General features: G+C 71.7%; 209 protein-coding genes and 2 pseudogenes (1 of these 211 only partly in view). 147 read left to right on the top strand and 64 right to left on the bottom strand.

Annotated features, from left to right (window positions below):
• The 7 genes from HJC40_RS15525 to mutM form a co-directional block, all read left to right on the top strand.
• Positions 1-282: the 3' portion of a hypothetical protein gene (locus tag HJC40_RS15525; protein WP_250001789.1), read on the top strand. Its footprint begins 216 nt before the window's first position; 282 of the gene's 498 nt are visible here — the last part of the coding sequence; the start codon falls outside the window, past its left edge; its stop codon occupies positions 280-282.
• 107 nt (positions 283-389) lie between these two features.
• The gene (locus HJC40_RS15520) at positions 390-986 is read left to right on the top strand and encodes a DUF177 domain-containing protein (RefSeq protein WP_250001788.1); all 597 of its coding nucleotides are present in this window, start codon (positions 390-392) and stop codon (positions 984-986) included.
• A gap of 5 nt (positions 987-991) precedes the next feature.
• On the top strand, positions 992-1,165 hold the full coding sequence (gene rpmF, locus HJC40_RS15515; protein WP_097318372.1) for a 50S ribosomal protein L32: 174 nt from the start codon (positions 992-994) through the stop codon (positions 1,163-1,165).
• An 81-nt stretch (positions 1,166-1,246) separates the two neighbouring features.
• Positions 1,247-2,185 carry a phosphate acyltransferase PlsX gene (locus tag HJC40_RS15510; RefSeq protein ID WP_250001787.1) on the top strand — a complete coding sequence of 313 codons (939 nt, stop codon included), beginning with the start codon at positions 1,247-1,249 and terminating at the stop codon, positions 2,183-2,185.
• On the top strand, positions 2,178-2,972 hold the full coding sequence (rnc, locus tag HJC40_RS15505) for a ribonuclease III (protein ID WP_250001786.1): 795 nt from the start codon (positions 2,178-2,180) through the stop codon (positions 2,970-2,972). Before HJC40_RS15510 ends, rnc begins: the two co-directional genes overlap by 8 nt.
• Before the next feature lie 8 nt (positions 2,973-2,980).
• Positions 2,981-4,144: a hypothetical protein gene (locus tag HJC40_RS15500; protein ID WP_250001785.1), complete on the top strand. Its 1,164-nt coding sequence runs from the start codon at positions 2,981-2,983 to the stop codon at positions 4,142-4,144.
• 16 nt (positions 4,145-4,160) lie between these two features.
• Positions 4,161-5,015 (top strand): bifunctional DNA-formamidopyrimidine glycosylase/DNA-(apurinic or apyrimidinic site) lyase, encoded by an 855-nt coding sequence (gene mutM / locus HJC40_RS15495; protein WP_250001784.1) that lies wholly within the window; start codon positions 4,161-4,163, stop codon positions 5,013-5,015.
• Here the strand turns inward: mutM and HJC40_RS15490 are convergent.
• From HJC40_RS15490 to HJC40_RS15480, 3 genes are read right to left on the bottom strand one after another with little or no spacing between them, the layout of a single operon-like run.
• Positions 4,969-5,538, bottom strand: coding sequence for a spherulation-specific family 4 protein (locus HJC40_RS15490; RefSeq protein WP_250001783.1), 570 nt, complete (start codon positions 5,536-5,538; stop codon positions 4,969-4,971). The two genes, mutM and HJC40_RS15490, sit on opposite strands and share 47 nt — an antisense overlap.
• Positions 5,535-6,881 (bottom strand): hypothetical protein, encoded by a 1,347-nt coding sequence (locus tag HJC40_RS15485; protein WP_250001782.1) that lies wholly within the window; start codon positions 6,879-6,881, stop codon positions 5,535-5,537. The genes HJC40_RS15490 and HJC40_RS15485 overlap by 4 nt, the downstream gene beginning before the upstream one ends.
• Positions 6,878-8,422 carry a DUF3492 domain-containing protein gene (locus HJC40_RS15480; RefSeq protein ID WP_250001781.1) on the bottom strand — a complete coding sequence of 515 codons (1,545 nt, stop codon included), beginning with the start codon at positions 8,420-8,422 and terminating at the stop codon, positions 6,878-6,880. The genes HJC40_RS15485 and HJC40_RS15480 overlap by 4 nt, the downstream gene beginning before the upstream one ends.
• Before the next feature lie 624 nt (positions 8,423-9,046).
• Between HJC40_RS15480 and HJC40_RS15475 the strand changes: the two genes are divergently transcribed.
• From HJC40_RS15475 to HJC40_RS15455, 5 genes are all read left to right on the top strand, one after another.
• A complete protein-coding gene (locus HJC40_RS15475; protein ID WP_127497323.1) occupies positions 9,047-9,241 on the top strand; it encodes a hypothetical protein in 195 nt (64 codons plus the stop codon).
• A 262-nt stretch (positions 9,242-9,503) separates the two neighbouring features.
• Entirely contained in the window at positions 9,504-13,085 is a 3,582-nt protein-coding gene (smc, locus tag HJC40_RS15470; protein WP_250001780.1) for a chromosome segregation protein SMC, read from the top strand.
• A 5-nt stretch (positions 13,086-13,090) separates the two neighbouring features.
• Complete coding sequence (locus HJC40_RS15465) at positions 13,091-13,708, top strand: HAD family hydrolase (RefSeq protein WP_250001779.1); 618 nt, start codon at positions 13,091-13,093, stop codon at positions 13,706-13,708.
• A gap of 55 nt (positions 13,709-13,763) precedes the next feature.
• Positions 13,764-14,258, top strand: coding sequence for an RNA polymerase sigma factor (locus tag HJC40_RS15460; protein ID WP_250001778.1), 495 nt, complete (start codon positions 13,764-13,766; stop codon positions 14,256-14,258).
• Positions 14,251-14,976 carry a hypothetical protein gene (locus HJC40_RS15455; protein WP_250001777.1) on the top strand — a complete coding sequence of 242 codons (726 nt, stop codon included), beginning with the start codon at positions 14,251-14,253 and terminating at the stop codon, positions 14,974-14,976. The genes HJC40_RS15460 and HJC40_RS15455 overlap by 8 nt, the downstream gene beginning before the upstream one ends.
• Before the next feature lie 7 nt (positions 14,977-14,983).
• Here HJC40_RS15455 and HJC40_RS15450 read toward each other — a convergent pair whose 3' ends face one another.
• Positions 14,984-16,654 (bottom strand): alkaline phosphatase D family protein, encoded by a 1,671-nt coding sequence (locus tag HJC40_RS15450; protein WP_250001776.1) that lies wholly within the window; start codon positions 16,652-16,654, stop codon positions 14,984-14,986.
• A 143-nt stretch (positions 16,655-16,797) separates the two neighbouring features.
• Here HJC40_RS15450 and ftsY point away from each other — a divergent pair, with 143 nt between their 5' ends.
• The 7 genes from ftsY to HJC40_RS15415 all read left to right on the top strand — a co-directional run bounded on the left by ftsY (position 16,798) and on the right by HJC40_RS15415 (position 26,632).
• Positions 16,798-17,985 (top strand): signal recognition particle-docking protein FtsY, encoded by a 1,188-nt coding sequence (gene ftsY / locus HJC40_RS15445; protein WP_250001775.1) that lies wholly within the window; start codon positions 16,798-16,800, stop codon positions 17,983-17,985.
• A gap of 39 nt (positions 17,986-18,024) precedes the next feature.
• Positions 18,025-18,816 carry an aminoglycoside phosphotransferase family protein gene (locus HJC40_RS15440; RefSeq protein WP_374271863.1) on the top strand — a complete coding sequence of 264 codons (792 nt, stop codon included), beginning with the start codon at positions 18,025-18,027 and terminating at the stop codon, positions 18,814-18,816.
• 248 nt (positions 18,817-19,064) lie between these two features.
• Entirely contained in the window at positions 19,065-20,450 is a 1,386-nt protein-coding gene (locus HJC40_RS15435; protein ID WP_308200903.1) for an ammonium transporter, read from the top strand.
• A gap of 35 nt (positions 20,451-20,485) precedes the next feature.
• Entirely contained in the window at positions 20,486-20,824 is a 339-nt protein-coding gene (locus HJC40_RS15430) for a P-II family nitrogen regulator (protein WP_221376040.1), read from the top strand.
• Positions 20,825-20,840: 16 nt separating this feature from the next.
• Positions 20,841-23,108 (top strand): [protein-PII] uridylyltransferase, encoded by a 2,268-nt coding sequence (locus HJC40_RS15425; protein WP_250001773.1) that lies wholly within the window; start codon positions 20,841-20,843, stop codon positions 23,106-23,108.
• A 43-nt stretch (positions 23,109-23,151) separates the two neighbouring features.
• Positions 23,152-25,581 carry a glycosyltransferase gene (locus tag HJC40_RS15420; RefSeq protein WP_250001772.1) on the top strand — a complete coding sequence of 810 codons (2,430 nt, stop codon included), beginning with the start codon at positions 23,152-23,154 and terminating at the stop codon, positions 25,579-25,581.
• Positions 25,582-25,618: 37 nt separating this feature from the next.
• Positions 25,619-26,632 (top strand): class I SAM-dependent methyltransferase, encoded by a 1,014-nt coding sequence (locus HJC40_RS15415; RefSeq protein ID WP_250001771.1) that lies wholly within the window; start codon positions 25,619-25,621, stop codon positions 26,630-26,632.
• A 544-nt stretch (positions 26,633-27,176) separates the two neighbouring features.
• Here HJC40_RS15415 and HJC40_RS15410 read toward each other — a convergent pair.
• A complete protein-coding gene (locus HJC40_RS15410) occupies positions 27,177-28,286 on the bottom strand; it encodes a hypothetical protein (RefSeq protein ID WP_250001770.1) in 1,110 nt (369 codons plus the stop codon).
• Positions 28,287-28,377: 91 nt separating this feature from the next.
• Here HJC40_RS15410 and HJC40_RS15405 point away from each other — a divergent pair, with 91 nt between their 5' ends.
• Positions 28,378-29,490 carry a sensor histidine kinase gene (locus HJC40_RS15405; protein ID WP_250002065.1) on the top strand — a complete coding sequence of 371 codons (1,113 nt, stop codon included), beginning with the start codon at positions 28,378-28,380 and terminating at the stop codon, positions 29,488-29,490.
• Between the two features lie 14 nt (positions 29,491-29,504).
• Positions 29,505-30,146 (top strand): response regulator transcription factor, encoded by a 642-nt coding sequence (locus HJC40_RS15400; protein WP_308200910.1) that lies wholly within the window; start codon positions 29,505-29,507, stop codon positions 30,144-30,146.
• Positions 30,147-30,322: 176 nt separating this feature from the next.
• On the opposite strand, the gene HJC40_RS15395 is transcribed toward HJC40_RS15400, so the two are convergent.
• A complete protein-coding gene (locus HJC40_RS15395) occupies positions 30,323-30,889 on the bottom strand; it encodes a TetR/AcrR family transcriptional regulator (RefSeq protein ID WP_250001769.1) in 567 nt (188 codons plus the stop codon).
• A gap of 59 nt (positions 30,890-30,948) precedes the next feature.
• Between HJC40_RS15395 and HJC40_RS15390 the strand changes: the two genes are divergently transcribed.
• Positions 30,949-31,356: a nuclear transport factor 2 family protein gene (locus tag HJC40_RS15390; protein WP_250001768.1), complete on the top strand. Its 408-nt coding sequence runs from the start codon at positions 30,949-30,951 to the stop codon at positions 31,354-31,356.
• Positions 31,357-31,787: 431 nt separating this feature from the next.
• Here HJC40_RS15390 and HJC40_RS15385 read toward each other — a convergent pair whose 3' ends face one another.
• Positions 31,788-33,986, bottom strand: coding sequence for a glycosyltransferase (locus HJC40_RS15385; RefSeq protein ID WP_250001767.1), 2,199 nt, complete (start codon positions 33,984-33,986; stop codon positions 31,788-31,790).
• 88 nt (positions 33,987-34,074) lie between these two features.
• On the opposite strand from HJC40_RS15385, the gene HJC40_RS15380 reads away from it, so the two are divergent.
• The 4 genes from HJC40_RS15380 to HJC40_RS15365 are packed head-to-tail and all read left to right on the top strand — an operon-like array spanning position 34,075 to position 39,151.
• Entirely contained in the window at positions 34,075-36,003 is a 1,929-nt protein-coding gene (locus HJC40_RS15380; protein WP_250001766.1) for a glycosyl transferase, read from the top strand.
• Positions 35,993-36,646, top strand: a complete 654-nt coding sequence (locus HJC40_RS15375; protein WP_250001765.1) for a hypothetical protein — start codon at positions 35,993-35,995, stop codon at positions 36,644-36,646. Before HJC40_RS15380 ends, HJC40_RS15375 begins: the two co-directional genes overlap by 11 nt.
• Positions 36,643-38,235 (top strand): hypothetical protein, encoded by a 1,593-nt coding sequence (locus HJC40_RS15370; protein WP_250001764.1) that lies wholly within the window; start codon positions 36,643-36,645, stop codon positions 38,233-38,235. The genes HJC40_RS15375 and HJC40_RS15370 overlap by 4 nt, the downstream gene beginning before the upstream one ends.
• Before the next feature lie 37 nt (positions 38,236-38,272).
• A complete protein-coding gene (locus HJC40_RS15365; RefSeq protein WP_250001763.1) occupies positions 38,273-39,151 on the top strand; it encodes a class I SAM-dependent methyltransferase in 879 nt (292 codons plus the stop codon).
• Here the strand turns inward: HJC40_RS15365 and HJC40_RS15360 are convergent.
• The gene (locus HJC40_RS15360; RefSeq protein WP_250001762.1) at positions 39,129-39,614 is read right to left on the bottom strand and encodes a CAP domain-containing protein; all 486 of its coding nucleotides are present in this window, start codon (positions 39,612-39,614) and stop codon (positions 39,129-39,131) included. The genes HJC40_RS15365 and HJC40_RS15360 overlap by 23 nt on opposite strands.
• Before the next feature lie 216 nt (positions 39,615-39,830).
• Between HJC40_RS15360 and HJC40_RS15355 the strand changes: the two genes are divergently transcribed.
• The 12 genes from HJC40_RS15355 to HJC40_RS15300 all read left to right on the top strand — a co-directional run bounded on the left by HJC40_RS15355 (position 39,831) and on the right by HJC40_RS15300 (position 51,710).
• On the top strand, positions 39,831-40,661 hold the full coding sequence (locus HJC40_RS15355; protein WP_250001761.1) for a hypothetical protein: 831 nt from the start codon (positions 39,831-39,833) through the stop codon (positions 40,659-40,661).
• A 1-nt stretch (position 40,662) separates the two neighbouring features.
• Positions 40,663-41,232: a hypothetical protein gene (locus tag HJC40_RS15350; RefSeq protein ID WP_250001760.1), complete on the top strand. Its 570-nt coding sequence runs from the start codon at positions 40,663-40,665 to the stop codon at positions 41,230-41,232.
• A 68-nt stretch (positions 41,233-41,300) separates the two neighbouring features.
• Positions 41,301-42,263: a glycosyltransferase family 2 protein gene (locus tag HJC40_RS15345; RefSeq protein ID WP_250001759.1), complete on the top strand. Its 963-nt coding sequence runs from the start codon at positions 41,301-41,303 to the stop codon at positions 42,261-42,263.
• On the top strand, positions 42,250-42,636 hold the full coding sequence (locus HJC40_RS15340; RefSeq protein ID WP_250001758.1) for a GtrA family protein: 387 nt from the start codon (positions 42,250-42,252) through the stop codon (positions 42,634-42,636). The genes HJC40_RS15345 and HJC40_RS15340 overlap by 14 nt, the downstream gene beginning before the upstream one ends.
• A 31-nt stretch (positions 42,637-42,667) precedes the next feature.
• Positions 42,668-43,546: an AraC family transcriptional regulator gene (locus HJC40_RS46135; RefSeq protein ID WP_250001757.1), complete on the top strand. Its 879-nt coding sequence runs from the start codon at positions 42,668-42,670 to the stop codon at positions 43,544-43,546.
• 57 nt (positions 43,547-43,603) lie between these two features.
• On the top strand, positions 43,604-45,451 hold the full coding sequence (locus HJC40_RS15330; RefSeq protein ID WP_250001756.1) for a maleylacetate reductase and hydroxyquinol 1,2-dioxygenase domain-containing protein: 1,848 nt from the start codon (positions 43,604-43,606) through the stop codon (positions 45,449-45,451).
• Positions 45,444-47,177: an FAD-dependent monooxygenase gene (locus tag HJC40_RS15325; RefSeq protein ID WP_250001755.1), complete on the top strand. Its 1,734-nt coding sequence runs from the start codon at positions 45,444-45,446 to the stop codon at positions 47,175-47,177. Before HJC40_RS15330 ends, HJC40_RS15325 begins: the two co-directional genes overlap by 8 nt.
• Positions 47,174-48,448: an ABC transporter substrate-binding protein gene (locus tag HJC40_RS15320; RefSeq protein WP_250001754.1), complete on the top strand. Its 1,275-nt coding sequence runs from the start codon at positions 47,174-47,176 to the stop codon at positions 48,446-48,448. The genes HJC40_RS15325 and HJC40_RS15320 overlap by 4 nt, the downstream gene beginning before the upstream one ends.
• The gene (locus HJC40_RS15315; protein WP_250001753.1) at positions 48,445-49,173 is read left to right on the top strand and encodes an ABC transporter ATP-binding protein; all 729 of its coding nucleotides are present in this window, start codon (positions 48,445-48,447) and stop codon (positions 49,171-49,173) included. The genes HJC40_RS15320 and HJC40_RS15315 overlap by 4 nt, the downstream gene beginning before the upstream one ends.
• Positions 49,170-49,862, top strand: a complete 693-nt coding sequence (locus HJC40_RS15310; protein WP_250001752.1) for an ABC transporter ATP-binding protein — start codon at positions 49,170-49,172, stop codon at positions 49,860-49,862. The genes HJC40_RS15315 and HJC40_RS15310 overlap by 4 nt, the downstream gene beginning before the upstream one ends.
• 4 nt (positions 49,863-49,866) lie before the next feature.
• On the top strand, positions 49,867-50,739 hold the full coding sequence (locus HJC40_RS15305) for a branched-chain amino acid ABC transporter permease (protein ID WP_250001751.1): 873 nt from the start codon (positions 49,867-49,869) through the stop codon (positions 50,737-50,739).
• Complete coding sequence (locus tag HJC40_RS15300; RefSeq protein ID WP_250001750.1) at positions 50,736-51,710, top strand: branched-chain amino acid ABC transporter permease; 975 nt, start codon at positions 50,736-50,738, stop codon at positions 51,708-51,710. The genes HJC40_RS15305 and HJC40_RS15300 overlap by 4 nt, the downstream gene beginning before the upstream one ends.
• 106 nt (positions 51,711-51,816) lie before the next feature.
• On the opposite strand, the gene HJC40_RS15295 is transcribed toward HJC40_RS15300, so the two are convergent.
• A complete protein-coding gene (locus HJC40_RS15295) occupies positions 51,817-53,511 on the bottom strand; it encodes a stealth family protein (RefSeq protein WP_250001749.1) in 1,695 nt (564 codons plus the stop codon).
• 206 nt (positions 53,512-53,717) lie between these two features.
• Between HJC40_RS15295 and HJC40_RS15290 the strand changes: the two genes are divergently transcribed.
• The 5 genes from HJC40_RS15290 (at position 53,718) to HJC40_RS15270 (ending at position 58,051) form a co-directional block, all read left to right on the top strand.
• A complete protein-coding gene (locus HJC40_RS15290; protein WP_250001748.1) occupies positions 53,718-53,948 on the top strand; it encodes a hypothetical protein in 231 nt (76 codons plus the stop codon).
• Positions 53,949-54,046: 98 nt separating this feature from the next.
• Positions 54,047-55,618: a signal recognition particle protein gene (ffh, locus tag HJC40_RS15285; RefSeq protein WP_250001747.1), complete on the top strand. Its 1,572-nt coding sequence runs from the start codon at positions 54,047-54,049 to the stop codon at positions 55,616-55,618.
• A 58-nt stretch (positions 55,619-55,676) separates the two neighbouring features.
• A complete protein-coding gene (locus tag HJC40_RS15280) occupies positions 55,677-56,243 on the top strand; it encodes a Uma2 family endonuclease (RefSeq protein WP_250001746.1) in 567 nt (188 codons plus the stop codon).
• A gap of 70 nt (positions 56,244-56,313) precedes the next feature.
• Positions 56,314-56,946, top strand: a complete 633-nt coding sequence (locus HJC40_RS15275) for a Uma2 family endonuclease (protein WP_250001745.1) — start codon at positions 56,314-56,316, stop codon at positions 56,944-56,946.
• Between the two features lie 25 nt (positions 56,947-56,971).
• Positions 56,972-58,051, top strand: coding sequence for an amidohydrolase family protein (locus HJC40_RS15270; protein WP_250001744.1), 1,080 nt, complete (start codon positions 56,972-56,974; stop codon positions 58,049-58,051).
• Between the two features lie 86 nt (positions 58,052-58,137).
• On the opposite strand, the gene HJC40_RS15265 is transcribed toward HJC40_RS15270, so the two are convergent.
• A complete protein-coding gene (locus HJC40_RS15265; protein ID WP_250001743.1) occupies positions 58,138-59,538 on the bottom strand; it encodes a PQQ-binding-like beta-propeller repeat protein in 1,401 nt (466 codons plus the stop codon).
• Positions 59,528-60,043: a SigE family RNA polymerase sigma factor gene (locus HJC40_RS15260; RefSeq protein WP_250001742.1), complete on the bottom strand. Its 516-nt coding sequence runs from the start codon at positions 60,041-60,043 to the stop codon at positions 59,528-59,530. Before HJC40_RS15260 ends, HJC40_RS15265 begins: the two co-directional genes overlap by 11 nt.
• A 78-nt stretch (positions 60,044-60,121) precedes the next feature.
• On the opposite strand from HJC40_RS15260, the gene proS reads away from it, so the two are divergent.
• The 13 genes from proS to HJC40_RS15195 all read left to right on the top strand — a co-directional run bounded on the left by proS (position 60,122) and on the right by HJC40_RS15195 (position 69,042).
• A complete protein-coding gene (gene proS, locus HJC40_RS15255; RefSeq protein WP_250001741.1) occupies positions 60,122-61,528 on the top strand; it encodes a proline--tRNA ligase in 1,407 nt (468 codons plus the stop codon).
• A complete protein-coding gene (locus HJC40_RS15250; RefSeq protein WP_250001740.1) occupies positions 61,528-62,214 on the top strand; it encodes a DUF402 domain-containing protein in 687 nt (228 codons plus the stop codon). The genes proS and HJC40_RS15250 overlap by 1 nt, the downstream gene beginning before the upstream one ends.
• A gap of 339 nt (positions 62,215-62,553) precedes the next feature.
• The gene (gene rpsP / locus HJC40_RS15245) at positions 62,554-63,069 is read left to right on the top strand and encodes a 30S ribosomal protein S16 (RefSeq protein WP_250001739.1); all 516 of its coding nucleotides are present in this window, start codon (positions 62,554-62,556) and stop codon (positions 63,067-63,069) included.
• Positions 63,047-63,304 (top strand): RNA-binding protein, encoded by a 258-nt coding sequence (locus HJC40_RS15240; protein WP_111651360.1) that lies wholly within the window; start codon positions 63,047-63,049, stop codon positions 63,302-63,304. Before rpsP ends, HJC40_RS15240 begins: the two co-directional genes overlap by 23 nt.
• 68 nt (positions 63,305-63,372) lie before the next feature.
• Entirely contained in the window at positions 63,373-63,936 is a 564-nt protein-coding gene (rimM, locus tag HJC40_RS15235) for a ribosome maturation factor RimM (RefSeq protein ID WP_250001738.1), read from the top strand.
• Positions 63,937-64,695 carry a tRNA (guanosine(37)-N1)-methyltransferase TrmD gene (gene trmD, locus HJC40_RS15230; RefSeq protein ID WP_250001737.1) on the top strand — a complete coding sequence of 253 codons (759 nt, stop codon included), beginning with the start codon at positions 63,937-63,939 and terminating at the stop codon, positions 64,693-64,695. It begins immediately after the preceding gene.
• A gap of 123 nt (positions 64,696-64,818) precedes the next feature.
• Positions 64,819-65,175: a 50S ribosomal protein L19 gene (gene rplS / locus HJC40_RS15225; protein WP_250001736.1), complete on the top strand. Its 357-nt coding sequence runs from the start codon at positions 64,819-64,821 to the stop codon at positions 65,173-65,175.
• Positions 65,176-65,331: 156 nt separating this feature from the next.
• A complete protein-coding gene (lepB, locus tag HJC40_RS15220) occupies positions 65,332-66,225 on the top strand; it encodes a signal peptidase I (protein ID WP_374271849.1) in 894 nt (297 codons plus the stop codon).
• On the top strand, positions 66,222-66,863 hold the full coding sequence (gene lepB / locus HJC40_RS15215) for a signal peptidase I (protein ID WP_250001735.1): 642 nt from the start codon (positions 66,222-66,224) through the stop codon (positions 66,861-66,863). The genes lepB (HJC40_RS15220) and lepB (HJC40_RS15215) overlap by 4 nt, the downstream gene beginning before the upstream one ends.
• Before the next feature lie 43 nt (positions 66,864-66,906).
• A complete protein-coding gene (locus HJC40_RS15210) occupies positions 66,907-67,353 on the top strand; it encodes an NUDIX hydrolase (protein WP_250001734.1) in 447 nt (148 codons plus the stop codon).
• Positions 67,353-68,204, top strand: coding sequence for a ribonuclease HII (locus tag HJC40_RS15205; protein WP_250001733.1), 852 nt, complete (start codon positions 67,353-67,355; stop codon positions 68,202-68,204). The genes HJC40_RS15210 and HJC40_RS15205 overlap by 1 nt, the downstream gene beginning before the upstream one ends.
• The gene (locus HJC40_RS15200) at positions 68,201-68,524 is read left to right on the top strand and encodes a DUF2469 domain-containing protein (protein WP_067505225.1); all 324 of its coding nucleotides are present in this window, start codon (positions 68,201-68,203) and stop codon (positions 68,522-68,524) included. Before HJC40_RS15205 ends, HJC40_RS15200 begins: the two co-directional genes overlap by 4 nt.
• Positions 68,525-68,595: 71 nt before the next feature.
• A complete protein-coding gene (locus HJC40_RS15195; protein WP_374271845.1) occupies positions 68,596-69,042 on the top strand; it encodes a murein hydrolase activator EnvC in 447 nt (148 codons plus the stop codon).
• Here the strand turns inward: HJC40_RS15195 and HJC40_RS15190 are convergent.
• Positions 69,030-70,217, bottom strand: a complete 1,188-nt coding sequence (locus HJC40_RS15190; RefSeq protein ID WP_250001732.1) for an aminotransferase class V-fold PLP-dependent enzyme — start codon at positions 70,215-70,217, stop codon at positions 69,030-69,032. The genes HJC40_RS15195 and HJC40_RS15190 overlap by 13 nt on opposite strands.
• 17 nt (positions 70,218-70,234) lie before the next feature.
• The gene (locus tag HJC40_RS15185) at positions 70,235-71,167 is read right to left on the bottom strand and encodes a tyrosine recombinase XerC (RefSeq protein WP_250001731.1); all 933 of its coding nucleotides are present in this window, start codon (positions 71,165-71,167) and stop codon (positions 70,235-70,237) included.
• Between the two features lie 83 nt (positions 71,168-71,250).
• On the opposite strand from HJC40_RS15185, the gene HJC40_RS15180 reads away from it, so the two are divergent.
• Together HJC40_RS15180 and HJC40_RS15175 are read left to right on the top strand one after the other, a co-directional pair.
• Positions 71,251-71,751, top strand: a complete 501-nt coding sequence (locus tag HJC40_RS15180) for a DUF6636 domain-containing protein (protein ID WP_250001730.1) — start codon at positions 71,251-71,253, stop codon at positions 71,749-71,751.
• A gap of 40 nt (positions 71,752-71,791) precedes the next feature.
• Positions 71,792-72,256 (top strand): pyridoxamine 5'-phosphate oxidase family protein, encoded by a 465-nt coding sequence (locus tag HJC40_RS15175; RefSeq protein WP_250001729.1) that lies wholly within the window; start codon positions 71,792-71,794, stop codon positions 72,254-72,256.
• Between the two features lie 660 nt (positions 72,257-72,916).
• On the opposite strand, the gene HJC40_RS15170 is transcribed toward HJC40_RS15175, so the two are convergent.
• From HJC40_RS15170 to HJC40_RS15160, 3 genes are all read right to left on the bottom strand, one after another.
• Complete coding sequence (locus tag HJC40_RS15170) at positions 72,917-73,321, bottom strand: winged helix-turn-helix domain-containing protein (protein WP_097318771.1); 405 nt, start codon at positions 73,319-73,321, stop codon at positions 72,917-72,919.
• A 242-nt stretch (positions 73,322-73,563) separates the two neighbouring features.
• The gene (locus HJC40_RS15165) at positions 73,564-74,154 is read right to left on the bottom strand and encodes a hypothetical protein (protein ID WP_250001728.1); all 591 of its coding nucleotides are present in this window, start codon (positions 74,152-74,154) and stop codon (positions 73,564-73,566) included.
• A gap of 1,041 nt (positions 74,155-75,195) precedes the next feature.
• A complete protein-coding gene (locus HJC40_RS15160; RefSeq protein ID WP_250001727.1) occupies positions 75,196-75,402 on the bottom strand; it encodes a hypothetical protein in 207 nt (68 codons plus the stop codon).
• 1,242 nt (positions 75,403-76,644) lie between these two features.
• Between HJC40_RS15160 and HJC40_RS15155 the strand changes: the two genes are divergently transcribed.
• Positions 76,645-76,830 carry a DNA-binding protein gene (locus tag HJC40_RS15155; protein WP_215784742.1) on the top strand — a complete coding sequence of 62 codons (186 nt, stop codon included), beginning with the start codon at positions 76,645-76,647 and terminating at the stop codon, positions 76,828-76,830.
• 73 nt (positions 76,831-76,903) lie between these two features.
• On the opposite strand, the gene HJC40_RS15150 is transcribed toward HJC40_RS15155, so the two are convergent.
• The 3 genes from HJC40_RS15150 to HJC40_RS15140 are packed head-to-tail and all read right to left on the bottom strand — an operon-like array spanning position 76,904 to position 79,969.
• The gene (locus HJC40_RS15150) at positions 76,904-78,082 is read right to left on the bottom strand and encodes a DNA-processing protein DprA (protein ID WP_250001726.1); all 1,179 of its coding nucleotides are present in this window, start codon (positions 78,080-78,082) and stop codon (positions 76,904-76,906) included.
• Positions 78,072-79,598 (bottom strand): YifB family Mg chelatase-like AAA ATPase, encoded by a 1,527-nt coding sequence (locus tag HJC40_RS15145; RefSeq protein WP_250001725.1) that lies wholly within the window; start codon positions 79,596-79,598, stop codon positions 78,072-78,074. The genes HJC40_RS15150 and HJC40_RS15145 overlap by 11 nt, the downstream gene beginning before the upstream one ends.
• Before the next feature lie 11 nt (positions 79,599-79,609).
• On the bottom strand, positions 79,610-79,969 hold the full coding sequence (locus HJC40_RS15140; protein WP_250001724.1) for a YraN family protein: 360 nt from the start codon (positions 79,967-79,969) through the stop codon (positions 79,610-79,612).
• A 73-nt stretch (positions 79,970-80,042) separates the two neighbouring features.
• Here HJC40_RS15140 and HJC40_RS15135 point away from each other — a divergent pair, with 73 nt between their 5' ends.
• From HJC40_RS15135 to HJC40_RS15100, 8 genes are all read left to right on the top strand, one after another.
• On the top strand, positions 80,043-80,765 hold the full coding sequence (locus HJC40_RS15135) for a hypothetical protein (RefSeq protein WP_250001723.1): 723 nt from the start codon (positions 80,043-80,045) through the stop codon (positions 80,763-80,765).
• Between the two features lie 211 nt (positions 80,766-80,976).
• On the top strand, positions 80,977-81,951 hold the full coding sequence (gene rpsB, locus HJC40_RS15130; RefSeq protein WP_250001722.1) for a 30S ribosomal protein S2: 975 nt from the start codon (positions 80,977-80,979) through the stop codon (positions 81,949-81,951).
• Between the two features lie 35 nt (positions 81,952-81,986).
• Positions 81,987-82,814, top strand: a complete 828-nt coding sequence (gene tsf, locus HJC40_RS15125; protein ID WP_250001721.1) for a translation elongation factor Ts — start codon at positions 81,987-81,989, stop codon at positions 82,812-82,814.
• A 102-nt stretch (positions 82,815-82,916) separates the two neighbouring features.
• Positions 82,917-83,678, top strand: coding sequence for a UMP kinase (gene pyrH, locus HJC40_RS15120; protein ID WP_250001720.1), 762 nt, complete (start codon positions 82,917-82,919; stop codon positions 83,676-83,678).
• A 49-nt stretch (positions 83,679-83,727) separates the two neighbouring features.
• Positions 83,728-84,285: a ribosome recycling factor gene (gene frr, locus HJC40_RS15115; RefSeq protein ID WP_250001719.1), complete on the top strand. Its 558-nt coding sequence runs from the start codon at positions 83,728-83,730 to the stop codon at positions 84,283-84,285.
• Positions 84,285-85,397 carry a phosphatidate cytidylyltransferase gene (locus HJC40_RS15110; RefSeq protein ID WP_250001718.1) on the top strand — a complete coding sequence of 371 codons (1,113 nt, stop codon included), beginning with the start codon at positions 84,285-84,287 and terminating at the stop codon, positions 85,395-85,397. The genes frr and HJC40_RS15110 overlap by 1 nt, the downstream gene beginning before the upstream one ends.
• 40 nt (positions 85,398-85,437) lie before the next feature.
• Positions 85,438-86,616 carry a 23S rRNA (adenine(2503)-C(2))-methyltransferase RlmN gene (gene rlmN, locus HJC40_RS15105; protein ID WP_250001717.1) on the top strand — a complete coding sequence of 393 codons (1,179 nt, stop codon included), beginning with the start codon at positions 85,438-85,440 and terminating at the stop codon, positions 86,614-86,616.
• 37 nt (positions 86,617-86,653) lie between these two features.
• The gene (locus HJC40_RS15100) at positions 86,654-87,868 is read left to right on the top strand and encodes a DivIVA domain-containing protein (RefSeq protein ID WP_250001716.1); all 1,215 of its coding nucleotides are present in this window, start codon (positions 86,654-86,656) and stop codon (positions 87,866-87,868) included.
• A gap of 62 nt (positions 87,869-87,930) precedes the next feature.
• On the opposite strand, the gene HJC40_RS15095 is transcribed toward HJC40_RS15100, so the two are convergent.
• The gene (locus HJC40_RS15095) at positions 87,931-88,164 is read right to left on the bottom strand and encodes a DUF2631 domain-containing protein (protein WP_250001715.1); all 234 of its coding nucleotides are present in this window, start codon (positions 88,162-88,164) and stop codon (positions 87,931-87,933) included.
• Between the two features lie 127 nt (positions 88,165-88,291).
• Between HJC40_RS15095 and HJC40_RS15090 the strand changes: the two genes are divergently transcribed.
• Positions 88,292-89,848: a Rieske 2Fe-2S domain-containing protein gene (locus HJC40_RS15090; protein ID WP_250001714.1), complete on the top strand. Its 1,557-nt coding sequence runs from the start codon at positions 88,292-88,294 to the stop codon at positions 89,846-89,848.
• A gap of 410 nt (positions 89,849-90,258) precedes the next feature.
• Here the strand turns inward: HJC40_RS15090 and HJC40_RS15085 are convergent, their stop codons facing one another.
• Positions 90,259-91,854, bottom strand: a complete 1,596-nt coding sequence (locus HJC40_RS15085) for an NAD(P)/FAD-dependent oxidoreductase (protein WP_250001713.1) — start codon at positions 91,852-91,854, stop codon at positions 90,259-90,261.
• A 65-nt stretch (positions 91,855-91,919) separates the two neighbouring features.
• Complete coding sequence (locus tag HJC40_RS15080; protein ID WP_250001712.1) at positions 91,920-92,747, bottom strand: YhjD/YihY/BrkB family envelope integrity protein; 828 nt, start codon at positions 92,745-92,747, stop codon at positions 91,920-91,922.
• Between the two features lie 136 nt (positions 92,748-92,883).
• On the opposite strand from HJC40_RS15080, the gene dxr reads away from it, so the two are divergent.
• From dxr to ispG, 3 genes are read left to right on the top strand one after another with little or no spacing between them, the layout of a single operon-like run.
• Positions 92,884-94,092: a 1-deoxy-D-xylulose-5-phosphate reductoisomerase gene (gene dxr, locus HJC40_RS15075; protein WP_250001711.1), complete on the top strand. Its 1,209-nt coding sequence runs from the start codon at positions 92,884-92,886 to the stop codon at positions 94,090-94,092.
• Positions 94,092-95,357 (top strand): RIP metalloprotease, encoded by a 1,266-nt coding sequence (locus HJC40_RS15070; protein ID WP_250001710.1) that lies wholly within the window; start codon positions 94,092-94,094, stop codon positions 95,355-95,357. The genes dxr and HJC40_RS15070 overlap by 1 nt, the downstream gene beginning before the upstream one ends.
• A gap of 7 nt (positions 95,358-95,364) precedes the next feature.
• The gene (gene ispG / locus HJC40_RS15065; protein ID WP_250001709.1) at positions 95,365-96,537 is read left to right on the top strand and encodes a flavodoxin-dependent (E)-4-hydroxy-3-methylbut-2-enyl-diphosphate synthase; all 1,173 of its coding nucleotides are present in this window, start codon (positions 95,365-95,367) and stop codon (positions 96,535-96,537) included.
• 165 nt (positions 96,538-96,702) lie between these two features.
• On the opposite strand, the gene HJC40_RS15060 is transcribed toward ispG, so the two are convergent.
• A complete protein-coding gene (locus tag HJC40_RS15060; RefSeq protein ID WP_250001708.1) occupies positions 96,703-97,542 on the bottom strand; it encodes a GNAT family N-acetyltransferase in 840 nt (279 codons plus the stop codon).
• 124 nt (positions 97,543-97,666) lie between these two features.
• Between HJC40_RS15060 and HJC40_RS15055 the strand changes: the two genes are divergently transcribed.
• A complete protein-coding gene (locus HJC40_RS15055) occupies positions 97,667-98,269 on the top strand; it encodes a PadR family transcriptional regulator (protein WP_250001707.1) in 603 nt (200 codons plus the stop codon).
• An 82-nt stretch (positions 98,270-98,351) separates the two neighbouring features.
• On the opposite strand, the gene HJC40_RS15050 is transcribed toward HJC40_RS15055, so the two are convergent.
• The 7 genes from HJC40_RS15050 to HJC40_RS15020 all read right to left on the bottom strand — a co-directional run bounded on the left by HJC40_RS15050 (position 98,352) and on the right by HJC40_RS15020 (position 104,575).
• Entirely contained in the window at positions 98,352-98,990 is a 639-nt protein-coding gene (locus HJC40_RS15050) for a hypothetical protein (RefSeq protein ID WP_250001706.1), read from the bottom strand.
• A 126-nt stretch (positions 98,991-99,116) separates the two neighbouring features.
• Complete coding sequence (locus HJC40_RS15045) at positions 99,117-100,079, bottom strand: LLM class F420-dependent oxidoreductase (RefSeq protein WP_250002062.1); 963 nt, start codon at positions 100,077-100,079, stop codon at positions 99,117-99,119.
• Positions 100,080-100,212: 133 nt separating this feature from the next.
• Positions 100,213-101,277: an ABC transporter permease gene (locus HJC40_RS15040; protein WP_250001705.1), complete on the bottom strand. Its 1,065-nt coding sequence runs from the start codon at positions 101,275-101,277 to the stop codon at positions 100,213-100,215.
• Positions 101,274-102,158 carry an ABC transporter ATP-binding protein gene (locus tag HJC40_RS15035; protein WP_250001704.1) on the bottom strand — a complete coding sequence of 295 codons (885 nt, stop codon included), beginning with the start codon at positions 102,156-102,158 and terminating at the stop codon, positions 101,274-101,276. Before HJC40_RS15035 ends, HJC40_RS15040 begins: the two co-directional genes overlap by 4 nt.
• 87 nt (positions 102,159-102,245) lie before the next feature.
• Complete coding sequence (locus HJC40_RS15030) at positions 102,246-102,905, bottom strand: response regulator transcription factor (RefSeq protein WP_250002061.1); 660 nt, start codon at positions 102,903-102,905, stop codon at positions 102,246-102,248.
• The gene (locus tag HJC40_RS15025; protein WP_250001703.1) at positions 102,899-104,170 is read right to left on the bottom strand and encodes a sensor histidine kinase; all 1,272 of its coding nucleotides are present in this window, start codon (positions 104,168-104,170) and stop codon (positions 102,899-102,901) included. The genes HJC40_RS15030 and HJC40_RS15025 overlap by 7 nt, the downstream gene beginning before the upstream one ends.
• A 33-nt stretch (positions 104,171-104,203) precedes the next feature.
• Positions 104,204-104,575, bottom strand: a complete 372-nt coding sequence (locus HJC40_RS15020; protein ID WP_250001702.1) for a MerR family transcriptional regulator — start codon at positions 104,573-104,575, stop codon at positions 104,204-104,206.
• A 755-nt stretch (positions 104,576-105,330) separates the two neighbouring features.
• Here HJC40_RS15020 and HJC40_RS15015 point away from each other — a divergent pair.
• The 7 genes from HJC40_RS15015 (at position 105,331) to HJC40_RS14985 (ending at position 115,999) form a co-directional block, all read left to right on the top strand.
• On the top strand, positions 105,331-106,854 hold the full coding sequence (locus HJC40_RS15015) for an amino acid permease (RefSeq protein ID WP_250001701.1): 1,524 nt from the start codon (positions 105,331-105,333) through the stop codon (positions 106,852-106,854).
• A 49-nt stretch (positions 106,855-106,903) separates the two neighbouring features.
• Positions 106,904-108,250 carry a glutamine synthetase family protein gene (locus HJC40_RS15010; protein ID WP_250001700.1) on the top strand — a complete coding sequence of 449 codons (1,347 nt, stop codon included), beginning with the start codon at positions 106,904-106,906 and terminating at the stop codon, positions 108,248-108,250.
• A 205-nt stretch (positions 108,251-108,455) separates the two neighbouring features.
• Entirely contained in the window at positions 108,456-109,817 is a 1,362-nt protein-coding gene (locus HJC40_RS15005; protein ID WP_250001699.1) for an aldehyde dehydrogenase family protein, read from the top strand.
• Complete coding sequence (locus HJC40_RS15000; protein WP_250001698.1) at positions 109,818-110,582, top strand: 3-oxoacyl-ACP reductase; 765 nt, start codon at positions 109,818-109,820, stop codon at positions 110,580-110,582.
• A gap of 259 nt (positions 110,583-110,841) precedes the next feature.
• Positions 110,842-111,543, top strand: a complete 702-nt coding sequence (locus HJC40_RS14995; protein WP_250001697.1) for a gamma-glutamyl-gamma-aminobutyrate hydrolase family protein — start codon at positions 110,842-110,844, stop codon at positions 111,541-111,543.
• Positions 111,544-111,565: 22 nt separating this feature from the next.
• Positions 111,566-112,315 (top strand): gamma-glutamyl-gamma-aminobutyrate hydrolase family protein, encoded by a 750-nt coding sequence (locus tag HJC40_RS14990; protein WP_250001696.1) that lies wholly within the window; start codon positions 111,566-111,568, stop codon positions 112,313-112,315.
• A 90-nt stretch (positions 112,316-112,405) separates the two neighbouring features.
• Positions 112,406-115,999, top strand: coding sequence for a SpoIIE family protein phosphatase (locus tag HJC40_RS14985; RefSeq protein ID WP_250001695.1), 3,594 nt, complete (start codon positions 112,406-112,408; stop codon positions 115,997-115,999).
• Here HJC40_RS14985 and HJC40_RS14980 read toward each other — a convergent pair.
• Positions 115,989-116,300 carry an STAS domain-containing protein gene (locus HJC40_RS14980; protein ID WP_250001694.1) on the bottom strand — a complete coding sequence of 104 codons (312 nt, stop codon included), beginning with the start codon at positions 116,298-116,300 and terminating at the stop codon, positions 115,989-115,991. The two genes, HJC40_RS14985 and HJC40_RS14980, sit on opposite strands and share 11 nt — an antisense overlap.
• Positions 116,301-116,533: 233 nt before the next feature.
• On the opposite strand from HJC40_RS14980, the gene map reads away from it, so the two are divergent.
• Positions 116,534-117,391, top strand: a complete 858-nt coding sequence (map, locus tag HJC40_RS14975; protein WP_250001693.1) for a type I methionyl aminopeptidase — start codon at positions 116,534-116,536, stop codon at positions 117,389-117,391.
• On the top strand, positions 117,388-118,098 hold the full coding sequence (locus tag HJC40_RS14970; protein ID WP_250001692.1) for a VIT1/CCC1 transporter family protein: 711 nt from the start codon (positions 117,388-117,390) through the stop codon (positions 118,096-118,098). The genes map and HJC40_RS14970 overlap by 4 nt, the downstream gene beginning before the upstream one ends.
• Before the next feature lie 59 nt (positions 118,099-118,157).
• Here HJC40_RS14970 and HJC40_RS14965 read toward each other — a convergent pair whose 3' ends face one another.
• Genes HJC40_RS14965 through HJC40_RS14955 form a run of 3 tightly spaced genes read right to left on the bottom strand, consistent with a single transcriptional unit; the run spans position 118,158 to position 119,831 of the window.
• A complete protein-coding gene (locus HJC40_RS14965) occupies positions 118,158-118,883 on the bottom strand; it encodes a nucleotidyltransferase domain-containing protein (RefSeq protein ID WP_250001691.1) in 726 nt (241 codons plus the stop codon).
• A 46-nt stretch (positions 118,884-118,929) separates the two neighbouring features.
• Positions 118,930-119,361, bottom strand: a complete 432-nt coding sequence (locus HJC40_RS14960; protein ID WP_250001690.1) for a ferritin-like domain-containing protein — start codon at positions 119,359-119,361, stop codon at positions 118,930-118,932.
• Positions 119,358-119,831 carry a hypothetical protein gene (locus HJC40_RS14955; RefSeq protein WP_250001689.1) on the bottom strand — a complete coding sequence of 158 codons (474 nt, stop codon included), beginning with the start codon at positions 119,829-119,831 and terminating at the stop codon, positions 119,358-119,360. The genes HJC40_RS14960 and HJC40_RS14955 overlap by 4 nt, the downstream gene beginning before the upstream one ends.
• Positions 119,832-120,031: 200 nt before the next feature.
• Here HJC40_RS14955 and rimP point away from each other — a divergent pair, with 200 nt between their 5' ends.
• The 19 genes from rimP to HJC40_RS14860 all read left to right on the top strand — a co-directional run bounded on the left by rimP (position 120,032) and on the right by HJC40_RS14860 (position 140,587).
• Positions 120,032-120,649: a ribosome maturation factor RimP gene (gene rimP / locus HJC40_RS14950; protein ID WP_250001688.1), complete on the top strand. Its 618-nt coding sequence runs from the start codon at positions 120,032-120,034 to the stop codon at positions 120,647-120,649.
• Positions 120,646-121,674: a transcription termination factor NusA gene (gene nusA / locus HJC40_RS14945; RefSeq protein ID WP_250001687.1), complete on the top strand. Its 1,029-nt coding sequence runs from the start codon at positions 120,646-120,648 to the stop codon at positions 121,672-121,674. Before rimP ends, nusA begins: the two co-directional genes overlap by 4 nt.
• A 67-nt stretch (positions 121,675-121,741) precedes the next feature.
• On the top strand, positions 121,742-122,065 hold the full coding sequence (locus HJC40_RS14940) for a YlxR family protein (protein WP_250002060.1): 324 nt from the start codon (positions 121,742-121,744) through the stop codon (positions 122,063-122,065).
• A gap of 92 nt (positions 122,066-122,157) precedes the next feature.
• Positions 122,158-125,220 carry a translation initiation factor IF-2 gene (gene infB / locus HJC40_RS14935; RefSeq protein ID WP_250001686.1) on the top strand — a complete coding sequence of 1,021 codons (3,063 nt, stop codon included), beginning with the start codon at positions 122,158-122,160 and terminating at the stop codon, positions 125,218-125,220.
• A gap of 65 nt (positions 125,221-125,285) precedes the next feature.
• A complete protein-coding gene (locus HJC40_RS14930) occupies positions 125,286-126,308 on the top strand; it encodes a TRM11 family methyltransferase (RefSeq protein ID WP_250001685.1) in 1,023 nt (340 codons plus the stop codon).
• A 53-nt stretch (positions 126,309-126,361) separates the two neighbouring features.
• Positions 126,362-126,655, top strand: coding sequence for a DUF503 domain-containing protein (locus HJC40_RS14925; protein WP_250001684.1), 294 nt, complete (start codon positions 126,362-126,364; stop codon positions 126,653-126,655).
• Positions 126,656-126,748: 93 nt separating this feature from the next.
• A complete protein-coding gene (rbfA, locus tag HJC40_RS14920) occupies positions 126,749-127,225 on the top strand; it encodes a 30S ribosome-binding factor RbfA (RefSeq protein ID WP_250001683.1) in 477 nt (158 codons plus the stop codon).
• Between the two features lie 143 nt (positions 127,226-127,368).
• Positions 127,369-128,328 carry a bifunctional oligoribonuclease/PAP phosphatase NrnA gene (locus HJC40_RS14915; protein WP_250002059.1) on the top strand — a complete coding sequence of 320 codons (960 nt, stop codon included), beginning with the start codon at positions 127,369-127,371 and terminating at the stop codon, positions 128,326-128,328.
• Positions 128,329-129,569: 1,241 nt separating this feature from the next.
• Complete coding sequence (locus HJC40_RS14910) at positions 129,570-130,835, top strand: MATE family efflux transporter (protein WP_250002058.1); 1,266 nt, start codon at positions 129,570-129,572, stop codon at positions 130,833-130,835.
• 65 nt (positions 130,836-130,900) lie between these two features.
• Positions 130,901-131,782: a tRNA pseudouridine(55) synthase TruB gene (truB, locus tag HJC40_RS14905; RefSeq protein WP_308200902.1), complete on the top strand. Its 882-nt coding sequence runs from the start codon at positions 130,901-130,903 to the stop codon at positions 131,780-131,782.
• Positions 131,783-131,895: 113 nt separating this feature from the next.
• Positions 131,896-132,828 (top strand): bifunctional riboflavin kinase/FAD synthetase, encoded by a 933-nt coding sequence (locus tag HJC40_RS14900; protein ID WP_250001682.1) that lies wholly within the window; start codon positions 131,896-131,898, stop codon positions 132,826-132,828.
• 116 nt (positions 132,829-132,944) lie between these two features.
• A complete protein-coding gene (gene rpsO / locus HJC40_RS14895; protein ID WP_250001681.1) occupies positions 132,945-133,214 on the top strand; it encodes a 30S ribosomal protein S15 in 270 nt (89 codons plus the stop codon).
• Positions 133,215-133,405: 191 nt separating this feature from the next.
• Positions 133,406-135,745 (top strand): polyribonucleotide nucleotidyltransferase, encoded by a 2,340-nt coding sequence (locus HJC40_RS14890; protein ID WP_250001680.1) that lies wholly within the window; start codon positions 133,406-133,408, stop codon positions 135,743-135,745.
• 18 nt (positions 135,746-135,763) lie between these two features.
• Positions 135,764-137,098: a pitrilysin family protein gene (locus HJC40_RS14885; protein WP_250001679.1), complete on the top strand. Its 1,335-nt coding sequence runs from the start codon at positions 135,764-135,766 to the stop codon at positions 137,096-137,098.
• Between the two features lie 86 nt (positions 137,099-137,184).
• Positions 137,185-138,072 carry a phosphatase PAP2 family protein gene (locus HJC40_RS14880; RefSeq protein ID WP_250002056.1) on the top strand — a complete coding sequence of 296 codons (888 nt, stop codon included), beginning with the start codon at positions 137,185-137,187 and terminating at the stop codon, positions 138,070-138,072.
• Positions 138,069-138,827: a 4-hydroxy-tetrahydrodipicolinate reductase gene (dapB, locus tag HJC40_RS14875; RefSeq protein ID WP_308200901.1), complete on the top strand. Its 759-nt coding sequence runs from the start codon at positions 138,069-138,071 to the stop codon at positions 138,825-138,827. Before HJC40_RS14880 ends, dapB begins: the two co-directional genes overlap by 4 nt.
• Before the next feature lie 58 nt (positions 138,828-138,885).
• On the top strand, positions 138,886-139,290 hold the full coding sequence (locus HJC40_RS14870; protein WP_250001678.1) for a hypothetical protein: 405 nt from the start codon (positions 138,886-138,888) through the stop codon (positions 139,288-139,290).
• A gap of 11 nt (positions 139,291-139,301) precedes the next feature.
• Complete coding sequence (locus HJC40_RS14865; RefSeq protein ID WP_250001677.1) at positions 139,302-139,739, top strand: hypothetical protein; 438 nt, start codon at positions 139,302-139,304, stop codon at positions 139,737-139,739.
• Positions 139,724-140,587: an MFS transporter permease gene (locus HJC40_RS14860; protein ID WP_250001676.1), complete on the top strand. Its 864-nt coding sequence runs from the start codon at positions 139,724-139,726 to the stop codon at positions 140,585-140,587. Before HJC40_RS14865 ends, HJC40_RS14860 begins: the two co-directional genes overlap by 16 nt.
• Positions 140,588-140,602: 15 nt before the next feature.
• Here HJC40_RS14860 and HJC40_RS14855 read toward each other — a convergent pair whose 3' ends face one another.
• The 4 genes from HJC40_RS14855 to HJC40_RS14840 are packed head-to-tail and all read right to left on the bottom strand — an operon-like array spanning position 140,603 to position 144,205.
• A complete protein-coding gene (locus tag HJC40_RS14855) occupies positions 140,603-142,672 on the bottom strand; it encodes a hypothetical protein (protein ID WP_250001675.1) in 2,070 nt (689 codons plus the stop codon).
• 37 nt (positions 142,673-142,709) lie between these two features.
• A complete protein-coding gene (locus HJC40_RS14850; protein WP_250001674.1) occupies positions 142,710-143,111 on the bottom strand; it encodes a DCC1-like thiol-disulfide oxidoreductase family protein in 402 nt (133 codons plus the stop codon).
• Positions 143,112-143,115: 4 nt separating this feature from the next.
• Positions 143,116-143,679: a GNAT family N-acetyltransferase gene (locus HJC40_RS14845; RefSeq protein WP_250001673.1), complete on the bottom strand. Its 564-nt coding sequence runs from the start codon at positions 143,677-143,679 to the stop codon at positions 143,116-143,118.
• Positions 143,680-143,689: 10 nt separating this feature from the next.
• Positions 143,690-144,205, bottom strand: a complete 516-nt coding sequence (locus HJC40_RS14840; RefSeq protein ID WP_250001672.1) for a GNAT family N-acetyltransferase — start codon at positions 144,203-144,205, stop codon at positions 143,690-143,692.
• Between the two features lie 40 nt (positions 144,206-144,245).
• On the opposite strand from HJC40_RS14840, the gene HJC40_RS14835 reads away from it, so the two are divergent.
• The 5 genes from HJC40_RS14835 to HJC40_RS14815 all read left to right on the top strand — a co-directional run bounded on the left by HJC40_RS14835 (position 144,246) and on the right by HJC40_RS14815 (position 150,344).
• Positions 144,246-145,496, top strand: a complete 1,251-nt coding sequence (locus HJC40_RS14835) for a winged helix-turn-helix domain-containing protein (protein ID WP_250001671.1) — start codon at positions 144,246-144,248, stop codon at positions 145,494-145,496.
• Positions 145,497-145,526: 30 nt separating this feature from the next.
• Positions 145,527-146,093 (top strand): DUF2752 domain-containing protein, encoded by a 567-nt coding sequence (locus tag HJC40_RS14830; protein WP_250001670.1) that lies wholly within the window; start codon positions 145,527-145,529, stop codon positions 146,091-146,093.
• A gap of 26 nt (positions 146,094-146,119) precedes the next feature.
• The gene (gene dapA / locus HJC40_RS14825; protein WP_250001669.1) at positions 146,120-147,013 is read left to right on the top strand and encodes a 4-hydroxy-tetrahydrodipicolinate synthase; all 894 of its coding nucleotides are present in this window, start codon (positions 146,120-146,122) and stop codon (positions 147,011-147,013) included.
• Between the two features lie 22 nt (positions 147,014-147,035).
• Entirely contained in the window at positions 147,036-148,724 is a 1,689-nt protein-coding gene (locus HJC40_RS14820) for a ribonuclease J (protein WP_250001668.1), read from the top strand.
• A gap of 87 nt (positions 148,725-148,811) precedes the next feature.
• Positions 148,812-150,344, top strand: coding sequence for a S1 family peptidase (locus HJC40_RS14815; protein WP_250001667.1), 1,533 nt, complete (start codon positions 148,812-148,814; stop codon positions 150,342-150,344).
• Positions 150,345-150,430: 86 nt separating this feature from the next.
• Here HJC40_RS14815 and HJC40_RS14810 read toward each other — a convergent pair whose 3' ends face one another.
• Positions 150,431-150,844 (bottom strand): YbjN domain-containing protein, encoded by a 414-nt coding sequence (locus HJC40_RS14810; RefSeq protein ID WP_308200900.1) that lies wholly within the window; start codon positions 150,842-150,844, stop codon positions 150,431-150,433.
• Positions 150,845-151,071: 227 nt separating this feature from the next.
• Between HJC40_RS14810 and HJC40_RS14805 the strand changes: the two genes are divergently transcribed.
• Positions 151,072-153,624: a DNA translocase FtsK gene (locus HJC40_RS14805; RefSeq protein WP_250001666.1), complete on the top strand. Its 2,553-nt coding sequence runs from the start codon at positions 151,072-151,074 to the stop codon at positions 153,622-153,624.
• Here the strand turns inward: HJC40_RS14805 and HJC40_RS14800 are convergent.
• Entirely contained in the window at positions 153,575-154,888 is a 1,314-nt protein-coding gene (locus tag HJC40_RS14800) for a glycosyltransferase 87 family protein (RefSeq protein WP_250001665.1), read from the bottom strand. The two genes, HJC40_RS14805 and HJC40_RS14800, sit on opposite strands and share 50 nt — an antisense overlap.
• Positions 154,889-154,969: 81 nt before the next feature.
• Here HJC40_RS14800 and rimO point away from each other — a divergent pair, with 81 nt between their 5' ends.
• From rimO to HJC40_RS14770, 6 genes are all read left to right on the top strand, one after another.
• Positions 154,970-156,430, top strand: a complete 1,461-nt coding sequence (gene rimO / locus HJC40_RS14795) for a 30S ribosomal protein S12 methylthiotransferase RimO (RefSeq protein ID WP_250001664.1) — start codon at positions 154,970-154,972, stop codon at positions 156,428-156,430.
• A 50-nt stretch (positions 156,431-156,480) separates the two neighbouring features.
• The gene (gene pgsA, locus HJC40_RS14790) at positions 156,481-157,035 is read left to right on the top strand and encodes a CDP-diacylglycerol--glycerol-3-phosphate 3-phosphatidyltransferase (RefSeq protein WP_250002053.1); all 555 of its coding nucleotides are present in this window, start codon (positions 156,481-156,483) and stop codon (positions 157,033-157,035) included.
• 10 nt (positions 157,036-157,045) lie between these two features.
• Positions 157,046-157,540: a CinA family protein gene (locus tag HJC40_RS14785; protein WP_250001663.1), complete on the top strand. Its 495-nt coding sequence runs from the start codon at positions 157,046-157,048 to the stop codon at positions 157,538-157,540.
• 158 nt (positions 157,541-157,698) lie between these two features.
• Positions 157,699-158,112, top strand: a complete 414-nt coding sequence (locus HJC40_RS14780) for a helix-turn-helix domain-containing protein (protein ID WP_250001662.1) — start codon at positions 157,699-157,701, stop codon at positions 158,110-158,112.
• Between the two features lie 340 nt (positions 158,113-158,452).
• Complete coding sequence (locus HJC40_RS14775) at positions 158,453-159,310, top strand: PspA/IM30 family protein (protein WP_250001661.1); 858 nt, start codon at positions 158,453-158,455, stop codon at positions 159,308-159,310.
• Between the two features lie 49 nt (positions 159,311-159,359).
• Positions 159,360-160,124, top strand: a complete 765-nt coding sequence (locus HJC40_RS14770) for a hypothetical protein (RefSeq protein WP_250001660.1) — start codon at positions 159,360-159,362, stop codon at positions 160,122-160,124.
• Between the two features lie 7 nt (positions 160,125-160,131).
• Here the strand turns inward: HJC40_RS14770 and HJC40_RS14765 are convergent, their stop codons facing one another.
• Together HJC40_RS14765 and HJC40_RS14760 are read right to left on the bottom strand one after the other, a co-directional pair.
• Positions 160,132-160,983, bottom strand: a complete 852-nt coding sequence (locus HJC40_RS14765; protein ID WP_250001659.1) for a DNA-formamidopyrimidine glycosylase family protein — start codon at positions 160,981-160,983, stop codon at positions 160,132-160,134.
• A 4-nt stretch (positions 160,984-160,987) separates the two neighbouring features.
• Positions 160,988-163,684: a BTAD domain-containing putative transcriptional regulator gene (locus HJC40_RS14760; RefSeq protein ID WP_250001658.1), complete on the bottom strand. Its 2,697-nt coding sequence runs from the start codon at positions 163,682-163,684 to the stop codon at positions 160,988-160,990.
• Between the two features lie 68 nt (positions 163,685-163,752).
• On the opposite strand from HJC40_RS14760, the gene HJC40_RS14755 reads away from it, so the two are divergent.
• On the top strand, positions 163,753-164,463 hold the full coding sequence (locus HJC40_RS14755; RefSeq protein ID WP_250001657.1) for a hemerythrin domain-containing protein: 711 nt from the start codon (positions 163,753-163,755) through the stop codon (positions 164,461-164,463).
• Here the strand turns inward: HJC40_RS14755 and HJC40_RS14750 are convergent.
• Positions 164,453-165,244: an S-adenosyl-l-methionine hydroxide adenosyltransferase family protein gene (locus HJC40_RS14750; RefSeq protein ID WP_250001656.1), complete on the bottom strand. Its 792-nt coding sequence runs from the start codon at positions 165,242-165,244 to the stop codon at positions 164,453-164,455. The genes HJC40_RS14755 and HJC40_RS14750 overlap by 11 nt on opposite strands.
• Positions 165,245-165,328: 84 nt before the next feature.
• Here HJC40_RS14750 and HJC40_RS14745 point away from each other — a divergent pair, with 84 nt between their 5' ends.
• Positions 165,329-166,255 carry an LLM class F420-dependent oxidoreductase gene (locus tag HJC40_RS14745; RefSeq protein ID WP_250001655.1) on the top strand — a complete coding sequence of 309 codons (927 nt, stop codon included), beginning with the start codon at positions 165,329-165,331 and terminating at the stop codon, positions 166,253-166,255.
• A 150-nt stretch (positions 166,256-166,405) separates the two neighbouring features.
• Here the strand turns inward: HJC40_RS14745 and HJC40_RS14740 are convergent, their stop codons facing one another.
• Both HJC40_RS14740 and HJC40_RS46605 read right to left on the bottom strand, forming a co-directional pair.
• Entirely contained in the window at positions 166,406-166,693 is a 288-nt protein-coding gene (locus HJC40_RS14740) for a hypothetical protein (RefSeq protein WP_250001654.1), read from the bottom strand.
• 70 nt (positions 166,694-166,763) lie between these two features.
• Positions 166,764-167,198 (bottom strand): annotated as a pseudogene (locus HJC40_RS46605) (hypothetical protein); the annotation flags it as partial.
• A gap of 273 nt (positions 167,199-167,471) precedes the next feature.
• On the opposite strand from HJC40_RS46605, the gene HJC40_RS14735 reads away from it, so the two are divergent.
• Complete coding sequence (locus tag HJC40_RS14735; RefSeq protein ID WP_250001653.1) at positions 167,472-168,347, top strand: hypothetical protein; 876 nt, start codon at positions 167,472-167,474, stop codon at positions 168,345-168,347.
• A gap of 224 nt (positions 168,348-168,571) precedes the next feature.
• On the opposite strand, the gene HJC40_RS14730 is transcribed toward HJC40_RS14735, so the two are convergent.
• Positions 168,572-173,113 carry an ATP-dependent helicase gene (locus HJC40_RS14730; RefSeq protein ID WP_250001652.1) on the bottom strand — a complete coding sequence of 1,514 codons (4,542 nt, stop codon included), beginning with the start codon at positions 173,111-173,113 and terminating at the stop codon, positions 168,572-168,574.
• Positions 173,114-173,298: 185 nt separating this feature from the next.
• On the opposite strand from HJC40_RS14730, the gene HJC40_RS14725 reads away from it, so the two are divergent.
• The 6 genes from HJC40_RS14725 (at position 173,299) to HJC40_RS14700 (ending at position 180,601) form a co-directional block, all read left to right on the top strand.
• Positions 173,299-174,147, top strand: a complete 849-nt coding sequence (locus HJC40_RS14725; RefSeq protein ID WP_250001651.1) for a DUF4397 domain-containing protein — start codon at positions 173,299-173,301, stop codon at positions 174,145-174,147.
• Between the two features lie 9 nt (positions 174,148-174,156).
• Positions 174,157-175,350, top strand: a complete 1,194-nt coding sequence (locus tag HJC40_RS46130) for a class F sortase (RefSeq protein ID WP_250001650.1) — start codon at positions 174,157-174,159, stop codon at positions 175,348-175,350.
• 63 nt (positions 175,351-175,413) lie between these two features.
• Positions 175,414-177,084 carry a serine/threonine-protein kinase gene (locus HJC40_RS14715; RefSeq protein WP_250001649.1) on the top strand — a complete coding sequence of 557 codons (1,671 nt, stop codon included), beginning with the start codon at positions 175,414-175,416 and terminating at the stop codon, positions 177,082-177,084.
• Between the two features lie 98 nt (positions 177,085-177,182).
• Positions 177,183-178,475 (top strand): hemolysin family protein, encoded by a 1,293-nt coding sequence (locus HJC40_RS14710; RefSeq protein ID WP_250001648.1) that lies wholly within the window; start codon positions 177,183-177,185, stop codon positions 178,473-178,475.
• Positions 178,472-179,524 (top strand): hemolysin family protein, encoded by a 1,053-nt coding sequence (locus HJC40_RS14705; RefSeq protein ID WP_250001647.1) that lies wholly within the window; start codon positions 178,472-178,474, stop codon positions 179,522-179,524. The genes HJC40_RS14710 and HJC40_RS14705 overlap by 4 nt, the downstream gene beginning before the upstream one ends.
• 105 nt (positions 179,525-179,629) lie before the next feature.
• The gene (locus tag HJC40_RS14700) at positions 179,630-180,601 is read left to right on the top strand and encodes a sporulation protein (RefSeq protein WP_250001646.1); all 972 of its coding nucleotides are present in this window, start codon (positions 179,630-179,632) and stop codon (positions 180,599-180,601) included.
• 55 nt (positions 180,602-180,656) lie between these two features.
• Here HJC40_RS14700 and HJC40_RS14695 read toward each other — a convergent pair whose 3' ends face one another.
• Positions 180,657-181,862: a bifunctional pyridoxamine 5'-phosphate oxidase family protein/GNAT family N-acetyltransferase gene (locus tag HJC40_RS14695; protein WP_250001645.1), complete on the bottom strand. Its 1,206-nt coding sequence runs from the start codon at positions 181,860-181,862 to the stop codon at positions 180,657-180,659.
• Between the two features lie 263 nt (positions 181,863-182,125).
• Between HJC40_RS14695 and HJC40_RS14690 the strand changes: the two genes are divergently transcribed.
• Positions 182,126-182,788 (top strand): UdgX family uracil-DNA binding protein, encoded by a 663-nt coding sequence (locus tag HJC40_RS14690; protein ID WP_250001644.1) that lies wholly within the window; start codon positions 182,126-182,128, stop codon positions 182,786-182,788.
• Between the two features lie 5 nt (positions 182,789-182,793).
• On the opposite strand, the gene HJC40_RS14685 is transcribed toward HJC40_RS14690, so the two are convergent.
• Positions 182,794-183,558, bottom strand: coding sequence for a TetR/AcrR family transcriptional regulator (locus HJC40_RS14685; protein ID WP_250001643.1), 765 nt, complete (start codon positions 183,556-183,558; stop codon positions 182,794-182,796).
• 76 nt (positions 183,559-183,634) lie between these two features.
• On the opposite strand from HJC40_RS14685, the gene HJC40_RS14680 reads away from it, so the two are divergent.
• The 7 genes and pseudogenes from HJC40_RS14680 to rny form a co-directional block, all read left to right on the top strand.
• Positions 183,635-184,576 carry an ATP-binding cassette domain-containing protein gene (locus HJC40_RS14680; RefSeq protein WP_250001642.1) on the top strand — a complete coding sequence of 314 codons (942 nt, stop codon included), beginning with the start codon at positions 183,635-183,637 and terminating at the stop codon, positions 184,574-184,576.
• Complete coding sequence (locus tag HJC40_RS14675) at positions 184,573-185,355, top strand: ABC transporter permease (protein ID WP_250001641.1); 783 nt, start codon at positions 184,573-184,575, stop codon at positions 185,353-185,355. The genes HJC40_RS14680 and HJC40_RS14675 overlap by 4 nt, the downstream gene beginning before the upstream one ends.
• Before the next feature lie 9 nt (positions 185,356-185,364).
• Positions 185,365-185,565 (top strand): DUF3046 domain-containing protein, encoded by a 201-nt coding sequence (locus HJC40_RS14670; RefSeq protein WP_250001640.1) that lies wholly within the window; start codon positions 185,365-185,367, stop codon positions 185,563-185,565.
• 200 nt (positions 185,566-185,765) lie between these two features.
• On the top strand, positions 185,766-186,812 hold the full coding sequence (gene recA, locus HJC40_RS14665; RefSeq protein ID WP_250002052.1) for a recombinase RecA: 1,047 nt from the start codon (positions 185,766-185,768) through the stop codon (positions 186,810-186,812).
• 14 nt (positions 186,813-186,826) lie between these two features.
• A complete protein-coding gene (locus HJC40_RS46125) occupies positions 186,827-187,642 on the top strand; it encodes a regulatory protein RecX (RefSeq protein ID WP_308200899.1) in 816 nt (271 codons plus the stop codon).
• Between the two features lie 132 nt (positions 187,643-187,774).
• Positions 187,775-188,704, top strand: a complete 930-nt coding sequence (locus HJC40_RS14655; RefSeq protein WP_250001638.1) for a hypothetical protein — start codon at positions 187,775-187,777, stop codon at positions 188,702-188,704.
• Between the two features lie 618 nt (positions 188,705-189,322).
• Positions 189,323-190,864 (top strand): annotated as a pseudogene (rny, locus tag HJC40_RS14650) (ribonuclease Y); the annotation flags it as partial.
• Here the strand turns inward: rny and HJC40_RS14645 are convergent.
• From HJC40_RS14645 to HJC40_RS14625, 5 genes are all read right to left on the bottom strand, one after another.
• Entirely contained in the window at positions 190,838-191,338 is a 501-nt protein-coding gene (locus tag HJC40_RS14645) for a DinB family protein (RefSeq protein ID WP_250001636.1), read from the bottom strand. The pseudogene rny and the gene HJC40_RS14645 overlap by 27 nt on opposite strands.
• A gap of 53 nt (positions 191,339-191,391) precedes the next feature.
• The gene (locus HJC40_RS14640) at positions 191,392-192,285 is read right to left on the bottom strand and encodes an ABC transporter permease subunit (RefSeq protein ID WP_250001635.1); all 894 of its coding nucleotides are present in this window, start codon (positions 192,283-192,285) and stop codon (positions 191,392-191,394) included.
• On the bottom strand, positions 192,282-192,956 hold the full coding sequence (locus HJC40_RS14635) for an amino acid ABC transporter permease (RefSeq protein WP_250001634.1): 675 nt from the start codon (positions 192,954-192,956) through the stop codon (positions 192,282-192,284). Before HJC40_RS14635 ends, HJC40_RS14640 begins: the two co-directional genes overlap by 4 nt.
• 70 nt (positions 192,957-193,026) lie before the next feature.
• Positions 193,027-193,890: a glutamate ABC transporter substrate-binding protein gene (locus tag HJC40_RS14630; RefSeq protein ID WP_250001633.1), complete on the bottom strand. Its 864-nt coding sequence runs from the start codon at positions 193,888-193,890 to the stop codon at positions 193,027-193,029.
• A 39-nt stretch (positions 193,891-193,929) separates the two neighbouring features.
• Complete coding sequence (locus tag HJC40_RS14625) at positions 193,930-194,673, bottom strand: amino acid ABC transporter ATP-binding protein (protein ID WP_250001632.1); 744 nt, start codon at positions 194,671-194,673, stop codon at positions 193,930-193,932.
• Positions 194,674-194,814: 141 nt separating this feature from the next.
• On the opposite strand from HJC40_RS14625, the gene HJC40_RS14620 reads away from it, so the two are divergent.
• Positions 194,815-195,240 carry a hypothetical protein gene (locus tag HJC40_RS14620; protein ID WP_250001631.1) on the top strand — a complete coding sequence of 142 codons (426 nt, stop codon included), beginning with the start codon at positions 194,815-194,817 and terminating at the stop codon, positions 195,238-195,240.
• A 39-nt stretch (positions 195,241-195,279) separates the two neighbouring features.
• The gene (gene miaB / locus HJC40_RS14615; RefSeq protein ID WP_250001630.1) at positions 195,280-196,764 is read left to right on the top strand and encodes a tRNA (N6-isopentenyl adenosine(37)-C2)-methylthiotransferase MiaB; all 1,485 of its coding nucleotides are present in this window, start codon (positions 195,280-195,282) and stop codon (positions 196,762-196,764) included.
• On the opposite strand, the gene HJC40_RS14610 is transcribed toward miaB, so the two are convergent.
• Positions 196,688-197,611, bottom strand: a complete 924-nt coding sequence (locus HJC40_RS14610; protein ID WP_250001629.1) for a LysR family transcriptional regulator — start codon at positions 197,609-197,611, stop codon at positions 196,688-196,690. The two genes, miaB and HJC40_RS14610, sit on opposite strands and share 77 nt — an antisense overlap.
• 21 nt (positions 197,612-197,632) lie before the next feature.
• Here HJC40_RS14610 and HJC40_RS14605 point away from each other — a divergent pair, with 21 nt between their 5' ends.
• Positions 197,633-198,622, top strand: coding sequence for a threonine/serine dehydratase (locus HJC40_RS14605; protein WP_250001628.1), 990 nt, complete (start codon positions 197,633-197,635; stop codon positions 198,620-198,622).
• On the opposite strand, the gene HJC40_RS14600 is transcribed toward HJC40_RS14605, so the two are convergent.
• The gene (locus HJC40_RS14600; protein ID WP_250001627.1) at positions 198,619-199,827 is read right to left on the bottom strand and encodes a DUF349 domain-containing protein; all 1,209 of its coding nucleotides are present in this window, start codon (positions 199,825-199,827) and stop codon (positions 198,619-198,621) included. The genes HJC40_RS14605 and HJC40_RS14600 overlap by 4 nt on opposite strands.
• A 159-nt stretch (positions 199,828-199,986) precedes the next feature.
• Between HJC40_RS14600 and miaA the strand changes: the two genes are divergently transcribed.
• From miaA to HJC40_RS14585, 3 genes are read left to right on the top strand one after another with little or no spacing between them, the layout of a single operon-like run.
• Complete coding sequence (miaA, locus tag HJC40_RS14595) at positions 199,987-200,916, top strand: tRNA (adenosine(37)-N6)-dimethylallyltransferase MiaA (RefSeq protein WP_284043194.1); 930 nt, start codon at positions 199,987-199,989, stop codon at positions 200,914-200,916.
• Positions 200,917-200,924: 8 nt separating this feature from the next.
• Positions 200,925-201,755, top strand: a complete 831-nt coding sequence (gene dapF, locus HJC40_RS14590) for a diaminopimelate epimerase (RefSeq protein ID WP_250001625.1) — start codon at positions 200,925-200,927, stop codon at positions 201,753-201,755.
• Positions 201,755-202,477: a glycerophosphodiester phosphodiesterase family protein gene (locus HJC40_RS14585; protein WP_250001624.1), complete on the top strand. Its 723-nt coding sequence runs from the start codon at positions 201,755-201,757 to the stop codon at positions 202,475-202,477. The genes dapF and HJC40_RS14585 overlap by 1 nt, the downstream gene beginning before the upstream one ends.
• A 112-nt stretch (positions 202,478-202,589) precedes the next feature.
• Here HJC40_RS14585 and HJC40_RS14580 read toward each other — a convergent pair whose 3' ends face one another.
• Positions 202,590-204,053 (bottom strand): NAD-dependent malic enzyme, encoded by a 1,464-nt coding sequence (locus tag HJC40_RS14580; protein WP_250001623.1) that lies wholly within the window; start codon positions 204,051-204,053, stop codon positions 202,590-202,592.
• A 194-nt stretch (positions 204,054-204,247) separates the two neighbouring features.
• Between HJC40_RS14580 and hflX the strand changes: the two genes are divergently transcribed.
• Together hflX and HJC40_RS14570 are read left to right on the top strand one after the other, a co-directional pair.
• The gene (gene hflX / locus HJC40_RS14575; protein ID WP_374271806.1) at positions 204,248-205,639 is read left to right on the top strand and encodes a GTPase HflX; all 1,392 of its coding nucleotides are present in this window, start codon (positions 204,248-204,250) and stop codon (positions 205,637-205,639) included.
• Between the two features lie 214 nt (positions 205,640-205,853).
• On the top strand, positions 205,854-207,890 hold the full coding sequence (locus HJC40_RS14570) for a hypothetical protein (RefSeq protein ID WP_250001621.1): 2,037 nt from the start codon (positions 205,854-205,856) through the stop codon (positions 207,888-207,890).
• Between the two features lie 220 nt (positions 207,891-208,110).
• On the opposite strand, the gene lexA is transcribed toward HJC40_RS14570, so the two are convergent.
• Complete coding sequence (lexA, locus tag HJC40_RS14565) at positions 208,111-208,896, bottom strand: transcriptional repressor LexA (protein ID WP_374271804.1); 786 nt, start codon at positions 208,894-208,896, stop codon at positions 208,111-208,113.
• A gap of 268 nt (positions 208,897-209,164) precedes the next feature.
• On the opposite strand from lexA, the gene HJC40_RS14560 reads away from it, so the two are divergent.
• From HJC40_RS14560 to HJC40_RS14550, 3 genes are all read left to right on the top strand, one after another.
• Complete coding sequence (locus HJC40_RS14560) at positions 209,165-209,503, top strand: LysM peptidoglycan-binding domain-containing protein (protein ID WP_250001620.1); 339 nt, start codon at positions 209,165-209,167, stop codon at positions 209,501-209,503.
• Positions 209,504-209,774: 271 nt separating this feature from the next.
• Positions 209,775-210,290 carry a transcriptional regulator NrdR gene (nrdR, locus tag HJC40_RS14555; RefSeq protein ID WP_250002050.1) on the top strand — a complete coding sequence of 172 codons (516 nt, stop codon included), beginning with the start codon at positions 209,775-209,777 and terminating at the stop codon, positions 210,288-210,290.
• 167 nt (positions 210,291-210,457) lie between these two features.
• Positions 210,458-213,361 carry a vitamin B12-dependent ribonucleotide reductase gene (locus tag HJC40_RS14550; RefSeq protein WP_250001619.1) on the top strand — a complete coding sequence of 968 codons (2,904 nt, stop codon included), beginning with the start codon at positions 210,458-210,460 and terminating at the stop codon, positions 213,359-213,361.
• Positions 213,362-213,519: 158 nt separating this feature from the next.
• Here HJC40_RS14550 and HJC40_RS14545 read toward each other — a convergent pair whose 3' ends face one another.
• Complete coding sequence (locus HJC40_RS14545) at positions 213,520-214,392, bottom strand: trypsin-like serine protease (protein ID WP_250001618.1); 873 nt, start codon at positions 214,390-214,392, stop codon at positions 213,520-213,522.
• 323 nt (positions 214,393-214,715) lie between these two features.
• On the opposite strand from HJC40_RS14545, the gene HJC40_RS14540 reads away from it, so the two are divergent.
• Positions 214,716-215,141 carry an AAA family ATPase gene (locus HJC40_RS14540; RefSeq protein ID WP_250001617.1) on the top strand — a complete coding sequence of 142 codons (426 nt, stop codon included), beginning with the start codon at positions 214,716-214,718 and terminating at the stop codon, positions 215,139-215,141.
• A 135-nt stretch (positions 215,142-215,276) separates the two neighbouring features.
• Here HJC40_RS14540 and HJC40_RS14535 read toward each other — a convergent pair whose 3' ends face one another.
• A complete protein-coding gene (locus HJC40_RS14535) occupies positions 215,277-216,233 on the bottom strand; it encodes a carboxypeptidase-like regulatory domain-containing protein (RefSeq protein ID WP_250001616.1) in 957 nt (318 codons plus the stop codon).
• Positions 216,234-216,396: 163 nt separating this feature from the next.
• On the opposite strand from HJC40_RS14535, the gene HJC40_RS14530 reads away from it, so the two are divergent.
• Both HJC40_RS14530 and HJC40_RS14525 read left to right on the top strand, forming a co-directional pair.
• The gene (locus tag HJC40_RS14530) at positions 216,397-217,584 is read left to right on the top strand and encodes an MFS transporter (RefSeq protein ID WP_250001615.1); all 1,188 of its coding nucleotides are present in this window, start codon (positions 216,397-216,399) and stop codon (positions 217,582-217,584) included.
• A 46-nt stretch (positions 217,585-217,630) separates the two neighbouring features.
• Positions 217,631-218,038: an SRPBCC family protein gene (locus tag HJC40_RS14525; RefSeq protein WP_250001614.1), complete on the top strand. Its 408-nt coding sequence runs from the start codon at positions 217,631-217,633 to the stop codon at positions 218,036-218,038.
• Positions 218,039-218,045: 7 nt separating this feature from the next.
• On the opposite strand, the gene HJC40_RS14520 is transcribed toward HJC40_RS14525, so the two are convergent.
• Positions 218,046-218,945 carry an alpha/beta fold hydrolase gene (locus tag HJC40_RS14520; RefSeq protein ID WP_250001613.1) on the bottom strand — a complete coding sequence of 300 codons (900 nt, stop codon included), beginning with the start codon at positions 218,943-218,945 and terminating at the stop codon, positions 218,046-218,048.
• Entirely contained in the window at positions 218,935-219,426 is a 492-nt protein-coding gene (locus tag HJC40_RS14515; RefSeq protein ID WP_250001612.1) for a hypothetical protein, read from the bottom strand. The genes HJC40_RS14520 and HJC40_RS14515 overlap by 11 nt, the downstream gene beginning before the upstream one ends.
• 150 nt (positions 219,427-219,576) lie before the next feature.
• Here HJC40_RS14515 and HJC40_RS14510 point away from each other — a divergent pair, with 150 nt between their 5' ends.
• Positions 219,577-220,131, top strand: a complete 555-nt coding sequence (locus HJC40_RS14510) for a hypothetical protein (RefSeq protein ID WP_250001611.1) — start codon at positions 219,577-219,579, stop codon at positions 220,129-220,131.
• A gap of 31 nt (positions 220,132-220,162) precedes the next feature.
• Here the strand turns inward: HJC40_RS14510 and HJC40_RS14505 are convergent, their stop codons facing one another.
• Positions 220,163-220,879: a metal-dependent transcriptional regulator gene (locus tag HJC40_RS14505; protein WP_250001610.1), complete on the bottom strand. Its 717-nt coding sequence runs from the start codon at positions 220,877-220,879 to the stop codon at positions 220,163-220,165.
• A 222-nt stretch (positions 220,880-221,101) separates the two neighbouring features.
• Here HJC40_RS14505 and HJC40_RS14500 point away from each other — a divergent pair, with 222 nt between their 5' ends.
• Complete coding sequence (locus tag HJC40_RS14500) at positions 221,102-222,286, top strand: acetoin utilization protein AcuC (RefSeq protein WP_250001609.1); 1,185 nt, start codon at positions 221,102-221,104, stop codon at positions 222,284-222,286.
• Positions 222,287-222,360: 74 nt separating this feature from the next.
• Positions 222,361-224,907, top strand: a complete 2,547-nt coding sequence (locus HJC40_RS14495; RefSeq protein WP_250001608.1) for a bifunctional GNAT family N-acetyltransferase/acetate--CoA ligase family protein — start codon at positions 222,361-222,363, stop codon at positions 224,905-224,907.
• 118 nt (positions 224,908-225,025) lie between these two features.
• Here HJC40_RS14495 and sigB read toward each other — a convergent pair whose 3' ends face one another.
• Positions 225,026-225,979: an RNA polymerase sigma factor SigB gene (sigB, locus tag HJC40_RS14490; protein WP_250002049.1), complete on the bottom strand. Its 954-nt coding sequence runs from the start codon at positions 225,977-225,979 to the stop codon at positions 225,026-225,028.
• Between the two features lie 292 nt (positions 225,980-226,271).
• Here sigB and HJC40_RS14485 point away from each other — a divergent pair, with 292 nt between their 5' ends.
• On the top strand, positions 226,272-227,060 hold the full coding sequence (locus HJC40_RS14485; protein WP_250001607.1) for a sporulation protein: 789 nt from the start codon (positions 226,272-226,274) through the stop codon (positions 227,058-227,060).
• Between the two features lie 147 nt (positions 227,061-227,207).
• Here HJC40_RS14485 and dtd read toward each other — a convergent pair whose 3' ends face one another.
• Positions 227,208-227,630 carry a D-aminoacyl-tRNA deacylase gene (gene dtd, locus HJC40_RS14480; RefSeq protein WP_250001606.1) on the bottom strand — a complete coding sequence of 141 codons (423 nt, stop codon included), beginning with the start codon at positions 227,628-227,630 and terminating at the stop codon, positions 227,208-227,210.
• Positions 227,631-228,123 lie beyond the last annotated feature (493 nt).

The raw sequence follows: 228,123 nt of genomic DNA, 5'->3' as shown, positions 1-228,123 counted from the left end.
ATCATCAGCGAGGGTGAGACCGAACACTCCCGGCTGGTCTCGGTCAACGAGATCACCGTGTCGGCCGAGCACGAGGGCGCCCGTATCGTGGCCGAGGCCCGCACCGAAGCCCAGCGCCTGCGGGAGGAGGTCGACGACTACGTCGACACCGCCCTGGCCAACTTCGAGCAGTTCCTGACCCGGGCGCTGGCGTCGATAGAGCGTGGCCGGGACAAGATGCACGCGCTCCGCGAGATCGGAACCTTCCAGGGGGAAGACAGCGAGCGTCCTCTGCCGTTCTAACTAAGCCCGGCTCGTGACGAGTCCGGGCGCACACGACCCGGATTCGACGGTACGGCGGCAGCTCAGGTAACCTTTTCTGTCGGCCTACCCATGGCTGAGGAAGAACGATGCCCAAGTCACCACAGTCACACCTGGACCCCAGGCAGCCACTCGTCGTCGACACGACGAAACTCCCACGGCAGCCTGGTGCGACGCGTGCCCTGAAAAGGGTGATCCCGGCACCGGAGGACCTCGGCCTGGAGCTGGTCTCGGTCCCCGTGGGGTCGGACGTCGAGCTCGACATGACGCTCACGTCGGTCTCCGAAGGGGTCTATGTCAGCGGCAACGCCCGCGGCTCGCTCACCGGCGAGTGCGGTCGCTGCCTCAACGAGATCAACGAGTCCTTCGACGTCAAGATCGCGGAGTTGTTCGCGTACGCGGACAGCACCACCGAGGAGACGACGGACGAGGACGAGGTGGGCCGGATGCAGGGCGACCTGTTCGACCTGGAGCCGGCGTTGCGGGACGCGGTAGTGCTGACGCTGCCGACCAACCCGCTGTGCCGGCCGGATTGTCCCGGCCTGTGCCCCGAGTGCGGGGTGCACTTCGACGACCTTCCGGCGGATCACAGCCACGAGGTCGTCGACGCCCGCTGGGCCGCTTTGCGCACCATTTCGACTGAGCCGTCCAAGACGGCTTCGCCGCAGCAAGATTCTGAGGAGTAGGTACCGTGGCCGTCCCCAAGCGCAAGATGTCGCGCAGTAACACCCGGTCCCGCCGGGCGAACTGGAAGGCGACCGCGGTCCAGACCGTGGCTTGCCCCCAGTGCAAGTCGCCGCACCTGCCGCACACTGCGTGCGGGGTCTGCGGCACCTACAACGGCCGTCAGGTCCTCGAGGTCTGAGCCGCGCTCACTGTGACTCGCCCTGTCGGGCGGGTCGCGCCTGAGCACCCGCGACCGAGCGGTGCCCGGGCTCCCGGACAGGTGACTGTCGGGGACCCGGGCATCGCGCGGATCGCCGTCGACCTCCTCGGCGGGGACCACGCTCCCGCCGTCGTGGTTGACGGCGCTCTGCTCGCCTGTCAGGCCGACCCGGCCCTCCATCTGTTGCTCGTCGGCCCGCTCGAAGCTGCCGACGAGCTTCGTGCTGCCCTCCCCTTGGCCGATCGGGGCAGGATCAGCACGCTGGCGATCGCTCCCGGCGATCGCGTGGAGAGCTGGGTCGAGTCCGGGGTGCGCTCCGCCGTGCTGGCGGTCGCGCAGGGCGACGCGGACGCCGTTCTCTCCGCCGGCAACACCGGCGCCACCGTGACCTCGGCCGCGCTCGGGCTGGGCCGTCGTCCCGGCGTACGCCGTCCACCGCTCGCGGCCGTGCTGCCCACGACGGCCGGCCGGCTGGTGCTGCTCGACGTGGGCTCCTCGGTCGACCCCGACGAGGACACCGTCGCCATGCACGCCCGGCTGGGCTCCGCGTACGCCTCGGTGGTCCACGGGATCGCCGAGCCGCGCGTCGGGTTGCTGACCATCGGCACCGAGCGCGGCAAGGGCGACCGTCTCCGCCGCGCCCTTCCACCCCTGCTCGCCGACCTCGACCTGCCCGGCGGGGGGCGTTACATCGGCCTGGTCGAGGGCAACGACGTGGTCACCGGCGCGGTCGCCGATGTGGTCGTGACCGACGGTTTCACCGGGAACGTGCTGCTCAAGGGGCTCGAGACGGCGTACGCCGAACTCGGCCCGCCGCAGGGCTCCCTGCCCCGCGCCGCCGTGCTGCTCGGTGTCGAGGGCCTCGTGGTGGTCTGCCACGGCGCCGCCTCGGCCGCGGAGCTCGCCGCCGGCATCGCCTTCGCCGCCCAGCTTCATCGCCAAGCCGCGGTCGCGGCGATGGCCGAGATCCACACACAACGAGGTGTCCCCCATGAATGACAAGCGCCGCCGGCCGCCGACCCTGCCGCTGGAGGAGGCCTTCGGCGTTCCGCTCGAGCCCGAGCTGCTCGAGCGGGCCCTCACCCACCGCTCGTACGCGTACGAGAACGGTGGCCTGCCGACCAACGAGCGCCTCGAGTTCCTGGGCGACTCGGTGCTCGGCGTCGTGATCACCTCGGCGCTCTTCCACAACCACCCGGACCTGCCCGAGGGTCAGCTGGCCAAGCTGCGGGCCAGCGTGGTCAACATGCACGCGCTGGCCGACGTGGCCCGCGACCTCGGCGAGTACGGGTTGGGCCGGCACCTGCTGCTCGGCAAGGGCGAGGAGACGACCGGCGGGCGCGACAAGGCGAGCATCCTGGCCGACACGCTCGAGGCGCTGCTCGGCGCGATCTATCTCGAGCACGGCCTGGACGTGGCCGCCGACGTGATCCACCGGCTGTTCGACCCGCTGATGGCCGAATCGGCCGGGCGCGGCGCCGCGCTCGACTGGAAGACCAGCCTCCAGGAGCTGACCGCGGCGCTCGGCCTCGGCGTGCCCGACTACGTGATCGAGGACTCCGGTCCCGACCACGCCAAGACGTTCACCGCCTGGGTGGTCGTGGCCGGCGAGCGCTACGGCGGCTCCGAGGGACGCAGCAAGAAGCAGGCCGAGCAGCGGGCCGCCGCGGCCGCGTGGCGCATCCTCACCGAGCGCACCAGCGAACCCGACGGCAGCCTGCTCGACAAGAGCCGGGCCCCCGAGGCCGAGCCCGAGACCGGCGAGCGGGCCAAGGGCGACGAGTGAGCCGGTCGGTGACCGACGACCGGGCCGAGGAGGCGGAACGGCCCCGGCTCTGGGACCTGGCCGGCGCCTGGCGGGGCATCGGGATCGCGGTGGGCATCTTCGCGCTCACCCGCGTCGGCCAGCTGATCATGCTGGCCTGGCTGGACGCCGCCTCCGACAGCCCGACCGGTATTCGCCAACGACTGCTGATCTGGGACGCCGGGTGGTTCCTGCGGGTCGCCGTCGACGGCTATCCGCACGGCTACACGTACGAGGGCGGCCAGCTCCAGGGCAACGAGCTGGCCTTCTTCCCGGTCTATCCGATGCTGATCCGGCTCGTGGCGGCGCTCGGCATCGCCGCGCCGACGGCCGCGCTCGTGGTCGCCTGGCTGGCCTCGGTCGGCGCCGCGGTGGCGCTGCACCTGCTCGGCACGTCGCTCTACGGCAAGCGGACCGGGTGGGCGCTGGTCGCGATCTGCTGCAGCGCCCCGGTCGCCGTGGTGTTCTCCATGGCGTACTCGGAGGGGATCTTCCTGGCCCTGGTGGCCGGGATGCTGGTCGCTGCCCATCGCCGCGTGTGGTGGGCGGCCGGGCTGCTCGGGCTGCTGACCGCGCTGACCCGCCCGACCGGCGCCGCCGCGGCCGTGGCTCTGGCCGTGGCCGCGCTGCTGGCCGTCCGGGAGTCCCGCGCGAAGGCCTGGCAGCCGATCGGGGCCGCGGCCGTGGCGCTCGCCGGGGTCCCGCTGTTCCTGACCTGGGTGGGCTGGCGGGTCGGCGACCCCGCGGCGTGGTTCCGTATCCAGGCCGCCGGCTGGGGCACCGCCTTCGACTTCGGGTCCAGCACGGTGTCGTTCGTGACGTCGACGCTGAGCACCGGCGACGGCTGGGTGCCGGTCAGCGTGGCCCTGATCCTGCTCGCCGCCCTGGCCGCCGCCGGTGTCGCGCTGGCCCAGCGACCCTGGCCGCCGCTGGCCGTCTACGGGGTCATCGCCATGGTGCTCGTCTACGGCCAGGCCGGTTTCTACCACTCGAAGCCCCGGCTGCTGGTCCCCGTACTGTTGACCCTGCTGCCCGCCGCGGTGGCCGCCGCCCGGGCCCGGCCGCGGGTCGCCGTGGTATCGATCGTGGCCTGGGCATTGTTCGGCCTGTGGTACGGCGCCTATCTTGTCGCCGTCTGGCCCTACACCCTGTGAGTCCTGAGGAGAAGCAGTGCCTGAGCTGCCCGAGGTCGAGACCGTGCGGCAAGGGCTGGCCAAGTGGGTGGCCGGCCGGACGATCAGGACCGTCGAGGTGCACCACCCCCGGGCCATCCGCCGGCACCTGACCGGTGACGCCCACTTCATCGCCCTGCTGACCGGGCGCACCATCGCCGACGTGTCCCGCCGCGGCAAGTACCTCTGGTTCCCGCTCGACTCGGGCGACGCGATCATCGGGCACCTGGGCATGAGCGGCCAGTTGCTGATGCAGCCGGCCGAGGCCGAGGACGAGAAACACCTCCGCATCCGGTTCACGTTCACCGACGGCGGCCCCGAGCTGCGCTTCGTCGACCAGCGCACGTTCGGCGGACTGTCCGTTTCGGAGGGCGGCGCCGAGCTGCCCGACGAGATCGCGCACATCGCCCGGGACCCGATGGACCCGCTCTTCGACGACGAGGCGTTCGTCGCCAGGCTGCGCGGCAAGCACACCGAGGTCAAGCGGGCCCTGCTCGACCAGACGCTGATTTCGGGCGTGGGCAACATCTACGCCGACGAGGCGCTGTGGCGGGCCCAGCTCCACGGCGCCCGGCCGACAGATCAATTGACCCGGCCGGCCGTACGCCGTCTGCTCGCCCACGTCCGCGACGTGCTCGGCGAGGCGATCGTCGCCGGCGGGACGAGCTTCGACGAGCTGTATGTCAACGTGAACGGGGAGAGCGGCTACTTCGACCGCTCGCTCAACGCGTACGGCCGGGAAGGTCAGCCGTGCCACCGTTGCGGCACACCGATGCGCCGGGAGCAGTTCATGAACCGCTCCTCGTTCAGCTGTCCGCGTTGCCAGCCCCGCCCGCGAGCGATTCTGCGCTGACGTTCGGGCCGGCGTCGGTGGCCAGCCCGAACCCCGCCCCGCGCCGGCCCATCAGGCGGCGGGCGGCGGTGAGCAGGGCGGTCGGCACGCCGTGCACGAGGTGGCCGTCCCCGGGACGCGAGCCGTCGCCGTCCCAGTTCTGATAGGCCGACCACGGACCCTCGAACGTGCAGATCCGCACGCCCAGGTCGCGGTAGAGCGGATGGGTCGGCACGCCCGGGTTGAGCACGATGCGGTGCAGCCCGCGGCGGGCGGCCAGGCGCACGGTCAGCGCGACCGGCCCGACCCCGCCCGAGCCGGCCGGCGCCCGGTCGAGGAACAGCCCCTCGGCGCCGTCGGCCCGCCAGGCGTCCACGTCGGCCAGCACGTCGGCCAGCGAGCGGCTGCCCCAGTCCAGGTCGATGCGCCCCAGCGACTGGTGCAGGGAGCGTCGTTCGCCGGGCACGTCGCGGACGATCCAGGTGTCGGCGTCCAGCGGCAGTCCGGGCGACGGGTGGGCGTACGGGGGGAACAGGGTCTTCACAGTGTTCTCCGGGGGTCGTCGGCGGTCGGTGCGGGCTGGGCGGTCAGGGCGACGAGGAGCAGGCCGGCCAGGTGGGTGGCGGCGAGCACGGCGACAGCGTCCGGCAGAGGACCGGACGAGGGCAGGGGCAGGAACGGCAGAGCCACGGTGACCAGCGGGGGAGCGGCGGCCAGGGTCGCGGCGACGCCGATCCGGGAGCGCGCCGCCAGCAGGTAGGTGATGGCGAAGACCCCACCCAGCAGCGTGCCGCCGGCCAGCCCGAGCACCGCGGCCGCGGTCCGGGCCCCCGGCAGCTGGTAGGCCGCCAGCGTCAGCGCGACGCCCGCGGCGAACGGGGGCAGCAGGCCGGCCAGCGTGATCAGCGTGACGCTGCGGACGTGCTTGCGGTAGTCGGCGCCGTTCTCGGCCGTGTCCAGCCCGGCCTCGACCTGGCCGGTGTGCCAGCCGATCAGCGCCTCCAGAATGGGCACGGCGAGCAGCAGCGGCAGCCAGAACGGCGCGGTCGAGCCGGACGGGCCGGCCTGCCAGACCAGCGCCACGCAGACCGCCTGGGACGCTCCGATCACCAGATAGCCGCCGGCCCGGCGCAGCTCCGCGGCCGTGAGCCGGGGCCGGCGTCCGCGCGGAAGGACGACCGGCTGGAACGCCCGGACGAGGGCCACCACGATGGCCGCCGGCAGCAGCGTGCCGACCTGCGCCGTCCGGCCGATCAGCGGCTCGGCCAGCGCCGACGCGGCCAGCAGCCAGCACGGCAGGCTCCACACCGCGACGGCCGCCTCGGCCCGCGTCACCAGGGCGGCGGTGACCGTGGCGAGCGTGCCGAGCCCACCCAGGCCGATGATCAGCGCCAGCCCGCGGTCCGGCCCGACCACGGTGGGCGGGGCGATCCACACCAGCGCGCACCACAGGGCGGCCGCGCCCGCGAAGCCGGCGCCGACCCGGCGCGCGGCGGTGGCCGGCCCGGCCCGCCGGGCCGCCGAGACGCCGGTGCTCGTCAACGCCTGGGCCGCCGACCAGCCGAGCAGCAGGGTGACCATCGGGACGGGCCAGGCGACCTGGGAGAGGGGGTCGGCCGCGGCCACGGCGACGCTGAGCGGACCCAGGTACAGGGCGCAGCGCAGCAGGGCGGCCCGCAGGTAGGAGCGCCGGGCCGGCGCCCGGTGCGACCGCACCTCCTCCGGAGCGGGCTCGACCACGGCGACGGGCGGCTCTTCGACCCGTACCGGAGCGGGCCGGACCAGCGCCGGTCGCCCCGCGGCGGATGGCGGGCTGTGCCTCGGAACGGTGGAGACGCGACGACGCGTACGCCGGGCCGTGCGCGTCCGTCCGGGCGTGATCGTCATCCGTCCTGCCTTTCCCTGACCAGCCAGCGCAGCGTGACCGGCGGTTCGCACCGGGGAGCCGGCACGGCCAGCGCCAGCTCGAACGACGACGGTGGGGGCGGCGCCGTGAGATCGGTGTAGAGCCCGCCGTAGACGCGGACCACCCGGTCGTTGGTGTAGTGCGTGAGCGCGCGCCGGCGGGCGGCCTCGCCCAGGGCCCGGCGGCGGTTCGGCGCTCGCAGCAGCCCGACCACGGCGATCGCGAGCTCGGCCGGGTCGCCCGGCTGCACCAGGACCCCGGCGTCCCCGAGCGTCTCGGCGGCCGGGCCCACGTCCACCCCGACCACCGCGCGGCCCGACATCATGGCCTCGACCAGCCGGTACGGGGGATCGGCGGGCCCCGGCACATGCGCCACCACGTGGCCCGACGTGTACCGGTCGCGCGGATCGGCGGGCAGCGGGTGCAGGCGTACGGTCCGACCCAGCCCGGTGCGTTCGATCAGCTCGGCGCAGTAGTCCTCGTGCGCCGCCGTCACCCCGACCAGGTGCAGCACCGTGCCCGGCACAGCCGCCACGACCTGCTCGAACGCGGCCAGCAGAGGGGCCAGGCCGCTGTCCGGACCGCCGCTGCCGGCCCAGACCACCGCCGGGTCCGACTCGCTCTCGGGGGCGCCCGGATACTCCGACGGGTCGACGCCGGCCGGCACCTGGACGAGCTTGGCCGCCTGCGCGCCGTGCCGCAGCGCCCAGCTGTGGTGATAGGCGCTGAGCGGCGCGATCAGCCCGGCCTCGGCGTAACCGGCGCGGGCGACCGAGCCGCGGAACCGGCGCAGCACCGTGCGTACGGCCGGCGACAGCCGTTCCTCGTGCGGTTTGTGCCGGGCCACGGGCGCGCGGGCCTCGGTCAGCAGCAGCGGCACGCCGTGGCGCCAGCGCCCGGCCAGCGCGGTGAGCAGCGGCGTGGTGCCGCCGACGCAGTGCACGAGGTCCGACTCGGGGACGTCGACCGTGAGCGCACCGAGCGCGTGCCGCAGCAGGGTGGCCGCGGTGCGGGCGTCGCGCATGCTCAGCCGGGGCAGCGGCAGATCGCCCTCGCGGACCTGACCCGTACGCCAGGCCTCGACGAGCGCGTCGGCCAGCGGAAGCGCGGGCAGGGCAGTGGGGTGCTCGGCGACCCGCCGGAGCCCCTGCGCGAAGGTCCGCTCGTCCTCGGGCTCGCCGACCAGCCCACGGCAGAGCAGCGCGGCGACGGCCTGGCCGAGCTCGGTCTCGCTGCGGCGGCGCTCGTTGCGCTCCCGGCGGTTCTCGGAGCGGCTCTCGGACCGCTCGGTCTTGATCGCCGCTCGGCCCACGGCGACGGCCCGGGCCGAGCCGACGTTCAGCGGCAGCGGGTAGGCCGGGGCGGTCGGCGGTTCCCGGTCGGTCACGGTCAGCAACTCGAAGCGGAACCGGCGCAGTCCTTCGACGAGGGTGCGGCACCATCCGCTCAGGGCGTCCCGACGGTACGGGTACCCGCCACCGGTCAGCATGCAGATGCGCTCGCGCGGCGGGGTCGGATTCACGATGGGGGCAACGAAACAGGGTGCCGAAGGCGAGGGAGCCTGTCGGGTAGGCGACACAATTACGCAACATTTACCCGATTTGCCGCCCTGTTTGTCCGTTATGCGGTTTTCTGAGCGCGGTGGTTGGTCGGCTCTGGTGGGCGTACCTGTGGACAAGTCGGTGTGGATCTTGTGGGGGCGATAGCGTTCGCCACCACCTCCCCCTCCCCAGGGGGTGGGCGGCCGCGGCGCGGCGACGGGCTCGCGGACATGCCAACTTCAGTGCCGCATTCTGATCCTCATCGCCGCCCGGTGGCCGGCGGGGCCCGGTGTCAAGAGGGTGTTCGGCCTGCTGGCGGCATTCCGGGTGGCATGATTCACTGCTTCGCCACGACGGGACGCCTCCGCAGCGCTTGACGGAAACTGGGTATCGGCGGACTATGGAGGAGTCGCCAGTCGCGCCCACTCGTGCCCGGTTCCAGTCGGGTTCGAGGGATCTGCACCTTAAGAATGCTTCCGAGGGTGCATGATTCTGTGCTCAAGCGTGCCCTTGAGTGCAGTCTGCGGTGCATGCTGAGCGCGCGTTGATCGGCCTCTCCGACAACGCTATCCACAAGAAGAAGCAGTGCTTCTCAAGGAGTCACCATGGCGAAGGCCCTCTTCGGCCACGTAGGTGCAGCGCCCGATCGGCGTCTGCTCGACGAGGTCACCCGTCTGCGTTCCAGGGTGCAGGCCCTGGAGTTCGAGGTCACCCGCCTCCGGGCGGAAAACGATCGTCTTGCGGCGGCTGCTGCCGAGGCAGACGATTTCGCGCGGCTGACCGAGCCCGCACTGACCTGAGCTCCACCGGCCGCCGCGGCTGCGTCACCCACGCTGTTCCGCTGACGGGCAGGGCGGCCATCGCAATCCCCCTCGCACCAAAGACGCACCCCGAAATCGCGCGCCTCCACTTCGTGGCGGCGCGCATCTTTTTGCCGCCGGATCTCGGCGCCAAAGATCTTTTTGTCCGGTTTCTGCGGGACGCGGAGCGGCGGTTACCGCTGGTGACGCATGCCGGGGGTAGTCTGCGCCGAAGCAGAAGACGACCGACATTCGGAGATCCGTGCACCTCAAGAGCCTGACGGTCAAGGGCTTCAAGTCCTTCGCCTCCGCTACGACGCTGCGGCTGGAGCCGGGCATCACCTGCGTGGTGGGCCCAAACGGCTCCGGCAAGTCGAACGTCGTCGACGCCATCGCCTGGGTTCTCGGCGAGCAGGGCGCCAAGGCCCTGCGCGGCGGCAAGATGGAGGACGTCATCTTCGCCGGCACGTCCGGCCGCGCGCCGCTGGGCCGGGCCGAGGTGACGCTCACGATCGACAACAACGACGGCGCCCTGCCGATCGAGTACACCGAGGTGTCGATCACCCGCCGCATGTTCCGCGACGGCGCCAGCGAGTACGAGATCAACGGGAACGCCTGCCGGCTGCTCGACATCCAGGAGCTGCTGAGCGACTCCGGCATCGGCCGGGAGATGCACATCATCGTCGGGCAGGGCCGGCTCGACGCGATGCTGCACGCCAAGCCCGAGGACCGCCGCGCCTTCATCGAGGAGGCCGCCGGCGTCCTCAAGCACCGCAAGCGGAAAGAGAAGGCGATCCGCAAGCTGGACGCCATGCAGGTGAACCTCAACCGGCTCACCGACCTCACCGCCGAGCTGCGACGCCAGCTCAAGCCGCTGGGCAAGCAGGCCGAGGTGGCCCGTCGGGCGGCCGGCATCCAGGCCGACCTGCGCGACGCCCGGCTGCGGCTGCTTGCCGACGACCTGCACACGCTGCGCACCACGCTGGACAAGGAGATCGCCGACGAGTCGGCGATGCGGGACCGCCGGGGCCAGGTCGAGGACGAGAACCGTGAGGTGCAGCGGCACCTGGCCGACCTCGAGCTCGCGCACGCCGAGGATGCGCCGCTGCTGCAGGCCGCCCAGGACACCTGGTACAAGCTGTCCGCTCTGCAGGAGCGTTTCCGCTCGACCGAGCAGCTCGCCTCCGAGCGGCTGCGGCACCTGGCCGCCACCCCGGACGAGGAGCGGCCCGGCCGCGACCCCGACCAGCTGGTGGCCGAGGCCGAGCGGGTGCGCGAGCAGGAGGAGGAGCTGCGCGAGGCGCTCACCGACGACCAGATGCGCCTGGCCGAGGCGATCGAGCACCGGCAGGAGCTGGAGCGCGAGCTGGCCGCGGCCGAGGGCGCCCTGCGGACGGCGGCCAAGGCGATCGCCGACCGGCGCGAGGGTCTGGCCAAGCTCACCGGCAACGTGAACGCGGCCCGCGCCCGCACCGAGGGCGCGACCGACGAGATCGAACGCCTGGCCGCCGCGCACACCGACGCGATGATGCGCGCCGAGGCCGCGCAGGCCGAGGTCGACGCCGTCGCGGCCGAGTCGTCCGAGGCCGACCGCGACAACGTCGAGCTCGACGAGCGGCACGCCGAGGCGGTCGCCGAGCACGACCGGGCCGCCGCGGTCGTCAAGGACCTGTCGGACGCCGAACGGACGGCGGAGAAGGACGCGGCCAGCTGGAAGGCCCGCGAGGAAGCGCTCGCGCTGGGCCTCAAGCGCAAGGACGGGGCCGGGGCGCTGCTGGCCAAGGCGGGCGAGGTGCCCGGCCTGCTGGGCAGCCTGGCCTCCATCCTCACCGTCCAGCCGGGACACGAGTCGGCGCTCGCCGCGGCGCTGGGCTCGCTGGCCGACGCGGTCGCGCTGTCCGGCGTGGACGAGGCCGTCGAGGCCATGCGGACGCTGAAGATCGCCGACGCCGGGCGGGCCGCGCTGGTCGTCGCGTCACCGGCCGCCCCCGGCATGCAGGGGTCGCTCGACGCGTTGCGCCCCGCTCTGCCCGAGGGGGCGGTGTGGGCGCCCGACGTGATCGGCTGTCCCGACACTCTTCGCCCGGCGCTCAACCGGGCGCTGCGCGATGTCGCCCTCGTGCCCGATCACGCGGCCGCCGTGGCGCTGGTCGGCTCGAACGCGGAGCTGCGGGCCGTCACCCCCGACGGGGACGTGCTCGGGGCGTACGCCGCCGCCGGTGGCTCGGGCAAGGCCACGAGCTATCTCGAGGTGCAGGCCGCGGTCGACGAGGCCAAGGCCCGCCGGACAGCTTCCGAGACGTCGATCGGCGAGCTCAAGGAGCAGCTGGCCGCGGCCCGCGCCGAAGTGGCCCGGCACAAGGAGGCCGTGAACGTCGCGGCCGCCGCCAAGCGGGCCGCCGAGGGTGAGCGCAACGCGGCCGCCCGCCGGCTCGCCGAGCTGGGCGCGGCCGCCCGGTCGGCCAAGGCCGAGACCGAGCGGCTGGGCGCCGCGCGGCAGAAGGCCGAGTCGGCCCGGGAGGCCGACCTGATGCGCGTGGCCGAGCTCGAGGAGCGGCTGCGCCTGGCCGAGGCCACCCCGATCGACGAGGAACCCTCCACCGAGGAGCGGGACCGGCTCGCCGCACTCGTGCCCCAGGCCCGGCAGAACGAGATGGAGGTCCGGCTGGCGGTGCGCACCGCCGAGGAGCGGGTCGCCTCGATCGCCGGCCGGGCCGATTCGCTGCTGCGCCAGGCCAACGCCGAGCGCCAGGCCCGCGAGCGGGCCGCCGCCCGTCGTGCCGCGCGGGCCCGGGGCGCCGAGATCGCCCGCGCGGTCGCGCTGGGCGCGGCCTCCGCGCTGGCCCGCGTCCGGGTGTCGCTGGCCGGGGCCGTGGAGGTCCGCGACGAGCTGGCCCAGGCCCGGACGCTGCGCGAGGCCGAGCTGCAGGAGGTGCGGGCCGGCGCCAAGCGCCTGGTCGCCGAGCTCGAACGGCTCACCAGCGAGGTGCACCGGGACGAGGTGGCCCGGGCCGAGCAGCGGATGCGCATCGAGCAACTCGAGGCCAAGGCAGCCGAGGACTTCTCGCTCGACGTCGACACGCTGATCGTCGAGTACGGTCCCGAGCAGCCCGTGCCGCCGACCCAGGCCGAGGTGGCCCTGGCCGAGAAGGACGGCAAGCCGGTTCCCGAGCCGGTGGCGTTCCACCGCCCGACCCAGGAGAAGCGGGCCAACAAGGCCGAGCGCGACCTGGCCCTGCTGGGCAAGGTCAACCCGCTCGCCCTGGAGGAGTTCGCCGCGCTGGAGGAGCGTTTCAAGTTCCTCTCCGACCAGCTCGAGGACCTCAAGGCCACGCGCAAGGACCTGCTGACCGTGGTCCGGGACGTGGACGACCGGATCCTGGAGGTCTTCGCGTCCGCGTTCGAGGACACGGCGCGCGAGTTCGAGACTGTGTTCCAGGTGCTCTTCCCGGGTGGCGAGGGCCGGCTGGTGCTCACCGACCCGGAGGACATGCTGGCCACCGGCGTCGAGGTCGAGGCCCGCCCGCCGGGCAAGAAGATCAAGCGGCTGTCGCTGCTCTCCGGTGGCGAGCGGTCGCTGACCGCGGTGGCGATGCTCTGCGCCATCTTCCGCGCCCGGCCCTCGCCCTTCTACATCATGGACGAGGTCGAGGCCGCCCTCGACGACGTCAACCTCGGGCGGTTGATTACGCTGTTCGAACAGTTGCGCGAAAAGAGCCAGCTGTTGATCATCACGCACCAGAAGCGCACGATGGAGGTCGCCGACGCCCTGTACGGCGTCACGATGCGCGCCGGTGTGACCCAGGTGATCAGCCAGCGTTTGAAGCACGAATCGGAGGACTGACCGGCATGCCGCGCGAGCGCCCCCAGGCCCTGCTCATCGACCTGGACGGCGTGCTGCGCCGCTGGGACCCGGCCCCCATGATCGCCGTCGAGGTGGCCAACGGGCTGAAGCCGGCCGCCCTGCTGGAGACGGCGATGTCGTGGGACATCTACCGCCCGGCGATGGCCGGCGAGATCACCGACGCCGAGTGGATGGAGCTGGTCGCGTCGCGGCTCCCGCTCGAGATCGACGCGGCGCGGGCCGCCGTCGCCGAGTGGCAGAGCTACCGCGGCGAGCCCGACCCCGAGGTTCTGGCGTTCGTCCGCGAGGTGCGCGCCGCCGGCCGCAAGGTCGGCCTGGCCACCAACGCCACCGACCGCCTGCGCGGCGACCTGGAGTCCCTGGGCCTGGCCGGCGAGGTCGACGTGGTGATCAGCTCGTGGGAGATCAAGGCCCACAAGCCGGCCGCCGAGTTCTTCGAGAAGGCCTGCGAGCTCATCGGCCTCGCGCCGAAGTACGTGCTCTTCGTCGACGACGACGACCGGGCCGTACGCGGGGCGCGCGCGGCCGGCCTCTCGGCCTACCGCTGGTCGGGCCCGCAGCACCTCGACTATCTGCGCAAGGCCCTCGACATCTCGCAGTGATCCTGCAACCGCCGGCCCGGCCCAGGCGTCATCCCCTCGACGAAGGGGGCCACCGATGCGGGACGTCGAAGAATTCGACGCCTTCTATGCGGCGTCGTCCAGACGCGTGCTCGGCCATGTCTATGCGATGACCGGCAACCGGTCCGAGGCCGAGGACGCCGTCTCCGAGGCGTACCTGAAGGCCTGGGACCGCTGGTCGTCGGTGCGCGTCTGCGACAGCCCCGAGGCCTGGGTGCGCCGGGTCGCGTCGCGGCACGCGGTGAGCAGCTGGCGCAAGGCGGTGAACCGGCTGCGCGCCCACCACCGCGACGCCCCCGACACCGAGGTCGACGGCCTCAGCCCCGACCACGTGGCGCTCGTGCACGCGCTGCGCCAGATCCCGGCCGACCACCGGCGAGCCATCGTCCTGCACCACCTGGTCGGCCTGACCGTCGACGAGATCGCCGCCGAGGTCGGCGCGCCGTCCGGAACGGTGAAGGCCTGGCTCGCCCGGGGCCGTCGCGCCCTGGCCGGCCATCTCTGCGACACGCTGGAGGTGCGCGATGCCTGACGTCGACGAGGGTCTCGCCGCCCTGGCCCGGCACGCGGCCCGCACGGGCCGGCTCGAGCCGGCGGCCGGTGTCCGCCGGCGCGCCGACCGCCGCCGGCGCCGCCGCCACGCGGGCGCTCTGGCCGCGGTGGTGCTCGCGGTCGTCGCGCTCGGCGCCGGTATCGCGGTCGCCCAGCCCGATCGCGCCGGGCCGGCGCCGCTTCCCCCGGTGAACTCGCCTTACCCGGCGCCGCCCGCGCCGCCGCCGTCGTTCGGGGCGCTCGGCCTGATCAAGAACATGGTCGGCGTGGACTCCGAGCGCGCCTACGCGCTGGCGCCGTTGACCGCCACGCCGGATCAGCCCGGGATTCTGCTCGGCACGGACGGCCGGTTCACCGTGCCGGCATCCGGCCGCGGCACCAAGGTGACGGTCTCGGACGTGGGCCCCGACCTCCGCGGCTCGGAGCAGTGGATCATCCGGCTGGACGAGAAGGGCGGCTCCCGGTGCCTGGCCGCCGAGGCCGACGGCGCCGTCGGCCTCGCCCGGTGCGGCCCGGCCGACGCCGGCCAGCGCTTCGAGCTCCGTCAGGGCCCCGACGACTCCTACGGCATCGTCAGCGTGGCGTCCGGACGCTGGCTGACCTGGGACCTGCGCCCCGGCAGCGCCCCGGTGCTGACCGGCGAGCCGGCCACGGGCTGGAACTTCATCGACGTGGGCCCGTCCACCCTGGCCGACTGACCTCGTGTCAGTCGGGGTAGGTCACCTCGGCCACGGCGAAGAGGTTGCCGTCCTTGTCGGTGCCGTCGACGCGGACGGTGGCCTTCGGGCCGTCGAGGCGCAAGGTGCTGATGGCGTTGCCGAAGTACGGGCCGGCCAGGCGCTTCCACGTCCAGGCGGGGCGCCGGACGCCGGCCGTGCGGGCCAGACCCCGTACGCCGTGGGCCGCGGCCCGGGACCAGCTGAAGCGCATCAGCGGCCGCATGAAGGCGGGCACCTGGTTGTGGACCGGGGAGCAGGTCAGCTGCATCACCGGGGTGGCCATCCGGGTGCCGAACAGGGCCTGGGCCACGTACGAGTGGTGGACGTCGCCGGAGAGGACGCTGATCGAGGCGGGAGCCGCGTACGCCCCGCCGGCGCCCACCCGGTGACCGGGAGCGCCGGTGGTGCCCTCGCCCAGGCGCCGGAACAGCTCACCGAGCGCGGTGAACGAGCGACCGAAGGCGGCCCAATGTTCCAGGTCGACCGCGCGCCGCAGCTTCTCGGCCGCGTTGGCCACCCACGGGCGGCGGGACGCGGCCGTTCTCTCGTTCCAGGCCTCGAGGTAGTGGATGGCCGGCGGCATCAGCCACGGCAGGGACGAGCCGACGACCAGGTGGTCGTACTCGCCGTGAGCCTGGTCGACGAACCAGCCCCACTCGGCCGGCGGCAGCATCTGGCGGTTGTCGGGGGTGAGCACCCGGCTGCACCGGTTGTCGAGCATGACCAGGCGGGTGCGGCCGATGTCCAGGGAGTAGCTCCACTGGTAGAGCTGCTCGGCCCGGTCGACGGTGCGGCCGAACTCGTGCAGCAGATCGGTGGCGTCGCCGACCGTGACGACCTTCTGGAACAGCGGGTCGGCGGCCAGCTCGTCCGGGCCCATGTTGCCCAGGTGCTGATAGACCCAGTACGAGGCCAGGCCGCCGGTGATCCGCTCCTCCCACCAGCTCTGCTCGGCCATCTCGGCCCGCCACGACGCGGACGTGTTCCAGTCGTCGATCAGCTCGTGGTCGTCGAAGATCATGACGGTCGGCACGGTGGCGAACAGCCAGCGCACCTCGGGGTCGCGCCACGATTCCAGGTAGAGCTTGGTGTACTCGTCGAACGTCACCACCTGGTCGGCCGGGCCGTCGTGGCCCGCGGCGCGGCGGCGGCGCAGGAAGCGGCGCACCTTGGCCGACGTCTTGTCGGCGTAGACCTGGTCACCCAGCAGCACGATCAGGTCGGGCCGCAGCTCCGGGTTCTGCGGGTCGGCCATCAGGCGCCGGGCGTACGCGTCGAGGGCGTCCGGCGGCAGCTTGCGCGCGGTGGCGCTGGGCGTGGCCTCGCGGCACGATCCGAAGATCATGCGCACCGGGGTGTCGCCGTCGTCGGCCGGGCGGGTGTGGATGGCCGGCGGCGGGTAGGGCGACTCGGTGCTCGGCCAGACCTGCCGGTCGTCGAGCAGCACCTGGTAGGTGCTCGAGGCGCCCAGCCGCAGCCCGTCGACCACGACGAGGGCGTAGTGGTGCCCGTACGCCGTGAAGGTGGGCGCCGAGCCCGCGCCACCGCCCTCGGCCTCGACGTGGACCCGGGCCGGCTCGGACACCTCGACCCAGATCGTGGCGCGATCGCCGTCCACCCGTCGCAGGAGCGGGCCGACGAGCAGCTGAGCGGTCACCGGGGGTACGCCGGGGTGTGGCGCATGGGAGAGCCTCCACGCTTGGGTTTCTCGGGGGTGCCCATCCTCCGTCAGATGTGCCGTGGGTCGCCACTCCACGGCCGACGCCACGGACGGGCAGGCCATCTGTCAGGATTTCGGCTATGGAATACGTGGTCGCCGCAGTCATCCTGCTCGTCGTCCTGCTGGCCGGCGCCGTCGGCCTGGTGGTGCCGCGCATGCGCCGCCGTGACCTGCCGCCGTCGTCGACCGGCGGCGACACGACGACCCTGGAGCGGCCGTCCGCGGCCGAGCCGGGGGTCGAGACGCCACCCCTGGTCGTGCCGGCCGAGGCCGACGAGGGGCTGCCGCCGCTCATCCTCGACGAGCCGCCCACACCCACGCCGACGCTCGATCGGCCCGAGCCCACGGCCGGGCGGATGGTGCGCCTGCGCGCCCGCCTGTCGCGCTCGCAGAGTGTGTTCGGCAAGGGCCTGCTCAGCGTGCTCTCCCGCGATCACCTCGACGAGGACGCCTGGGAGGAGATCGAGGACAGCCTGATCGGCGCCGACGTCGGCGTCGAGGCCACCCAGGTGATCGTCGAGCGGCTGCGCGAGCGGGTCCGTGTGCTCGGCTCGCGCACCGTCACCGAGGTGCGCGAGCAGCTCACCGAGGAGCTCGTCGGGGCACTCGAGCCCGGCATGGACCGCACCCTGAAGACCACGCCGCACGACGGCCGGCCCGCGGTGATGCTGGTCGTCGGCGTGAACGGCGCCGGCAAGACCACCACCTGCGGAAAGATCGGCCGGGTGCTGATCGCGGACGGGCGCTCGGTGCTGTTCGGCGCGGCCGACACGTTCCGCGCGGCCGCGGCCGACCAGATCGCCACCTGGGGGGAGCGGGTCGGCGCCGAGACCGTCCGCGGCCCGGAGGGCGGCGACCCGGCCAGCGTCGCGTTCGACGCGGTCAAGCGGGGCATCGACACCGGCGTGGACACCGTGATCATCGACACGGCGGGCCGCCTGCAGAACAAGGTCGGCCTGATGGACGAGCTGGGCAAGGTCAAGCGGGTGGTCGAGAAGCACGGGCCGGTCGACGAGACGCTGCTCATCCTCGACGCGACCACCGGGCAGAACGGTCTCGAGCAGGCCCGCGTGTTCACCGAGGTGGTGGACGTGACCGGCGTGGTGCTCACCAAGCTGGACGGCACCGCCAAAGGGGGAATCGTCATCGCCGTGCAGCGCAAGCTCGGTATTCCCGTCAAGCTGGTGGGGCTGGGCGAGGGCCCGGACGACCTGGCGCCGTTCGAGCCGGCCGCGTTCGTCGAGGCGTTGCTTGGCAGCGCCGCGTAGTCTCGGTCGCACGGACGCTTCGAGCGGGGGAGGGTGCTGGTGACGCAGGAGCGGGAAATCCCGCTGCACGGCGGCAACGTCAGCACCGTCTCGAAGGTCGGCGACACCGTGCGGCGCAACTCCGGCCCGTGGACGCCGGCCGTGCACAGCCTCCTCAACCATCTCGAGCGGGTGGGTTTCACCGGTTCCCCGCGCGCGCTGGGCATGGACGACAAGGGCCGCGAGGTGCTGTCCTACCTCGACGGCGAGTGCGGCGAGTACCCCCTGGCCCCGCACTGGGTGACCGAGGAGGCGCTGGTCACCGTGGCCACGATGCTGCGGATGTTCCACGACGCGCAGTACGGGTTCGTGCCGCCGCCCGGCGCGGTGTGGCGCTCGTTCGGCCCGCCGCCGCCCGACACCGAGGTGATCTGCCACCACGACGCCGCGCCGCACAACGTGGTCTGGCGGCCCGACGGCACGCTGTCGCTGATCGACTTCGACCTGGCCTCGCCCGGCGCCCGCATCTACGACGTGGCCTACGCGGCCTGGACGTGGGTCCCCCTGTTCAGCGACCGCGACTCGTACACGCTGGGGTGGAAACGGCCGAACCGCCCGCGCCGCCTGCGGTTGTTCGCCGACGCCTACGGCCTGATCCCGCGCGACCGGCATCGCCTCGTGCGCACCATCCGCAAGCGGATCGTCGACCACGTCGAGGGCATCCGGCGGATGGCGGCGGCCGGCGACCCGGCCTTCGTCCGCATCGTGCACAAGGGCCACCTGCGCCGTCCGATGCGTGATCTGCGACTGCTCGATTACGAGCGCCACACCCTCGAATACGCCCTTCGGTGATCGGGCGTTGACATTCCGGCTGCGCCGGGCTGACTCGATTTCTGCGGTGATTGCCCTGGTTCGCGCCCATTCGGCGTACGGGCTGTGAGAGTTTCTTCACACGTAGGAAACAGTCCGTCACCCGCCGGAAATCGAGCGTAGACCGTGCGTGAAACCTCGGACCGGAAGTCTCTCGTCACGAAACCGGCCGACTGGCAACGCTGCTGTGGGTCGGGTTGGAGGACACCTTCATTCCGAGAGGAGGCAGCGTGGAGATCGATACCGGCAATACCGCCTGGTTGCTCCTGTCGTCTGCGCTCGTTTTGCTCATGACCCCGGGTCTGGCGCTGTTCTACGGTGGCCTCAACCGGTCCAAGGGCGTTCTGAACATGATGATGATGAGCTTCTCGTGCATCGGTCTCATCAGTGTTCTGTGGATCATCTACGGTTTCACCCTGGCGTTCGGGGTGAACGGGAGCTCCGGCCTCAACAACGTCATCGGTAACTTCACGTACTTCGGCACCGGCACCGACAAGATCACCGAAGAGTGGCTCTTCTTCGGCGCCAACACCGGCATCCCGACGTACGCCTTCATGGCCTTCCAGATGATGTTCGCGATCATCACGGTGGCCCTGATCAGCGGCGCCGTCTCCGACCGCATGAAGTTCGGCGGCTGGGTCCTGTTCGCGATCGGCTGGTTCACCATCGTCTACATCCCGGTGGCTCACTGGGTGTGGGGCGGCGGCTTCATCGGTTCCAAGATCCGTGCGCTGGACTTCGCCGGTGGTACGGCGGTGCACATCAACGCCGGTGCGGCGGCCCTGGCCCTCGCTCTGGTGCTCGGCAAGCGGATCGGCTGGCCGCGCGAGAACATGCGCCCGCACAACGTGCCCTTCGTCGCCCTCGGCGCCGGCCTGCTCTGGTTCGGCTGGTTCGGCTTCAACGCCGGCTCCGAGCTGACCGTCGACGGCACCACGGTCTTCGCCTTCATCAACACGCAGGTCGCCACGGCCGCCGCACTGCTCGGCTGGATCGTCGTGGAGTGGCTCCGGGACGGCAAGCCGACCCTGGTCGGCGCCTCGTCCGGCGCCGTCGCGGGCCTGGTCGCCATCACGCCGGCCTGTGGCTTCGTCGCGCCCTTCGCCGCCATCATCATCGGCCTCATCGCCGGTGCGGTCTGCGCTCTGGCGGTCGGCCTGAAGTACCGGTTCGGCTACGACGACTCGCTCGACGTCGTCGGCGTCCACTTCGTCGGCGGCTGGATCGGCTCGCTGTCGATCGGCTTCTTCGCCACCGCCCAGGTCAACGCCGGCATCACCGACAGCGCGATCCTCAACGCCAGCGAGGGCCTCTTCTACGGTGGCGGCGCCACCCAGCTGGGCCGTCAGTTCCTCGGCAGCCTCGTGGTGACGCTCTACTCGTTCGTCATCGCGGCGGCCCTGGCCCTGATCCTCAAGGCCGTCAAGCTGGCCCGGGTCAGCGAGGACGCCGAGGTCGGCGGCATCGACATCGCGGACCACGGTGAGACCGGTTACGACCTCACCCCGTCGGGCGGCTCCGGCTCCGGCGGCGGCGCGTTCGCCATGGCCGGCCTCAAGCCCGGCGGCGTCGACGCCGACGGCAAGGCCGATGTCAGCCAGAAGGTCCCCGGTTAAATACCCCTATGACTGCCCCGATGGAAGGACTGAGCATGAAGCTGGTGACCGCGGTCATCAAGCCGTACCAGCTCGACGCGGTGAAGGAGGCTCTGCACGCGCTCGGCGTGAGCGGGCTGACCGTGAGCGAGGTACAGGGCTACGGGCGGCAGAAGGGCCACACCGAGGTGTACCGGGGAGCCGAGTACACGGTGGAGTTCCTGCCCAAGATCAAGGTTGAGGTAGTCACCGACGAGATCGACGTCGACAAGATTGTCGACGCCGTCGTCACGGCCGCCAAGACGGGCAAGATCGGTGACGGCAAGGTCTGGGTCACGTCGGTCGACGACGTCATCCGGGTCCGTACCGGCGAGCGCGGACTCGACGCGCTCTGAGTTTGACGCCGATCACATGACACGCCTGCCCAGCGAACCGCCGGCCCCGCCCCAGGTGCCGGTCGGCGGTTCGCTGGACAAGCTCCGCGAACACATCGGCGCCGCCGCCCGGGAAGAACGGGCCGCGGCCCTCGACGTCTGGCTGCGCGAGATGTTCCCCGGCCACGTGCCCGGGGTCAGCCTGGTGGCCGTGGGTGGCCTGGGCCGGCGCGAGTGCGCGCCGTACAGCGACCTCGACCTCGTGCTCCTGCACAACGGCGCGGCCGGCATCGACCGGATAGCCGCCTCGCTCTGGTATCCGATCTGGGACGCCCGGCTCGGCCTCGACCACTCCGTGCGGACGTTGCCGGAGGCGCTGTCGGTCGCGCACGACGACGTCAAGGTCTCCCTGGGTCTGCTCGACGCCCGCCACGTGGCCGGTGACGCGACCCTGACCGGCGACTTGGTCGCCGCGGCCGGTGACCAATGGCGGCGCACCGCCGTGCGGCTGCTGCCCCAGCTTCGCGAGGTGACCTCGGCCCGCTGGGCGAGCAACGGCGAACTCGCGTTCCTGCTCGAGGGCGATCTCAAGGAGGCGGCCGGCGGGCTGCGCGACGTGACGCTGCTGCGGGCGATCGGCCGCGCCGGGGTCGCCGACACGATGCGCCCGGCGGTGCGGGCGGCCAACCTGCGGCTGCTCGACACCCGCGACGCCCTGCACCTGGCCGTCGGCCGCCGGATCGACCGGCTCGTGGCCCAGGAGCGGGCCGCGGTGGCCGAACTGCTCGACCTCGACGACGGCGATGTGCTCCTGCGCCGGGTCGCGGGCGATGCCCGTACGGTGGCGCACGCTCTCGACGACGCCTGGCGGGCCACCGACCGGCTGCGCAGCGGCCGCCGCCGGGGCGGGCCCAGCGGCGCGCCGGTCCGCCGGCCGGTCGCCCGCGACGTGGTCGAGCAGGACGGCGAACTCGTCCTGGCCCGCACCGCGATCGGCCCGGTGCCCGACCCCAGCCTGTCGTTGCGGGTCGCCGCCGCGGCCGCCATCGTGCAGCTGCCGATCGCCCGGGCCACCAGCGAATGGCTGGCCTCGTTCAGCCCGCCGCTGCCCACCCCGTGGCCGCCTTCGGCCCGCGCCGCGCTCGTCTCGCTGCTCGGCTCCGGGCCCGGGCTGCTGCCGGCCTGGGAGACCTGCGACCGGTACGGGCTGATCGACGCCTGGCTGCCCGAGTGGGCGCGGATGCGCAGCCTGCCCCAGCACCACCCGATCCACCGGTTCACCCTCGACCGCCACCTGGTCCAGGCCGCGTACGAGGCCACCGCCTACACCCGCGAGGTCGAGCGGCCCGACCTGCTCCTGATCGGAGCCTTCCTGCACGACGTCGGCAAGGGCCTGCCCGGCGACCACAGCGTCGTCGGGGCCCCGATCGCGGCCGACATCGCCACCCGCATCGGGCTGCCGCCGGCCGACGTGGCCACCGTCGAGAAGATGGTGCGCCTGCATCTGCTGCTGCCCGACGTGGCCACCCGCCGCGACCTCAGCGACCCGATGACCATCTCGCACGTGGCCGAGGCGGTCGGCGACAGCACCACCCTCGACCTGCTGCACGCGCTGGCCCGCGCCGACTCGCTGGCCACCGGCCCGGCCGCCTGGTCGGACTGGAAGAGCCGGCTCATGCGCGAGCTGGTCAGCCGGGTGCACACCGCGCTGGACACCGGCGAGCTGCCCGAGCCGCCGGCCCCCGACCCCGAACTGCTCGAGGGCGACCTGCCGGCCGTCCACCTGGACGGGGACCGGGTTGCCGTGGCCGCGGCCGACCGCCGGGGGCTGCTCGGCGCGGTCGCCGCCTGTCTGGCCATGCACCGTCTCGACGTGATCGGGGCGAACGCGAGCACGGTCGACGGGCGGGGGATCGTGGAGTTCTTCACCCAGCCCCGCTACGGCACCCCGTACGACCCGGTGGCGCTGGCCGCCGACCTGCGCCGGGTGGCCGCCGGCGACGTCTCGGTCACCCAGCGGGTGCGGGCCCGGGCGATGAGCGCCCGTGGCGGCACCGCCTCCCCCCGCGTCGTCTGGCAACGCGACGTGGCGACCGACGCGGCCGTCCTCGAACTGCGCGCGGCCGACTCGCCGGGCCTGCTCTATCGGGTGGCGACCGCGCTCGACGAGGCCGGCGCCGAGGTGCGCGCGGCCCGCATCTCGACCCTCGGTGGCGATGTGGTCGACGCGTTCTACCTGGTCGGGTCGTGGGCCGACGCGGCCGAGCGCGATCGGGTGACCGCCGCCGTGCTCGCGGTGGTCTGAGAAACGTCGTCACCGCCCGGCCCGCGGCGGCGTTTGACGGGACATGTCGTCCCCGATATCCGGTCTCCTCGATGATCATGTCGCGGCGGCCGGCCCGCGGCTCCGTCTCGCGCTCACCGCCACCGCCGGTCGCCACCGCTCGCTCGACGCCCGTACGCTGCTGGCCCGCGCGGCTCTCGGCGAGCACGGCACCCTCGGCCAGCTGCTCGAGGCCGCCCGCGCGGGAGACCGGCGTTGGCTGCGCCGCCGGCGCCGCCGGATCGACCCCGGCCTGGTCGCCGCCCTCGCGCACAGCCTCGGGCTGCAGGAGCTGCTGCCGACCGACCGGGACGACGCGCTCGCCCTGTTCGAGCTCACCCGCCGGGCCTGCGGCGCGCGGGCGCTGTCGCCGGCCAACCAGGCGCTGCACGCGCAGCTGGCGCTGACCGCCGAGAGCCCGGCCCGGGTGCGCAAGCTGCTGCGCCGCTACCTGAAGATCGCCGAGCCGACCCGGGCCGGGTTGCGGGCCGACCTGCTCAACCCGTTCGTGGCCGACCGGCCCGTGGCGCCCTGGCTGGCCGCGTTCCACCAGCTGATGCCCGGGCCCGGGATCGCGCCGGGGGACGGCCCGCCCTTCGACCGGCTGACCGCCGCGGCCGAGCGCGTCGACGGCCCGCACCGCGTCTCGGTGATCGTGACCGCGTACCGTCCCGGCCGCGGGCTGATCACCGCGGTGTGCTCGATCCTCGCCCAGAGCTGGGCCAACATCGAAGTGATCATCGTGGACGACGCCTCGCCGCCGGAGTTCGAGCCGGTGCTGCACGAGGCGGCCGGGCTGGGCGACCGGATCAAGCTGGTCCGGATGCCGGTCAACTCGGGCACGTACGCGGCCCGCAACGCCGGCCTGGACGCGGCGGGCGGCGAGTTCGCGACGTTCCAGGACTCCGACGACTGGTCCCACCCGCGCCGCGTCGAGCTGCAGGTGCGGCCGCTGCTGGACGATCGGCGGCTGGTCGCCACGACGTCGGACGGGCTGGCCGTGACCGACGAGCTGCTCTGCACCCGGCCGGGGATGCGCAACGGCCGGTTCAACCCGTCGTCGCTGCTGCTGCGGCGGAGCACGGTGCTGCGCACGGTCGGCTACTTCGACCGGCTGCGCAAGGCCGCCGACTCCGAGTACATCGGACGGATCCAGGCCGCGTTCGGGGCCGGCCGGGTGCGGCACCTCGACGCCCCGCCGCTCGCGCTGATCCGGCTCTCCGCCGGGTCACTGTCGCGGACCGAGATCCGGGCGAACTGGATGCACCCGGCCCGCACCGCGTACATGTCGGCCTATCAGCGGCACCACCAGCTGATCGCCGCCCGGCAGGCCGGCGCGTACCGGCCCGCCGACGGCGCCGACCGGCCCTTTCCGGCGCCGGGTCACCTGCTCGGCACGGCGGCGGACCCGGCGTACGACGTGGTGATGGTGGCCGACTGGCGTTTCCTCGAAAGCACCCAGCGAACGGCGCTCGACGAGCTGCGGGCGCTGAGCGCGGCCGGGCTGCGGGTGGCCGTGCTGCAGCTCGACTCGTACCGGGCCCTGGAGATGCGGCGGATGCCGTTCGCCGCGCCCGTGCAGGACCTGGTCAACGCGGGCACGGTCGACCGGGTGGAGCTGGACGACCCGGTCGAGGCGGCCCTGTTGATCGTCCGGCAGGTGGCGGTGCTGCAGTTCACCGGTGGTCTGACCGGCGCCGTACGGCCGGCCCGGGCTCTGCTGGTGGCCGACCGTGCGCCCGTGCGGGCCGACGGGAGCGACCACCGCTACGAGCCGGCGACGTGTGCGGCGGCGGCGCGGCGGCTCTTCGGCGTCGACCCGTCGTGGGTGCCCGGCGATGCCGGGGTGCGGGCTTCCCTCCGTACGGTGGCCGATGTGGAACCGGAGGACCTGCCGGTCGCCCTCGCGACCGGGGGCTGGGTCGCCGAGCGCACAGTGGGCTCGGCCGTCGTCGGCACCGACCTGTGCGACGCCGCCAACTGGCCGCCGGACGCCGCCGACAGCCTCGCCGTGTGCCGGCTGCTGCCCGAGGCCGACGTCCGCGTCCGTCTGCCCGACCGGCCGGCCGGCGCCGGGGCCGTCGGGATCGGGGCCACCTGGCTGGCCTATCAGGCCGGCGATCTCGGATCCCGGTCGTTCCTGCATCAGCTCGATTTCTATCTGCACTTCCCGCCCCGGGAGGCGGCCGAGTGGTATTCGCGGCCGGCGCTGGAGGCCGCGGCGATGGGTTGTGTGGTGGTGATGCCACCGCGGTACCGGCCCTTCTACGGCGATGCCGCCGTCTACTGCACGCGCAGCGAGGCGGCCGCGCTGATCGCGCGCTACCGGGCCGACCCGGCGCTCTTCGCCGAGCAGAGCCGCCGGGCCCGGCTGACGGTCGCCGCCGCCCACGATCCGGCCCAATACGTCGAGCGGATCCTGGCGTTGCGGCCGGAGTTGCTGACGATCCCGTAACGTCCCGGATCGCCGGCGCGTTGGTCCCGATGTGCGCATGACTCGGCTGCTCAGGCTGGCCCACGCCGTCGTCCGGCGGGTAGGTGAGGTGTCCCGCCGGCAGCTCGCCGGCCTCGTCATCGGCCTGCTCGTGGCCACCGGCGTCGCGATCGCGTCGGCGGCGGGCCAGGCGGCGGTGGCCACCTGTCTGCTCGCGCTGATGCTGGCGGCCGTGCTGGCCGGGGTGGTCCACCTGTCCCGCCGGCTCGCCCGGGTGAACCGCTCGAACCAGGAGACCGTGCGCGAGCTGCGCGGCGCGATCGACCAGTTGCAGCGCCGGGTGATCGCCGCGGTCGAGAAGGAACGGCTGGCCGCCGGTGACCGGCACCAGGAACTCACCGAGGTGATGGCCCGGGCCGAGCGCCTCACCGGCCGGGGCGCCGAACTGCTGCTGCGCGAGCAGAGCCGCGAGATCGAGGCGATGTTCCAGCTCTTCCGCGCGGTCTCCCCGCGGGCGCCGATGCCCGCCGGCGGCGGCCTGCACCCGAGGGATCTGCTGGGCCTGGTGCACATCGCCCGCGAGCGCCGGCCGGATCTGACGGTGGCTCTGGGCTGCGGCGCCTCGACGGTCTGGCTGGGCTACGCGCTGGCCGTCTGCGGCGGCCGGCTGGTCGCCGTCGACCACGACGAGGACCGGGTCGTGCGGGTGCGGGCGCGGCTGGCCGAGCACGGGCTGACGACCGTAGAGGTCCGGCATGTGCCGCTGGCCGAGCTCGTGGTCGACGGCCGGACGGTCGACTGGTACGACGTGGACGCGCTGGACGGGCTGGCCGACATCGACCTGCTGCTGGTCGACGGCACGCTGACCCCGGCCGCGGCCGACCCGCTGGCGCCGGCCCTGCACGTGCTGGGCCGCCGGCTGACGCCGGCCGCGGTCGTGGTGGTCGACGACGAGCCGGCCCGGGTGGCGCCCCGCCAGGGTGGCGGTTTCGGCCTGACCACCCGCCGGCGGCTGGCCGGGCGGTGGACCGCGCTGACTCATCCCCGGCCGGCGGCCTCGACGATCGGCTGAGCTTGCCGTTCAACAAGTTCGGCGGGGCTTGGTGTCCTTCTGGTGATGGCTCGGTGGTTGATGTGCCTGGCCGGTGACCAGGATGAGTCCCCCATCGTGGCGGACAGCGGCCTGGCGGTTGCGGGAGCTTGGCGGATGTCCGGGGCTGGGGTGGCTGGATTTCGGTGCACGCGCTGGTGAAGGACTCGTCGCGCAGAAGGTTCCGGAACACCCGCCGTACCCGGGCGAGGGTGAGCCGTTCCGGGGTCGGCGGGGCGCGACCGGCCCGTCGGTGCACAGCAGCGCCTCGGTCAGCTCGAACAGGGCATCCGTCCGCCGGGTCATGCACTGGGAGAACTGCTCACGAAACTCCGCCAGCACATCGATCGTTCCTGCGCGGTCCGCCATGACCGCCACAGCGATTATCGAGAGCATGGACACGATTCCGCGCGCCGCGGCATGCCGAAACGTCACCTACGCCAGGCGCCAGATAACGATCAATCACAACAGAGCGGATCGAAGGCGGACCCTCCGAGCACGGATCTGCCGAGAAGCGGATACCCGATTAAGGGCGGCGTCGCGTGGCGAGGGCCTTCACGGTCCAGCGACTCGGGTGGCCGATCGGGGAAGATGGAGGGACCCCGTCCGGGGTGGCATTGCTCCGGCGGCGTAGCCAATAGCCGAATGTTGCGGCCGCCAGGAGCGGTCCCCACAGCGGGAAGGGCATCAGCAGCACGAATAGGTAGTCGCCGGTGGTTGCGGCCTGCTGCAGAAGCGAGTGCCCGGCGATGGTGAGCATCGCTGCGACCAGCAGTCCAGGGACTACTGCGGCGAGTACGGGGACGGGGCGGCCGCCGACGATGGGTACCCAGGTGGGGAAAGTCTCGCCGCGCGGGCGGATCAGGCCGAGGGTTAGCCAGGTCCCGCCTTCGCCAGCAAGCGCCAATGCGAGGCCGAAGATGCGCAGGCCCGGATGAGCCGCCAGCGTCTCCGCGGTCTCGCCGATCGGCCACGGAGTGAGCCAGGTCAACCGGGTCAGGGCGTACGGTAGCGGGCACAGCGCCGCCGCCCATGTCAGCGTCCTGCCCCATCGGGCGGCGGCCGCCGGCTCGGTCCAGGCGGGGCGGTTGCGGTCGGCCGGGTGCAGCAAGCGGATCAGGACGGCGGCCCACGAAGCACCCGCAGCAAGCGAGCCGAACACGAACAGCGGACGCGTACCGATCGGATCGGCGTCGCGGGCGATGTACGACAGCCATCCCAGAAGCGCCGCGAACGCGGCGAGGAAGACCGCGATTGCGGGCAGCCGTGGTAGCAGCCGGTTCGCTGAGACCGCAACTAGCGCGGACGGCACCGCCAACGTCATCGCGTAGGCGGTGATGATCAGCACTTGGATGTCCGGTACCAGCAGGCCCAGGACAGTGGCGGCGACGGATGCGAAAGCGATCGTCACGGGCCCGCGGCGGCGGCCAGCCGCCAGCACGATTCCGGCGACACCCAGAAGTAGGGCGAATGCGATGGCCGTGCCGCGCGGCACATACGTCATCAGGGCCATATCTGCGAAGCGGTCTTCGGGGCCGAAGGGGTAACTGCCCGGGATCAGCCACCACAGCACCCCGGCGGCTGTCACCAGTAGCGATCCGGCCAGCGCGGCCCGGTAGGTCAGTCGGTCGATCATGGATCTAGCGTTGTCGGTGCGACGGCCGCACCGGTATCTCCCATCCGGTAGATACCACCAGCGTGCCTGTACTGACTACGTTATTGCCGTGATGATCGAGGTGCTGTGCGCTGGGCCTGCGGTTGCGGCGTTGGCCGGGCAGATCGTTGCGCGGGCGCGGCCGTTCGTCGCGGCCGGTGCGTGTGCGGCGGGGTCGAGCACCTTACTGGCGGTGTGGCTGTGGTACCTCCACCACTCGCCGGCGGTGGTGGGCTTCTGGCCACTGGTGGGCACCGCCGCCCTGGCCGCAAATGCCGTACTGGTGTGCCGGTGGGCGCCACCGCGGGCTGCCACCGCCGCGGCGTCGGTGACAGTCCTCGCCGAGAGCCTGTTGGCTCTACCGCTTACCGGCCCAGCGGTGGCGAACTGGCGGGACGCGATCGCCGTGTGCCTTTTTTGGTCGCTCGCCGGGATCGCCGGTGCCTGTTTCGGTCTCTACCTGCGGCAGCTCGACACGGCGCGAGTGCGGGCCGTGCGGCAGGCCCGGCGGGCACAGCGGGTACAACTGGCGACCGATCTGCACGACTTTGTCGCCCATGACGTGAGCGCGATGGTGGTCCAGGTTCAGGCTGCTCGTGTCCTTCTGCCCGGCGGCCCCGACGAGGTGGCCGGGATACTAGAGCGCGTCGAGGCCGACGGTGTACGGGCTCTATCCGCGATGGACCGGACGATGCAGCTGCTCCGGGAGTTGGAGATCCGTCAGCCCGAGGATCTGGACCGCGACTCCGACATCGACGGCCCGGGTGCCACCGAACTTCCGGAGCTGGTGCGCCGATTTGCGCTGGCATGGGACGGGCCGGTAAGCCTGAACTCTGATCCCGATATTGCGTCGAAGTTGCCCGCGCCGATCGGCGCCGCCGCCTACCGAGTGGTCCTCGAAGCGCTCACCAACGTACGACGACATGCCCGGCCCGGCGCGGTCGTCGAAGTGCACCTACAACCCCATCACGGCAGTGTGAAGTTGAGCGTGAGCAACGAAGAGGGCACTGATTTACCGGTCCCGTCCCGGCCGTCGCCGCAGTGCCGCAGCGGTGGTACCGGCCTGACCGAGCTCGCCAACCGTGTCGAACGGCTCGGCGGCATGCTCGATTTCGGACCGACCAGCACCATGGGCTGGCGCGTGCGCGCCGAGCTGCCCACGACAGCACCGGCCGGGCCCAGGTGAGCACCGATACGCGGATCCGGGTGCTCATCGCCGATGATCAAGCGTCGATCCGGTTGGCCTACAGCACGATCATGCAGGCCGCCCCCGACATCGACGTCGTCGGTGAGGCCGCGGACGGTGTCGAGGCGCTGCAATTGACCGACCGGCTGCAACCGGACGTCGTGGTGACCGACATCCGGATGCCCCGCATGGACGGCCTTGAGCTGACTCAACGGATATGCGCCCCGGACGCACCCGGCACCACACGAGTCGTGGTGGTCACCACCTACGACCTCGACGCGTACGTCCACACAGCCTTACGCCATGGAGCAAGCGGCTTTCTACTCAAGCACTCCGGCCCGACCCTGCTAACCGAGGCCGTCCGGGCCGCAATGGCCGGTGACGCCCTGATCAGCCCGACGGTCACCGTCCGTCTCCTACGCGAACTGTCCGTCAGCCGGCCAGGGGCACCGCCCGCCGATCCCCCGCTGAGCCACCGAGAACTCGACATCGTTGCCTTGGTCGCCGACGGCTTGACCAACCCAGAGATCGGCGCCCGCCTCTACATCACCCCCGGCACCGTCAAAACCCATCTGACCAACATCCAGCGCAAACTCCAGGTCCGAAACCGAGTCGGCATCGCCGCCTGGTCATGGCAGTCCCGCCTCGGCCGCTGACGCAAGTCGCACCGAATCCTCTACCGCATGATGGGTGGAACCGACATCCGGATCTGCCGCCGAGCGTGCGTGGCGGCTGACGGAGCGCTGTCGTGTGCCTGTGACGTCCACCAGCCGTCCGCCCTGCGCACGCTCGTGTCGATGAGCGCGCGGCCGGACTGGTGTCAGAGGAAGCCTCAGTCGGTGCTGGTTGAAGCTGCAATGCCACTACGCAGTAGTGCGACCAGCCGGCGGGCCCGAGCGGCGTCGGCGCTCAAGGCCGCTCCGCTGGCCAAGGTCAGCACGTCGGTTGCGGTGAGGTCGGAACGGAGTGTCGGCTGCGCGCGTCGGACGAGGCGATCGGCGATCGAGGTGATCGACGCATGCCAATCCCGGAACAGCATGGTGTGGCGTTCGCCGGTGTCTTCTGTCGCGGCCAGGGCAAGGGCACGCTTAGTGGCCACGTGCACCACGAATTCATCGAGCCACGCGAACAGCGCGCTCGTCGGCTCCGCGGACTCCAGCAACTGCTCGCCGTGTCGGCACAGTGCGGCGACTTCGTCGGCGTAGACGGCGACGAGCAGATCGGCGCGTGTCGGGAAGTGGCGATACAGGGTGGCGTTGCCGACCCCGGCGCGTTGGGCGATCACGTCGAATGCGACGTCGTTGCCCGCCTCGGCCAGCGCTTCACGGGCTGCGGCTACGAGCCGTGCGCGGTTACGGGACGCGTCGGAGCGCGGGCGACGCTTGCTATCTGGGGACATCCCCGCATACGGTACCGGCAGCTAAACGGGGAGTTCCCCATTTAGGGTGCGGAGGGATCATGATGCCCATCTCCATGGATGACCGGATCACCATCACAGATCTGATCAACTCGCATGGCCACCTGACAGATTGCGGTGACTTCAACGGCCTGGCGACCCTGTTCACCGAGGACGTCGTCTACGACGTGTCGGCTCTTGGCGGCGGCGAATTGGTCGGCATCGCGGCAGTCCGCGAAGCCGGGCCGGCACTGGGCGACGCCAACCCGGTAGCCCACCACGTGACCAATATTGTGCTGCGCGAAACGACGGGCGGCGCTGTCGAGGCCTTGTCCAAGGGATTCGGAGTCATGGCTGATGGATCGACCGGCAGTGTTACGTACGAGGACACTGTCGAACTGACAGCTGCCGGTTGGCGAATCACGCACCGAATCGTGCGCGCCCGACGCACGCCCCTGCGTCAGAACTGACATCACAAGAACGAGCGAAGATCGTCGACGAGGACGATCGTCGGCTTACGGTCAGGCATCGCACGATAATGCCCGGTCCTCCCCAGTGCCTCGATCGAATAACCGGATCTGCCGCGGACAACGCACGGTCGCGGTTCGTCGCCATCCACACCGGCTCGATCGCCGATGCTCACCGTAGTGGCCCGTTGGCGACGTAGTGAGCTGGTCCGTAGCGAAGCCTGGGCCGCGGCGGAGGTTGAACGGCAACCCGAGGTCATGGGGAAATACCGCTACCCCGTCGCGGGGGACGACGGGGTAGCGGTACGCGGGTCGGGGGAGTGCTGCTGCCCGCGGCCGGAGCGGCGGGGGCCGCTCCGAGTTTCTGTGCTGCTTGTGCCCTTAGGAATCGGTCGCGGGCGGGCCGGGTTGACGGTTCGGCGGGTGCCAAGTGGTCACCCTTGCGTTGCCGGGGTGGGCAGGGCCAGATGGGCCACCCGTTCGGCGAACAGGTCGTGAGTGTGGTGGCGCCGGACGAAGGCGGCGCCGCGGGCGGACTGCTCGCGCAGGGCCCGGTGGTCGGCGTGCAACCGGCGTACGGTGTCGGCCAGCTCGCCGGCCGAGCAGTAGACCGCGGCCTCGCCGAAGGCGGCGGCGTAGCGGTGGGGCAGCACCGCCACGCAACCGGCGGCCAGCGCGGTGAGCACGTCGGGCGCCGGGTCGGCCGGTTCGTCGTCGGGCGGCAGGTGCAGGTAGAAGTCGATCTGACCGAGGAACGAGCGCAGGCTGACGTCGCCGGGGCGGTAGACCAGCCAGCTGCGCGGCGGTCCGGAACGGCCGAACGAGTGGTCCGCGCGGCCGGCCGCGTCGAGGAGGCGGACGTCCAGGCGCGCGGTCTCGGGCAGCTCGGCGCGGAGCCGGTGCCACTCGGCCCGGCCACCGCGGCAGTGCCGGCCCACCACCGGCCGGTCGGCCCGCGGCCCGCGCCGGTCGAGCCGCCACCGCGCCACGTCGAGCGTGCTGGGCAGGTCGAGCTGGGCCGGCGCGGCCTGCCCGGCCCCGGTGAGCAGGCGCCGCCCGTCCGGCCCGGCCGGGGCCCAGATCGGCCGCTGGCCGAAGAGCCGCTTGGCCGCGGCCGCCGCCGACGGGTCGGCCACGGCGTCCTCGATCACCACCCGCTGGGCCCGGACACCGCTGGGCCCGTCGGGGGCGTACCGCAGCACCTGGACCGAGCGGGCCACCACCAGCCGGGCGCGGACGTCGTCGGTCAGCTCGACCTGGACGAGCTCGCCGCTGTTGATCAGATCCTGGACCGCCGGGTCGAGGTCGCGGGCGCCCTCGCGCAGGTTGGCCAGCACGTCCAGGTGCAGCAGGGCCGCGCGTTGCCGGCGCGCGGCGAGAGCCCGCAACTGCCCGATCCCGGCGGTCGCGGCCCCGCCCGCGGTGGTCCAGTCGCCCGCCAGCACCACGTCGTAGGCCCGGGCGCCGGTGTCGCCGCGCAGCCGGCGGGGCACCACGAACGCCCGGGCCCGCGTGGCCGGCTCGCGACCCTCGCGGACGTGCGTGTGCCACCTTCGGAAGGCCGAAAGATAAGACCGGGTCGCCGGGTCGGGCTCGTCCCGGACCAGGATCAGCGGCAGGCCGCCGACGTGCCGGACGGCCGCGTCGCCGAGCACCGCGCGGGCGCGCTCGGCGTACTCCAGATCGGCGCCCTCCCGGACCGGGTCGAAGTGACCGACCCGGCTCAGCGCCACCGCCCGCCGGACCATCGACGAGGCGAGGTCGGGCGGGCCCAGCTCGGACCGGCCCGGCCGGGTGACCTCCAGAGCGGGCGTGACCCGCAGGCCGGCAACCGTGGCCGAGAAGGCCGCCTGGTCGGCCAGCAGCGGTGCGACCTGGCGTTCCAGGCGGAGCGGGTGGGACCAGCCGCCGGCGTCCTGAAAGGTCACGAAGTCACCCGTCGCCGCGTCCAGACCGGCGTTGCGCGCGACGTAGGGGCCGCCCGGGGTGACCATGCGGATCACCCGCACTCGCGGGTCGAGGGCGGCCGCCGCCCGCAGCACCGGCTCGAACTCGCCGGACGAGCCGTCGTCGACGACCAGGATCTCGTGGTTGGTCCACGTCTGCCGGGTCAGCGACCGCACCGCGGTGAGCAGGGCCGGTCCGGGCTGCCGGCAGGTGACGATCGTGGTGATCCGGCCGGCGTGCCCCCGGCGCTGCACCGGGCCGGTGGTGATCCGGTCGAGCGGCGCGCCGGGCCCGTCGGCCACCCGCACCGCCGGGGCCGGCAGCAACGCGGCGAAACAAGCCGGCCCGCCCAGGTCGGCGGTCAGCGCGGCCCGCACCGGCCCGGGCACCTCGCCGTAGCCGGCCAGCAGCGCCGCGGCCGACGCGTGATCGCCCGAGGCGTACGCGAGCTGGCAGTGCAGTCCCTGGTGGACTCCCGCGATCCGGCCGCGCTCGCGCAGGCCGTCCAGGATGGCCAGCGCGTCGGCCTGGTCGTCCGCCCGCAGGTCCTGCAGGGCGATGACGCGGGCCAGCTCACCCGCGATCCACGGGTCGTCGGCGGCCGCCCGGGCCAGCGGTTCGCGGGCCGCGATCGACCGGGCCTGCAGAGCCGCGACGGCGAGCGGATGAGGTCCGGTGTCGCGCATGGTCCCCCTTGTTCTCGGCGTTTCCCGGTGATCAACGACTCGGGTGAATTGTCCGTATCGCCCGGTTGGCAGTCTCGTTGACCATGCCGTGTACGACGTCGCGATCCTGTCCGACCTGCGGTATCCGGGCGGCGGCGCGGCGAGCCTGGCCGCCGAGGTCCAGGCCCAGGCCGCGGCCGGGCTGACCACCGTCCTGATCCACGTGCCGTCCCCGCCGCCGCGGCCCACCCGGCCCTTCCGCAGCCGGATCGTGGCCTGCCTGCGCGACGGGCTGGCCGACCTGGCCGACGACGACGCCGAGATCACCGCGAAGGTCCTGCTGATCCGCCGGCCGCAGGTCTTCACCGAGGAGCCGGTGGTGATGCCGCGGGTGCGGGCCGCGCACACCATCGTGGTGCTCGACCGGCCGCCGGGCGACCTCGCCGGGGCCCGCGAGCGCATCGAGCGCTGCTTCGGGCCGGGCGTGGTCTGGGCGCCGGTGAACGGCCAGGTGCGCGACGAGGTCGCCGGCTGGGTGCTGCCCGAGACCGACTGGCACGAGATCATCGACGTCGCGAGCTGGCCGGTCGATTCCCGTCCGTGGGCGGCGGTCCCGGTGGTCGGGCGGCACGGTCGTCCGGACCTGGCTCGGCTCGTGGCGGCGTACCCGGACTCTCCCGACGTCAAGGTGCGCCTCCTGGGCGCCGTCGGACGGGACGACGCCCGGCCGCCGGCCTCGTGGGAGCTCGTCGAGGACGGCGCCGAGTCGCCCCGCGAATTCCTCGGCCGGCTCGACTTCTTCGCCTACTTCGACGAGGCGTTCGACCGCACGATCCTCGAGGCGATGGCGAGCGGTGTGCCGGTCGTCCTGGCGCCGCACTTCCGCGCGACCTTCGCCGAGGCCGCCCTCTACGCCCAACCGGCCGGGCTGCGTGACCTCGTCCTGCGCCTGCACAAGGACCGGCCCGCGTACGAGGCGCAGGCCGCGCGAGCCACCTCCTTCGTGACCGAGCACTTCGGCAGCGCCTCGCACATCGCCCGCCTCGCGTCGCTGGGTGTGCTGCCCCGCGGCGTCGTACCGCCGCCCCGCTTCCACGCGGTCCGGCCGCCGCGGCGGGTGCTGCTCGTCGGCGACGACATCAACCGGTTCCGGGCCGTCGCCCGGCACCTGCCCGCCGGCCTGGAGGCGATCGTGGTCGCCGGATCGGCCGGCCTGGCCGACGCCCACGCCGCCGGCCTGCTCACCGAATATCTGCCCGCCGCCGAGGATCTGGGTGCGCCCGAGGACCGCTGGACCGGCTTCGTCCGCGACCGGCTGCGGCACCTGATCGACCTGTACGGTCCCCGGGCGGTGCTGGTCGGCGGGGTGCCGCACGACGGCATCGCCGCCGCGATCGCCGACCACCCAGGCCCGCGCTGGCTCTGGCTGCGACCGGCCATGTGGCGGCGCGGCACCGGCGGCGAGTGGGCGGCCCGGGGCGCCCTGTTCGCCGGCGTCCTCGAGCCGGGCGAGTTCGCCGCGCCCGCGGACGAGGGCTGGACGACCACCGCACGGGCCGGGGTGAGCGCGGTCGAGCCGATCACCGAGCTGCCGATCGGCCTCCCGCACGTGGACCGCCGCCCCGGGCAGACCCTGCTCTGCCGGGGCGTCGAGGCCACCCTGCCCGGTTTCACCGTCGTCGAGGCCGGCCCGGACGATCTGGACGAGGTGACGCTGGCCGTGTCCCGGGCCGACTACACCAACTTCCACGAGCTGCTCGGTGCGGGCGTGCCGACGGTCTTCGTGCCCGACCCGGACGGCGCCGACGACGAGCTCAGCCGGGCCCGCTTCGCCGCGGCGGCCGGGGTCGCGGTCTGTGCCACCGACGACGAGGCGGCCGCCGCGGCCCTCGAGCGGCTGGCCGACCCGGTGGCCCGCGAAGCCCTGAGCCGTCGTTGCGCCGAGCTTCCGTTCGGCAACGGGGCCGCGGACGCCGCGGCCTGGCTGGCCGGGCACTGTTCTCGACGATCCGAAGTGGAGGCAGGAGATGTTCGGTGAACCGGACGCGGCCGACCTGGCCCTCGCCCGCTGGGAGGTGGCCACGCTGACCGGCCGGTTGCGCTGCGTCGAGGACGAGCGGGACGCCGCCGTCCGGGATCGCGACCGCAACCGGGAGCTGGTGCTGGCCCTGCGGCGCAGCCGTTCCTACCGCCTCGGCCGGGTCCTGGTCGACCTGGCCCGCGACCCGCTGCGCACCGGCCCGGTGCTGGCCGGCCGGGCGGCCCGGCGGCTGCGCGGCCGCACCCCGGTCCCGCCCCGGATCCGGCCCAGCACGGCGCCCGTCCCGGCCCGGGTCTACGTGGCGGTCGGGCTCTCCCGGTCCGGATCGCACGCGCTGATCCGGGCGCTGCGCCAGCGGGTGCTGGTCGACGCCGATCACCGGCCCGTGGTGGTGACCGATCAGCCGTCGCTGCGCGGCCTGCGGGTTCCCGGCGTCGTGCTCGAATATCTGCCCGACCCGGCCACCTGGTCGCGGCACGACCCGGGCTCGGACTGGGAGACGCTGCTGGCCGGCCGGGTCGCCCAGCTCTGCCGCGACCATCGGGCCACCCACGCCGTCGTGATCGACCCCCGTGATCCGCCGACCCTGGCCCGGCTCCTCGTCACTGATCGAAGGGTGGGGTCGTTGGCTTCGGCATGAGCGCCCCGACGATCGATGCCCCCGTCGCCCCGCGTGCCGGGATGCGTTTCGTGGTCGAGGGGCCGCCGGTCGGCGCGCTCTGGCGGCGGGCGGTGCTGCGGGCCGTGCTGGTGCCGTTGCCCGTGCTGGCGCCGCTGGTCGCGCTGGCGCCCAGCCGTGACCACCGGTTCAACCTGTACTGGCACGGCGGGATGTTCCGCGACGACCCGCTGCGGATCGTGCCGCACACCGTCGACTCGCTGCCCGGCTATCTGCGGCTGGGTAACTTCCGGCTGTTCGGCCGCATGCTGGAGAAGACGCTCGACACGGCCGCGTACGCGCTCAGCGAGGTGCTCGGCCTGCCGGTGAACGTCGGTCTGCGGCTGGTCTCGTTCGTCTCGGCGATCCTGTTGTGCGTCTTGGCGGTGCTGCTCGCCGAGAGCATCGTCGCCCCCGGCCGGATGTTCCGCCGCGCACCGTCCACAGTGGCCGCTGTGGTCCCGTTCGCGGTCGCGGCCGGCTTCGTGGCGGCCGGTGGCTCCAGCCCGATCGTGCTCTTCGGCGGTCTCTATCTCGCCTCGGCCGCGCTCGTTCTCGGGGTGACGGCGGCGCTGTGCCGCATCGACCCGGGGAAACCGCTGCGGCTGTGGTGGATGCCGTTGCTGCTGCTGGGCGGGGCCGGCCTGGCCGCGTTCAACGAGATCGCGTACCTGGCCCTGCCCCTGGCCACCGTGGCCGTGCTGGTCCGGGGCGGGCTGGTGCTCGGGCTCCGGCCCGGCCGGCTGCTCACCGCGGCCCCGGCCCGCGCGCTCGGGCTGGTCTGGGTCGGCTTCCTGCCCGTCTTCCTGGCCGTCCGGGTGGTGATCCGGCGCTACTGCGCGGCGGGGACCTGCTACAAGGGCTCCGACGTGCGGTTCGGGCCCGAGACGTGGGAGAGCCTGCCGGTACGCGCCATCGCGTGGCTGCCTCCGCTGCAGTGGCCGGCCGCGGCGCCCCGGGGGTCCTGGGCGGGCGGTCTCGTGCTGATCGGGGCGGTGCTGGTGATCGGGCTGGTGGCCGGGCAGGCGATCCGTGATCTGCCCCGGCTGTCGCGGGTGGGACGGCGCCCCGCGGTCGCGCTGGCAGCGCCGGCGGGCGCGCTCGTGCTGCTGGGGGCCGGAATGGGGTCGTTGAACGTCGATGTGCAGCAGCTCGTGGCGACCGGGCGCTGGGGGTACGGCTGGCGGGACTCGGCCGTCACGACGACGGCGGGGGCGCTGCTGCTCGTCGCGCTCGCGCATCTCGTGCGCCCACGGGGCCGGTTGATCATCGCCCCCGTGGTGGCCGTCCTCCTGTTCGCGGCGACCGCGACCGTGTCGGCCACCGCCAACAAACAGCAGCGCGACCTCGCGATGTCCGCGCCGGCCGCGAGACTCGCCGATCGCGTGGCCGTCGAGATGGCCGACTTCGATCCCACCCCGGGCGGCGCCGGCCGCCGGTGTGCCCTGCGCGCCGAGTTCGTCGAGCTGCACGCCGACTCACCGTTCTCGGTCCGCCGCTTCGACGAGTCGCTCGAGGTCGCGTCCCGGCAGCGGGCCGACGTGGCCTTCTGTCCGGGCGTAACCGGCTGACCCCGTCGGCGTTTGTCCCGATCGTGGGGGAGATCTGATGCGCCGGTTGCGGAACCTGACCCGCCGGCAGGTCGTCTCGGCGTCCGGGGCCTGCGTGCTCTGTGTCGCGGTCGCGGCCGCCGCGCTGACCGGGAACGTCGGTCTGGCCCTCACCCTCCTCGCGGTCTTCTTCACGATCCTCTTCGCCGGCTTGTTGCTGCTCGCCCGCCGGCTCTCCGGGTTGCAGCGACTCCAGCGGCGGCAGCAGGCCGACGCGCGGACCGTGCTCGACCAGGCCCAGCGCCGGATGCTCGGCGCGCTCGAGGAGTTGCTCCTGCATTCGGGCGACCGGCATCAGGAGGTCGTCGACCGGGCCGAGGCGCAGACCCGCGACATCGAGGCGGTCGTGCAGCTCTTCCAGCGGGTCACGCCGAGGGCGCCCATGCCGCCCTCGGGTGGGGCTGCGCCGCTGCTCGACCTGTTGCACCTGATCCGCACCCGGCGGCCGCGGCTGGTGCTCGAGCTGGGCGGCGGGGCCTCGACAGTGTGGATGGCCTACGCGGTGGAGGAGGTCGGCGGCCGGCTGGTCTCGCTGGACAACAGCGGGCGGGCCGAGCTGACGCGGGCGTCGCTGGCCGCTCACCAGCTCGCCGAGGTGGCCGAGGTGCGGGAGGCGCCGCTGGAGGCCCTGGCCGACCTGGACGACGTCGGGCTGCTCGTGGTCGGTGGCGGGGACGCGCCGACCGGCCCGCACGCTCCGGCCGGCATGCGGCTGCTCACCAGCCTGCTGGCCGATGTCGCGACGATCTCCCTGCGCGGCGCCCCGGACGCGATGGCCCGTTGGCTGGAAACGACCGAGGGCCTCACCCGCGAAGGTGAGGCCCAGCTGTCGTATCGCCGCGGGGTGCGGGAGCTCAGTAACCGAACTCCTGCGTGAAGTACGGGGTGCCGTTGGCGGCGTAGGCGATGCCGACGCCGACCGCGATCGCCTTGCAGTTGAGGATGTTGGCGCGGTGGCCCGGGCTCTTCATCCACGCGCTCACCACGGCGGCGCCGGTGCTGTAGCCGAACGCGACGTTCTCGCTCAGCGGACGGCTGTAGCCGGCGGCCTTCGAGCGGGCGACGAACGTGGAGTTGCCGGCGCCGGTGTGCGTGAGCTTGTTGGTGCGGGCCTGGTAGGCGCTGTGGCCGACGGCCGCGCGGGTCAGGGCCGGGCTGACGACGACGGCCCGGCAGCCGTGGGCGGCGCGCTGCTTGTTGGTGAGAACCGCGATGTCGCTCTGCAGCTTGGCCGTGCTGGTGACGGCGGCCTGGGCGGACGAGGCGAACGCGACCACGACGAGCAGGGTGGCGGGGATCATCGCGATCAGGGCCAGACGCTTGGTGATCGAAGAGCGCATCGACTGCCTTTCGGTAAGTGGTCCCGGCTGCTACCGGGGGGTTCACCGTCATAGTTCGGCGCTGACGCAGTGACGATGACCTTTCTCCGGGTGCGGTGCCGATGCCCTTCGGTTGCCGCCGGGTTGGCTACCGCCATGCGGTTTCCGTGACGTTGCCGTGACGGTGTGTGTTGGTGATCGTTGAGCCCCGCAGAGGCCCGCGAAGGGGGATCCGGCATGGCGACGACCGTTCACGACGTGGCGATCCTGGCCGACTTCCGGTTTCCGGACTCCCGGGTCGCCGCCGAGGTGCGCACCCAGGCCGACGCGGCGCTCAGCACCGTGCTGGTGCACGCGCCCCTGCCGGGCGACCGGAGGCCGTTGCCGTTCGGCCCGGACGTGCGCGACCTGCTCCGCGACGGCGTGGCCGAGCTGGCCCGCGACGACCAGCGGGTGAACGCGCGGCTCCTGGTCATCCGCGGGCGGCGCCCGATCGTCGAGGATCTGCCGGACGTCCGGGCCGGGCGCACCGTGACGGTCGAGGACCCCGACCGCAGGACCGGGCGGTCGCACCTGCGGTGGCTCGCCGGTTTCGGCGTCCGCCCCCGGATCAGCGCGCCCGCCCGTACCCGGGTGACCGGCCCGGTGACCGCCGTGCCCGCTCGCCGCCTGATGCTGGTAGCCGGGGACCCCGAGGCCGTGGCCCGGCTGACGGCGATCGTCCCCCGGCTGCCCGGCGATCTGGTCGCGGTGATCGTCACGGTGGCCTCGGCGGCCACTGCCGTCCCGGCCGGCCTCCTCACCGAGCACATCCCGTCCCGTGCGGTGTTCCGGGACCGGCTGGCCCATCTCATCGCGCTGCACCGGCCCGGCATCGTGGCGGTCGACGGCCGGCCCGGCGGTGACCTCCTCGCCGTGGTGCGCGAGCACCCGGGCGTCGTCTGGGTCGGGATGCGCCCGGACCCGCCGGATCCGGCGGCGTTCGACCACCTGCTGGAGCCGGGCGAATTCGCCGCGGCGACCTGGTTGGGCGGGCCGGCGGCCCGCCACGAGGATCTCGGAGGTTGACGTGCGCGAAACCGCTGTGCCGGTCCCACCGGTGCGCGAGCCGCTCGACGCGATGCAGCGGGCCCGCTGGGAGCTGAGCGCGATGGCCGGGCGCCTGCGCTCGCTCGAGGCCCGGCTGGCCGACGAACGCTGCCGGAGCGAGCGGTTGCGCCAGGAGCGCGACCGGCTGCGCGACGGCACCTCGTGGCTGCGCCGGCTGTTCCCGGCCCGCCGTGCGACCCCGCCCGTCCGCACGATCCCGCCGGCGCCGGTCCACCTGTACGTGGTGATCGGGCTCGCCTTCGAGCCGCTGCGCGAGTTCGTGCTGACCGTCCAGCAACGGATGCGGGTCGAGCCCGGCCACCGCCCGGTCGTGCTGACCGACTGCTCGTCCTTCGCCCTGCTCCGCGATCTCGGGGTGCTGCTGGAGTACCTGCCCGACCGGGAGACCTGGGAGCGGCACCGCCCGGACCGGTCGTGGGAGGACGCGCTGGCCGAGCGGCTGTCCCGGCTCTACCGCGATCACGGGGCGGTCCGCACGATCTTCGTGGACCGGGCGAAGCTGCCGACCCTCGCGGAGCTGCTGCGCTGAGCGCCGGCGCTGATTTGTAACTTTTGCGCTCGCGTGGTCGTTGGGCGAGCGTGACGGTATCGAGCCCGATGATCTCCGTGGTGGCGCCCATCTTCAACGAGGGCGCCGGCGTGGACCGCTTCGTGGCCCGGCTGACCGAGGTGCTCACCGGCGCCGGCCTCAGCTACGAGCTGGTGCTGGTCGATGACGGCTCGACCGACGACTCCTGGGACCGGGTGGCCGCGCAGGCCCTGCTCGACGGGCGCGTACGCGGTCTGCAGCTGTCCCGCAACTTCGGCAAGGAGTCGGCGGTGCTGGCCGGTCTCGAGCACGCCGCCGGGGACGCGGTCGTGGTCATCGACTCCGATCTGCAGCACCCGCCGCAGGCCATTCCCGAGATGGTGCGGCGCTGGCGCGAGGGTGCGCACGTGGTCGAGGCGGTCAAACGCAACCGGACGGGCCAGGGCGTGGTCGGGCGGCTCGGCGGACGCGCGTTCAACAAGGCGTTCACCGGGCTCACCCGGGTGGACCTGATCGACGCGACCGACTTCCGGCTGCTCGGCCGCCCGGCCCTGGAGGCGCTGCTGCGGCTGCCCGAGCACTCCTCGTTCTTCCGGGGCACGAGCAGCTGGATCGGCTTCCGGCGCAGCGCGATCGAGGTCGACATCGAGGAACGGGCGGGCGGCCGGTCCCGCTGGACGTTCGGTTCCCTGTTCCGGCTGGCCGTCAACGGGCTCACCTCCTTCACCTCGGCGCCACTGCATCTGGTCACCATGGTCGGGCTGGCGTTCGCCGGGTTCGCCGTGCTGCTGGGCGCGCAGACCCTGATCCGCTGGATCGGCGGCGACTCGGTGGCCGGTTTTCCCACGGTCATCCTGCTGCTGCTCGTGATGGGCACCTTCCTGCTGCTCGGGCTGGGCGTGATCGGGGAGTACCTGGCCCGCATCCACGAGGAGGTCCGGGGCCGGCCGCGCTATCTCGTGCAGGAGCGTTCGGGCCCGGTCGCCTCGCTGCCCGAGCAGTTGGTGCGGGCCGACCGTGCCGAGCGGTGACCCGGCCACCCTCCTCCGGTACGTGGTCAGCGGCGGGGCCAGCGCCCTGACCCACCTGGGGGTGGGCTTCCTGCTGGCCGAGGGGCTGCACGGGCCGCCGGTGCCGTCCTCGGCGGCCGGGTTCGCGGCGAGCGTCCTGGTCTCGTACGGTCTGCAACGCTCCTGGGTCTTCCGCTCGCCGGTCGGGCACGCACGGGCCGGTGGCCGGTTCCTGACAGTGGCCGCCGTGGCCGGCACGCTCAACATCGTGATCCTCTGGCTCGGCGCCGAGCTCCTCAGCAGGCCGTATGTGCTGGTCCAGGCGGTCGCCCTGGTCGCCGTCCCGGCCGTGAACTACGCGCTCAACTCCCGGTGGACCTTCCGCGCGGCTTGATTTGATCAAGCTTTGTCGATGTCATGGTCACGTGGCGGAGCTCACGGTCCACGACACCAACGGCATTCTCCGGCAACCCTGGATCCGGCCCGACCGCACCAGCCGCGGCCTCGGCTGGGAACAGCTCTACGTCTCGACCCAGAGCGAGCAGCCCTACCGGGCCAGCTTCGGCAGCGCCCCCAGCCACCTGGTGATCCTGCACCTCAACGGGCCGGTCACCGTACGCCGGGGGCACCTCGGCCTGATCAGCTCGCGCACCGTCCCGCCCGGTGGTCTCTTCGTGCACCCGGCCGGCAAGGACCTCACCGTCGAGCTCGGCGGGCGGCTCGACACCGTGCACGCCTATCTGACCGACGAGTTGCTGCGGGCGGCGCACGGCGGCGATCCGGTGGAGCTGGCCGAGGAGTTCGGCAGTCTCGACCCGCTCGTGGAGCAGCTGCTGCTGAACCTCGACGGGGTCATGCGGCACTGGGAGCCGTCCGCCCGTACCTATGTGGACCATCTGGGTCACGCGCTGGCCGCGCAGCTCGCCCGGCGGCACAGCGCCCGCGCCCGGCCGCCTCCGCCGACCCCGGCGGGCCCGCGGGCCGGGCTCACCGACCGGCAGTTCAACGCCGTCCGCGAGCTGGTCGAGGACCGCCTGGGGCAGGCGTTGCCGCTGCGCGAGCTGGCCGCGGCGACCGGGCTGAGCGTCAGCCAGTTCGCCCGGCAGTTCAAGGCGCGCACCGGGCTGTCGCCGCACCAGTTCCTCATCCAGCGCCGGGTCGACGCCGCCTGTCAGCTGCTGCGCTGCACCCGTATGCCGATCGCCGAGGTCGCCCAGCGCTGCGGCTTCTCGCACCAGGAGCACCTGACCCGGGTGCTGCGCGCCCACCTGGACATCACCCCGGCCGCGCTGCGCCGCGCCTGAATCGTGCAGCGCGGACGTGCAGGATCTTCGCCGTCCCGGACCCACACACTGGGGCGCGTGGAGTCCTTCGAGTACACCGCGCACGCCTCTCGGGTGATCTTCGGGGCCGGGACGCTGGTCCGGCTCCGCGAGGAGGCGGAACGGCTCGGCGCCACCCGGGTGCTCGTGCTGGGCCGGCGGGCCGACCACGCCGCCGGGGTGCTGGGCGCGCTGGCCGTGGCCCGTTTCGAAGGCGTCGTGATGCACACCCCGATCGAGGTCAGCGAGCGCGCCCTCGAGGTGGTCGCCGCGCACGACGCCGACTGTCTGGTGTCGGTCGGCGGCGGGTCGAGCACCGGCCTGGGCAAGGCGCTGGCCGCGCGCACCGGCCTCCCGCAGATCGCGGTCCCGACCACGTACGCCGGCTCGGAGATGACCCCCATCGTGGGCGAGACCGCGGGCGGGACGAAGCGCACCCGCAGCGACCCGGCCCTGGTGCCGGCGACCGTGCTCTACGACGTCGACCTCACCCTCGGGTTGCCGGTGGGCCTCTCGGTCACCAGCGGGCTCAACGCCATGGCGCACGCCGTCGAGGCGCTCTGTGCGCACCGCGCCGGCCCGGTGGTGGACAGCTTCGCGCTGGAGGCGATCACCCGGCTGGCTCGCGCGCTGCCGCTCATCGCCGACCGGCCGGCCGACCGGGACGCCCGGGCGGACGCGCTCGTGGGCGCCTGGCTGGCCGGGCTCTGTCTCGGCGCCGCCGGGGCCGGGCTGCACCACAAGTTGTGTCACGTCCTGGGCGGCTCGTTCGGGCTGCCGCACTCCGAGACGCACGCGGTGCTGCTGTCGCACGTGATGGCCCACCACGCCGCCGCCGAACCCGAGGCGATGCGCCGGATCGCCACCGCGCTCGGCGCGACCGACGCGCCCACCGCCGTCTTCGACCTGGCCACCCGGCTCGGCGCCCCCGGCTCGCTGGTCGAGCTGGGCCTGGCCGAGGCCGACCTGCCCACGGTCGCGGCCCGGGCGGCCGCGCCCGACGCCCTCGGACTGCTGGGTGAGGCGTGGCGCGGCGACCGCCCGGCCGCGGCCGACGACCGGCCCGACCTGAGCGGGCTCACCGCGCAGGTCGTGGCCGGCTTCGCCGGGGCGGCCGACCCACGGGTGGCCGCGTTGCTCGGTGACCTCGTGCAACGGCTGCACGGTTTCGTCGTCGACAACGACCTCACCGAGGACGAGTGGAAGACCGCCATCGACTTCCTCACCCGCACCGGGCAGCTCTGCTCGTCCACCCGGCAGGAGTTCGTGCTGCTGAGCGACACCCTCGGCATCTCCAGCGCGGTCGACCTGCTGACCAACTCGCGCTCGCCCGACACCACGCCGTCGGCCGTGCTGGGCCCGTTCTACGTCGAGGGGCCGCCGGCCGTCCCGTCCGGCACCGACCTCGCCGAGGGGCTGCCCGGCGTGCCCTTGCGGGCCGACATCAGCATCACGGATCTCGACGGGCGACCGGTGCCGGACGCGGTGGTCGACGTCTGGCAGTCCAATCAGGACGGCTTTTACGACGTGCAGCTGCCCGACCTGGAGGGGCCGGTGCTGCGGGCCCGCCTGCGCGGTGACGCCGACGGCCGGCTGTGGTTCCGCTCGATCCTGCCGTCGGCCTACCCGATCCCGGACGACGGGCCGGTCGGGCAGATGCTGCGGGCGACCGGCCGGCATCCGTACCGGGCGCCGCATCTGCACTTCATGATCAGCGCCCCCGGCCATCAGCGCCTGATCACCCAGCTGTTCGTCGCCGGTGGGCCGTATCTCGATTCCGACGCGGTCTTCGGGGTCAAGGACGAGCTGATCGTCGACTTCCCGCCCGGGCCCGACGGCGGCCGCACCGTCGCCTTCACCTTCAGATTGGGATCCGCGAATGCCTGATGTCGAGACCGACGTGCTGATCGTCGGCAGCGGGCCGGCCGGCGGCGCCGCCGCTCTGCTGCTGAGCACGTACGGCGTGCCCAACATCGTCGTCACCAAGTACAGCCGCCTGTCCGACACCCCGCGCGCCCACATCACCAACCAGCGCACGATGGAGGTGCTGCGCGACGCCGGCCTCGAGGAGCAGGTCGCCGCCCTGGCCACGCCGCAGCACCTGATGGGGGACACCCCGTTCTGCTCCAGCCTCGCCGGTGAGGAGCTGGGCCGCCTGCGCACCTGGTACACCCATCCCTCGCGGCTCGCCGACCACGCCCTCGCGTCGCCGTCGAGCATCTGCGACATGCCGCAGCACCTGATGGAGCCGGTGCTGGCCTCGGCCGCGGTGGCCCGGGGGACGGCGTTCCGCTACCAGACCGAGTACCTCTCCCTCACGCAGGACGCGGACGGAGTCACGGCCAGGGTGCGCGACCGTTTGCGGGGCGACGAATACACCATCCGGGCCAAGTACCTGATCGGCGCGGACGGCGGCCGCAGCAAGGTGGCCGAGGACATCGGGCTGCCCATGGTCGGCCAGATGGGCGTCGCGGGCAGCATCAACATCGTCTTCGAAGCCGACCTCACGGCCTACACGGCGTACCGGCCGAGCACGCTCTACTGGGTGCTGCAGACCGGATCGGACGTCGGCGGCATCGGGATGGGCCTGGTCCGCTGCGTGCGGCCGTGGCACGAGTGGCTGATCGTCTGGGGCTACGACATCAACGGCGAGCCGCCGGACCTCACCGAGGACTACGCCCGGCGCATCGCCCACCACCTCATCGGCGACGACACGGTGCCGGTCACCATCAAGTCCTCCGCGGCCTGGACGGTCAATCACCTGTACGCCGAGACGTACCAGAACGGCCGGGTCTTCTGCATGGGCGACGCCGTGCACCGGCACCCGCCGTCGAACGGGCTCGGTTCCAACACGTCGATCCAGGACGCCTACAACCTCGCCTGGAAGCTGCGCCTGGTGCTCGACGGCGTCGCCGATCCCTCGCTGCTCGACACCTACTCGGCCGAGCGGGCGCCGATCGGCAAGCAGGTCGTCGACCGGGCCAACCGCAGCATCGGCGAGACGACCCGCATCTTCGAGGCGCTCGGACTGCTCTCCACCGACGATCCCGCCCAGGTGCGCCAGAACATGGCGGCGCGCAAGCTGGCCACCCCGGCGGCGGAGAAGCAGCGTCAGGAGCTGCGCGAGGCCATCGAGTTCAAGAACTACGAGTTCAACACCCACGGCGTCGAGCTCGACCAGCGCTACGCCTCGGCCGCGATCGTGCCCGACGGCACGCCGGCGCCGGTGAACCCGCGCGACGACGAGCTCTATCACCACGCGACCACCTGGCCCGGGGCCAAGCTGCCGCACGCCTGGGTCGGCCGTTCCCGGGAGCGGTTGTCCACCTTGGACCTCGGTGGGCAGGGCCGCTTCACGCTTTTCACCGGCCTGGGCGGTGAGCAATGGGCCGAGGCAGTGCGCGACCTGCCGGTCGTCGCGGTCACCATCGGCCCCGGCGCCGACTACGAGGACATCTACGGCGACTGGGCCCGGCTGCGCGAGGTCGGCGACTCCGGCTGCGTGCTGGTGCGGCCCGACAACTACGTCTGTTTCCGCAGTCCCGATCTGACCGGCGACCCGGCGAGCACCGTGCGGGCCGCGCTCGAACGAGTGCTGGGGAGGCCGCTGTGAAGCGCCGGACATTGCTCACCGCGGCCGGGCTGACCGGTCTGACCTCGGCCTGCAGCAGCGGCATCAAGCAGAGCGACTCGACGGCGTCGACGGGCACCCTCAAACTCGGCTACGTCACCCCGCAGACCGGCGCGCTGGCGCCCTTCGGCGAGGCCGACACCTTCGTCGTGGGCGCGGTGCGCGACTGGTTCGCCAAGAACCCGCTGCGGGTGGGCGACCGCGACGTCAAGGTCGAGATCCTGGTCAAGGACGCCCAGTCGGACTCCCGGCGGGCCGGCACGGTGGCCGGCGATCTGATCCTGTCGGACAAGGTCGACCTCATGCTCGTGTCGTCGACCCCCGACATCACCAACCCGGTGGCCGACCAGTGCGAGGCCAACGGCGTGCCCTGCATCTCGACGGTGGCCCCGTGGCAGCCCTGGTTCCTGGGCCGCGGCGGCGCGATCGGCGGCAAGAGCTTCAGCTGGACGTACCACTTCTTCTGGGGTCTCGAGGACGTCGAGGCCGTCTATCAGGACATGTGGGCCGCGGCCGGGGCCGGCAAGAGGGCCGGCGGGCTCTTCCCGAACGACCCGGACGGCAACGCGTGGGGCGACGCCAAGACCGGCTTCCCGCCCGAGGTCGCCAAGAACGGCTACTCGATCATCGACCCGGGCCGGTTCGCGGTCGGCACCCAGGACTACTCGGCCCAGATCGCCCGGTTCAAGGCCGGCGGCGCGCAGATCCTGCTCGGCGTCGTGGTGCCGCCCGACTTCACCAACTTCTGGAAACAGGCCGCCCAGCAGGGATACCGGCCGCGCATCGCCACGATCGCCAAGGCGCTGCTCTTCCCGTCGACCATCGAGGCGCTGGGCGACCTCGGGCAGAACCTCGGCACCGAGGTGTGGTGGTCGCCGACCCACCCGTTCACCAGCTCGCTCACCGGGCAGAGCGCGGCCGCGCTGGCCCAGGCCTTCACCACGGCGACCGGCAAGCAGTGGACGCAGCCGATCGGTTTCGTCCACGCGCTGTTCGAGGTCGCGGCCAAGGCGGTCACCACGGCCGGCGCCACGAACAACCGGCAGGGCATCGTCGACGCGCTGAAGTCGCTCAAGCTGGACACGGTCGTCGGCCCGGTCGACTGGACCTCCGGTCCCGTGCCCAACGTCGCCAAGACGCCCCTGGTCGGCGGTCAGTGGCGCAAGGGCACGACCTACCCGTACGACCTGGTGGTGGTCAGCAACCCGCTCAAGACCGCGGTCCCGGTGGCCGGCAAGGTCCAGCCGCTGTGACGCCGGTGCTGGCCGTCGCCGGCCTGCGGCACAGCTTCGGCTCACTGGTCGTCGCCGACGACATCACGTTCGACCTGGAGGGCGGGCGGGCGCTGGGCATCGTGGGACCCAACGGCGCCGGCAAGTCCACGCTGCTCAACCTGATCAGTGGCACCCTGCGACCGTCCTCGGGCACCGTGCTGCTGGACGGTCGCGACATCAGCCGGTGGCCGGCCGATCGTCGCTGCCGCCTCGGCATCGGCCGCACCTACCAGGTGCCACGGCCCTTCGCCGAGCTGACGGTCTTCGAGAACGCTCTGGTGGCGGCGTCGGCCGGCGCCGGGTTGCGCGGTTCCGCGGCGTACGACGCGGCGGCCGGGGCGCTCGACCGGACCGGCCTGCGCCGCCACGCCAACGAGGGGGCCGGCCGGCTGCCGTTGCTCGACCGCAAACGGCTCGAGCTGGCCCGGGCCCTCGCGACCGGCCCGCGCCTGCTGCTGCTGGACGAGATCGGCGGCGGGCTGACCGAGCCGGAGCTGCGCGAGCTGGTCGCGACGGTGACCGGGTTGCGCGGCGCCGGGCTGGCCGTCATCTGGATCGAGCACATCGTGCACGCGTTGCTCGAGGTGGTCGACGAGATGCTCTGCCTGGCCGCCGGGCGGGTGCTGGCGCGCGGCGACCCGCGGGACGTCCTGGCGAGCCCGGCCGTCCGGGACGTCTATCTCGGCCCGGAGCTCGCGGCGTGATCTCCGTGACGTCGCTGGACGTGCGCTACGGCGACGCGCAGGTCCTGTTCGGCGTGGACCTCAGCGTGGCCGAGGGCGAGACCCTGGCGGTCATCGGCGCGAACGGCGCGGGCAAATCGACGCTGCTCAAGGCGATCGCCGGCGCCCTGCGGCCGGCGCGGGGCCGCATCGTCCTCGACGGCCGCGACGTCACCGGCCTCCCCGCGCACCGCCGCTATCCGCTCGGCATCGCCCTGGTGCCCGAGGGCCGCCGGCTCTTTCCCAGCCTGACCGTCGAGGAGAACCTGCGCCTCGGCTCGTACCGCGGGCGTCCGGGCCCCTGGCGGCTGGACCGGGTCTACGAGCTCTTCCCCCATCTGGTCGCCCTGCGCCGCCGGTCGGCCGCGCTGCTCAGCGGGGGCGAGGCCCAGGCGGTCGCGATCGGCCGGGCCCTGCTGGGCAACCCCCGCCTGCTGCTGCTCGACGAGGTCTCGCTGGGCCTCGCCCCGATCGTCGTCCGGCAGCTGTACGCGGCCCTGCCCACCGTCATCGGCGCCGGTACCACCGTGCTGATCGTCGAACAGGACGTCGGCCTGGCGCTGGCCGCCGCCGACCGCGTGCAATGCCTGCTCGAAGGCCGCGTGGCCCTCGAGGCGCCGTCCGCCGAGGTGACCCGCGAAGCGGTCACCCGTGCCTACTTCGGAGTGTGAGGCTGTGACCTGGGTCAACGCCGTCCTCCAGGGCATCCTGCTGGGCGGTCTCTACGCGTTGTTCGCCACCGGGCTGTCGCTGATGTTCGGGGTCATGCGGATCGTCAACCTGGCCCACGGCGACCTCTCGGTGCTGGCCGCGTTCCTGGCCTTCGCGCTGATCGACGCGTTCGCCCTGAGCTCGTTCGTGACGCTGATCGTGGTGGTGCCGGCCATGGCTGTGCTCGGTTACCTGGTGCAGCGCCTGCTCCTGGAACGCGGTCTGCGCGCCGGTCCGCTGGCCCCGCTCGTGGTCACCTTCGGTCTCTCCGTGGTGCTGCAGAACGCGCTGCTCGAGGCGTTCTCACCGGACAGCCGGGCGCTGCCCGCGGGCGCGCTCGGCACCGCCAGCCTCCAACTGACCGAGAGCCTGTCGGTCGGCTGGTTCGCGGTGCTGTGCCTCGGCCTGGCCGTCGCCGTGCTCGCCGGGCTGCAGCTCTTCCTGGCCCGGACGGCCTTCGGCCGCGCGATGCGGGCCACCAGCGACGACCGGGAGACCGTCCAGCTCCTGGGCATCGACCAGCGTCAGGTGTACGCGGTGGCGACCGCGATCGCCTTCGCCACGCTCGCGCTGGCCGGGGTGCTGTTCGGCATGCGCACGACGTTCGATCCGTCGATCGGCCCGGCCCGCCTCATCTTCGCCTTCGAGGCGGTCATCATCGGCGGGCTCGGCAGCCTCTGGGGCACGCTGGCCGGCGGGGTCGTCCTCGGGGTCGCCCAGACCGTGGGCGCCCAGATCTCGCCGGCGTACGCGGTGCTGGCCGGTCACCTCGTCTTCCTGGCCGTGCTCGTGCTGCGCCCGCAAGGCATCCTCGCTCCCGCCGGGTCGCGGCCATGACGGCCGTCGCGCGTTCGGGCCGGGCCGGGCGCCTCGGCCTCGCCGGCGCGGTGGTCGTGGCGCTCGTGCTCGCCTCGGCCCCGTACGTGGTCACCTCCGACGTGACCCACACGCTGGTCGACCTGTTCGTGCTGGTCGTCCTGGCGACGATGTGGAACCTGCTCGCCGGCTACGGCGGCCTGGTCTCGGTGGGCCAGCAGGCCTATCTGGGCGTGGGGGCGTACGCGGTCATCGCGCTGTCGGTGCACGGCGGGGTCAACGCCTTCCTGGCCGTGCCGATCGCCGCCGTGCTGACGGCGGTGCTCGCCGTTCCCCTGTCGTTCCTGGCCTTCCGTCTGCACGGCGGTTACTTCGCGATCGGCACGTGGGTGCTCGCCGAGGTGGTCAAGCTGATCACCGCCCAGATCGGGCCGCTCGGCAAGGGGTCGGGAGCGTCGCTCACCACGGTGTCGTCCTACGACCCGGACATCCGGGTGGCCTACACGTACTGGGTCGGGCTGGCCGTGGCGGTGGCATCGGTCGGCGGGGTCTACTGGCTGCTGTGCTCGCGGATCGGCCTGCAGCTGACCGCCGTGCGCGACGACGAGGGCGCGGCCGCGGCGACCGGCGTACGGGTCACCCGGGCGAAGCGTCTCGTCTATCTGATCGCCGGCGCCGGGGCCGGTGGGGCCGGGGCGATCGTCTGCCTCAACACCCTGACCGTCCAGCCCGAGAGCGTCTTCAGCGTCCAGTGGTCGGCCTACATGATCTTCATGGCGGTGGTCGGCGGTCTGGGCACCATCGAGGGGCCCCTTCTCGGCGCGCTGCTGTTCTTCGCGCTCCAGCAGACCCTGGCCGCCCAGGGCACGGTCTATCTCATCATCCTGGGCGCGGTCGGCATCGTCGTCATGCTGCTGGCTCCGCGGGGCCTGTGGGGCGTCGTGTCGGGCCGTACCGGCGAGGTCTTCCCCGTCGGCTACCGGCTCCGCTGACTACGCCCGCGGGACCGTCAGCCGCTCCGCTGAGCCCGCCCGCGGGACCGTCAGCCGCTCCGCTGACCCTGCCCCGGGCCGGCCGCCGCTCCGCGAGCGCCGGGCGTCATCGGGCGGCTTCCGACAGCGGGACCGGGGCGGGCCGGCGGGCGGGCACCGGCCGGCGCGGCGACACCGTGCCGGACCGGGGCGCCGACAGCTCCCAGCGGGACGGGAACGGCAGATAGGCGGGCAGGAACTCGGCCAGCAGCGCGGCCTGCTCGGGCACCGCCTCGGGCCCGGACTTCGTGTCGTTGAGGCAGAACGCGTCGAGGTCGCGGTTGTGCAGCAGCCGGGCCAGGTGGAACGGCGTCCGCGGGTCGGCCAGATCGGTGTACAGGTAACGGATCTGGCCCGGTGCGGCCCGCCCGGTCAGGTAGGCGTAGTACTGCTGCAGCGACGAGAGCAGCGCGATGTCCTCGGGATGCCGGAACTGGTGCTCGGCGGTCGACTTCACGTGCTCGGCGAAACGCAGTTCGATCTCGGCCAGCACGCTGCGCCGCGACGGGTGCGGGGTGTGCTTCATCTTGTGGGTGAGCACCCGCCCGAACGCGCGCTGGATGAGCTCACGGTTGTTCTTGCCGGCCGAGTCGGCCGGGGCGTCGCCGACCGAGCGCGGCGCCGAGCCGACCAGGGCCCCCGACGGGAAGAACCGGGTCAGCCCGCCCGGCGTGAAGAACATCTCGGGCGCCACCGGCCGGCCCAGGAAGACGTCGTCGTTCAGGTAGAGGAAGTGCTCGGCCAGTCCGGGGACGCGGTGCAGCCGGGACTCGATGGCCTGCGAGTTGAACGTGGGCAGCCGCCCGGTGTCCCCGAAGATCTCCGGGTGGGTGACCACGGTCAGGTCGGGCCGCGTGGTGTCCAGCCAGGCCGGCACCTGGCCGTCGGTGACCAGGAAGACGTGCCGGATCCAGGGGGCGAACGCGTGCAGCGACCGCAGCGAGTACCGCAACTCGTCGCGGGAGACGAAACGGGAGTCGTTCGCCGCCTGCTCGTTCGTACCGGCCACCCAGCCGTTCTCGCGCAGCGCCCGCGCCTTGCGGGCCCGCCAGCGGGGATCGGCGCCGTCGACCCAGGTGTAGACGGCATCGATCGGGAAGGCCACCCGGTCGGGGCTGACCATCGTGAACACCTCGCGGGTGCGGTAGCGGCGGGTGCCGCCGGGAGCGCCGAACGACCCGAACACCGGCTCGGCCACGACGATCTCGGGCTCGGCGGTCTCGACCACGTCGGCCACCGGGTTGCGGCGGGGCCCGGCCAGATGGCCGCCCTCGGTGCGCCAGAACTCGACCTCACAGCCGTACTCCAGGCCGAGGACCAGGCGGCCGTGCCGGTCGGTGACCGGCCGGCCGAACCGCAGCACGCCCGGCCCGGCGATCTCGAGCCGGCCGTCGAGAGCCCGCAGCACCCCGACCGCGCGCTCGCGGTCGGCCTCACCGACGGCCACCCCGGTACGCGTGAGGTCGGCCACCGGGATGCGGAACCAGTCGATGCCCGCGCTGGTCAGGGCATCGAGCACCCGGTCGAGGTTCTCCCGGCGCACGCCCGCGGGGGAGGCGTCGAGCGAGCACCGGGCGGTCACCCGCCCGGCGGCCGTGCGGACCCGCAGAGCCGGCGCGTCGGCGAGCGATCCGCGGCGCGGGCGCGGGCCGAGCGGCACGATCCGCCGGGCCACCCGCAGGCGACGGGACTCGGGGATCAGCGGGAGGAGCCGGCGCTGCAGCTGGCCGAGCAGCCGCCGGCGCACGGGCCAGGGCGTCAACTGAAGGATCCGGGGACTCACGGACCGCCCAACGGCACCCTTGTTGGCAAGTTGCGCGGCTCCACCCGCTTCGATCCGTTATGTCGGTTTTGGTGTACTCAATCGTGGACCACCCCTACGGGGAAGCGCTCAGGGTTACGGCCGATGCGCGAGGTTGCCGCGCTGCGTCATGGTGGAGGTCGACGTATCGACTCGGGGAGGCCGAGATGGGTAAGGCCCTGGCATTTCTGGTTGCGCTGATCGCCGGAGTGGCCGTTGTCGGCTGGGTGGTCAGCTCGCTGATCGGCCCCGTGCTGTTCTACCTGATCGTGGGCGCTCTCGCGGTCGGTGGCGGCTACTACCTCTACGCCAAGGCCAAGAAGACGATCGCCCCCGGCACCCGTACCCAGCGGCGCATCGAGGCGGCCACGAAGACCTACCGCATGCGGAACCGATGAGCCGTCGCGCGGGCCGCTAGGCTTAGAGCGCGGGCGGCTAGGCTTAGAGCGGTCGCGCCACTTGACGACCAACGGGCCCAGCCGACATAAGGACCACCGTGTTTGACACCTTGAGTGACCGCCTTTCCGGGATTTTCACCAAGCTCCGGGGCAAGGGCAAGCTCACCGACGCCGACATCGACGCCACCGCGCGCGAGATCCGTCTCGCGCTGCTCGAGGCCGACGTCGCGCTGCCCGTGGTCAAGGCCTTCATCTTCAACCTCAAGGAGCGCGCGCGGGGGGCCGAGGTCTCCCAGGCGCTCAACCCGGCGCAGCAGATCATCAAGATCGTCCACGAGGAGCTCATCACCATCCTCGGCGGCGAGGGCCGGCGGCTGCAGTTCGCCAAGCAGCCGCCCACGGTGATCATGCTGGCCGGCCTGCAGGGTTCCGGTAAGACGACGCTGGCCGGCAAGCTGTCCCGCTGGCTCAAGGGCCAGGGGCACCAGCCGATGCTCGTCGCGGCCGACCTGCAGCGCCCCAACGCGGTCAACCAGCTGCAGGTGCTCGGCCAGCGCGCCGGCGTCGAGGTGTACGCCCCCCAGCCCGGCAACGGCGTGGGCGACCCGGTGCAGGTGGCCAAGGACTCGATCGAGCAGGCCAAGCGCACCGCCAAGGACATCGTCATCGTCGACACCGCCGGCCGCCTCGGCATCGACGCCGAGATGATGCAGCAGGCCCGCGACATCCGGGACGCGGTCGACCCCGACGAGGTCATCTTCGTCATCGACGCCATGGTCGGTCAGGACGCCGTCCAGACCGCCGAGGCGTTCCGCGACGGCGTCGGCATCACCGGCGTGGTCCTGTCGAAGCTCGACGGCGACGCCCGCGGTGGCGCCGCGCTGTCCGTCCGGCACGTGACCGGCGAGCCGATCCTCTTCGCGTCGACCGGTGAGAAGCTCGAGGACTTCGACCTCTTCCACCCCGACCGGATGGCCAGCCGCATCCTCGGCATGGGCGACGTGCTGACCCTCATCGAGCAGGCCGAGCAGGCCTTCGATGAGGATCAGAAGGAGAAGATGACCGGCAAGCTGCTTGCCGGTGAGTCCTTCACCCTCGAGGACTTCCTCGACCAGCTCATCGCCGTGCGCCGGATGGGCCCGATCGCCAACATCCTGGGCATGATGCCCGGCATGGGCCAGATGAAGGACCAGCTGGCCGAGCTGGACGACAAGCACTTCGACAAGGTCGCGGCGATCATCCGCTCGATGACCCCGCTCGAGCGCACCAACCCCAAGGTCCTCAACGGCTCCCGCCGTGCCCGCATCGCCAACGGCTCGGGCGTCACGGTCATGGACGTCAACCAGCTGCTCAACCGCTTCGCCGACGCGCAGAAGATGATGAAGCAGATGAGCGGCATGATGGGCCTGCCCGGTGGCGGCCGTCGCAAGGCCACCAAGAGCCCGAAGAACAAGCGCAAGGGCACCAAGGGCGGAAACAACCGGCCGCGTACGGGTGGCGGCGGTGGCGGTCTGCCGGCCGGCTTCCCGGGCGGCATGCCCCAGCTGCCGCCGGGCCTCGACCCGAACGCCCTGGGCGGCGGCGCCGGCGGAGCGGGCGGCTTCAACCTGCCCAACCTCGACTTCAACAAGCTCATGAAGCAGCAGAAAGACGACAAGGACAAGCGGTAGTCACGAGGTTCACCCATAGTCGCATGACTAGTACCATGCGACTATGGATGCCAATTTTGTGCTGCCCGATGTCGAATTCTGTGTCGACGACCTGTCGATCCTGCCGGACGAGTGCCGGTACGAGCTGATCGAAGGCCGGCTCGACGTATGGGACCGTGCCCCGCTGACCGATCTGGCTGGTCTCGCGCTGATGGCCGCCCTGAAGGAGTCCGCTCCGCAGGGATTTGAGGTGCTGTCCCGTCCGTCCCTTTGGCCGGAAGCCGCCGACATGCCGGCGCCGGCTCTCGCGGTCGCGGGACCCGGCGGTGATGGCGACGTCAGGTTGGTGATCGACGTCGTCCAGCCCGGCTGGCTCTTCGCCGATCTCCTGAAGAGATCCCGTGCCTGCGCTGACCGCGATGTCTCCGCTTACTGGGTCTTCGAGTCGGCGCCCGGGGTCGGTGCGGCGCTGACGGTGTTCCGGCGGGCCGGCGACGGTGCTTTCGTCGCCGAGCGGAGCACCCGCGGTGTCTTCGCCGTGAACGATCCGTTCCCCGTCACTGTCGATCTTCCGCGGCTGTCCGACCGCTGGCCGCAGACCCTCGAGTACGCCGGACAGCCGGATGCGGCGCTGCTCGCTGAGTAGGCTGCGACGTGGCCGGGGCGATCGACGGTCGCGAGTGGTTCGGCATGCGACAACTAGTCAGGTGTCTAGTATGGTGGAGCGCGATCCCCGCGAGGAGGAATCGATGACCGCTGCCATCCTGCTTCCCGACCCCCACCTGCTCGAACGGCGCGATCTGACCGTCGAGGACGTGGCCGGCCTTCCTGAGGATCTTCGATACGAGTTGATCGACGGAAGGCTTGTCTTGACCCCCCATGCCAAGCCCACGCATCAAATGATCAGCAAGAATGTCGGCTTCGCGATCGACCAGCACTGCCCCGAGGAATTCGTCCTCAACATCGAGCAGGCGATTCTCGTCGCGCCGCGCACGGAATTGCGGCCCGACGTGGTCGTCTTGTCAGAAGACGCACCGGACACGTCGCCGGTCCCGGCGGGCGACATCCTGATCGTCGTCGAGGTGATCTCTCCGTCCTCACAGAGGTTCGATCGTGAGGACAAGCTCAAGCTGTACTCGGACGCGGGTATCCCGTTCTACTGGATCCTCGATCCGCTGGCCGAGCGGGTCACCTTCACCCAGTTCGTCCTGCACGAGGCCGGGTTCTACCGGCAGTTGCGCCACACGGACGACCTCGTGACGATCGAGGAGCCGTGGACGATCACGCTGGACCTGCCCGCGTGGACACGTAAGCGGGATCGATTGAGGAGCGCTCGCCGGAGCGGATAGGCGCGGATCGGGTAGGACTGTCTCCATGGCATTTCATGTGCGGGGGACTGTCCTGCCCGACGGGGACGTGCGGGATCTCTGGCTGGTGGGGGACCGGGTCACGTTCGAGCCGGTCGGCGGGGCCGAGACGATCAGTGACGGTGGGTTCGTGCTGCCGGGGCTGGTCGACGCGCACTGTCACCTGGGCATCGCGTTCGGGGCCAAGCCGATCACCAGCCTCGATCAGGCGCGCGAGCTGGCATTCACCGACCGGGACGCCGGTGTGCTGGCGCTGCGCGACGCGGGATCGCCCTATCCCTATCCGGAGCTCGACGACGAGGACGGCATCCCGCGGCTGGCCCGAGCCGGGCGGCACGTGGCGGCGCCGCGGCGCTACCTGCGGGACGTCGGCGTGGAGGTCGAGCAGCTGGCCGACGTGCGGGCCGCCGTCACCGAGCAGGCCAAGGTCGGCAACGGGTGGGTCAAGCTGGTCGGCGACTGGCTCCACCGGGACGCCGGGGACCTCGCCCCCTCGTGGGACGCGGCGACCATGGCGGCCGCGGTCGAGGCGGCGCACGAGGCCGGCGTGCGGGCGGCGGTGCACACGTTCTCGGAGGAGGGCGTCGACATCATGGTGCGGGCCGGGGTCGACTCGGTCGAGCACGGCACCGGGCTGTCGCTCGACCTGATCGACGAGATGGCCCGGCGGGGCACGGCGCTGGTGCCGACGATGATCAACATTCGGACGTTCGGGGGGATCGCCGAGCGGGCCCGGGGCAAGTTCGATTCGTACGCCGATCACATGGTCTCGCTGCGTGACCGGTTCCCGTCGGTGGTGCGGGCGGCGTACGAGGCCGGGGTGCCGATCTATGTGGGCACCGACGCCGGTGGGGGCATCCAGCACGGGCTGGTGGCCGAGGAGATGCTCATTCTCGAGGAGGCCGGGCTGCCGGCCGAGGAGATTCTGGCCGCGGCGTCCTGGCGGGCGCGGGAGTGGCTCGGCTTCCCGGGGCTGGTCGAGGGGGGCCTGGCCGACCTGATCGTCTACGAGGCCGACCCGCGCGCGGACCTACGAGTGGTCCGCGCGCCGAGCCGCATCGTCCTCAGGGGCCGCGTCATCCGCTGAAGCAAGGGCCGCGTCACCCGTTGAGGCAAGCGCCGCGTCGTCTGCTGAGGCATGGCCGCGTCGCGTCGTTCGCCGAGGCCGCTGGGTCAGCCGCTGAGGCTGTAGATGCGCAGGTCGTTGCCGGTCGGGCAGGCCAATCGGTCGGCCGTGTGGACGCACATGTCGCTCAGCTGCGGGACGGTGCCCAGCGGGACGAGCTTGCGGGTGGCGATGTCGATCATCTCCACGGTGCCGGCGCCGCTGATCGGCATCACCAGCAGGCGCTCGCGGTCCAGCCAGTCGACGAAGGTGGCGTTGCTTTGGAACAGCGACTCACCGTCGGCGCCGAGCAGCACGGTGGTCTGGCCGCCGCCGATCAGCATCGTCTCGCCGGCCGACGAGATCGAGCCCCCGCCGACCGGGCCGATCACCGTCCACACCTTCTGGCGTTTCGCCACGTCGATCGCCGAGACCGAGGTCAGGGCGTTGTCCAGCTGGTCGAGCACGCACACCCGGCCGGGGCCGCAGACGTCCAGCCCGCCCAGCGCGTGTCCCACCCCTTCGGTCACGATCACGGACGACTCGCCGGTGCCCAGATCGATGGCCATCACGCGGTAGGCCGACGTGTCGCAGCACGACGGCCCGCCCTCGTACAGCCACCCGTCGTACCCGACGAACATGCTGCCGGCCTGCGCGGGTGATTTCGGTGTGATCGTCCGGAGCAGGTCGCCGCTGCCGGCGTCGCGGACCTGCACCTTGCCGGTCTTGGTCACCACCAGCACCCGGTCGTCGGCGAAGCTTTCGTCCGCCGGGTCCTGGCCCGGGGTGCGTACGCCCAGCACGCGCACGGCCGGGTCGGCACTGGGCTGCAGCGTCCACAGCTTCCGCCCGGTCCGCCAGTCGTGCGCGTCGACCTGCCCGTTCACCGCCCACCGGCGGACCAGGGCCTTCTCGAGCGGCACGACCTCGTCGAGATCGCCCACGGTCATGACCCAGTCGTTCGGGTCCTGACCGGCCGGGTCGTACACGTAGAGCTGGTCGTCGACCGCGACCATGACCCCCTGCTCCACCGCGCGCACCCCGTGGGACACGGCCGGCGCGTCCCAGGACCTCATGCCCGTCACCCTCCAGTCGACCCGGCCCGTGTGCAGGTCGGCGCCGACCGCTGTGACCGACCCGTCGGCGGCCGGCCAGGAGGTGTAGACCCGGCCCGCGGCGACGGCCGGGCCCGACTCCGGGACCGTGCGGCCGAACTCGATCGGCGAGCCCACGAGCGGCAGCGGTCCGGCCGACGGGGCCGGAGTGACCGGGTGGTCGTCCCGGTGGTCGGGGCGGATCGTCACGCCGACGCCGGCGAGGACCAGGCACACGGCGGCGGCCGCCGCGACCAGCGCGCCGTTGCGGTTGCGCCGGTGGCCGCGCGCCCGGGCCTGCCCGGCGCTGCCCAGCGGGATCCCGTCGGCCTGCCGGCCGAGCGAGCCGAAGATGTCGTCGAGGTCAGTGGGCATCGTCGGCTCCGTTCGTCACGAACGTGGGGTGGCTGTCGCCGAGAGCGGCCGCGAGCCCGGCCCGGCCGCGGGACAGCCAGGACTTGACCGTGCCGAGGGACGAGCCGGTCTCGTGGGCGATCTCGGCGACCGAACGGTCGAGCAGGTAGTGCAGGGCCAGGGCCCGGCGGTGGGCGACCGGCAGCGTGCGCATGGCGCGGATCAGCAGCACGGTGTCCTCCGACGGTGGGGGAGCGTGCGGTGGAGGCGGCTCGGCGGCGGCGCGGGCCCGGCGTACGCCCAGGCGGCGCCACCGGTCGGCCGAGAGCCGGGTGACCACCAGCCGCAGCCAGGCCTCCCGGTCCTCGTAGTCGGCCAGCCGCCGCCAGCGCTGCCAGGCCCGGGCATAGGCCTCCTGCACCAGGTCCTGCGCGTCGCCCGGGTCACCGGTCAGTCCGTACGCGTACCGGGCCAGGCGCCGGGAGGTGTCCCGGTAGAACTCGTCGAACTCATCGGCTGCTCGCACTGCGCACCGCCCTTCCCCCTAGGACACGCCTTGCCCGCCGGACGGGTTGCGCGGGGGACACGACTAGGATGTCGCCTCATGGCCCGTGTGCTCACTCCCCGTGCGGAAGACTTTCCCCGCTGGTACCAGGATCTGATCGCCAAGGCGCAGCTGGCCGACAACGGCCCGGTGCGCGGCACGATGGTGATCCGGCCGACCGGCTGGGCCATCTGGGAGCGCATGCAGGCCGACATGGACCTGCGCATCAAGGAAGAGGGCGTGCAGAACGCCTACTTCCCGCTGTTCATCCCCGAGAGCTACCTGCGCCGTGAGGCCGACCACGTCGAGGGCTTCTCGCCCGAGCTCGCGGTGGTCACCCACGCGGGGGGCAAGCAGCTGGCCGAGCCGCTGGTCGTCCGGCCGACCAGCGAGACCGTGATCGGCGAGTTCATGGCCAAGTGGGTCGACTCGTACCGTGACCTGCCGCTGCTGCTCAACCAGTGGGCCAACGTCGTGCGGTGGGAGCTGCGCCCGCGCACGTTCCTGCGGACGACCGAGTTCCTCTGGCAGGAGGGCCACGACGCGCACGCCACCGAGGCCCTCGCCCGCGAGCACGCCCGCAACATCCACAAGAACGTCTACCAGGCGTTCATGGAGGAGCTGCTGGCCATCCCGGTCGTGCCCGGCCGCAAGACCAAGGGCGAGCGGTTCGCCGGCGCGACCAACACCATGACCGTCGAGGCCATGATGGGCGACACCAAGGCGCTGCAGATGGGCACGTCGCACGAGCTGGGCCAGAACTTCGCCAAGGCGTTCGACATCACGTACTCGTCGGCCGCGGGCACGGTCGAGCACGCCTGGACCACCTCGTGGGGCACGTCCACCCGCATGATGGGCGGCCTGATCATGGTGCACGGCGACGACAACGGTCTGCGGCTGCCGCCCCGGCTCGCGCCGATCCAGGTGCAGGTCATGGTGGTCAAGGCCGGCGAGGGCGTCGTCGAGGCGGCCGCCCGGCTGCGCGACGAGCTCAAGACCGCTGGCGTACGGGTGAAGCTCGACGACCGGGCCGACATCCCGTTCGGTCGCCGGGCCGTCGACGCCGAGCTCAAGGGCGTGCCGATCCGCATCGAGGTCGGGCCGCGTGATCTGGCCAACGGCAGCGTCACGATCGCCCGCCGGGTCGACGGCTCCAAGACCCCGACCCCGCTGGCCGAGGTGATCGACGCGGTGACCGGCGCGCTCAAGGCCGACCAGCAGCGTCTGTACGACGAGGCGGTCGCGTTCCGCGCGGCCAACACGGTCGAGGTCAAGACGCTGGGCGAGGCGATCGAGGCGGCGCAGACCGGCTGGGCCCAGGTGCCCTGGTCGGCGGTCGGCGAGCAGGGTGAGAAGGAGGCGAACGGCAAGGCCGTCACGGTCCGCTGCCTGACCCGCCCCGACGGCACGATGCCGGACTCCGACGACGAGCCGGGTCTGGTCGCCGTCCTGGCGCGCTCGTACTGATGCGCTTCGAGCCCGGCCGGCTCGTCCTGCACCGGGACACGCACCACGGCCGACTCGGCTTCGTGCACCACGCGCGGGTGGTCGCCGACGACGACCGCGGGCTGCTGCTCTGGCTGGCCCGCGGCTCGGCGGCGGCGATCGAGACCACGCCCGACGGGCGGGGCCCGCGCGACATGCCGTCATTCGTGGCCTGGGCCGCCGCGCCCAAGCAGATGTCGCTCACGACCTGGCACGGCCCCGGTGTGCTGCGGTTCTTCCCGGCCGGGGCCGACCACTCGGTCTGGTTGTTCCGCACCGAGGACGACGCCTTCAAGAACTACTACGTCAACCTCGAGGAGACCGCCGTCCGCTGGGACGACGGCTCCCTGGCCGGCATCGACGTCATCGACCAGGACCTCGACATCGTCGCCTACCCGGACCCCGATCCGGACGACGCCGGCCGCCCGGCTCTGCGCTGGGAGTGGAAGGACGAGGACGAGTTCGCCGAGCGGCTGGCCCGCCCGGATCTCTACTGGGTGCCCGACGAGGCGGCGGTGTGGGCCGAGGGGCATCGCGTCATCAAGCTGATCGAGGCGGCCGAGTTCCCCTTCGACGGCACCTGGACCGACTTCCGTCCCGACCCGTCCTGGCCGGTCCCGACCGCCCTGCCCGCGGGCTGGGACCGCCCGGTGGTCGCGCGCGTCTAGGTCTTGATCTTCGGGCGCGCCCACTCACGCACGTCGCCGTGGCGGGGTGAGCGTTCTGGGCGCGCCGGCGCCCTGCTCGCCGCGCCGCGGCCCTCGACGGGAGTGACGGTCAGCACCCCCCACCCCGCTACGACATCCCGTTGTTGACCTTCATAGGAGCTTTTCCCGGGCCGATTGGGAGTCACCCCATCTGATCTGGCAGAATGGTCCCCTGGTATCCGGCTCGCGTGAGGCGCCCTCTAACCCCTCTGCGTAGCCAGTCCATGAGACATCGACCCTCATGTCCCCACGTGGGTGTCGACGGCTCAACCTCGCAGTCATTCAGGAGCGAAGAGAACCGTGGCCGTTAAGATCCGGCTCCTGCGGATGGGCAAGATCCGCAACCCGCAGTACCGCATCGTCGTCGCCGACTCGCGCACCAAGCGCGACGGCCGCGCCATCGAGTACGTCGGCATCTACCAGCCGAAGGAACACCCCTCGATCATCCAGGTCAAGTCCGAGCGTGTGCAGTACTGGCTCTCGGTCGGCGCGCAGCCGAGCGAGGCCGTGCAGCGTCTGCTCGAGAAGACCGGTGACTGGCAGCAGTTCAAGGGCCTCCCGGCCCCGCCGCCGCTGCTGGTCGCGGAGCCGAAGCAGAGCCGCACCGAGGTGTACGAGGCCGAGGCCAAGTCGGCCGCCGGTGTCGCCGACACCCCGGCCAAGTCGACCAAGCCGGCCAAGAAGGCGGCTGCTGCTCCCGAGGCCGCCGCGGCCAAGCCGGAGCAGACGAAGGCTGTCGACCCGGCCGAGCCCAACCGCGAGGCTGTCGCCGAGACCGCAGAGGACCCGGCCGGTGCCGGCGCCGACGCAAGCTGACGGGGCGCTCCGGCCGGCGCTGGAGCACCTCGTCAAGGGCATCGTCGACAACCCGGACGACGTCCGGGTCCGGCTGGTCGACTCGCGTCGCGGCAAGCGGCTCGAGGTTCGCGTGCACCCGGAGGACCTGGGTACGGTCATCGGGCGCGGCGGGCGTACGGCCAAGGCCCTGCGGCAGGTCATCGGGTCGATCGGTGGGCGCGGCATCCGCGTCGACATCGTCGACGCGTACTGACCCGAGCTTCCGGACGGCTTCGCCGTAGCGCACCCGTACGGCTTCGTCGTCATGCAAAGGAAGTTCGAGTGCTCCTCGTAGTCGGTCAGATCGGCAAACCGCACGGCATCCGGGGCGAGGTCTCGGTGGTCGTGCGGACCGACGAACCGGAAGATCGTTTCGTCCCCGGGTCGGTGTTCGTCACGGAGGTCCCCCGGGACCGCCGGGTGAGCACCGGCCCGGCGGTCGATTCCGGTGTCCGTTTCGACGTGCCCAAGCAGCTCGTGCTCGAGTCGATCCGCTGGCATCAGGGCCGCGGCATCGCCCAGTTCGAGAACATCTACGACCGCAACCTCGCCGAGGAGCTGCGCGGCGTGTTCCTGCAGGTCGACAGCGACGTGCTGACGCCGCCGGACGACCCCGACGAGTTCCACGACCACCAGCTGGTCGGCCTGCGGGTCGAGTCGGCCGACGGCACCGTCCACGGCGAGGTGCAGCGCATCGAGCACGCTCCGTCGTCCGACCTGATCGTGCTGGCCAAGACCGGCGGCGGGACGGCGTTGATCCCGTTCGTGAGCGCCATCGTCCCGGCCGTGGACCTGGCCGCGGGCAGGATCGTCGTGAATCTGCCCGAGGGTCTGCTGGACCTCTAGATGCGCGTCGACATCATCTCGATCTTCCCGGAGTACTTCGCCCCGCTCGAGCTCTCGCTGATCGGCAAGGCGCGGACGACCGGCCTGCTCGACGTGGCCGTGCACGACCTGCGCACCTGGACCTCGGACGTGCATCGCACGGTGGACGACACCCCGTACGGCGGTGGTCCGGGCATGGTGATGCGGCCGGAGCCGTGGGGGCAGGCGCTCGACGCGGCCGGGGCGGGCACGCTGATCGTGCCGTCGCCGGTGGGGAAGCCCTTCACCCAGGCCGACGCGCACGAGCTGGCCGGGCTCGACCATCTGATCTTCGCCTGCGGCCGGTACGAGGGGATCGACCAGCGGGTGATCGACGACGCCGCGTCCCGGATGCCGGTGCGGGAGGTGTCGCTCGGGGACTACGTGCTCTTCGGGGGCGAGGTCGCGGTCATCGTGATCATGGAAGCGATCGTCCGGCTGCTGCCCGGGGTGCTCGGCAACGCCGACTCGCTGACCGAGGAGTCGCACGCGGCCGGGCTGCTCGAGGCGCCCGTCTACACCAAGCCGGCGTCGTGGCGCGACCGCGAGGTGCCCGACATCCTGCGCTCGGGCGACCACGGGCGGATAGCCCGCTGGCGACGCGACCAGAGTCTGTTGCGGACCGCCTCCCGGCGGCCGGACCTGATGGCCCGGTATCCCGCCGACCACCTGGGCAAAGCCGACAGAAAGGCCCTCGACGAGGGTGGATTTACGATCACGCCTCCCTCTGTGGCAAAGTAGTGAGGTTGCCGATTTCGCCTCGCGCCGCGGAGCGAAGTCGAGGATTCCCAGAAGTGGCGGGGAGTCAGAAGTACCCAGCCGCGCACCGAACTCCCGGTGTGCTTACAAAACGAGGATGCAGCGATGAACACGCTGGACGCTCTCGACGCCCAGTCGCAGCGCACCGACATTCCGGATTTCCGGGCCGGCGACACCGTCAAGGTGTACGCCCGAGTCGTCGAAGGTAACCGTTCCCGCGTCCAGATCTTCCAGGGCGTCGTGATCGCCCGGCAGGGCGCCGGCCTCCGGGAGACCTTCAAGGTCCGGAAGATCAGTTTCGCCGTCGGTGTCGAGCGGACCTACCCGCTCAACAGCCCGGCGATCGACCGGATCGAGGTCGTGAGCCGCGGTGACGTCCGTCGCGCCAAGCTCTACTACCTGCGCGAGCTGCGGGGCAAGAAGGCCAAGATCAAGGAGCTTCGGGAGAAGCAGACCGTCTGATCCTCATCGATTCGAGCACCCGCGCACTACTGTTGCCGTGTGCCGGATGGGATCAGTGTGAACCCTTCCAGTACTACCGCCCGTAAGTCCCCGCGAGGGGAGCCATCCGGGCGGTAGTGCTGTATCCGGGGTGGTTCGGCCGGTCGGCGGCGGGAGATGCGAAGCGTGGAACCGATGGAGGGCTACGGCCCGGCCTCTCGGCGGCGATCGATGGTGCGGCGGAAAGAGATGCCGCTCTGGCAGGAGCTTCCGCTCCTGCTGGTGGTGGCGTTCTGCCTGGCCGTGCTGATCCGCACGTTCCTGGTGCAGGCGTTCTACATCCCCAGCGGGTCGATGGAGAACACCCTGCTCGTCAAGGACAGGGTGCTGGTCAACAAGGTCATCTACGACATGCGCGACCCGGTGCGCGGCGAGATCGTGGTGTTCCGGGGCGACGAGAACTGGACGCCCGAGGTCACCGAGCCGGTCAGCAACACGTTCGCGGCCAAACTCGGGCGCACGATCGGCGACCTCGTCGGGGCCGGCCGCCCGGGGGAGCGCGACTTCATCAAACGGGTGATCGGGCTTCCGGGTGACAAGGTGGCCTGCTGCGACGCCAAGGGCCGCATCACGGTGAACGGCGTGGCCGTCGACGAGTCGTACATCGCCGACGGTTTCAACTCCGACCTGAACCAGCCGCCCAACCCCAACCAGTGCACGAGCCGGCGCTTCACCGAGGTGATCGTCCCGGCTGGTGAGATGTTCGTCATGGGCGACCACCGCGCGATCTCCCAGGACGCGCGCTGCCAGGGGCCGGTGCCGATCAGCAACATCATCGGGCGGGCCTTCGTCATCGTGTGGCCGAGCAACCGCTTCACCAGCCTGTCCGTGCCCGACGAGTGGAAGGCGTTCGCCGCCGGCCAACCGACGGCGGCCGCCGAGGGCACCGTGCCGGTGCGCCAGGAGTCGCCGGCCACCGAGATCGTCGCCTTCCCGTTTCTGTTAACTGCGGCGTTATCCGCGCGTTCCGGACTGCCGTTCGTGACACGGCGACGTAGGCTCCCCTCGTGATTGACGAGCAGACGGAAAAGCGGCGCAGTTCGTTCTGGCGTGAGCTTCCGATCCTTCTGGGCGTGGCGGTCCTGGTGGCCGTGCTGGTGCGAGCCTTCGTGCTGCAGACGTTCTACATCCCGTCGCCGTCCATGGAGCACACGCTCAACGTGCTCGACCGCGTCCTCGTCAACAAGCTGGTCTACGACTTCCGCGAGCCCCACCGCGGCGAGATCATCGTCTTCGAGGCGCCCGCCGCATGGCAGCCGGGCACCGAGGGCGAGGACTTCATCAAGCGCATCATCGGCGTCCCGGGCGACACCATCTCCTACAAGACCAGCGTCGGCAAGCTCGAGATCAACGGCGTGGTGCTCGACGAGCCGTACATCTACCGGGGCGAGGACGGCCAGCAGGACGACCCGGCCGACCGCGACTTCGAGGTCACCGTGCCCGAGGGCCGCCTCTGGGTGATGGGCGACCACCGTTCGGCCTCCGGTGACTCCCTCGAGCACTACAACGACAGCGACAGCAACGTCCAGGAGGCGACCATCAGCGAGGACTCGGTCGTCGGCCGGGCCTTCACGGTGTTCTGGCCGGTCGGCCGGGCCACGTGGCTGACGGTGCCGGACAGCTACAGCAAGATCCCGGACGCCAAGTAACACCCGCTCGTAAGATCCACCGTCGGCGCAATAGGCTGGTCGCGTGACCGTTGTCGAACGCCGCGCCGCCCGCGTGCTGCTGGTCGACCCGGCCGGGCGCGCCCTGCTCCTGCAGGGCAGCGATCCGGCCCGTCCCGGCACCACGTGGTGGTTCACCCCCGGCGGCGGCCTGGAGCCCGGGGAGTCGGCCGCCCAGGGCGCTGCCCGCGAGCTCTTCGAGGAGGTCGGCCTGCGGGTCGACCCCGACGCCCTGGGCGAGTCCTTTCACCAGGAGCTGACCGAGTTCAGCTACGGCGGCCGCCGATACAGCCAGGAGCAGGAGTTCTTCGTGTTGCGGGTGCCCGGCTGGCAGGTCGACACCGCCGGCATGGACGCCGAGGAGAAGGCGACCATCACCGCCCACCGATGGTGGTCGGCCGACGAGATCGAGGCGTCGGCCGAGTCCGTCTACCCGGTCGAGCTTCCCGGCCTGCTGCGGCGGATGTCCTGATGCTGGCCCCACCTCGCACCGTGGTCCGCCGCGAGGGCGGCCTCTATGCCCTCGAGCGCGCCCTGCAACGCCGTGGCTTCCGGCACGTGGCCGGTGCCGACGAGGCCGGCCGAGGGGCCTGTGCCGGTCCGCTCGTGGCCGCCGCGGCCTTGCTGCCCGAGGGCAAGCGCGGCGAGATCGACGAGCTGGCCGACTCCAAGCTGCTCACCCCGGCCGCCCGCGAGCGCGTCTACGACCAGGTCGTCGCGCGGGCGCTGGCCTGGTCGGTGGTGATCGTGCCGGCCACCGAGGTCGACGCGCGCGGGCTGCACGTGTGCAACCTGGCCGCCATGCGCCGCGCCCTGGCCTCGCTGACCACCCGTCCCGACTATGTGCTGACCGACGGCTTCCCGGTCGACGGGCTGGGCGTGCCCGGGCTGGCCGTGTGGAAGGGCGACCGGGTGGCCGCCTGCGTGGCCGCGGCCAGCGTGCTCGCCAAGGTCACCCGGGATCGCATCATGGTCGAGATGGACGGCCAGTTCCCCGCGTACGGTTTCGCCGTGCACAAGGGCTACATCACCGACGAGCACAGCGCCGCGTTGAAGCAGCACGGCCCCTGCGCCGAGCACAGATTCTCGTACGTGAACGTCGCCGCCGTCTCGGGACGCGGCAACCGTCCGCCACGGGCTCGCCGACCGGTGCCGCGTGTGTCACCGGAGGCGGCCCAACCAGTACTGTTTGACGCATCCGCCACCGCGTCTGTGGTGCTACCGGAGACCCCTGGGAGTACCGTCGGCGTGGCGTCGGACGACCAGCCTCAGCCGTCGCCGTCGGTGGGGGAAGATGAGGCCATGGAGGGCGAGAAGCGATGAGCGCAGAGGATCTCGAGAAGTACGAGACCGAGATGGAGCTGCAGCTCTACCGGGAGTACCGCGACATCGTCCGACAGTTCTCCTACGTGGTGGAGACGGAGCGCCGGTTCTACCTGGCCAACCAGGTCGACCTGCACGTGCGCAACTCCGACGGCGAGGTGTATTTCGAGGTCGAGATGCACGACGCCTGGGTCTGGGACATGTACCGGCCGGCTCGGTTCGTCAAGAACGTGCGGGTGATGACGTTCAAGGACGTCAACGTCGAGGAGCTCGAGAAGCCGGACATCTCGCTGCCCGACGAGCCCGGCTTCGGGGGCTGATCCCCGGCGCCGGCGTGCCGTAGTTTTCCACAGGCCCGTCACGGCGGCTCCCGGTCCGGCAGGTTGTCGGCATGCTTCGTCTGCTGATCCTGCTGGTTGTCGCTTCCTTCGGGTGGCCGGTCGCGCCGCCCTCGGTCGTCCGCCCCTTCGACCCGCCCGCCCGGCCGTGGCTGCCGGGTCACCGGGGCGTCGACATCGCCGGGCCGCCGTCGGCCGTGGTCCGGTCGGCCGGCGCCGGCACGGTGCTCTTCGCGGGTCCGGTCGCCGGGCGCGGCGTCGTGAGCGTCGCCCACGCCGGCGGGTTGCGCACCACCTACGAGCCGGTGACCCCGGTGGTCGCGGCCGGCGACGTCGTCCCGCGTGGTGCTCCGCTCGGCCGGCTCGAGACCGGTCATCCCGGCTGTGCCGCCGCGGCCTGCCTGCACTGGGGACTGCGCCGGGGCTCGCTCTACCTCGACCCGCTCGTCCTGCTCGGCCTGGGCCGGGTGCGGCTGCTGCCGATCGATCAGGCGCGATAGTCGTGCAGCAACGCGGGCAGACGCTCGGCCAAGCGGTCGTATTCGTCCGCGCGGTTGTAGACCTGGGCGCTCAACCGCAGCAGGCCACGGCCGCCCCAGGCGTTCACCGCGGTCTCGACGGCCAGCTTGTCGGCGATGTGCTGGCGCAGCGCCCGCGCCTCGGGGACCGTGGTGGCCAGGCCGGCCGGCAGCGGCACGACCCGCATCGACACGTCCGGGTCGGCCGGCTGGGGCAGATCGTCGCCGGGCACCTCCAGCGCCTCGGCCACCACCCACTGCCCGTACGCGGCGAGGGCGGCGTTGTGCGCCCGCACGTCGTCCCAGCCGAGCGAGCGCAACGTGAAAAGGCCGGCCGGGGCGGCGAGCCAGGGTGTGTAATCGAGCGTGCCCTGCGACTCCACGGCGTGCGGGTAACCCTGATCCTGATCCCACGAGACGATCAGCGGCTCCATCCGGCGACGCCACTGCGCAGCTACCGACAGCAGGGCGGTGCCCCGCGGGGCGAACGCCCACTTGTGCAGGTTGCCGACCCAGAAATCGGCCCGGATCGAGGCCACGTCGACGGGCAGCATGCCGGGCACGTGCGCCGCGTCGACCAGCACCGGGATGTCGTGCTTCTGGGCGGCCGCGACGATCTCCCGTACCGGCAGGGCCATCGCCGTCGCCGACGAGAGCTGGTCGATGATCAGCAGCTTGGTGCGGCCCGGCCGCAGGGCGGTACGCACCCGGCTGACCAGCTCGGCGTCGGAGGCGGGCATCGGCAGCGCGACCGTCCGCACGGTGGCACCCGCCCGGCGGCAGCGGCGACGGGCGGCCAGCGCCACCGCGCCGTAGCTGTGATCGGTCAGCAACACCTCGTCGGCCGACTCGAGCCGCACCGAGTTGAGCACCAGCGCCACGGCGGTCGTCGTGTTCGGCACCAGGGCGCTGAGCTCGGGGTCGGCGCCCAGAAAGGAGGCAAGGTGGCGTCGCGTGTGGATGACCCGGTCGCTCAGACCCTGGGCAAAGAACCGCAGCGGGTTCGACTCGATCTCGTCACGGAGGCGCTGCTGAGCGCGCTGCACCCCGATCGGCACCGCGCCGAACGCGCCGTGGTTGAGATAGGACACGCCGGGATCGATCGAGAAGAGGAGGCGGGCGCCGGGGAGAGTCACGGGCGGTTCGGGGGCGCTCACATTTCGATCGTACGGGGTCAGGCCCGGGGGTGCGCCTGTTTGAAAGCCGCTCGCAAGCGCTCGGTGGACACGTGCGTGTAGATCTGCGTGCTCGACAACGAGGCGTGCCCCAGCAAGTCCTGCACGGCCCGCAGGTCGGCGCCGCCGTCGAGCAGGTGGGTGGCCGCCGAGTGCCGCAGGTCGTGCGGCTTGGTGTGCGGAAGCCCGGTGGCCCGCGCGGCGGCGTCCACGATGCGGCGCACCACCGTCTGCTGCAGGCGACCGCCCTTCACGCCGAGAAACAGCGCGTCACCACTGGCCGGGCCCGCGAACTGTGGCCGCCCGTGACGCAGCCAGGCGTCGAGCGCCCGCCGGGCGGGCAGACCATAGGGAACGGCCCGTTCCTTGGCGCCCTTGCCGAAGACGCGGACGACCCGGCGCGCCTCGTCGAGATCCGCGCGGTCGATCCCGCACAGCTCGCTGACCCGGACCCCGGTGGCGTAGAGCAACTCCAGCACGGCCCGATCGCGGAGGCCGTCCGGCTCGTCCGGGCCGGTCGCCGCCGGCCCCTCGACCAACGTCGCGGCCTGGTCGGCCCGCAGCACGGTGGGCAGGGTGCGGTGGGCCTTCGGGCTGGAGAGGTGCGCGCCCGGATCGGAGGTGGTGCGGCCCTCGCGGAACAGCCACGCGGTGAAGGCGCGCGCGGCCGCGGCCCGGCGCGCCTGCGAGGCGCGGGCCGCGCCCTGCCGCATGCGGACGGCCAGCCAGCTGCGCAGCACCACGAGGTCGATCTCGGCCGGCGTGCCGGCACCCGAGTCGGCGGCGTGGTCGAGCAACGAGATGACGTCGCTGACATAGGCGCGGACGGTCAGCGCCGACCGGTTGTCGACCTGGGCCAGGTGGCGGCCGAAGTCGTCCACCGCCTCGCGTAGCGCCGGCGGCAGTCGCTCATGCAGTTCCCGCGTACCCATCAGGTCGACAGTCTTCGTTCCGAGCCTGATCGTCAAGGGGCCACGCGCGCGTCTTGCCCGGCCTTCCTAAACTACGGCTCACCATGGCACCGATGATCCGCGGCGTTCTCGCCCTGGCCCTGTTGGGCGCACTCTCCAGCTGTACGCCGTCCGGCGACGACCCGAAGCCGCGGACACCTTCGGCCCTGCCCTCGGCCAAAGTCGGCTTCGGCGGCCCGGCAGCCGAGCCCGTCCCGGCGGCCGAGGTCGACGAGGCGATGTTCCGCACCCCCTCGCAGAACATCGCGTGCCTGCTGAAGCCGTCCGAGGTGCGGTGCGACATCGTGCGCAAGTCGTGGAAGGCCCCGGCCAAGCCGGCCGACTGCGAGCTCGCCTGGGGGAACGGCCTGGCGATCACCGGCGGCCGGGCCACGTTCACCTGCGCGGGCGACACCCTGGTGGGCACCTCCGACACGACCCTCGAGTACGGCCAGGCCCTGCGCGCCGGAACCGTACGCTGCGAGAGCGCGGACGCCGGGCTGACGTGCGAGGACGAGACCGGGCACGGCTTCACCCTCGCCTCGTCCCGCTACACGATCTTCTGAGGCGCGGTTTCTGTCGTACCCCCGCCCTAAAGTCCCCGGCATGGCCAGCTGGCATGAGATTGAGAAGGAAGCACCGGTCTTCGCCGAGCGGGTGAAGGCACTGTTCGACGCGGGCACCAACAAGACGATCGCCACCCTCCGGCGCGACGGCTCTCCCCGCATCAGCGCGACCGAGGCCGCCTTCCAGGACGGCGAGCTGACGTTCGGCATGATGGCCGGCTCGATGAAACTGCGAGACCTGCGCCGCGATCCCCGCATCGCCATGCACGCCCCCACCCTCGAACCGCCGGCCGACAACCCGGAGTCCGGCCCCGGCGACGCCAAACTCGCCGGCGTCGTGCTCGAGCTGCCCCACCCGGCCGACTGGCCGCACGGCGAGGACGCCGGGCTGTTCCGCATCGACATCCACGAGGTCGTGCTGACCTATGTGGGCGTCCCCGCCGACCACCTGGTGATCGAGTCCTGGCACACCGGCCGCGGCCACACCCGCCGCACCCGCACGTAACGCAGCCTCCTCATGCCCGTCCCGCTTCCCACCCACCGGCTTTCCGCTGAGCCACCTCACGCCCGGCGCGGCCACTTCACGTTGGGCGCAGCCGGGGCAGGTGGGGCGTGGCCGCTTCACGTCTGGCCAGGCCGCTTCTTATCGGGCGCAGCCGTTTCGTGTCCGGCGCGGTCGCTTCACGTTGGGCGCAGCGGGGGTAGGTGGGGCGTGGCCGCTTCACGTGTGGCCGGGCCGCTTCTTGTCGGGCGCAGCCGCTTCGTGTCCGGCGCGGTCGCTTCACGTTGGGCGCAGCGGGGGCAGGTGGGGCGTGGCCGCTTCACGTGTGGCCAAGCCGTTTCATGTCGGGCCCGGCCGCTTCATGTCCGGCGCAGCCGTTTCACGTACAGCCCAGCCGAATCATCCCGCCAGCCACTTCACGTCCGGCCCAGTCACGTCACGCCCAGCCCTGCCTCAGAGCGCTGGTCGCGGCCGGTGCGGAGCCGGCTGGACTCGAGTCCATGGAGGCGGATCGGCTCACCGCGGTGGTTCACGGGTGAGTGACTTTCCCGGGTGGATCACGCGGTGGCTGCGGGTGGTGGGCTGCGCGTGGTGGGTGGCTCGGGCCGGCGCCGGCGCCGGCGAGCGGATGTGCCGCGCAGGATTGGTGGCCGGGTCCTGTGGTTACGGGCGGGTGAGTTGCACGCGGTCGGCGGGGTGGACGGTCTCGGTGCCGTCGGTGGCGGTCACCACGAGGACCGGGACTCCCTCGCCGAGCCGGTATTTGCGACGTTCCGCGTCGGTGGGCATGCGGGCGCCGGCGCGCTCGCCGCGGGCCAGCGTGATGAGCTCGGTCGGCTCGGGCACGCGGACGAAGGTGCCCCGGGGCCGGTCGACGGTCACGAGCCCCTCGGTGCGGAGCTGGCCGATCGCCTGGCGGACGGTGGTGCGGCTGATGCCGTACTCCTGCGCGAGACGCAGCTCGCTGGGCAGCGGCTCACCGGGCCCCAGCTCCCCGGACTCGATCTGGTTGCGCAGCAAATCAGCCAGCTGGCGGAAGACCGCCCGGTCCGCCGAGGGATCGATCATGCGTGCCATTCTACGTGACCACGATGCTCCATCGGATTGTACGTACGAAGCCATGTAGGTATGATGATTCTGCCGCACTGAGAAGGCTGAGACTTGATCGGGCGGCAGGACGGGCGGCGGTCAAGCCGCACAACGAGGTGCCGTAAAGCACCCCGCGCACGGCCCAGCCGTCGCCCGTTCTTCCGCTCCCCGAGGCCGGTGCCAACCCCTCCTCACGATCGAGCGGCGAGGCGTCCCGGAGGTCAGGTCATCACCCGCTTCGGCGTGATCGTCGAGACGTCGTCCAGGTCGCAGCGTCCCGCACCTTCCGGATGCACAGCGGCCCTCCGAGCCCAGGCGAGAAACCGCTCGAAGAGATCAGCCGGCGCCATCTGCCCGGTCGACACCAAATCACTCAGGGCGTCATACATCTGAGCCGTCATGTAGATCGTCAGCACCGACGGAAACGCCCGGAACTCCTCAACCAGACTGTCCTGCGCCGAAGCACACGGCCACGGCGCTCGACACCTGACACAGTCCCAGCTGGGCCGGTCGTTCAGATGGTCCGACGGCTGCGATCCCTTGGCTCTCCAACGCTGCTCAACCGGCCGGTTCTCGCGTGGGGTTGCGCTGGCGCCCGCCAGGTCATCGTCACCGACGGATTTGGCGGCTCCGGATCGTCCGGATGAATCACCCACCCGTGGCGAGTGCTCGGGTGAGTCGGGCGGTGGCTCAATGATGGTCATGTCGGTTCCCCCAGGAACGGCCCGCCGGGACGGGCGATTGGCGCTTCCGGTTCCGCCGAGCAGCCGGTCGTCCGCCGGGCACAGGCCGGGTACGTCGTCGAGTTCCACGGAGGACGACTCCCGGCAGCCGGTCCGGTCTGGCCTCGCCTGGCACGGCTCGGCTCGACTCGGCCCAGCTCGGTCCGGGTCGGCCCAGCCCGGCCCAGCTCGGCCCAGCTCGGTCCGGCTCGGCTCGGCCCAGCTCGGTCCGGCTCGGCTCGGCTCAGCTCGGTCCGGCTCGGCTCGGCCCGGCTCGGTCCGGCTCGGCTCGGCCCAGCTCGGTCCGGCTCGGCTCGGCCCAGCTCGGTCCGGCTCGGCTCGGCCCAGCTCGGTCCGGCTCGGCTCGGCCCAGCTCGGTCCGGCTCGGCTCGGCCCGGCTCGGTCCGGCTCGGCTCGGCCCGGCTCGGTCCGGCTCGGCTCGGCCCGGCTCGGTCCGGCTCGGCTCGGCCCGGCTCGGTCCGGCTCGGCTCGGCCCAGCTCGGTCCGGCCCGGCTCCGACCAGCTCCGCTCTGCTCGGCCCAGCCCGGCTCATCCCAGCCGGGCTCGGCTCGGCCCAGCTCGGCCAAGCTCGGCTTGGTCCAGTCGGCCTGGCCTGGCTCGGCTCGGCCTGGCCCAGCTCGGCCTGGTCTCGCTCGGTCGGGTCGGTCCGGCCAGCGCCTTATCAAACCGACCTGCCTGTCCTCGTCCTCGACGCCGGCCGAAGGCAGGCGCCTCTGGCCGCCGACCGGGAACGCACTTCACGAATCCCGTCGACGAGACCGCAATGGCAACCCGGTCAGACGCCACCGGAGCTCTATGCCATCGGAGGGTTATCGGCTCCCAACTTCCGATGCCTCGGCGTTCGGCTTTGAGCCTTCGGATCGGTGTCTCTGGCTGTGCTGGACAAGGCTTGGCCAGTCAGCTCGCTCTTGCGCAACGGCATTCGGGCCGGCCGGTGACTTCCTTCTGCTCTGCGGGCACTGCACGACGTTCCGGGCACCGGCTGCCTCAAGCCGGTGCCCGATTGCCCTGGCGGTTCCCCGCTCAGGATTTTGATCAGGCGACACGTCAGGACGATCGGCGGTCGTCAGGCCATTTCCGCGAGCGGTGTGGCCAAGCGGTACGGGCGGTTCACCAGTGATGCAGGTTGATGCGGCGGTAGGCCATCGCCGGTCGGCCTGCAATGTTGCTCTTCTCGCTGCTGAACCCCGTCCGGTCGGGGATCGCGGCCCGGGGTGAACCACCCGGGTAGCCGAGCTGCTTCTCGGTCGCCTCGCCTGTCGGGGCCGGTTCGCCGGACCTGGCGCCCTGGGAGGAACTGGTGCGATGTGACCGCATGATGCTGCGCCTCTTTGAGACTCGTTCGGTATGCCTACCGACCTGACAAACAGTTGGAGCGGCAAAGCTGAGCCGAACCCTCGGCGACGTCATGTCGGGCGCGGGACCGGCGGGTGTGGCCGAATGAGCCGTTCGGCGGCCAACCTCGTGGCTTGAAGGGCGGTGGTCGACCGGGCTGACGCATGGATTCGGCTTCCAGATGGCGAACGTCGTCCGGTCGGTGTTCGCCGTCGCGGGAGTGTGGAATCAGTTCGCTGTCTAGGACCGGTTCGCCGGACCGGTGGCCTCGTAGCGCGTCGTCGGAGCCGATGCCTCCGCCGTGTGGCGGACAACCGCTCAGCGCGCGGAGTGATAGCCCCGCGGAGTAATAGCCCGCGGAGTAGCACCCCGCGAAAGAGCACCCCGCGAAGCAGCACCTTGCGAAAGAGCGACCCGCGAAGGAGCGGCCTGCCAAGCCGAACCAGCCACGTGGCTGGGCAACAGGCGGCGCTCAAGGTGAAGGCCCCACACGAACCGAGATGTCGTCATGCTCGCCTCGGTGCATCAGCACCTGAGTGGCTCGGCCGCCGCCCCGCGTCCGTAGGCGGCGACCGCCCCCGTTGTCTTCGGCCCGGCGCGTAGGTGACGGGGCCTGCGCCGGGTCGCGCCTGTCGGGGAGTGATCTCTGATCGCCGGGACTGTCGCCCGGCGGCCTCTGGGATCTCCGAGGTGGAGAGTGGGAGCCGCCGGGCGAACAGCGTGACAGGAAGGTGGGATCGCTCCCTGCTCTGCCCGGTCTCATCGGGCGTTCGTCCTGGCTGTACCTCCTTTCGTCGGCGGGGGCGGGTGAGGGCGGGGAAAGGTCTGCGCGGGGGACGGCACTCCAGGGAGGAAAGGAAAGGGGCGGGCCACCCCGAGGGTGAAAGGCAAAGGACTCGCCACCCCGAGGGGAAAGGGGAAGGAGCTCGCCATCCCGCGGGGGCAAGGGAAGGGGCGCGCCACCCCGGGGAGGAAAGGGGAGAGGTGGAGCGGGGACGAGCGCGTCGACGCAGGGAGCGCTGAGGCCGCAACTGCAGCGGCGCCAGAGTGACCGCCACACCCGCCGGTGATGCGGTCCGACTGGAACGGGCGGGGTAGTCTGGCGACGCCTAGTCATGGGCATAGTGTAGATGACATACGACTAGCTGTCTCCTATCAAGTTGGCCTTCGACTAATAGTCTCGCGCCTACGGTCGATCATGTGGCAGCGAAACCGATCCGGCTCATGGGGGCGCACGAGATCCGCATCCGTCTGGGTGGGGTGAGCCGGCAGCGTGCGTACCAGATCACCAGCCGCGCCGACTTCCCCAAGCCGGTCGCCGACCTGGCCCAGGGCAAGGTGTGGGCGACCGACGACGTCGAGGCGTGGATGAAGGTGCACCGCCGCGACCTGGACGACTCCGAGGACTGAGCGGGCGGGGCGCGGATCCCGCAGTACCACGGGCGCCCGGGTGGCGCCCTTCGTCGTGCTGCGCGTGGCGCGTTCATCGGGCTCTCCGGGCGAGCGGCGCGAGTGCCACCCCGGTGTCCCGGCGCTCGACCAAACCGGCCAGTTCCAGTAAGGACAGTCGTCGCAGAACGGTTCGCAAGGGCAGCCCCGCCCGGACGGCCAGTTCCTCGGAAGTGGCCGTTCCCCGCCGCGGCACCGCTTCGAGCACGAGCGCCGACTCCTCGTCGAGGCCGTCGCGCCGGTGCTCCGGCCCGCGCGCCGGATCGCTCTGATACTCCCCGATGCGGCCGATCGCCTCGAGCACGTGGGGCGCCCCGGTGACCAGCGTCGCGTCCGGTCTCTCGCGCAACAGCTCATGACAGCCGACCGACATGGCCGACGTGACCGGGCCCGGCACGACCATGGCCGGCCGGCCCAGCGCCAGCACCCGGCCCATCGTCTGGATCGCCCCGCTGCGCGCCGCCGCCTCGACCAGGACGGTGCCCACCGTGGCGGCTGCGATGACCCGGTTGCGGATGAGGAACCGGTGTCTGAGCGGCTCGCTGCCCGGCGGCCACTCGCTGATGAGCAGCCCGGACTCGGCGATCCGGTCGAACATGGCCGAGTTTCCCACCGGGTACGGCCGGTCGACCCCGCAGGCCAGGACCGCCACGGTACGGCCGCCGGCCGCCATGGCCGCCCGGTGCGCCGCGGCGTCGATGCCGAACGCCCCGCCCGACACCACGGTCCAGTCGTGCGACGCCAGCCCGTACGCGATCTCGTTGGTCACGTGGATGCCGTAGCTGGTCGCCGCCCGCGCCCCCACCACCGCGACCGCCCGCGCCAGCGTCTCGCCCAGCGGCCACGACCCCCGGACCCAGAAGCACAGCGGCGGCCGGACGTCCTGGTTGACGCGGCCCGCCACGTCGAGCGCGAGCGTCGCCAGCGAGGCCACCCGCGACGGCCACTCCTCGTCGGGCGGCACCACGATGCGCGCCCCGAGCCGCTGCGCCCGCCGCATCGTCAGCTCGGCCAGCCGGCGCGGGTCGAGATCGGCCGACCGGGCCCGCGCCGCCGCCCGCAGCGGTCCGTCGGGCACGTCGCCGCGCAGCAGCCGATCGAGCGTCGCCACCGCCCCGCCCTCCTCCACGAGCGACCACACCGCGCGGTTGCCCGGCTCGGCGAGCCAGGTCAGCGCGACCCGGGCCGCGCGATCGTCGTCGTCAGAGGGCATGGCTTTCTCCCATTCGCAGCTGGATGGCCTCGCTGACCTCGGCCCGCCCCGGGCGGTCGCGGCCGTCCAGGTCGGCGATCGTCCAGGCGAGCCGCAGCACACGGTCGAAGCCGCGCGCCGAGAGCAGCCCCTTGTCGAGGGATTCGCGCAGGTCGGCGGTGTCGGCGACGGGCAGCCGCCACGGCGCGCGGCGCAGCACCGGGCCCGGCACGTCGGCGTTGACCCGCCAGCCGTCGTCGGCCCAGCGCTTCGCGGCGGCCGCCCGGGCCGTGGCCACCCGCGCGGCGATCTCGGCCGACGAGGTGGCCGGGGCGGTAGCCGTCGTCAGCTGGGCCGCGCTCAGCGGCGCCAAGGTGAGTCGGATGTCGATGCGGTCGAGCAACGGGCCGGACAGCTTGGCCAGGTAGCGCCGCCGTACGGCCGGCGGGCAGGTGCAGTGCTGATCACCGGCCGGACTGGCGCAGGGGCAGGGGTTGGCCGCCAGCACGAGCTGCACGCGGGCCGGGAAGACGGTCGTGCCGCGGGCCCGGGCCAGCACGACCCGGCCCTTCTCCAGTGGCTGCCGCAACGCCTGCAACGTCGCCGACGGGATCTCCGCGGCCTCGTCGAGAAACAACACGCCCCGGTGGGCGAGCGAGAGAGCACCGGGCCGGGCCAGTCCGCTGCCGCCGCCGACGAGCGCCGCGGCCGAGGCGGTGTGGTGAGGCGCCTGGTAGGGCGGCCGCCGGACCAGGCCGCCGTCCGGGGGCAGGACCCCCGCGATCGAATGCAGGGCCGTCACCTCGAGCGCCGCCGCGTCGTCGAGCTCGGGCAGGATCGACGGCAGGCGCTCGGCCAGCATCGTCTTGCCCGCGCCGGGCGGCCCGAACAGGGCCAGGTGATGCCCGCCGGCGGCCGCGACCTCCAGGCCGTACCGTCCCATCTCCTGTCCCGCGACGTCGGCCAGGTCGTAGCCGGGCGCGGCCGGCACCGGGCCGGCCGGCGGGGGTTCGAGCAGCTCCCCGCCGTCGCGGAGGAAGCCGACCAGCCGGCGCAGGGTGTCGACGGCTTCGACGGTCACGCCGGGGACGACCGTCGCCTCGCGCGCGTTGGCCAGCGGCACGATCACCCGGCGCAGCCCGGCGGCGGCCGCCGCGGCCACCATCGGCAGCACCCCACGCACCGGTCGTACCGCGCCGTCGAGCCCCAGCTCGCCGAGCAGCACGACCCCGTCGAGCGCGGCGGGAGGCAACTCACCAGCGCTGGTCAGCATCGCCGCGGCGATGGCCAAGTCGAACGCGCTGCCCTGCTTGGGCAGCGCGGCAGGCAGCAGGTTGACCGTGATCCGCCGGTTGGGCCAGGTGTTGCCCGAGTTGACCACGGCCGCCCGGACCCGGTCGCGAGCTTCGTGCAGGGCTGTGTCGGGCAGGCCGGTCAGCACGACGGCGGGCAGCCCGGGGGAGAGGTCGGCCTCCACCTCGACGACGTGCCCGGTCACGCCGAGCAGCCCGACGCAGAGGACGCGCGCGTAGCTCATCGCGATCCCGGTCAGAACGCCGAGCGGATGTGGGTGACCTGGCCGGCGCCGTGGGCGGGCATGAGCACCTCGACCACGTCGAAGCGGATCTCCCGGGGATGGATACCGGTGTCGGAGATCCAGCGCAGCGCGAGTTGCCGCAGCTTGCGCACCTTGCGGTAGGTGACAGCCTCGGCCGGTGGGCCGAACCGGCCGTCGCGCCGGGTCTTGACCTCGCAGAACACGATGTCGTCCCCGTCGCGCAGCACGAGGTCGACCTCGCCGTCGGAGCAGCGCCAGTTCCGGTCGAGGATCACGAGGCCGTGCGCCTCGAGGTGCTGGGCCGCGATCCGTTCGCCGTAGGCCCCTGTGGCCCGCCTTTGCGTCGTCATGGCGCACAACCTGGCCCGGACCGGACGGGCCGCGCCGCGCGCCGACCGCCCGTTCTGTGGACGGAGCGCGATTGTGGAAAACCGCTCTGTCACCGTCAAGGTGTGTTATCGGCCCTCCGGTGGCATCTATGTCCGTCGTCACCTAGGTTTCGACATCGTGGAAGGACGCCGCTACGCCGATGACGCAGAGCCGAGCTGGTACACCGGGCCCGGCCAGTACTCCCGACCGCCCGAGTCCGACCTCTCGGGCTCGATCCCGGTCAACCCGTACGACTCGGGGATCCACGAGCGGCCGAGCGGCGCCTTCCGGCTCCCGGAGCAGCGACCGGTCACCTCGGGCGGCAGTCATGCCCGGCCGCCCGAGCCGGACCTGCGCGTCCCGGTCCGCGGCCCCGAGTACCCGACGATCCGGCCGACCGGCGACGCGATGCCGCCGCCTCCGATGGCCGAGCCGACCGCGCTGGTCCCCCCGGTGACCCCGGCGGCGCCGGAGCGGAAGGAGAGCGTCTATCAGACCCGGCGGCCGGTCACGTCCGTCATCGTCGCGGTCGTCATGGTCGTCCTGATGATTCCGGTCGTCCGGCTGCTGGTCGAGGCCACCTTCACCGGCGATCCGAGCGCCCGCGGCATCGTCCCCGCCGTCCTGCTCACGCTCGGCTTCACGCTCACCGGCATCGGTCTGTTCGCGGTGGCCCGAGGTGGCCCGATCGCCCGCGAAGCCTGGCTCCGGCCGCCGGTCGCGTACCTGCCGGCGGGCCTGATCCTGCTGCTCGCGGCCGGCCTGGCAGTCGCCTGAAAACGTCCGGCGACGCTTGGCGTATGCTGGTTGACGGCGACCGCCTCGTGCGGTCGACCTCGCGTGCCCTCTGTCAGGTCCTTTACCGGCCCTGCAGCGACGGCCCTCCCTGGTCTCGATCAACTCGGGTCCGACCGTGGCCGCCGACCGGGCACCAGGACGCTCGCCGCCGGCGAGTGTGACAACCAGGGACCACAGGGAGTAACCCACCATGGCCGTTGTGACCATGCGTCAGCTGCTGGAGAGCGGTGTCCACTTCGGGCACCAGACCCGGCGCTGGAACCCGAAGATGAAGCGCTTCATCTTCACCGAGCGTAACGGCATCTACATCATCGACCTGCGCCAGACGCTCGATTACATCGAGAAGGCCTACGCCTACGTCCGGGACACCGTCGCCGAGGGTGGCCACATCCTCTTCGTCGGCACCAAGAAGCAGGCGCAGGAGGCCATCGCCGAGCAGGCGACCCGGGTCGGCCAGCCGTACGTGAACCACCGTTGGCTGGGCGGCATGCTCACCAACTTCCAGACCGTTTACAAGCGGCTGCAGCGCATGAAGGAGCTCGAGGCTCTGGGTGACCTGACCGGCACCGCCGCCGGGTACACCAAGAAGGAGACCCTTCAGCTCTACCGCGAGAAGACCAAGCTCACCAAGACCCTCGGTGGTCTCCGGGACATGACCAAGACGCCGTCGGCGATCTGGGTCGTGGACACCAAGAAGGAGCACATCGCCGTCGACGAGGCCCGCAAGCTGGGCATCCCGGTCATCGCGGTGCTGGACACCAACTGTGACCCGGACGAGGTCGACTTCCCGATCCCGGGCAACGACGACGCGATCCGCTCGGCCGAGCTGCTGACCCGGGTCATCGCGACCGCGGTCGCCGACGGTCTGATCGCCCGCTCCGGCCGTGGCCGGGGCGGCGCCGACGAGAAGCCCGAGCCGGGCACCGTCGCCGCCGGCGAGCCGCTGCCCGAGTGGGAGCGCGACCTGTACGAGGGCGCCGAGAAGAAGGCGGCCGAGGCTCCGGCCGAGACCCCCGCTGCGGCTCCCGCCGCCGAGGCCCCCGCCGCCGAGGCTCCCGCAGCTGAGGCCCCCGCGGCCGCGGCTCCCGCGGCTGAGGCTCCGGCCACCGAGGCCCCCGCCGCGGCCGGCGAGCCCGTTCCGGCCGCTGCCGCTCCCGCCGAGTAAGTCAGCCAATCCCGAACTGACATCGAGAGAGAGTCATGGCTAACTACACCGCCGCGGACGTCAAGAAGCTCCGCGAACTGACCGGTGCCGGCATGATGGACTGCAAGAAGGCGCTGGACGAGGCGGACGGCGACTTCGACAAGGCTGTCGAGTTCCTGCGCATCAAGGGCGCCAAGGACGTCGGCAAGCGTGCCGGCCGTACCGCGGCCAACGGCATCGTGAGCCACTCCGGCAACGCGCTGCTCGAGCTCAACTGCGAGACCGACTTCGTCGCCAAGACCCCCGACTTCGTCGCCCTGGGTCAGCAGCTGGTCGAGCTCGGCGAGCAGAACAAGATCGCCGACGCCGCCGCGCTGCTCGAGGCCACGCTCGACGGCAAGACCGTCGCCGACACGATTCAGGAGTACTCGGCCAAGATCGGCGAGAAGATCGTTCTGAACCGTTTCGTGGTCCTCGACGGCAACGTCGCGGTCTACCTGCACCGCAAGGCGCAGGACCTGCCGCCGCAGGTCGGTGTCCTGGTGCAGTACGAGGGCAAGAGCGACGAGGCCGGCGAGGACGACGCCCGCAGCATCGGCATGCAGGTCGCCGCGATGCGCCCGCGTTACCTCACCCGCGACGAGGTCCCGGCCGACGTTGTCGAGTCGGAGCGCCGCATCGCCGAGGAGACTGCCAAGGAGGAGGGCAAGCCCGAGAAGGCTCTGCCCAAGATCGTTGAGGGCCGGGTGAACTCCTTCTTCAAGGACTACGTCCTGCTCGAGCAGCCGTCGGTTCTCGACAACAAGAAGACCGTCAAGCAGATCGCCGACGAGTCGGGTGTCAACATCACCCGGTTCGTCCGGTTCGAGGTCGGCCAGGAGTAACCGGGCCGCCGTTGGAGGCAAGGGAGGCCGGGTACGCGATTCTGCGTCCGGCCTCCTTCTCCCATAAGGTCTCTGCTGAGCATGGAGGGGAAGGCGGGTCTCATGACGTTGGTGACCGAGCAGGCAGTCCCGGTTGACGATCCGACTTCGCCGTCCACACGGCCTCGGCGGGTAGTCCTGAAGCTTTCCGGCGAGGTGTTCGGCGGCGGCGCGGTCGGCGTCGACCCCGACATCGTGCAGGGCATCGCCCGGCAGATCGCCACCGTCATCCGCCGCGGCATCCAGGTCGCGGTCGTCGTCGGCGGGGGCAACTTCTTCCGCGGCGCCGAATTGCAGAAACGCGGCATGGACCGCAACCGCGCCGACTACATGGGCATGCTCGGCACGGTCATGAACGGCCTGGCCCTCCAGGACTTCCTGGAGAAGGAGGGCATCGAGACCCGCGTGCAGACCGCCATCACGATGGCCCAGGTCGCCGAGCCCTACATCCCGCTGCGCGCCATCCGCCACCTCGAGAAGGGGCGCGCGGTCATCTTCGGCGCCGGCGCCGGCATGCCGTACTTCTCCACCGACACCGTCACCGCCCAGCGCGCCCTCGAGATCCACGCGGATGTCGTGCTGATGAGCAAGAACGGTGTCGACGGCGTCTACACCGCCGACCCGCGCATCGATCCCACCGCGCGCAAGCTCGACACCATCACCTTCCAGGACGTGATCCAGCAGGGTCTGCGCGTGGCCGACCAGGCCGCCTTCAGCCTCTGCGAGGAAAACAACCTCCCCATGCTGGTCTTCGGCGCCCAGGGCGACGACACCATTGTCCGCGCGGTCAGCGGCGAGAAGATCGGCACTCTCATCACCGCCTGAGCCCAACAATCCCTGCACCACCAAGAGAGCAAGGAGGCGAGAAGAGCCGGTGATCGACGAGACCCTCTTCGAGGCCGAAGAAAAGATGGAGAGCGCGGTCGAGCACGCCAAGGAGGAGTTCGCCGCGATCCGTACCGGGCGAGCCACCCCCGCGATGTTCTCCAAGATCGTGGTGGACTACTACGGCGCGCCCACGCCGGTGACGCAGATGGCCTCCGTCGGCGTCCCGGAGCCGCGCATGGTCATCGTGAAGCCCTACGACGCGACTCAGCTCGGGCCGATCGAGCGGGCCATCCGCGACTCGGACCTCGGGGTGAACCCCAACAACGAGGGCACCCAGCTGCGCATCCACCTGCCGCAGATGACCGAGGAACGCCGTCGCGAAATGATCAAGGTGGCGCGCAGCAAGGCCGAGGAGGGCCGGGTGGCCATCCGCAACGTGCGCCGCAAGGCCAAGGAGCAGCTCGACCGCCTGGTCAAGGACGGCGAAGCGGGCGAGGACGACGGCCGCCGCGCCGAGAAGGAGCTCGACGACACGACGCACAAGTACGTGTCCACCGTCGACGAGCTCCTCAAGCACAAGGAAGCCGAGCTGCTCGAAGTCTGATGTCCTACCTCGATCCGCGTGCCGGGCGAAGCGCCGGCGACGACCCGGGCGTGCCGTCGCCGTACGCCTACGGCGCCGGCGGCCCCGGCCCGGCCGGGCCGGCCTGGCACGCGGGCGAGGACGTCCCGACGGGTCAGCTTCCCCTCGTTCCTCCGCCGCAGACGACTCCGCGCCCCGAGGCTTCGCGCCCCGAGGCTTCGCGCCCTGAGGATCCGCGCCCCGAAGACCTGCCCGAGACCGAGAAGCCGATCAAGGGACGCCGCCGTGCCAAGGGCGCGGGCGGCAAGGTGACCGGACGGGCCGGCCGCAATCTGCCCGCCGCCATCGCGGTCGGCGTGGCGATGATCCTGGTCGTCCTCGGCTCGCTGGTGATCTGGCCGGACGCCTTCCTCGGCGTGATCGCGCTGGCCTCCGCCGTCGGCGTCTACGAGATGGCCCGCGCCCTGCGCGCCTCCGGCGCCGACGCCCCGCTCGTCCCGCTGATCGCCGGCTCGCTGCTGATGGTCGGTCTGGCCTGGCACGACGGCCCCGACGCGCTGCTGCTCGGCCTGGTGGTGACGATCGCCGCATCGGTGATCTGGCGCATAGCGGACGGGGCGGCCGCGTTCCGGCGCGACCTGTCGGCCAGCGTCATGATCGCGATCTATGTCCCCTTCCTGCTGAGCTTCGGGGTGCTGCTCCAGCTGCCCGACGCGGGCGAGGACGGCCGCTGGCGCGTGCTCTGCACCCTGCTCGCCGTCGTGCTTTCCGACACAGGCGGCTACGCGGTGGGCGTCTTCCTGGGCCGGCACAAGATGGCGCCGTCGATCAGCCCCGGCAAGACCTGGGAGGGTTTCGCCGGTTCGGTGGCCTCGGCCGCGATCGGCAGCGCCCTGTTGCTGCACTTCCTGCTGGAGATCCCCTTCTACTGGGGGCTGCTGTTCGGCGCGGTCATCGCGGTGGTGGCGGTCGCGGGTGACCTGGCCGAGTCCATGCTCAAGCGTGATCTGGGCCTCAAGGACATGAGTCACCTGCTGCCCGGTCACGGTGGCCTCATGGACCGCCTCGATTCCATCCTGTTCGCCGTTCCCACCGCTTACCTGCTCTTCGCCCTGATCGGGGCGAACACGTGACCGGCGCGTACTCGGCCGAGCGTGCGAGACTGGTTGGGCCATGACGATTCTTCCGGTCATCCCGACCAGCCCCGACCAGCCCGACTCAGTGGCCATCCGGCGCCGTCCGTCGATGCCTCCTCGCCACCTCGCCGACCTCGACCTCGCGGCCCGCCAGGCGGCCGTGACCGCGCTCGGCGAGCCCGCGTTCCGCGCGAAGCAGCTCTCCACCCATTACTTCGGCCGGCTCGTGCGCGACATCGACGCGATGACCGACCTCCCGGCCGCCACGCGCGCCCGGCTCACCGGCGATCTGCTGCCGACGCTGCTCACCCCGGTGCGCGAGCTGGCCTGTGACGACGGCGCGACCCGTAAGGCGCTCTGGCGGCTGCACGACGGCGCGCTGGTGGAAAGTGTCCTGATGGGCTATTCCGACCGGGTGACGGCCTGTGTGTCGAGCCAGGCCGGCTGCGGCATGGCCTGCCCGTTCTGCGCTACCGGCCAGCAGGGCCTGACCCGCAACCTCTCGGTCGCCGAGATCGTCGACCAGGTGGTCTACCTGGCCGGGGTGGCGGCGAGCGGCGCGGTCACCGGGTCGCCGCCGCGGCTGTCCCGCGTCGTGTTCATGGGCATGGGCGAGCCGCTGGCCAACTACCCCCGGGTCATCGAGGCGGTGCGCCGGCTCACCGCTCCGGCGCCGGAGGGTCTGGGACTTTCGCAACGGCACATCACGGTCTCCACCGTGGGTCTCGTGCCCGCGATGCGCCGGTTGACGGCCGAAGAGCTCAACGTGACCCTTGCGTTGTCCCTACATGCCCCCGATGATGATCTGCGCGATGAGCTTGTGCCCGTCAACCAGCGCTGGAAGGTGGCCGAGGTGCTCGATGCCGCGTACGAGTACGCGGCCCGGACCGGACGCCGGATCTCGATCGAGTACGCCCTGATCAGGGACGTCAACGATCAGCCCTGGCGTGCCGACCTCCTCGGCAAGCTTCTGCGCGGCAAGCTGGCGCATGTGAATCTCATCCCGCTGAACCCGACACCGGGCAGCAAGTGGGATGCGAGTCCGAAACCGGTCGAGCGCGAGTTCGTCCGCCGGCTGCGTGAGGCCGGAGTGGCGACGACGGTCCGCGATACCCGGGGCCGGGAGATCGATGGCGCGTGCGGCCAACTGGCCGCGGGCGAGCTCACGGAGGCGAGCGCTGGGGGCGCCGCAGCCGCAGCGGAGGTGGCACAGTGACTGGGCTCAGGTCCCAGCGAGCGGAGTGGGAGACGTTGTGACGAGTCAGGGGCAGCGTTTCCGGCGGCGTGCGCTGCGCCGCGGCTACAAGGTCGACGAAGTCGACTCCTTCCTCGACCGCGTCGAGGCCACTCTCGCCGGTGAGCAGTCGGGCCCGCCCGTCGGCGCGCAGGAGGTGCACGACGTGGTCTTCCGCGTGCGCTTCGGCGGCTACGACGAGTGGCAGGTCGACCTCCACCTCGACCGCGTCGAGCGGCAGCTGGCCGAGCTCGAGGACCGAGGCGGCCGCGGTGGCTCCTCGACCGACCCGATGCGGGACTCGCTGCGCGGCGGTCTCTCCTCGAGCGGGTTCGCCAGCCCCAAGCAGGGCCTGGGCGCCGCGATGAGCGGCGGCATGGGCGGCGGTCAGGGCATGGGCCAGACGATGGCCGGCCAGGGCATGGCTCCTCAGGGCATGGCGGGTCAGGGCATGGCCGGTCCGGGCATGGGCGGCCGGATGGCCCCGCCCACCGAGCGCCTGCCGGCTCCGCCGGTCCGCGACGACCGCTTCCAGCAGCCGCAGCAGCCGCAGCAACAGCCGCAGCGCGGCCAGATGCCCCCGTCCGAGCAGTACGGGCGCTACGACGAGCCCACCGGCTACGGCCAGCCGGCGCAGCCTCAGCTGCCCCAGCGTCCGGTCGCCCCGCCGTCCTACGACCGTGACCCGCGCGGTTACGACCAGGGCTACGACACCGGCGGCTTCGAGACGCCCACCGGCTTCGACGGCTTCGAGGCGGGCCGGCACGGCAAGACCGACATGACCGCCGAGATCCGCATGCCGCAGCGCGAGCAGCAGGACCCGCGCGGCGGCTACGGCGCCCCGCCGATGAGTGGCCCGCCGATGGGTGGTCCCCCCATGGGAGGCCCGCCGATGGGCAACGCTCCGATGAGCGGCCCGCCCGGTGCCTACGGCAGCCAGCAGCAGCAGCCGCAGCTTCCCCCGCCGATGGGCGAGCCGGGCGGCGAGCTTTACCGGATCGACCAGCTGCGCCGCACGTTCCAACCGCGCCGCTTCGGCAGCGGTTACGACCCGGCCCAGGTCGACCGGCTCTTCGAGGGCATCCTCGGGGCGATGACCGGCCGCGGTCCCATGCCGGTGCCCGAGAACGACCTCGACATGCTGCAGTTCGGCCTGGTGCCGGGCGGTTACTTCGAGGCCGAGGTCGACGCCGCCCTGCGCGAGGTGAAGGACATCCTGACCCGCCGGCGGTGACCCGACGCACGACCCAGCGCATGGAAAAGGCCCGCGTCGAGCGGGCCTTTTTCGTGCCGGTTCTAGTGGTCTTCGGGCCGCAGGCCGTTGCGCCGCAGCACACTGTCGAGGACGAGCGCGCCGAGCAGACCGACCGCGAAGAGGACGAGCCAGATGTTCTCGGTGTTGCCCTCGTGGTTGCCCCAGAAGAACATCAGGATGACCACGGCGCTGAGAATGGCGCCCTTGCGACCCCGCTTGCGGTCGCCCGGCTTGAGCTGGTCGGGGGCATACACCGGATCTTGATCGGCAGCCACGACTGAGTCCTTCCTCTCCAGGGCGATCTATCGTGTCCAGTTTCGCACGACGCCTCCGCGCGCGGCCCACCAACCCGGACCCGGTACCTTCGATGCGGTCGGGTTCTTGGATCGAGGGAGTAGAACGGTGCGGATCACAGGCACTGGGCACGCGAGCATGCGGATCGACACGGCCGCCGGCAGCATTCTGTGCGACCCGTGGGTGAACCCGGCATATTTCGCCTCGTGGTTCCCTTTCCCGGACAATTCTCTGCTCGACTGGGAGACGCTGGGCGACGTCGACTACCTCTACGTCTCCCACCTGCACCGGGACCACTTCGACGCCGAGCACCTCAAGCACTTCATCAGCAAGAAGGCGACGGTGCTCCTGCCGGAGTACCCGACCAGCCAGCTCGAGGACGAGCTGCGCGACCTGGGCTTCACCAGCTTCTTCAAGACGAAGTCGAACGAGGTGCACGAGCTCGACGGCGGCCTCCGGGTGATGATCCAGGCCCTGATCAGCCCGACCGACGGCCCGATCGGCGACTCGTCGCTCTGGGTCGAGCACGACGGCATCCGCGTGCTCAACCAGAACGACGCCCGCCCCACCGACCTCCAGATCTTCAACGACCTCGGTCACGTGCACGCCCACATGCTGCAGTTCTCCGGCGCTATCTGGTATCCGATGGTCTACGAGCTGCCCGATGCGGCCAAGACGGCGTTCGGCAAGCAGAAGCGCGACCGCCAGTTCGACCGCACCTGGCGCTACATCGACGACCTGAAGGCCGACCACGTCTTCCCGATCGCCGGTCCGCCCTGCTTCCTCGACGACTCCCTCTGGCAGTTCAACGACATCTTCGGTGACGAGGGCAACATCTTCCCCGACCAGTCGGTGTTCCTCGAGGAGTACGCCAAGGTCGGCGGCACCAACGGCATCGTCCTGCTCCCCGGCAGCGTCACCGAGCTGACCGAGAAGTCGGCCGACACCACCCACCCCACCCCGGTCGACGAGTTCTTCGCCCACAAGCGCGAGCACCTCGAGGAGATGCGGGAGCGCAAGGCCCCCGTCATCGCCGCCGAGAAGGCGTCGTGGCGGCACCCCGAGATCGACGTGCTCGGCGAGCTCAAGAAGCGCATCGAGCCCCTCCTCGAGGAGTCGCTCTACCTGGCCCAGGGCGTCGGCGGCCCGGTCCGCTTCGACCTGACCGACTCGTTCGGCACCGACGGCGAGGTCGTCGAGTCGATCGTCGTCGACTTCCCCGGCAAGCAGGTGCGCCCCTACAACGACGAAAAGGTGCGCTACCGCTTCCGCACCGGCCGCGCCCTGATCGAGCACCTGATCCACATCGACGAGGGCGACTGGGTCAACAGCCTGTTCCTGAGCTGCCGCTTCTCCGCCGCCCGCATCGGCCAGTACAACGAATACGTCTACGCGTTCTTCAAGTGCCTCTCCGAGGAGCGCCTGCAGTACGCCGAGGGCTGGTACGACGAGCACGAGAAGGCCGTGGAGGCCGAGGACACCCAACTGGGCGATTGGACCGTCCAGCGCCGCTGCCCCCACCTCAAGGCCGACCTGAGCCGCTTCGGCATCGTCGACGGCAACGTCCTGACCTGCCAGCTCCACGGCTGGAAGTTCGACCTCCCCACCGGCCGCTGCCTGACCAGCGTCGGCCACAAGATCCGAGCCGAGAAGACGGCACAGTAAGCACAAGCAAGAGCAGAAGGATCTCGTAGCCGGCCGGGTGGTACAGACGGCAACTCCCGTCGAGGCAGCGTGGCCAAGCGGCGACGCCCGAAGGGCGCGAGCTCCCACCAGCTACTCAGGTGATCTCCTCGCGACGGCAGCCTCAGCCCCATCGAAAAGGCGGAGGGGACGCAACCCGCCTTTTGGTTGCGTCCCCTCCGCCTTTTCGATTCCCTGAAGCAGCCGCCGCGAGGAGATCACCGCCCCACCGCAACCATCGCCAGGGAGATCTCCGAGCGATGGCCGGGGTCTGGGGCAGAGCCCCAGGGTCTTAGTTCAAAGCGCCCCAGGGTCTTACCCCGAGAAGTGGAGGGAAGTGACCAACCCACGACGCAAGCGAACGCCTGTCCCGCGCCCCAACCCAGCCGTTCCTACACCCCAAGATCCATCAAGATGCGCCGAGCCACATTGTGCCCAGCCGCCCCGATCACCGACCCCGCCGGATGAGCCCCCGCCGACCCCGCATACAGCCCGTCCACCCCCGTGAAATAAGGCATCCGCTCATCAAACGCGACCGTGTTGTCCACGTGATGAATGTGCCCTCCCGTAATCCCGAAGTGCTGCTCGATACCCGGCGGCGTCAACGGCATCATGTCGACCACCAACTCCCGGGTCCCCGGCGCATACCGCTCACAGATCTCCAGCAACCGGTCCACGTACCCCGGTAGCTCCCGCTCCCATGTCGACCCGGCCGGCGCGTACGGAACCGACTGCACGAACAACGCCGACGAGTGATGCCCCTCCGCGTCCCGCAACGACGGGTCGACGGTCGTGTGCAGATACCACTCGATCGTCGGCTCCGCCGGCAGCCGCCCGGCCTGCACGTCGGCCCACATGGCCCGCAGCGCCGCCATCGGTGAGTCCGTGCTCGCCGTACCGGCCAGCCCCGCCGACCCGGGCAGCAGATGAATCGTCGAGCCGAACGGCGACGCGGTCCCCGGCGGCAGGCAGCTGAACGAGGGCAGCCCGCGCAGGGCCAGGTTGAGCTTGAGCGTCGTCCCGGTGCGCCGGACGGCGGCCATGCGCGACGTCAGCTCCGGGGGCAGCGAGCCCGCGGGCACCAGGTCCATCAACCGGTACGGGTCGCAGGCGCCCAGCACCACCCGGGCCTCGATGGAACGACCGTCGGCGAGGACGACACCGCCGGCCGCCCCGCCGTCGACGGTGACCGCGGTGACCGGGACCCCCGTCGCGATCTGGGCGCCGGCGGCCCGCGCGGCGTCGGCGAAGACGCGGGTGACCGTGCCCATGCCGCCCTGGGCGATCATCCAGGTGCCGTCGGAGCCGGGCAGGCGGCACATGTTGTGCACGAGGAAGTTGTGGCCCGTACCGGGGTCGTCGGGGCCGGCGTTGAGGCCGGACAGGCCGTCGGTGACGGCGTACATGCTCACGAGCAGTTCGCTCTTGAAGCCGAACCGGGCCAGGTAGTCGGCGACGGAACCGCGGACGAGGTCGATGAAGGTGCTCTGGAGCTGCGGGCGGATGTAGCGGTCGGCCGTCTCCTCGACAGTTCCGGGCTCCTCGAGCCAGGCCGGGGCCAGGTCGGCCCGCAGCGCGCCGATCTCGGCCGCGAGCTGCTCGTCGGCGACGACGTCGCGGCGCGAGAAGAAGCGCTCGAGCTGCTCGCGGGTGGCCGAGTGGTCGCGCCCGAGGAGCAGGTAGGGCGATCCGGCCGGGCCGGGCGTGGGCAGGAAGTAGTGCGGGTCGCGGCGCAGCACGGGGATGTCCACGTCGAGCGTGCGCAGCAACTCGGGTGGCATCAGACCCAGCAGGTACGACCCGGTGGAGTGGCCGAGGCCGGGCGCCTGGGCGAACGGATGCTCGGTGCGGGCCGCGCCGCCGATCACGTCGGTGGCCTCGAGGACGACGACGCTCAGGCCGGCGCGGGCGAGCAGGATGGCGGAGACGAGGCCGTTGTGGCCCGCTCCGATGATCACTACGTCGGACCGGGCGGGGAGGGTGGTCATGACGACTGAGGGTAGCGCGCCGGTATGCGATGTTTCTTCAACTGCTCGTACGCGGGGAGCTCAGCTCACGATTCGCGCCGGGTCTGGTAGGCGCTGGCGCTGCGCGTCGCGGCGTACCCGGCCAGCACGATGACGTGGAACAGGTAGAGCCACAGCCCGACCGCGACCATGCCGCCGATCTCGTCGAAGCCGCCGAACGGGGCGCCCAGGTTGAGCGGCAGCGAGCAGAAGAGCACGAAGCCGTGGAGGAAGCCGGACAGGTTGGCCGCGGTGAACGACCCGACCAGGATCGTCGACAACCAGCGGGGCCGGCCGGGCGCCACGTAGCGGTAGACCCAGATCAGCACCGGCGTGAGCACCAGCCACGAGGCCAGGAACGAGAGCACGACCCCGAGCACGCTGTACCAGCCGCCGCGCACCCAGAGGGCGCTCGTCGACGGCAGCGCGAGGAACATCGCGAGCAGCAGGGCCGGGGCCGCGGCCAGCAGGGGCAGCCAGAGGATCCGCCCGCGCCAGCCGACCAGCGGTTCACCGCCCGGCATCCGCAACGAGACGAACGCCCGGCGCAGCCCTTCGCCGTAGAGAGTGGCCGGCAGCAGGCTGGCCAGCGCGAACAGCGGCGTGAGGTGGAGTCCGGCCTCGATCAGCGCGGACAGCGCCTGGGGCGCGCCGATGGCGTCCGGCAAGGCCCCGATGGTGCGTCCGGTCAGCCGGCGTACCCGGTCGGCTCCGGCGATCAGCCCGGTGATCCAGATGGCCAGCAGGGCGATCGGCACCACGGCGATCCCGGCATAGAACGTGACGGCCGCGGCGTGCAGCGACAGATCCCGTCCCCGCAACGAGCGGAACGGCGCGCTGACGACTTGGCGCGCCCGCGCCACCCACCCCGGCATGGCCCTGCCTTACCCAGATGTCGACCGGCCCACCCGTCGTCCGGGCCCGGAGACGAACTCCACTCGGCCGGCGCCGAGCCGGCGGCGATGACCGGGGCCGAACTCGGGCGCGGGCGACGAGCGGGCGTCCGGGAAGATGGACGCCATGCGTGACCTCGTACTGCTCGGCTCGACCGGATCCATCGGCACTCAGGCCATCGACATCGTCCGGCGCAACCCGGAAAGCTTCCGGGTGGTCGCGATCGGCGCGGGCGGGGGCAACGTCGAGTTGCTGGCCGCGCAGGCGCTCGAGCTCGCGGTCGACGTGGTCGGGGTGGCCCGCTCGTCGGTGGTGCAGGACCTGCAACTCGCCTTCTACGCCGAGGCCCAGCGCCGCGGCTGGGCGACCGGCGACTTCAAGCTGCCCAAGATCGTGGCCGGGCCGGACGCGATGACCGAGCTCGCGCGCCAGCCGTGTGACGTGGTGCTCAACGGCGTGGTCGGCAGCCTCGGGCTCGCCCCCACGCTGGCCGCGCTCGAGGAGGGCCGCATCCTCGCCCTGGCCAACAAGGAGTCGCTGGTCGCCGGTGGCCCGCTGGTGCGGCGCCTGGCCCGGGAGGGGCAGATCGTCCCGGTCGACTCCGAGCACTCCGCGCTGGCCCAGTGCCTGCGGGGCGGCTCGGCGGCCGAGGTGCGCCGGCTGGTGCTGACCGCTAGCGGGGGAGCCTTCCGGGGCCGCCGCCGCTCCGAGTTGACGAACGTCACACCGGAGGACGCGCTCAAGCACCCGACGTGGGACATGGGCCCGGTGGTCACGATCAACACGGCCACGATGGTGAACAAGGGGCTCGAGGTGATCGAGGCACACGAGTTGTTCGCGGTGCCCTACGACGACATCGAGGTGATGGTGCACCCGCAGTCGGTGCTGCACTCGATGGTGGAGTTCACCGACGGCTCGACTCTGGCCCAGGCCAGCCCGCCCGACATGCGCCTGCCGATCGCGCTCGCGCTGGCCTGGCCCGAGCGGGTGCCGGGCGCCGCGCCCGGCGTGGACTGGCGTGAGGCCCACAACTGGGAGCTGCGGCCGCTCGACGACGAGGCGTTCCCCGCGGTCGAGCTGGCCAAGCAGGCGGGCCGGGACGGGCACTGCCGCCCAGCGGTCTACAACGCCGCGAACGAGGAGTGTGTGGCCGCGTTCGTCGCCGGTCGGCTACCTTTTCTGGGCATCGTCGACACGTTGGAACGCGTCCTCGCGGCGGCCCCGGGATTTGCCGAGCCGAGTACCGTCGAGGAAGTGCTCGCCGCCGAGTCATGGGCGCGCGCCCAGGCGCAGCAGTTGATCGCTATCGCGGCTAAGGGAGCTTGATGTACTACTGGCTGGGATTCGCCGCGTTCGCGCTGGCCATCCTGATCTCGGTGAGTCTGCACGAGCTCGGCCACATGATCACGGCCAAGCGCTTCGGGATGAAGGTCACCAAGTACTTCGTCGGCTTCGGCCCGACGATCTTCTCGTTCCACCGGGGCGAGACCGAGTACGGCCTCAAGCTCATCCCGCTCGGCGGCTTCTGCAAGATCGTCGGCATGACGCCGCAGGACGACGACGTCGCCCCCGAGGACCAGCCCCGCGCGATGTGGCGGTTCCCGGTGTGGAAGCGCACGGTCGTCATGTCGGCCGGCTCGATCACCCACTTCCTGCTGGCCGCGGTGGCCGCCTGGTTCGTCGCCATCTCGCTCGGCCTGCCCAACACGGCGTACCCGCAGACGATCGACGACCAGCTCAAGGAAAAGCCGGTCATCACGATCAGCGAGTGCACCTGGATCAACATCCCGGCCACCCAGCAGGACTGCGTGCCCGGGCAGAACGGCGGGGTCGCCGGTCCGGCGTACGCGGCCGGGCTGCGCGACGGTGACGTGATCACCCAGGTCGGCGACCGCCCGATCGGCACGTACGGTCAGCTCACCGAGATCGTCCGGACGCTCCCGGCGGGCACCGTGCCCTTCCGGTACGAGCGTGCCGGCGTCCCCGGCACGGCCGAGGTCAACCTGGTCGCGGCCCAGCGCACGCCCATCACCGACGAGGACGGCCCGACCACGACGGTCTCGGTGGCCGGCATCGGCTGGGACGTGCGAAGCATCCCGTCCCAGATCAAGTACAACGCGGCCGAGGCGTTCCCGGCGACCGCCGACTACGGCTGGTTCCTGTTCAAGAACACGTTCGAGGCGCTCAAGCGGATTCCCGACAAGATCCCCGCGCTGTGGAACTCGATCACCGGCAGCGAGCGCGACCCGGACACCCCGATCAGCGTCATCGGCGCGAGCCGGCTGGGCGGCGAGGCCTTCCAGTACGGCGTGCCCGAGTTGTTCCTCAACGTCTTCATCTCGCTGAACGTGTTCATCGGCATCTTCAACCTGCTGCCGCTGCTCCCGCTCGACGGCGGGCACATCGCGATCGCCTGGTACGAACGGGTGCGCTCGTGGCTCTACGCCCGGCTGCGCCGGCCCGACCCGGGCCGCGTCGACTACTACAAGCTGATGCCTGTCACCTACGCAGTCATCTTGATCGGTGGGGTGTTCACTTTGCTGACAGCTACCGCCGATATCGTCAACCCGATCACGATCTTCAACAGGTGATGTGAAAGTGACTGCTGTCAGTCTCGGTATGCCGGCCGTGCCCCCGCCGCCGTTGGCGCCTCGCCGGCACAGCCGGCAGATCAACGTGGGTGGGGTGCTGGTCGGTGGCGGCGCCCCGGTCAGCGTTCAGTCGATGACGACCACCCTGACCTCCGACATCAACGCCACGCTGCAGCAGATCGCCGAGCTCACCGCGTCCGGCTGTCAGATCGTCCGGGTCGCCGTGCCGTCGCAGGACGACGTCGAGGCGCTGCCCGCGATCGCCAAGAAGTCGCAGATCCCGGTGATCGCCGACATCCACTTCCAGCCGAAATACGTGTTCGCGGCGATCGACGCCGGCTGCGCGGCGGTCCGGGTCAACCCGGGCAACATCCGCCAGTTCGACGACAAGGTCAAAGAGATCGCCAAGGCGGCCGGCGACGCCGGGGTGCCCATCCGCATCGGCGTGAACGCCGGCTCGCTGGACAAGCGCCTGCTGCAGAAGTACGGCAAGGCAACCGCCGAGGCGCTGGTCGAGTCGGCGCTGTGGGAGTGCTCGCTCTTCGAGGAGCACGGCTTCCGCGACATCAAGATCTCGGTCAAGCACAACGACCCGGTCGTCATGATCCGGGCCTACCGGCAGCTCGCCGAGCAGTGCGACTACCCGCTGCACCTCGGCGTCACCGAGGCCGGCCCCACGTTCCAGGGCACGATCAAGAGCTCGGTGGCGTTCGGCGCGCTGCTGGCCGAGGGCATCGGCGACACGATCCGGGTGTCGCTGTCCGCCCCGCCGGTCGAGGAGATCAAGGTCGGCAACCAGATCCTCGAGTCGCTGGGCCTGCGCGAGCGCGGTCTCGAGATCGTCTCGTGCCCGAGCTGCGGCCGGGCCCAGGTCGACGTCTACACCCTGGCCGAGCAGGTGACGGCGGCGCTCGAGGGCTTCCCGGTGCCGCTGCGAGTGGCCGTCATGGGTTGCGTCGTCAACGGCCCCGGCGAGGCCCGCGAGGCCGACCTGGGAGTCGCGTCCGGCAACGGCAAGGGTCAGATCTTCGTGAAGGGCCAGGTCATCAAGACCGTGCCCGAGGCGATCATCGTCGAGACCCTGGTCGAGGAGGCCCTCCGCCTGGCCGACCAGATGGGCGCCGACCTGCCCGACGAACTGCGCGAGCTCATCCCCGGCCCGACCGTCACCGTCCACTGACCGCCGCCGCCGGCGCGCTTGCCGGCCGGCCGCCTACACCGATGAAGCCCCCGCCTCGGCGGGGGCTTCACCCGTTGTGGCCCATTCGGCCCCGCCGAGGCGGGCTTACCCGTTGTGGCCCCTTCGGGATGAAGGCGCCCCTCCCGAGGCGGGTTTGCGGTCGGGCTAGAAGAGCACCGTGGCGAACGAGCCGGCCGACACGAAGCCGCACTTGGCGTAGACGCGCCGCGCTGCCGTGTTGTAGTCGTTCACATAGAGGCTCACGCTGGGTGACACGCGTTGCAGGGCGTCGCGCACCACCGCGGCCATCGCCGGCGCGGCCAGGCCCTGCCCGCGGAACTCCGGATCGACCCACACGCCCTGCACCTGCGTGGTGCGGTTCGTCACGATCGCCAGCTCGGCCTTGAAGATGACCCGGTCGCCGAGGAATCGCGCGTACGCCCGCTTGCCCTTGACCAGCTCGGCGATCCGCCGCCGATAGCCGCGCCCGCCGTCGTCGAGCAGCGGCGAGACCCCGACCTCTTCGGTATACATCGACACCGCGGCCGGGAAGAGCGCGTCGACCTCGCTGGGCCGCACGAGCCGGACCTCGGGGTCGGCCGCGATCGACGGGTCGCGGTCGGCCACCAGCAACGGCTGATGCGGGCGCACGTCACGGGCCCGGCCCCAGTGCCCGCCCAGCCTGTCCCACAGGTCGAGCACGGCGTCGGACCGTCCGATGATCGACGAGCAGATGCGGGGCTCGGTGCCGAGCAGCTCGGCGAACGCCGCGGTCGCCGCCGGGGTGGAGCAGACCGGCACGAGATGGGCGCCGGACCAGACGATCGACTCGACGCGGCGGCCGGGCCCGTACCCGAAGATCCGCCCGTCGGACCGCCACCAGCTCAGGCCGTGCGACGCCACCCGCTCGGCGAGCTGAGCGCCGGCGTAGGGGTCGCGGTCGAGGACTCTCTCGACCTGCGCGCGCTCGGACTCACCGAGCTGGCGAATCGGCACCGTCAGCACAGCTATCACATTGCCAGATCGGACCCGGTCCACACCCCTCGCGACCCCTTCCAGCAAAGAATCACTTGTCGACGAGCTATTGCCGATATATCGTCTAACTATCGCCAACAGATCGGAGATAGTCATGAGGAACATCCATCACGGCCCGCAGGGCTTCTGGCATCGCGGGTTCACCTTCCCGCCCGGCTTCCCGTTCGGCGGCCCCGGCGAGTTCGGTGGCGGCAGCGGTGGCTTCGGTCCCGGCGGCCCGTTCGGCCCCGGCGGGCGTGGCCCGCGACGGGGTGGGCGCGGCTCGCGGCCCAACGTCCGCGTCGCCGTCTTGGCGCTGCTGCTCGAGCGACCCATGCACGGCTACGAGATGATCCAGGAGCTCGACTCCCGCACGAACGGCATCTGGCGGCCCAGCCCCGGCTCTATCTACCCGACGCTGCAGATGCTCGAGGACGAGGGCCTGATCGAGGCCGAGGCGGCGGGTGGCCGCAAGAGCTACCACCTGACCGACGCCGGCCGGGCCGAGGCCGAGGCGGCGGGGGAGAACCCGCCCTGGGCCAGCATCGGGGACGACACGATGTCGCAGGTGCAGGACTTCCGCGACGCCGCGGTCGGCATCATGGGCGCTCTCAAGCAGGTCGGCTTCAACGGCACGCCCGAGCAGCGCCAGCGGGCCCTCGAGATCCTGAACGAGACGAAGCGCAAGCTTTACGCCATCCTCGCCGACGGTGAGTGACACAGGCAACGTCGCTCCAGCGAACTCGCGTACGGAAAAGGGCGCTCCCAGCTGGGAGCGCCCTTTTCGTTTGTCAGAGGTCTCAGCGCGGGTTCGCGAAGGCCAGGGGAACGGACGCGGGCTGGCCCGGCCAGGTGCCGAACAGCACCGCGCCGGGTGAGGTGACGCCGTGGTTGAGCACCCGGGGGATCGTGAGGGTGAGCTTGTCGGTCTGGATGACCGTGGGGTCGGACGCGTCGGTGCCCAGGATGGCGATGACCGCGCGGGCCTCGGCGTAGTCGGTCGAGATGTTGCTGGTCGTGATCGACATGCTGGGCTGACGAGGCTCGAGGTGCCCGTCGACCTCCATGAACTCCTGCGCCTGGCCGCTGCCGGTCAGCATGGCCTGCGCCAGCGCCTCGGCGTAGACGAGTTCGCCGGTCGCGTCGTAGACCCAGCGCCGGCCCAGCGCCGAGTGCTCCGTCGTGCCGATCAGCCACTCGTCGGCCCCCTCGAGCGGGCCTCCGCGATAGGTCACCGGGATCTGGTAGGTCGGGCCGTTCCCGGCCTTGACCAGCAGGGTCTCGATGCCGACGACTCCCTCGGGGTCGTCGAAACGGTAGGACGCCACGCGCTCGACCGGGGCGCCGGCCTCGCCCTGATACCACGGGCGGCTCGGGAGCCACGCCGCCAGCAGTTCAACCTTGGTGGGACTCAGAGTCGCCTTGTGGATCAATGCCATGCGCCGCATCGTAGTTTCCCCGCGCCCGCCACGGGCAGTCACTGCACGGCCAAACCTGGGCGCGCTCCCACGCGCCGTCCGCCGGCGATAACCAATAATCGGACAAAGCCGACGTACGGGTGATCGTCAGCGGCCCAGCGCGGTGAGCACCTCGAGGATCGCGGCCGGATCGCCGGAGTCCAGCGCGGGCGTCGGCAGCAGGGCCATGGCCGGGACCGTGACGCCGGCCTTGACGTAGGCCTCGATCCGCCGCCGGCACTCGGCCGGGGAGCCGTGCACGATCAGGTCGTCGACCACCTTGTCGGGGATGGCGGCCAGGGCGGCCTTGCGATCGCCGGACGACCAGGCCCGCCACATCGGGGTCAGCACCTCGTCCCGGCCCAGCCAGCGGTGGAAGGCGGCATAGGCCGGCACTGTCAGATACGCCGCGATCATGCGGCGGCCGATGCGCCGGGCGTGCTCCGCGTCGCCGGTGGGGCACACGAAGATGCGCGCGGCCACGTCGAAGTCCGGCTTGTCGGTCTTCACCTCGGCCAGCGCCGTCGACACGTCTTTCGCGGACAGCCAGTTGAGGATCACGCCGTCGGCCTCGGCGGCGGCCAGGCGCAACATGCCGGGGCGGAGCGCGGCCAGCAGCACCTGCGGCGGCGCGGCCGGTGGACGCTCGAGCCGGAACCGGCGTACGGAGAAGGTCTCGAACTCGCCGTCGATCAGCTCGCCGGCCAGCGCGGAGCGCAGGAACCGCAGCATGTCGCGGCTGCGCTGGAACGGCTCGGCGAACTCGGCCGCGTTCCAGTCGCCGACCACCACCGGGGACGACGCCCCGATGCCGAGCTGGAAGCGGCCCGGCGCCGTCTCGGCCAGCGCGGCCGCGGTCATCGCCAGCAGGCCGGGGCCGCGGGTGAAGACGGGCGCCACCGCCGTGCCCAGCCGCATCTCCGGGGCCCAGGCCGCGGCCAGCGTCAGCGGGGTGAAGGCGTCCGAGCCGGCCACCTCCGAGCTCCACAGGTCGGTGAAGCCGGCCTCGGCCAGGGTCCGGTAGACCCGGGCGTGCTCGGACAGCGGGATCCCGCTCAGCGGAACGGTCATGCCCCATCGCATCGACATGGCCATGATCCTGCCTGTCCCGGGAGGTGAGGTCCACCACCAGTCGGCGCCGACCGGGCGGCGCCGACGAGCGCCAACCGGGCGGCGCCGACCAGGCGGCGCTGATGGGACCGTGCTAACCAGACGTGCGCGACCGCCAGGCCGTCGCCCACGAGGTCTTGCCGTTGGTGCGCAGCAGCGACCCCTCATAGACCCGAGCGCCCACGCCGAGCAGCACCACGGCCGTCACGGCCATGACGGCCAGCGCCAGGAACGGCTCCCAGCCCGCGGCGTCGCCGTTGAAGATGCGCGTCGGCATCGCGATGGGCGCCGAGAACGGCACGTACGACAGGATCCGCATGGCCAGGTCGTTCTCACCCAGGAAGATCACCGCGAAGAACGGCAGCATCACGGCCATCTGCACCGGCTGCGAGACGCCGTTGAGGTCCTCGGGCCGGGCGGCCAGCGCGCCCACGCCGGCCCACAGCGCGGCCAGCATCACGAAGCCGATGAGGAAGAACGCCACGAACCAGCCGATCGCCGGCTGCAGCACGTGCAGCACCCCGCGGTCGAGGCCGGCCAGCCGCGCGCCGATCAGCGTGACCACGGCGATCAGCGCGACCTGCACGAAGGCCAGCAGGCCGAGCGCGGCCACCTTGCCGGCCAGCAGCGCGCGGGTCGGCACGCTGGCCACCAGGATCTCGACGATCCGGGTCTGCTTCTCCTCGGTGACGCTCTGGGCGATCTGCAGTCCGAACAGGAACGACGTGAAGAAGAAGACGAAGGCCAGCGCGAACGGCACGATGTAGGCCAGGAACGGGTCGATCGCGTCGGGTTTCAGGATGCGTACGGGCGGGGCCGTGCTCAGCGCCTCGACGACCGAGCCGGGCTGGTCCTGCAGGGCGATCACCTCGGGGCCGGCGAGCACGGCGGCGTCCACGTCGCCGTCGCGGACGAGCTTCTCGGCTGCCGCGTCGTCGGCCACCACCCGTACCTCGAGGTCGGCCTGCTGCAGCCGGGCGGCCGTGGCCTGATCGGCGACCGCGACCGACGAGGGCCCGCCGGAGAAGACGGCCGGGAGCACCGTGACCGCGATCGAGAACAGCAGGAAGAACGCGGTGCTGAACAGGAAGGTCTTGTCGCGCAACTTCACCCGGATCTCGCGGGCGGCGACGACCTTGGCGGCGGCGTACGTGCTCATCGGACGACCTCTCGGAAGATCTCGGTCAGGGACGGGACGACCGGGCCGAACGCGCGCACCGGGCCCCGCTCCAGCGCGGCGTGCAGCACCTTCTGGTCGTCGAAGCCGGCGTCCAGGTCGAAGACGGCGCGCCGCCCGTCGAGGTCGAGCAGGGTGACACCGGGCTGGTCGCGCAGCCAGCCGGCGTCGGTGTCGACCACCAGGTGGTAGCGCGGCTGCGCGTGCCGGGAACGCAGCGCGTCGCGGTCGCCGGCGGCCCGGATCGACCCGTCGGCGATGATCACGAGGTCGTCGCAGAGCCGTTCGACCAGGTCGAGCTGGTGGCTCGAGAACAGCACCGGCACACCGGCGGCGGCCCGGTCGCGCAGCACCTCGGCCGTCGTCTCGACCGCGATGGGGTCCAGGCCCGAGAACGGCTCGTCGAGCACCAGCACCTCGGGGTCGTGCACCAGCGCGGCGGCGACCTGCGCGCGCTGCTGGTTGCCGAGCGACAGCTTCTCCAGTTTCTCGCCGGCCCGTTCGCCCAGTCCGAGGCGGTCGAGCAGCTTGGTGGTGCGCTCGGCGGCGGCGGCGTTGCTGAGCCCGTGCAGCCGCCCGAGGTAGACGACCTGGTCCTGCACGGTCATCTTCGGGTAGAGACCGCGCTCCTCCGGCATGTAACCGAAGCGCTGGCGGATCTCGCGGGTCAGCGGCTTGCCGTCCAGCGTCACCTCGCCCGAGTCGGCGGCCAGGACGCCGAGGATGATCCGCATGGTGGTGGTCTTGCCGGCGCCGTTCGCGCCGACGAACCCGGTCAGTTTGCCGCTGCCCACGGGGAACGACACGTCCTTCAGGACAGTCCGGTCACCGAAGCTGCGGCTGACGGAATCGACGTTCAGCATGCTTGTGACGCTAGGCGGCGGGAGCGGAGAAAGCGTCCGGCCCGGGCAGGACCCGCGGGGTCCTCCTCGCGGAGGATCGGCGGAGGATCAGCCGCCGGGCCGGACCACCCCCAGCTCGTACGCCAGCACGACCGCCTGCGTCCGGTCGCGCGCCCCGAGCTTGGTCAGCACCCGGCTCACATGGGTCTTCACCGTCGTCTCACCGAGGTGCAGGGCGGCGGCGATCTCGGCGTTGGTGGCGCCCCCGGCCAGCGCGATGAGCACCTCGTGCTCGCGCGGGGTCAGCTCGTCCAGGCGGGCACCGGGTTCGGCCCGGGCGCGACCTGGCCGGGCGAAGGCCGAGATCACCCGGCGGGTGATCTCGGGCGCCAGCAGCGCGTCGCCGCGGGCCACCACCCGGACGGCCTCGACCAGCGACTCCGGTGAGCTGTTCTTGAGCAGGAAGCCGCTGGCGCCGGCATCGAGCGCCGCGAACAGGTAGTCGTCCCGGTCGAACGTGGTCAGGATCAGCACGGACGGGCCACCGCCGGCGGCGACGATCCGCCGGGTCGCCTCGAGGCCGTCCATGCCGGGCATCTCGACGTCCATCAGCACCACGTCGGGGTGCTGCGCGGCGGTGGCCTCGACGGCCTGGGCGCCGTTCTCGGCCTCGCCGACGACCTCGATGTCGTCCTCGAGCCCGAGGATGACGCGGAAGCCGGTGCGGACCAGCCGGTGGTCGTCCGCGAGGAGGACCCGGATCACGATGACGCCCCCACCCGTTGCGCCGGGATCAGCGGGAGCCGGGCCCGCACCCGGTAACCCCCGGCCGACCGGTTGCCGGTCTCGACCGCGCCGCCCAGCAGGGCCACCCGCTCGCGCATGCCGACCAGGCCCATCCCGCCCTCGCCGGCGCGGGTGGCGCCCCGCCCGTCGTCGGCGACGTCGATCTCCAGCTCGCGGGCCAGGTAGCGCAGCCGCACGTCGACCGTGGACGCGCCCGCGTGCTTGAGCGCGTTGGTCACGGCCTCCTGCACGATCCGGTACGCCGCCTGTGACGTCGACTCGGGCAGCGGCACGGCGTCGCCGAAGATCGCGAACTCGGCGGTCAGCCCGGCCTCACGGACCCGGTCGAGCAGTTCCTCGACGCGGTCGACCCCGGCGGTCGGGGTGGACACCGGCTCGTCGGCGGTCCGCAGCGCGCCCAGCATCCGGTGCAGCTCGTCGACCGCCGTACGGGCGCCGTCCTCGACCGCGGTCAGGGCGTCGCGGGCCGTGGCGGTGTCGCGTTCCATGGCCCGGCGGGCAGCCGAGGCCTGGATGCCCATGACCGAGACGTGGTGGGCCACGACGTCGTGCAGTTCGCGGGCGATGCGCAGCCGTTCGGTGACGACGGCGCGCTCCTCGGCCGCGGCCCGGGCCACGCGCAACTGCTCGGTCTGCTCGACCAGCACGGCCTCGCGGCGGGCCGACAGCCAGGCCGTCTCGCCGAAGAAGTAGGCGAAGCCGAACAGCGCCACGTTCACGAGCACCTGGCTGACCAGCGCGGACAACAGTGGCGGCAGCTCGCCGGTGCCGTCCGGGAAGGCGTCCGCCGGGATGCGGTCGACGGCGATCAGCCAGGCGACGGCGAGCCAGCCGAACATGGCGCCGATGACCGCGACCCGCAGCCAGCGGGACCGGCCGTGGTCGGGGCCCCAGGCGCCGGCCGCGTAGATCGCCGCGAAGATCGTGCCCGAGGCGAACTGGATCTCCTGGGCCTCGCGCACCTGGCCGGCGATGAAGACCACGGCCGTGATGACCAGGACGAGATCGGGATGGCTGCGCCGCCAGACGAGCGGGACACAGATCGCGAACGCGAACGCCAGATGTTCGGCCGCGCTGCGCTCGACGCCCCAGACGAACTGGCCGACGCTGCGGGCGAGCATCACGTAGAGCAGCGCGGCGGCGAGGACGACGAGCGCGATGACGAGGTCGTTGCGGCGCTGGCGGGGGGTCGGCCCCGGCCGCTGCCAGTCGTCGAGGCTGCGCATGCCCCTCAGGCTGCCACAACCGTCACTGGGTCATCAGGGCGCGCTGTAGTACTGGGTCTTGGCGATGTCCGGGTGGGTCTGGGTGGGGATGTCGGCGTCGTCCTCGGGGGTGAGCGCGCCGCCCAGGTCGACGATGCGCCGGTGGGCCGCGGCGAGCCGGTCCTCGAGGGTGACGATGCGGCAGGCCGCGCCGAGCTGGAGGCCCTCGTCGAGGAGCTGGCGGACGCGCAGGGCGAGTTGCAGCTGGTGACGGGAATAGCGGCGGTGGCCGCCGTGGGAGCGCTGAGGCTCGATCAGGCCGGCGACGCCGAGGCTGCGGAGGAAGGCGGGGGTCACGCCGATCATGTCGGCGGCGCGGCCCATCGTGTACGCCGGGAAGTCGGCGTCGTCGAAGGTCGTGCTCATCGTGCCCTTCCGGGGGGTGTCCAGGGGGTCCCGGCGGGTGGCGGGTGGCTCGGCGCCGGGTGCACAGTCCAGGGCCCCGGCGGGTAACCGGGGCCCTGGCTTTTCAATTCTGGTGCCGGCCGTCGCCGGCGCATGCGGTCGTCTGCTCGCGTGCCGCTAGCAGACCACCGGAGTGATGGGCATCGGCTGCGATCACCTCTTGTCGGGTCGGGGACGTTGCGCTTGCGCGTTGCTGCGGTATCTCGTCCTCCTTAGCCAACTCAGGGTCTGTGCCATGTTCGTGTCGGCTGTGCGTGGCCGACACCAGAGACTCTATTCCCATGACCGTCGGATTTCTAGTATCGCCGCTGTAGATTTTTTGGACATATCGACGTACGTGGTGCTGCGGACCACCAGAAATGCGCAGGTGAAGAGGGCGGCGACGCGGGACGGGCGCATGGCGCGGCGATGCCGCGTGAGAGAGGTGACCGCGCCCCGCGCCGCCGCGGGCCGGGGCGCCGATGGCGGCCCCGAGGTGTTCGCGAAGCCTGCCGAGGGCTCGCGCGCCGCTGAGGGCGTCAGAACACCGGCAGGGCTCGTCCGGAGAGATCCCGATGCCCTGTCATGGCTATGAGTGTGCGGCGCTCGGCGAGGCCCGGGCAACGCAATTAACGGAGTGCATTGACGGGCGTAACACAGCGGGTAGATCATCACGGCACGCCGTGGTCCCGGTCACAGCAACCGGTCACAGGAATCCCTCGGTAAGGGAGCCGCACATGAGTGTCAACCCCGCACCCAGCACCGACGAAGAACGTCTGGCCCAGCTCGGCTACCAGCAGGAACTGCATCGCCGACTGTCCGGCTTCTCGAACTTCGCGGTCTCTTTCTCGATCATCTCCATTCTGGCCGGTGCCATCACCTCGTACGGCATCGCCATGACCGCCGGCGGCCCGATCGCCATCACCCTGGGCTGGCTCTTCGTCGGCATCATGGTGACCTTCGTGGCCCTGGCCATGGCCGAGGTCTGCTCGGCCTATCCGACTGCCGGCGCCCTGTACTGGTGGGCGGCGGCGCTGGCCAAACGCAACAAGCCCGCCTGGGCCTGGTTCGTCGGCTGGTTCAACTTCCTCGGCGAGGTCGCGGTCACCGCGGCCATCGACTTCGGCGCGGCCATCACCACGTCGGCCTTCCTGAGCCTGACCTTCGACATGGAGGTGACCACCGGGCGCACGTTCCTGATCTTCCTGGTCATCATCATCGCGCACGGCCTGCTCAACACGTTCGGCGTCAACCTCGTCCGGCTGCTCTCCGACGTCAGCGCCTGGTGGCACCTGGTCGGTGTGGCGGTCATCGTGGGCGTTCTGGCCATCGTGCCGGACAACCACAAGCCGCTGTCCGAGGTCTTCACCGAGGTGCACAACTCGACCGGCTTCACCTTCGCCGGGGCGGGCGTCTACGCCGTCCTCGTCGGTCTGCTGATGGCGCAGTACACATACACCGGCTACGACGCCTCGGCCCACGTGGCCGAGGAGACGCACGACGCCGCCCGGGCCGCCCCGCGAGGCATCGTGCTCTCCGTCGTCGTCTCCGTGATCGCCGGTTTCGTGCTGCTGACCGCGATCACCTGGTCCATCCAGGACTACGAGGCGGAGCGCACGACCGAGCTCGGCCTGCCGCCGGCGCAGATCTTCATCGACGCGGCCGGCCACAACACCGGCACGTTCCTGCTGTTCATCTGCATGGTCGCGCAGTGGTTCTGCGGCATGGCGTCGGTGACCGCCAACTCCCGGATGTCGTACGCCTTCGCGCGCGACGGCGCCCTGCCGGGCTCGCGGTTGTGGAAGAAGGTCAACCCCCGCACCGGTACGCCGACGAACTCGATCTGGCTCTGCGTCACCCTGTCGACCCTGCTGGTGCTGCCGTCGCTGTGGAACACGACGGCCTACCTGGCGGCGACCTCGATCGCGGTGATCGGGCTCTACATCGCGTACGTCGGACCGGTGTTCCTCCGCCGGATGAGCCCCGACTTCCAGCCCGGACCGTGGAGCCTGGGCAAGTGGAGCGCACCGGTGGGCTGGATCGCGATCGTCTGGGTGGTGATCATCTGCGTGCTCTTCGTGCTGCCGACGGCGGGCCCGATCACCGCGAGCAACTTCAACTACACGATCTTCGCGGTCCTGCTCGTGATCGCCTTCGCCACGATCTGGTGGTTCGTCAGCGCCCGCAAGTGGTTCACCGGGCCGAAGCAGAATCTGATCGAGAAGGCCGCGCACGGCGAACCCACGCTGCCGACCGAATGATCACCCGGGGCCGGGCGTCCGCGCCCGGCCCCCACGAGGAGGGGCCCGGATGGATCTCGAGGAACTGGATGTCGCCGTCGACAACGGCAGCATCGACACGGTCCTGCTGGCGCTGACCGACATGCAGGGACGCCTGCAGGGCAAGCGCCTGCACGGCCGCTACTTCATGGACGAGGTGGTCAGCGGCGGCAGCGAGGGGTGCAACTACCTGCTCGCGGTGGACGTCGACATGAACACCGTGGACGGGTACGCGATGTCCTCGTGGTCCAGCGGCTACGGCGACTTCGTGATGAAGCCCGACTTCACGACCCTGCGCCGGGTGCCCTGGCAGGAGGGGACGGCGCTGGTCCTGGCCGACCTCGAGACGACCGGCGGCGAGCCCGTGTACGCCTCGCCGCGCCAGATCCTGCAGCGCCAGCTTGACCGGCTGGCCGAGCACGGCCTGACCGCGTACGCCGGCACCGAGCTGGAGTTCGTGCTCTACAAGGACACGTACGAGGAAGCCTTCACCAAGCAGTACCGCGACCTGACCCCGGCCAACCAGTACAACGTGGACTACTCGATGCTCGGCACCGCGCGCGTCGAGCCCCTGCTGCGCCGCATCCGCAACGACATGTACGGCGCCGGTCTGGTGCCCGAGAGCGCCAAGGGCGAGTGCAACCTCGGGCAGCACGAGATCGCCTTCCGCTACGCCGACGCCCTGACCTGCGCCGACAACCACGTGATCTACAAGAACGGGGCCAAGGAGATCGCCGCGCAGGAGGGCATGGCGCTGACCTTCATGGCCAAGCCGAACGAGCGCGAGGGCAACTCCTGCCACATCCACTTCTCGCTGCGCGGCCGGGACGGCAAGTCGGCCATGCTCGGCGACGGCCCGGCCCACCTCAGCGACACCGGGCAGCGCGTGCTGGCCGGGCTGCTGGCCACGATGCGCGAGTTCAGCCTGCTCTTCGCGCCCAACATCAACTCGTACAAGCGCTACCAGCCCGGGTCGTTCGCCCCGACCGCGCTGCGCTGGGGGGTCGACAACCGCACCTGCGCGCTGCGGATCGCCGGCCACGGGCAGGGCATGCGCGTGGAGAACCGGGTGCCGGGCGGGGACGTGAACCCCTACCTGGCGATCGCCGCGCTGGTCGCGGGGGCGCTGCACGGGATCGAGAACGAGCTCGAGCTGGAGCCGGAGACCCCGGGCAACGCGTACGAGGACGCGAGCGCCGACCGGGTGCCGACGACGCTGCGGGAGGCGCAGCAGCTGTGGCTGGGCAGCGAGGTGGCCCAGGCCGCCTTCGGCCCCGACGTGGTCGGCCACTACGCGAACATGGCCCAGGTGGAGCTGACCGCCTTCGACGCCGTCGTCACCGACTGGGAGCTGCGCCGGGGCTTCGAGCGCATGTGATCACCGGCCGAAACGCAACCGCCCGGAACGCAACGGCCAGAATGCAACCGGCCCACCCCGCCCGACCAGGGGGCGGGCCCGACTCTACGGCGGGCGGCGCAGGCCGGGCCGGGTTGTCCACAGCCCGGCCCGGCCGGCGGTGCGGTTGTCCACAGGCCGGAAGCAACCGTCGCCGGATGTGTAAAGATCCAGGCGGGAGGGCGATGTGACGACAACTGACGTGATCAACCCGTCGACGGGTGCGGTGTTCACCGCCGTGCCGTCGCTGGGCGAGGCGGAGACCGACGCGGCGATCGACCGCGCTCAGCGTGCCTTTCCGGCCTGGCGGGCGGTCGCGCCCGGCGACCGGGCCCGGCTGCTGCGCCGCTTCGCCGCGGTGGTCGACCAGCACCTCGACGAGCTGGCCGAGCTCGAGGTGCGCAACGCCGGCCACACCATCGGCAACGCCCGCTGGGAGGCGGGCAACGTGCGCGACGTGCTCGACTACTACGCCGGGGCGCCCGAGCGGCTCAGCGGCCGCCAGATCCCGGTCCCCGGCGGCCTCGACGTGACGTTCCACGAGCCGCTCGGCGTGGTCGGCATCATCGTGCCGTGGAACTTCCCGATGCCGATCGCCGGCTGGGGGTTCGCCCCGGCGCTGGCGGCCGGCAACACGGTCGTGCTCAAGCCGGCCGAGCTCACCCCGCTCACCGCGATCCGGCTGGGCGAGCTGGCTCTCGAGGCCGGGCTGCCCGAGCACGTGTTCCAGGTCGTCCCGGGCAAGGGCTCGGTCGTCGGTCAACGGTTCGTCACCCATCCGGCCGTGCGCAAGATCTGCTTCACCGGCTCGACCGGGGTCGGCAAGTCGATCATGGCGGGCGCGGCCGACCAGGTGAAACGGGTGACCCTGGAGCTGGGCGGCAAGAGCGCGAACATCGTCTTCGCCGACGCCGACCTCGAGAAGGCCGCGGCGGCCGCGCCCTCGTCCGTGTTCGACAACGCCGGGCAGGACTGCTGCGCCCGGTCACGGCTGCTGGTGCAGGAGTCGGTCTACGACAAGTTCCTGTCGCTGCTGGAGCCGGCGGTCAAGGCCTTCCGCGTCGAGGAGCCGTCGAGCGCGACCGCCGAGATGGGCCCGCTGATCTCCGCCGGTCATCGGGCGGCCGTGGCGTCGTACGTCGAGGGCTCCGACGTCGCCTTCGCGGGCCGGGCCCCGTCCGGTGACGGCTGGTGGTTCCCGCCGACCGTGCTGCTGGCCCACTCCGCCGCCGACCGGCACTGGCGCGAGGAGGTCTTCGGGCCGGTGCTCTCGGTGCTGCCGTTCAAGGACGAGGCCGACGCGGTCCGGCTGGCCAACGACACCGAGTACGGGCTCTCGGGCTCGCTCTGGACCCGGGATCTGGGCCGGGCGCTGCGGGTTTCCCGGGCGGTCGAGACCGGCGCGCTCAGCGTCAACAGTCACTCGTCGGTGCGCTACTGGACCCCGTTCGGCGGCATGAAGCAGTCCGGTCTGGGCCGCGAGCTGGGGCCGGACGCGCTGCTCAGCTTCACCGACGTCAAGAACGTGTTTCTGGCCATGGGAGATTAAGTGGAGCGTTTGCAGGATCGGGTCGCCGTCATCACCGGCGCCGGCAGTGGCATCGGGCTGGCGACCGCGCGGCGGTTCGCCGCCGAGGGCGCCAAGGTCATCGCCGTGGACATCTCGGAGGACGCCGGCGCGGCCGTGGCCAAGGAGACCGGCGGGGAGTTCGTCGCCTGCGACGTCAGCGACGAGGAGCAGGTGCGGGCGCTCTTCGACGGCGTCGCCGAGCGGCACGGCCGGGTCGACATCGCCTTCAACAACGCCGGCATCTCGCCGCCCGACGACGACTCGATCCTGGTCACCGGCCTCGACGCCTGGGAGCGGGTGCTCAAGGTCAACACCACGTCGGTCTTCTTCTGCTGCAAGTACGCGATCCCGCACATGCAGCGGCAGGGCAAGGGCTCGATCATCAACACCGCCTCGTTCGTGGCCCTGCTGGGCGCCGCGACGTCGCAGATCGCCTACACCGCCAGCAAGGGCGGGGTCCTGGCGATGACCCGTGAGCTGGGCGTGCAGTTCGCCCGCGAGGGCATCCGGATCAACGCGCTGTGCCCGGGCCCGGTCGCCACCCCGCTGCTGATGGAGTTGTTCGCCAAGGATCCCGAGCGGGCCGCCCGCCGGCTGGTGCACGTGCCGATGGGCCGGTTCGCCGAGCCGGCCGAGATCGCCGCGGCGGTGGCCTTCCTGGCCAGCGACGACGCCTCGTTCATGACCGCCTCGCAGTTCGTGGTCGACGGTGGAATCACCGGCGCCTATGTAACTCCGCTGTGAACGTTTAGGACTCCGTTTACACGGGCACCGTCCCCATACACCCGATTTCGTCGTCGGGTGAAGGGGTCGAATCCCCGCCCGCGCAGGTCGATCCCCGTGGGGGTGGGACAGAGGGGCCTTGGACGCGGCGCCGTCGTCAGCAAGATGACGGCGCCGCGCACCCCCTGAGCACCTGCAGCTCGAGCGCCCTCCACCTGAAGGATGACCGAAGGATCCGTCCGGGTGTTGATCCGAAACGTGATCTAGTTACGGTGAAGTGATGCGTCCGATCATCGGAATCACGACCTATGTGGAAGCGGCCACCTGGGGCGTCTGGCGCGATCTTCCCACCACGCTGATCCCGCACGACTACACGGCAGCGGTCACCCAGGCGGGTGGCCGGCCGGTGCTGATCCCGCCGCATGACGACACGGACGTGCTCGAGATGCTCGACGGTCTGGTGCTGGCCGGCGGTCCCGATGTGAGCCCGGAGCTCTACGGCGCCGAGCCCGGGCCGCTGACCGTCACTCGCCCCGATCGTGACCGGGCGGAAATGCTCCTGGCCCGCCGTGCGTTGGACATGGACGTACCCGTCCTCGGGGTCTGCCGTGGCATGCAGTTGCTCGTGGTCGCCGCCGACGGCTCCCTGCACCAGCACCTGCCCGACGTCCTCGGTCACGAGAAGCACCGCCCGGCGCCCGGCGTCTACGGCGAGCACGACGCGTCGTTCGTGCCCGGCAGCCGCATCGCCGGCCTGATGGGCGACGACCTGGCCATCCGGTGCTTCCACCACCAGGGAGTCGCCGATGCCGGAAAGCTCACCGTCACCGGACGCGCCGAGGACGGCCTCGCCGAAGCAGTCGAGGACCCCGGACATCGATTCGTTCTGGGCGTGCAGTGGCATCCCGAGGTCGTCCGCGACGAGCGGCTGTTCGGCGCCCTGGTGACCGCGGCGAAAGCAAGCCCGACGGCACGTCAGTAACGAGCAAGGAGGAAAGCACCGCATGCGCAGGCCCCTGATCGGCATGACGTCCTACGCCCAGCAGGTGAAGTACAACAGCAACGACCTCGTGGCGGGCATGCTCCCCATGACGTACGTGCGGGCTGTGCACGCCGTCGGCGGACGCGCCGTGCTGATCACCCCGGACGATCCCGGCGCCGACGTTCTCGAATCGCTCGACGGCATCGTCTTCTGTGGCGGCAACGACATCGACCCCGCCTACTGGGGGGCCGAGCGCCACCCCGAGACCGAGATCGACAAAGAGCGCGACGAGTCCGAGATCCTGCTGATGCGGGCCGCGCTCGAGGCCGACCTGCCGTTGCTCGGCGTGTGCCGCGGCATGCAGGTGATGGCCGTCGTCGGTGGCGGCTCGCTGCACCAGCACCTGCCCGACCTGGTCGGTCACGACCGGCACCGCGCCGCGGCGGGCACCGACCCGCTGGCCGCGGACGCCTCCGCGTACGGGCGGCACGACCTGATCATCGAGCCCGGCTCGATCGCCCACGGCCTGCTCGGGTCGCACGCGACGGTGAACTCGTTCCACCACCAGGCAGTCGACGACCCGGGTTCGTTCATCGCCACCGGCTGGTGCCCCGACGACCAGGTCATCGAGATCATCGAGGACCCCTCCCACACGTACGCCCTGGGCGTGCAGTGGCACCCCGAGCGCACCAACGATCTCCGGGTCTTCGCCGCGCTCGTCGAAGCGGCCGCGAAACGCTCCGGATTGCAGCCGCAGGCCTTCGCAGCCTGATCTCTCGTCACGCCGACCACCCGTTACAGCGCTGCGCGATCGCGGTGTTACGGTGCTCAACCGAAGCCGAAGTTGAGTATGTGGAGGGTCATGAGCGAGAGCTCTGACGGCGTCCCCGGCTCGCTCCGCGTGGCCTTCGAGCGGGGCGGCGAGATGGGCCGCCGCATGCTCGATCTCGACTGGTCGGCGAACCCGGTCGGGCCGCCCGCCGGATGGCCGCCGGAACTGCGGAGCGCCGTCGCCACGATGCTCGCCTCCCGCGCTCAGATCGTGGTCTTCTGGGGTCCGCAGTACTGCGCCTTCTACAACGACGCCTACATCGCGGCGATGGGCGATAAGCATCCCGCCTATCTGGGCCGGCCGGGCAGCGAGATGTGGGCCGAGGCGTGGTCGCTGCTCAAGGCCCTCTTCGACGACGTGCGCGCCGGTGGCGAGGCGTTCTGGGCCACCGATCACCCGTTCGTGCTCAACCGGCACGGCTTTCTCGAAGAGACCTACTTCGACATCTCGTACGACCCCATCCGCACCGCCGGCGGCGAGGTCGAGGGCATCTTCTGCATCGTCGCCGACACCACCGGCCGGGTGCTGGGGGAGCGGCGGGTGCGCACGCTGAGCGCGCTCGGCTCGCGCCTGGCCGACTGCCCGGATCAGGCGGCGCTGGCGGCCGAGGTCTCCGCGGTCTTCGCCGAGAACGCGGCCGACGTCCCGTACGCGCGCCTGATCCTGGACGGCGACCTCCCGGACGGCGGGGGTGACGGGATCGCCGGGCCCGAGGTGACGCACCCGATCGTGCGCGAGGTGATCCGGAGCGGGCAGGCGGCGACGGCGACCCTGCGGGAGATCACCGACGCGCCCCTCTCGGCGGCCGACCGCGCGCTCGTGCTGCCGGTCACCGTGGGCACGCAACGGGCCGGCGCGCTGGTCGTCGGGGTGAGCCGCTTCCTGGCTCTGGGCGGCGGTTACCGCGACTTCCTCGAGCTCGCGACGGCGCAGATCTCCCGGGCGGTGGCCACCCTCCGGGCGTACGAGCAGGAGCGGGCCCGGGCGTTGGATCTCGCGGCCCTCGACCAGGCCAAGACCAACTTCTTCTCGAACGTGAGCCACGAGTTCCGCACGCCGCTGACCCTGATCCTCGGGCCGCTCGAGGACCTGCTCGACGACCCGGAACTGCCGGCCGGGCAGCGCGAGCGGCTGCTGCCCATGCGGCGCAACGGCCTGCGGCTGCTCAAGCTGGTCAACACGGTCCTCGACTTCTCCCGGCTGGAGTCGGGCCGGCTGCGGGCCGCGTACCGGCCCACCGACCTGGCCGACTACACGGCCCGGCTGGCCAGCACGTTCCGGTCGGCCGCCGAGCGGGCCGGGCTCGAGCTGGTGGTCGACGCCCCGCCGCTGCCCGCGCCGGTCCACGTCGACCGCGAGATGTGGGAGAAGATCGTCCTCAACCTGCTCTCCAACGCGGTGAAGTTCACGCCGCACGGTCGGGTCGAGGTCCGCGTCCGGGCCGTCGACCGCGGCGCCGAGCTCACCGTGCGCGACACCGGCGTCGGCATCCCGGCCGACCAGCTGCCGCTGCTGTTCGACCGGTTCCACCGGGTCACCGGCGCCTGGTCCCGCAGCCACGAGGGGACCGGCATCGGGCTGGCCCTGGTCCGCGAGCTGGCCGAGCTGCACGGCGGGTCGGCCGGCGCCGGGAGCGAGCCGGGCCGGGGCAGCGTGTTCACCGTGACCGTGCCCTTCGGCACCGCGCACCTGCCGCCCGACCGGATCGCCGAGGGCGGCGACCGGCCGGTCCCCGAGCTCGACCCCCGGCCGTACGTCGAGGAGGCCGAGCAGTGGCGGGGCGGCGACGAGCCGGTCCCGGAGCCCGCCACGACCGGCCGGCCCCGCGGCCGCATCCTGCTCGTGGACGACAACGCCGACCTGCGCGATCATCTCACCCGGCTGCTGCGCCCGATCTGGGACGTCACCACCGCGGTCGACGGCCGGGCCGCGCTCGAGCTGGCCCGGCGCGACGAGTTCGACCTGGTGCTGACCGACGTGATGATGCCGCGGCTGGACGGGTTCGGGCTGATCGCCGCGCTGCGCGCCGACGAGCGCACCCGGGAGGTGCCGATCGTGGTGCTCTCGGCGCGGGCCGGTGAGGAGGCGTCCAGCGAGGGTCTGGCCGCCGGCGCCGACGACTACCTGGTCAAGCCGTTCTCGGCCCGGGACCTGACCGCCCGGGTGCGGGCCAACCTCGACCTCGGCCAGGCCCGTCGCGAGATCATCAGCCGGCTGCGCGGCCTGGTCGACACCGCCGCCGCGGTGAGCACGGTGCGCACCACGGCCGAGGTGCTCGACGTCGCGGCCCAGCACGTCCGGGTGATGACCACCGCCGGCCGGGTGGTCATCACCGTGCCCGGCGCCCGGGCCGAGGTGGGCGGCCGGGCCGAGCACGAGGCCAGGCCCGACGTGGTGCTGCCGTTGCCCGACACGTCCGGCGCGACGGTCGGCGAGCTGCGCGTGTGGGCGTCCCCGCAGGGCACCCCCGAACCGGCCGTGCTCACCCAGCTGGCCCGCCTCATCGGGTTGCGGCTGGAGAACGCGCGGCTCTACGAGGCCGAGCACCGGATCGCCAGCACGCTGCAGCACAGCCTGCTGCCGCAGACGCTGCCCCGGGTGCCCGGGACCGTCGTGGCCAGCCGTTACCTGCCGGGCAGCAGCGAGGCCGAGGTCGGCGGCGACTGGTACGACGTGATCGCGGCCCCCGACGACCAGCTGTTCCTGGTCATCGGCGACGTGGTCGGCAAGGGCGTGCAGGCGGCGGCCGGCATGGGGCAGCTCCGTAACGCCTTACGGGCGTACATCCTCGAGGGCTTCGACTGCGGAGCCGCGCTGACCCGGCTCAACCGGCTCGTGGACAACCTCGGCCGCCGGCAGTTCGCGACCGTGGTCTGCGTCCGTTTCGACCCGCGGCAGCGGCGGCTGCACTTCTCGTCCGCGGGTCACCCCCCGCCCGTGCTCGTACCGCCGGGCGAGGTCGGCTCGTTTCTCTACACGTCGGCGCTGGGACCGCCGATCGGCGCTCTCACCGACGTCGACTACCCGACGCTGGCCGCCGACCTGCCCGGCAACGCGCGCTTGCTGCTCTACACCGACGGCCTGGTGGAGGACCGTCAGGTCGGCATCGACGCCGGGCTGGCCGAACTGATCAGCGATGCCGCGAAGCCGGCCGAACACGTGGAGGATCTGCTGGACGCGCTGCTCGCCAAGGCGGCCCGACGACCGCGACGCGACGACATCGCCCTGCTCGCGATGGAGGCGACCGAACCGCGGCAGTTCGTGCTGCGGCTGCCGGCCGAGCCGACCCGGCTCAGTGCGCTGCGCCGCCGGCTCGAGGACTTCCTCACCGGCAACGACGTGCCCGAGCCGGACATCTTCGACCTCACGGTGGCCGTGTCGGAGGCGGCAGCCAACGCGATCGAACACCCGCTGGAGCCGGCCGAGGCGAGCATCACCGTGGAGGCGGCGGTGACCGACGACTCCGTGCTCGTCACCGTCCGGGACACGGGCAAGTGGCGTCCCAGCGAGTCGGGCGGTTTCCGCGGCCGCGGCCTGGCGCTGATCGGGGCGCTGACCGAGCTGTCGGTGGTGCGCTCGGAGAGCGGTACGTCGGTGACGTTGCGCCGGCGGCTCAGTCCCTGAGCCAGGGCTGGGTGGACAGCCCGGAGATCTCCAGCACCCGCCGCACCTGCGGCGAGGGCAGGACGATCAGCCGGTCGCCGTACTGCTCGGCCAGCCGCAGCAGCGCGTGAATGGCCGCCGAGTCGAAGAAGGTGACCGCTCGCAGATCGAGCGTCGCCGCCGGTACGCCGTCCTTGATGCCCGCCTGATACATGACATCGGCGGTGGACATGTCCACCTCGCCGGCCACCTTCACGACGACCCGGCCTTCCTCCACGGCCGCCGTGGCCGTGAAGTTCTGGTCCGCTCGCTCTTGATCCACGCTGACACGATTACACAGGGGCCCTGGGGCGGCAACAACCGGTCGATACGGCTCACCAGAGCCGTTATCGTGCTGGGCCGGATCCGGCCCGGTGCGTCGGCCGCCACAGGTCGCCGGCCGATGCCCGGCGATAGGCTCTGAGGTATGACCGACTGCACCCCGCGGCGCCTGGCCGCACCGATCTACGGCCTCGCAGGTGAGAGCCAGGAGGGCACGTCCGAGGAGGCCCGTCCATGACCGTCCGCGCCGCCCTCGAGCCGGGGAAGCAGTCGCCCTGGCGGTCCGTCCCGGCGTCGATCGTCCGGCCGGAGTACGTCGGCAAGAAACGCCCGAAAGAGTGGCGCGGGTCGCACGTTCAGACTTCCGAGACCATCGAGAAGATGCGGGTCGCGGGGCGGCTGGCCGCCCAGGCCACCCAGCTCGCCGGGGAGCACTGCAAGCCCGGCGTCACCACCGACGAGATCGACGCGGTGGTGCACGAGTTCCTGTGCGATCACGGCGCCTATCCGTCGACGCTGGGCTACAAGGGCTTCCCCAAGTCGTGCTGCACCTCGCTCAACGAGGTCATCTGCCACGGCATCCCCGACTCGACCGTGCTCGAGGACGGCGACATCATCAACATCGACGTCACGGCGTACCTGAACGGGGTGCACGGCGACACCGACGCGACCTTCTGCGTGGGCGAGGCCGGCGAGGAGGCGCGCCTGCTCGTCGAGCGCACCCACGAGGCGATGATGCGGGGCATCAAGGCCGTGGCGCCGGGACGGCCGATCAACGTGATCGGGCGGGTCATCCAGTCGTACGCCCGCCGGTTCGGCTACGGCGTGGTGCGCGACTTCACCGGGCACGGCATCGGCGAGACGTTCCACTCCGGGCTCTACATCCCGCATTACGACAACCCGCGCCTCGACACGGTGATGGAACCAGGCATGACCTTCACCATCGAGCCCATGATCACGCTGGGCACGTACGAGTACGACGTGTGGCCGGACGGCTGGACCGTGGTCACCAAGGACCGCAAGTGGACGGCCCAGTTCGAGCACACGCTGGTGGTCACCGACGACGGCTACGAGATCCTGACCCTGCCGTGACCGCCACCGGTCCGGCCGTGGCCGAGCACCACCACGCCGACGTCTCGGGCGGGTGGCTGCGGGCGGCCACCTTCGGCGCGATGGACGGCCTGGTCACCAACATCGCGCTGATCGCCGGCGTGGGCGGCGGCGGGGTCGACCGGAGCACGCTGGTGCTGACCGGCGTGGCCGGGCTGGTCGCCGGGGCGATCTCGATGGGCATCGGCGAGTACACGAGCGTGCGCACCCAGAACGAGCAGATCGCCGCCGAGCTGGCCAAGGAGCTGCGCGAGCTGACCCGCAATCCCGAGGGTGAGGCCGACGAGCTGGTCGGCATGTGGGTGGCCCGCGGGCTGCCCGAGCCGCTCGCCCGCGAGGTCGCCGACGTCCTCAAGAAGCACCCCGATCAGGCGCTGCGGGTGCACGCCCAGGAGGAGCTGGGCGTGGTGCCCGAGGAGTTGCCCAGCCCGTGGACGGCGGCCGGCTCGTCGTTCGTGTGCTTCGCCGTGGGCGCGCTGATCCCGTTGCTCCCCTATCTGCTCGGCCTCGACAGCCTGGGGCTCGCGCTCGGCGTGGGTGGGCTCGGCCTCTTCGTGGTGGGCGCCCTGGTCGGGCGGTTCACCGCGCGGCCGTGGTGGCTCGGCGGCCTGCGCCAGCTGGTCCTCGGCGCGCTGGCCGCCGCCGCGACGTACGGGATCGGCGTGCTCATCGGCGTCAACGTGAGCTGAGCCCGGCCGGATCAGCCCGGTCCGAGGGGGTCGGCGCGCTGCGGCGGGCGGCCGCCGGGTCACTCGAACAGCAGGGCCACGTTGCCGTCGACCGGCTTGCCCCGGGCGGTCAGCTCCTCGGCCTGCTGCTTGAGCACGGCGCCGAGCTCCTGCACGTCGGCGCCGGCCACGCCGGTGCGCCGCACGGCGTCGGCCGGATTGCGGAAGTACGTCCGGGTGAGCAGGCCGGTGACCAGAGCCGCGTGCAGCCGCGAGTCGGCGATCATCACGAGCGCCGCGTCGGTCTCGTACCACTCGGCCAGGCGCACCGCCCGGCCGTGCGCGGCCGAGGCGATCTCCCAGTCGTGGCGGGCCAGGCCGCTGAACTCGAGCGGCCGGGTCTCGGCCAGGCGGCCCAGGTGGGCGTCGCGCTGCCGGGCGAACCAGCCGCGCGGGTCGTGCAGCGGCCGGGTGGTGACGTACTGCTCGGCCTGCAGGGGCCAGCGCGGGGTCAGCTCGCGGGCCTGGCGCAGGCCCTCCTCGGCCGTCACCACGCGCAGGTCGACCAGGATGCCGTCCACCTTGCGCAGCGCGGGACGCGGACCGGCGCCCGGCCGATAGGTGATGACGGTCAGGTTGACGTCGCTGCCGTCGTGGTCGTCGCCGTGGGCGAGCGAGCCGTGCACGCCGATCGCCTGCACCTCGGCCGGCCAGCGGCGCTCGATCACGTCGCGCAGGCGGACGGCCAGGCGTCCCCGCGGCGAGGTGAAGTCGATCTCGTCCTGCACCCCGTCATTGTCGAGCATCTTTCCGTACGCGAAAGGTGTACACCGCGTAGCCGGAAAAGGGACATTACTCCCGCTCGGGCCGGCCCGGGAACGGGAGCGTCACCGGGGTCACCTCGGCCAGGCGCCGCCAGCGGGTGGCCCGGACGGCCGCCTCGGTCATCGCGGCCAGGGCCGTCCCCCGGTCGTTGCCGCCGGTCACCGGCAGCACCGGCCGCCACGCCTGGGCGACCCCGTCCTCGACCTGGATCGCCAGCTTGAGCGCGCTCGCCCGGTCGGTCACCGGGAACGGCAGCTCGTAACCGGCCGGCGACGGCGCCGAACTGGCCTCGAGCTGGGCCAGGCGGGCGACGAGATAGTCGCGGCGACCGCGGTGGGCCCGTTCGGCCGTCCGCGCCTCGGTCTCGTCGCCCCGGCTGTTGAGCCGGACCCCGATCACTCCGTACGCATAGATGGCGGCCTCCTCGGCAGCGAGGGCGGCGCCGAGCTGTGGGTTCATCGCAGCGCCTCCGCGTGGGTGGCCCGGCAGGCGGCGATGGAGCCGACCAGTGCCGCCCGCCCGGCCGGCGCCGACCGGCACGCGGCGACCGCCGATTTCTGGGCCGCCTGCTCGGCCGCGCGCAGGGCGGCGATCGTCCGGGCCGCGTCGTCGGCCGGTGCGCTCGCCGCGCCGCTGGGGGCCGCCGACGGCGGGGCCGCGCCGATCAGCCGGGCCAGCTCGGTGGCGTGGGCCCGGTGGTCGTCGGCCAGGGGCGTGAGCCGCGCGGCCAGGCCGGGCTGGCTGACGATCGCCCGGTCGTACGCCGCGGCCAGCGTCGTCGCCTCGTCGAGCAGCGGCTGGAGCGGGTCGGCCACCGGGGGCGGTTCCGGATCGTCGTCGAAGAGCCCGCAGCCGGTCAGCCCGGCGGCGCCGAGGCCCGCGGCGCCGAGGCCCAGCACCCGCCTCCGGCTGTGTCCCGTCACACTCATCCGCACCGCGCCAGTCAACACCATGGGGCACCACGTGTGAGCTGGGGATGGCGCCGAATCGGTGCGGCGGCGAGAGGCCGTCGGGCGCTGCGCGTTACGCTCTGTCTGAGCCGCGGGGCCCTGAGGGCCCGGCGGCATACAGTCGTTTGTCCGGTTGTTGCAGCTAGGCAAGTTTTTTGCAGGGGAGAGGTCGAGCACCGATGACGCAGCGTGGTCGCGGTGGCGCCCGTCCCGGACAGGGTCCGGGAGCGCGCCGTCGTCGCGAGGACGAGGAGTCGCGCGTCCCCGCCGCCCCGCGCATCGACCTGACCGCGGCTCGGGCCCGGGTCCGCGCGGTGATCGAGCCGGTGGTCATCGCGGCCGGTTACGACCTCGAGGACGTGAGCATCGCCCGGGCCGGCCGCCGTCACGTCGTCCGCGTGCTGGTCGACACGGACGGCGGCATCAGCCTGGACGACGTGGCCGTCGTCTCGCGGGAGATGTCGGCCGCGCTCGACGCGGCCGAGGAGGGCGGGGCCGAGGTGCTCGCCGGTGAGTATCAGCTCGAGGTGGGCTCGCCCGGCGTCGACCGGCCGCTCACCCTGCCGCGCCACTGGCGCCGCAACCGCGGCCGGCTGGTCGCGGTCAACGGGCTGACCGGCCGCATCGTCGACGTCGACGACACGGGGGTCGTGCTCGACGTCGACGGCACACCGCGCGAGCTGCGGTTCGACGAGCTGGGCGCCGGCAAGGTGCAGATCGAGTTCAAACGGCTGGACGAGGCCGATTTCGGCGACGACGAAGACGAAGACGACGACGAAGGGGAGGGCGAGGAATGAACATCGACCTCGCGGCGCTGCGCGCCCTGGAGCGCGAGCGGGAGATCCCGTTCGAGACCATTCTGGCGGCCATCGAGACGGCGCTGCTGACCGCGTACCGGCACACCGAGGGGGCGGAAAGTCACGCCCGGGTCGAGATCGACCGCAAGACCGGCGTCGCCACGGTGCTGGCGCAGGAGCTCGACGCCGACGGCACGGTGGTGCGCGAGTGGGACGACACCCCGCACGACTTCGGCCGCATCGCCGCGATGACGGCCAAGCAGGTGATCCTCCAGCGGCTCCGGGAGGCCACCGACGAGCAGCACTTCGGCGAGTACGCCGGCCGCGACGGCGACCTGGTCACCGGCATCGTGCAGGCCGACGCGGCACGGGCCGAGAAGGGCATCGTGCTGGTCGACCTGGGCAAGATCGAGGCCGTGCTCCCGCAGTCCGAGCAGGTGCCCGGCGAGGCGCCCTACGAGCACGGCTCCCGGCTGCGCGCGATCGTGGTCCACGTGGCCAAGGGTTTCCGCGGTCCCCAGGTCACCCTGTCGAGGTCGCACCCGGCCCTGGTCAAGAAGATGTTCGCGCTCGAGGTGCCCGAGATCGCCGACGGCACGGTCGAGATCGCCGCGATCGCCCGTGAGGCCGGTCACCGCACCAAGATCGCGGTGCACTCGCGGGTGCCCGGCGTCAACGCCAAGGGCGCCTGCATCGGCCCGATGGGTCAACGTGTCCGGGCGGTCATGAGCGAGCTGCGCGGGGAAAAGATCGACATCATCGACTGGTCCGAGGATCCGGCCCAGTTCGTCGGCAACGCGCTCTCCCCGGCCAAGGCGCTGCGGGTCGAGGTGGTCGACGCGGCCACCCGGACGGCCCGGGTCACCGTGCCCGACTTCCAGCTCTCGCTGGCCATCGGCCGGGAGGGGCAGAACGCCCGGCTCGCCGCCCGGCTCACCGGCTGGCGCATCGACATCCGGCCGGACAACGAGCCGACCGGCCCTTCCGCGCGGAGTGACCGTGATGCGGCTGAGGCCGGAAGCTGACCGAATACGCGTTCCCGGCGTACGAGGGGTAGACTTGCCTACGGTCGGCCCGACGGGCGCCGTTTTCATGCGGACGTGTGTTGGTTGTCGCAAGCGCGCGCCGGCCGCCGAGTTGATTCGGTTCGTCGCGGCCGGTTCCGGGGTTGACCTCCGGCTCCAGCCCGATCCGGGCCGCCGACTGCCGGGCCGGGGAGCGCATCTGCATCCCGATCCGGCTTGCTTCGCGCTGGCGGAGCGGCGCCGCGCCTTCGGGCGGGCGCTGCGACTCACCGGTGTTGCTGACACCGGATTGCTGGCCGAGCACATCCGTGAGGTCCTGCCTCACGGAACGACCGATGATGTGGCCATGGTGGCCCCATCACGACCCAGCAAGGTAGGACGACCAAGATGAGCACACGATGAAGTCCCTGAAATGAACAGGCTTCTAGTGCACGAGTGAGGTCGTTGCGGGTGCGCTCGCACGACCTCGAAGTGAGGAGTGCAGTGCCAGGAAAGGCCCGCGTACACGAGCTCGCGAAGGAGCTCGGGGTCGACAGCAAGACCGTTCTCGCCAAGCTCAAGGAGATGGGCGAGTTCGTCAAGTCCGCATCCAGCACGGTCGAGGCCCCGGTGGCCCGGCGTCTGCGAGGCGCTCTCGAGGCAGGTTCCGCTCCGGCGGCCCCCGCCGCGTCGGCTCCCAGCGCGCCCGCGCCCACCTCCGCCGTCCGACCGGCTCCGCCGAGCGTGCGGCCTCAGCCGCCACGCCGGCCCACCGCCCCGGCCGAGGGTGCGCCCAGCGCCCCCACGTCCTCGGCGCCGTCGCCCGGTTCCTTCGCGCGTCCCAAGCCGCCGGCCGGCCGTCCGGGCCCCACGCCCGGTCCGGTCGCCAAGCCGGCGAGCGCCCACGACATCGAGGTCGCGGCGGCCGAGGCTCGTGCCTCGGCCCTCAAGGCCGAGCAGGAGGCCGCGGTCAAGGCCGCACAGGCCGCCCGCACCCGCGACGCCGAGCGTCGCGCCCAGCAGCCGGCGGCCGACGCCGGTTCGCGTCCCCGTCCGCCGGGTCCCGGTTCGGTTCCGCCGCGTCCGGGTTCGCCCGCCGCCGGTCGTCCCGCGGCTCCCGGTGCTCCGGGTGGCACCCGTCCCGGTCCCGGCGGTGGCGCTCCGCGTCCGCCGCAGCGTGGTCCCGGTAACAACCCGTTCGGTGTGTCCGGCGGTGGGTCTCGGCCCACGCCCTCCGCGATGCCCCGGCCCAACCAGCCCGGCATGCCGCCGCGGCCGAGCCCGGCGTCGATGCCGCCGCGGCCCAGCCCCGCGTCCATGCCCGCGCAGCGCCCGGCCGGTCCCGGCCGTGGTGGTCCCGGCGGTGGCGCCGGTCGTCCCGGTGGTCCCGGCGGCGGCCGTGGCGGTCCCGGTGGCGGCGGTGGCGGCTTCCGTCCCGGCGGTGCCGGTGGCGGCGCAGGCGGTGGCGGTGGCTACCGTGGCGGCGCCGGTGGTGGCGCCGGTGGCGGTGGCGGCTTCCGTCCCGGTGGCGGCGGTGGCGGTGGCTACCGTGGCGGCCCCGGTGGTGGCGGCGGTGCTCCGGCCGGTGCCGGTGCTCCCGGTCGTCCCGGTGGCGGCGGTCGCGGTCGTGGCGGCGGTGCCGCGGGTGCCTTCGGGCGTCCCGGTGGCCGGCCGACCCGCGGTCGCAAGTCGAAGAAGCAGCGTCGTCAGGAGTTCGACAACCTGTCGGCTCCGCAGATGAGCTCGGGCGCTCCGCGTGGTCAGGGCCAGGAGATCCGGCTCTCCCGTGGCGCGTCGCTCTCCGACTTCGCCGACAAGATCAACGCGAACCCCGGCTCGCTGGTCCAGGAGATGTTCAACCTGGGCGAGATGGTGACGGCGACGCAGTCGTGCTCCGACGACACGTTGCTGCTGCTCGGCGAGCACCTGGGCTTCGACGTGCAGATCGTCAGCCCCGAGGACGAGGACCGCGCTCTGCTGGCGCAGTTCAACATCGACCTCGACGCCGCGGTCGACGAGTCCCGTCTGGTGACTCGTCCGCCGGTCGTGACCGTCATGGGTCACGTCGACCACGGTAAGACGAAGCTGCTCGACGCGATCCGCAAGACCAACGTGGTCGCCGGCGAGGCGGGTGGCATCACCCAGGGCATCGGCGCCTACCAGGTGCACTACGAGCACAACGGCGAGGACCGGGCGATCACCTTCCTCGACACCCCGGGCCACGAGGCGTTCACCGCCATGCGTGCCCGTGGTGCCCAGGTGACCGACATCGTCATCCTGGTCGTGGCGGCCGACGACGGCGTGATGCCGCAGACGGTCGAGGCGTTGAACCACGCCAAGGCGGCCGAGGTGCCGATCGTGGTCGCGGTCAACAAGGTCGACAAGCCCGACGCCAACCCCGACAAGGTGCGTCAGCAGCTGACCGACTACGGCCTGCTCGCTGAGGAGTACGGCGGCGACACGATGTTCGTCAACGTCGCGGCCAAGCCCGGCATCGGCATCGACGAGCTGCTCGAGGCGGTCCTCCTGACCGCCGACGCGTCGCTGGAGCTGACCGCTCCGATCGACGGGCCGGCCCAGGGTGCTGTCGTCGAGTCGCACCTCGACAAGGGTCGTGGTGCCGTCTCCACCGTGCTGGTCCAGAAGGGCACGCTGCGGGCCGGCGACTCGATCGTGGCGGGCGGCGCGCACGGTCGTGTCCGCGCCATGCTCGACGAGAACGGCAACGCGGTGTCCGAGGCCTTCCCGGCTCGTCCGGTGCTGGTCCTGGGTCTCACCTCGGTGCCCGGCGCGGGCGACACGTTCCTCGCCGGCGAGGACGACCGCACGGTCCGGCAGATCGCCGAGCAGCGGCAGGCCCGCCGCCGCGCGGCCAGCTTCGCCAACTCGCGCACCAAGGCGACTCTCGAGACGCTCATGGAGCAGCTCAAGGAGGGCGAGAAGACCTCGCTCACCCTGGTCATCAAGGGCGACTCGTCCGGTTCGGTCGAGGCCCTCGAGGACGCGCTGTTCAAGCTCGAGATTCCGGACGAGATCCAGCTCAAGGTCATCCACCGCGGCGTCGGTGCGATCACCGAGAGCGACGTGAACCTGGCGAGCGCTTCCTCCGAGGCGACCGCCACGATCATCGGCTTCAACGTCCGGGCCTCGAACAAGGTCAAGGAGATGGCCGACCGGGCCAACGTGGAGATCCGCTACTACAGCGTGATCTACCAGGCCATCGAGGAGATCGAGGCCGCGCTCAAGGGTCTGCTCAAGCCGGAGTACGAGGAGGTCGAGCTGGGCACCGCGGAGATCCGCGAGGTCTTCCGCTCGTCCAAGATCGGTCTCATCGCCGGCTGTCTGGTCCGCACGGGTCTGCTCCGCCGCAACGCCAAGGCCCGCATCCTGCGGGAAGGCAGCGTCGTGGCCGACAACGTCACGATCAGCTCGCTGCGCCGCTTCAAGGACGACGCCACCGAGGTCCGCGAGGGCTTCGAGTGTGGTGTGACCATGAGCGGTTTCGGCAGCCCGCAGGTCGGTGACGTGATCGAGACCTTCGAGATGCGCGAGAAGCCGCGCGCGTAAGGTTCGACCGCCAGTCAAGGCCCCCGGCGCTTCGGCGCCGGGGGCCTTGCTGTCCAATGGCACCCATGTCCCGGTACGCCCTGTTGCTCGCGCCCTCTGCCAACCGCGTCTACGCCGATCAGGCCGCCCGTCTCGCGACCGCCGAGCTGGCCGCCTTCGCGCCGGTGCTCTCGGCCGGGCTGGACGACATCGAGACCACCGCTCTGGGCGGGGTCGAATACCTGACCTTCACCGGATCGCTCACGGCTCGTGACGTCGCCTACCTCTCGAACCTCTCGGCGGCGTACGCGCTCTTCGAGCGTACGGAGGACGATCTGCTCCGGCCGATGGCGGTGAGCCCGCTGGCCCGGTACGACAGCGACCTCATCACCATCCCGAAGTACGCCGGGAAGACGAACGAGCAGTTCACCAAGCTCGTGCTCAACCTCACGCTGCTGGCCTCGGCGTCGGCCGGGCGGATGCTCGACGGGCACCTCACCGTCCTCGACCCGCTGGCCGGGCGCGGAACGACGCTGAACCAGGCCCTGATGTACGGCTACGACGCCGTCGGCATCGAGATCGACGGCAAGGACGTGGAGGCGTACAAGCTCTTCCTGCAGACCTGGCTCAAGCGCAAGCGCCTCAAGCACACGGCCGAGCTCGTCCCGGTCCGCCGGCAGGGCCGCCGGGCCGCGCGGCGGCTCGAGGTGACGATGGCCGCCAGCAAGGACGACCACAAGGCCGGGGCGGTGCAGAAGCTGGTGGTGCTGCAGGCCGACACCACCCAGCTCGACGGGCTGCTGCGCGGCAACGTGGCCGACGTGCTGGTCGCCGACCTGCCGTACGGGGTGGCGCACGGCTCGTACGACGACTCCGGCAGCATCTCGCGACGGCCGCTCGACCTGCTCGAGCGGGCAGTGCCCCAGTGGCTCCCGCTGCTCAAGGACGGCGCGGCGATCGGGCTGTCGTGGAACACCAAGGTCGCGCGGCGCGAGCTGGCCGAGGACATCCTGCTGGCCAACGGGCTCGAGCTCGTGCCTCAGTTGCCGCTGCAGCACCGGGTCGACCAGGGGATCGAGCGGGACGTCCTGGTGGCCCGGCTCGCCTGAGCGGGCCGTTATTGGCGGGCGGGTGTCGTACCCCGGCAGTAATCTCGTCGCTGATGTATACGGAAACCGCAGTGTTCGACCTGCTGCTGCCCGGTGACTCCCGGTCCCTGAAGCAGAAGCGTTCCTATGTCCGCCCCATTCTCGCCATGCTGAAGAAATACGAGGTCAGCGCGGCCGAGGTGGGCTTCCACGACCTGCACGGGCGGGCCCAGATCGGGGTGGCGGCGGTGGCCGCCGACCCGGCGCAGGCCCGGGCCGTCATCGATACCTGCGAAAACCAGGTGGCCGGGCGGCCCGAGGTCGAGCTGCTCTCGGCCCGGCGCCGCCTCTACGGTGACGACGACTGACACTCGAACGTTCGGTCACGCGGCCACGTGGGTACGCTTCAGCAGTTGGGCGGGGGTTCTCGTACCCGCGAAGCACAGTCGGAGGTGGGCGACATGTCGGACCCGGCCAAGACGCGTCGGCATGCGGAACGCGTACGCGAGCTGGTGGCATCGCTGGTACGTGAGATCAAGGATCCCCGGCTCGGCATGGTGACCGTCACGGACGCCCGGATCACCGGCGACCTGCGCGAGGCGACGGTCTATTACACGGTTCTCGGTGACCCGACCGAGCAGGCGGCCACCAAGGCGGCGCTCGAGAGCGCCAAGGGCATGCTGCGCACCCGGGTCGGTCACGCGCTGGGCCTGCGGCACTCGCCCAGCCTGGCGTTCGTGCTCGACAACGTGCAGGACCACGCCAAGGAGCTGGAGGATCTGCTCGCCGCGGCCCGTCAGCGCGACGAAGAGGTCCAGCGCCTGGCGGCCGGCAAGCAGTACGCGGGCGATCCCGACCCCTACAAGAGCGAGGACGACGAGGACGAGGACGACATACCGGCCTCCGAGCGGGTCGGTGCCCGCGAGGACCAGAGTTGACCTCCTCTTCCGTGACGCGGCCCGGTGTCGAGCCGGGCCGCACCTCCTCGGCCCCCGGGCCCCGGTCGGCGCCGGGCTCGTCCTCCGCCACCGCGGCGGCGCCGGCCGTCGCCGAGTCGGACTGGAATGCCGCGGTCGCGGCGATCCGCGGCGTGGACGTCGATGACGAAGTGCAGCTGATCTGCCACGTCAACCCCGACGGGGACGCGCTCGGCAGCATGCTGGGCTTCGCGCTCGGGCTGCGCCGGCTGGGCTTCACCCGGCTGCGGGCGACCTTCCCCGGCGAGTTCGACGTGCCCGAGCCCTACCGTGAGCTGCCCGGCTCCGAGTTTCTCGTGCCCGAGCCCGGGGCGTACACCGATCCGGCCCTGATCCTGATCTTCGATGTGGCCGCGGAGTCGCGCCTGGGCGGGCTGGCCGATCGCCTCGACGGGGACGCCTGCGTGGTCGTGCTCGACCACCACGCGTCCTTCACCGGCTTCGGCACGGTCAGCCTGGTCGACCCGACCGCCGCGGCCACCTCGGTCGTGGCCGACGAGTTGCTGAGCCGCCTGGGCGTCCAGCTCGACGCCGCGATCGCCGAGTGCCTGTACGTGGCTCTCACCACCGACACGGGCTCGTTCAAGTTCGTGCGCTCCCCGTCGGTCCACGCGCTGGCGGCCCGCCTGATCGCCACCGGCATCAGCCCCGCCGAGATCGCCCGCCGCACGTTCGACACGCGCCCCTTCGGGGCGATGAAACTGGCCGGCGAGGTGCTGGGCCGGGCGCTGCTCGATCCGGCGGCGGCCGGCGGCCGGGGCATGGTCTGGACGTACGCGACAGGCGCCGACCTGGAACGCCACGGTCAGCGGCCCTACGTGCTCGACTCGCTGATCGACCCGGTCCGCGGCGTGGCCGAGGCCGACGTGGCAGTGGTCATCAAGGAACTGACCGCCGGCGAGTGGGCGGTCTCGCTGCGCTCCAAGGGCGGCGTGAACGTCAGCGCGGTGGCCGCGCACCTGGGCGGTGGCGGGCACCGGCTGGCCGCCGGCTTCACGGCTTACGGCACTCCCGACGAGGTCGTCGCCCAGATCCGGCCCCTGCTGGACGCCAACCTGGCCTGACGCCCGAGCCCGCGTCACTAGTCGTCGCCCGTCCCGGCCCCTGCGGTCGAGGCGGGCGATTGCCGTCCGGCTCTGCTTGTCACCTGGCCTGACTCCTACGGGTGGGGCGGGTGATTGCTGTTCATCCCTGTTCGTCGTCCGTTCTGGTCCTGCGGTCGGGGCGGGTGATTGCCGTCCGCCCTGCTCCATTTCACTCGGGCGATGGGCCCGGACCCGCGACCGTGTCCGGCTCACCGGACCGCTCGCCGACAGGGCTGACGACGACGTGGAGATGCGGCGGATCAACCTCGGCGCCCCCACCCAAGGCTTCCCCCGTCGGCGCGGGAGGTTCGTGTCGGTGAGTCGCCGGCGACTCGCTCGGTGGGGGAGTCGGGTGTCGGGCGTCACTGTCACGCCGGGTCTCGGGCGGGATGGTCGCTCCTGGCGCGGGCTCCTGCCGGTCTGCGGAGGGCGGGCCGCGCTTCGCCCGGTCCGCGTTGTAGCAAAGGGTCTTCGCAGGTGGGGGCTTGTTCGGCGGCTGCCGGGCGGGTGTCGGAAATGAGCTTGGTGTCCCGCTGGGTGGGAAGAGCGCTCCAGTTGGCGGAACTGAACGATAGTTTGGTACCTGAACGGTGATTTGGTTTCGCGCGGCCGTGACCACCGCCCGCCGCGAAGCCTCGAGCCACCCGGGTCCACCGGCCGGGGTTGCGTCACCCGTGCCAGACGCCCGGCGATCCCGGGCCGGCCCACGTGACGCCCGCTCGACCGATTCCTCAGGACGTGTGTCGTCGTGCCGCGTCCGCACCCACCGTGGAAGGACCAAGATCATGGCCGCGAAGCCGAAGCCCCAGAACTCCGACGAAGCCCGCGAGCAGGCCCGCCGCGCCCTGCAGACTTCGATGGACACCCGTCAGTAGGACCGGTAAGCCTTCACTGGCATTGCAGTCCTTACGGCTGGGCGGGCATCATGAACAACCATGAGCCCGCCTGCCCAGCCCCACGCCTCCGGCGACCCGGGCCGCCCAGCGCACCCGGCCGGGGGCGAGACAGCGCAACCGGTCGCAGGCGAGGCAGCGCACTCGCCTGACGCGACAGCGCCGCCGGACGGAAGCTCAGCTGCCTTCAGCTCGTCCGCGGACGCAGCAGTTCTGTCGGGCGCAAGCGTCGCTGCCCCGAGCGCTCCCGCCGACGCAGCAGCTCGACCGGGCGCGAGCGCCGCTGCCGTCGGCGCGTCCGGTGCGTCGGCCAAGCGGATCGCGCAGCTGGCGTTGCCGGCGCTCGTCGTGCTGGCCGCCGAACCGCTCTACGTCCTCGTCGACACCGCCGTCGTCGGGCACCTCGGCTCGCTTCCGCTCGCGGCCGTCGCGGTCGGTGGCACGACCATGTCGGTGGCCGCCTGGCTCGGCGCGCTCATGGCCTACGGCACGACCGGCCGCGCCGCCCGGCGGTTCGGCGCGGGTGACCGGTCCGCCGCCGTCGCCGAGGGCGTGCAGGCCTCCTGGCTCGCGCTCGCGGTCGGCGTACTCCTGGCTCTGCTCGCCCAGCCCTTCGCCGGCCCGCTGGCGCAGGCGCTCTCCGGTGACCCGGCGACGGCGGAGGCCGCCGCCGGCTGGCTGCGCGTCGCCGCCCTCGGCGCGCCCGGCCTGCTGCTCGCGGCGGCCGGCAACGGCTGGATGCGCGGGGTGCAGGACACCCGGCGCCCGCTGATCTACGTCCTGGGCGCCAACGTCCTCTCCGCCGCCCTCTGCCCGGTGCTCGTCTACCCCGTCGGCTGGGGGCTCACCGGCTCGGCCGTCGCCAACGTCGTCGCCCAGAGCGTTTCCGGCGGCTTCTTCCTGTACGCGCTGGTGCGCGAGACAACGCAGCTCCGCCCCAGCCTTTCGGTGATCGGGCAGCAGTTGCGCCTCGGACGGGACCTGCTGATCCGCGGGGCGGCGTTCCAGGCCTGCTTCCTGTCGGCGACCGCGGTGGCGAGCCGCTTCGGCGTCGAATCCGTGGGCGCTCACCAGATCGCCCTTCAGCTGTGGTTCTTCAGCGCGCTCGCTCTCGACGCGGTCGCGATCGCGGCGCAGTCGCTGGTCGGCGCGGCCCTCGGTGGCGGCAGCGCGGCCGAGGCGCGAGCGGTCGCCCGCAAGGTGACCATCGCCGGCGGGCTGGCCGGCGTCGTCTTCGCGCTCCTGGCCGCCGTGGGCAGCGGTCACATCCCGGGCTGGTTCACGCCCGACCCCGGCGTCCACGACCAGGCCGCGCTGATCTGGCCCTGGTTCATCGGGCTGATGCCGTTCGCCGGGGTGGTCTACGCCCTCGACGGCGTCCTGATCGGCGCCGGCGACGTGCGCTTCCTGCGCGACATCACGCTGGCGGCCGCCCTGCTCGGTTTCCTCCCGGCGATCTGGATCGCCTACTTCTTCGACCTCGGCCTGGGCGGGATCTGGGCCGGCCTGGCCCTGCTCATCCTGATCCGCTTCGGTACGACGGTGTGGCGCTGGCGCTCCGGCCGCTGGGCGGTCGTGGGCGTCACCCGCTGACCCCAGCGCTCCGTGGAGGGTGAGGCACTGGAGACGCGGGTCCGGCCGACTCCTAAGGTGGTCCGGTGAGCGTGGACGGACTGATCGTGGTGGACAAGCCGGCCGGCATGACGTCGCATGATGTGGTGGCCCGCATCCGGCGCCTGGCCAAGACGCGGCGGGTCGGCCACGGCGGCACGCTCGACCCGATGGCCACCGGAGTGCTGATCATCGGGGTCAACCGGGCGACGCGCCTGCTCACGTACGTGATCGGGTCGGAGAAGAGCTACGCGGCGACCATCCGTCTCGGGCAGAGCACGATCACCGACGACGCCGAGGGCGAGGTGACCGCGACGGCGGCCGTCGACGGCGTGACCGACGAGGCGGTCCGCGACGGTCTGGCCCGCCAGCGCGGCGAGATCAACCAGGTGCCGAGCGCCGTCAGCGCCATCAAGATCAATGGGCAGCGGGCCTACAAGCGGGTGCGGGAGGGCGAGGACGTCCAGATCCCGGCCCGGCGGGTCACGATCTCGCGCCTCGACATCCTGGAGATCCGGCGGACGCCCGAGGCCGTCGACGTCGACGTCGACGTGACGTGCACGTCCGGCACCTACATCCGGGCCATCGCCCGCGACCTCGGGACGCTGCTGGGCGTCGGGGGTCACCTGACGGCTCTGCGCCGGACCGCGGTGGGCGGCCTGACCCTGACCGAGGCCCGCACCCTCGAACAGCTCGAGGAGACCGCCCCCGACGTGGTGACGTTGCCGATGGCCGAGGCCGCCCGGCAGGCGTTCCCGCAGCGTGCGGCCACCGACGAGGAGGCCCGCGTGCTGAGCCACGGCGGCCCGCTCGACCCGGTCGGCATCGAGGGCCCGTACGCCGTGTTCAGCCCGGCCGGCGAGGTCCTGGCGATCGTCTCGGAGCGCGACGGCAAAGCCCGGGCCGAGATCGTCCTGGCCCCGGCCTGACCTGGGCGATACGCGTCCCGGCCCTTGGTCCGGGCCGGGTCGTTCCCGGCCGACGGGTGCCGGTGGGGGCGTCGATACGCTGGGGCCGTTGGCCGAGGCCGGGAGGGCTGGACATGCAACGGTGGCGCGGATTCGAGGCGGTGCCTGGCGGGTGGGGGCGGTCGGTCGTCACGATCGGGGTCTTCGACGGGGTGCACCGCGGCCACCAGGCGATCATCGGGCACGCCGTGAAGCGCGCCCGCGACCTGGGGCTTCAGTCGGTGGTGGTGACGTTCGACCCGCATCCGGCCGAGGTGGTGCGGCCGGGCTCGCATCCGGCGGTGCTGACCGAGCCGGTGCGCAAGGCCGAGCTCATCGAGCAGCTGGGCGTCGACGCGCTCTGCGTGGTGCCCTTCACGCCGGCGTTCTCGCAGCTCAGCCCCGAGGCGTTCGCGCACGACGTGCTGGTCGACGCGCTGCACGCGGCGGTCGTGGTGGTGGGGGACAACTTCCGGTTCGGGCATCGGGCCGCCGGCGATGTGGGGCTGCTCGAACGGCTGGGGGTGTCCTTCGGGTTCACCGTGGAGGACGCGCCGCTGGTGTCGGAGGACGGGCTGGTCTTCTCGTCGACGTACATCCGCAGCTGTGTCGACGCGGGGGACGTGCGGGCGGCCGCCGCGGCGCTCGGGCGCCCGCACCGGCTGGCCGGCGTGGTCGTGCGGGGGGATCAGCGCGGCCGCGAGATCGGCTATCCCACCGCCAACCTGATGGTGCACCGCTATGCCGCCGTGCCGGCCGACGGGGTCTACGCGGCCTGGCTGATCCGTGCGGGTGAACAGGCCGCGCGCCTGCCCGCGAGCGTCTCGATCGGCACCAATCCCACCTTCTCGGGGCGGGAACGACGCGTCGAGGCCTATGTGCTCGACTTCGAAGGTGATCTCTACGGGGAGCGCGTGAGCCTGGATTTCGTGGCCCATCTGCGGGAGCAGCGGACGTACGATGCCATCGAGCCTTTGATCGCTCAGATCGGCGAGGACGTGGAACAGACCCGCGCGCTGCTCCGCTGACGTGCTGGTAGGGTTGAGACGACGCTGGCTTATCCAGCGACCGGTCCCGCCTGCCTGCCCGACGCCGCGGGCCGCGGGGAAACCGAAGTCCTCGGCAACACAGAATCACGGAGAACATGGCGCTCGATCAAGAGACCAAGACCAAGATCATCGACGAGTACAAGGCCCAGGACGGCGACACCGGTTCGCCCGAGGTGCAGGTCGCGATGCTGACCAAGCGGATCGCCGACCTGACCGAGCACCTCAAGCGGCACAAGCACGACCACCACAGCCGTCGTGGTCTGCTGCTGCTGGTCGGCCGTCGCCGCCGCCTGCTCAACTACGTGCAGAAGAAGGACATCGCGCGCTACCGGACGCTGATCGAGCGTCTCGGCCTGCGCCGCTGATCTGACGGGGGAGTGGCCGACCGGCCGCTCCCCCGAGTTTTACCACCGGACCCGCGCGGTACGCAGTAAGCCACCGGTCCTCGGTAGTGGTTCCCAGGCAGACTTTCCTGGGCGCTTCGATCGAAGACCGGCAGCTGCGGAAACCGCGCTGTGTAGACCGCCGGGTCCTCGACGAAGGAGTACCGCACCACATGACAGAGCAGAACACCGCTCTCGGCACCGAATCTCGTACCGCCGTCATCGACAACGGCACGTTCGGCACCCGCGAGATCACGTTCTCCACCGGCCGGCTCGCCAAGCAGGCCGCCGGTTCGGTCATCGTCCAGCTGGGCGACACTGTCGTCCTCTCCGCGACCACGGCGAGCAAGCAGCCGAAGGAGCACTTCGACTTCTTCCCGCTCACCGTCGACGTCGAGGAGCGGATGTACGCCGCGGGCCGCATCCCCGGCTCGTTCTTCCGCCGTGAGGGCCGCCCCAGCGAGGACGCGATCCTCACCTGCCGCCTGATCGACCGGCCGCTGCGCCCGTCGTTCACCAAGGGCCTGCGCAACGAGGTCCAGGTCGTCGAGACCGTCCTCGCGCTCGACCCGGCGCACCCCTACGACGTCGTCGCCATGAACGGCGCCTCGCTGTCGACCAAGCTGTCCGGCCTGCCGTTCAGCGGCCCGATCGGCTCGACCCGGGTCGCGCACATCGACGGCCAGTGGGTTGCCTTCCCGACCCTCGAGGAGCTCGAGCGGGCCACCTTCGACATGGTGGTCGCCGGTCGCACCCTGGCCGACGGCGACGTCGCGATCATGATGGTCGAGGCCGAGGCCACCCCGAACGCGGTCAAGCTGATCGCCGGGGGCGCCACCGCCCCGACCGAGGAGGTCGTGGCCAGCGGCCTCGAGGCCGCCAAGCCGGCCATCCGCGAGCTCTGCCGCGCGCAGAGCGAGCTGGCCGAGATCGCCTCCAAGCCGGCCGTCGAGTTCCCGACCTTCCTCGAGTACCAGGACGACGTCTACTCGGCCGTGACCGAGTCCGTCCGCGAGGAGACCGCCGAGGCTCTCAAGATCGCTGCCAAGCAGGAGCGTGAAGAGGCCCTCGACCTGGTCAAGGCCAAGGCGCACGAGCTGCTCGACGAGCGTTTCGAGGGCCGCGAGAAGGAGATCAGCGCCGCCTTCCGCTCGGTCACCAAGAGCGAGGTGCGCCAGCGCGTGCTGCGCGACCAGGTCCGCATCGACGGCCGTGGCCCGCGCGACCTCCGCCCGCTGACCGCGCAGGTCGGCGTGCTGCCCCGCGTGCACGGCTCGGCTCTCTTCGAGCGCGGCGAGACCCAGATCCTGGGCGTCACCACGCTGAACATGCTGCGCATGGAGCAGTCGCTCGACACGCTGGCGCCCGAGAAGTCCAAGCGCTACATGCACAACTACAACTTCCCGCCGTACTCGACCGGTGAGACCGGCCGGGTGGGCTCGCCGAAGCGCCGCGAGATCGGTCACGGCGCGTTGGCCGAGCGGGCCCTGGTGCCCGTGCTGCCGCCGCGCGAGGAGTTCCCGTACGCGATCCGGCAGGTCTCCGAGGCGCTGGGCTCGAACGGCTCGACGTCGATGGGCTCGGTCTGCGCCTCGACGCTGTCGCTGCTCAGCGCCGGTGTGCCGCTGAAGGCTCCGGTCGCCGGCATCGCGATGGGTCTGATCTCGGACGAGGTCGACGGCAAGACGCAGTACGTCGCGCTGACCGACATCCTGGGCGCCGAGGACGCGTTCGGCGACATGGACTTCAAGGTCGCCGGCACCAGCGAGTTCGTCACCGCCCTGCAGCTCGACACCAAGCTCGACGGCATCCCGTCCGACGTGCTGGCCGGTGCCCTGCAGCAGGCGCACGACGCCCGCGCGACGATCCTCGGCGTGATGGAGGCGGCGATCAGCTCTCCGGCCGAGATGTCGGAGTACGCGCCGCGCGTCACCTCGGTCAAGATCCCGGTCGACAAGATCGGCATGGTGATCGGCCCGAAGGGCCAGACGATCAACGCGATCCAGGACGAGACCGGCGCCGACATCTCCATCGAGGACGACGGCACGATCTACGTCGGCGCGACCAACGGCCCGTCGGCCGAGGCCGCGGTCGAGCGGATCAACGCGATCGCCAACCCGACGCTGCCCAAGGTCGGCGACAAGTTCCTCGGCACCGTCGTGAAGACCGCCGCGTTCGGCGCCTTCATCTCGCTGCTGCCCGGCCGTGACGGCCTGCTGCACATCTCCAAGGTGGGCGACGGCAAGCGGGTCGACAAGGTCGAGGACTTCCTCAACGTCGGCGACAAGGTCGAGGTGTCCATCGCGGACATCGACGCCCGCGGCAAGATCTACCTCGACAAGGTCCGCCCCGAGGGCGAGGAGGCTCCGGCCGCTCCGGCCGCTGCCGCCTCCGGTTCGGATTCCGCTCCGGCCGCCGCCGAGGGTGGCCGCCCGCCGCGCGAGCCGCGTGGCGAGGGTGGCGGCGAGCCCCGCCGTCGCCGTCAGCGCCCCAGCGGCGAGCGTCGCGACTAAAGACGCGAGCAACCAACTGTGACAGTGAGTTCGCGCGGGCCGGCCGTCAAGCCGGCCCGCGCTACTACCCAGACCCTGGCCGGCGGCGCCAAGCGCACTGTCCTGCCCAGCGGGCTGCGCATCGTCACCGAGTCGATCCCGACCACCCGCAGCGCCTCGGTCGGCGTCTGGGTCAGCATCGGCTCGCGGGACGAGACGCCCGGCATGTCCGGCGCGTCGCACTTCCTCGAGCACCTGCTGTTCAAGGGCACCCACAAGCGCACCGCGCTGCAGATCTCGTCCGAGATCGAGGCGGTGGGCGGCGAGACCAACGCCTTCACGACGAAGGAATACACCTGCTACTACGCGCGGGTGCTCGACGCCGACCTCCCGCTGGCCGTCGACGTGCTGTGCGACGCGGTGGCCGACTCGATCATGGAGCCGGCCGACGTCGAGGTCGAGCGGGGCGTGATCCTCGAAGAGATCGCCATGCACGAGGACGAGCCCGGTGACGAGGTGCACGACGTCTTCACCGAGGCGATCTTCGGCACGCACCCGCTGGGCCGGCTGATCTCGGGGACCGAGGAATCGATCACCCCGATGACCCGCAACCAGATCCACGGCTTCTACCGGCGGCGGTACACACCGCCGCACATCGTGGTGGCGGCCGCGGGCAACCTCGACCACGCCACGGTCGTCCGCCTGGTCCGCAAGGCCCTGGCCGGCACCGCGCTCGACTCCGGGCCGGCCGACCCCGCGCCGCCCCGGGCGGGTTCCAAGCGGGTGCCCACCCAGAAGCCGCACACGGTCGTGCGCAACCGCGACACCGAGCAGGGTCACCTGGTACTCGGCGGCGTCGGCATCGGCCGCCGCGACGAGCGCCGCTTCGCCCTGGGCGTGCTCAACAACGTGCTCGGCGGCGGCATGTCGAGCCGGCTGTTCCAGGAGATCCGCGAGAAGCGCGGTCTGGCCTACTCGGTCTACTCCTACGCCAGCCAGTACGCCGACGCCGGGCTGTTCGGCGTCTACGCCGGCTGCGCGCCGGGCAAGGTCGACGAGGTCCTCGATCTGCTCCGGGGCGAGCTCGAACGGGTGGCGGTCAAGGGCGTCGGCGCCGAGGAGATCGCCCGGGGCAAGGGCATGGTCAAGGGCTCGTACGTGCTCGGCCTGGAGGACACCGGCTCGCGGATGAGCCGCCTGGCCAAGTCCGAGCTGCTCTACGGCGAGCTCATGTCGGTCGACGAGTTGCTGGCCCGGGTCGACGCGGTCACCGCCGACGAGGTGAACGAGGCCGCGGCCGAGTTGTTCTCCCAGCCGATGTCGCTGGCCGTGGTCGGGCCCTTCGACGAGTCGGCGTTCGGGGCACACCGCTAACCTTGGACCCCGTGACGACGCTGGAGAGCCCACCGCCGCCCACCCCCACCGTGACGCCGGAGCAGCGCAAGCGCCGGATCATCGGGATGACGGTGTGGGCGGCGGCCTTCGTGGTGTTCGTGTGGCTGGTCGGCGTGCCGACCAGCGACCCGCTCACCGCCTTCGGCTGGCTGTGGCTGGCCACGATCGCCTGGCGCAACTATCTGCCGTGGCGCGAGCACCTGCTCTTCCTGCGGGACTGGCTGCCGGTCGTCTTCCTGCTGGTCTTCTACAACCTGTCCCGGGGCGCCGCCGACAAGCTGTTCGCGCCGCACGTCCAGTTCATGATCGACGCGGACGAGGACATGTTCGGCTGGCTCACCGGCGGCCGCATCCCGACGATCTGGCTGCAGCAGCACCTGTACGACCCGGCTCACGTGCCGTGGTGGGAGGTGGTGACCACCGTCGTCTACATCTCACACTTCCTGACCGTGCCGACCGTCGCCGTGGTGCTTTGGGTGCGCAGCCGCAAGCTGTCCTACCGGTTCATCCGCCGCTGGATCACGCTGAGCATGGCCGGGCTGGTCACCTACTTCCTCTACCCGGCGGCGCCGCCGTGGTGGGCGTGGGAGCACGGCCACCTGACCGAGAGCGTCGCCCGGTTCTCGTCGCGCGGGCTCGATGTGATCGGGCTGCACGGCGCGGGAAACACCCTCAACGCCCTGCAGGCCGACCAGTCCAACCCGGTCGCCGCGATGCCGTCGCTGCACACCGCGTACGCGATGATGGCCGTCGCCTTCTTCCTGCCGCTGGTCCGCAAACGGTGGTGGCCGGTGCTGCTGGCCTATCCGCTGGCGATGACCTTCACGCTGGTCTACACCGGCGAGCACTACGTGATCGACGTGCTGGTCGGCTGGCTCTATGTGGCCGCCGTCTTCGCCGCGGTGGGCCTGGCCGAACGCTGGTGGGCCGGGCGGACTAAATTGTCCGTGTGACGAACCAGGCTGAGTCGATCCGCGTCGGCGTTCTCGGGGCCCGGGGCCGCATGGGCCTCGAGGTGTGCAAGGCGGTCGACGCGGCCGGCGACCTCGACCTGGTCGCCATGCTCGACCAGGGCGACGAGCTGTTCAAGGCGGCCGACGCCGGCGCCCAGGTGTTCGTCGACTTCACCACCCCCGACGTGGTCATGGACAACCTGCGCTGGGCCGTCGACCAGGGCATCAGCATGGTCGTGGGCACCACCGGCTTCACCGCGCAGCGGCTCGATGAGGTGCGGGAGTGGGTGGCCGCCAAGCCCGGCGTCGGCGTGCTGATCGCCCCCAACTTCGGCCTCGGCGCCGTGCTGATGATGCAGTTCGCGGCCCGTGCCGCCCGCTACTTCGACTCGGCCGAGATCATCGAGCAGCATCACCCGCGCAAGCTCGACGCGCCCAGCGGCACCTCGACCCACACGGCCAAGCTGATCGCCCAGGCCCGCGCCGAGGCCGGTCTCGGCCCGATGCCCGACGCCACCAAGGACGAGGTCGACGGCGCCCGCGGCGCCGAGATCGACGGCGTCCGGGTTCACTCGGTGCGCGCGGCCGGCCTGGTCGCCCATCAGGAGGTGCTGTTCGGCTCGCTCGGCGAGACGCTCACCATCCGGCACGACTCACTCGACCGGGTGTCCTTCATGCCCGGCGTGCTGCTCGGCGTGCGCAAGATCCTCCAGCGTCCCGGCCTGACCGTGGGGCTGGACAGCTTCCTCGACTGAGAGGCCCTCGGGCCGGCCGGTCAGCTTCCCGCCGGCGAAATCCACCGGCCGGCCCGCGATGCGCAGGCCGGTCACCGTGGGGGCGCCGGGCAGCGGGCGCAGCCGGACAACCCCGTTGGGGACGTCCGGTTCGAGTCCCAGCCACGCCTGGACGATCAGCACCGCGGTACCCCTGCACCTCGACCAGCGCGTGGCTCGGCCGGCCCTGATCGCGCTGACCATCCTGTCGTTCACCGGTTCGTGGAACGAGTCCCCGCACACCCTGGTCGCGGTGCAGGACCCGTCGCTGTTCACGTTGCCGCGCGGGCTCGCCGACCTGGTCAGCGGGTCGCTCGGCGCCGGCACGCAATATCCGCTCCAGCTGGGCGCCGCCCTGCTGGCCACCATCCCGGTGGCGATCATCTTCGTCATCTTCCAGCGCTACTTCGTGCGGGACACGACCGCGGGTGCGGACAAGGGCTAGATTGTCCGGCTGTGAACCAGCTTTCCGTCCGCGGCCGCCGGGTGCGGGTGCTCGCCACCCTGATCGCCGGCGCGCTGCTGCTCGCCGGCACCCTGTGGGGCACCGACGACGACTTCCCGTTCGGCCCGTTCCGGATGTATTCGACCGCCCCCGACCCGAACGGTGACGCCCGGGACACCCGGGTCGAGGGCGTCGACGCCCAGGGCCGCACGGTGGCGATCACCGAGGGCAACAGCGGCATCCGGCGGGCTGAGATCGAGGGGCAGCAGCAGGCGTACGTCGACGACCCGTCCCGCCTGAGCCGGGTGGCGACGGCGTACGCGGACCATTCGCCCGGCGCCGCCCCGTTGCGCGCGGTACGCATCGTCGTGCGCTGGCACGGCATCGAGCACGCCCGGCCCACGGGCGAGTGGCGGGACGAGATCGTGGCCGAATGGACCCGCTCATGAAATGGCTGTTCGCGCCGGTGCCGCTCGGGCGGATCGCCGCCTTCCGCACGCTGGTCTACTTGTTCGTCCCGCTCGACCTGGTCGTCTTCACACCCTGGGTCCGGTCGCACGCCAACACGCCGGGCGACCTCTACGAGCCGTTGCTCCTCGGCCGCCTCCTGCACCTGCCGACGCCCACCCACCTGCTCGTGTGGGCGGTGTTCTGGGCGCTGATCGTGCTCTCCGTGGCCGCCGCCACCGGCCGGGCGCCGCGGCTGCTCGGCTGGGCCGTCTTCGCGCTGTACCTGGAGTGGATGGTCATCGCGATGAGCTACGGCAAGGTCGACCACGACCGGGTCGGCCTGCTCGTGGCGCTGGCCGTGCTGCCCACGGTCGGGCGGGCCCGCTTCGGCGACAAGACGCTGTCCGAGGCGGGCGGCTGGGCGCTGCGGGTCACCCAGATCGCCGTCATCTGCACGTACTTCCTGGCCGCGTGGGCCAAGCTGCGGTTCGGCGGCCTCGACTGGCCGACCAGCGCCGTGCTGGCCCAGGCGATCATCCGCCGGGGCACCTGGCTGGCCGACGAGATCGCCGTGATCCCGGGCCTGCTGATCGCCGCCCAGGTCGGCATCATGCTGTTCGAGCTGCTCAGCCCGCTGATCTTCGTCGTCCCGCAGCGGTTCCGGTGGCTCGGCGTCGTGTTCTTCTACTCGTTCCACCTGATGACGTTCTCGATGATCACCATCTCGTTCGCCCCGCACCTGATCGCGCTGGCCAGTTTCCTGTCGATCGAACGGCTGCGACCCCTGGCCCGCCTGCGCGACAGATTCCGCCGGCCCTCACCCGAGCCGTCCCTGACCCCGCCCTGATCCCCGGCGGGAGCTTCAGTCGCGGGTGGCGGGAACGGGCAGCAGCCGGTGGGCGCCGGTGGTCCAGCCGAGCAGACGTTCGCCCTCGGTGAGCCGGCCGCCCCGGGCGACGTGATCGAGCCCGTTCAGGACCGGTTCGATCCTCGTCCGTACGCCGGGCGGCGCCCCGGCCAGGTCGGAGCGGAGCTCGCCGGTCAGCGGGCCGGGGTCGCCGGCCCCCGGCAGCGACAGGAAGAAGACCAGGTGCCGCCAGGCGTACGCGATGTCCTTGACCAGCGGCAACGGTCGGGGATGACGCTCGATCCGCTCGGCCGACTTCAGGACGGTGGCGAAGGTGCGCCGAGCCTGCTCGGCCCATCCCCGGGTGGGGGAGACGCCGACCGGACGGACGAGGGTGGCCAGGTTGTGGGTGGTCAGGATCTGCGCCTGCTCGATCACCATGCCGTTGCCGGCCACCGATCCGCGGTGGCCGCGGGGCACGGCGGCCCGGACGTGGCACAGCGCGTCGAACGCGGCGCTGCCGTCGCCGGGCGCGGGCAGGGCCGCGAAGTCGATGTCGTAGTAACGGGCGTACAGGCTGCCGGCCAGGAGCTCGCCGGCCAGGTGGGCGGCGCGGAGGAACTTCGGCGAGAACCGGCCCATGAAAATGTCGGCGGCGAGTTCCTCCACCCACGGCAGGTCCAGGTCGGCCGCCCGGGACAGGGCCGCCAGCTCCCGTACGAGAGGGTTGGGCACCAGCGTCGCCGGAAATCCGTCGACGGCGAGCTCGCCGAGCCGCCGCAGCGTCGCGCCCGCCTCGCCGCGGGTGTCGTCGGTGTCCTCCCGGTACGGGCGGACGGCCCGCACCCAGGGCAGCTCGCTCAGCCGTACCTGATGCTGCAGGTCGAGCAGCAGCAGGGAACGCCGGGCGCGGAAGGCGCGGTACGTCGCGGCCATCAGCTTCCGCAACGCCGGATCCGGGTACGCGGCGGCGTTCGTCTCAGCGGCCAGCTGCGGCACGAGCTCGGCCAGCACCTCGGCCGAGGGCAGCACGCCGGCGTCGATCAGGTCGTCGACCCGGCCCGCCGTGGCCCGCCGGACGACCCGCTGGATCGACGCCGGGATCGGCGTGCCGGCCGGCACCCGGTGGTCGCGGGCCTCGGCCTCGCGCACCGGCACGCAGAGCGCGGCCACGTCCCGGATGCCCACGGCCGGGTCGAGGACCGCCACCCGGCTCACCACCACCCGGGCCAGGAGGTGGTGGCCCGGCATCCCGGCCACCCGGGCCTGGGCGAGACGCAGCGCGGCGTGTTCCGGCGACCCGGGCCGGCCCCGGCGCGCCACCATCGACGCGACCACGGACCGCAGCAGGCCCGCCCGCCGAGGCGTGAGCCCGTCACCCCGGACGACCTCGTGGGCCGCCGCACGGAGGACGGCGAGGTTCTCCTTCGGCTTGCGATGCCGGCTGCACCGGGTGTGCCTGGCCGCGAGCTCCTCGTACCGCGTGAGCAGCGCCTCGGCGCGCTCCCGCCAGCCGTCGGGGAAGGCTCCGGCCACCACGCCGCCCTCGGCGGTCTCCAGCCACAGGGCCAGCAGCTCGTCGGCGAACGGGTTCCACACCGTCGTCGCCTCGCGCATCGTCTCGATCCGGGCGTTCTCCCGGCGGTCGGCCAGCACCTGGCGAACCTCGCCCGCGTCGGCCCGCCACACCTCCGACGGGTCCTGCTCACTCGCCGTCTCCGGCACCGGCGAAAAGGACAACTGCCCCGCGTACGGACCGATCTCCTCCAGCAGGGCCAGGGCGCCCGCACGGTCGCCGGAGCGCAGCAGCCAGGCCACGGTCAGCAGGGCCGCCTGCTCCGCGAACTCCAACCGGTAGGCGCCGTCGTCCAGCAACGAGCACAGCTCGCTCTGCCCGGCGTCGGTCAGGTAATGGACGAAAACCGCGCCGCGATCGTCGCCCACCGCCGCCTCGTGCGGGCGCAGGGGCCCACCGGCGGCCGGTGTTCCGGTCGCGAAACCGCCCCGGAGAACCTCCGGCGTGACCCAGGCGGGCAGCCCGGCCACCGGCGTCCGCGAGCCGATCGTCAGAGCTCCGGAGGCCATCCCGGCCAGCACCCGCAACCACCGCGCGACGCGTCGCTCAGGCCCCGCGGCCGTAGAGGGCGTCGCGCTGAGCCTGCGGCAGGGAGCAGGCCGCTGTGCCGCCGGGGAGCAGGTGCCGGTGGTCGGCGACCCAGCGGTAGGCCGGCCAGGCGGCCAGCCGCACCGGGCCCAGCTGCAGCGCACCGCCGGCGAGCTCCCAAAAGCGGCCCGCGTCCCGCAGCATCAGGGCGATCGCGTCGGGGCCCGAGGCGGTCGTGCCGTCGGCGCCCACCCACTGCACCGCCTCCTCGCACTGCTCGGTGGTGAGACCGAGCGCGTCCAGGTCGGCGAACTGCCACGGGATCACCCGGGCGTGGGTCGGGATGCGCTTCTCGATGAACTCGGCACAGGTCGAACAGAAGGAGCAGTCGCCGTCATAGACGAAGGTCGGCGTGGTCACCTGTCTATTCTCCGTCCAGCGCCACGTGCAGCCGCAGCTGGGGGACGAGCATGTCGTCCACGTCGAGGGCCCGGCCGGCGCCGTCGGGCTCCCAGCCGGCCGAGGCCAGGAACTTCTGCATCGCCTTGTCCTGCTCGTAGGCCCAGGCGACGGCGTAGGTGAAACCGTCCTCCCGCCAGTGGGCGACCGCGGCCGACAGCAGCCGGCTGCCGTGCCCGCGCCGGTTCCACCGGGGCTCGACCAGCAGGTCGGTGACCGCCGCGACCGTCTCCGGCAGCGCCGGCTCCTCGGGGGCCAGCGCCTGCTCGTCGGCCGGGCCGGCGGCCGCGAAGCCGACGGTGAAGGAGCTCGACTCGGTCTGCTCGACCGCGATCAGCACCCGGTGCCGCTCGGTCGGCGGCTGCTCGATCGCCTCCGTCCAGCCCCGGGCCAGGTACGCCTCGTCGAGGCTGGCCAGCACGTGCGCCGGGAACATGCGCCGGTAGGCCGTGCGCCAGGTGGCGAGCTGGATGCGGGCGATCTCCGCGGCGTCGCCGGGGCGCGCGGGACGGACGAAGCCGATTGCCATGCGGGGGAGCCTACAGAGCGACCGCGTAGCGCAATTCGGGTAGTTCCAGCGTGGTGCCGCGGGGCGTCCAGGTCTGGTCGACGCCGTCGGGCTTCAGCCCGGCCCGTTCGTAGAAGCGGCGTGCCCGGGTGTTGCCGGTGAGCACCCAGAGCCGCATGTCGGGGAAGCCGGCCGCGGTCAGGCCGGCCCGGGCCGCTTCGAGGAGTTGACGACCGGTCCCGCGTCCCCAGTGGCCGGGGTGCAGATAGACCGAGTACAGCTCACCTGCCCCGGGGTCGACGCCGTCCTCCAGCCGGTACGGCCCGAAGGCCACGAACCCGGCGATCCGCCCGTCCTCCTCGGCGACCAGGGTCTGCGCCCCGTCCGGCAGGGGCCGGGTCCGGCGGCGGGCGACGAAATCGGCGGGGTCGAGGCGGGCCAGGAACTCGTCGGGGACGATCCCGGCGTAGGCGACCTGCCAGGTGTGGACGTGGATGTCGGCGACCGGGCGGTAATCGGCTTCGGTGATCGGCCGGATCTGTGCCATGGAGGGATTTTGTCGTACCGCTGCTTTACCGTGCTCATCGATGGCACTCCCCGACTCTCTCTCCGTCGCCCAAGCCCGCCGGGTCACGCTGGCCGCGCAGGGTTTCGCCGACCCGCCGCCGGGCGGCGCGACCGACCTGCGGCACGTCCGGCGGGTCCTGCGCCGCGTCCACCTGATCCAGATGGACTCGGTGAACGTGCTCCAGCGCGCCCACTTCATGCCGCTCTACAGCCGCCTGGGTCCCTATCCGGTGGGCCTGCTGGAGCGGGCGGCCTACCGCAAGCCGCGCGAGGTGTTCGAGTTCTGGGGTCACGAGGCGTCGCTCATCACCACCGACCTGCAGCCGCTGTTCCGCTGGCGCATGGCCCGCGCCGCCGAGCTGGCCTGGGGCGGCATGCGCCGGGTCGTCGAGGAGCAGCCCGAGCTGGTCGCCCGGGTGCTCGACGTGGTGCGCGCCCGCGGCCCGATCACCGCGGCCGAGATCGAGCACGACGAGCCCCGTCGCACCGACCACTGGGGGTGGAACTGGTCGTCGGTCAAGCAGGCGCTCGAGTGGTTGTTCTACACCGGCCAGGTCACCGCGGCCGAGCGCACGACGTCGTTCGCCCGGCGCTACGACCTGCCCGAGCGGGTGCTGCCCCGGGCGGTGCTGGAGGCGCCCACCCCGGCCGAGCCGGACGCCTTCCGGGCGCTGGTCGCTCTGGCCGCGCGGGCGCTGGGCGTGGCCGCCGAGCCCGAGCTGCGCGACTACTTCCGCCTGCCGGTCGACGGCTTCAAGCAGGCCGTCGCCGAGCTGGTCGACGACCAGGTGCTGCGGCCGGTCACCGTGCCGGGCTGGAAGCAACCCACCTACCTGCACCATGAGGCGCGGCTGCCCCGCCGGGTGCGCGCGGCCACGCTGGTCAGCCCGTTCGACCCGTTGATCTGGGAGCGGGGACGCACCGAGCGGCTCTTCGGCATGAATTACCGCATCGAGATCTACGTGCCGGCCGCGCAGCGCCTCTACGGCTATTACGTGCTGCCGTTCCTGCTCGGCGACCGGCTGGCCGCCCGGGTCGATCTCAAGGCCGACCGCAAGACCGGCCGTCTGCTCGTCCCGGCCGCCTGGCTCGAGGCCGGCGCCGACCCCGCCGAGACCGCCGGCGCGCTGGCCGCCGAGCTGCACCGGGTGGCCGGCTGGCTCGGCCTGGCCGAGGTCGCGCCGCCGGAACGCGGCGATCTGGCCGGGCCGCTGAGCGACGCGCTGACGATGCTGTCCCACCGCGGGGGGAGCGATGATCATGCGGGCTGAGCGGAGCGCCGCGGGTGTACCGTGGCGCCCATGAGCGCCACCACCACCCCGGACACCGCTCGTCCGTGGCTGGACGACCAGCCGGTGCAGGGCCCGCCGGTGCCGCCCGAGTGGCTGGCCTACTACGCGCGGCAGCAGGCCGAGGCCGAGCCCGATCGCGTCACCCGGTTCGTCCAGCGCGTCTGGACCAGGTCGCCGATCTGGGCCGCCCCGCTGGCGCTGCTGGTCTGCATGGGCGGTGCGGTCGGCTACACGCTGGCGTCCCACCCGGCCGAGGCCGGCGCCGGCGACGAGCCCACCTGCCTGCTGAAATACACCACCGGGTTCGTCTGCCCGGGCTGCGGTGGCACCCGCGCGGCGTGGTATCTGCTGCATGGCGACCTGCCCGCCGCCGCCCGCCACCACGCGCTCTTCACCTTCGCGGTGCCGTTTCTCCTCTATCTGTACGTGGCCTGGGCGGCCAAGCGCCTCTTCAAGTGGAACCTGCCCCAGCTCAACCTGAGCCCGGCCGTCCTGATCACGTTCGTCGCCGTGTGGGCGGTCTGGAGTGTGCTGCGCAACCTGCCGTGGGCCCCGTTCACCGCGCTCTACGTCTGACCGGGCCGTCCGATAGGTTGGGGGGCATGACGCACGACCCGCGACCCTTCGGACGGCTGCTGACCGCGATGGTCACCCCGTTCGCCCCGGACGGCTCCCTCGACGTTGAGGGCGCGGCGCGACTGGCCACCTACCTCGTCGACGAGCAGCGCAACGACGCGCTCGTCGTCAGCGGCACCACCGGTGAGTCGCCGACCACCACCGACGCGGAAAAGGAGACGCTGCTCCGCGCCGTGGTCGACGCGGTGGGTGACCGGGCCCGGGTCGTCGCGGGCGTCGGCACGAACAACACCGCCCACACCATCGAGCTGGCCCACGCGGCCGAAAAGGCCGGCGCGCACGGCGTCCTGGTCGTGACGCCGTATTACAACAAGCCGCCGCAGGCGGGCGTGGCCAAGCACTTCCTCGCCGTCGCCGACGCGGTCGGCCTGCCGGTGATGGTCTACGACATCCCGCACCGGGCCGGCACGGCGATCGCCACCGAGACGATGTGCCGCCTGGCCGAGCACGACCGCATCGTGGCGGTCAAGGACGCCAAGGGCGACCTCACGGCCAGCTCCTGGGTGCTCAGCCGCACCGGGCTGGCCTACTACTCGGGCGACGACGTGGCGACCCTGCCGCTGTTGTCGATCGGCGGGGTGGGCCTGGTCGGCACCTCCACCCATTTCACCGGTGTCCTGGCCAAAGACATGATCGAGGCGTTCGAGCGCGGCGACAACGCCGCCGCCCTGGCCCTGCACCGCCGGGCGATGCCGCTGTTCACCGGCATCTTCCGGGTTCCGGGCACCATGCTGGTCAAGGCGGGCCTCAACGCACAGGGCCGCCCGGCGGGCCCGGTCCGATCGCCGCTGGTCGACGCGACCGGCGCCGAGCTCGACCAGTTGCGCCAGGACGCCGCCGCGGCCGGCATCGGCCTGTAGAGGAAAGACAGATAAACGCGATATGAGTCAAGCCCACGCGGACCTGGAACCGCCACCGCCGTTGCCGGAGGGCGCCCTGCGCGTCATCCCGATGGGCGGCCTCGGAGCCATCGGCCGCAACATGACCGTCCTCGAGTTCGACGGCAAGCTCCTGATCATCGACTGCGGGGTGCTCTTCCCCGATGTCGAGCAGCCCGGCGTCGACCTGATCCTGCCCGACTTCTCCCCCATCCTCGACCGTCTCGACGACGTCCAGGCGATAGTGCTCACGCACGGCCACGAGGACCACATCGGCGCGGTTCCCTACCTGCTGGCCCACAAGGCCGACATCCCGCTGGTCGGTTCCGAGTTCACGCTCGCGCTGGTCGAGGCCAAGCTGGCCGAGCGCCGCCTGGACCCGTACACGCTGACCGTGCGCGAGGGCCAGACCGAGCAGCTCGGGCCGTTCGGCTGCGAGTTCTTCGCGGTCAACCACTCGATCCCGGACGCGCTGGCCGTCGCCGTGCGCACCCCGGCCGGCCTCATCCTGCACACCGGCGACTTCAAGATGGACCAGGTGCCGCTGGACGGCCGCATCACCGACCTGGCCGGTTTCGCCCGGCTCGGGGCCGAGGGCGTCGACCTGCTGCTCTCCGACTCCACCAACGCCGAGGTGCCCGGCTTCGTGGCGCCTGAGCGCGACATCGGCCCGGTGCTCAGCTCGATCTTCGGCAAGGCCCGCGGCCGCATCATCGTGGCCAGCTTCGCCTCCCACGTGCACCGCGTGCAGCAGGTCATGGACGCCGCCTGGGAGTACGAGCGCAAGGTGGCCCTGATCGGCCGCTCGATGGTGCGCAACATGGGCATCGCCCGCGATCTCGGCCTGCTCAACATCCCGGACGGGTTGCTGGTCAGCCTGGACGAGGCGACGAACATGCCGGGCGACGAGATCGTCTTCATGTCCACCGGGTCGCAGGGCGAGCCGATGAGCGCGCTCGGCCGGATGGCCACCGGCGACCACCGGCACATCACCATCGAGTCGGGCGACACCGTCGTGCTGGCCAGCTCGCTGGTGCCGGGCAACGAGACCTCGGTCTACCGGGTGATCAACCGGCTGTCCCGGGCCGGCGCCACCGTGGTGCACAAAGAGACGGCCAAGGTGCACGTCTCGGGTCACGCCCCGGCCGGCGAGCTGCGCTACCTGCTCAACGTGGTGCGCCCGAGCAACCTCATGCCGGTGCACGGCGAGTGGCGTCACCTGCGGGCTCACGCCCAGCTCGGCGTCGAGACCGGGGTCGCGCCCGACCGGGTGGTGCTCTGCGAGGACGGCGACGTCGTCGACCTGGTCGAGGGGCACGCCCGGCACGTCGGCAAGGTGCAGAACCGCTACGTCTATGTCGACGGGCTCGCGGTCGGCGACGTCAGCGAGTCGCTGCTCACCGAGCGGCGCATCCTCGGCGACGGCGGCTTCATCTCGGCCACCGTGGTGATCGACTCGGTGACCGGCAAGGTGGTCGGCGAGCCCAGCATCTCGGCCAAGGGGTTCTCCGAGGACCCCGACGCGTTCAACCCGGTGATCCCGTTGCTCACCGCCGCGCTGCACCGCTCGGCCGAGGACGGCATCACCGACACCCACCAGTTGCAGCAGGTCGTGCGGCGCACGGTCGGCCGGTGGGTCAACGACGCGTACCGTCGCCGGCCGATGATCGTGCCAACCGTCGTAGAAGTCTGAGGCTATTTAAACCTTTCGCTGTTCTGAGCCGTATCTCCAGTCACGGTGCCGCCCCCACGGCACCCGTGGCGAGGGGAGTACCTGGAGATGCAGCGCAGACGGATCGCCGTGGCGGCGGCGGTCGTGGTCGCGGGCGGAGCGGCGGTGGCGTTCACGCTGCCGTCGATGGCCGGCACCACGCCGTCGAGCAAGACCGCTACCAAGTCCGGTGGCGTTTCGGCGCAGATTCTGGCGGCGATGGAACGCGACCTGGGCCTGGACGGCGACCAGGCGACGGCCCGCTTGCAGCGGTCCAAGTGGGCGAGCCGCGTGAGCGCCAGGCTCTCGGCGCAGACCGGCGCCGATTTCGGCGGCGCCTGGCTGGCCACCGACGGCACCACGCTCAAGATCGCGGTGACCGACGCGAAGGCCCAGGCCGCGGTGAAGGCCGCCGGCGCGGTGCCGGTGCTGGTCAAGCGCAGTGAGCAGACGCTGGTGACGGCGAAGGAGAAGCTCGACGCGGTCCGCTCGGACGCCGACGGCATCACCGGGTGGTACGTCGACGTCTCGACCAACAAACTGGTCGTGGTGGCCAAGCCGGGCGAGACCGGCGCGGCGAAGAAGCTGGCCCGCACGGCCGGTGTCGCCGCCTCGGCGGTCTCCTTCGTGACCAGCACCGCCACCCCCAAGCCGCTGTTCGACCTGCGCGGCGCCGACCCGTACTTCATCCGGGTGGACGGCGGCACGGCCCGCTGCTCGATCGGCTTCTCGGTCGAGGGCGGCTTCGTGACGGCCGGTCACTGCGGCGCGGTGGGCTCGACGACGACCGGCTTCAACCAGCAGGCGCAGGGCACGGTGCGCGCGTCGACCTTCCCGGGCAGCGCCGACATGGGCTTCGTCGAGGTCAACGACAACTGGACGCCGCGCGCGGTGGTCAACGACTTCGAGGGCAACGAGCTCCCGGTGGCCGGTGCCACCGAGGCGCCGGTGGGCGCGGCGGTCTGCCGCTCCGGCTCCACCACCGGTACCCGCTGCGGCACGATCCTGGCCAAGAACCAGACCGTGGTCTATCCCGAGGGCGCGGTCACCGGCCTGACCCGCACCAACGTCTGCGCCGAGGGCGGCGACTCCGGTGGTCCGTGGCTCAGCGGCGACCAGGCCCAGGGTCTGACCTCGGGTGGTTCGGGCGACTGCACGGTCGGCGGCGAGACGTTCTTCCAGCCGGTCAACGAGATGCTCGCGGCCGAGGACCTGACCCTGGTGACCAGCGGCGGCGGGGCGGCCGAGCCTCCGGCCGAGGAGCCCGCCGAGCAGCCCACCGAGTCGGCCGGCGCCTGCGCCGACCAGGCCGTGCAGCTCGGCGGCGAGCTGGCCCGGGCCCGCACCGCCCAGGCCCAGCCGAACGGCGGCGCCTTCCGGGCCAACGCCGGCGAGCAGACCGCCTGCCTGACCGCCGCCGAGGGGGCCGACTTCGACCTCTTCCTCCAGCGGCTCACCAGCCGTGGCTTCCGCACGGTGGCCAGCGACACCGGCGCGGGCGACAAGGAGCTGAGCTTCAACGGCCGCTCCGGCACCTACCGGTACGTCGTCGTCGCCACCGCCGGCACCGGCGCGTACACCCTGGGCGTCAGCACCCCGTGACGCGCCCCGCCACCGTCCCTGCCCAGGTGGCATAGCACGTCAGTGATGCCGGGGAGCCGATCAGGCTCCCCGGCATCGGCGTCGGTTCAGCCCTTCTGGCGCAGCTCGGCGACCTCGTTGGCGAGCTGGACGCTGGTGGCGATCCCGGCGATCACCACCTGGTCGAGCTGCTCGGGGGTCACGCCCCGCTCCCAGTCGGCGATGACCTCGCCGATCACGAGCACCGTGCCGTCGTCGTTGACGTGCACGTACGCCTTGGGGAAGAGCTGGTCGTGATTCCAGGCGTTGCAGAACTCGTAGAGCCGGGCGACGTCGTCCATCCCGAAGAGGTGCTGCACCATCGCACGTATCTGCAGCACTTCCTGCTGCTGCCCGATGCGGAAGAAGTAGATGAGATTGCCCTGGAAGTTCCCGCCGATGTCCCCGTCGGCGTCCTCGAAGTACTTGAACTCGCGCTCGTCGAGCGCGGCGGTGATCATTTCTTTGGTGAAGGGCTGCACCCGCCGATACTAGGGCGTATCTGGTGTTTCACGCAGGGCTGCGGCGTGGCCCAGCCCGAGCCTGACGGCGTCCACAGAGCGGCCCGATACAGCCCCGGTATCGGACCGCCCTGCGGCCGACGCCGGCCACGACCTGGACCGCGCCTCGCTCCCACGTGAAACACCAGATACGCCCTGGGCCGGTGCGCCTACCGGATTCATGAGCATCGCGGCGTTACGGTGTGACCATGGCGGGCCGCACCTCTCCGGCGAGCCGGGGTCGCGCCGCGTCGAACGGTCGCGGCGCCGCGACCGGTCGTGCCCGGCAACCGGCCCGGCAGCCCGCCCGTCAACCGGCGCGCCAGCCCGCCCGCAAGTCGGCCCGGCCGGCCGCCCGCTCGCGCTCGGCGGCCCGGGCCCGGCCCACGATGGGCTCCGCGATCGCCACCGGGGTCGGCCGCGGTCTGGGCGCCGTCTGGATGGGCCTGGCCCACAGTGTCGGCTGGGCCGCCCGCGGGGTCGGCCGCCAGGCCGCCACGGCCAAGGAGATCGATCCCGAGCACCGCCGCGACGGCGCCGGTCTGTTGCTGCTCGGCCTCTCCATCCTGGTCGGGGTGGCGGTCTGGTTCGGCAGCGCCGGCCCGGTCGGTCAGTGGCTGGCCGACTCGACCCACCTGTTCCTCGGCGGCCTCGCCGTGCTGCTCCCGCTGCTGCTGCTCTACGGCGCGGTCCGCCTGATGCGCAAGCCGGCCGACCCCGAGCACCGCGGCCGCACGCTGGTCGGCTGGACGGCGATCGTCATCTCCACCGCCGCGCTCCTGCACGTCTCACAGCGCCCGGCGGACGGCGTGGACGCCATGGAACGGGCCGGCGGCCTGCTCGGCTATGCCTTCGGCGCGTTGCTCGAGCGGGCGGTGACGGCCTGGGTGGCGGTGCCGCTGCTCGTGCTGCTCTTCGTCTTCGGCCTGCTGGTGATCACGGCCACCCCGATCAACAAGATCCCCGAGCGGGTCCTGCTGCTCGTCGACGTGCTGCTGGGCCGGTCGACCGAGCGGGCGCCACTGCCCACGCCCGAGCTGCCCGACGACGAGGACGGCGACGACGGCGAGGAGCCGGCCAAGAAGCGCCGGCCGTCGCGCCGCCGGCAGAGCTCGCTGGCCGACATCGGACTGGCGCCCGAGGAGGACGAGCCGGCCGCCGACGAGGACGACTTCCTCGTGCACGACACGGTGGCCGTGCCCAAGGTGCCGGTCAGCCGCAAGAAGCCCGAGCCGCCGGAGCACTCGCAGCCGCTGCCCACCCGGGCCGAGCAGCTCGAGATCAGCTCGGTGCCCGGCGACTACCGGCTGCCGCCGCCCTCGATCCTCGGCAAGGGCTCACCGCCGAAATCCCGCAGCCGGGCCAACGACGAGATCATGGCCGCCCTGTCCGGCGTGTTCGAGCAGTTCAACGTCGACGCCGAGGTCACCGGCTTCACCCGCGGGCCGACGGTCACCCGGTACGAGGTCGAGATCGGCCCCGGCACCAAGGTCGAGCGGATCACCCAGCTGTCGCGCAACATCGCGTACGCGGTGAAGTCGCCGGACGTCCGGATCCTCAGCCCGATCCCCGGCAAGAGCGCGGTCGGCGTCGAGATCCCCAACACCGACCCGGAGAACGTCGCGCTCGGCGACGTGCTGCGCTCGCGAGCCTCCACCGCCGACCACCACCCGATGCTGGTCGCGCTGGGCAAGGACATCGAGGGCGGCTTCGTGGTGGCCAACCTGGCCAAGATGCCGCACATCCTGATCGCGGGCGCGACCGGCGCGGGCAAGAGCTCCTGCCTCAACTCGCTGCTCGTGTCGCTGCTGACCCGGGCCACCCCGGACGAGGTACGGCTGCTGCTGGTCGACCCGAAACGGGTGGAGATGACCGCGTACGAGGGCATCCCGCACCTCGTCACGCCGATCATCACGAATCCCAAGAAGGCCGCCGAGGCGCTCGAGTGGGTCGTCCGCGAGATGGACATGCGCTACGACGACCTCGCGGCCAACGGCGTCCGCCACCTCGACGACTTCAACCGTAAGGTGCGCAGCGGCGAGATCGTCGCGCCGCCCGGCAGCGAGCGCGTGATGAAGCCGTACCCCTATCTGCTGGTCATCATCGACGAGCTGGCCGACCTGATGATGGTGGCGCCACGCGACGTCGAGGACTCGGTCGTCCGCATCACCCAGCTGGCCCGGGCCGCGGGCATCCACCTGGTGCTGGCCACCCAGCGCCCGTCGGTCGACGTGGTGACCGGCCTGATCAAGGCCAACGTGCCGTCCCGGCTGGCCTTCGCGACGTCCTCGCTGGCCGACAGCCGGGTCATCCTCGACCAGCCCGGCGCCGAGAAGCTGCTCGGCCGGGGCGACGGTCTCTTCCTGCCGATGGGCGCCTCGAAGCCGGTCCGCATCCAGGGCGCCTGGGTCGACGAGAAAGAGATCGCGGCGGTCGTCAAGTTCTGCAAGGACCAGCGCGAGCCGGAGTTCCGCGCGGACGTCACCGAGGCGCCGGCCAGCAAGAAGAAGCAGATCGACGAGGACATCGGCGACGACCTGGCGCTGCTGATCCAGGCCATCGAGCTGGTCGTGACCAGTCAGTTCGGCTCGACGTCGATGCTCCAGCGCAAGCTGCGGGTCGGCTTCGCCAAGGCCGGCCGGCTGATGGACCTGATGGAGACCCGCGGCATCGTCGGCCCGTCCGAGGGCAGCAAGGCCCGCGACGTGCTGGTCAAACCGGACGAGCTGGAAGAGGCGCTGGCCGCTCTGCGGGTGGATTGAGCTGCCGGTCCCGGTCCTGACGGGTGACGTGCGGCACGGTCTTGTCCGGGTACGCCGACCGGGTGACCGCCGGCTGCTCCGGGGCCGGTTGCTCCGGCGTCGGTTGCTCGGGGACCGGCGGCCGCCGGAACGCCTCGCGCAGCAGATGATGACCGATGATGATCATGGCGGTCAGCATCAGCAGGGCGGCGATGGTCATCATCGGCGCCGTCGATTTCCGGGCGAAGAGGTACGGCTGGTAGACGATCAGCGACGAGGCCTGTACCAGCAACGGGACGTACCAGAAGCGCGGCAGGAAGATCGCGAGCACGACCGTCAGCACGTCGGCCAGGAAGAAGTACCGCTCATGCATGCCGGGCAGCAGGAACGGCATCATGATCGAGAACAGCGCGGCGGCCGCGACGATGCGCTCGGGGGTCAGCTCGACCGCGCGGGCGATCAGCACGTAGACGAACCCGACGACCACCGCCGCGGCGAAGAGGTAGCCCAGCGTGCGCAGGGTGTCGTCCCGTGGCCCACCGGGGATCAGCGCGAACACGTTGGGAGCGCGCAGGCTCAGCTCGGGCACGTTGCGGGCCTGCCGGTCCATGCTGTAGATCGTGAGCAGCTCGATCGGGTTGCGCCCGAGCGCGATGGCCGGGAGGTCCAGCAGCAGGAACACGGCCGGCGCGGCCAGGAGCGTACGCCAGGGGATCCGCCCGGCCAGGACGAGCAGCAACAGCAGCGGGAAGATGAAGATGCCCTGCGGCTTGACGGCCAGCGCGACGCCGCACAGCGCCACACCCCACCAGGGTTTGTCCCGCAGCAGGTAATAGACGGCGCCCAGGGCCGGCGCGGCCCACATCGCGTCCATCTGGCCCCAGAACGACGCGTTGAGCACCACGGTCGGCAGCAGCACCACGACCAGGGCGGCGGCCAACGGGATGCGGCTGTTCGGCCAGCGCAGCCCGACGATCCGGTAGGCGAAGAACGCCAGCACGACGTCGAAGAGCACCCACATCGCCTTGATCTTGAAGATCAGCGGACCGGGCAGATAGGTCGTGAACGCCAGCAGATAGAGGAACGGCGCGTTGTAGTTGCCGACCTCGGTGTCCAGTCCGCGCCAGCCGCCGGCCTGCCGCAGCTCGCGGTACCACGAGAAGAAGATGCTCATGTCGTTGGTCTTTTCGCGGAACCCGGCCCAGCGGGCCAGGATCGCGATCACGACGAGCGCGGCGATGAGCAGGGCTTCAGCGTGCGGCGGGGACTTCCGGAGTGTCTGCATGGCGCCCAGGGATACGGGCCGGACACCCGGTCGGATCAGTGCGCGGGTGAGCGGGGGTGGGAACCCGGCTAACCTGGTCGGGTGTCGGTAACTCCTTCCTCCCGCCGTGTCGCCCTGCTCACTCTCGGATGTGCCCGTAACGAGGTCGACTCGGAAGAGCTCGCCGCCCGCCTCGACGAGGGCGGCTGGCAGGTGAGCACCGACGCCGCCGGCGCCGATGTGGTGCTGGTCAACACCTGTGGCTTCGTCGAGAAGGCCAAGCAGGACTCGATCGAGACGCTGCTCGCCGCGGCCGATACCGGGGCCAAGGTCGTCGCCGCCGGGTGCATGGCCGAGCGGTACGGCCGTGAGCTGGCCGAGAGTCTGCCCGAGGCTCAGGCGGTGCTCGGCTTCGACGACTACACCGACATCGCCGCCCGGCTCGACGGCGTGCTGGCCGGGGAGCGGTTCGACGCGCACACCCCGCGCGACCGCCGCGAGCTGCTGCCGATCACACCGGTGCAGCGCCAGGCGGCCAAGGTCGTCATCCCCGGCCACGCCACGGTCGACGAGCACACCCCGGCCCACCTGCGCCCGGTGCTGCGCCGCCGGCTCGACAACGGGCCGGTCGCGAGCCTCAAGCTGGCCAGCGGCTGCGACCGCAAGTGCGCGTTCTGCGCCATCCCGGCCTTCCGGGGCGCGTTCGTCTCGCGTGACCCGCAGGAGCTGCTGGCCGAGGCCGAGTGGCTGGCCCGCTCCGGCGTCCGCGAGCTCGTGCTGGTCAGTGAGAACAGCACGTCGTACGGCAAGGACCTGGGCGACCCCCGCCTGCTCGAGAAGCTGCTGCCCCAGCTGGCCGCGGTCGACGGCATCGTGCGGGTGCGGGCCAGCTATCTGCAGCCGGCCGAGACCCGGCCCGGCCTGGTCGAGGCGATCGCCACGACGCCCGGGGTCGCGCCCTACTTCGACCTCTCCTTCCAGCACTCGAGCGAGCCGGTGCTGCGCCGCATGCGTCGTTTCGGTTCCACCGAGCGGTTCCTCGACCTGCTCGACTCGGCCCGCGCGCTCGCCCCCGCGGCCGGCGCGCGCAGCAACTTCATCGTCGGCTTCCCGGGCGAGACCCGCGCCGACGTCGACGAGCTGGTGCGCTTCCTCTCCGAGGCGCGGCTCGACGCGATCGGCGTCTTCGACTACAGCGACGAGGACGGCACCGAGGCGGCCGGGCTCGACAAGAAGGTCCGCGAGGACACGATCAAGAAGAGGTACGACCGGGTCGTCACGCTGGCCGACGAGCTCTGCGCCCAGCGGGCCGAGGAGCGGCTCGGCTCGATCGTCGAGGTGCTGGTCGACACGGTCGAGCACGGCGAGGTCGAGGGCCGGGCCGAGCACCAGGCGCCCGAGGTCGACGGCTCCACCACGCTCGTCGCCGACTCCACCGGGGTGGATCTCGCCGCCCTGCGCCCGGGTGACTTCGTGCGGGCCCGGGTCACCGCGACCGAGGGCGTCGACCTGGTGGCCGTGCCGGTCGAGATGATCTCAGCGGCGCCGGTGTCCCCGCGGTGACCGACGAGCCGGTCCCGGTGGCCGCGCCACGGACGGTGTCGCTCTACAACATGGCGAACGTCCTGACCGTGGTGCGGATCGTGCTGGTCCCGGTGTTCCTCGGTCTCGTGGTCTCGTCGCAGCTCACCGGCACCGGCGCCCGCATCGCGGCCTGTCTGGTCTTCTGCGTGGCCTCGGCGACCGACTTCGTGGACGGCTGGATCGCCCGGCGCTGGTCGCTCGTCACCTCGTTCGGCAAGGTCGCCGACCCGATCGCCGACAAGGCCCTGACCGGCACCGCCCTGGTGCTGCTCTCGGTCTACGACCGGCTGCCGTGGTGGGTGACGGTCCTGATCCTCGTCCGTGAGTGGGGCATCACGGCGCTGCGGTTCTGGGTCATCCGGTACGGCATCATCCCGGCCAGCCGCGGCGGCAAGCTCAAGACGGTCCTCCAGATCGCCGCCATCGCCTGGTATCTGTGGCCCGTGCCCGAACCGTTCGACGTCGTGGGCCTGTGGCTGATGGGCGCGGCGACTCTCGTGACGGTCGTGACCGGTGTGGACTATGTGATCGAGGCGCTCCGCTTGCGCCGGAATGCCCGGCATATCCCCGGTCGGGACGGGTAGTGAGATCGCCGTGACAAGCAAGGACGTCGCCGCCGCGGCCGCTGTTCACCGGCTCGTCGAGCGGCACGAGACATTCGCCACGGCCGAGTCGCTGACCGGTGGGCTGGTGGCCGCGACCGTCGTCGAGATCCCGGGGGTGAGCGCGGTCTACCGGGGTGGCTTCGTCGTCTACGCCACCGAGCTGAAGCACACGCTCGCCGGTGTGCCGCAGGACCTGCTGGACGAGCGCGGACCGGTCGATCCCGACGTCGCCGCGGCGCTGGCCGTGGGCGCCCGCGAGCGGTGCGGGGCGGACTGGGGTGTGGCGACGACCGGCGTGGCCGGACCCGAGCCGCAGGACGGCAAGCCGGTCGGCCTGGTCTATGTGGCTGTGGCCGGCCGGTCCGGCGTGGAGGTGCGTGAGCTACGCCTCGACGGAAATCGTGATGCCATCCGCACGGAAAGTGTGACGCGCGCGCTATTCCTGCTCTCAGACTGTATTCAGGGCGCCCCGGCCACCGTGTGAGCTGGGAATGTCTCAGTGACCCCAGCAGTTGCACGACAAGCCCCGTTGTCGGGCTGTCCCGTAATTCGGCGGGGCGGTATGTCGGTCTGGCCGGCAGCGGGTACGGTTGCGGGAAGCCTCCGGCGTATGCCGGTGGCCCCGCCGCAGGAGGAGGTGCCATGGTCCTGCTACGCCGGGTTATCGGCGACGCACTGAGGGCGCGCCGGCAGGGGCAGCACCGCACGCTGCGCGAGGTGTCCACCGCCGCGAATGTCAGCCTGGGCTACCTGTCCGAGATCGAGCGCGGACAGAAGGAAGCGTCCAGCGAGTTGCTCGCCGCCATCTGCGACGCGCTCGGCGCTCGACTCTCCGAGTTGCTCAGCGAGGTCAGCAGCACGCTGTCGCTCGCTGAGGGCATGGAGGGTGTTCTAGTGCCGGTCGAGGCCGAGTCCGCCAAGGCCCAGTCGTCCAAGGCGGCGACGGCCAAGGCGACCGAGGGCGACGTCTCCGTCTCGGTCCGCCGCGAATCGCCGCTCAAGGCGACGCTGCACGCGACGCGCAAGCCGCATCGCGACGTCGTCTACGCGGCCTGAAAAACAGATCCTTGATCCGAGCCGGGTCCGCTCCTCGTGAGCGGGTCCGGCTCGGCTCGTTCTCCGACCCTATGGGGCTCTTTGCGGCCATCTGTGGGGTTGCTGTGACTGCCTCGGGGACGCTCCCTCGGGATCGACCCCGACCCGGAGAAGCGCGTAGCCTCGTAGCGTGGGGGTCACCCTGAGATCCCCCCGAGGTCACGTGACGTCGGTGGCGTCGAGCTGACACGATGGCATGACCACACCGGGTGAAGCACCTGGTGGACCCCGCCATCGCGACAGCTCCTCGATCTGCGTCGGTGGCGGACCCGATTGAGCGACATTGAGGGGATACCGCGAGATGGCGAATCCGTTCGTCAAGGGCTGGCGTTACATGATGGCGCTCTTCGGCGCGAAGATCGACGAATACGCCGACCCGAAGGTTCAGATCCAGCAGGCCATCGAGGACGCACAGCGCCAGCACCAGGCCCTCGTGCAGCAGGCCGCGGCGGTGATCGGCAACCAGCGGCAGCTCGAGATGAAGCTGTCCCGCCAGATGGAAGAGGTCGAGAAGCTGCAGGGCATGGCCCGGCAGGCGCTCGTCCTGGCCGATCGGGCACGTGCCGGCGGCGACGAGGCCGAGGCCCAGAAATACGAGTCGACCGCTCAGACGCTGGCCACCCAGCTGGTCTCCGGCGAGCAGTCGATGGAGGACCTCAAGACGCTGCACGACCAGGCGCTCTCCGCCGCGGGTCAGGCCCGCAAGGCAGTGGAGAACAACGCCATGGTGCTGCAGCAGCGCATCGCCGAGCGGTCGCGTCTGCTGAGCCAGCTCGAGCAGGCCAAGATGCAGGAGACGGTGGCCAAGTCGCTCGAGTCGATGTCGTCGCTCTCCGCGCCCGGCAACACGCCGTCGCTCGACGAGGTCCGCGACAAGATCGAGCAGCGCTACGCGAACGCGATGGGCCGGGCCGAGCTCGCGTCCAACTCGGTCGAGGGCCGCATGCTCGAGGTGCAGAAATCCAGCCTCGACCTGGCCGGCTCCTCCCGGCTCGAGCAGATCCGCGCCAGCATGGGCGGCGACAAGCTCGGCGCCGCGCCCGCGCAGCCCGCGGTCGAGCAGGCCGGTCCGACGTCCGACCCGGCCAGCGTGGCCCGTCTCGACGAGATCCGGGCCACGATGAACCAGAAGCGTGGCGACACGACGGCGGCCGGCTGAAGCACCCGCACGACATTCAGGGGAGCGCGACATTCAGGGGAGGACGACGGTGGACGAGCGGACCAGATACTTCCGGCGGCTCAAGGGCCTGCGCAGCGCGGCACGCCGATGGAGTGTGCTGGGCGGCGGACTGACCGCGGCCACCGCCGTTCTCACCCCCTATGCGGGCATCGGCTGGGCCGACGCGATCTGGGCCGGCTCGGCCGGCGCCTCGGTCGCGCTGGCCTGGTGGCGCTTCAGCGACCACCGCGAGCTGGCCGCCCAGCCGGCTCCGCCGCCGCCCCCGCCCGCGATCGCCGGCGCCAAGCTCGCCGCGGCGATCGAGCGTTTCCCGGCCGGCCGCACGATGCTCGAGGAAGTGCGCCGGCAGAAGAACAGGTACGCCCTGCGCGGCTCGGCGATCACCCAGGCGTGGGACAGGCTCGACCGCGCGTCGTCCACGTTGTCGGCGCTGTCCGGCCGGCTGACCGGGGCGGGCGAGGGCGCCGTGCTCGAGGCCGCCGTCGCCGAGGAGTGGCTGCGCGATCTCGGCCAGCGCGTGGCGAGCGTCGAGCGCGCCCTGCCGCTGGCCCCGCCCGAGCAGCGAGCCAACCTCACCGACTCCCACACGTCGCTGGCCGCCCAGTTCACCGAGGGCGTCGAGGCGTACGAGCGGCTGGTGGCCGCGGCCGCCAGCTATGTCGCCGAGGACGGCCGCCCGGTCACCGACGGCCGGCACCCGGCCTTCGCCGGCCTGGTCGACGCCACCGACAAGCTGCGCGGTGTGGCCGAGGGTCTCTCCGAGCTCAAGCGCCCGCCCGCCGCGAGCATCTGACCCGCGTCTAGGCCGAGCTCTCGGCCGGCTTCCCGGTCGAGTTGCCGGCTTGGTTGTCGGCTGGGTTCTCGGCCGGGCGGGGCTGGCAGCGCGGGCACCAATAGGTGATCCGCTCGCCCTTCTCATCCTTCTGGATCGCGGCGCCGCATCGGCGGCACGGCTGTGCGCGGCGACCGTACACATAGCTCGTCTGACCGCGTCGCAGCGAGCCGGTCGTGGTCTGGGTCCACCGTCCACGGTTGGATGCCACGAGCTTCTGGGCCAGCCGCACGGTGCCCGCCAGGTCGGCGACCCCCGACACCGGCGTCCACGGCCAGAGCCCGCGCAGGAACAGCGTCTCGGCCTTGTAGAGATTGCCCACGCCGGCCAGGTTGCGCTGGTCGAGCAGGGCCTCGGCGATGGTCGTCCCGGGATGCTCGGCTATCCGGCGGACGGCCTCGTCGGCGTCCCAGTCGGCCCCCAGCAGGTCGGGCCCGAGGTGGCCGACGTGCTGCTCCTCATCGGCCGTCGGATAGAGCGCGACCTCGTGCAGGTGATAGCCGACGGCGACCGAGCGGGCGGTGCGCAGCACGACCCGGATCAGGTGAGCCGGCCGGGCCGTCCAGCGCTCCCCGGGGGCGTACGCCCGCCAGGCGCCCTCCATCCGCAGATGCGAGTGCAGAGTGAGCGGTGTCTCGCCGTCGCGCGTCAGACGCAGCAGCAGGTGTTTGCCCCGGCTCGCCGACTCGGCGACGGTCCAGCCGCTGAGATCGGTCGTGGCCAGCTGGGGCACGCGGAAGTCGGAGCCGGTCAGCACGTCGCCCTGGAGGGCCTTCTCCAGCACGCGCGCGGTGTTCCAGACGGTGTCGCCCTCGGGCATGCCCTCAATCCTGCCCCGGAGCGGGCCCGAGTAACGCCGGCAGGGCCGACTCGTCGTCGATCGGGTCCGCGACCCGGGCGAGTTCGGCCTCGCCGACGGCCGCGGTGAGGCCGGCGGCCCGGATCGGGTCCATGGCGTCCAGGTCGAGGCCGCGGCGGGCCGCGGCTCGCCGGGTCGCCACCAGCAACCGGGCCGCCTCGCCGGTCCGACCGGCCCGGGCCAGCGCGTACGCGCCGGTGTGCAGCCCGGCGAGCAGGTTGCCGACGTCGTCCTCGCCGGCGAAGCCGTCCAGCGCCTGCCGCACCGCGGCGAGAGCCGGCTCGGGCTGCGCGGGGGCCGACGGGCCGTCGGTGAGCAGCGCACGGGCCAGCAGCAGCCCGCTCATGGCCGCCGTCCAGGCCTGACGCCGCCCGATCGCTTCCCGGCCGGCCGCGGCGAGCACCCGGCGGCCCTCCAGGACCTCGCCGGCGCCGACCAGCGCCGCGCCGAGGGCCATCGCGGAGGCGGGCTGGATCCACTCCTCGCCGATCCGCCGGGCCAGCGCCATCGACCGGCGCGCGGGCTCGACGGCCCGGGCGAACTCACCGCGGAACGACCAGTAGAGCGACTCGTAGTAGGAACCCTGCGCGGCCAGGATCCGCCCCTCGTGGTCGGGGTGCTCGCCCAGGATCGCCAGACCGGTGCCGAGGTCGGTCATCGCGCCGGGATCACCGGCCAGGTAGCGCAACAGGGCCGTGCTGAGGTGGGCCCGGGCCCGGTCGGTGGGCGGCGCCTCCGGGGCGGCCGCCAGGCCGTCGCCCAGCAGCCGCAGACCGTCCGCGACCAGTCCGCCGCGGAACCAGAACCACTGCAGCAGCCCGGCGGTGCGCAGCGCGCTCGCCGGACGCGCACCGAGATCGTGCTCGATGCCGGCGCGCAGGTTGGGCAGCTCCCGGTTGAGCGTCCGGATCGCGTGGGCCGACCGCTCGCCGCGCAGCAGCGGCGCGTGGCGCTCGACGAGCTCGCGGACCCACCGGGCGTGCCGGTCCCGGCTGTCCCTCGGATCCGGGTCGCGCTGCCGGCAGTACGCCCGGACGATCTCCAGCAGCCGGTAGCGGGTCGGGACGACGGTCGTGTCGGCCACCACCACCGAACGCGCGACCAGCGCCGAGAGAGCGTCCAGATCGTCCTCGACGGCCGACAGCGGGAAGCCGCCCTCGAACGGCCACAGCCGCAGCAGCAACGCCCGGTCGTGGGCCCCGAGCAGATCGACGCTCCAGGCCACGGCGGCCTCCAGCGTCTCGTGCGGGGCGAGGGCGCCCCGCGGCACCGGGCCGAGCGCCGGGAACCGGTCGTCGAGCATCTCCAGCAGCTCGCTCAGACCGAGTACGCGGGCGCGGGCGGCCGCCAGCTCCAGCGCCAGCGGGATGCCGTCCAGGGCCGCCGCGAGCCGGACCAGCGCCTCGGACTCGGCCGGGCTGGGGCGCCACCCGGGGCGTACGCCGGTGATGCGGTCGGTCAGCAGGGCGACCGCGTCCTCGGTGGGCAGCGGGGAGACCGGCAGAAGGCGCTCGCCGTCGATCGAGAGCGGCTCGCGGCTGGTGGCCAGCACCCGCAGCCCCGGGCAGCGGGCGAGCAGCGCGAACGCCACGTCGGCGGCCGCGGCCACGACGTGCTCACAGTTGTCGAGCAGCAGCAGGCCGGAACGGTCGCCCAAGGCGGTCGCGATGGCGTCGGTGGTCGCGCCGCGCACGCCGACGGCGGCGGCCACGGCGGCCGGCACCAGCGCCGGCCCGGCCACGTCGGCGAGCCGGACGAACCACGGGTCCTGCCCGGCGGCGAACTCGACGGCGAGCCGGGTCTTCCCCGCGCCGCCCGGCCCGACCAGCGTGACCAGGCGGGCGGTCGACACGAGCTCGGCCAGGCCGGCCAGCTCACCGGTCCGGCCGAAGAACCGGGACAGCGGGCGTACGGGGGGAGCGGAGCGCGAGGTCAGCAGGAGTCCGGGGTCCTGGGCGAGCAGGCGTCGCTCGAGGCTCTGCAGCGCCGGACCCGGGTCGATGCCGAGGTCGTCGGCCAGCCGCTCCCGCACCCGGCGCAACGCGGCCAGCGCGTCGGCCTGCCGCCCACCGCGATACAGCGCGAGGATCAGCAGCTCCCACCCGCGCTCGCGATAGGGCTCGGCCGCCGTGGCCGCCTCGAGCTCGCCGACCGCGCCCGCGGCGTCGCCATCGGCCAGCCGGGCCGCGAGCCGCTCCTCGACGGCCACCGCGCGCAGCTCGTCGAGGCGGGTGCGGGCCGGGTGCCCGGGCAGATCCGCGTACGCCTCCCCGCGCCACCGGGCGAGGGCGGCGTCGAACAGCCGGAGCGCCTCGGCCGGCCGATCCTCGTCGAGCAGCTCGCGGCCGCGCAGCACCTCGGCGGCGAACCGGGCGGCGTCGGTGTCGTCGACCGTGAGCCGGTAGCCGGCGCCGGCCCGGGCCAGGGGGGACCGGCCGCCCAGGGCGCGGCGCAACCGGGAGACGTACGCCTGAAGGGAAGCGGTCGGATGAGGGGGCGTCTCGTCGCCCCAGATGGCGTCGGCCAGGGCGTCCTCCCGGACGGGGCGGCCCTCGGCGGCCAGCAGGGCGGCGACCAGCCGGCGCGGCAGCGGTCCACCGAGGTCGGCGACCGCGCCGTCCACCTCGATCTCGGTGGGACCGAGCACCCGGCCGATCAGCACGGGTCCGAGCATAGGAGTGCAGGCGGCTTGCAGGCAGTCTGCAAGGCGACCCTGCGAGCGTGAGGGTCATGACTTCCGCGCGTTCCACTCCGCCGAACACCGATTCCGCGCCCGCTTCTCCGCACCCGGCTGAGCGCACCGACACCTGGGACATGCTGGTGGTCCACCGGGTCTTCCGGCGCGAGTTCCGCATCCTGCCCGCGCTGATCCGCGCCGTCGCGCCCGGCCACACCGCCCGCGCCGAGGTGCTCGGGCTGCATCTGGCCAACGTGGCCTCCGGGCTGCACCATCACCACACGGCCGAGGACGAGCTGGTCTGGCCGCTGCTGCTCGACCGGGCCCGGATGCACGCCGACCTGATCAACCGCATGGAGGCCCAGCACGAGCGGCTGCACGAGCCGCTGGCCCGCATCGACGCGATCCTGCCGCGCTGGCGGGCCGAGGCGCGCGCCGACGACCGCGACGCCCTGGCCGACGTGCTCGCCCGGGCGTCGGTGGCCCTGGAGGAGCACCTGGCCGACGAGGAGCGCGAGGTGCTGCCGATCGTCGAGCAGCACCTCACCCCGGCCGAGTGGCGCGCGGTCGGGGATCGCGGCAAGGAGGTCCTGCCCAAGGGAAAGATGGCGCTGGTCTTCCTCGGGGCGATCCTCGAGGAGGCGACGCCGGCCGAGAAGAAGCGCTTCCTGGCCGAGCTGCCCGTCCCGGCCCGGGTGTTGTGGCGGCTGGCCGGTGACCGGGTCTACGCCGCTTCCCGGGACAGGATCCGGGCTACTGCCTGACGGTCAGCTTGACGATGTCGCCCGGCTGCACGGAGAGCACGACCACCGCGCGGCCGTTGTTGACGGCGATGGCCACGTGCCCGGCCGAGTCCTCGAAGACCAGCAGGTCACCCAGGCCGACATCGGCGAACGTGGCGCCGCGGCGGGCGCTGACCATGCCGTTGATCATGAGCTCGTTGCCCAGGCCGCGCAGGGTCTCGCCGCCGGCCGCCAGCTGCACGTTGCCGAACCGGTCGACGGTGAGTACTTCGGCCTCGAGCCAGCCGTCGCCGACCGTGACGACCGGGTCGGGCAGGCGTACGAGGGTGTCGCGGTCGATCGCCGGGCCGGCGTCGGTCAGGTCGGCGCCCCCGGCCAGACGCGCGGCGGCCGGCGCGAAGATGTCACGCCCGTGGAAGGTGCTCGAGACGTTGCTCGGGAACCACTTCTCGCTGGACAACTCGTGCGCCGCCTCAATGCCCCCCAGCGCCTCGGCGGCCCAGATGAGCAGGCCGTTGTCCGGACCGACGAGCAGTCCGCCCGGCGTGCTGAGGACGACGCCGCGCCGGGCCGTGCCCACGCCCGGGTCGACCACCGCGACATGCACGCTCGGCGGCAGGTACGGCGCGGTCTGCGCCAGCACGGCGGCGCCGCGGGCCACATCGGCCGGCGGCACGTGATGCGTGACGTCGATGACGCGTACCTGCGGAGCGATGCGAGCGATCGACCCGTGACACGCCGCGACGAAGCCGTCGAACGTTCCGTAGTCGGTCGTGAAGCTGATCCATTCATACCCGGCCATGGTGAGAAACGTTACTGCCTTGCTACGGATCGTGTGCGGCAGGTTCCCCGGGGCGCGCCGGGCGTGATCTGGCAGGGTTGACGCATGCGTCTCGTGATCTTCACCGAGCCCCAGCAAGGGGCCAGCCACGACGACCTGCGCCGGCTCGCGCAGGCCGCCGAGGCCAGCGGCTACGACGGTTTCTTCCGTTCCGACCACTTCCTCACCATGGGCGGCGACGGGCTGCCCGGCCCGAGCGACGCCTGGCTGACGCTGGCCGCGCTGGCCGTGCAGACCTCCCGCATCCGGCTCGGCACGCTGGTCACCTCGGCCACCTTCCGGCTGCCCGGCCCGCTGGCCGTCGCCGTCGCCCAGGCCGACCAGATGAGCGGCGGCCGCATCGAGTTCGGGCTCGGCGGCGGCTGGTTCGAGGCCGAGCACACCGCCTACGGCATCCCGTTCCCCCCGCTCGGCGAGCGTTTCGACCGGCTCGAGGAACAGCTCGAGATCATCACCGGCCTGTGGGCGACGCCGCCCGGCCAGACCTACCAGTTCCAGGGCAAGTTCTACCAGCTCACCGACTCCCCGGCGCTGCCCAAGCCGGCGCAGTCGCCCCGCCCGCCGGTCATCGTCGGCGGACACGGCAAGAAGCGGACCCCGGCGCTGGCCGCCCGCTACGCCGACGAGTTCAACATCGCCTTCGTCAAGGTCGAAGACGTGGCCCCGTCCTTCGAGCGGGTACGAGCGGCGAGCGCCGCCATCGGCCGGACGAACCTGCCGGAGTTCTCGGCCGCGGCGGTGCTCTGCGTCGGCCGGGACGACGCCGAACTGCGCCGCCGAGCCGCCGCCATCGGCCGCGAGGTGGACGAGATGCGCGAGAACGGCGGCATCGTCGGCACCCCCGACCAGGTCGTCGACATCATCAAGCAGTACGCCGAGGCCGGCGCCACGCGCCTGTTCCTGCAGGTGCTCGACCTGAGCGACCTGGACCACGTCGAGCTGGTGGCCTCCGCGGTGGCCCCGCAGCTCTGATCTCCCGCCCGGCCTCCCGCCCGCGCCGGCACACCCGCCGGCGGTTCGCGTAGCCCGGCCGGGGCGCGTACCCCACGGCGTCGGGCCGTCTGAGAGACGGCGGCGTCCCGCCGCCCCGTCGGTGGTTGCGCCATCAGCCGCAGGCTCTACTCAGTCACCTGAGACCCAGAGATATCCGCGCGCCCGGGTCGCCTCCTCGATGAGCGCCCCCAGCGCCTGCACGTCGACCCGGAGCTCCGGATTGCGGCTCGCGATCTCGTCCAGCTCCGCGGTCAGCTGCGGCAGCTGGATCAGGTTGATCATGGTGTCGCCGTAGGCATCGATCCTCGACACCAGGTGGTGCCGCTCCCGGTCGCTGGCCGCCACCAGGCGTTCCAGCGAGGAGCCCGCTTCCGTGCCGGCATAGCGTTGCTCGTGCACCTGGTTCTCGACATACATGGCTAATCCCACCGCCGCGCCTCCGTCACGAAATGGCCGGCCAGGGCATTGCACACCCGGCGCGCCGACCTTACGGTCGTCGATGCTCAGTGGCCTGCGAAAACCATCCCAGGATCATCTTATTGGCCCTTTTGGCCGTACCTTGGCTGCGTCCCTCATGGGCTGTCGCCCCGGTGTCTATCCAGATCAACTCTTGGCGGCCGGTCCCGAAATCGTTGACAACGCCCCAGCCAAATGGCCGACCTTGACCAGAGACACTTGACATGGAACTGCATCGCCCCGACGACTTTCCCCGGGCGGCGGTGGCGCAACGGGCTCGGGAACGCGCCGCACCGACGCTGGGGACCGGTCGGTGCGGCGCGCCTCGCGAGGAGGGGTGGCGTAGCCGGTGATCAGGGGTCCTGTTCCGGAAGGCCACCTTCCCGACCAGCACGGGTTCGACCCAGTAGGCGTGCCGGGCGTGCTCGCGGAGCACGTCCAGCACCGCCGGTGCGGCCCGGGCCGGGGCAGCGAGCTGCTGTTTCGCGAGCGGGCAGCCGCCGGTCGCTTGTCGCCGATCGCTTGTTGCTTGTCGCTGAGGTTGTGGGCCGCCCGGAGCGTCTGCGGATCGTCCTCACCGAAACTTCTCCGGCCGTGCGGTCGGGCAGCCCGGACGTCCGGCGTCCGGCGTCCGGCGTCCGCCAGGATGCCGTGCTGTCCATGATCGTCGGTCGAATGGTGGACGGCGGGCCGGCGCGGGGTGGCCTATCCTTCGGTTCGAACGGGACGGGGAGGCAGGGTGACGGGGTCGCGGCTCTACGTCGCGCGGGATCAGGTTGCCACCGTGGTGTCCCGGGAGCGGCTGAGCCTGGACGGGGCCCGCCTCATCCAGCACCCCTGGTCGGCGCTCGTCGAGGCGACGGTTCCGCGCACGCGCAAGGCCGACGAACTTGAAGAGCCCCGCACCACGGGGTGGCTCGTCCTGCCGCCGCTGGTCGCCGGCGGACTCGTCGCCGTGCTGGGAGCACCCGAGATCGGGGTCCTGGTGGCCGCGGCGACCTTCTTCGGTGCGGCCTACGTGGAGCCGGCCATCAGCCGTCGCCGGCGGGCGAAACGAGCCCGCCCGGCCTCGGTCGAGCCTCGCATGCTCATCGCGCCCGCCGAGCGGGCCGCCTTCGACGAGGCCATCGCCCTCGCCGACTCGGTCAGCCGGACCTGGCCCCACCTCGGCTCCCTGATCGACACGGCCGAGGCCGAGGCGATGCTGGCCGACGCGCTGTGGGAGATCTCCGGTCTGCTGGCCCGCCGCCAGCGGCTCGCCCTCGTGCTGGCCGATCTGCGGCGCCCGGATTTCGCCGCCCAGTCGCCGTCCGACGAGACGGCCCTGGAGTTGCGCACCCATCTGCAGGCCACCGAGCAGGCCCTCGCCCACCTCGAGATCGAGCTGGCCCGGCGCGGGTCGAGCCTGCGCCGGGCCGAACAGGCAAGCCGCGACTTCATCCGTGAGGACGAGATGCGCCGGGCCATCCGCGCCGCCCAGGAGACGTTGGCCCCGACCGACCTGCAGGTGCTGCCCCCGGCCGATCCCGCCGCCGACCTGGCCGACCGCACCCGTTCCGTGCTGGACGCCTACCGCGAACTGACCGACGGACTCCACCCCGATCAACCAACCTGACGTCGCACACCGCCCGCAAACGCGGGCAGGGCCATCCGCGCAGGGGCAGTCATTCGCGCAACTGCAGTCGCCGCGCAGGCGCAGTCATTCGCGCAACTGCAGTCGCCGCGCAGGCGCAGTCATTCGCGCAACTGCAGTCGCCGCGCAGGCGCAGTCATTCGCGCAACTGCAGTCGCCGCGCAGGCGCAGCGTCCGCGCGGGCGTAGTCGTCCGCGTGGGCGGCGTCATCCGCGCAGGCGCAACCCCCTCGGGGTGGCTCGGAAGCCGGCCTGCGTCAGCGCCTCGCTCAGGGGTGAGCCGTGCACCGACTCGCCGTCGGCGCGTTCGACCGACATGGCGCCCAGGGCGCCCGAACGCACCGAACCCGCGAGCGCCTGACCGGCGGCGATCAACGCCTCCGGATCGTCCACGAAGGACAGCAGCGTGCGGCCGCCGCGTTCGACGTAGAGGATCAGGTCGCCGGAGACCAGGACCACCAGGGCACCCGCCTTGCGGCCCGCCCGGTGGCCGGCCTTGGCGACCGGCTCGCCGTCGCCGCTGTCGATGATGCGGTCGGGCCAGGGCAGTGCCGCGCCGTAGGGGTTCGCCGGGTCGGTCGCGGCCAGCACGACGGCCGTGGTGGCGGTGCGCTTGGCCAGCTCGGCCGGCTCGGCCAGGGCGCGCAGGCGGTCGACGGCGCCCGGCACGGCGAACTGGGCCGCCCCCAGACCCTCGACGAAGTAGCCCCGCCGGGCGGCGCCGCGTTCCTCGAGGGCGCCCAGGACGGGGTAGACCCCGGCGAAGCCGCCGACCGGGCCCTCGGACATGACCGCGCCGCGGGTGACCACGCCGTGACGTTCGAGCAGCAGGTCGGCCAGGGCGGCGGCCCGGCGGGTCGGGTCGAGGTCGCGAGCCGGCAGGCGTGACCAGCGACCGGCCATGGTGGACGGTCCGCTGCGGGACAGCATCGCCGCTCGGCCGGGACGCCGGTAGCGGGTGCGGGCCGGGGCGGCCTTGGCCCGGTGGGCGCCACTGCCGCCGAGCAGCGCCCGCAACGGTGCCAGCGTGTCGTTGGTCAGGTGACCGGCCCAGACCAGATCCCACACCACGGCGGCCAGCGCGGTGTCGTCGGTCGAGCCGACCCGGTCGGACAGGGCCCGGAAGAACAACGCCTGGCCGGCGTCGAGCGCGTCGAGCACCGACTGGTGCAGCGGCGTCGCGGCGAACTCGTCGTCGGGCGGGGGCAGCAGCAGGGGAGCGCTGTCCGCGTAGGCCAGGGTGACCCATCCGTCGTGGCCGCCGATCGACCCCGAGCCGGCCCAGAGCACCTCGCCGCCGCTGCTCATCTCGTCGAGCATGGGCGGGGTGTAATCGGCCACCCGGGCCGACAGCACCAGCCTCTCCCAGGCCGAGGCGGGCACGGCGATGCCCTGCAACTGCTCGATCGAGGCGGCCAGCGCGTCGATGCCGCGGGCGTTGCCGCCGATCTGGTGCCACCGCGGCAGGAAGGCGGCCAGCACCCGCGGCGGCACCGGCTCGATCTCGCGGCGCAGCGCGGCCAGCGACCGGCGCCGCAGCATGCGCAGCACCTCGGCGTCGCACCACTCGGTGCCCGCGCCGCCGGGGGAGAACTCGCCCGACGCGACGCGCCCGGTCGCGCCGAGCCGCTTGAGGGTCTGCTCGACCACGAAGACCCCGAGCCCGAACCGAGCCGCGCAGGTCGCCGCCGCGAACGGGCCATGGGTGCGGGCGTAGCGGGCCACCAGGTCGCCCAGCGGGTCGGCGACCGATTCCAGGTAGGCCAGCGGGATGCCGACCGGCAGCGCCACCCCGAGCGCGTCGCGGTAGCGGCCGGCGTCGTCGATGCCGATCCACCGCTCCTCGCCGGCCACCCGGATGCGGATGGCCCGTCGTGAGGCCTCCAACGTGGACAGCCACGCCTCGTCGACCTCGCGCGCGGCGAGGTCGGCCGGGGACAGGTCGCCGAGCAGGCGGAGCAGCTCGGCCGCGTCCTCGGCGTCGCGCGGCCGGCGCTGGGTGGTCAGCCACTGGAGCTGGGACTCGGTCTCGGTCACCACGTCGGGGTCGAGCAGCTCGCGCAGGTCGACCCGGCCGAGCAACTCGCCCAGCAGGGTCGCGTCGAGCGCGAGGGCGGCGGCGCGCCGCTCGGCCAGGGGCGCGTCGCCCTCGTACAGGAAGGCGCCCACATAACCGAACAGCAGGGAACGGGCGAACGGCGAGGGCCGGGGCGTCTCGACCTCGATCAGGCGCACCTTGCGACCGGCGATCTCGCGCATCAGCCCGGTCAGGCCGGGCAGGTCGAACACGTCCTGCAGGCACTCGCGGGCCGCCTCGAGCGTGACCGGGAAGTCGGCGAACTCGCGGGCCACGTCGAGCAGTTGGGCCGAGCGTTGCCGTTGCTGCCAGAGCGGCTGGCGGCGGCGCGGGTCGCGGCGGGGCAGCAGCAGCGACCGGGCGGCGCACTCGCGGAAACGGGACGCGAACAGCGCCGAGGTGCCGACCGACTCCTCGACCAGCTGCGCGATCTCCTCCGGGTCGAAGGCGACCAGGTCGGCGCCGGGCGGCTCCTCGGCGGTGTCGGGCAGACGCACCACGATGCCGTCGTCGGACGGCATGACCTGGCCGTCGACCCCGTAGCGCTCGGAGAGCCGCCGCGCGATCGCGAGCGCCCAGGGCGCGTTGACCCGGGCACCGAGCACACAGTGGACGGTCAGGCGCCAGTCGCCCAGCTCGTCACGGAATCGTTCGACCAGCACCGTCCGGTCGTCGGGCAGGTTGCGGGTCGCCTCGCGCTGCTCACGCAGGTACGCCATGAGGTTGCCGGCGGCCCACTCGTCGAGCCCGGTCGCGCGCAGGGTGGCCGTGGCCTTCTCGTCGTCCGCGCGGGTCAGCGAGCGCAACTGCGCCCCGATGGCCCGGCCCAACTCGATCGGCCGGCCGGGGGAGTCGCCCTTCCAGAACGGCATCTTGGCCGGGGCGCCGGGCGCGGGCGAGACCAGCACCCGGTCGGGTGTGATGTCCTCGATCCGCCACGACGTGGAGCCGAGCAGGAACACGTCGCCGACGCGGGACTCGTAGACCATCTCCTCGTCGAGCTCGCCGACCCGCGACGCGCGTTCCGAGCCGGCCAGGAACACGCCGAACATGCCGCGGTCGGGAATGGTGCCGCCGCTGGTGACGGCGAGGCGCTGGGCGCCGGGGCGGCCGGTCAGCTCGTCGGTGCCGCGGTCCCACACCAGGCGGGGGCGCAGCTCGGCGAAGGCGGTCGACGGGTAGCGGCCGGAGAGCATGTCGAGCACGGCGTGCAGGGCCGACTCGGGCAGCTCGGCGAACGGCGCGGCCCGGCGCACGAGGGCGGCCAGCTCGTCGACCTGCCAGGCGTCGAGCGACACCATGGCGACGATCTGCTGCGCCAGCACGTCGAGCGGGTTGCGCGGGTAGCGCAGCTCCTCGATCGCGCCGGCGCTCATCCGGTCGGCCACCACGGCACACGAGACCAGGTCGCCCCGGTGCTTGGGGAAGACGACGCCCCGGGACACCGCGCCGACCTGGTGCCCGGCCCGGCCGATGCGCTGCAGACCGGCCGCGACCGACGGCGGCGCCTCGATCTGCACCACCAGGTCGACCGCGCCCATGTCGATGCCCAGCTCGAGGCTCGAGGTGGCGACCACGGCCGGCAGGAGGCCCGATTTCAGCGCCTCCTCGATCTGTTTGCGCTCCTCGCGGGAGACGCTGCCGTGGTGGGCGCGGGCGACGACCGGTGGCGCCCCGCCGGACTGCCCGGCCTGGGCCATCATCTGGGCGGGCGGCCGGGCCGGCTCGGCCGTCTCGGTGCCGGCGCGCTCGGCGGCCAGCTCGTTGATGCGGGCGCAGAGCCGCTCGGCGCCGCGCCGGGAGTTGGTGAAGACGATCGTCGACCGGTGGCCCTCGATGAGGTCGAGCACCCGCTCCTCGACCGCGGGCCAGATCGAGGGCGTGTTGCGGCCGGCGCCCGGGTCGTCGGGGTTGACGTCGGGCACCTCGTCGAGGCGGGTCATGTCCTCGACCGGGACCTCGACGGAGACCTCGATGGTCTTGCTGCTGGGCGGCTGGACGATCTCGACGTCGTGGGCGCCGCCGAGGAAGCGGGCCGTCTCGTCGATCGGGCGGACCGTCGCGGACAGGCCGATGCGCTGAGCCGGCCGGCCGAGCAACCCGTCGAGCCGCTCGAGGGAGAGGGCCAGGTGGGCGCCGCGCTTGGTGGCGGCGACCGCGTGCACCTCGTCGATGATCACCGTCTCGACCCCGCGCAGCGAATCGCGCGCGGCCGACGTGAGGAGCAGGAACAGCGACTCGGGAGTGGTGATCAGGATGTCGGGCGGCGTCCGGGTGAACAGGCGCCGCTCGTCGGCCGGGGTGTCGCCGGTGCGCATCGAGACCGTGATGTCGGGCGGGGCGATCCCGAGGCGGCCGGCGGCCTGGCGGATGCCGGTGAGCGGGGCGCGCAGGTTGCGCTCGACGTCGACCGCGAGGGCCTTGAGCGGGCTGACGTAGAGGACCCGGCACCGGCGTTTCGGATCCTCGGGGAGGGGCTCGCGGGCCAGCCGGTCGAGCGACCAGAGGAACGCGGCCAGCGTCTTGCCGGAGCCGGTCGGAGCGACCACGAGCGCGTTGCGCCCGGCGCCGACCGCCCGCCACGCGCCGGCCTGCGCGGCGGTGGGCTCGGCGAACGCCGCGGTGAACCACTCTCGCGTGGCCGGCCCGAACTGCTCCAAGACTTCTCGCACCTCACCATGCTCCCTCGCGGGTATGACAAAAACTGAATACCCGCGTATTGGTCATCCGGGTACGGGTCGGACGGCCACCCAGCGGTTTTTCTTGACGTGCCGGACCATGGTGCGATCGAGTGACGGGTGGATATACACATGGGCGCCACTCGAAACGTATGAGCTTCATCGACGAAGGAGGCTCCGTGTCCGTTCCGGTCCGACAGCTGCGGCGCCTCGCCGCCCTCGTGGCGGCGCTGACGATCGTTGCCCTCGGTGCGACCCCCGCCCACGCCGCGGCCGGTGACGGCTACGTGCGTCTCGCGCACCTCTCACCCGACACCCCCGCGGTCGACGTCTACCTCAAGGCGGATTCCGGCGGCGTCGAGCCGCAGGTCTTCCGGGCTGTTGCCTATGGTGACATGTCCCGTTATCTGCGTCTCCCGGTCGGCACCTATCAGGTGGCGATGCGCAAGGCCGGCGCTCCTGCGAGCGAGAAACCGGTGATCACGACCGAGGTCTCGGTGGCCGACAAGGACGCCTACACCGTGGCCGGAGTGGGCCGTTTCGCCGACCTGGGCCTGCGCGTTCTCCAGGACGACCTGCGCCTGCCCGACCCCGGCAAGTCCAAGGTGCGCATCATCCAGGCCTCGGTCAAGGCGCCGGTGCTGGATGTCGCCGGCAAGAACGGCACCACGATCGCCGACGGCGTCGAGTTCGCCACGACGACGGCCTATCGCGAGGTCAGGCCGGGCACGTGGAACGTCGAGGTCAAGCCGACCGGCGGGGGCCGCACCAGCGAGCTGCAGTGCACCATGGGCCCGGGAAGCGTCTATTCGCTCGTGGTGCTCGACGACGACGCCGGTGGGCTCAAGACCGAGTTGCACGTGGACGCCGAGCGTCAGGGCACGGTGCCGCTGGGCAGCGTCGCCACCGGCGTGGGCGGCACCAGCCCGGAGTCGCCGCTCACCGGCATTCTTGTGACGGCCGCCGCGGCCGCGCTCCTCACCGGAGGTCTCGTCATTGCCCTCCGTCGCCGGCTCCGCACGGCCTGAGGATCGTCGGTGGCGGCCGAGGACAGCGACACCCCGCTGATCGTCCGCGTGCCGGTCGGTCCGGCGGCTCGCGCGGCGAGGACGGTCGAGGGGCTGCCGCGGGCGGGCGCGGCCCACGAGCAGGAGGGGCTCGGCTGGGTCGCGCGGGGCGTGGCCAAGGTGGTCAAGCCCGGCCCCGTCCGGGCCCGCGCCCTCGTTCCCGGTGCTCTCTCCCTCCCACGGCCCAGGCCTAGCCGTTCTCTGCGGCTGGGCCAGGCGGCCGCCCCCTTTCCCCGCCGGGTCTTTCCCACCCCGGACGCGGCCCGTCCCACGCCGCCTCTGCGGACGGCGGTTCCCACCGACTCCGGACAATTCGCTCACGCCGCCGGCGGGCGCGAGGGAGCCGGCGGCGACGAGCCGGAAATCGGCCCCATCCATCCGGTCGACGGCTCCGAACACCCTGTGATCATGGACGCTCCTTCCCCCGTGCCCGGTGCTGTCGACCCGGCCTCCGACCAGCTGTCGAAGGACGGCCCCGACCCCGTACCGAAAAAGGGGTTGGGTCGCCGGGCCGTGCTGCCGGTTGCCGCCGCCCTGGTGGCCGCGTTCGTCGCCGGCACCGGCTATCTCGCCGTCAGCGACCGGCCGCTGAGCGACCTGGGCCGCTGGGGCGCGACGGCCGAGAGCACCACCGCCCCGGTCGCGGGTGGCGCGCCGGCCGGCAGCGCCGGGCCCGGCGCCGAACGGCCCGCGGGTGACCCGTTCGGCAACGTCGCGGCCGCCCCGACCGGCCCGCCGACCCGCCTCCGGGCCGGTGCCATCAAGGTCGACACCCCGCTGGAGACCTTGCAGATCGGCGGCGACGGAGCCCTGCAGCCGCCCAAGGTCTTCGCCAAGGCCGGCTGGTACGCCGGCGGCACCGCGCCCGGCGACACCGGGCCGGCCGTCATCGCCGGCCATGTCGACTCGAAATCGGGTCCCGCGGTCTTCTTCCGGCTTCGCGAGCTCGCCGCCGGCGACCGCATCGACGTCGTCCGGGGCGGCGCGACCGTGAGTTTCACCGTCACGGCAATCCGCTGGTATCCCAAGTCCGAATTCCCGACCGACGAGGTGTACGGCCCGACGCCGGACCGCCAGTTGCGGCTCATCACGTGTGGTGGGGTGTTCGACCGTTCACTGCGGTCCTACCGTGACAACCTCGTGGTCTACGCGGTGGCCGGGTGATCGTCATTCCACTGGCAGGCAGGCCCAATTATGGTTGAGACCGAGTCGACGGGTGGGGGCGGGATGGCGGTCGCACGCATGCTCGTCGCCGGTCGGTATCGTCTGGGCGAGCCGGTCGGCTCCGGTGGCATGGGCCGGGTCTGGCTGGCCCGCGACGAGATGCTGGATCGTGACGTGGCGGTCAAGGAGTTCGTGCCGCCCGAGTGGATGACCGACGAGGAACGCGTCCGGCTGCGGGACCGCACCCTGCGCGAGGCCCGCAGCGCCGGGCGGCTCAACCACCCGCACGTCGTGCGCATCTACGACGTCGTGCACTTCGACGGCCTGCCGTGGATCGTCATGGAGTACGTCCCGTCGCGTTCCCTGCACCAGGTCATCCACGAGGACGGCCCCTTCTCGCCGGCCACCACCGCCCGGATCGGTGTGGCGTTGCTCGACGCGCTGCGCGCCGCCCATGCGGCCGGGGTGCTGCACCGCGACGTGAAGCCGCACAACGTCCTCATCGGCGACGACGGCCGCGTGGTGCTGACCGATTTCGGCCTCGCCACCTTTGTGGACGACGGGGCCGTCACCGGGCCCGGCCTGGTCGTCGGATCGCCGCAGTACGTGTCCCCGGAACGCGCCCGGGACGGCTCCTCGACGCCCGAGTCGGACCTGTGGTCGCTCGGCGCCACCCTCTACGCCGCCGTCGAGGGCCGCTCGCCCTACGCCCGCGAGAACGCCATGGCCACGCTGACCGCCCTGGCCACCGAGGACCCGGATCCGCCGTCCCGGGCCGGGATGCTGGGCCCGGTGCTGACCGGGCTGCTGCGCCGGGCGCCGCGGGAGCGGCTCACCGCGGTCGAGGTCGACCGTCGCCTCCGCATGATCGTGTCGGCCACGCCCACGCCGCCCCGGGTGCCCTCGCCCCGGGCGGCCCGGTCGCTGATCGCGTCCGAGGTTGATCAGTCCGCCGCGGTGCGGGCGTCGGTGGCGCCGGGCGTCGGTGTCCTGTCGCCGCCACCCGTCGAGACGGCGCCACCGTCGCCGGTGCGAAACCGGCACGACCCTCGCGCCACCCTGGTCGCGGCCGGTCTCGCCCTGGTCGCCGTCCTCGGGATCGGCGGCCTGCTGGCGGGTTACCTGACGCGCGGCGACTCGCCCACCGCGGCGCCGCCGGCGGCCAGCGCCGCGCCGCCCTCGTCGGCTGTGGCCGGTTTCTCGGCCGCGGCCTGCGGCAGCTCGAAACCGAGCGGGTTGCCGACGACGCCCCAGCGCGACGCGGTCCGCGGGGTGAGCGGCTGGTCGCTGATCCCCGGCTGGTCCTACTTCAGCGACGGCTCCGGTTTCCAGATGCCGGTGCCCGACGGCTGGACGTGGCAGCGGGTCGGCACGTCGTTCTGCTTCCGCGATCCGATCGGCGACACCGTCCTGAGCCTCGACACCGGGCGGAACCCCGACGGCGATCCGGTGCAGGCCTGCCGGGCCGAGGCCGCGCGGCTCGTCAAGGCGGGCGCCCTGCCGGGGTACGATTTGATCTCGCTCGAGAAGAAGCCCCTGCTCAACAAAGCCGCGGACTGGGAATACCGGTTCGACCGGGACGGCCAACGCATGCACGCGCAGACCCGGTGGTTCGTCAAGGGCGGCAAAGGCTTCGCGATCACCTGGGCCACCCGGGACTTCGACTGGACCAGCGACCTGGCAAAGATCAACATGGTCCTGACCACCTTCTATGCCAAGCCCAAAGTCGGCTGACTCACAGCGTTCCTTCAGCGTTCGCTGATAATGTTCGGCGTCATGATCGGCAGTAGTCAGCCGGGCTCGGCCCGGCTCCCCGTCAGATCCTTTCTGCCGTGTTGATTCTCACCGGCTTCCTCCTGGTGCTCGTGGTGACCGTTGTCACCGGCTATTTCGTCGCGCAGGAGTTCGGTTACGTCGCCGCCGACCGCGGCCGGCTCCGTCGCGACGCCGAGCAGGGCGACCAGGCCGCGGCCCGGGCCCTCAAGGTCACCGAGCGTCTGTCGTTCGTGCTGTCCGGAGCGCAGCTCGGCATCACCGTGACCGCGCTGCTGGTGGGTTACGTCGCCGAGCCGTTCCTGGGTGAAGGCCTCTCCGCGCTGCTCGGCGGCGCCGGCGTGCCCGAGGCGGTCAGCATGCCCGTCTCGGTCGCCCTGGCGCTGCTCATCGCCACCGTCGTGCAGATGGTGCTCGGTGAGCTGGCCCCCAAGAACCTGGCCATCGCACGCGCCGAGACGCTGGCCAAGGCCCTCAGCCGCTCCACCCTGATGTATCTGACCGTGTTCGGCCCGATCATCCGGCTCTTCGACCGCGCCGCCGCGGGCCTGCTCCGCCGCATCGGCATCGAACCGATCGAGGAACTGCCCGAGGGTGCGACCTCGGAGGACCTCGAGCAGATCATCCGAGAGTCGCGGGCCAGCGGCGGGCTCGACGACGAGCTGTCCACGCTGCTCGACCGTGGTCTCGATTTCCGCGGGCGGACGGCGGCCGAGGCCATGATCCCCCGGGTCGACGTGCACACGATCGCGGCCACCGGGACGGCGGCCGACGTCGTCGCCCTGCTCGACACCCATCGTTCCCGCTTTCCGGTACGAGGTGAGGAGCTCGACGAGATCGTCGGAGTCGTCAGCATCGCCGACATCCTCGCGGTCGCCCCGGCCGAACGCTCCACGGTGCCCGTCTCGTCCGTGATGTCCGCGCCGATCCTGGTGCCGTCCTCGCTGCGGTTGCCGGCCGTGCTGGAGCGTCTGCGTTCGGCTCACCGCCAGCTCGCCTGTGTGGTCGACGAGTTCGGTGGCTTCGCGGGCATCATCACGCTCGAGGACATCGCCGAGGAGCTGGTCGGCCAGATCCGCGACGAGGACGACGAGGCCGAGCCCGCGCCGGTCCGCCAGCCCGACGGCTCCTGGCTGGTGCCGGCCCGCTGGCGGATCGACGAGATCACCGACGCCACCGGCGTCGACCTGCCCGTCGGCGACGACTACGAGACGGTTTCGGGCCTGGTGCTGGCCCGGCTCGGCCGGGTGGCCCGGACGGGCGACTCGGTCACCCTCGACGACGGTTCCCTTTCCGTACGGGTGGAAAGCGTCGACCGGCACGTCCCTCTCACGGTTCGGATCTCCCGATGAACGTTCTCTGGGTCTCCCTGCTGCTCGTCGGCAACGCCTTCTTCGTCGCCGCCGAGTTCGCCCTGGTGGCCAGCAAGCGGCACCGTCTGGAGCAGGCCGCGGCGGCGGGCAGCCGGGCGGCCCAGGCGGCGCTCGACGGCACCCGCGAACTGTCGGTCATGCTGGCCGGCGCCCAGCTGGGCATCACGCTGTGCTCGCTGGGCCTGGGCGCGCTGGCCGAGCCGTCCCTGGAGCACCTGTTCGGCCCGGCCCTGCACGCCATCGGGCTGCCCGACGTGGCCGGTCACGTCATCGCGTTCCTGCTGGCCCTGATCATCGTCACCTTCCTGCACCTGGTGATCGGCGAGATGATGCCGAAGTCGTGGGCGATCACCGATCCCGAGCGGTCGGCGATCCTGCTGGCCCGGCCCTTCCGCTTCTACGCCCGCCTGGTCGGCCCGGCCCTGCGGGTGCTGAACGCGCTGGCCAACGTGGCGCTGCGGCCCTTCGGGGTGCACCCGCAGGACCAGCTGGCCCAGGCCCACGGCCCGGCCGAGATGCGCATCCTGCTCGACCGCTCCCGGGCCGAGGGCCTGATCGAGGCCGAACAGAGCGAGTTGCTGACCAGCGTGCTCGGCCTGGCCTCCCTGCCGGTACGGGACGTCATGCTGCCCACCGCGCAGCTGGTGTCGGTGCCCGGGACGGCCTCGGTCGCCGACGTCGAGCTGGCCTCGCTGACCAGTGGACGGTCGAGGATCGCGGTCACCGGCGGCGCGGGTGAGGTGGTCGGGGTCGTGCACGTCCGCGAGGCCGTCCGGGCCAGCGCGGCCGGCCGGGCCGCGACGGCGGGGGAGCTGATGGAGCCCGCCTTCCTGGTCGGCGCCGAGGTCAACGTGGTCGAGGCCGTGGCCGCCCTGCGCGCCGGCCGCACCCAGCTCGCGATCGTCACGGACGAGGCGCCCGAGGGGGCCGCCCAGATCGGCTTCGTGGCCCTCGAAGACCTGTTGGAGCAGGTGATCGGCCGCTTCGACGACGAGACCGATGACCTGCCGGCCACGACGAACGCGTGAGTCCCGTCGGGGCCCCGCGGGCGGCGGCCGACCTCGTCCGGCCGTTTCCCGTGGTGCGTCCCCCGTCCTAGCCACCCCATGGTTGATTCAAGGAGGAATGATCCGGTGGTCTTCAAGAAGATGATGCGCGCCTTCGGCGTCGGCGGACCGACCGTCGACACCGTGCTGGCCAACCCGAACACGCGGCCCGGTCTGGCCCTGGAGGGTCAGGTGCGGATCGCCGGCGGTGACCATGACGTCACCATCGAGGGGATCGTGCTGGGCCTGGTCACCCGGGTCGAGTCCGAGCACGGCGACAACCTCATCGAGTTCCACCGGCTGCCCGTCGCCGGCGGCTTCCAGTTGCGCAAGGGCGAGCAGCGCGACCTGCCGTTCTCGTTCCCGATGCCCTGGGAGACGCCGATCACCGACGTGTACGGCCAGCGGCTGCACGGCATGACGATGGGCCTGCGGACCGAGCTCGCGGTGGCCAAGGCCGTGGACAAGGGCGACCTCGACCACGTGTCGGTGCACCCGCTGCCCGCGCAGGAGCGGATCCTCGACGCGTTCGCCCGCCTCGGTTTCCGGTTCAAGAGCGCCGACCTCGAGCACGGTGCGATCTACGGCGTCCGCATGACGCTGCCCTTCTACCAGGAGATCGAGTTCTACCCGCCCCCGCAGTACGCGGGCGCCATCAACGAGGTCGAGGTGACCTTCATCGCCGATCCGCAGGGTGTCGAGGTCGTTCTCGAGTTCGACAAGCGCGGCGGTTTCCTGTCCGCCGGGCACGACTCCTACGGCCGGTTCCGGGTCTCGCACACCGACGCGGAAACGACCGACTGGACCGCGGTCGTCGAGCAGTGGGTGTCCGAGGCCACGGGCCGTTACCAGGGCCTGCGTGCCGCCGGCGGACACGGCGCGCCGGCTTACGGCGGTCATGGCGGTTACGGACATCACGGCCACTACCGCCGGGGCCACGGCGGCGGCATGGGCATGGCCGCGGGGGTGGCCGGCGGCGTGGTCGGCGGCATGATCCTCGGCGAGGCGATGGAAGAGGTCTTCGAAGACGACGGCGGCGGCGACTTCGGGGAGGAGTGACCCGCTCCGGCTGCGCGTTCCGCCCCGGCGGAGCGCGCAGCCGGTCTGCCGTCTCTCAGCCGGTCGCCACGGCGGTGGCCGCACCCGCGGCCAGCCTCTCCCGCAACCGCCGGCCGGCGGCCGGCCACTCGTCGACTGTCATGCCGAAGACGACGGTGTCGCGCCAGGAGCCGTCCGGGCGCTGCCGGTGCCGGCGGAGCACGCCCTCGCGTACGGCTCCGAGCCGGGCGATCGCCTGCTGGGAGCGCTCGTTGAGAATGTCGGTGTACCAGAACACGCGCTCGGCCTCGAGCACGTCGAAAGCGTGCTCGAGAAGCAGAAGTTTGGCCTCCGTGTTGACGCCGGTGCGCCACCACGGCCGCCCGACGGCGGTGTGCCCGATGGCCAGCGCGCGCCGCTCCGGATCGATGTCGTGATAGCTGGTCAGACCGATCACGCGACCGGTGCCCGCCTCGACCTGGGCCCACGCGACCTGGTTGCCGGCCCAGCGGGCCCGTAACAGCCGGGCGAGATAGTCGCGCATCGCCGGAACGGTCTGCGGCCGCCGGGCCGGAAGGTACTGCCAGACCTCGTCGTCGCCGAGGGCCTCGACCAGCCCCGCCGCGTGTCCCAGCGTGAGCGGCTCGAGGCGGACGTGCCGGCCGGCCAGCGGCACCGGGGCGGCCCAGGGCAGCTCACTGCCGGGCAGGTACGCGGGCTCGGCGACGGTGACTCCGTCGGCGGCCTCGGCCGGGCCGAACACGCGGCGTACGGGAAGGACGCCGGCCCAGTGCGGCAGCGGCAGATCCTCGTCCTCGTCGATCACCTCGCCGGTGCGGGCGCGCGCCGACACCTCGGCCAGCGGCAGGGCCAGCACGCTGGTCTCGGCCAGGTCACGCCGGCTGGGCGGACGGCTGTCGGCCGCGCGCCCGGCGCCGACCTTGTCGACCAGGGCCACCATCGCGGCCTTCTTCTCCTCGAGGTCGGTGACCAGCCGCGCGGCGCCGTGCACCACCACCGACCGGTAGTTGGCGCTGTGGTGCACGTGGGAGCGGGCGTACACGATGCCGTCGAGCAGGGTGACGCTCACCGCGACCGGCAGGTCGCCGTGGCGGACGGACAGGCCCATGCGGCCGCCGGACGAACCGTGCAGATAGAGCGTCTCGCCGACGCGGACGTGCAGCGTCGGCAGTACCCGCGGCTCACCGTCCACGACGAAGGCGATCGTGCAGTCGTACGCCTCGTCCAGAGTCGCGTGAACCAGGGCGCGGTCGTAATGCATGCGAGCGCGGTAGCGGGTGGCTGTCGTGCGGCCGGTCCTTTGATAAGTGTCGGACATCGTGCCTCCCGGCTGGCCATTGCTCATCGGACTCGCCTTCACTAATGTACTAGTACAAAATTACTCATGTATTGGCACAGTATCAGGGTCAGCAGAATGGCGCGCCTGGATTTCCCCGGCATCGAAGCCCGTCGGCACCTCGTGCTCCGGCCGCCGGAGGGGTGACCCCATGCTTCTTCGCCGCCTTTTGGGGTAGAAGCGTCTCCATGGCCAAGACCGAAGCGCCCGTCGGCGCGCAGGAGTGGGTGCCCCCCGAGCCCCGGAGCCTCGACGATCTGAAGGAGGCGGCGGCCGACTGCGAGGGCTGTGAGCTCTTCGCCGACGCGACCCAAACCGTCTTCGGCCGGGGCGCGCCGCACGCCAAGGTCGTCTTCGTCGGCGAGCAGCCCGGCGACGTCGAGGACCAGAAGGGTCTGCCGTTCGTCGGGCCGGCCGGCCGGCTGCTGCGTGAGGCGGTCGACGATGCCAGTCTCGACCCGGCCGACCTCTGGATCACCAACGCCGTCAAGCATTTCCGTTTCGAGCTCCGCGGCAAGCGCAGGATCCATCAGAACCCCGGGCCGGCGCACATCACGGCCTGCCGGCCCTGGCTCGTCGCGGAGTTCTCGTTGCTCCAGCCCGAGCTGGTCGTGATTCTCGGGGCCACGGCCGGCCGGGCCCTGCTCGGCCCGTCGTTCCGGGTCACCCAGCAGCGCGGCAAGCTGATGCCCTGGCCGGCCTCGGCCCAGCACCCCGAGGACTTCCCGGTGGCCGAGATCCAGGCCCTGGCCACGATCCACCCGTCGGCGGTGCTGCGCGCCGACGACCGCGAGACCGCGTACCGGGGTCTGGTCGACGACCTCAAGATCGCCGCCTCGGCGGTCAAATAGAGGCGTCAGCCCCCGGCTCGGGGCCGCGAGGCGAGCAGGTGATCGATGCCGTCGAGGATCCGGTCGAGGCCGAACCGGAACGACCGCTCGGAGTCCCGCACGGCGTTGTACTCCTCGCCGGCGGTCGTGCCGACCCGGCCCGAGATCGGATAGGCGCCGGGCGGCATCACGCGGTCCAGCACGGGCGCGTTGACCGCCCACCACTCGGCGTCCGAGATGCCCGACTGCTCGGCCGCGCGGCGGGCGGCCACATCGGCGCGTGCCGAGGCCATGGTGAAGTCGCTGATCAGCGTGATGACCTGGTCCATCTCGAGATCGGTGAAGCCGGCCCCCTCGATGGCCGTCAGCTGCCACTCCCACCGGTCGGAGCCGTTCGGCCCGATCCACGGACGGCTCTGCTCGACCTGGAGCAGCCAGGGGTGCCGGTGGAACTCGTCCCACATCTGCCGGGCCACGACGGTCAGCCGCTCGCGCCAGTCGCCCCGGTGGGGTGGCAGCTCGGCCTCGCCCATCACGTCGTCGACCATCAAGCCGATCAGCTCGTCCCGGCTCGGCACGTACGTGTAGATCGACATCAGCTTGAGCCCGAGCCGGTCGGCCACCTTGCGCATCGAGAACGCCGGTAGGCCTTCCTCGTCGGCGACCGCGATGCCGGCCCGGATCACCTCGTCGACGCTGAACCGCTGCCGGGGACCGCGGGAGCCCTGCGGCACTCCCAGGGCGCGTCGCCACATCAGGCTCAGCGTGCGGTCGACGTCCTGTTTCTCCATGTGACGAGATTACCCCGTGGGGTGTACGGTGTAACGCGCACCGAAATACCGTGCAGCATACGGAGTTAGGAGCGACGTGAATCTCGAAGCAGAGCAACTGCGCAAGAGGTACGGGGATGTCCGCGCGCTGGACGGCTTCGACCTGGCCGTCGCGCCCGGCGTGATCCACGGGCTGCTCGGCCCGAACGGCGCCGGCAAGACCACGGCGGTCAAGGCGCTGGCCACGCTCATCGACCTGGACGGCGGCACCGCCCGGGTCGCCGGTTTCGACGTACGGACCCAGGCCCCCCAGGTACGCCGGCGGATCGGCCTGATCGGGCAGAACGCGGCGGTGGACGAGATTCTCGGCGGCCGGCAGAACCTGGTGATGTTCGGCCGGCTCTATGGCCTGAGCACAGTGGACGCCCGGGCGCGGGCCGACCGTCTGCTCGACATGTTCGCGCTCACCGAGGCGTCCGGGAGGGCGGTGTCGACGTACAGCGGGGGGATGCGCCGCCGGCTCGACATCGCGGCCGGCTTCATCCTCACGCCGGCCGTGCTCTTCCTCGACGAGCCGACCACCGGGCTCGACCCCCGGGGGCGCAACGAGGTGTGGGCGGCCGTCCGGGAGGTCGCGGAGGCCGGCACCACGGTTCTGCTCACGACGCAGTACCTCGACGAGGCCGACCAGCTGGCCGCCCGGATCTCGGTGATGAACCACGGCCGGATCGTCGCCGACGACACTCCGGCCGCGCTCAAGCGTCAGATCGGCGGCGACCGGGTCACGGTGACCATCGCCGCGGGCACGCCGCTGGAGGAGGTGGCCGGGCGACTCGCCGCCGTCGCCGGTCCGGCCACCCTCGACGCCGACGCGCACAGTCTCACCTTCGAGGTCGGCTCCGGGGTCACCGCGCTGGCCGGCATCGTCCGCGCGCTCGACAGCTCGGGCATCACGCCGGAAGACCTGATGCTCCGCCGGCCGACGCTGGACGAAGTCTTCCTCACCCTGACCGCCACTCCGCAGGAGGCCGCGCGATGACCGCCGTACGGGCCGGATGGATCCTCACCCAGCGCAACCTGGCCCACTGGGCCCGGCAACCCTGGACGCCGATCTTCGGACTGCTCTTCTCGATCATGCTGTTGCTGGTCTTCGGCTTCCTCTTCGGCGGCGCCATCACCGTGCCCGGCGGGGGCGACTACATCACCTTCCTGCTGCCCGGCATGCTGGCGCTGAGCATGATGTTCGGCGTCGAGGGCACGGCCACCGCGATGGCCAACGACGCGCGCAAGGGCATCACCGACCGGTTCCGATCACTGCCCATCGGCAGCACGTCGGTCGCCCTGGGCCGGGTCGGCGCCGACCTGGCCAACTCGGCCGTCGAACTGCTCGTGCTCATCGTCGGTGGCCTGCTGATCGGGTGGCGCATCACGTCCGATCCGGCCTCGGCGGCGCTGGCCGTCCTGCTGCTGTTGCTCTTCCGGTTCGCCATGCTCTGGATCGGCATCTTCGTCGGACTGTCGTTCCGGGGCGAGGGCGCCACGATGGCGGTGCAGGTGCTGGTCTGGCCGATCGGCTTCCTCTCGACGGCCATCGTCTCGGCCGAGACGATGCCGGGCTGGCTGGGCGCCATCGCCGCCTGGAACCCGCTGTCGGCGACGGCCACGGCGGCGCGATCGCTTTTCGGCAACCCCACCGGGATCACCGGAGGGCCGCTCGCGGACGCCGCGGTGTGGCTCGCGCTGGGTTGGCCGCTGCTGCTCACGGCCGTCTTCCTGCCCCTGTCGGCGCGGGCCTATCGCCGTTTGCGAAGTGGGTAGGCTCGTGGGGTGCGGTTGACGGATTTCTGGACGCGGCTGGCCGAGGTCTTCGGCGCCGCCTACGCGCGCAGCTTCGCGGCTGACCATTCTTTCGGCGAGTTGGGAAACCGGACAATAAACCAAGCGATTGCGGACGGTATCGAGACGGCTACCATCTGGCGTGCGGTGGTAGCCGCGTACCCCGATCGGGTGCCCTCCCGCCTGCGTTAACGCCTTTTAGTACACCCGTTCTGGCGTGTCACTCGTTCGTCGTACACGTGTTCGGCTATTGTCCACAGCGGCTCAGTTATCCACAGCTCGGGCAGGGCGGCGAATTTTTGTCATACCCACCGCCTACCTTGATGCCCGTGGCGATGAACAGAAACGCATCGGCGAAGACGACCGTTAAATCGGGTACAGGGGTGGCGGACATGGTGGCAGGACCTGACCGGGACAAGGCGCTCGATCTGGCGTTGGCTCAGATCGACAAGCAGTTCGGCAAGGGCTCGGTGATGCGGCTGGGCGAGCGACCGGTCGTGGAGACCGCGATCATCAAGACCGGCTCCATCGCGCTCGACGTGGCGCTCGGCGTCGGCGGCCTGCCGCGCGGCCGCGTCATCGAGATCTACGGGCCGGAGTCCAGCGGTAAGACGACGGTCGCCCTGCACGCGGTGGCCAACGCGCAGCGCAACGGCGGCATCGCGGCGTTCATCGACGCCGAGCACGCCCTCGACCCCGAGTACGCAAAGAACCTGGGCGTCGACACCGACGCCCTGCTGGTCTCCCAGCCCGACACGGGTGAGCAGGCCCTCGAGATCGCCGACATGCTGATCCGCTCGGGCGCGCTCGACATCATCGTCATCGACTCGGTGGCCGCGCTCGTGCCGCGGGCCGAGATCGAGGGCGAGATGGGTGACAGCCACGTCGGTCTGCAGGCCCGTCTGATGAGCCAAGCGCTCCGTAAGATCACCGGCATCCTGAGCAACTCGGGCACGACGGCGATCTTCATCAACCAGCTCCGCGAAAAGATCGGCGTCATGTTCGGCTCGCCCGAGACGACGACCGGTGGTCGTGCGCTGAAGTTCTACTCCTCGGTCCGCCTCGACGTGCGACGCATCGAGAGCCTCAAGGACGGCACCGACGTGGTCGGCAACCGCACCCGCGTCAAGGTGGTGAAGAACAAGGTGGCCGCGCCGTTCAAGCAGGCCGAGTTCGACATCATGTACGGCAAGGGCATCTCGCGCGAGGGTTCGCTGATCGACGTCGGCGTCGAGCAGAACATCATCCGCAAGTCCGGCGCCTGGTACACGTACGACGGTGACCAGCTGGGCCAGGGCAAGGAGAAGGCGCGCGAGTTCTTGAAGGAGAACCCCGACGTCGCCGCCGAGATCGAGAAGAAGATCCTCGAGAAGCTGGGCGTCGGCCAGACGACCGGCGACGCCGCCGGTGGCCCCGAGCTCCCGCCGGTCGACTTCTGATCGGGTAACCCGTCATGCCGGCCCGACGGGGCGCGCGTTCCGGACGTGGGTGGGATGCTCTCCCACCCCGTCCCGATCGCACCCACGATGAGCAACCGCTCGGCGAGCTCCCCGCCGGCGACGATCCGGAACGCGGCAACGTTCCCATCCGTCGTCGGCGGGCTTCGCCGGGCGGCCCCCCTTTCCCCGCCGATGGCGACCCCGCCGAAGACCCGGGCGGTCCGAGCCGAGGCCGTCGCGGCGGCCGGCGCGGTGGCGACGGCCAGCCGACCGGCGCCGCGTCCGGTCAGCCGGCTCAGAGCGAGAGCGACCGCGCGCGCGAGATCTGTCTGCGGCAGCTCGCCGTGCGGCCGCGCACCCGGGCCGAGCTGGCCAAGGTGCTCACCCGCAAGGAGATCTCCGAAGAGGTGATCGCCGAGGTCCTCGACCGGTACGACGAGGTCGGCATCATCGACGACGCGGCTTTCGCGCGAGCCTGGGTGGCGAGCCGTCATCACGGCCGGGGGCTGGCTCGCCGCGCGCTGGCCAACGAGCTGCGCCAGCGCGGTGTCGACGCCGAGGTCGCCGGCGAGGCTCTCGAGACCGTCGACGACGACGACGAGGCTGCGACCGCCCGGGCCCTGGTCGACCGCAAGCTCCGCACAGCCACCGGCGCGCCCGACGCCCTCTTCCGCCGTCTGGTCGCCATGCTGGCCCGCAAGGGCTACCCGGCCGGCGTCGCCATCCGAGCCGTCAAGGACGCCTTGGCCGCGCGCGACGCCGAGGCGGCCGAGTTCGCCGACCAGCTGGACCCCGACGCCCTGGCCTCGGACGCCGACCCCACCTCGTAAGAGGCTGAACCGGCGATCCCCAGCTGACGGCGATCCTTCAGCTGCCGTCGCCCGGATGGCAACGCCCACCGGCATCGATGACGATCGTCGGTGGACATCGGCGTTCGCCACTGGTTGGTAGCATCCGATTCTGTGACCGAGTACTCGCAGAGCGGCATGCGTGGCCACGGTCCCTTTCCGGAGGGCGCCGAGCAATCTGCCCCCAGCGATGCCCAGCAGCCCGCCGACACAGCAGTCCCGCCCCAGGCCGCTGTCCCGCCCTACCCGACAAGCGGCGCCGGCCCGGGCTACGGCCCGTTCCAGGGTGGTCCCGACCGGCCGGAGGGCTGGACCGACCCCTTCGGCGGCAAGCAGGAGGGCTGGACCGACACCCCGTACGGCTTCTCCGCCCCGCCCGGCCGCCGCATCGAGCCTTCGCCGCCGCCCGAGCGCAGCCGCCTGGTGATCGGCATTCTGGGCGGCCTCGTGGCCGGTCTGCTGCTCTTCGGCACGGGCGGCTACTTCGCCGGCCGCGCCACCGCCCCCAAGGCCGCGAACGCCCCCACCCGCAGTGGTGAGCTGGGCGTCTTCGAGCGCAACCAGGTGGCGGTCAACGCGCCCGACTTCGCCGGCAGCAAGCTCAGCCCCATCGCCCAGGGCTGGCTCCCTTACCTGTCGACCTGTTCGCGCAGCGGCTCCCCGGGCGGCCCCAAGCTGAACGGCGGCGAGCGGGTCCGGGTCCGCTGCACCCTCGACGGTATGAGCGCGATCTTCGTGGAGTACGTGTCGGTCGCCGAGCGGGACAAGGCCCGGGCCACGGTGCAGGGCCAGGTGGCCGGCGCCCGCGCCCTGGCTCCCGGGGTCGCGCGGCCGGCCGAGGTGACCACTCCTTCGCGCCGCACCTCCGGCGACTACGTTGAGTACGCATACCGTCTCACGGAGAGTGGCACCACCCGGACGGTCAGCGGCCTCTGGTGGGACGACGCCCGGACTCCCGTCGCGGGCTACCTTCTGGCGTACTGGAAGGATGGCCTCGGTGAGAAATGGGAGCCGATGCGCGATCTCTGGTCCCGGTACGCCTGAAATGCCCACCAGTGTTGTGAGCTGGGCGTAAGCGAGTCTGTGCCCTAAGTCCCATCCGCTGCCGAATCATGGAACCTTGACCGAAGTGGCATCCGCGACCTAGCCTCGCGTTACACAAGGTTTGTTCGACCATCGCATGCAACACGCACAACATAGATCGCATTACATTACGGCATCACTTAAGGCCCAGAGCGGGTCTCACACAGCCCTCGGGCGCTGGACCGCACAGCCGAGGGACTGACACAGCGCGGTCGGCCCCGTGCACCCTCCGAGGTGCCGTGGCCCGATGACGCATGCGGTCTTCTTGCCATGGTCGGGCATCCCGCAACAGGTCCGTGCACGTTCACACCGTGCCGGGCGGCGAAGGGAGACACGGCGATGACCACCGTGGTTTGGGTACTCGTGGTGGCGTTCGTCGTCCTGGCCGCCCTGGTGGTGGCCGGCCTGGTGCTCGGCGGCCGCGCGCTGCGCCGGCTGCAGACCCGGGGCGGCACGGACGCGCAGGGACAGGCCGTCGACGATGCCCTCGCCAAGGTCGAGGATGCCAACGCCAAAGTCGAGGACGCCAACGCCAAGGTCGAGGACGCGAACGCCAAGGTCGACGACGCCAACGCCAAGGCCGCTTCCGTCCGCGCCGAGGCCGCCGCGGCCAAGGCCGAGGCCAGCTCCGCCCGCGCCGAGGCCCGCCGGGTCCTCGAGGCCGCGCACAGCGAGGCCGACACGATCCTCGAGCACGCCCACCGCCAGGCCGAGACCGACGCCGAGCAGGTCCGCGCGGCCGCCCGACGCCAGGGCGAGCGTGAGGTCACCCTGCTCAACACGACCGCCAAGGAACAGGCGGCCGAGGTCGAGCGCCGGGCCGCCCGCATCGACGAGCGCGAGCGTCAGCACGCCGACGAGGTGGAGCGGCTGGTCGAGCGCGAGCGCCGCCTGGCCGCCATGGACGCCGACCTGGCCGCCCGCGAGGCGGCCCTGGCCGGCCGCGAGGTCGAGCTGGCCGAGGCCGAGGAGTCGAAGCGCCGTGAGCTGGAGCGGATCGCCGGCCTGACCGCCGAGTCGGCCCGCACCGAGCTGGTCGAGACCATCGAGGCCCAGGCCAAGCGCGAGGCCGCCATCCTGGTCCGCGACATCGAGAGCGACGCCAAGAACACCGCCGACTCCCGGGCGCGGCGGATCGTGGTCGACGCCATCCAGCGCATCGCCAGCGAGCAGACCGCCGAGAGCGTGGTCAGCGTGCTGCACCTGCCCAGCGACGAGATGAAGGGCCGGATCATCGGTCGCGAGGGCCGCAACATCCGGGCGTTCGAGTCGGTCACCGGCGTCAACCTGATCATCGATGACACTCCCGAGGCGGTGCTGCTCTCCTGCTTCGACCCGGTACGCCGCGAGGTGGGCCGGCTGACCCTGGAGAAGCTGGTGCTCGACGGGCGGATCCACCCGCACCGCATCGAGGAGGTCTTTGAGACGGCCAAGGGCGAGGTCGAGCAGCTCTGCGACCGGGCCGCCGAGGAGGCGCTGGTCGACGTCGGCATCACCGACCTGCACCCCGAGCTGGCCAAGCTCCTGGGCCGGCTGCGCTACCGCACCAGCTACGGCCAGAACGTGCTCAAGCACCTGGTCGAGACCGCCCACATCGCCGGCATCATGGCCGCCGAGCTGGGCTTGGACGTCCCGTCGATGAAGCGGGCGGCCTTCCTGCACGACATCGGCAAGGCGCTGACCCACGAGGTCGAGGGCAGCCACGCGCTGATCGGCGCCGACCTGGCCCGCAAGTACGGCGAGAGCGACGACGTGGTTCACGCGATCGAGGCCCACCACAACGAGGTGCAGCCGCAGACCATCGAGGCCGTGCTGACCCAGGCGGCGGACGCCTGCTCGGGCGGCCGGCCCGGCGCGCGGCGGGAGAGCCTGGAGGCGTACGTCAAGAGGCTCGAGCGGATCGAGGAGATCGCCGCCGGCAAGACCGGTGTGGAGAAGGTCTTCGCGATGCAGGCCGGGCGCGAGATCCGGGTCATGGTGCGCCCGGACGACATCGACGACATCGGCGCCGCGGTGCTGGCCCGGGACGTGGCCAAGCAGATCGAGGAAGAGCTGACCTATCCCGGGCAGATCCGCGTCACCGTGGTGCGCGAGTCACGCGTCACCGAGCTCGCTCGTTAGCCCGAGCTGCTCGCGCAGGATGTCGGCGTGGCCGCAGTGCTGGGCCAGCTCGCGCAGCATGTGCAGATAGACCCAGCGCAGCGGCAGCGGCCCGCGCCGGTTGCCGGTCAGTTCGTCGTCGAGCGTCAGGTCGGCGACGGCCCGGCGCGATGCCGCACACGCCTCGAGGAAGTCGGCCCGCACCGAGGCGATGGTGTCCGAGTCGTCGAGGACGAAGGAGTCGTCGGCCGACTCGGGAATGCCGATCTCGGCCCGGGAGCGCCCGGTGACGGCCTGGTCGAACCAGACCCGCTCGACGAACGACGCGTGCTTGACCAGCCCCAGCAGGGTGGTCTGCGACGGCACCAGCTGGCGTCGCACCTGCTCCTCGGTGAGGTCGTCGAGACAGTCGTGCAGGGCCTGACGGTGCTCGTCGAGGAAGACCTCGAACTGGGCTCGCAGCGGCTGGTGGAGGACGTCGTCCGCGGAGATCATGGGGAAAAGCATGTCAAGCGTGGTGGCCCCGGATCAAGCCGGGGCCACCACGGTCAGAGCGTTCCGCCGCCGCCACCACCGAGGCCGGGCTCGATGGTCGCCTGCTGGGTGGTCGCCCCGGCGGCTCGGGGAGCGCGGCCCTTGCGACGGGTGCGACGGCTCAGCCAGCCCGCGAACGTGGTCAGGATCGTGTTGACCACGATGTAGATCACCGCGGCGACGATCGCGGCCTGCAGCACGTTCCCGTAGTTGGCCGAGAGGTTGTTGACGCCGAGCTGGATCAGCTCGCTGTACGAGATGATGTAGCCCAGCGCGGTGTCCTTGACCAGCACGACGAGCTGGCTGACGATCACCGGCAGCATGGCCCGGGCCGCCTGCGGGATGAGGATGTGGGTCATCACCTGGCCCTTGCGCATGCCGATCGCGTAGGCCGCCTCGCTCTGCCCCCGCGGCACGGAGTAGACGCCGGCCCGGAACGCCTCGGCCAGCACCGACCCGTTGTAGAGGGTCAGGCCGATCACCACGGCCCAGAAGATCGACATCGGCTGCTCGGTGAGGAACGGCACCCCGAAGAAGATGAAGAACATCAGCAGCAGCAGCGGCACGGCCCGGAAGAACTCGACGACGACTCCCGCGGGCACGCGGACCCACCAGTGGTCGGAGAGCCGGCCGACGGCGAAGATGATGCCGAAGGCCAGGGACAGCACCATCGCGACGGCGGCCGCCTGGAGCGTGCCCTTGAGGCCCGGCAGGATGTAGTCGGTCCAGGTGCTGCCCTCGGTGAACGGCTTCCAGAGGGAGCCGGCCCACTGCCCCTCCTCGTCGAAACGCGAGTAGATCCAGTAGAGGAGCCCGAGCAGCGCGATCCCGAAGACGATCGTCAGGACGAGGTTGCGCGCCTTGGCCTTGGGCCCCGGGTGGTCGTAGAGAACGGCGTCCGTGCTCACCTCTTCACCGCCAGGCGGTTGGCCAGCCAGCCGAAGGCGTAGCCGGTGGGGATCAGGACGATCGCGAACGTGCCGGCGAAGACCAGGAAGATCGGGACGACCGCGTTGCCGTTCGCGTTGATCAGCTCCTTCATCGCGTTCGACGACTCCATGAGGCCGATCGTGCCGACGATGGTCGAGTTCTTGCAGAGCGCGATGAGGATGCTGCCCAGCGGGGCGATCACCGCGCGACCGGCCTGCGGCAGGACGATGATCGTCAGCGTCTGGAGGAAGGTCATGCCGACCGCCCGGGCGGCCTCGGCCTGCCCGGCCGGCACCGTGTTGATGCCGGAGCGGATCGCCTCGCAGACGAACGCCGCGGTGTAGACCGACAGGCCGATCGTGCCGAGCCAGAAGTTGTTGAGGTCGATGTCGTCGACGACGGAGAAACCCAGCGTCGAGAACAGACCGAAGTAGCAGAAGAAGATGATCAGCGTGAGCGGGGTGTTCCGGAAGATGTTGACCCAGGCGGTGCCGAAGCCCCGCAGCACCGGGATCGGCGACACCCGCATCGCGGCGAGGACCACGCCGAGCACGAGGGCCCCCGCGCCACCGGCCAGCGTGAGCTTCAGGATCCAGAGGAAACCGGTTATGTACACGTCCCGGTTCAGCGGGTCGGAGAAGACGTCCATCGGCACCTTCGACTAAGAGGGAACAAAGGCGGCGGGGCCGGTCACCCGGCCCCGCCGACTCAGGTGAGGATCAGGCGCAGTTGGTCAGCTTGGTGGTGTCGAGCTCGGGCGCCGCCGTGCCGCTCTTGCCCAGCGTGTCGTCCCAGGCCTTCTTGTACGACCCGTCGGTGACGGCCGCCTTCAGGATGTCGTTGATCTTGTTGCAGCCCGCGGTGTCGTCCTTCTTGAGGCCGATGCCGTACGGCTCCTCGCTGAACGGCTTGCCGACCACCTTGAACTTGCCCGCGTACTGGTCCTGCGCGGCGTAGCCGGCGAGGATGATGTCGTCGGTGGTGACCGCGTCGACCTGACCGCCGGCCAGCGCCGTCACGCACTTGGAGTACGTGTCGAACTGCTGGAGCTTGGCGTCCTTGTACTCGGTCTGGATGCGCTTGGCCGGGGTCGAGCCGCTCACCGAGCAGACCCGCTTGCCGGCCAGCGACTCGGGGCCGGTGATCGTCGAGGCGGTCGGCACGAGCAGGTCCTGGCCGGCGATGAAGTACGGCCCACCGAAGTTGACGACCTTCTTGCGCTCGTCGTTGATCGTGTAGGTCGCGACGACCAGGTCGACCTGGCCCTGCTGGATGTAGGGCTCGCGGTTGGCCGAGACCGTGGTCTTCCACTCGATGCCGCTCTCGGGCACGCCCAGGCCCTTGGCCAGGATCTTGCCGATCTCGACGTCGAAGCCGGTGTACGCGGTGCCGGACTGCAGGCCCAGGCCGGGCTGGTCGGCCTTGACGCCGATGACGAGCTTGCCGCCCGCGGCCTTGCCCTCGATGCCGGCCTTGCCGCCGCCGCTGCCCGTGCCGGTGCCCTCGTCGTCCCCGCCGCACGCGGCCACGGCCAGCGCCATGGTGAGCGCTCCCAGCGTGGCGGCCAATCGGGTCATGCGCATGATGTCGCTCCTCGAGTTCGAATGTGTAGGCAAGAAAGCTCAGTGCGTGAGGATTTTGGAGAGGAAGTCCCGGGCGCGGTCGCTCTTGGGGTTCGCGAAGAACTCGGCCGGGGGAGCCGACTCGACGAGCTGGCCGTCGGCCATGAACACGACCCGGTTGGCCGCGTGCCGGGCGAAGCCCATCTCGTGGGTGACGACGACCATCGTCATGCCCTCCTTGGCCAGCGACGTCATCACGTCGAGCACCTCGCCGACCATCTCGGGGTCCAGCGCGCTGGTCGGCTCGTCGAAGAGCAGCGCCTTGGGCTGCATGGCCAGGGCCCGCGCGATCGCCACGCGCTGCTGCTGACCGCCGGAGAGCTGCGCGGGGTACTTGTCGGCCTGGTTGCCGATGCCGACCCGGTCGAGCAGCGCCATGGCACGTTCCCGGACGACGGCCGGCTTCTCCTTGCGCACCTTGAGCGGGCCCAGCATGACGTTCTGCAGGATCGTCTTGTGCGCGAACAGGTTGAAGGACTGGAACACCATGCCGACCTCGCTGCGCAACCGGGCCAGCGGACGGCCCTCGGCCGGCAGGGGCTTGCCGTCGAAGATGATCGTGCCGTCGTTGATGGGTTCGAGCCGGTTGATCGCACGACAGAGCGTGGACTTGCCGGACCCCGACGGTCCGATCACGACCACTACCTCGCCCTTGGCGACGGTGAGATTCACGTCGTCGAGAACGTGCAGCGGACCGAACCACTTGTTGACCTTGTCGAGGACGATGAGAGCCTCGTCGGACACTGCTGGACCACCGTCCCTGTTCTGGCGGATCACCCGGATGGGCACACTCTATGTGGGCCCTTGTATCGGTTCACACCGAGAATGGTCACGGAGCGGTAACACAGGGAGTGCGAGGCGAGGACATTGTCCACCATGTTCGGTATGGCTGACATGGATCCGACCGGCGGCCTTTGGAACTGGGCGGCCGCAACGTCCCTTACCGCCGACCGGGTCCACGGCGCTCTGGCCGGAGCCCTGGAGCGCTCGGTCGGGGCATTGGAGGCAGGCGCCGACGTTCTCTGCGACGTCTATCACGTGGGCGGCGACTTCCCGACGCTGATCGACGTCTACCTCGCCCCCGAGGCCATCGCCGAGTCCACCGCGGCCAGCGCCGTCGCGGTCCGGCTGGGCGTCGAGATCCTTCTCCCGGACGACACCCTCGACCCCACGAGGTACGTCCTGGCCGGGCCCGACGGCAGTCTCGAGCTGGTGCACGTCGACGAGGTCGAGACCGACGACGGCCCGGAGAGGCGGCACGTGCGCCCGTGCACCGGTCCCGTCACCGGCTGCGAGCGCCCCGCCGCGTGAGGACCAGGGGCCCCGCACGGCGTACCCTGGTCCATTGCCATGACTATCGAACTGCGGGGCGCCGCGCGCACCTATGACGTGCGCACGTACGGCTGCCAGATGAACGTGCACGACAGCGAGCGCATCTCCGGCCTGATGGAGGACGCGGGGTACGTGCGCGCCGCCGACCCCGAGTCGGCCGACGTCGTGGTGTTCAACACCTGCGCCGTCCGGGAGAACGCCGACAACCGGCTGTACGGCAACCTCGGCCACCTGCGCCCGACCAAGGTCAAGAACCCGGACATGCAGATCGCCGTCGGTGGCTGCCTGGCCCAGAAGGACCGCGGCGACATCGTCAAGAAGGCGCCCTGGGTCGACGTCGTCTTCGGCACCCACAACATCGGCTCGCTGCCGGCGCTGCTCGAGCGGGCCCGGCACAACCAGGAGGCCGAGGTCGAGATCCTCGAGTCGCTCGAGGTCTTCCCCTCGACGTTGCCGACCAAGCGCGAGTCGACGTACGCGGGCTGGGTCTCGATCTCCGTCGGGTGCAACAACACCTGCACGTTCTGCATCGTGCCGTCGCTGCGCGGCAAGGAGAAGGACCGCCGCCCGGGGGAGATCCTGGCCGAGGTCGAGGCGCTGGTCGCCGAGGGCGTCCTCGAGGTGACGCTGCTCGGCCAGAACGTGAACTCCTACGGCGTCGAGTTCGGCGACCGGCTCGCCTTCGGCAAGCTGCTGCGGGCCACCGGCGAGATCGAGGGCCTCGAGCGGGTGCGCTTCACCAGCCCCCATCCCAAGGACTTCACCGACGACGTGATCGCCGCGATGGCCGAGACGCCCAACGTCTGCCACTCGCTGCACATGCCGCTGCAGTCCGGCTCCGACCGGGTGCTCAAGGCCATGCGCCGCAGCTACCGCCAGGAGAAATACCTGGGGATCATCGACAAGGTGCGGGCCGCGATGCCCGACGCGGCGATCACCACGGACATCATCGTCGGCTTCCCCGGCGAGACGGAGGAGGACTTCGAGCAGACCCTCGAGGTCGTGCGCCGGGCCCGGTTCTCCAGCGCCTTCACCTTCCAGTACTCGAAACGTCCCGGCACGCCCGCCGCGACCATGGACGAGCAGCTGCCCAAGGCCGTGGTCCAGGAGCGCTACGAGCGCCTGATCACGCTGCTCGAAGAGACCACCTGGGCCGAGAACAAGAGGCTCGTCGGCGAGAAGGTCGAGGTGCTGGTCGCGGTCGGCGAGGGGCGCAAGGACGAGCGTACGGGCCGGATGAGCGGCCGCGCCCGGGACGGCCGCCTCGTGCACTTCGCCACCGGTGAGCTCGCGCCGCGCCCCGGCGACATCGTCGAGACCGTCGTGACCTACGCGGCGCCCCACCACCTCAACGCCGACGGCGCCCCGCTGAGCCACCGCCGCACCCGGGCCGGCGACGCGTTCGAGGCCGGCCGTACCCCCAAGCTCAAGGGCGTGTCGCTGGGCCTGCCGACGATCGGCGCTCCCGCTCCGTTGCCGGCCGCCCAGGCCTGCTCGCTCTGATCCGTTCGACCAGGGCCCGGGTCGCGGGCGGGTCGGGTGCCTCGCCGGCCACGGCCACGAGCACCCGCCGGGCCCGGCCGGGCAGCGGCACGGCCCGCACGCTCTCGTTGCGGTGCGCGGCCAGCGCCAGCGCGGGCAGGGTGGTCACGCCCAGCCCGCGCGCGACCAGCTGCTGCGCGGCCACGTAGTCGTCGGTGGTGAAGCGGATGTCGGGCGTGAACCCGTCCGCGGCGCACACCCGCAGCAGCTCCTCCCGGCACCGCTCGCACCCGCCGATCCACCGCCGGTCGCGGTGGTCGGTCAGCCGGTCACCGGCCCACCCGGCCGGCGTGACCAGGTAGGTCTCGTCGTCGAAGAGCTCCTCGGTGCGCAGGCCGGCCAGACCCGGGTCGTCCGTGTGGGCGAACACCACCGCGACATCGACCTCACCGCGGCGCAGCAGAGCCACCGCCTCGGGCGGCTCGGCCTCGCGGAAGCGCAGCTCCACGTCCGGGTGGTCGGCGTCGAAGGCGGCGGCCGCGCCGGGCACGAACGTCCCGAGCGCCGAGGGGAAGGCGGCCAGCCGGACCCGTCCCGCCCGCAGCCCGGTGTGGGCCGCGAGCTCCTGCTCGGCGGCGTCGAGCCGGCCCAGGATCTCCACGGCGCGATCGGCCAGCAGCTGCCCGGCCTCGGTGAGCCGGAGGCCACGTCCCACCCGCTGCACGAGGCGGCTGCCCGTCTCGGCCTCGAGCCGGGCCAGATGGTGGCTCACCGACGGCTGGGCGTAGTGCAGGGCCTCGGCGGCGGCGGTGACCGAGCCGTGCCGGGCCACCGCGGCCAGCACCCGCAGGCGCGTCACATCGAGCATGTCTATAGGTTCGCTCGCCAAGTGGCATTGGACCAATGGATCCTGCCGATCCAGGATCGGAGCATGGACTTCACGTACGCCTCCGTCCGCGCGGCCGCCGCGACGATCGCCGGCCACCTGCCGCCCACCCCGATGTGGTCCTACCCGGTGCTCAACGCCACCGTCGGCGCGACCGTGCTGGTCAAGCACGAGAACACGCACCCGGTCGGCGCCTTCAAGGCCCGGGGCGCCCTCAACCTGCTGTCCACGGCGACGTCGGGCACGGTCACCTACTCGACCGGCAACCACGCCCAGTCGATGGCCTGGGCCAGCCACCTGTTCGGCCTGCCCTGCACGGTGGTGATGCCGGCCGGCGCCAACCCGGCCAAGGCCGCCGCCGTCCGCGCCTGGGGCGCCGAGGTCGTGCTGGCCGGCGCGAACCTGGGCGAGGCCGAGAGTCACGCCGTGGAGCTGGCCGAGCGGACCGGGCAGCGGCTGGTCAGCCCCGGGGACACGCCGGAACTGCTGGCCGGCGTGGGCACGATCTATCAGGAGATCCTCACGGCCCGCCCCGACCTGTCGGCGATCGTCGTGCCGGTCGGCAGCGGAACCGGGGCCGCCGCGGCCGCGGTGGTCGCCCACGAACTGGCGCCCGGCTGCGAGATCATCGCCGTGCAGTCCGCGAGCTCCTCGGCCGGCCACGACTCGTGGCGTACCGGGGCGCCGTGCACCCGGCCCAACCACACCCGGGTCGAGGGCCTGGCGACCGGTCGTGGCTACGAGCTGCCCCAGCAGATCCTGCGCAAGCACCTGGCCGACTTCGTGCTGGTCAGCGACGACCGCATCACCGAGGCCCAGCGACTGCTGGCCACCGCGGCCCACACCCTGGCCGAGGGCGCCGGCGCCGCGGCCCTGGCCGCCGTGCTCGACGACCCGGATCGCTTCGCCGGCCGGACGGTGGCCGTGGTCTGCACCGGCGGCAACGCCTCGACCAGCGAACTGGCCGCCCTCCAGCCGGCCGGTCCGAGTTAGTTGGCCTGTTCGGCGAGGGCCAGGAACTGGCGCTTCGACGACAGGGCCTGCTCGGCCTCCTTGATGCGGCGCTGGTCACCGGCCGTGCGCGCCCGCTCGAGACGCTGCTCGGCCTCAGCCACCTGCTCCCGCATCTGCTGGAGCAGCGGGTTGTCCTGCGGCGTGGTCTTGCGCCAGGCCGAGTCCATCGCCACGCGGATGCGTTCCTCGGCGGCCCGCCAGCGGCGGTCGAGCGACGCCGCGGACTCGCGCGGCACCCGGCCCGCGTCGTGCCAGGCGGCCTGGGCGTCGCGCAGCTTGTTCTGCGCGCCCCGGGGGTCGGCGTCGATGTCGAGCGCCTCGACCTCGGCCAGGATCGCCTGCTTGCGGTCGAGGTTCTCCTTGAATTCGGCGTCGCGGGCCGAGAAGACCTCGCTGCGGCGGGTGAAGAAGGCGTCCTGCGCGGCCCGGAAGCGTTCCCAGAGGCGCTGCTCGGCCTCCTTGGCGGCGCGCGGCGCAGCCTTCCACTCAGCCATCAGCTCCTTGAGCCGGTTGGCCGTGGGCGCCCACTCGGACGACTCGGAGAGGCTCTCCGCCTCCTTGACCAGCTCTTCCTTGGCCGTCTGAGCCTGCTTGCGCTGGCCGTCGAGGGTGGCGAAGTGGGCGCCGCGGCGGCGGGTGAAGCCATCCCGGGCGGTCGCGAAGCGCTTCCACAGCTCGCCGTCGGTCTTCTTGTCGACGCCGCGGATCGTCTTCCACTCGTCGAGGATCTCCTTGAGGCGGTCCCCGGCGGTCTTCCAGCCGGTCGACTCGGCGGCGATCTTCTCCGCCTCCTCGACCAGGGCGGTCTTGCGCGCGAGAGCCTCGATGCGGGCCTGCTCGCGGGCCGCGCGGGCCTCGCCCGCCTTCTCGTCGGCCAGACCGGCCAGGCGGTCGAGCCGGGCGGCGAGTCCTTCGAGGTCGCCCACCGCGTGTGCCTCGTCGAGCTGCTGACGCAGGCGCTTGACGCTGCTCAGCGAGTGCGACGCGTCCGCGGCGCCCGACTTGAGGCGGGCCTCGACGAGGTCGACCTCGGTCACCAGGTCGGCGAAGCGCCGCGCGAAGTGGGCCAGTCCCTCCTCGGGCGTGCCCGCCTGCCAGGAGCCGACCACACGGTCGCCCTCCGCGGTCTTCACGTACACGGTGCCGTCGGCGTCCACGCGCCCGAAGGTTGTCCAGTCGATCATGACCCATCCTCGTCTTCCCGGCGCCACCGATCTCACCTGACCGGTGACCACCGCCACAGCACAGTCGAACGCCTAGGTTCCTACGGCATTCTTTCTCGCGCATTGTCACAGGTCCAACCCGGTTACGGGGAAGCGCCCGACGATGACCGTGACACAACCTTGTCCTACCGTTGCTCCGTGCCGTACGCAGAAGGTCCACGCGTGATCACCGTTGTCGGGCCGACGGCGGCCGGTAAAAGCGCTCTGAGCATCGCTCTCGCGCACGAGCTGGGCGGGGAAGTCGTCAACGCCGACTCGATGCAGCTCTACCGCGGGATGGACATCGGCACGGCGAAACTCACCCCGGCCGAGCGGGACGGCGTTCCGCACCATCTGCTGGACATCTGGGACGTCAGCTTCCCGGCCGCGGTCGCCGAATATCAGGGGCTGGCCCGGGCGGCGATCGACGACATCCAGGCCCGCGGCCGGGTGCCGCTGCTGGTCGGCGGCTCGGGCCTCTACGTGCGGGCCGTTCTCGAGGAGTTCGAGTTCCCCGGCACCGATCCGGCCGTCCGGGCCCGGCTCGAGGGTGAGCTCGTGACCGTCGGCGTGGCGCCGCTGTACGAGCGGCTGCGGGCGGCCGACCCGGCGGCCGCCGACAAGATCCTTCCCTCGAACGGGCGACGCATCGTGCGGGCGCTGGAGGTCATCGAGCTGACCGGGCAGCCGTTCACCGCGGCGTTGCCGGCGCCGGTGCCGTACTACCCGTCGCTGCAGATCGGGGTCGATCGCGGGCCGGCCGAGCTGGACGAGCGGATCGCCCGGCGGGTCGACCTGATGTGGGCGGCCGGACTGCTCGACGAGGTCCGCGCGCTGATTCCGCGGGGACTGCGCGAGGGACGGACAGCGAGCCGCGCGCTCGGCTACCAGCAGGCGCTGGCCGAGATCGACGGGCTGCTTCCGCCGGCCGAGGCCAGGGCCGACACCGTACGGGGAACCCGCCGCTTCGTCCGCCGGCAGCGCTCCTGGTTCCGGCGCGACCCGTCGGTCACCTGGCTCGACGGCGCGTCCCCGACGCTGGTGGCGGACGCGCTGGCGCTTACGCGATGATGGACCGCGTGCATTTCACCAAGGGCCACGGCACCGGCAACGACTTCGTCATCATCGAGGACGCCGACGGCGCGCTCGACCTGACCGCCGAGCGGGTGGCCGCGCTGTGTCACCGGCGGTTCGGCATCGGCGCCGACGGCGTGCTCCGCGTCGTCCGCAGCGCCAAGGACCCGGCCGCCGCGGGCCTGGCCGCCGACGCCGAGTGGTTCATGGACTATCGCAACAGCGACGGCTCGATCGCCGAGATGTGCGGCAACGGCGTCCGCGTCTTCACCCGATACCTGGTGTCGCGCGGTCTGGCCACGCCCACGCCCGACGGCATCCCGATCGCCACGCGGGCCGGTCTGGTGCTCGCGGTCCTCGAGGGCGACCAGATCCGGGTGCGGATGCGGAGCCCCCGGGTGTTTGCGGCCGGCACCGCGACCACCGGCCCGCTGACCTTCCCCGGCGTGGCCGTCGACTGCGGCAACCCGCATCTCGTCTGCGGACTGCACGACGGGCTGGCGTTGTCGTCGCTCGACCTGCACCTGCCGCCCGGCTACGACCACGCCGTCTTCCCCGACGGGGTGAACGTCGAGTTCGTCGTTCCGGCCGCCCCGGTGGCGGGCGCCGACCTGCACGTCGACATGCGCGTCTACGAGCGCGGCTCCGGCGAGACGCTGTCCTGCGGCTCGGGCGCCCTGGCCGTCGGCGCGGTCGCCCTGCGCGACGCGGGCCTGGCCACGGGCGTGGTCGCGGTCGACCTGCCCGGTGGCCGGCTGACCGTCACCCACGACGCCGGCGACCAGTGGTGGCTCGCCGGTCCGGCGGTGCTGGTGGCGTCGGGCGAGCTTCTCTGATGCACAACGTCGCCCACCGCGGTTACTCGGCGGTGGCCCCGGAGAACACGCTGCCCGCGTTCGCCGCCGCCGTCCGGGCCGGCGCGACACTGGTCGAGTTCGACGTCCGCACCACTGTCGACGACGTGCCCGTGGTCCTCCACGACCGCACGGTCGACCGCACGACCACCGGCTCGGGTCACGTATGGGACCTCACCTACTCCGAGGTGGCCGCGCTCGACGCGGGCTCGTGGTTCTCGCCCGCCCATGCCGCCGTGGGAGTGCCGACGCTCGCCGCGACGCTCGAGCTGCTGAGCGCACCCGGCCCCGAGCTGCTCCTGGAGATCAAGCCGCCGGCCACGCTGCCGCAGGTCAAGGCCATCATGGAGCTGACCGACGCGTACGGGCTGATCGAGCGCACGATCGTGCAGAGCTTCGATCCCGAGATCGTCCGCCTGGTGCGCGAGGCCGCGCCGCTGGTCCGCCGGGGCCTGTTGCGGCTGCGCTTCGAGGCCGACACCGTGCCCCTGGCCGACGAGCTCGACGTCGTCTGCGTCAACCCGTCGAGGGCCGACGTGCTGGGCGACCCGGCGACCGTGGCCGAGCTGACCGGGCGCGGCATCGACGTGATGCCGTGGACGGCCAACGATCCGGCCGAGTGGCCGCGGCTGGCCGAGGCCGGCATCGCCGGGCTGATCACCGACCGTGTGGGCGAGCTGACCGGCTGGTTGGCGACCCGCTAGCCACCCGGCCGGCCGCGGGGGTGAGCTGCCCGGCTGATCTGTGCCCCGCCGGCCTCCTGGCCCTCCGGCCGACCGGGTGGCGGGCGCTCCCGCACCCGCCACCGCCGATCGTCTAGAACGTCTCCTTGGGCGCCTCGTCGAGCTCCGCCTCGGGCAGCGCCGCCGTGTTGTGCGCCGCGGCCACCGGACCCCGGACCGCGGCCCGGATGGCGGCTGCCACGGCCGGCGTCACCTTGGGGTCGAAGACGCTCGGGACGATGACCGTGGGGTTGAGCTTGTCCTCGCCCACGACGTCGGCGATCGCCCGCGCCGCGGCCAGCGCCATCTCCTCGGTGAACTCGGTGGCGGCCACGTCGAGCATGCCGCGGAAGACGCCGGGGAAGGCCAGCACGTTGTTGATCTGGTTGGGCTGGTCGGAGCGGCCCGTGGCCACGACCGCCGCGTACTGGCGGGCCTCCCGCGGGTCGACCTCGGGGTCGGGGTTGGCCAGCGCGAAGACGATCGACTTCTCGGCCATCCGGGCGATGTCGTCACCGGTGAGCAGGTTGGGCGCGCTCACGCCGATGAACACGTCGGCGCCGACGATCGCCCCGGGCAGGTCACCCGAGTAGTTGCTCTTGTTGGTGTGCTCGGCCAGCCACTGCCAGGTCTCCGACATGTCGGCCAGGCCTCGGTGCAGCGCGCCCTTCCGGTCGTACGCGATGATGTCGCCCACGCCCTGGCGCAGCAGCAGCTTCATGATCGCCGTGCCGGCGGCGCCGGCCCCGGAGACGACGACCCGGACGTCCTCGAGGCGCTTGCCGACGACCCGCAGCGCGTTGGTCAGCGCCGCGAGCACGCAGATCGCCGTACCGTGCTGATCGTCGTGGAAGACCGGGATGTCCAGCTGCTCGCGCAGGCGCGCCTCGATCTCGAAGCAGCGGGGCGCGGCGATGTCCTCGAGGTTGATGCCGCCGTAGGCCGGGGCGATCGCCTTCACGATCTTGACGATCTCGTCGGTGTCCTGCGTGTCGAGCACGACCGGCCACGCGTCCACGCCGCCGAACCGCTTGAACAGCGCCGCCTTGCCCTCCATGACCGGCATCGCCGCGGCCGGGCCGATGTTGCCCAGCCCGAGCACGGCCGAGCCGTCGCTGACCACGGCGACCGTGTTGCGTTTGATCGTCAGGCGGCGCGCGTCGGCCGGGTTCTCGGCGATCGCCATGCAGACCCGGGCCACCCCCGGCGTGTACGCCCGGGAGAGCTCGTCCCGGTTGCGCAGCGCGACCTTGGAGGTGACCTCGATCTTGCCGCCCAGGTGGAGCAGGAAGGTGCGGTCCGAGACCTTGCGGACGTCGACGCCGTCCTGCGCCTCGAGCTGCTTGACGACCTGGTCGGCGTGGCTGGAGTCGGCGGTGTCGCAGGTGAGATCGACGAGCACCCGGGTGGGGTCGGAGTCGACCACGTCGAGGGCCGTCACGATCGCGCCGGCCTCGCCGACGCAGGTGGTGAGCCGGCCGATGGACGAGGCGTCCGCGGTCACTGCTATCCGGATCGTGATCGAGAATCCTGCGCTGGGCAGGCGGGTCGTCACCACGGTGTTCCCTCCGACGTTGGCGGGTGCTTCACCGTAATCTTGCCCCCGCGGAATATCAGGTTCCCACCGGGTCGTTATGCCTAGGCTCACCACTCAATCGAGAACGTTCGGCCACGATATGTAGATGCGCCCGACCTGGGATCGTGCCACTATCGGGCCGAGGAGGTCACTTGCTAAACACTCACCAGGCACCCGTGCTTGAACTTGACGAGCCGGATGTGACGACCGGCGAACTCGAGCTCGAGGAACGGCACTCGCTTCGGCGCGTCGCCGGCCTTTCCACCGAGCTCACCGACATCACCGAGGTCGAGTACCGGCAGCTGAGGCTCGAGCGGGTCGTCCTGGTCGGCGTCTGGACCGAGGGCACCGCCGAGGATGCCGACAACTCGCTGACCGAGTTGGCGGCGCTGGCCGAGACGGCCGGCTCCCAGGTGCTCGAGGGTCTGATCCAGCGCCGTTCCCGGCCCGACACGGCCACGTTCATCGGCCGCGGCAAGGTCGAGGAGCTGCGCGAGGCGGTCATCGCCACCGGCGCCGACACGGTCATCTGCGACGGCGAGCTGTCCCCGTCCCAGCTGCGCAACCTCGAGCAACAGACCAAGGTCAAAGTCGTCGACCGTACGGCCCTGATCCTCGACATCTTCGCCCAGCACGCGAAGAGCAAAGAGGGTAAGGCCCAGGTCGAGCTGGCTCAGCTGCAATACCTGCTGCCGCGTCTGCGCGGTTGGGGTGAGTCGCTGTCCCGGCAGGGCGGTGGCGCCGGCGGCGGCGCGGGCGGCGGCGTCGGCACCCGTGGTCCGGGTGAAACCAAGATCGAGACCGACCGTCGACGGATCAACCAGCGCATCTCCAAGCTGCGCCGCGAGATCAAGGCCATGCGGACCGTCCGGCAGACCAAGCGCTCCCGCCGTGCCAACAGCGGGGTCCCGGCCGTGGCGATCGCCGGCTACACCAACGCCGGCAAGTCCAGCCTGCTCAACCGTCTGACCCAGGCGGGCGTGCTGGTCGAGGACGCGCTGTTCGCCACGCTCGACCCGACCACCCGGCGCACGGCGGCCGAGGACGGGCGCGTCTACACGCTCTCCGACACCGTCGGCTTCGTCCGGCACCTGCCCCACCAGATCGTGGAGGCGTTCCGCTCCACGCTCGAGGAGGTCTCGTACGCCGACCTCGTCGTGCACGTCGTCGACGGTGCCCACCCCGACCCCGAGGGTCAGGTCAGTGCCGTGCGCGAGGTCCTGGCCGAGGTCAGCGCCGACAGCATCCCCGAGCTGCTGGTGATCAACAAGATGGACGCCGCGGACGAGGAGACGATGCTGCGGCTCAAGCGCACCTGGCCCGAGGCCGTCTTCGTGTCGGCCCGGTCGGGCGCGGGCATCGCCGAGCTGCACCAGGCGATCGCCGAGCGGCTGCCCAAGCCCGCGGTCGATCTGCGAGTCCTGCTGCCGTACGACCGGGGTGACCTGGTCGCCCGGATCCACCGGACCGGTCAGGTGCTGCAGACCCAGCACGTCGAGGCGGGCATCGAGCTGCGGGTCCGCGTGGGCGAGGCGCTGGCGGCCGACCTGTCCAACTTCGTGATCTAGTCGGCACGACGAAATGCCGGCCGGTCCTTCGACCGGCCGGCATTTTCGTGGTGCTGCCGCCGGTACCGGTTCGCCCTTCTCGACCTGGTGTGGCGTCACGCCGGGGACAGATCGGTGTCGAGAACCCCAGCCGTGCTCGCGCCGGCCGGTTGTGACGCATTCACGAGATCCACGCGTAACACCGGTCCGGGGAAGCTCATGCGACACTGATCGGATGCGGCGTCTCGTCTTCCCGGCCATCGTGGCTTTGGGCCTGGTCGTGGTCGGCCCGTCCAGCGCGTTCGCTGACGACCCGGCCCCCACGGTCAGTGTCAATGCGACGCCGGGCAAGAAGATGTGCAAGATCACGGATGAGCGGCTCGACGAGTTGTCGGCGATCGTCGCCACGAGGACCGGCTACATCGTGATCAACGACAGCACCAAGATCGAAAGCCACCGCCGCGTCTTCTTCCTCAACACCAAGTGCCAGATCGTCAACGACGCCGGGTACGACGGAAAGCCGCTCGACACCGAGGACCTGGCTCTCTCGCCGGACGGCAAGAAGCTGTGGATCGCCGACACCGGTGACAACAACTACGACAACGCGGAGCGGCGCCCGCACGTCGCGCTCTGGTCGATGCCGGCAGACGGCTCCGGCGAGGCGGTGCGCCACCGGGTGTCGTACCCGGAGGGCGACGCCCACGACGCCGAGGCGCTGCTGATGAACGGGGACGGCATCCCGCTGATCGTCACCCGGGAGATCGGCAAGCCGACCTACGTCTATCAGCCCACCGCCCCGCTGAAGGCCAAGAGCGAGGAGAGCGTGCCGATGAAGCGCGTCGCCGAGCTCAGCGTCTCGGCCACGCAGACCAACGGCAACCCGCTGGCCCGCATCGGCAACCGGACGGTCAGCGGCGGCGCCGTCGCGCCCGGCGGCACCAAGGTGGCGCTCCGCACCTACACCGACGCGCTCGAGTGGGACGTGACCAACGGCGACGTGGTGGGCGCGCTCAAGAAGAAGCCGCGCACGACCGGCCTGCCCGACGAGCCCACCGGCGAGGCGATCAGCTACAGCCCCGACGGCAAATACTTCTACACGGTCTCCGACCTGAACGGCGAGACCGCGGCGGCCAACTACATCCTCCGCTACACGCCGGCCACCACCGTCGCCACCGCGGCCAAGGACGGCGGCGAGGAGAGCGGCGACAGTTGGTACGCCAATCTCGAGCTCAGCGACATCACCTACGCCGTGGGCGGGGTCGGTCTGCTCGGGCTGATCCTCGTCGGCGTCGGTGTGCTCGGCATCGTGCGGCACCGCAAACGGGTGGCCGGCGCGCCGGCCGTGGCCGATGACGACGACGACTTCAGGAGCCCGCTCAAGGGCGGCCCCGGGACCGAGTTGGTCGGCGTCGGCGGAGCACCGCAGCGGGCGGGCGTCTACGGCGGAGCCCGGTCGGGCCCGGTCAGCGGCGCCCCCAGGGGAACCGGCGTCTACGGCGGTCCGGCCGGATCGGCGGCCGGGCCCGCCGCCGGTGGCGCCGTCTCCGGCAGTAAGGCGAACGGGCGTCCGGTCAACGGGCAGCCACAGCCCGCGCGGGCGGGCGTCTACGGAGGCGACGGCCAGCCCCCACGCGGTCCGCAGGGCCAGCCGCCCCGGGGTCCGCAGGGCCAGCCGCCGCGCGGTCCGCAAGGCCAGCCCCCACGCGGTCCGCAAGGTCAGCCGGCTCGTGCTCCGCAGGGTCAGCCCCCGCGCGGCCCGCAAGGCCAGCCGCCGCGTGGTCCGCAAGGCCAGCCGCCGCGTGGCCCGCAGGGTCAGCCGCCGCGTGGCCCGCAGGATCAGCCGGCTCGTGCTCCACAGGGTCAGCCGCCGCGTGGCCCGCAAGGTCAGCCGGCTCGGGCGCCGCAGGGTCAGCCCCCACGTGGCCCGCAAGGTCAGCCGGCTCGTGCTCCGCAGGGTCAGCCCCCACGTGGCCCGCAGGGCCAGCCGCCCCGGGCGCCGCAGGGTCAGCCCCCGCGCGGTCCCCAGGGCCAGCCCCCGCGTGGTCCTCAGGGGCAACCCGCTCGGGCGCCGCAGGGTCAACCTCCGCGCGGCCCGCAGGCTCAGCCACCCAGAGGGCCGCAGGGCCAGCCCCCGCGTGGACCCGAAGGACAGCCGCCCCGAGGCGGAAGCGGCGTTTACGGTGGCGGCAACCAGCCACCCAGTGCGCGTAACGGCTACAGCGAGTTCCGGGCGAGCCCCGGAGGCCGCTTCGACGGGTACGGCCCGCACTAACCCGCCGCCGCCGCTGCGTCCAGCCCTGGCACTGACCCTTACATCGACCCGACCCCGGCCGTGCTTCTTGACCGAGGTCAGGCCTGGTCGTGCTTTTCGCTGAGGTCAGGGCGGCGAAGCTCTGCCCGCCCCAGACCAGCTCAAGCCCGGACCAGCTCAAGCCCGGACCAGCTCAAGCCCGGAGCAGCTCAGGCCCGGAGCAGCTCAGGCCCGGACCAGGTCAGACCCGGCGCAGGACGGCCACGACGCGGCCCATGATGGTGGCGTCGTCGCCCGGGATCGGGTCGAAGGCCGGGTTGGCCGGCATCAGCCACACGTGCCCGTCGCGCTGGCGGTAGCTCTTCACGGTCGCCTCGCCGTCGATCATCGCGGCCACGATGTCGCCCGCATTGGCGTTCGGCTGCTGACGCACGACCACCCAGTCGCCGTTGCAGATCGCCGCGTCGATCATCGAGTCGCCCTTGACCTCGAGCATGAAGACGTCGCCCTCGCCGACCAGCTCGCGCGGCAGCGGGAAGAACTCCTCGACGGCCTGCTCGGCCAGAATCGGCCCACCGGCGGCGATGCGGCCGACCAGCGGCACGTAGGCCGGCTGGGGACGCGCCGAGCGCAGACCCTCCTCGTCGACCATCTCACTGGGGGAGCGGACGTCGACCGCGCGCGGCCGGTTGGGATCGCGGCGCAGGAAGCCCTTGGTCTCCAGCGCCTTCAACTGATAGGCCACGCTCGACGGCGAGACCAGGCCGACCGCCTCGCCGATCTCCCGGACGCTCGGCGGGTAGCCGTAGCGCTCCACCCAGTCGCGGATGAACTCGAGGATGCGGCGCTGGCGCGCGGTGAGTTCGGCGGTGACCGGCTCGGGGAACTGGCTGACCACCGGGGTGACGGAACGCAGCTGCGGCGCGTCGGCGGCACGCCCGCGGCTCGGCGTGCGGCGGCGCAGGGCCGCCCCGTTGTCTGGCTTGGTCTGGTGTTGCCGGCTGCTCGTCCGGTCGTCGGTCGACACGTCCGCCCTCCTTGTCGGCCAGTGCCTCGTCGGCACGTGGTGCTGCCTCGCGGAGCCGGATGCACGCCGTGGGGATGACGTGTGCCCGGCTGACCCCTTTGAGGGTGAACCGTAATGGCGGGGTGCGACATATTCAAACATCTGTACGACTTTCTTGCGGCGTGTCGCCCAGAAGTGCTCGACTTCCGTACGCCTGTTCTGATAGACCGTCGTACGGGCGTTCGATCGAACGCCCGTACGAGGATCTCTTCCGGTGGGGAGAAACGCCATGGTGGCGAACGGTGTGATGGCCGGTCAGGCCCGGCAGTCCGAGGCTCCGCTGCGACTGACCCGGCGTGGGCGCGCCGTCGTCCTCGGCCTTCTGATCGTTCTGGCCTCGCTCGCCAGCGCCGTGTTGTTCACCACCGCGTCCCGGGCCGAGGAGCTGCCGGCCGGTCCGCCTCCTACGATCGTCGTCCGGCCGGGTGACACGTTGTGGGACATCGCCGCCGCCTCCGTGCCGGCGCGCGATGGTCAGGCGGCGGTCGAAGAGTTGCGACGGCTCAACGGCCTGTCGAGCTACGGCGTACGCCCGGGTGATGTTTTGATCTTGCCGCGGGCGGCTTGATCACAGCAGTCCGTGAGCGGCGGTCAACCGCTCGTGTCGAGTCACAAAACACGGCGCGCCGCCGTGTCGCTGAGCTTGCGCCCGCGTCCGCCGCGGCATAGCGTCTACCCCAACATCTAGTAGTTACAAGGGTGTAAGTCATCCACAGGTTGGGGTTCGCCTCCACCGGTTATCCACAGGCCAGGACGGCGCTGGCGGGTCTTTCCCCGCGAGCAGCCGTGCTTCAGCGTGCCCGGGTTGCCGTGCGGGGGTGTTCCGGAGGGGGTTCCCGGTGCGCTGCCCGTACTGTCGCCACGCTGATTCTCGCGTGGTCGACTCGCGCGAGGCCGACGACGGTCAGTTGATCCGTCGCCGTCGATCGTGCCCCGAGTGCGGCAAACGATTCACCACGGTCGAGGAGGCCGTGCTCGCCGTCGTGAAGCGCAGCGGGGTCACCGAGCCGTTCAGCCGCACCAAGATCATGAGCGGCGTCCGCAAGGCCTGTCAGGGCCGCCCGGTCGACGAGGACTCGATCGCCCTGCTCGCGCAGAAGGTCGAGGAGACCGTCCGGGCCAAGGGCGCGGCCGAGGTGCCCAGTCACGAGGTGGGGCTGGCGATCCTCACCCCGCTGCGGGAGCTCGACCAGGTGGCCTATCTACGGTTCGCCAGCGTGTACAAGTCCTTCGACTCGCTCGACGAGTTCGAAAAGGAGATCACCGCGCTGCGCGAGGCGACGATCGCCCGCGAGTCGGGCCTGCGTCACCCGGTGGCGCCCCGGTCCGGCGGCCGCGCGCCACGGGTCACCTGACCGCCCTGAGCGGCTGACAGCAGAGATCGGCCGGCAGTGCTGATCAACCGGGCAGCTCAGATCGACCGGCAGTTCAGATCGACCGGCAGTTCAGATCGACTGGCAGTTCAGATCGACGGATGACGAAGTAAAGACGAGTGGTAGCAGTGTCAACGAGGGGGAGCAGTATGGCCGGGGACGGCATCACAGCAGGTCGGCAGCGCAGCCGTACGAACGGCAACGGCGCGGCCGGCGGGGGGCTGCGGGTCGAGCGGGTCTGGACGACCGAGGGGGTCCACCCGTACGACGAGGTCGAATGGGAGCGCCGCGACGTCGTCATGACGAACTGGCGGGACGGCTCGATCAACTTCGAGCAGAAGGGTGTCGAGTTCCCGACCGCGTGGAGCGTCAACGCGGCGAACATCGTCACCACCAAGTACTTCCGCGGCGCGGTCGGCACGCCCGAGCGTGAGTGGTCGCTCAAGCAGCTGATCGACCGGGTCGTCAAGACGTACCGCAAGGCGGGCGAGGAGCACGGCTACTTCGCCACCGCGGCCGAGGCCGAGGTGTTCGACCACGAGCTCACCTGGATGCTGCTGCACCAGGTGTTCAGCTTCAACTCGCCGGTCTGGTTCAACGTCGGCACCAAGTCGCCGCAGCAGGTCAGCGCGTGCTTCATCCTCTCGGTCGACGACTCGATGGACTCGATTCTCGACTGGTACAAGGAGGAGGGCCTGATCTTCAAGGGCGGTTCGGGCTCCGGCGTGAACCTGTCCCGCATCCGCTCGTCCAAGGAACTGCTGTCGTCCGGGGGGACCGCCAGCGGACCGGTGAGCTTCATGCGCGGCGCCGACGCGAGCGCCGGCACCATCAAGTCCGGTGGCGCCACGCGCCGGGCCGCCAAGATGGTCATCCTCGACGTCGACCACCCCGACATCGAAGAGTTCGTGCAGACCAAGGCGCGTGAGGAAGACAAGATCCGCGCGCTGCGGGACGCCGGCTTCGACATGGACCTCGGCGGCTCCGACATCGTCTCGGTGCAGTACCAGAACGCCAACAACTCGGTCCGCGTCAGCGATGAGTTCATGAACGCGTACGAGTCAGGCACCGAGTTCGGCCTGCGCGGCCGCCTCGACGGCGAGGTCATCGAGACCATCGACCCCAAGAAGCTGTTCCGCGACATCGCCCAGGCTGCCTGGGAGTGCGCCGACCCCGGCCTGCAGTACGACGACACCATCAACGACTGGCACACCAACCCCGAGACCGGCCGCATCACCGCGTCCAACCCGTGCTCGGAGTACATGTCGCTGGACGACTCGTCCTGCAACCTGGCCTCGCTGAACCTGATGAAGTTCCTCAAGGCCGACGGCGGCTTCGAGGTCGAGAAGTTCACCAAGAGCGTCGAGTTCATCATCACCGCGATGGAGATCTCGATCGCCTTCGCCGACTTCCCGACCGAGAAGATCGGCATCACCACCCGGGCCTACCGTCAGCTCGGCATCGGCTACGCCAACATCGGCGCGCTGCTGATGGCCTCCGGCCTGCCGTACGACTCGGAGGCCGGCCGCACGGTCGCCGCCGCGATCACGTCGCTGATGACCGGCACGGCCTACCGCCGCTCGGCCGAGATCGCCGGCGTCGTCGGACCGTACGAGGGTTACGCCCGCAACGCCGACGCCCACAAGCGCGTCATGCGCAAGCACGCCGCGGCCAACGACGACATCCGTCCGACCAGTTCGGTCGCCACCGAGATCGTCCGCGCGGCCACCAAGCAGTGGCAGGACGGCCTCAAGATCGGTGAGAAGAACGGCTGGCGCAACGCCCAGGCGTCGGTGCTCGCCCCGACCGGCACCATCGGCCTGATGATGGACTGCGACACCACCGGCGTCGAGCCCGACCTGGCCCTGGTCAAGTTCAAGAAGCTGGTCGGCGGCGGCTCGATGCAGATCGTCAACCAGACCGTGCCGCGCGCGCTGCGCAGCCTCGGCTACCCCGAGGAGCAGGTCGAGGCGATCGTCGAGCACATCGCCGACCACGGCAACGTCGTCGACGCGCCGGGCCTCAAGCCCGAGCACTACGCGGTCTTCGACTGCGCCATGGGCGAGCGCGTGATCGCGCCGCTCGGCCACGTGCGCATGATGGCCGCGGTGCAGCCGTTCATCTCGGGCGCCATCTCCAAGACGGTCAACATGCCCGAGACGGCCACCGTCGAGGAGATCGAGGAGATCCACTACCAGGGCTGGAAGCTCGGCCTGAAGGCGCTGGCGATCTACCGCGACAACTGCAAGGTCGGTCAGCCGCTCTCGGTGGCCAAGACCAACAAGTCGGCCGCGTCGACCGAGGTCGCCGCCCCGGCCGCCGAGGCCGAGAAGGTCGTCGAGAAGGTCATCGAGTACCGCCCGGTGCGCAAGCGCCTGCCGAAGAAGCGCCCGTCCGAGACGGTGTCCTTCTCCGTGGGTGGCGCCGAGGGCTACCTCACCGCGTCGTCGTACCCCGACGACGGCCTGGGCGAGGTCTTCCTCAAGATGTCGAAGCAGGGCTCGACCCTGGCCGGCGTCATGGACGCCTTCTCCGTCGCCATCTCGATAGGACTGCAGTACGGCGTCCCGCTCGAGACGTACGTCAGCAAGTTCACCAACATGCGCTTCGAGCCCGCCGGCATGACCGACGACCCCGACGTGCGCATGGCGTCCTCGGTGATGGACTACATCTTCCGTCGCCTGGCGCTGGACTTCCTGCCGTACGACACCCGGGCCGACCTGGGCATCTTCACGGCCAAGGAGCGCGTCGAGCAGGTCCAGGCCGAGGCCGCCGCCGAGGCGGCCGGCGTCGACCTGGCCGGCATGGCCGCGTCCGCGCCGGTGTCGGCCCCGGTGGGTGCGGCCTCCGCCCCCGCCGAGGTCAAGGCCCCGACCGTCGACGCGGAGGAGAAGGCCGCGCCGGCTTCGGCCGGTTCCTCCACCGAGCTCCTCGAGATCGTGCTGGGCCAGTCGGCCGACGCGCCGCTCTGCTTCACCTGCGGCACCAAGATGCGCCGCGCCGGCAGCTGCTACGTCTGCGAGGGCTGCGGCTCGACCTCCGGCTGCAGCTGAGCTGGGACGTTCACGCATGTCTCCCGTGAGCAACTCCTAAGAGGAATCACTGGTTGACATCGCTCCTGGTGAAGGCCTGAAACAGGTGCCTCCCGCCCGATTCCGGGTGGGAGGCACCTGCTTTTGAGCTTCGAGCCGAACTGGCCCGTGTCATGACCTCAGCGTGCGGACCGCAGCTGGGACAGATGCCGGCTCATCCAGTCCTGCAGCCCGAACTTGCCGGTCGCGCCGATGTTGGTGAAGTAGTTCTGCGTCACCTTCCCGCCGACCGGGCCGAACTTCTTCGGGAAGAACGTCGTGAAGATGCCGACCAGCACCGGCCGGTTGCCGTCGTAGGCCAGCATCGCTCCGCCGCTGTCACCGGAGATCGCGTACCGGCCGGTGCGCACGAATCCGCCGTCGCCGGGCCGGTAGTAGCCGGGCACCGTGGAGAAGTTCGGCACCGGCGCATTGCTGAGCCGCTTGCCGATGAACGTGTTGTCGTTGCGGGCCTGGATGCCGTGCGAGGCCTGCCGCAGAACGGTCGTCCCCGTCCCCTTGGTGTCGACATTGCCCCAGCCGACGACGGTGACGATCCGGTTCTTCTGCACCGAGTTGCCGAACGCCGTCGACGCCAGCGCGGCCGGGCTGATCCCGTCGACTCGTCGGGTCAGCTTCAGCAACGCGATGTCGGCGTCCTCGTTGCGGTGCACCTGCGACACCCGGTAACGCGGACCGGCAGGCAGGGCGGCGTTGCCTTCGATGCGGGTGCCGCCGAAGACGATCTCCGTGCGGGCGGTGTAGTCCTTGCCGGTGGTGCAGTGCCGTGCGGTGATCGCGATTTGCGGGTCGATCAGCTCGACGGTGCACAGACTGGACCGGCCGTCGTCGAAGCGGGTGGCCGACCGGCCGACGAACGCGTACGGATTCGCAGCCGACGAGACCACCGGCGCGTCGCCGACGATCGCCTGTGCCGGACCGGCGATCGCGGTAACGCCGGCCGTGGCGGCCAGCGCGGCCACGACCAGGCGCACGGTGTGGATGGGACGCACGAAGGGTTCCTTCCCGGGGAGGGCACGCCCGCACACGAGGGCGGGTCGGTGACAGATACCCGGCCGGGCGGAAAGCCGCCGGGCCGGGCACGCGTTGACACTCCCACGTCGGCACGACGCTGCGACACCATCGCATCACTCTGCGGTGGTCCGATGATCGGATGTGGCTGACTGGCACCCGACCGGCCGACTGTCGCGGGCCGCCGCTGAGCGTCCGGCGAAAACCGTCCAACGGTGCCGTGTCCCTGCGAACCGGATGCGCGCCGCCGTCGTTGTTGTCGCCTCCCGCGCTCGGCCAGACCGGCGGCCCTATCCTGGCCTGCGTGCCCGTGCTCGATGCCGCCGATCCGCTGCCTCACCGGCCCCGCCGGGTACGCCGCTTCAGCGCCGGTCCGGGCTGGGTGACCGAATGGCAGTACGACGCGGTCCTCGACCACCTCGCCGGGCTCGCCGACCTGCTGGTCTGGCTCGACCTGCCGCGTCGTACCGTCATGGGTCGTGTCGTACGGCGGACCATCGTCCGCCGGCTGCGACGCCAGGTTCTGTGGAACGGCAACATCGAACCGCCGTTGCGGACCTTTTTCACCGACGGCGACCACATCGTTCGGTGGGCCTGGAAGACCCATGACAGGACCGCCGCGCGAGTCGGTGACCTGCTGAACCGACGTCCGGACCTGACCTTCGTCCGCCTGCGGAGCAGCGCCGATGCCGACCTCTGGTTGCGAGGACCGCTCCGGAGCTGCGCCTAGCTTCTTGACCGGCGAAAGCTGAGCCGGTGCGCGCAGAGCGATGCCCCCCACTCCGCCGAGAGTGGGGGGCATCGCCTTCCTACCCGTGCCGGGGTCTCTCACCCCCCGAGCGTGAGAGGCCTCCGGCCGCCGGCTTTACGGCAGCAGTGTGTCGTCGACCGTGGTCACGCTGCCAAGTTCCAACGTGAACTCGGTCGCCTCGTCGTAGGACTGCGCCTGGTACGCGTACTGCCGGACGCCGTCGGCGGTGCGGAAGGAAACCTTGACCGGGCCCGGGTTCAGCTTGTCGAACCGGTACACGCCGTCCGCGTCCGTGGTGGTCTGCTGCTCGAACGCGGTGTCGGAGTAGATGAACCGGACCGTGGCGGCCACGACCGGCGCCCCCGCGGCGTCGACGAGGCGGCCGGTCAGGGACGCGGGCTGCAGCAACTGGTCGTCGACCCGGACGCGCTGGCCCGAGGCGACCGTGTAGTGGCGGGCCTGCTCCTGATCGGTGGTGTGCAGGGCGTACTGACGGAAGTTCCCGTCCCGGTAGCTCACGACGTAGTCACCGCGCGGGGGAACCCGCAGGGAGTACGTGCCGTCGGCCGCCGTGGTGGTCTGCCACGACCGGGCGGTGTTGTAGTCGTCCACGGTGACGCCGACGTTCGCGGCCGGTCCGCCGGTCGGCGTGGTCAGCCGGCCGGTGAACGCGCCGGCCCGCTCGACCACGCTGGTGACGGTGGTGCGGCCCCACGTGGACACCGGGTATGCCCGGGCCGCGTCGTAGTCCCGCTGCCGGCCGGGGGCGTATTCGGACCAGCCGTCCAGCTCGATCTTGATCTTGTAGCGGCCGGCGTCGAGGTCGGCGACGCGCCACGTGCCCGCGGCGTTGGTCGTGGTGACGGCGACCGGGTTGGTGTTCTCGTCGACGGTGGGCCAGATGCTGATCTCAGCACCGGTCACGACGGCGCCCCGGTCGTTCCGGACGGTGCCGGTGAGGGTGCCGCTGCCGGCGTCGGCCTGCGCGGGTGACGCGCCGACCGCTGCCGCTCCGGCGCCTGCCAGCGCGGCGGCGAGAACAGCTCTCGCGATGACCTTCGGTGGTTGCACTGTGGTGTCCCCTTCGGATAGTGGCTCTGGAAAGGAACCTATGGGCGACGGATGGGGCCGCACATCGATGGAGCAGACTCACGGCACGAACCCGGTAGTCGACCGGTAACGGCTGGTGCGCCACCCTTTCGAAGCCCCCGGGTTTAACGTGTAAGTTCGGGCTGTGACCGCTACTGACGTTGATCGCCCACGTCTGAACCGGGCCAAGGTGGCGGTCGGCTTCACCTTCGCGACCAACGGCCTCGCGTATGCGGGCTGGCTCGCCCGGGCGCCCGCCGTCCGGGACGGGCTCGAGCTGTCAGTCGCGGGCTTCGGCCTTCTGCTGCTCTGCGTCTCCGTCGCCGCGATCGCCGCGATCCCGCTGGCCGGTCCGCTCGTGCAGCGGGTCGGACCGGCCCGGGCGGTGCTTCTCGGCAGTACGTCGATGGTCCTCGGCCTGGCCGGCCTGGCCACCGGAACCCTGCTCGGCTCGGTCCCGCTCGCGGGCCTGGGTCTCGTGCTGGTCGGCATGGGCAACAGCACGTGGGACGTCGCCATGAACGTCGAAGGGGCCGACGTCGAACGCCGCCTCGGACGCACGATCATGCCGCGCTTCCACGCCGGCTTCAGCCTGGGTACGGTGCTCGGCGCTCTGGTCAGCGCCGTCGCCGCGGCGATCGGGCTGCCGATCTGGGTGCAGCTCTATCTCACCGCCGTGCTGGCCGCGGCGGTCACCGCTCCGACCGTGCGCCACTTCCTGCCGTACCAGCCACTCCCGGCCGGTCAGAAGCCGGCGATGAGCGTCCGCCGCGCCTGGCGCGAGCCCCGCACCGTGCTCATCGGCCTGGTCATGCTCGGCTTCGGCTTCACCGAGGGCACCGCCAACGACTGGCTCGCCATCGGGCTGGTCGACGGATACCGGGCCGGCGAAACGGTCGGCGCCATCGGCTTCGGCGCCTTCGTCACGGCCATGACGCTCGGACGGCTCTTCGGCGGCCAGGCGATCGAACGTTGGGGCCGGGTCGCCACCCTGCGGATCACCGCGGTCTCGGCCGCCCTCGGCCTGCTGCTCGTCGTCTCCGGGATCGCCGTCCCGGTCGCCCTCGCGGGAGCCCTGCTGTGGGGCGCGGGCGCGTCGCTGGGCTTCCCGATCGGCATGAGCTCGGCCGCCGACGACCCGGCCCGGGCCGCGATCCGGGTCTCGGTGGCCGGCTCGATCGGGTACGGCGCGTTCCTGTCCGGGCCGCCGTTGATCGGGTTGCTGGCCGAGCATTTCGGTGTGCTCCGCGCGCTCCTCTGCGTCTTCGGCGCCCTGGCCATCGGTCTGATCGCCTCGGGCGCGACCAGACCGCTGCCGCCCTCCGGCGACTGACTCGCGCGGGGTGGCGGGTCCGGCGCGAGGATGACACCGTACGAGGGTGACTCACGACAGTTCCGCGGTCATCACGTCGCGAGTGGACGCGCCGCCCGAACGGGTCTGGTTCGCCCTCACCGACGCCGGCGCGCTCACCTGCTGGTACTGGCCGGCCGCGATGCAGCCGCGGGCGTTCTCCGACCCGGTCGTCGGCGGCCGCTTCGGCGTGGACGCGGGCGACCTGGGCTTCGCGGGGGAGTACCGCGAGCTCGACCCGCCGCGCCGGATCGTGCAGACGTGGCGCTGGGCCGGCGACGACCGCGACAGCCGGGTGACCATCGAGCTCACCCCGTCCGGCGACGGCACCGACCTGCGGATCGTCCACGACGAGGTCGACGAGGAGACCGCGGGGATGTACCGCGCCGGGTGGGAGAGCTGCCTGACCCGCCTGCCGGCCTACCTGGCGGGCTGACCGGCGCTCACGCCGACCGCAGGAAGTCGGTGATCAGCCCCGCGAGCACGGCCGGCTGCTCGATCACCATGGCGTGCGACGCGTCCGCGAGCTGGAGGTAACGGGGGTGCCCGGCCGCTCGTACCTGCTCGAGCAGGTAGCGGCGGTGGGCCTCGTAGAGCTCGGCGAACGGCTCCTGCTGGGGCAGGTCACGGGTGGCCAGCACGACCAGTTCGGGGCAGGACGTCGCCGCGTACACCGGGCCGAGATCGAGCTCGTTCATCAGCGTACGCAGGGAGGTCGTGGTCGCCGCGGACGGGCGGATCGACGTCTCGCCGTTCTCGTGGGCGAGGTTGCGGCGGAAGCCCTCGATCCACACCCTCTCGTTGGCGCCCATGTCGCGGGCCGCGGCCTGCTGACGTTCCACCAGGTCGGCCAGCTGGTCGGCCTCGATGACCTGACCGGCCTGGGCCTCCACCTGGTCGAAGACCGCGTGCAGCCGGGCCAGTTCGGCGGTCGCCTTCTCGGGGTCGAGCCCCGGCAGCTGCTCGGCCCGGGTCGGCGGCGGGTTGCCGTCGAGGCTCACCACGCCCGGCGCCTCCGGATGCCGCTGGCCCCAGAGCGCCGCCAGCATCCCGCCCAGCGAGTGCCCCACCACGGCGGGCCGCTGGATCTCCATCTGGACGCACACCGCCGCGAGGTCGCCCAGCGCCGCGTCCCACGTCCACGTGCCCTCGCCCGAGCGCCCGTGCCCGCGCAGATCCACCGTGATCACCCGGTGGTTCGGCCGCAGCGCCCGGGCCAGCGTCGTCATCGTCGCCAGGTTGCCGCCGGCTCCGTGCAGCAACAGCAACGGCGGCTGGTCGCCTCCGAAGTCGCGGATCGCCAGCGGCACATCGCCCGCGTCGATCAGCCGGTCATTGATCATCGTTGTCTCCAGAGGTCTCAGGGTTGGAGCGCCGGGCCGCGCGCAGCCGATCCCGGACTGCCGCCGACGGCACGCCGCCGTCGGGATGACGGGGAAGCCGGCCCCGTCGCACAAGGTCGTGCACCGCCTGCCGGGTGGTGCCGAGCATCGCGCCCGCCGTCGCGTACGAGATCGACTCGGACCCGGGATGGCCGGCCCGCCACGCCACCGTCCGGCCCAGCGGCGTCTCCCACCACGGGAGCGGGGGATCGAACGGCCCGTCGCCCGGGTAGAGGGTCGCGATCAGCCGCGCGATGGCCAGCACGGCGGCCCGGTCGTCGCCGTGCTGGATGGTCGACGCCCAGCCCCGGGCCCGCCGCCGCACCAGCGACCGCAGCGCCGCGACCGCATCGTCGCCCTCGAGCAGCACCTCGAGCGGATCGAGCAGCCGGATGTCGAGGAGCCGCACGATCTGCTCGACAAGCGCGTCATCCCGGCCCACGCCGCCATCCTTCCGGCCCTTGACGCCGAGTGTCAAGGAGCGCCGACCGGGTGCGCTCACTGTCCGTACGCCGGCCGTGCCTGACGTGGCCTTTCGCGAGTCCGGCCGGTCCCAGTACGGTGTGGCCCGGGTCTCTCGGGAGGATCACTCGTGCGTACGCGTTCCGTCGTCCTCGGCGCCGTGCTGCTGCTCGGGCTGACCGGCTGCGAGGAGCCCGCCGACGAGGCTGCCGGCGCAGCCCTGTCGCCCGTCCCGACCGCTCAGCAGCCGGCCGCGTCGGCCGGTGGCGCCTGCATCCTCTGGGACTACGCCCTGATCAAGCAGAAGATCGGCGTGACGTTCGACGTGGCCGCCTCCGACCAGGTCGACGACACCTCGACGTGCGTCGTGCAGACCGCGGCGGGCGACTACCCCGATCTGATGTTCTCGGTCGTGGAGACCACGCGGGCGACCCCGGCCCAGTTCCTCGGCGACCGTCCGGCCAAGGCCACCGTGACCAAGGGGCTCGGCCGGGCGGCCTATCGCCTCTACACCGCGCCGGCCGCCGGTCACGGCCCGACGATCGAGCTGGGCTGGCTCAGTGAGGCGAAACAGCTCCAGACGCTGCGTTTCACCTTCGACAAGAAGGCGCCGGCCGCCGCCGTGTCCGCGATGAACCCGAAGCTCATCGCGCTCGCCAAGGCGATGGACACGACCGGCGGCTGACGCCTGGTGGAACTCGTCCGCCGGGACCGGCTCAGTGCGCCGCGACGAACACCCGCGACGCCACCTCGCGGGGCAGCCGGATCTTGTCGCCGGAACGGTCGATGGTCACCCCGTCGCGTTCCTGGGCCACCGTCACCGTCGTACCCGGGTCGATGCCGGCCGCGTGCAGCTGACGCAGCACGTCGGCGTTGGTCTGCACGCTCTCGCAGATGCGCTGGACCACGACGCTGCCGGTCAGGCCCGGGAAGGCGAGATTGCGCTCACCCACGCTGACCTGCGCGGCGCTGTCGAGCAGCTCCTCGTCGTCGGGGACGCCGAGCGCCTCCAGGCCGGGAATCGGGTTGCCGTACGGCGACCGGGTCGGCTTGTTGAGCAGCTGGTAGACCTTTTTCTCGACCGAGTCGCTCATCACGTGCTCCCACCGGCAGGCCTCCTCGTGGGCCTCCTCGTAGGGCATGCCGATGACGTTGACCAGCAGCAGCTCGGCCAGGCGGTGCTTGCGCATGACGGAAACCGCGGTCATGCGGCCTTCGTCGGTCAGCACCAGGTGGCGATCGTTCTCCACCGTGAGCAGGCCGTCACGCTCCATGCGGGCGACCGTCTGGCTGACCGTGGGGCCGCTCTGGTGAAGCCGCTCGGCGATGCGCGCCCGCAGCGGCGGCACGCCCTCCTCCTCGAGCTCGAGGATGGTGCGCAGATACATTTCCGTGGTGTCGATAAGGTCGTGGTTGTGGACTGACGCCTTCATGCTCCGACCTCCAAGCGGTCTCGGTGGACCGCCGGCCTCGGCCCGAAACGGGACCCAGCGGGGCTGACGACGGTTTCCTTCACAATGCGGCCCTCCCAGCAGCGATAATACCTCGTTGCCGGGGGTTGACAGCGGCCCCGAGCAGGTGCAGAGAGCCTACCCGACCATCCCGCCGGACGGCGCGCACGGAAAGTGTCGGGGTCGCGTGGCAGCATGACCGTCATGGTTGATCCGACGACCACGGTGGTGTGGGACAGAGCGCTGCTCGATTACGACATGGGCGATCACCCGCTCAACCCGGTGCGGGTCGAGCTCACGATGGCGCTGGCCCGTGAGCTGGGCGTTCTCGATCGGCCAGGCGTGCGCATGCTCACGCCCGAGCCGGCCACCGAGGCCGACCTGACCCGGATCCACCGCCCCGACTACCTCGACGCCGTCCGGCACGCCCCGGTCGATCCGTTCTTCCGGGGCTGGGGCCTCAACACGGCCGACAACCCCGTCTTCGAGGGGATGCACGAGGCTTCCGCCCGCATCTGCGGCGCCACCATCGCGGCGGCCGAGGCTGTCTGGTCCGGTGTGACGACGCGTGCCGTCAACGTCGCCGGTGGGCTGCACCACGCGATGGCGGCCCGCGCGGCCGGCTTCTGCGTCTACAACGATCCGGCGGTGGCCATCGCCCGCCTGCTCGACCGGGGCGCCCAGCGGGTGGCCTATGTGGACATCGATGTGCACCACGGCGACGGCGTCCAGGCCGCGTTCTACAACGACCCCCGGGTGCTGACGATCAGCCTGCACGAGTCCCCCCTCACGCTGTTCCCCGGCACCGGCTTCGCCGAGGAGACCGGCGGCCCGGGGGCCGAGGGCCTGGCGGTCAACGTCCCCCTTCCTCCCGGTACGGGGGACGGCGGCTGGCTCCGGGCGTTCCACGCGATCGTCCCGTCGATCCTCCGCGCCTTCGCGCCCGAGATCATCTTCAGTCAGTGCGGGGCCGACTCCCACCGGCTCGACCCCCTGGCCGACCTGCACCTCTCGGTCGACGGGCAGCGCGCCGCCCACCTGGCGATGCGCGAGCTCGCCGACGAGCTGTGCGAGGGCCGCTGGGTCGCGACGGGTGGCGGCGGCTACGCGCTCGTCGAGGTCGTGCCCCGCACCTGGACCCATCTGCTGGCCACCGCCACCGGTGACCCGCTCGACCCGCAGACCCGCATCCCGCGCGCGTGGCGCGAGCTCGCCGCCGAGCGCTGCCCCGGCGTCCCCGTTCCCGAGGCCATGACCGACGGCATCGAGCCGCCGGTCGAGACCTGGCAACCGGGCACCACGCCCGACCCGGTCGACCGCGCCATCCTCGCCAGCCGCACCGCGGTCTTCCCGTTGCACGGCCTCGACCCCCACGACATCCGCGACTGACCACCGGCGCCGTCCCCAGATCCGAGCACGCAGAACCGAGCCCGCAGCATCGAGGCCGAGAGGAGGAGAGCGACGTGGACATCAGCGCGGACGTCCTGCTCTCCGACGGCAGCGCCGTCCACCTGCGACAGATCCAGCCCACCGACGCGGACGCCATCGTGCAGTTCCACTCGCGGATGAGCGACCGCACCCGCTACCTGCGCTATTTCTCGCCCTATCCGCGCATTCCGGAACGCGACCTCGAGCGCTTCGTCAACGTCGACCACCACGACCGTGAGGCGTTCGTCATCGTGAGCGGCCCGCGCATCATGGCCGTCGGCCGTTACGAGCGGCTCGGTCCCGAGTCACCCGACGCCGAGGTGGCCTTCGTCGTGGAGGACGCGCACCAGGGCCGGGGCATCGGCTCGGTCCTGCTCGAACACCTCGCCGAGGCCGCCCGGGCCAACGGCATCACCCGTTTCGTCGCCGAGGTGCTCCCCGAGAACGGCGGCATGCTGCGGGTCTTCAGCGACTTCGGCTATCAGGTCCAGCGCAAGTACGCCGACGGCGTGGTCCATCTCAGCTTCCCGATCGCGCCCACCGAGAAAAGCCGCGAGGTGCAGGAGTCCCGCGAGCACCTCACCGAGGCCCGCTCGATCGCCCGGCTGCTGTCCCCGCGCGCGGTCGCCGTCTACGGCGCCAGCGCGAGCGGTCAGGGCATCGGCGCGGCCATGCTCGGCCACCTGCGCGACGGCGGGTTCACCGGTCCGGTCGTCCCGGTGCACCGCAGCGCCGAGCGGGTGGCCGGTCTGCGCGCCTACCGCTCGGCCACCGAGGCCGGGGTGGCGATCGATCTGGCCCTGGTCGCCGTCCCGCCCGAGGGCGTGGCCGCCGCGCTGGCCGACGCCGCGGCCAGCGGCGCGGGCAGTCTCGTGGTCGTCTCGGCCGGGTTCGCCGAGGCCGGTCCCGAGGGCGGCGTCGCGCAGCGGGCGCTGATCGAGGGCGCGCACGCCGCCGGGCTGCGCGTGGTCGGGCCCAACAGCATGGGGGTCGCCAACACCGACCCCGGCGTCCGCCTGAACGCCACCCTGGCCCCGCGATTGCCGGCCGCCGGACGGGTCGGCTTCTTCAGCCAGAGCGGCGCGCTCGGGGTCGCCCTGCTGGCCGAGGCCGACCGTCGCGGGCTGGGCCTGTCCAGCTTCGTCTCGGCCGGCAACCGCGCCGACGTGTCCGGCAACGACCTGCTGCAGTATTGGCGCGACGACCCGGGCACCGACGTCGTGCTGCTCTATCTGGAGACATTCGGCAACCCGCGCAAGTTCGCCCGGCTGGCCCGCCGCATGAGCAGGGTGAAACCGGTGGTCGCGGTCGCCTCGGCCACCCGCCCGCCCGGTCTCGCCGGTGATCTGCCCGGCCCCGACGTCAACGCGGTCACCGCCCTGTTCGCCCGTTCCGGCGTGATCCGGGTCGACACCGTGCAGGAGATGTTCGACGTCGGCCTGCTGCTCGCCCACCAGCCGCTGCCGGCCGGCCGGCGCGTGGCCGTCGTCGGCAACTCGTCCGCACTGTCCGAATTGGCGGTGGCCGCCTGCCGGGCCAACGGTCTGCTCGTCGCCGACGGCTACCCGCTCGACATCAGCCCCCAGGCCGGCGCCCACGACTTCGCCGACGCCCTGGCCGACGCGGCCGTCGACGACCGGGCCGACGCCCTGGTCGTCGTGTTCGCGCCGCCGCTGCCCGGCCAGCTCGCCGACGAGGACGCCGACTTCGCCGCGGCCCTGGCCAGCGTGGCGCTCGCCGGGGAGAAGCCGACCGTCGCGACGTTCCTGCTCGGCAGCTCGCCGGCCCGCGTCCCGGCCTACCCGTCGGTCGAGGAGGCTGTGCGCGCCCTGGGCCGGGTGGCCACCTACGCCGACTGGCTGCGGCGCCCGCCCGGCGTGCTCCCGGTGCTCGAGGGCGTCGACCCGGCCGCCACCGGCATCGACGGCCCACCCTCGGCGCTGCTGGCTGCCTACGGCATCGACGTGGTCCCGTCCACGCTGGCCGCCACGGCCGACGAGGCGATCGCGGCCGCCGAGGCGCTCGGTTACCCGGTCGCCCTCAAGGCCGCCGGCGGCGCGCTGCGCCACCGGATAGACCTGGGCGCGGTCCGGCTGGCCCTGGCCGACGAGGACGACGTCCGCTCGGCCTACACGGAGTTGTCCACCGCCTTCGGCCCCGACGTCCTGGTCCAGACGATGGTCTCGGCCGGCGTGGCCTGCCGCGTCGAGGTGATGGAAGATCCGGCCTTCGGCCCGATCGTCGGTTTCGGCCTGGGCGGCGTGGCCAGCGACCTGCTGGGCGATCTGGCCTGGCGGGCTGCGCCCCTGACCGACCGTGCGGCCGAGGCCCTGGTCGTCGAGCCGCGGGCCGCGCCCCTGCTGCACGGCTATCGCGGTTCCCGGCCGGTCGACCGCGAGGCCCTCATCGACCTGCTGCTCCGCGTCGGCCGGCTCGCCGACGACCACCCCCGCCTGCGCAAACTGTCCCTCAACCCGGTCCTGGCCCGCCCCGACGGCTACTCGGTCCTGCACGCCGCCGCCGAGATAGGCGACCCCACCCGCCGCCCCGACACCGGCCCCCGTCGCCTGCGCACCCCATAGCCGCCGTCGGCCTGGCGGGCGGCTCGGCCACTACCTTGGTCGCGCGCGGACCGTACCCACCGGAAAGCGCAACCGCCCGGTCGAGCCGAGGCTCGCCGGGCGGTGCGGTGGTTGACTTTCAGCCGGCGTAGGCCTCGAGGCGGGACGAACGCTCCGGGTCGCGCAGCTTGAGCATGGTGACCTTCTCGATCTGGCGGATGCGCTCGCGGCTCAGGCCGAACTCGCGCCCCACCTCGTCGAGGGTGCGCTGGCGGCCGTCGTCGAGGCCGAAGCGCAGGCGGATCACGGCGGACTCACGCTCGCTCAGCGTGGCCAGCACGATCTCGACCTCGCTGCGCAGCTCGCCCTGGCCGGCCGTGGCGCCGGGCTGGCTCGGGTCGACCGCCGCCACGAAGTCGCCCAGCGCGCTCTCGCCGTCCTCACCGACGGCCTGGTCGAGGCTGACCGGCTCCCGGTCGTACGAGATCAGCTCGATGACCTGGAACTCGGGCACGTCCATGGCGTGGGCGATCTCGGCGATGCTCGGCTCGCGGCCGAGGCTCGCGGCCAGGTCGCGGCGGCTGCGGACCATGCGGTTGACCTGCTCGACCATGTGCACCGGGATGCGGATGGTGCGGGCCTGGTCGGCCATGGCGCGGGTGATGGCCTGGCGGATCCACCAGGTGGCGTACGTGGAGAACTTGTAGCCCTTGGTGTAGTCGAACTTCTCGACCGCGCGGATGAGGCCGAGGTTGCCTTCCTGGATCAAATCGAGGAAGGCCATGCCGCGCCCGGTGTACCGCTTCGCGATGCTCACGACGAGCCGCAGGTTGGCCTCGAGCAGGTGGTTCTTGGCCGCCTTGCCCTCCGCGACGATGATCTGCAGGAGGGGTGCCAGTTCGTCGGCCGCCGCGGGAAGCTTCTCCTCGGCGTACAGGCCGGCCTCGATGCGCTTGGAAAGCTCGACCTCTTCGACCGCTGTGAGCAGCCGGGTGCGTCCGATGCCGTTGAGGTACGCACGGACCAGGTCGGCGGAAACGCCGCGCTCGTCCGTGGCGTCCAGGTCGGCCAGGAGCTCGACACCGTCGGTCATGCTGTTGTCGACGGCAACCGCCGCCTTGGAGTCCGACGCCTTCATCTGCAGGACCATCTTTCAGTCCCCTCCCCGCTGATAACCGTCTCGTGCATTCCCAGCCGCCTCGTGCCGGTGTGATCGATAGCTTGGCCTGGGACGCGTTAAACCGAGGTGAGGCAAGCGTCCAGGTGGCATGAATCAGGGAGAACCCTGACGTCGCCAAGCCGACAAAGTGACCGGATTCCCGGTACTCGTCGCGTGGTGCGCGCCGATACTGTTCCCCAAACGCCCCCGAGGAGGAGATGGTTCAGTGGTCTTCAAAAAGATGTTGCAGGCTTTTGGCGTCGGTGGCCCGTCGGTCGAAACGGTGCTGACCAACCCCAACTGCCGGCCTGGCGGGTTCCTCGAAGGCCAGGTGCACGTGGTCGGCGGGGACCACGCTGTCGACGTCGAATATCTCGCGGTCGGACTGATCACCCGCGTCGAGGTGGAGAGCGGTGACGGCGAGTACAACAGCGATCAGGAGTTCCACCGCCAGCGGCTGACCGGTTCGTTCCGTCTCGACCCCGGCGCGAAGTACGACGTGCCGTTCCGGTTCGACGTGCCGTGGGAAACCCCGATCACCGAGGTGTACGGGCAGCATCTGCACGGCATGACCATGGGCCTGACCACCGAGCTCGAGATCGCCCGCGCGGTCGACAAGTCCGATCTGGACGCGGTGGCCGTCCACCCGCTGCCGGCCCAGGAGCGCATCCTGGACGCCCTGCTGCGTCTCGGCTTCCGCTTCAGCCGGGCCGACGTCGAGCGCGGCCGAGTGTACGGCGTGGAGCAGCACCTGCCGTTCTACCAGGAGATCGAGTTCTACCCGCCGTCGGCGTACGCGAGCGGCATCAACCAGCTGGAGCTGACGTTCATCCCGACCCCGCAGAAACTGCAGGTCATCCTCGAGATCGACAAGCGCGGCGGCATGTTCACCGAGGGTCGCGACGCGTTCGGCCGGTTCGACGTCGACTACGCGACGGCCGACCGCACCGACTGGGCCGGGCAGCTCGACAACTGGCTGCGGCAGTCGGCCCAGCGGCGCGGGCTGTTCTTCTGAGTTCCGGAGCTCGCCAGTCGTGCAACGCTCCAGCAGTTTCGGAGGTCTGCGCGTCTTGTAGAGCCCGAGCGGTCTTCAAAGTTCGAGCAGTCCGTTGAGCTCGAGCGGTCTTACGAGCCCAGCAGTGTGCAGAGCTCGCGCAGTCTTCTACAGCTCCAGCAGGATCGTGCGCGGTCCGACATTGACGCTTTCGACCAGCATGTGCGTCCGGAAGCGACCGGTCTCGACAGTCGCTCCCCGGGCGCGCAGGCTTTCCACGTACGCCGTGACGAGCGGCTCGGCCACCTCGGCAGGCGCGGCGGCGTTCCAGGTGGGCCGGCGCCCCTTGCGCGCATCGCCGTAGAGCGTGAACTGGCTGACCACCAGCAACCCGGCCCCGACATCCGACGCAGACGCCTCATTGTCCAGGATGCGCAGTTCGTAGGTCTTGCGAGCCAATTCGGCGGCCTTGGCCGGAGTGTCATCGTGCGTCACACCGACCAGCACAAGCAGGCCGTCCTCGATCTTCCCGACGATCTCGTCGTCGACGGTCACGCTGGCCCGGCTCACGGTCTGCACCAGTGCCCGCATCTGATTCGCTCCTCATTCTCGTACGGTCGTCAGGTCCGCTGCCCTGCCGGTAGTGGTCATATTGTCCGGCCTTGTCGCGGCGGCTGTCCGGCCGTGGTCCTGATCGCGTTGTGCGGCCTTGTCGCGGTGGCTGTCCGGCCGTGGTCGTGATCGGGATGTGCGGGCTGGTCGTGGTCGTTGTGCGGCTTGGTCGTGGTCACGTTGTGCGGTCTGGTCGTGGTGGTTGCCGGGCTTGCTCGGGCGGCCGTGCGGGGCGATGTTGGTGGGTGACGTTGCGTGGACTGGTCGCGGTGGCTGTCCGGCCTGGTCGCGGTATTTTTCCGGCCTGGCCGAGGTGAGTTCTCAAGGTGGTCGCGGTTACTGTCTGCCCAGCCCAGCCCAGCCCAGCCCAGCCCAGCCCAGCCCAGCCCAGCCCAGCCCAGCCCAGCCCAGCCCAGCCCAGCCCAGCCCAGCCCAGCCCAGCCCAGCCCAGCCCAGCCCAGCCCAGCCCAGC

The sequence above is a fragment of the Actinoplanes sp. M2I2 genome, assembly GCF_023544445.1.
In the GTDB taxonomy this organism is placed as follows: Bacteria; Actinomycetota; Actinomycetes; order Mycobacteriales; family Micromonosporaceae; genus Actinoplanes.
This window is presented reverse-complemented; position numbering and strand designations above follow the sequence as displayed.

Excerpts from the sequence above, each read along its gene's own strand:
- rplS (WP_250001736.1), top strand. The coding sequence starts at position 64,819 with ATGAACACGCTGGACGCTCTCGACGCCCAGTCGCAGCGCACCGACATT.
- recA (WP_250002052.1), top strand. The coding sequence starts at position 185,766 with ATGGTGGCAGGACCTGACCGGGACAAGGCGCTCGATCTGGCGTTGGCT.
- HJC40_RS14940 (WP_250002060.1), top strand. The coding sequence starts at position 121,742 with ATGCGGACGTGTGTTGGTTGTCGCAAGCGCGCGCCGGCCGCCGAGTTG.
- HJC40_RS15110 (WP_250001718.1), top strand. The coding sequence starts at position 84,285 with ATGTCCTACCTCGATCCGCGTGCCGGGCGAAGCGCCGGCGACGACCCG.
- HJC40_RS15385 (WP_250001767.1), bottom strand. The coding sequence starts at position 33,986 with ATGCGCGACACCGGACCTCATCCGCTCGCCGTCGCGGCTCTGCAGGCC.
- HJC40_RS14505 (WP_250001610.1), bottom strand. The coding sequence starts at position 220,879 with ATGAAGGCGTCAGTCCACAACCACGACCTTATCGACACCACGGAAATG.
- HJC40_RS15070 (WP_250001710.1), top strand. The coding sequence starts at position 94,092 with ATGTACTACTGGCTGGGATTCGCCGCGTTCGCGCTGGCCATCCTGATC.
- HJC40_RS14570 (WP_250001621.1), top strand. The coding sequence starts at position 205,854 with ATGCGGCGTCTCGTCTTCCCGGCCATCGTGGCTTTGGGCCTGGTCGTG.
- HJC40_RS14635 (WP_250001634.1), bottom strand. The coding sequence starts at position 192,956 with ATGGACGTCTTCTCCGACCCGCTGAACCGGGACGTGTACATAACCGGT.
- HJC40_RS15475 (WP_127497323.1), top strand. The coding sequence starts at position 9,047 with ATGGCGAAGGCCCTCTTCGGCCACGTAGGTGCAGCGCCCGATCGGCGT.
- HJC40_RS15195 (WP_374271845.1), top strand. The coding sequence starts at position 68,596 with ATGCTTCGTCTGCTGATCCTGCTGGTTGTCGCTTCCTTCGGGTGGCCG.
- HJC40_RS14805 (WP_250001666.1), top strand. The coding sequence starts at position 151,072 with ATGGCGGGCCGCACCTCTCCGGCGAGCCGGGGTCGCGCCGCGTCGAAC.
- HJC40_RS15200 (WP_067505225.1), top strand. The coding sequence starts at position 68,201 with ATGAGCGCAGAGGATCTCGAGAAGTACGAGACCGAGATGGAGCTGCAG.
- HJC40_RS15035 (WP_250001704.1), bottom strand. The coding sequence starts at position 102,158 with ATGCTGAACGTCGATTCCGTCAGCCGCAGCTTCGGTGACCGGACTGTC.
- HJC40_RS15370 (WP_250001764.1), top strand. The coding sequence starts at position 36,643 with ATGAGCGCCCCGACGATCGATGCCCCCGTCGCCCCGCGTGCCGGGATG.
- HJC40_RS14675 (WP_250001641.1), top strand. The coding sequence starts at position 184,573 with ATGACCGCCGTACGGGCCGGATGGATCCTCACCCAGCGCAACCTGGCC.
- HJC40_RS14695 (WP_250001645.1), bottom strand. The coding sequence starts at position 181,862 with ATGCATTACGACCGCGCCCTGGTTCACGCGACTCTGGACGAGGCGTAC.
- map (WP_250001693.1), top strand. The coding sequence starts at position 116,534 with ATGACCGTCCGCGCCGCCCTCGAGCCGGGGAAGCAGTCGCCCTGGCGG.
- HJC40_RS15460 (WP_250001778.1), top strand. The coding sequence starts at position 13,764 with ATGCGGGACGTCGAAGAATTCGACGCCTTCTATGCGGCGTCGTCCAGA.
- sigB (WP_250002049.1), bottom strand. The coding sequence starts at position 225,979 with ATGACCGACGGTGTCGAGCTCCTGGCCGACCTGGACGCCACGGACGAG.
- HJC40_RS15345 (WP_250001759.1), top strand. The coding sequence starts at position 41,301 with ATGATCTCCGTGGTGGCGCCCATCTTCAACGAGGGCGCCGGCGTGGAC.
- HJC40_RS15015 (WP_250001701.1), top strand. The coding sequence starts at position 105,331 with ATGAGTGTCAACCCCGCACCCAGCACCGACGAAGAACGTCTGGCCCAG.
- HJC40_RS15410 (WP_250001770.1), bottom strand. The coding sequence starts at position 28,286 with ATGATCGACCGACTGACCTACCGGGCCGCGCTGGCCGGATCGCTACTG.
- HJC40_RS15465 (WP_250001779.1), top strand. The coding sequence starts at position 13,091 with ATGCCGCGCGAGCGCCCCCAGGCCCTGCTCATCGACCTGGACGGCGTG.
- HJC40_RS14800 (WP_250001665.1), bottom strand. The coding sequence starts at position 154,888 with ATGCAGACACTCCGGAAGTCCCCGCCGCACGCTGAAGCCCTGCTCATC.
- HJC40_RS15250 (WP_250001740.1), top strand. The coding sequence starts at position 61,528 with ATGCGCTTCGAGCCCGGCCGGCTCGTCCTGCACCGGGACACGCACCAC.
- HJC40_RS46125 (WP_308200899.1), top strand. The coding sequence starts at position 186,827 with ATGCCGGCCCGACGGGGCGCGCGTTCCGGACGTGGGTGGGATGCTCTC.
- HJC40_RS15160 (WP_250001727.1), bottom strand. The coding sequence starts at position 75,402 with ATGCGGTCACATCGCACCAGTTCCTCCCAGGGCGCCAGGTCCGGCGAA.
- HJC40_RS15405 (WP_250002065.1), top strand. The coding sequence starts at position 28,378 with ATGATCGAGGTGCTGTGCGCTGGGCCTGCGGTTGCGGCGTTGGCCGGG.
- HJC40_RS14855 (WP_250001675.1), bottom strand. The coding sequence starts at position 142,672 with ATGGCCTCCGGAGCTCTGACGATCGGCTCGCGGACGCCGGTGGCCGGG.
- HJC40_RS14630 (WP_250001633.1), bottom strand. The coding sequence starts at position 193,890 with ATGCGCATGACCCGATTGGCCGCCACGCTGGGAGCGCTCACCATGGCG.
- HJC40_RS15040 (WP_250001705.1), bottom strand. The coding sequence starts at position 101,277 with ATGAGCACGTACGCCGCCGCCAAGGTCGTCGCCGCCCGCGAGATCCGG.
- HJC40_RS14745 (WP_250001655.1), top strand. The coding sequence starts at position 165,329 with ATGCGTCTCGTGATCTTCACCGAGCCCCAGCAAGGGGCCAGCCACGAC.
- HJC40_RS14965 (WP_250001691.1), bottom strand. The coding sequence starts at position 118,883 with ATGCTCGACAATGACGGGGTGCAGGACGAGATCGACTTCACCTCGCCG.
- HJC40_RS14610 (WP_250001629.1), bottom strand. The coding sequence starts at position 197,611 with ATGCTCGATGTGACGCGCCTGCGGGTGCTGGCCGCGGTGGCCCGGCAC.
- HJC40_RS15425 (WP_250001773.1), top strand. The coding sequence starts at position 20,841 with ATGACACGCCTGCCCAGCGAACCGCCGGCCCCGCCCCAGGTGCCGGTC.
- lepB (WP_374271849.1), top strand. The coding sequence starts at position 65,332 with ATGCGAAGCGTGGAACCGATGGAGGGCTACGGCCCGGCCTCTCGGCGG.
- HJC40_RS15485 (WP_250001782.1), bottom strand. The coding sequence starts at position 6,881 with ATGACGATCACGCCCGGACGGACGCGCACGGCCCGGCGTACGCGTCGT.
- HJC40_RS15415 (WP_250001771.1), top strand. The coding sequence starts at position 25,619 with ATGACTCGGCTGCTCAGGCTGGCCCACGCCGTCGTCCGGCGGGTAGGT.
- rnc (WP_250001786.1), top strand. The coding sequence starts at position 2,178 with ATGAATGACAAGCGCCGCCGGCCGCCGACCCTGCCGCTGGAGGAGGCC.
- pgsA (WP_250002053.1), top strand. The coding sequence starts at position 156,481 with ATGGCGAACGTCCTGACCGTGGTGCGGATCGTGCTGGTCCCGGTGTTC.
- HJC40_RS15520 (WP_250001788.1), top strand. The coding sequence starts at position 390 with ATGCCCAAGTCACCACAGTCACACCTGGACCCCAGGCAGCCACTCGTC.
- HJC40_RS15180 (WP_250001730.1), top strand. The coding sequence starts at position 71,251 with ATGGCACCGATGATCCGCGGCGTTCTCGCCCTGGCCCTGTTGGGCGCA.
- HJC40_RS14585 (WP_250001624.1), top strand. The coding sequence starts at position 201,755 with ATGCACAACGTCGCCCACCGCGGTTACTCGGCGGTGGCCCCGGAGAAC.
- HJC40_RS15375 (WP_250001765.1), top strand. The coding sequence starts at position 35,993 with ATGTTCGGTGAACCGGACGCGGCCGACCTGGCCCTCGCCCGCTGGGAG.
- HJC40_RS15145 (WP_250001725.1), bottom strand. The coding sequence starts at position 79,598 with ATGAGCTACGCGCGCGTCCTCTGCGTCGGGCTGCTCGGCGTGACCGGG.
- HJC40_RS14995 (WP_250001697.1), top strand. The coding sequence starts at position 110,842 with ATGCGTCCGATCATCGGAATCACGACCTATGTGGAAGCGGCCACCTGG.
- HJC40_RS14715 (WP_250001649.1), top strand. The coding sequence starts at position 175,414 with ATGGCGGTCGCACGCATGCTCGTCGCCGGTCGGTATCGTCTGGGCGAG.
- HJC40_RS15010 (WP_250001700.1), top strand. The coding sequence starts at position 106,904 with ATGGATCTCGAGGAACTGGATGTCGCCGTCGACAACGGCAGCATCGAC.
- HJC40_RS14845 (WP_250001673.1), bottom strand. The coding sequence starts at position 143,679 with ATGGCAATCGGCTTCGTCCGTCCCGCGCGCCCCGGCGACGCCGCGGAG.
- HJC40_RS15080 (WP_250001712.1), bottom strand. The coding sequence starts at position 92,747 with ATGCCGGGGTGGGTGGCGCGGGCGCGCCAAGTCGTCAGCGCGCCGTTC.
- HJC40_RS15455 (WP_250001777.1), top strand. The coding sequence starts at position 14,251 with ATGCCTGACGTCGACGAGGGTCTCGCCGCCCTGGCCCGGCACGCGGCC.
- rlmN (WP_250001717.1), top strand. The coding sequence starts at position 85,438 with ATGACGATTCTTCCGGTCATCCCGACCAGCCCCGACCAGCCCGACTCA.
- HJC40_RS15155 (WP_215784742.1), top strand. The coding sequence starts at position 76,645 with ATGGGGGCGCACGAGATCCGCATCCGTCTGGGTGGGGTGAGCCGGCAG.
- rpsB (WP_250001722.1), top strand. The coding sequence starts at position 80,977 with ATGGCCGTTGTGACCATGCGTCAGCTGCTGGAGAGCGGTGTCCACTTC.
- HJC40_RS15085 (WP_250001713.1), bottom strand. The coding sequence starts at position 91,854 with ATGACCACCCTCCCCGCCCGGTCCGACGTAGTGATCATCGGAGCGGGC.
- HJC40_RS14985 (WP_250001695.1), top strand. The coding sequence starts at position 112,406 with ATGAGCGAGAGCTCTGACGGCGTCCCCGGCTCGCTCCGCGTGGCCTTC.
- HJC40_RS15290 (WP_250001748.1), top strand. The coding sequence starts at position 53,718 with ATGGGTAAGGCCCTGGCATTTCTGGTTGCGCTGATCGCCGGAGTGGCC.
- nusA (WP_250001687.1), top strand. The coding sequence starts at position 120,646 with ATGAACATCGACCTCGCGGCGCTGCGCGCCCTGGAGCGCGAGCGGGAG.
- HJC40_RS14955 (WP_250001689.1), bottom strand. The coding sequence starts at position 119,831 with ATGAGTGTGACGGGACACAGCCGGAGGCGGGTGCTGGGCCTCGGCGCC.
- HJC40_RS14930 (WP_250001685.1), top strand. The coding sequence starts at position 125,286 with ATGTCCCGGTACGCCCTGTTGCTCGCGCCCTCTGCCAACCGCGTCTAC.
- HJC40_RS14500 (WP_250001609.1), top strand. The coding sequence starts at position 221,102 with ATGGTTGATCCGACGACCACGGTGGTGTGGGACAGAGCGCTGCTCGAT.
- HJC40_RS15175 (WP_250001729.1), top strand. The coding sequence starts at position 71,792 with ATGGCCAGCTGGCATGAGATTGAGAAGGAAGCACCGGTCTTCGCCGAG.
- HJC40_RS14600 (WP_250001627.1), bottom strand. The coding sequence starts at position 199,827 with ATGATCGACTGGACAACCTTCGGGCGCGTGGACGCCGACGGCACCGTG.
- HJC40_RS15140 (WP_250001724.1), bottom strand. The coding sequence starts at position 79,969 with ATGACGACGCAAAGGCGGGCCACAGGGGCCTACGGCGAACGGATCGCG.
- HJC40_RS14960 (WP_250001690.1), bottom strand. The coding sequence starts at position 119,361 with ATGAACCCACAGCTCGGCGCCGCCCTCGCTGCCGAGGAGGCCGCCATC.
- proS (WP_250001741.1), top strand. The coding sequence starts at position 60,122 with ATGGCCCGTGTGCTCACTCCCCGTGCGGAAGACTTTCCCCGCTGGTAC.
- HJC40_RS14550 (WP_250001619.1), top strand. The coding sequence starts at position 210,458 with ATGGCCGGGGACGGCATCACAGCAGGTCGGCAGCGCAGCCGTACGAAC.
- HJC40_RS15365 (WP_250001763.1), top strand. The coding sequence starts at position 38,273 with ATGCGCCGGTTGCGGAACCTGACCCGCCGGCAGGTCGTCTCGGCGTCC.
- HJC40_RS14815 (WP_250001667.1), top strand. The coding sequence starts at position 148,812 with ATGCAGCGCAGACGGATCGCCGTGGCGGCGGCGGTCGTGGTCGCGGGC.
- rpsO (WP_250001681.1), top strand. The coding sequence starts at position 132,945 with ATGGCGCTCGATCAAGAGACCAAGACCAAGATCATCGACGAGTACAAG.
- HJC40_RS14880 (WP_250002056.1), top strand. The coding sequence starts at position 137,185 with ATGACGGTGTGGGCGGCGGCCTTCGTGGTGTTCGTGTGGCTGGTCGGC.
- tsf (WP_250001721.1), top strand. The coding sequence starts at position 81,987 with ATGGCTAACTACACCGCCGCGGACGTCAAGAAGCTCCGCGAACTGACC.
- HJC40_RS14750 (WP_250001656.1), bottom strand. The coding sequence starts at position 165,244 with ATGGCCGGGTATGAATGGATCAGCTTCACGACCGACTACGGAACGTTC.
- HJC40_RS15395 (WP_250001769.1), bottom strand. The coding sequence starts at position 30,889 with ATGTCCCCAGATAGCAAGCGTCGCCCGCGCTCCGACGCGTCCCGTAAC.
- HJC40_RS14765 (WP_250001659.1), bottom strand. The coding sequence starts at position 160,983 with ATGCCCGAGGGCGACACCGTCTGGAACACCGCGCGCGTGCTGGAGAAG.
- HJC40_RS14705 (WP_250001647.1), top strand. The coding sequence starts at position 178,472 with ATGAACGTTCTCTGGGTCTCCCTGCTGCTCGTCGGCAACGCCTTCTTC.
- HJC40_RS15150 (WP_250001726.1), bottom strand. The coding sequence starts at position 78,082 with ATGCCCTCTGACGACGACGATCGCGCGGCCCGGGTCGCGCTGACCTGG.
- HJC40_RS14560 (WP_250001620.1), top strand. The coding sequence starts at position 209,165 with ATGGTGGCGAACGGTGTGATGGCCGGTCAGGCCCGGCAGTCCGAGGCT.
- dxr (WP_250001711.1), top strand. The coding sequence starts at position 92,884 with ATGGACGCCATGCGTGACCTCGTACTGCTCGGCTCGACCGGATCCATC.
- HJC40_RS14620 (WP_250001631.1), top strand. The coding sequence starts at position 194,815 with ATGGCTGACATGGATCCGACCGGCGGCCTTTGGAACTGGGCGGCCGCA.
- HJC40_RS14840 (WP_250001672.1), bottom strand. The coding sequence starts at position 144,205 with ATGGCACAGATCCGGCCGATCACCGAAGCCGATTACCGCCCGGTCGCC.
- HJC40_RS15325 (WP_250001755.1), top strand. The coding sequence starts at position 45,444 with ATGCCTGATGTCGAGACCGACGTGCTGATCGTCGGCAGCGGGCCGGCC.
- HJC40_RS15185 (WP_250001731.1), bottom strand. The coding sequence starts at position 71,167 with ATGGGTACGCGGGAACTGCATGAGCGACTGCCGCCGGCGCTACGCGAG.
- HJC40_RS15205 (WP_250001733.1), top strand. The coding sequence starts at position 67,353 with ATGCTGGCCCCACCTCGCACCGTGGTCCGCCGCGAGGGCGGCCTCTAT.
- miaB (WP_250001630.1), top strand. The coding sequence starts at position 195,280 with ATGACTATCGAACTGCGGGGCGCCGCGCGCACCTATGACGTGCGCACG.
- HJC40_RS14830 (WP_250001670.1), top strand. The coding sequence starts at position 145,527 with ATGAGCGCCACCACCACCCCGGACACCGCTCGTCCGTGGCTGGACGAC.
- HJC40_RS14645 (WP_250001636.1), bottom strand. The coding sequence starts at position 191,338 with ATGATCTCCGCGGACGACGTCCTCCACCAGCCGCTGCGAGCCCAGTTC.
- HJC40_RS14900 (WP_250001682.1), top strand. The coding sequence starts at position 131,896 with ATGCAACGGTGGCGCGGATTCGAGGCGGTGCCTGGCGGGTGGGGGCGG.
- HJC40_RS15055 (WP_250001707.1), top strand. The coding sequence starts at position 97,667 with ATGAGGAACATCCATCACGGCCCGCAGGGCTTCTGGCATCGCGGGTTC.
- HJC40_RS14775 (WP_250001661.1), top strand. The coding sequence starts at position 158,453 with ATGGCGAATCCGTTCGTCAAGGGCTGGCGTTACATGATGGCGCTCTTC.
- HJC40_RS15050 (WP_250001706.1), bottom strand. The coding sequence starts at position 98,990 with ATGGCATTGATCCACAAGGCGACTCTGAGTCCCACCAAGGTTGAACTG.
- HJC40_RS15025 (WP_250001703.1), bottom strand. The coding sequence starts at position 104,170 with ATGCGCAGCCTCGACGACTGGCAGCGGCCGGGGCCGACCCCCCGCCAG.
- HJC40_RS15270 (WP_250001744.1), top strand. The coding sequence starts at position 56,972 with ATGGCATTTCATGTGCGGGGGACTGTCCTGCCCGACGGGGACGTGCGG.
- HJC40_RS15170 (WP_097318771.1), bottom strand. The coding sequence starts at position 73,321 with ATGATCGATCCCTCGGCGGACCGGGCGGTCTTCCGCCAGCTGGCTGAT.
- dapA (WP_250001669.1), top strand. The coding sequence starts at position 146,120 with ATGACGCACGACCCGCGACCCTTCGGACGGCTGCTGACCGCGATGGTC.
- HJC40_RS15045 (WP_250002062.1), bottom strand. The coding sequence starts at position 100,079 with ATGACCGTTCCGCTGAGCGGGATCCCGCTGTCCGAGCACGCCCGGGTC.
- HJC40_RS14820 (WP_250001668.1), top strand. The coding sequence starts at position 147,036 with ATGAGTCAAGCCCACGCGGACCTGGAACCGCCACCGCCGTTGCCGGAG.
- HJC40_RS15020 (WP_250001702.1), bottom strand. The coding sequence starts at position 104,575 with ATGAGCACGACCTTCGACGACGCCGACTTCCCGGCGTACACGATGGGC.
- HJC40_RS15420 (WP_250001772.1), top strand. The coding sequence starts at position 23,152 with ATGTCGTCCCCGATATCCGGTCTCCTCGATGATCATGTCGCGGCGGCC.
- HJC40_RS15390 (WP_250001768.1), top strand. The coding sequence starts at position 30,949 with ATGATGCCCATCTCCATGGATGACCGGATCACCATCACAGATCTGATC.
- HJC40_RS14780 (WP_250001662.1), top strand. The coding sequence starts at position 157,699 with ATGGTCCTGCTACGCCGGGTTATCGGCGACGCACTGAGGGCGCGCCGG.
- HJC40_RS15265 (WP_250001743.1), bottom strand. The coding sequence starts at position 59,538 with ATGCCCACTGACCTCGACGACATCTTCGGCTCGCTCGGCCGGCAGGCC.
- HJC40_RS14835 (WP_250001671.1), top strand. The coding sequence starts at position 144,246 with ATGGCACTCCCCGACTCTCTCTCCGTCGCCCAAGCCCGCCGGGTCACG.
- HJC40_RS14890 (WP_250001680.1), top strand. The coding sequence starts at position 133,406 with ATGACAGAGCAGAACACCGCTCTCGGCACCGAATCTCGTACCGCCGTC.
- ftsY (WP_250001775.1), top strand. The coding sequence starts at position 16,798 with ATGGAATACGTGGTCGCCGCAGTCATCCTGCTCGTCGTCCTGCTGGCC.
- dtd (WP_250001606.1), bottom strand. The coding sequence starts at position 227,630 with ATGCGGGCACTGGTGCAGACCGTGAGCCGGGCCAGCGTGACCGTCGAC.
- HJC40_RS15360 (WP_250001762.1), bottom strand. The coding sequence starts at position 39,614 with ATGCGCTCTTCGATCACCAAGCGTCTGGCCCTGATCGCGATGATCCCC.
- trmD (WP_250001737.1), top strand. The coding sequence starts at position 63,937 with ATGCGCGTCGACATCATCTCGATCTTCCCGGAGTACTTCGCCCCGCTC.
- rbfA (WP_250001683.1), top strand. The coding sequence starts at position 126,749 with ATGTCGGACCCGGCCAAGACGCGTCGGCATGCGGAACGCGTACGCGAG.
- pyrH (WP_250001720.1), top strand. The coding sequence starts at position 82,917 with ATGACGTTGGTGACCGAGCAGGCAGTCCCGGTTGACGATCCGACTTCG.
- HJC40_RS15275 (WP_250001745.1), top strand. The coding sequence starts at position 56,314 with ATGGTGGAGCGCGATCCCCGCGAGGAGGAATCGATGACCGCTGCCATC.
- HJC40_RS15355 (WP_250001761.1), top strand. The coding sequence starts at position 39,831 with ATGGCGACGACCGTTCACGACGTGGCGATCCTGGCCGACTTCCGGTTT.
- HJC40_RS14755 (WP_250001657.1), top strand. The coding sequence starts at position 163,753 with ATGACTTCCGCGCGTTCCACTCCGCCGAACACCGATTCCGCGCCCGCT.
- HJC40_RS14925 (WP_250001684.1), top strand. The coding sequence starts at position 126,362 with ATGTATACGGAAACCGCAGTGTTCGACCTGCTGCTGCCCGGTGACTCC.
- HJC40_RS15430 (WP_221376040.1), top strand. The coding sequence starts at position 20,486 with ATGAAGCTGGTGACCGCGGTCATCAAGCCGTACCAGCTCGACGCGGTG.
- HJC40_RS14685 (WP_250001643.1), bottom strand. The coding sequence starts at position 183,558 with ATGGAGAAACAGGACGTCGACCGCACGCTGAGCCTGATGTGGCGACGC.
- HJC40_RS14690 (WP_250001644.1), top strand. The coding sequence starts at position 182,126 with ATGGCCAAGACCGAAGCGCCCGTCGGCGCGCAGGAGTGGGTGCCCCCC.
- HJC40_RS14520 (WP_250001613.1), bottom strand. The coding sequence starts at position 218,945 with ATGATCAATGACCGGCTGATCGACGCGGGCGATGTGCCGCTGGCGATC.
- HJC40_RS14990 (WP_250001696.1), top strand. The coding sequence starts at position 111,566 with ATGCGCAGGCCCCTGATCGGCATGACGTCCTACGCCCAGCAGGTGAAG.
- HJC40_RS14740 (WP_250001654.1), bottom strand. The coding sequence starts at position 166,693 with ATGTATGTCGAGAACCAGGTGCACGAGCAACGCTATGCCGGCACGGAA.
- HJC40_RS14860 (WP_250001676.1), top strand. The coding sequence starts at position 139,724 with ATGGACCCGCTCATGAAATGGCTGTTCGCGCCGGTGCCGCTCGGGCGG.
- HJC40_RS15300 (WP_250001750.1), top strand. The coding sequence starts at position 50,736 with ATGACGGCCGTCGCGCGTTCGGGCCGGGCCGGGCGCCTCGGCCTCGCC.
- rimP (WP_250001688.1), top strand. The coding sequence starts at position 120,032 with ATGACGCAGCGTGGTCGCGGTGGCGCCCGTCCCGGACAGGGTCCGGGA.
- HJC40_RS14870 (WP_250001678.1), top strand. The coding sequence starts at position 138,886 with ATGCGCAGGCCGGTCACCGTGGGGGCGCCGGGCAGCGGGCGCAGCCGG.